This window comes from Vibrio harveyi (assembly GCF_030060435.1).
Taxonomy (GTDB): domain Bacteria; phylum Pseudomonadota; class Gammaproteobacteria; order Enterobacterales; family Vibrionaceae; genus Vibrio; species Vibrio harveyi.
On sequence record NZ_CP125875.1, the window covers coordinates 57672 to 288357 of the forward strand.

Genomic DNA, 230686 nt, shown 5'->3' on the forward strand with positions numbered 1-230686 from the left:
GCCTTCACCACAACGGGTGATGATGGTTTTGATTTGTGAAGCGGTTAAGTTTTGGCACTCATCGAGCAAGACAAACGCATTCTGGATAGAGCGGCCACGCATAAAGTTGATCGATTTAAACTGAATGTTGGCTTTATCACAGATGTACTTCATCGAACCTTCGGTGCAATGGTCGTTCTTGTGCAGCGCTTCCAAGGTGTCGGTCACCGCGGCTAACCAAGGCATCATTTTCTCTTCTTCCGAGCCCGGTAAGAAACCAATCGACTCACCAATATCTGGCGTGTTCCGCGTTACGATAATCTTATCGAACATGCCTTTTTCAATGGTTTGTTCTAGTGCTGCTGCCATTGCAAGGAGCGTTTTACCACTACCGGCAGCGCCGGTCAGAATCACCAAATCAATATCAGGATCAAGCAAGGCATCCATCGCCATGCCTTGATAGATATTTTTCGGTGTAATGTCCCAAGCGCGACGATGCATCATGCGCTCACGACTCAGGTCGAGCAGCGTAACCTTATCCTCATTAATGGTTTCTACTCGACCTACAAAATCACTCTCTTCATCAATCACGTATTGGTTGATAAAGGTCGGCTCGAACGGTTCGCGGTTGAGTTTATGGAACGTTTTTCCACCCAGCGCGTAACTCTCAACTTCATCCACATCACTCCAAAAATCACCTTCACGTTGTTGGAAGCCTTTGGTGAGATATTGGATATCATCAATCAGTTGATCCGTACGATAGTCTTCAACGAAACGTACGCCAGCGCCTTTGGCTCGCAAACGCATGTTGATGTCTTTGGTTACGAGCACGACTTCACGTGGTGCGCGTTTGTTTTGCAGATAAAGCACCGCATTGAGTATGCGGTTGTCACCGGCTTTGTCGGCGAAGGCTTTGACGGTTTCCTGCAATTCGAAGTCCGCCAAAATAGAGATGGTGCCTTGGCTTGGGTTGTCTTTAGAAACTGGAATACCTTCTGAGATTTCATCTGGTGTTGCGTCTTTAAACAGATCTTCCAAAGCGCGAATCGCAACGCGTGCATCCCTTGCTACATCACGTTTACTGTCTTTGATTCGGTCGAGTTCTTCCAACACGGTCATTGGGATGACGACATCGTGTTCTTGGAAAGAGAAGATGGCGAAGGGTTCATGAAGAAGAATGTTGGTATCGAGTACAAACAGTTTCCGATCGGTATCGCCCATAGCGTCTCCTTGCCGCAGCGCGGCTTTGCTGGCTAGTAGCTAAGAAGGAACAGTCTTCCTAACTCTGATTGCTTGCAATAGAGGTTGTCGGGCAATGTCGGTTAGTGCGCAACCGAGTAGCAAGACAACTTACTGCAAACCCGTGTTGATCCTAATCGTGTACTTAATGCGCTCAAATCATGCTTGATGACTCTAAGCGCCCCTCATTAGAAGTATACGTAAAATTTACTTCTTACAACTTAATAATTGTCATGAGTTTTTTACAATTTGATTGCATTCCTAATTCAGGAAAAAAAGTTGCCCCTCTGGGCGGTTTCGGCGTGACCTAAATCACAGCTTCAAGTAAGATTAGCGACCTTTTTCTGCGTATAGGCTACGCCCGATTTATCATGTTCAGCTGGCTTAAAAATGCACAGCACAAAGTGGCATGACAAGCACGATTGGCATAGCAGAAGCCAGAATCAGATCTAAACTATTATCCATGCCCATCGGGATGGGTAGAGACCAACAAGAAACAACAACGAGGTAGTCAATTCATGACATTTGCTTTGGGGCAGCGCTGGATTAGCGATACGGAAAGCGATTTAGGTTTAGGTACCGTAGTAGCAATGGATGCTCGTACTGTGACATTGATGTTTGCAGCATCAGAGGAAAACCGAGTTTACGCACGTAACGATGCACCAGTTACCCGAGTAACGTTCAACGTCGGTGATGTCATCGATTGCCAAGAAGGTTGGTCATTAAAAGTTGAAGAAGTACTGGAAGATGAAGGTCTATACACCTATTTCGGTACTCGTGAAGACACGCAAGAAACGGCGATTGTGTTGCGTGAAATCTTCCTAAGCAACCACATTCGTTTTAACAAGCCGCAAGACAAGTTGTACGCAGGTCAAATCGATCGCATGGACAACTTTGTACTTCGCTACCGTGCGCTACAAAACCAATTTGAGCAACACAAGAGCCCAATGCGTGGTCTGTGTGGCATGCGTGCAGGCTTGATCCCTCACCAGCTTTACATCGCGCACGAAGTCGGTCGTCGTCACGCGCCTCGCGTATTGCTAGCGGATGAAGTTGGTCTGGGTAAAACCATCGAAGCGGGTATGATCATCCACCAGCAAGTGCTGTCCGGTCGTGCTGAACGTATCCTTATCGTGGTGCCAGAGACACTGCAACACCAGTGGCTCGTTGAGATGATGCGTCGTTTCAACCTGCACTTCTCTATCTTCGATGAAGAGCGTTGTATTGAAGCGTTCGCAGAAGCGGAAAACCCATTTGATACGCAGCAATACGTGCTGTGTTCACTGGATTTCCTACGTAAGAGCCGCAAGCGTTTCGAGCAAGCGCTAGAAGGCGAGTGGGATCTATTGGTTGTCGATGAAGCGCACCACTTAGAATGGAGCCAAGACAAACCAAGCCGCGAATACCAAGTGGTAGAAGGCTTGGCAGAACGCACTGCGGGTGTGCTACTGCTAACGGCAACACCAGAGCAGCTAGGTCGTGAGAGTCACTTCGCTCGTTTACGTCTGCTAGACCCAGATCGCTTCTACGATTACGACGCATTCGTTGAAGAAGAAGAGCAATACGCACCTGTTGCGGATGCTATTACTTCGCTGTTCTCTGGTGAGAAACTGCCTGACGAAGCGAAAAACCAAATTACAGAACTGCTTTCTGAACAAGACGTTGAGCCGCTATTCCGCATTATCGAAAGCGACAGTGATGAAGAAGCGAAAGCGTCAGCGCGCCAAGAGCTGATCGACAACCTGATGGACCGTCACGGTACAGGTCGCGTTCTGTTCCGTAACACGCGTGCAGCGATCAAAGGCTTCCCGAAGCGTAACGTGCATCTAATGCCAATGGACATTCCGCAGCAGTACACCACGTCAATGCGTGTATCAGGCATGATCGGCGGCAAGATGACACCAGAAGCGCGCGCGGTGAAGAACCTTTATCCAGAAGAAATCTTCCAAGAATTTGAAGGTGAAGATTCAAGCTGGTGGCAGTTCGACTCACGTGTGAACTGGCTGCTTGAAAAAGTAAAAGAGAAGCGCAGCGACAAAGTATTGGTTATTGCCTCTCGTGCAAGTACGGCGCTGCAACTGGAGCAAGCACTGCGTGAGCGTGAAGGTATTCGTGCAACTGTATTCCACGAAGGCATGTCGATTCTTGAGCGTGACAAAGCGGCTGCTTACTTTGCGCAAGAAGAGGGCGGCGCGCAGGTTCTTATCTGTAGCGAAATCGGCTCAGAAGGTCGTAACTTCCAGTTTGCTAACCAGCTTGTGATGTTCGATTTACCGTTCAACCCAGACTTGCTAGAGCAGCGTATTGGTCGTCTGGACCGTATCGGTCAGAAGCGTGATATCGACATCCACGTCCCTTACCTAAAAGGCACATCACAGGCGATCCTTGCTCGTTGGTTTGATGAAGGTCTGAACGCGTTTGCTGAAACCTGTCCAACAGGTCGCGCGGTTTACGATAAGTACTCTGATGCGCTGATTGAAATGCTGGCGTCTGGTGATGTTTCAAACCTTGATGAAGTGATTGAAGAATCAGCAAAGATGAACAAAGAGCTGAAATCACAACTTGAGCAAGGTCGTGACCGTCTGCTAGAGATGCACTCAAACGGCGGCGAGAAAGCGCAGCAGATCGTTGAGAAAATCTCATCGACAGATGGTGACACAAACCTAGTGACGTTCGCACTATCTCTGTTCGACACCATTGGCTTGAACCAAGACGACAAAGGCGAAAATGCACTTGTGGTAACGCCATCTGAGCACATGATGGTGCCAAGCTACCCAGGCTTGCCATACGAAGGTGCGACTATCACATTTGACCGTGATACAGCGCTATCTCGCGAAGACATGCACTTTATCAGTTGGGAACACCCAATGATTCAAGGTGGTATTGATTTGCTGATGAGCGAAGGTGTGGGTACCTCTGCGGTTTCTCTGCTGAAGAACAAAGCGCTACCAGTGGGCACTATCCTACTTGAATTGGTATACGCGGTGGATGCACAAGCACCAAAACGCAGCGGTATTACTCGTTTCTTACCGAAGACACCAATTCGCATGATGATGGATGCTCGTGGTAATGATCTGTCTTCTCAGGTTGAGTTTGAAGGCTTCAACCGTCAGCTTAGCCCGGTAAACCGTCACCTAGGCAGCAAGTTAGTGACATCGGTACAGAAAGACATTCACAGCCTAATCGAAGCGGGTGACGCATTGGTTGAGCAGAAAGTGGAAGACGTTCGCAAACAAGCGCATCAAGACATGCAACAAAGCTTGAATGCCGAGCTTGAGCGTCTACAAGCACTGAAAGCGGTTAACCCGAATATCCGTGATGAAGAAATTGAATCGATTGAAGAACAAATCAAAGAGCTAACAGGTTACATCAACCAAGCTCAGGTTCAGCTAGATTCGCTACGTCTGATTGTGGTCAGCCACAACTAATCAGCGTTCAAACACACGAAAAAAGGTCTTCAATTGAAGACCTTTTTCTTTATCTGAGTTTGGCTTACCTCAGCGGTTCAGTTAATCGCTCGCAGCTAATTACATTAGCCACTTCCACCAAATAAACAGCGCTAAGAAGCCGAATAAGTAAATCAAGCCAGCAATCGACAACCACTTCAATTTACGACCTAGCGCTAATGGTTTAGGTAAGTCGGTTTTGCTCACCAGAATGTAGTTCAGTAGTGCAAAGAACGGTGTCGTCATAAACGCCAGTACCATGGCAAAGTTCAGCATTGGTAGCAGTGCTGAAGCCCAGAACACCACAATACCTAAAGCCAATAGCGATACGATCAGCATGATTGCAGACGTCGCTTTCGGATCGGTTTTTGGCTGTGAACGCAGCAGGCGCTGAGAGTCTGAAATCACACGTGAGTAGCCATCAATCACCGTAATCGTACTACCGAAGATACAGAAAAACGCAATCACTGCAATTAGGTAACGTGACCACTCACCAATGGTCGAAGCGTACAAGCCAACAAGCTGGTGGGAGAAGCCTACGCCAGAGCTCTTAAGTTCAATGCCTGAGCCGTGTAGCATCAACGCACCTAGCGATACAAACACCAAAGCCAATACCGCAGTACCAATATAGCCGACATTGAAATCAAACAACGCAGATTTTGCGGTGACTTCTTGTTGGCTAGTTTGGCGTTTGAGCCACGCAGACGTCAAACAAGAGATCTCGATTGGTGCTGGCATCCAGCCCATGGTTACAACGATAAAGCCGATAGCTGCAATTGACCAAGGAGAAGGGGGTTCAAAGTTCGCAACGGGCTCTACCGGATTACCAAATGCAATCGCCACTGCTAGTAATGTCGCAATAGTCAGTACTGTCATGATGACTTTCGAGAGCGTATCCAGCGCTTTGTAATGACCAGCGAATAGGATCACCAAGCACGTGACCAATACAATGATACTGAGTGATGCCATCGACAATGAAAATGGAATGAAGTAGCCCAACAAGCTCGCACTGAACATCAGAAGCGCTGCTGTATTGATCACCGCAGAAACGGAACTGAGAAACAAGAACAACCAAAGGTAGGGGCGACCAAGCTTAGCGTAGCCTTCAACCAAGGTTTTACCTGTGCCCATGGTGTATTGCACGCCTGCTCGAAAAAATGGGTATTTAAAAAGGTTTACTAGCAGGATAAGCACGGCGAGTTGCCAGCCATAAATGGCACCAGCTTTTGTTGAAGCAACGAGGTGAGAGCCACCCACCGCCGCAGAAGCCATGAGAATACCGGGACCCAACGAGCGTACAAATTGGGAGATTTTAGATTGGGGTTGATCTGGTACTGCCGATTCCATTTGTTATTGTCCTTGTTCATCAACGATAAACTATAAGTAACATGCCCAGTATGGTTGTCAATTTAAATTTACAACTTGGTTTGGATTTATTTTTATTAGTGGTTTGACTTGTTAATTTTTGTTATTTCAAAAAGTTATATCGACTCAGGTTCGCGATAAAATTAAACGTGTTTTGTGCATGCATCTTGAGGGCTCTTGGGTATAATCAGCGCGTTTTTATTCTGTAGAGATCCTGCCCATGGCAATGCTTGAGTACAATCCACCAACCGATCCTTGGATTGATGTCGTTTTTGAAGATGAGCAAATATTGGCTGTGAATAAGCCATCCGGTCTGCTCTCTGTGCCGGGCCGTCTCGCTGAGCACTATGACAGTATGTGGAGTCGCCTCACTGAGCAGTATCCAGACATTCAAGTGGTACACCGTTTGGATATGTCGACTTCCGGTTTGATGGTTCTGGCGAAGAACAAACATGCAGAAAGTGCTTTAAAGAAGCAGTTTCAATATCGATTGACGCATAAGATCTACTATGCACGAGTTTGGGGGCACGTAGAACAAGAAGAAGGTGATATTGACCTGCCGCTGATTTGCGATTGGCCTAACCGTCCACTGCAGAAAGTGTGTTTTGAAGATGGCAAACCTTCTAAGACGCTATTCCAAGTGGCGAAGCGAGAAGAGCACCCTGATGGAGCGAAGACGACGATTGTACGTTTACTGCCTATCACTGGTCGCTCACACCAATTGCGTGTCCACATGCAAGCATTAGGTCACCCGATTGTGGGGGATGAATTTTACGCAACTGAAGAAGCAAAAGCTTTCTCTGAGCGCCTAGAACTGCACGCCGCTGAATTGAGCTTTTACCATCCGAAATGCCATTGGCTGCGCAGCATTTTTGTTCCTTGTGATTTTTACCCGGAAGCGGAAGCGATGATCTTTGACTATTTCGACCCAGCGCGTAAATTACCAGATTACAAAACACTGCCACGTCCATAAATTCATCTTTAGGCAGTGAACAAGGAGTTGTTATGTCACTGCCTAAAGTGGTCTTCCTCGACCGCGCGACTATTCCCGTTCAAATTCAAGTTCCTCGTCCAAGCTTTGCCCATGATTGGGTGGAATACGATCTGACTTCTTCTGAGCAAGTTGTTGAACGCCTTTCTGATGCAGATATCGTGATCAGCAACAAAGTGATGCTCGACCAAACCGTTCTCTCTCAACTTCCCAACCTCAAGATGATTGCTGTCGCGGCTACGGGTTTTAATAATGTCGATGTTAATTATTGCGCTGAGCACAATGTTGCGGTCGCCAACGTGCGTGGCTATGCGACTCGCTCGGTGCCTGAACATGTCATTGCGATGCTTTTTGCTTTGCGCCGCAACTTGTTTGGTTATCATCAAGACATTGCCGCAGGCGAGTGGCAACGTAATAAACAGTTTTGTTTCTTTACGCATCCAATTGGGGACGTTGCAGGTAGCACTTTGGGGGTGGTTGGCAGCGGCGCATTAGGTCTGGCGACGGCACAATTAGCGAAAGCGTTAGGTATGAACGTGGTGTTTGCGGAGCGCAAAGGCGTAACCGAGTGCCGAGAAGGCTATGTCTCTTTTACTGAAATGCTAAATCAAGCGGACGCCATCACTCTGCATTGTCCATTGAATGATGAAACACGTAATTTGATTGGCGAAGCGGAACTTAAGCAGATGAAGCCAACATCAATTTTGATTAATACCGGACGTGGTGGCTTGGTAGATGAGCAAGCCTTAGTGGATAGCTTAAAACAAGGTGAGATTGCTGGTGCAGGGTTTGATGTCTTTACCCAAGAGCCCGCCGATGAGAGTAATCCGTTGGTTGCCAATATGCACTTACCCAATCTATTGTTAACGCCACACGTCGCTTGGGGCAGTGATTCATCGATTCAGCGTTTGGCTGAGATCTTGATTGAGAATATTAACGCCTTTGAGCGTGGTGAAAGCCTCAATCGCTTGGCGTAATACCTGAAAATAGGCATGAAAAAAGCAGACTCACAGGTCTGCTTTTTACTTTCTTAAGCGTTGAATTACATTTCTTCTTCAAATGCTTTCAGAATTTGGAAGATTTCACGGTAAGATTTTGCTGGTTTACCGGCTTTCTTCTCTTTTGCTGCTTGGCGAGCAAGTTGGCGTAGACGTTGACGATCCGCTTCTGGGTACAATTCCATTACGTCATCAATCGCTTTATCGCCTTCTTCTACAACGCGGTCACGCAGTGCTTCTAGCTTGTGCAGAGCAGCTGTCGCTTGTGAGTGCTTGTTGCGGATTTTATCCAGTGCCGCTTGAATTGGTTCTGGATCTTCGTAGCGCATTAGCTTACCAATGCGTTGTAGCTGACGACGACGTGCTTCGTTTTTAAAGCGTTGTGCATCAGCAACCGCTTCGCGCAGTTCTTCGCTCAATGGAAACTTTTCTAGAACCGCCGGCTTAAGACCAACTAGCTCTTCACCAAGCTTTTGCAGCTCTTCCATGTCTCGCTTCATCTCGGATTTACTAACCCAGATGATCTCTTCTTCTGGTTCCCATGGCGCTTTTTGATTCTTACGTGCCATTTCAGTTGCCTGTGTTTTGATTAATATTATGACTATTTTAACAAGAATCGTGGGGAGAAAGCGAAATTCTTGTTATTCTATTGTGCATCGAATACATGATGTGAAAGACAATGGATATTAAACAGCAGGTTGCTGAGCAACGTACCGAGCTAGAACAAGCCGTTTCACGTGCACTAGAAATCGCTGCGGCGAAGTCTGATGCCGCTGAAGTCGCAATCACCAAGAGTACGGGTTTGAGTGTTTCCACTCGCATGGGTGACGTGGAAAACGTTGAATTCAACAGCGATGGCGCACTAGGCATTACTGTCTACCGTGGTCAACGTAAAGGCAGTGCTTCCACATCTGACTTGAGCGAAGCTGCTATTGAGCAAACCGTTCTAGCAGCACTAGACATCGCTCAATACACATCAGAAGACCCGTTCGCAGGTCCTGCTCCAAAAGAATACATGGTGAAAGAGGTGCCAGACTTAGACCTTTTCCACCCAGATGCTCCTGATCCAGACTACGCAGCGCAGGTCGCTATCGCAGCTGAAAAAGAAGCGCTGAACTACAGCGACGCTATTAAGCAAAGCGATGGTGCGAGCTACGATAGTCACTACGGCGTTAAGGTTTACGGTAACAGCCATGGCTTGTTAGCAAGTTACGCATCAAGCCGTCATAGCACTAGCTGTTGTGTGATTGGCGTGGGTCAAAACGGCGAGATGGAACGCGATTACAGCTATACCGTTGCGCGCCATCGTGACGATCTTTGGTCACCAGAAATGGTTGGTCGCAAAGCGGCAGAGAAAACCATCAGTCGCCTTGACGCGCAAAAGCTTAAGACGGGCAAATACCCAGTGATGTTTGCTGCGGACGTAGCGACAGGCTTGATTGGTCACCTAGTGATGGCAATCAGCGGTGGTAACCTGTACCGCAAATCTTCTTTCCTATTGGATCACCTTGGTAAGCAAGTATTGCCGGAGTGGTTCAACATTTCTGAGCGTCCGCACGTACTACGTGGGTTAGCTTCAAGCCCATTCGATAGCGAAGGTGTCTACACGCAAGATCGTGAAATCATCACCGATGGTGTTTTAGCAACCTACTTGCTAACTAGCTATGCCGCTCGCAAGATGAAGATGGACCCAACGGGTCACGCTGGTGGTATCCATAACTGGTATGTGAAGTCGACAGGTCAAAATTTCGAGCAAATGCTAAAAGAGCTGGGCACAGGTTTACTGGTAACAGAAACTATGGGTCAAGGCGTAAACGTTGTAACTGGCGATTACTCTCGCGGTGCAGCTGGTTTCTGGGTTGAGAACGGTGAAATCCAATACCCAGTGTCTGAAATTACCATTGCGGGTAACTTGAAAGACATGTTCAACCAGATTGTTGCTGTGGGCAGCGACGTAGAAACACGCTCGCAAATCCAAACTGGTTCTATCTTGTTGGATACCATGAAGGTTGCTGGTGAATAAGCTTGCTAACCGCTAGATACGAAAAAGCCTGATGTGTTCATCAGGCTTTTTTATTGCTCGTTATTGGCGGTTCGCTACACAGCTTAAATCATTAAGGTTGCGAGACCGAGGAAGACTGATAGACCAATTACGTCCGTTACTGTGGTCAGAGCCATACCACCAGCGAGGGCTGGATCGATGTTCATTTTCTTGAGTAGGATTGGAATGGTAACGCCCGCAATACCTGCCACAAGCAGGTTGGTTAGCATGGCCGCCGAGATAATCCCACCAAGCATCCAGTTTCCTTTCCAGGCAACCACAATACCACCGATGATCAGCGCCCACATGATGCCGTTTAGCAAGCCGATAGCCGCCTCTTTCATCAAGAGTTCGCGTTTGTTCGAGTCACCGATATGACCGAGAGCTAAGCCACGGATTACAAGTGCAACGGTTTGGTTACCTGCTACACCACCCATTGAAGGCACGATGGTCATTAGGACAGCAATCGCAGCCATTTGGTCTAGAGTCGCTTCAAACATGTTGGAGACAGAAGCAGCGGCTAGTGCAGCAAGTACGTTGGCACCAAGCCAAATGCTACGTTTACGAGCAGACTTTACCACAGGCGCGAAGGTATCTTCGTCGTCGTCCATACCCGCCATACTCATCATTGAGTGTTCAGCGTCTTCACGGATAACGTCGACTACGTCATCGATGGTGATACGACCGACAAGATGCTGGTTTTCATCCACAACCGGAGCTGATACCCAGTTACGACGTTCAAACAGGCTTGCTACGTCAGAGTCACTGGTATCAACTGTAATTGCATCGTCGGCGTCTTCCATCACTTCACTGACTTTGACATCAGGTTGCGTGGTGATCAGCGTGGTGATCGGTAGTTCACCAATCAGTTTGCTGTCATCATCAATCACGTATAGTGCGTCAGTTGCTTCAGGCAGTTCGCCTTTCATACGCAAATAACGCAGGACTACATCCACATCAACGTCACCACGAATGGTGATTACGTCGGTGTTCATCAGTCCACCCGCGGTATCCTCAGGGTAGGATAGGGCGGTTTCGACGCGTAGACGATCCGCTGAATCCATCTGAGACAGAACTTCGCGTGAGACGTCGTCAGGCAAGCTACGTAGGACGTAAGCCACGTCATCGGTGTCCATGCCTTCCGTCGCTTCTGCAAGCGCTTCAGGAGCCATTTTGGACACAAGACTGTCTTTAACGTCTTCGTTCAGCTCGTCAAGAATCTCACCGTAATCTTCTGGGTCGGTAAGTTGCCAAAGAACCTCACGACTTTTACGCGGCGAAGCTTCTAAAAGGTGGGCGATATCCTCAGGTTCCATGTCCTGCAGTTGGCGACGAACATGGACGAAGCGACCGTTTTCCAGTGCTTCAGTGACTTCTTGGAGGGCTTGGTGAGCTTGGTCGAATTCTATTTGCTCTGCCATTCATTCCTCCTAATTCCTGATATTTACAATGCTTTGAATAATAACTTAATTCTAGGCACCTTTTAATAACAACTTATGAAAGTCGACAAAATTATTTATCGGAATTTAAGCAGGAGGTGAAAGTTATGTGGGATATCTGGCTATAGATAATAAAAAAGCGAGTGAATCACTCGCCTTCATCAAACTTATCTTCAATCAAATGGCAAACAGCATCAAGAGCTTGCTCGGATTGGTCGCCAGTTGCGTGGATAGTCACGTATTGTCCTTGGGCGGACTCCAGCATCAACAACCCCATGACGCTGTCTGCGGTCGCGGTTTTGTCTTCTTCGTTGTCGATGGTGATCACCGCATCGAAGCTTTGCGCCAGCTCTACCAGTTTAACCGCAGCACGAGCGTGCAACCCTAAGCGGTTTTGGATCAGTACTTTACGACTTATTTCCACCGTTATTCCTTAACGTTCTTTTCCAATGAAGTGTGGCGAATTTGTACTTGGTGTCCTTTATCAGCAAAGAACTCACCGATTTTTTGAGTGAGATAAACCGAGCGGTGCTTGCCACCAGTACAACCAATCGCAACTGTAAGGTAGCTGCGGTTGTTTTTCTCGAGTAGAGGTAACCAAGTCTCAATGAAGCTCTCAATTTGGTATTTCAGGTCAAGTACAGACTGATGCTGCTCTAAGAACGCACCGATTGGAGCGTCTAAACCAGTGAGAGGGCGCAGTGCTGGCTCCCAGTGTGGGTTTGGTAGGAAGCGTACATCGAACACGTAATCCGCGTCTGATGGCAAGCCGTACTTGAAACCAAATGATTCAAACACCATCACCAAGTCTTTGCGTTCCCTGCCTTCAACCCGCATGCGTACCGTTTCGCTAAGGTCATGAAGAGATTGACCACTACTGTTCAACACTAAGTCTGCATGGGCTTTTAGCGGCATTAGGATGTCGTGCTCAAGTTCGATAGCTTGATCAAGAGAGAGCGACTGGCTGCCAAGTGACAGTGGGTGAATTCGACGAGTTTCGCTGTAGCGCTTGAGTAGAGTTTCTTTGTTGGCGTCTAAGAAAAGTACTGTCACATCCAGTTCAGCTTTTAGCTTTTCAAGTGTGGTGTTCAGTTCTTTGAGTTTCTTAGGGATATTGCGAATATCGATACTTACTGCCACGTTCTGTTTGCTATCGGAAACCGATTGAACAAACGCATCAAGCAAGTTAACTGGTAGGTTGTCTACACAATAGTAGCCCAAGTCCTCAAGCACACGTAAAGCAACACTCTTCCCGGCACCAGAGTGCCCACTAACAACGATTAATCGCATGGTGATCGTCCTGATTACTGATGAATCATAATGTCGTAGAGTTCTTCATCGCTCTGAGCGTTACGCAAGCTCTTAAGTACTTGCTTGTCGCTTAGGCGCTCTGCCATAGAGGATAATGTTTTGAGGTGCTCTTTGCACTGTTCTTCTGGAACAAGGAGAGCAAAAAGAAGGTCGACAGGTCGATTGTCGATAGCATCAAACTCAATCGCCTCGTCACATTGAAGTAACACCGCGATGGCTTTGTCGCTTGATTGCATTCTTGCGTGGGGGATAGCAATACCGTTACCGATACCAGTACTACCCATTTTTTCTCTGCTGAGCATACACTCAAACAGTTCCGTAGAATCTTGACCCGTGTTCTCAGCAACAATTTGACTGATCATCTCTAGGGCACGTTTCTTACTTGTACAATGGACTGCACTTTTGGTGCAGTCCAGTGACAGTATCTCGCTCAGTTGCATGATTAATGACTGTTTAGTTTTTCTTTGTGCTTGTTAAGTTGACGAACTAATTTATCCACCAGCGAGTCAATTGCTGCATACATATTTTCGTCGTTCGATGACGCGTGGATTTCGCCTTGATTTATGTGGAGTGTAGCTTCCGCTATTTGGTCAAGTTTTTCAACTTTTAGTACCACGTGAACTTGGTTAATGTGGTCGAAGAACCTTTCGAGCTTCTGAAACTTAGATTGAACATAGTCTTGCATTGAATCGGTAAGATCAACGTGATGGCCTTGAATATTGATTTGCATAGACTTTCCTTTTCAGTTGGTGCCTTAAAGTAGGCGTTTACGCTGACTTGAAGGGGCGATACCCAAGGATTCGCGATATTTCGCAATCGTTCGTCTTGCGACTTGAATCCCTTGGTCAGCCAGAAGAGCAGCAATCTTGCTATCACTTAAAGGTTTAGCGGTATTTTCCGCTGCGACCAGTTTCTTGATGAGAGCACGAATTGCTGTGGACGAACATTCTCCACCATTGTCTGTACTGACATGGCTAGAGAAGAAGTACTTCAATTCAAAAATGCCACGTGGTGTGTGCATGAACTTCTGCGTTGTCACACGAGAAATCGTTGATTCATGCATGTCCACTGCCAATGCTACATCGTTTAGTACCATTGGTTTCATGGCTTCTTCACCATACTCGAAGAAATCTTGTTGATGTTCAACAATACATCTTGCAACTTTGAGAAGCGTCTCGTTTCTGCTTTCTAGGCTCTTAATCAGCCATTTTGCCTCTTGCAAATTGCTGCGAATGTACTGGCTATCCGCACTGTTGCCTTTGCCTAGCTGCGCATATTGTTGATTTACTTTTAGTTTTGGAATGCTGTCAGGGTTAATGGATACGGTCCACTTACCATGATCTTTAAATACGGACACATCTGGAATGACGTATTCAGTGTCATCCGGTGTGATGCGACTGCCTGGGCGAGGATCAAGTTGTTGAATTAGCTTCAAGACTTCACGCAGGTCAGCTTCTTTAAGCTTAGTCTCTTTGATGACTAGCTTGTAGTCGCGATTACCAAGGTGATCGATATGATCGCTCAATACCATTTTCGCTTCTGCTAGCCACGGCGTATCTTCTGGGAAGGTCGCTAATTGCAGCAGTAAACATTCTTGTAGGTTGCGGGATGCAACACCAAGCGGGTCAAATTGTTGAATACGCTTACGCACTGCTTCGATTTCATCTAACTCGACTTCCTCATTATTGAAGCTCTCATGGATTTCTTCAGGAGAAAGAGTGAGGTAGCCATAATCATCGACAGCATCGATGATCGCGAGTGCGATGGTGCGGTCTGTTTCACTGAAAGGCGTGAGATCTAATTGCCACATGAGGTAATCATGCAGTGATTCAGTGGTTTCACCTTGGTAGACCGGCATGTCGTCATCAAGCGCTAGACCTGTACTGCCAGTGTTAGCGCTGTAAACATCATCCCAGGTGGTATCGATTTCTAGTTCAGAACTGATTTCAGATTTTTCAATTACGTCTGAACTGTCTGGAAGATCGGGTTCAGAGGTGTCGTTGGCACTGGCTTCAGCGGCTTCGGATGCTGACTTATCTTCACCATTTACTTGAGGTTCATCGTGACCTTCTTCAACTTCCAATAGCGGGTTGGAATCCAGCGCTTCTTGAATTTCTTGTTGAAGATCGAGCGTCGACAATTGCAACAAACGGATGGCTTGTTGCAGCTGCGGCGTCATGGCTAACTGTTGACCTAGCTTGAGTTGTAATGAAGGTTTCATTCAGTGTTACTTACCTTGTAATGCTCAGAATCTTACCGTTCCTAATGTAATCATAGACGGAATTGTTCGCCGAGATAAACTTGTTTCACCTGCTCGTTATTGAGAACTTCATCCGGAGTTCCCGATGCGATGAGATGTCCTTGGCTTACGATATAGGCTTTTTCACATACGTCCAAGGTTTCACGAACGTTGTGGTCAGTGATTAGTACACCAAGACCGCGATCGCGCAGGTGTTCGATGATTTTTTTGATGTCGTTAACCGAAATAGGGTCAACACCCGCAAATGGTTCATCCAGCAAAATGAACTGAGGGTTAGCAGCTAGTGCTCGCGCGATTTCTACACGGCGGCGCTCACCACCCGATAGTGCCATACCCGCACTGGTGCGTATGTGCTGTATGTGGAATTCTTCTAACAAATCTTCCAGCTTATCTTGACGCTCTTCTCGCGTTAACTCTTGACGAGTTTCCAGAACCGCCATGATGTTGTCTTCAACCGACAGCTTACGGAAGATGGAGGCTTCCTGTGGCAGGTAACCGATACCCATACGAGAGCGGCTATGCATCGGCAGAATACTGATGTCTTGGTTGTCGATTGTAATGGTGCCTTCGTCACGTGGTACCAAGCCAACGATCATATAAAACGATGTGGTTTTACCCGCACCGTTAGGACCCAATAGACCAACAATCTGACCAGACTCTACTTCAAGGCTTACATCAGTTACCACCTTGCGTTTTTTGTAGCTTTTAGCAAGGTTCTTTGCACTTAGTACTGCCATATTAGTTCTCGACTTGGTTCGGTTGCAGGATGGTTGTTACGCGCTCATCCTTCGAGCTGTCAGCGACTAGCTTCTGTTGACCAATTTGGTAACGAATTGACGAACCTTTGATGGTGTTTCCGTCTTGAGCCAGTTGCGCTTGACCTTTCATGGTCAATTCATCAGTAGAAATACGGTAGTCTAACTCAGTCGCCTGACCACTGAGCGTTTTGCCATCGTCCATTAACTGAGAAAAGGTAGCTGGTTTGCCAAATGCTTGGATCTGTTTGATAGACTCGGTTTTAGGATCGCGAGTCACCACGATTCTATCAGCATCGATATTGATGCTACCTTGCTTAAGCGATACATCCCCTTTGAAGATCACCTGATTACTCTTCATGTCCACTTGTTGAGTGTCTGAATTAATGTAAACCGGCTGTTGTGTATCCGACTTAAGTGCTAACGCTTGTGGCGCTGCTAAAACCAATGCCAATAGGCTAAGGTGTAACGGTTTCATATCGACCTTGAACTTCATCAGTTAGAGTCGCAGTGTGAGCCTTTAAGTTGCCCTGCATTGCGCCCCCAGTAGTTTCAAATTGCGGTCCAACCAACATCACTTGTTGATCGGCTTTAAAATCACGATTGGTTAGATTAATCACCAATTTGTCTGTCGCCATGGTATCGAAACTTGCACCAGGCAAAAGGTTTTGCATTAGCACGTTGTCGTACAGCGTCAGAATTTGGTCTTCATCTAAGACTGCTCTGGTTGCAGTCACCTTCCACTCAACCACACTACCTTCGCGGTACACCATGAGTGTTGGGCTCTTAAATATCGTGTCTCCACTTTTGGCATAATGATCCAAATTAGTGGAACGGATGATGTAACTGCGGACACCATCTTCACCATAAGTGATGTTTTCTAGTCCAGTACCACTGAACATAGGCAGTTCTAAATTTGGTGCTACTTGGATATTTTCATTGCTTTTTGGCGTCATGAGGTAATAACCGCACCACGCAACAACAAAAATCAAGAGCAAATAAATAAGGCGAGTAAAACTCATAAAATAAAGGCCTTTATCTTAGCTCAGTACTTCCCTGACCATTGCCTTAATCTGTTAAATCAATCGTTAAGTCTTTTTGGTGACGCAATATTACATCACGCCAGCCTTTAATAAATCATGCATATTCAGTGCGCCGACAATTTTATTGTCATCACACAAGATCAGAGCATTGATGTTTTTGTCTTGCATCAGGTTTAAGCCTTCTACTGCCAGCATCTCAGGATGGGCGGTAGTTGGGTTTTTCGTCATCACATCACCAATGGCTGTGGTATGGATATCAATGCGTTTATCTAACGTACGACGTAAATCGCCATCAGTGAATATACCAAGCATAGCATCGTGCTCATCGACGATAGCGGTCATGCCTAAGCCTTTTTCCGAAATCTCAAGCAGTGCGTCACGAATTAAAGCATCTGGTGACACTTTTGGTAGTGAATTACCAAAGTGCATAATATCAGACAGCTTAAGCAGCAATTTTCTTCCCAGTGCGCCACCTGGATGTGATAACGCAAAATCTTCTGCAGAGAACCCTCGAGCTTGGAGAAGTGCAACTGCCAGTGCATCGCCCATAACCAACGTTGCCGTGGTGCTGCTGGTTGGAGCAAGACCAAGCGGACAAGCTTCTTTTGGTACAGTAATTTGCAAGTGGAGATCGGACAGTTTCGCCATGTTAGATTCCGGCTTACCTGTCATGCTGATGATCTTAATGTTCAAGCGTTTCAAAACAGGGAACAGAGATAAAATCTCATGCGATTCACCTGAGTTTGAAATGGCGATAACAATGTCGCCAGCACTGATCATACCGAGATCACCGTGAGCCGCTTCACCTGGGTGAACGAAAAATGCAGAGGTACCTGTGCTTGCAAGCGTAGCGGCAATCTTGTTGCCAATGTGACCTGACTTGCCCATACCCATCACGACAACCTTGCCGTTGTTGGAAAGAATCAATTCGCAAGCTTGCTCAAACTGCGCATCAAAGTATTGGTCTAGCTGTTGTAGTGCTTTCACTTCGATATCGAGTACTTGTTTAGCAGCAGCGCGAAAATCAAATTGAGTGGACATATCAGTGCTCCAATTTGTCTTTACTTATTATGTTATTAAGCAGCCATGTTTGCGAATAGGTAAACTTGGTAAGCCAAGAAACACACAAACAAAATGCCACCTTCAATGCGGTTGATGCTACGAGATTTACCCAAGCACATCGCTACAAGTAGTAGAGATACACCCAGCATTACCCAGAAATCACGCCCCATTGCATATTCGCTTAGCATTGATGGATTAATAATGCCCGGTAGACCCATTACCGCAAGAATGTTGAATACGTTTGAGCCGATGATGTTACCAACTGCCATATCGTCTTCGCCCTTTAGAACACCAGCAAGAGAAGCTGCCAGCTCAGGAAGACTAGTACCAATGGCAATAATGGTTAAACCGATCACGAGGTCACTCATGCCAAAGTACTTCGCAATGATCACGGCGTTATCAACCAACATACTTGCTGCCAAAGGAAGCAGTATCAGACCGATCACTACCCACATCACCGCTTTTGAGTTGCTCACACCTTCTGGTACTTCAGACTCTTGATCTTCAACAAACGCATCACCCGCTTTTTGCTCTTTACGGCTAATTTGCAACATTGCAAACAAGAAACCACCAAACAGAATGAACAGCAGCACGCCTTCGTAAAAACCTAAATGGCTATCCCATAGCAAAATACCCGCCAGTACGGTTACTGCTATCATCAAAGGCAGTTCACGGCGAATAACTGCAGAACTGATAGAAAGGGGCTTAATAAGCGCTGTAATGCCTAGGATTAAAGCAATGTTGGCAATGTTGGAACCCAATACGTTACCAACGGCAGTATCGGTTTTTCCATCCCATGCTGCTGTCGCCGAAACCATCATTTCCGGCGCAGATGAACCCATTGCTAGGATTGTCATACCGATCACTAAAGGTGAAATACCGACGTTGCGGGCCAGAGCAGCAGAGCCAAAAACAAGTTTATCTGCACTCCAAACAAGTAAAACAAGACCGACGATAAGCAACGCAACGGCTTCGAGCATGATGATTCCTAAGTAATAAAATAAGTGAAATGAGTAACCGCTAATTTTGACCTTTTGCGGCCAAAAATGGAAGATAAACAACAAATAAATTAAAGGTTAGTAACGAAATTGTGTTTAATTGTTGCTCATTCACTTGTCTGTTGGAATACGGCTATTCTGGAATGGGATTTAAACACCTTCCTTGGGTTTCGTCATATTTTATGCTGAATTGCTTGAATTTCGTCGGCTTTATTTAATCGAACAGTGCTTTTAATTCAGGTTCATTGTGCTTATGATTGCAGCCTAATAAGTGTACCGAAGTCACTTTAGGATATTCTCGACGTAATATCTTGAAAACAATCGGGGTTGAGTTGGATTGCAACTCTGTGAGAACCGCTCACAACTAGTAGAAGAGATAGTATGTCGAACAACGATTTAGTTACCGTTAACAATCTCACTTTTTCACGTGGAGAGCGCAAGATCTTCGATGGCATTGATCTGCATGTGCCAAAAGGAAAAGTGACGGCCATTATGGGACCGTCGGGGATTGGTAAAACGACACTGCTGCGCCTTATTGGTGGGCAGATTTATCCCGAGCAAGGGGAGATCTGGTTTGATGGCGATAATATTCCATCCCTGTCTCGTAAAAAGCTTTATCAAGCACGCAAAAAAATGAGCATGTTGTTCCAGTCGGGAGCTTTGTTTACTGACTTGAATGTGTTCGACAATGTGGCGTTTCCTTTGCGTGAACACACGGAACTTTCCGAAGAATTAATTCGTACCATGGTGCTTCTAAAGCTTGAAGCGGTCGGATTACGAGGTGCGGCAGAATTGATGCCAAGTGAGCTTTCCGGCGGCATGGCTCGCCGAGCTGCACTAGCTCGTGCCATAGCCTTAGACCCAGATCTCATCATGTACGATGAACCTTTTGTTGGGCAGGACCCAATCACTATGGGCGTTTTGGTTGAGCTAATTAGCAACTTGAATCGCGCATTGGGGCTGACTTCAATCGTCGTCTCTCATGATGTGCCTGAAGTGATGAGTATCGCGGATTGGGTCTACTTGATGGCTGATGGCAAAATCATTGCTTTTGGTACGCCACAAGAGTTGATCGATAATCCCGACCCACGTGTGAAGCAATTCTTACAAGGGGAAGCCGATGGTCCCGTGCCGTTTCGCTTTCCTGCTCAAAGTATCGAAAAGGACTTATTTGATGGTCGATAGCTTTATTCAATTTGTCGCTTCATTAGGTAAACGAACATTAGCCATCTGTGAAGCCTTTGGTCGTGCGACCTTGATGCTTGTTGGCGCATTAGTGACTCGACCTCAGCCAATCAAGAATTTTCCTCTGTTGATTAAACAGCTTTATTCCGTAGGTGTGCAATCGCTGGCGATCATTGTCGTTTCTGGCTTGTTCATTGGCATGGTGCTTAGCTTGCAAGGTTATGTTGTGCTGGTGGATTACGGAGCAGAAGGCAGCCTGGGTCAAATGGTCGCTCTTTCGCTACTACGTGAGTTAGGACCAGTAGTAACTGCGTTATTGTTTGCTGGTCGCGCTGGCTCAGCACTGACTGCAGAAATTGGGTTGATGAAGGCAACGGAGCAGCTTTCAAGCATGGAAATGATGGCTGTGGATCCACTAAAACGTGTCATCGCACCACGTTTTTGGGCTGGGGCTATCTCAATGCCATTATTAGCTATGATCTTTATGGCAGTTGGTATCTGGGGCGCTCAGCTTGTTGGTGTGGATTGGAAAGGCGTAGACCACGGCAGCTTCTGGGCTGCGATGCAATCTTCAGTGGAATTAGGTCAAGACATCGGTAACAGCATGATCAAGTGTATTGTGTTCGCGATTACCGTTACTTGGATCGCTCTATTTAATGGCTATGACGCTATTCCAACTTCGGAAGGGATCAGCCGAGCAACGACGCGCACTGTTGTGCATTCTTCTTTAGCAGTACTGGGACTAGACTTTGTACTGACCGCATTGATGTTTGGGAATTAATCATGCAACAAACACGTAAAACAGAATTATGGGTTGGCAGCTTTGTATTAGCAGGAATTTGCGCGATTCTTGTGATGATTTTTCAGGTTGCTGACGTAAAAAGCATTGGCTCTGGCAATACTTACACCCTGAAAGCCGAGTTCGATAATATTGGTAGCTTGAAAGTACGTTCTCCTGTGAAAGTAGGTGGCGTTGTTATCGGTCGTGTAAGTAACATTACACTTAACCCTGATAGCCTATTACCGGTAGTGAGCTTGTCGATTAATAGCCAATATAACCAATTCCCAGAAACTTCTAGCGTGCAAATTTTGACATCTGGATTGATTGGTGAGCAGTACATTGGCTTGGTACCGGGCTTTGTTTTTGATGATGAAGAAATGCTTGTTGATGGTGACACCATCGAAGACACCAAATCTGCATTGGTACTAGAAGACCTGATCGGTCAGGTTCTATACAGCATTGGTGGCTCAGGCGATTCTGGTGACACGAGTAAGGAATAATCCATGTTTTCTAGACTATTACTTTCTTTCTTAGCAGCATTTACTGCATTTGGAGCCGTTGCTGCTGAAGTAGATAAAACTCAGCCATACCAAATGATGAAGCAGGTTGCAGAAGTGACGTTTGAGCGTCTCAAAGCGGAGCAACCGCAAATCAAAAAAGATCCAAACTTGCTAAAAACCATCGTTGAAGAAGAGCTTATGCCTTATGTCAACGATCGCTATGCGGCATTGAAACTGCTTGGTCCAAACCTAAAAGGGGCGAAGCGTGAAGATGTGGGTGAATTCATCACAGCATTTCGTGCTTACTTGGTGACGTCATACGCGCAAGTATTAACGCAATATACGGATCAACAAATTGAGTTTGGTCCGGAGCCAAAACTGGATCCTTCTAAGCGCATTACTAGCGTCAAGGTTGAAATCATCGACGCACCGCGTCCAAATATCAAACTTGAATTTAAACTGCGCAAAGATAAGAAGACCGGTGAGTGGTTAGCATTCGATATGGTGGCTGAGGGTATTAGCCTACTATCAAGCAAACAATCGGAGTGGAATACACAAATTCGCCAAGAAGGTATTCTTGCGGTTGCTAAAGATTTAGAGAAACTGGCTGCACAGCCAATTCGCTTCGAGGCAGCAAAGTAATGGCACAGTCTCATTCTCAGTGGCATTTACAGGCAGACATTCTTAAGCTTACAGGGGCGCTGGATCGCGATTCGGTGCCGTCTTTGTGGGCGGTGGCACAGCAATGGCGACCTTCTCAAACCGAGCTAGAATGCTCACTCCAAGAGATTGAACGCATCGACTCTGCGGGAATGGTGATGTTAATCCACTTATTAGAGCATGCAAAAAAGCAAAACTGTCATATAATGCTCAGTTTCGTGCCAGCGCAATTGCGCACTTTGTTTCAATTGAGCAACGTTGAATCTTTAGTGGCCAAACATATACAGAATTATCAGGGGTAAATTGTGGATAGCGCAAAAGTACAACAGTTACTAGAAGAAGCACTAAACCTTCAAGAAGTGCATGTAAAAGGTGAAGGGAGCCACTATGAAGTGGTTGCTGTTGATGCTTGTTTCGATGGAATGAGCCGCGTTAAGAAGCAGCAGTTAATTTACGGTCCTCTGATGGATTACATCCAGCGTAACGACATTCACGCGCTATCAATCAAAGCGTTCACTCCAGAAGAGTGGGCTCGTGATAAGAAGCTAATGTCGCTTTAAGGTTTATTGATGGAAAAGTTTCGAGTTATTGGGTCAGATAAACCACTGGTTGGTGAAGTGACCATTTCAGGTGCAAAAAACGCAGCACTGCCGATTTTATTTGCGTCTATCTTGGCGGAAGAGCCAGTAGAAGTGGCAAACGTGCCACACCTTCGTGATATCGACACAACCATGGAACTACTAAAGCGTCTAGGCGCAAAAGTAAGTCGTAATGGTTCCGTTCATGTCGATCCAAGCAGCATTAATGAATACTGCGCTCCTTATGATTTAGTAAAAACCATGCGTGCTTCTATTTGGGCGCTTGGTCCTCTTGTCGCGCGCTTTGGTCAAGGTCAGGTGTCTCTACCTGGCGGTTGTGCTATCGGTGCTCGTCCTGTTGATCTACACATTACTGGTCTAGAACAGCTTGGCGCGACCATCACTCTTGAAGATGGTTACGTTAAAGCAGAAGTCGATGGTCGCCTTAAAGGCGCGCACATCGTGATGGACAAAGTGAGTGTTGGTGCAACCATCACTATCATGTGTGCAGCAGCACTTGCTGAAGGTACGACAACACTAGACAACGCGGCGCGTGAACCTGAAATCGTTGATACGGCTGACTTCCTAAACAAACTTGGCGCGAAAATCTTTGGAGCAGGTACTGACACCATCACTATTGAAGGTGTTGAGCGCTTAGGTGGCGGCAAACATAGCGTTGTGGCTGACCGTATCGAAACAGGTACATTCCTAGTTGCAGCTGCCGTGTCTGGCGGTAAAGTGGTATGTCGCAACACCAATGGTCACCTGCTAGAAGCGGTACTGGCTAAGCTAGAAGAAGCGGGCGCGTTGGTAGAAACTGGTGAAGATTGGATCTCTGTTGATATGACAGATCGCGAGCTGAAAGCTGTGAGCATTCGTACTGCACCACATCCAGGTTTTCCAACGGACATGCAAGCACAATTTACGCTGTTAAACATGATGGCGAAAGGTGGCGGCGTGATCACTGAAACTATCTTTGAAAACCGTTTCATGCACGTGCCTGAATTGATGCGCATGGGCGCGAAAGCGGAAATCGAAGGTAACACAGTAATTTGCGGTGATGTAGATTCTTTAAGTGGTGCACAAGTGATGGCAACTGACTTACGAGCTTCGGCAAGTTTGGTGATTGCTGGTTGTATCGCGAAAGGCGAAACCATCGTTGACCGTATCTACCACATCGACCGTGGTTACGACAAAATCGAAAATAAACTGTCTGCACTTGGCGCAAATATTGAGCGCGTAAGTGAGGCGGGTTAAACTGCATCGCAGTTGACCTAGATATGAAGAGAGCCGAAACGTAGGTTTCGGCTTTTTTATATCGCGTTTTCTTTCATAGTTCATGACTATGTTCAAAGAGACAATAATAGCTGTAGCTGGCGCAAAGCCGGTTCTTGGAGAACAACAATGATTGCACTGTTACGTGTATTTGCTGTCGCAATTTTCGCAATTGTGATGTTTATTGGTGGTTGTGGTTACTGCCTACTTAGCCCTAGAAACCCTAAGCACGTTTTCACGTTCGGTCGTCTATTCGGCAAAATGTCACGTGTATTTGGTATCAAGCTAGAATTGCGTATTCCGGAAGATGCGTATTCTCGCGGTCAGCATGTTTACATTGCTAACCACCAGAACAACTGGGACCTTTTCACTGTATCTTCAGCTGTTACACCTAAGGTAGTAACGGTAGGTAAGAAGAGTCTTGCGTGGATGCCTTTGTTTGGTCAGCTTTACTGGCTAACAGGTAACATCTTGATTGATCGTGCAAACCGCTCTAAAGCAAAAGGTACTATCGACCAAGTTGTAGACAGCATCAAAAACAGCGACGTTTCAGTGTGGATGTTCCCTGAAGGCACACGTTCACGTGGTCGTGGTTTACTGCCATTTAAAACTGGTGCATTCCATGCAGCTATCGGTGCAGAAGTGCCAATCATTCCAATCGTGTGCAGCTCTACAGGTCACATTAAACTGAACCGTTGGAACAATGGTCATGTGATCATTGAAATGTTACCTCCAGTAAGCACGGAAGGTTACGGCAAAGAGGGCGTACGTGAGTTAGCTAATGTTTGTCGTGAAGAGATGAAAGCGAAACTGGAAGCCTTGGATGAAGAAGTGAAACAGCGCAACGCAGCTTGAGTTTTACGGCGATATCATCGCAAAAAGACAATAAAAAACGGGTAGCTTGAGCTACCCGTTTTTTATGTTTGTCAGCAAGGGCAATTATTTGCGAACTGCGATTGCTTCAATCTCGATACCGACATCTTTAGGCAGGCGAGCTACTTCTACACAAGAACGTGCAGGGTAGTTTGCTACTTCGTGCTCATCGAAAAACTTGCCGTAAACTTCGTTCACAGTACCGAAGTCGTTTAGGTCTTTCACGAATACTGTCATTTTAACGATATCAGTAACCTTAAGACCTGATGCTTCCACAACTGCTTTTACGTTCTCTAGAGATTGACGAGCTTGCTCTGCGATGTCTGCAGACACTTCACCTGTCGCTGGGTTTACTGGGATTTGGCCAGAAGTTAGAACCATGTTGCCTAGATCTACGCCTTGAACGTAAGGACCGATTGCTGCTGGTGCAGACTCAGTGTGAAGTACTTTCGTCATTTGAATTGTTCCATCTGTTTAGGGGAATAAAGAGTTTACTCAAGCATCTTGAGTGTTCTTAAGAATAAGCAGTGTGCCTTTAAACATGAAGCACGTAAAGTGCAAAATACCCCGCATTGGCGGGGTATCAGTCAATTTATCGTTAGCAAGAATCGGAGCAGAAAATTAACGCTCAGTTACGATCTCACGTGCGAAAACTTTCTCACAGTATTTACACTTCAGACGGATTTCTTCCTTCTTCTCGAACACCTGGAAGCTGCTCGCAACCGGTTCGTTGTGTGTAATACAGTTGCTGTTCGGACACTCAAACACGTTGTTGATTCGCTCAGGGAGTTCTAGCGCTAGCTTCTTCACTACTTCGTAGTTTTCGATTTGGTTAACGGTCGCGTGTGGTGCGTACAGTGCTAGTTTACTTGCCTGCTCTTCGTTGATGAACACGTTTTCAATCTTGAGTAGGTCTTTATGACCGAGTGCAGATGAAGGCAGATTCAGACCGATGGTGACACGTTGAGAAGAGTTGTGCATATCGAACAGCTTCAACACTTTGATACCAATTTGTGCTGGGATGTGGTCGATTACTGTGCCGTTTTTGATTGCTTCAACCTGCAATTGAGTTTCTTTAGCCATGTCTTTTTCTCCCTCGATTACAGTGTTTCGTTAAGAACCAGTGCCAACAACGCTTGGCGCGCGTAAACGCCGTTTTCTGCTTGTTGGAAGTAGTAAGCGTGTGGTGTGACGTCGACGTCTGTGGTGATTTCATCCACGCGTGGCAGTGGGTGCAGTACTTTCAAGTTTTCACGTGCACCTTCTAGTAGTGCCGCCGTTAGGATGTAAGCTGATTTGATGTGCGCGTATTCGGATTCATCAAAGCGCTCTTTTTGTACGCGAGTCATGTACAGAATGTCGAGCTCAGGAATCACGCTTTCCATGTCTGTGTGTAGGCTGTATTGAATGCCTGCTTCATCTAGCTCTTCACAGATGTAATCTGGCATTGCGAGTGCTTCTGGTGCAACAAAGAAGAAGCGAATGTTATTGAACTTTGCCAATGCTTGAGTCAACGAGTGCACGGTGCGACCGTATTTTAGGTCACCAACAAACGCAACGTTTAGGTTGTCTAGACGACCTTGCGTTTCCGCGATGGTGTATAGGTCGAGTAGCGTTTGCGTTGGGTGTTGGTTTGCGCCGTCACCTGCGTTGATAACTGGTACGCCGTTAGAGAACTCTGAGGCTAAGCGCGCTGCGCCTTCTTGAGGGTGGCGCATCACGAATGCATCGACGTAAGAAGAGATAACTTGAACTGAGTCAGATAGCGTCTCGCCTTTTTTCGCCAGAGAGGTGTTTCCACCGTTATCAAAACCAATAACATCGCCACCGATACGTTGAATTGCTGTCTCGAATGACAGGCGAGTACGTGTGGATGGCTCAAAGAAACAGCTTGCTACAACCTTGTTTTTAATCAGTTCTGGACGAGGTTCTTTTTTTAGCTGACCTGCAGTTTCTACAATCAGTTCCAGTTCTTCACGTGAAAGCTCTGGAATAGAGATGATGTGCTTCTGGTAAAGCGAGTTCGCCATGATCTTCTTCCCTATAACAGTGGTGACTACCCCCAAAATTCACCGCGATGGAATTTTAGGCATAAAAAAACCTCCCCAATTGGGGAGGTTTTAAAATTCAATAGAATTAACGAAAATAACAGCACGTAAGCGTAGTCGCTTAGCTAGAGCAAATCGCGTTTTTACGTCAGCAATCGGCGTGGTCATTTCGTAATCCTCAGACAAATTGCCGAGCATTATACGCTTAACTTTCGTGAGCGCAAGCGATTACATCATGGTTTTTGTTACCATTTTTAATACTATGGTTTAGCTGCCTAATGTTGCCACCATCACGGCTTTGATGGTGTGCATGCGGTTCTCGGCTTCGTCGAATACGATAGAGTATTCAGATTCAAACACCTCTTCGGTTACTTCAAGCCCTTTCATACCGTATTTCTCCGCGACCTCTTTACCCACAGTCGTTTCATCGTTGTGGAAGGCTGGCAGGCAGTGCATGAACTTCACATGAGGGTTACCCGTTTGCTTAATCACATCCATATTGATTTGGTAAGGTGTCATCAGAGCAACACGCTCATCCCAAGCCTCAGCCGACTCACCCATCGACACCCAAACGTCGGTGTATAAGAAGTCACACCCTTTAACGCCTTCTTCAACGTTTTCCGTCAGCGTGATTTTCGCACCGGTTTGTTGGGCAATTTCTTGGCAAGTTGCCACTAATGCTTCTTCTGGCCAGAACGCTTTTGGCGCTACAAGGCGGATGTCCATGCCCATTTTTGCTGCGCCAACCATGAGTGAATTCCCCATGTTATTGCGAGCATCACCAAGGTAGGCAAACGTCATTTCATGCAGTTGTTTCCCGCGTCCATGCTCTTGCATGGTCAGGAAATCTGCAAGGATTTGGGTAGGGTGGAACTCATCCGTTAAACCATTCCAGACAGGTACACCAGCATAAGTACCAAGCTCTTCAACAATGGATTGACCAAAACCACGGTATTCAATCCCGTCGTACATTCGACCAAGAACGCGAGCGGTGTCTTTCATCGATTCTTTATGACCGATCTGCGAGCCAGAAGGACCGATGTAAGAGACTTGAGCGCCTTGGTCAAAGGCCGCGACTTCAAACGCACATCGGGTACGAGTAGAAGATTTCTCAAAGATTAGTGCGATGTTTTTACCTTGAAGTTTCTTCTGCTCTGTTCCTGCATATTTAGCTTTTTTCAGCTCTGCAGACAGTTCGAGCAAAAACTGGATCTCTTTAGTTGAGAAGTCCAATAGCTTCAAAAAGTTGCGATTACGTAGATTGAAGGCCATAGCTCGTCCCTTAGGTCGTTTGGTTGATAAAGAATAAAAGCATTAAAACATATAAATGCTTTTATTGTGAATAATTATTTTAACTAAAGACAAAAAAAAAGGTTGATGCATTCACATCAACCTTAGTCTCAATTGGTTTTATTTGGTGGGAGAGGTTTCTCAAATATCGTCACGTTCGATTGGGCAGCTCATACAACGTGCACCACCACGACCGCGACCAAGTTCGTTACCCGGAATAGTCAGGACTTCAATGCCGGCTTTGTCGTACTTCTCGTTAGTGTAGACGTTACGCTCGTAGCCAATCACAACACCAGGTTTCACCGTCAGTACGTTGTTGGCATCGTTCCATTGCTCTCGTTCAGCTTCGTAGCTGTCACCACCGGTTGTGATGATCTTCAATTGGTCTAAGCCAAGTGCCGATTCGATGGCATGCAGATAGTTGTGTGATGCTTCGACATGCATTTCACCGTTGCCTTTAGGTGTTAGGCGCCAAGTATCTAAATCTTTACGCATGATTTCTGGGTATACCGAGAAAGTGTCCACATCCATGTGCGTCATGACCGTATCAAGGTGCATGCACGAGCGGTGTTTTGGTAGGTCGATAGCAATCACTTCTTTCGCCTGACCAGATTTAAACAGGCTTGCCGCTAAGTTTTCGACACCTTGCGGAGTTGTACGCTCAGACATACCAATCAGAACCGCACCTTTACCGATAACCAGTACATCACCACCTTCAACGTTAGCATTGTCGTAGTGCTGGTCTTCATCACCAAAGTAGTTAATGAAGTCTTGACCCGCGAAGGTTGGGTGCCAGCGATAAATCGCGCGCAGATGGTTGGTTTCGCGTTGACGTGCTGGCATCATCATTGGGTTAAGAGAAACGCCGCCGTATACCCAGCATGACGTGTCACGGGTAAAGAGGTGGTTAGGCAGAGGTTCGATAACAAAATCCAGTGGGCGCTTCATCTTCGGCAACATTGATGAAGATTTGATTGGCAGTTCGGAGTAAGCCAAGCCGCCAAGAAGAATGCTTGCTAGGTGCTCATCGTCCATCTCTGCGAAGTACTGACGTAAGTCACGAGCGAAAGTCGGACCGTAACGGAAGTCAGAGATCTGAGTGTTCAACAACCATTGTTTTGCTTCTGGAACCGCAAGGGTCTCAACCAGTAGATCATGAAGCAGTAACACTTCGACATCTTGCTCACGCAATGTGCGCGCGAATGCGTCGTGTTCTTCACCTGCCGCTTCTACCGCCAATACGTCATCAAACAGTAGCTCATGGCAGTTCGATGGCGTTAGGTGGGTGAGGGCGCGCTCTGGGCGGTTTAATAGAACTCGTCTTAGTTGACCAACTTCTGATCCAACGTACAGCTTACTCATTTTGCATCCTTACAAATATTCCAGCCGTTAGTTATGACAAGCTTGGTGCAAAGATGCAAGTCCTAGAACTTTGCTTATATATTGCAAAAATATCATTTTTTGGCGTTATATTTTGTAAATGGTTTCTTGGTGTATTTTAATTCTATATTTTGTTGTTTGTTCATGATTTTTAAAAAGTGCGTTTTTATTCTTTTTCGTTCGAGAAAGGAGTCATACATCAATAGTGCATAAAACGTGCATAACCATTCTGAAATATGCAGTTTTTAGCTTTCTTTTATTCGTTAGGTCAGAATTACCGAGCCGTTGCTGTATTCACTCCAAGATCATAAACACGCAAACAAGTCTAAAATTACTCGTCTTAGGTTCAATTAGGATCTTCTGAATATTAAAGATTAGCTGTTTTTGTTAATTTTTTGTTTCTGTGAGCGGGGTTTAGATTTGCGAGCAAAAATTATCATCAAGAATCACCGCAGTTTGGTGTTTGTTTGTGGCTTTTCATCGCAATCCGTGCCATATTTCACCGCATTAACGTACTCAGTTTAGAGTATAGTGTTTCCATCAAGTAACTAATCTGGAGCCAAAACATGTCTCACGAAGATGAATATCTATCAGTAGAAGAATTAATTGAGATTCAAAAGGAAGAGACTCGCGATATCATTGCAGCATTGCTAGAAGACGGCAGCGATCCAGATTCACTATACGAAATCGAGCACCACCTATTTGCTGAAGACTTCGACACGCTAGAAAAAGCGGTTGTTGAAGCGTTCAAGATGGGCTTTGAAGTTCTTGAAGCTGAAGAAACAGAAGATGAAGACGGCAACAAGCTACTTTGCTGTGATGCAACAATGGAATCTGCACTAAACGCAGAAGCGATTGATGCTCAGGTTGAGAAACTGGTTCATCTTGCAGAAAAATACGACATCATTTACGACGGTTGGGGGACTTACTACGAAGGCGAAGATGCGCTTTACCCTGAAGAAGATGATGAAGACGAAGAGTAATCCTCTTATTCAATCTAAGAAGCCAGCGTTTATCGCTGGCTTTTTTGTGCCCTGAAAATGATAACCGCAGGTAACGATAAATAATTCTCATTGAGTTTGTGTGCTTATTGCCTGTAACCCTAAGTTACTTGTGTATATAATGCGTGAAAATTGATCTAGCTCAAGGTAACTATGCAACTCTCACTCGCCGGTTTATGGCAAGTCTCTCCACTGACGGACCTTTCTATCCCACAGGATGACATTACTTTCCCTGCTCCTTTGAGTCAGGTATTGCCTGCTGAGCTGACAGAAGAAGCAATTCGTCAGCAAGAGTGGCACCTGATGCATGACATCGAAGTGGATGAATCCATGATGGCATTCCCAGCGGTAGAAATGGTGTTGGGTGGTGTGGATTACCATGCTGAAGTGCGTTTAAATGGAGTTGCATTGTTCGACTGTGATGGCTCACAAAGCGTGTACAAGAAAGACATTCGTCCGTTCATGCAGATGGGGCGTAACCGTTTTGAGATTCTGTTCCTTGAGGAAGAAGAAGATCTTCTACTCGATGAAGATAAGCCAGAGTTGTGCTCACTTGCGGATCATGAATACCAAAAGAGTGATGAGCGCTTGGGGGTATGGCAAGAGCCGTATCTACAGTTCATTCGCAATGTGCGTTTAGACCGTGTAGCAACCGAGCAGATTTGGCACCATGGTGGTGGTTGTGAGTTTAAAGTAGACTTGTACTATCAAACTTTTGCGCCGGGTCTAGTATCGGCATCGGTTAAGTTTAATGGCATGACTTACCATATTCCTATTGATGTCCGAGCGGATCATGCGAGTGCTTTATTCCAGATCGAAGCGCCAAAGTATGCCGATCTTAACGATCCCGATCCAAAAGATCTCTACGAACTCGTGGTGGAGTTGGATGGGCAACGCCAAGCATTTACAGTGGCGCTTAGCCAAGAGCTCTGTGTTACCCATCTTGTACTTTAAGTTTTGGGGATAAAGCGCTATAACGTTTTAAGCATCACGACTTCACATGCATCATGCCCTGTTTGTCCTAGCGGGGCATCGAGATGCTCAAAGCCTAGCTTTTCGTACAAACCTACCGCCTCTCTCAGACATTCGGTCGTTTCCAAATAGCACTGCTGATACCCAAACTGTTTCGCCAGTTGTAAGCTTAATGCGACGATGCGTTTGGCTAAGCCATGTCCTCGCGTTTGAGGTAAGAAGTACATCTTTTGCAGCTCACACACATTTGGCTCACCAGCTAAAGGTGCAAAGCCGCCGCCACCCACAATCTCGCCTTGGTACTCGACTACCCAGTAGGCTGCGCCTTGTTGATCGTAAACCGAGTACATGTCATCAAGCGTTGGATCTGCCACACCATAACCTTTATCTGCGGTTAAACCGTATTCTGCAGAGACTTTACGAATCACGTTCGCAACTTGCGAGTTATCTGCTTTGGTAAGAGGTCGAAGAACGTATTCCTCAGCCTGGCACACTTTCGTTAGCCCTTTTAGGTAAGTCTCTAGACCAAGTTTGAGTTGCTCTTGTTCGCTGTCATCGAGTTGGGTAAGCAGTTGTTCAAAGAAGCTGTTTTGCTGCTGGTCTAGTTGCGATAACGCCTGTTGCCCTTGTTCTGTAAGCCCGACAAGTTGGCTACGTTTGTCTTTTGGGTTTTCGATGCTCTCAACCAAGCCTAATTTAATCAGACCAGTAACGGTTCGGCTCGCATTGGACTTGTCGACATTAAGCTGCTGTGCCAATTGATTGATGGTTAACGGCTGCAGCTGGATTTCACCTAATGCGTGCGCTTGTACTGGAGTGAGAGCGACATCGCCGCATTGTTTATCGAGCATACCAAGCAATCGGACGGCTTGACGGGAGTAGTGTCGGAGTTGACGAGCATTCATAATCACTTACCTCTGGAAACAAAGTTGCGCACTGCAATTAAATTAATTGCGGTGCGCAACTTTGTCAATGGTAAATGTTATTTTGCTTGTTAGGAGGTGTATTGAGCCTCCATGTTTAAGCGTGTTGGTGTAGACAAAATTGTGGTGCTTGGTTATCTGATTTACGCATCCATACTTTCTCGTGGAAGTAGTAAGCCACTGTGTTCAAGCTTGGCTCTAGCATCGCCATAATACCGCCGACAAACGCATCACCTGTTAGTAAGTAAACCACGCTAAACGCAACACTGAAGTGGATAGTGGCAAAGCTTGCGGTTTTTAATTTGGTCATCCACTGACGAGCTTTAAGCGCTGGGACTTTTGCCCATGCCTTTTCATGAAAGTAGAAAGCGACGGTGTTCACTGAAGGCTCAATCATGGCAATTAAACTACCAATTAGAATGTCGCCAGTAAGCACGTAAGCGACACTAAACGCGATAGTAAAATGGAGTGCTGCAAAGGTTAGTGTCTTTTTCATGATAATTACTCAATCGTTGTGTTGTTTCGATAGGTCTATTATTGAGAATTATTATCATTAAATCTAATGGGCAGTTAAGATTAGTTTGATAGGTAAAAACTATTAAATAGGAGGGGAAGTAGGAGAGAAGAGCGAATATCTTTGAAAGCTTTCCTAGCGATAAAATGCAAAAAGGGTTGATGCTTTCACACCAACCCTTTGATTCTTTTACTCTAGCCTTTAGCGATTAAAGTGCAGCGATCGTTGTCTTCTGCTCTTCTAGCTTAGCTAGCGTCTCTTTGTAGCCTTCAAGTTTTTCACGCTCTTTAGCAACAACTGCTTCAGGAGCTTTCGCTACGAAGCCTTCGTTACCTAGTTTGCCTTCGATACGCTTGATTTCGCCGTGAGTTTTCTTGATTTCGCCATCTAGACGAGCAAGCTCAGCGTCTTTGTCGATCAGACCCGCCATTGGGATCATCAGCTCAGACTTAGCAACCAATGCTGTTGCACACGCTGGCGTTTCTTCGTCAGCAGCAAGTACGCGTACAGATTCTAGTTTCGCTAGAGACATCAGTACTTGTTTGTTTGCTTCTAGACGCGCTGCGTCTTCTGCGTTTGCAGCTTTCAGCATAACGTCAAGCGGCTTACCTGGGTTGATGTCGTATTCAGCACGTAGGTTACGGATGCTGGTAATGAACGCTTTCACCCATTCAATATCGTCTAGCGCTTCTTGGTTGAAGTTTGCTTCGTCGAATTGAGGCAGTGCTTGAAGCATGATTGTCTCGCCTTCTACACCTTCAACGAGCGGCTTGATGCTTTGCCAGATAGTTTCAGTGATGTAAGGAATCACTGGGTGAGCTAGACGTAGCGTCTTCTCAAGAACCGTGATTAGTGTACGACGAGTACCACGCTGTTGCGCTTCAGTACCTTTCCATAGAACTGGTTTAGTTAGCTCTAGGTACCAGTCACAGAATTGGTTCCAGATGAATTCGTAAAGCGTGTTAGACGCCATATCTAGACGGAAGTTGTCGATATGGTTGTTGAACGCTTTCGCTGCAAGTTCAAACTGAGACTCGATCCACTTGTCCGCTAGTGAGTATTCAATCTCACCACCGTTGAAGCCACAATCTTGCTCTTCTGTGTTCATCATTACGTAACGGCTTGCGTTCCATAGTTTGTTACAGAAGTTACGGTAACCCTCAAGACGCTTCATATCCCAGTTGATATCGCGACCTGTTGATGCCATTGCTGCAAGAGTAAAACGTAGTGCGTCTGTACCGTATGCTTCGATACCGTTTTCAAACGTCTTACGAGTGTTCTTCTCGATTTTCTTCGCTAGCTGAGGCTGCATCATGTTGCCACAACGCTTCTCTACTAGAGACTCTAGGTCGATACCATCGATCATGTCGATTGGGTCAAGTACGTTACCTTTCGACTTAGACATCTTGTCGCCGTTTTCGTCACGGATTAGACCAGTAACGTAAACTGTCTTAAATGGTACTTGTGGTTTGCCGTTTTCGTCTTTCACGAAGTGCATGGTCATCATGATCATGCGCGCAACCCAGAAGAAGATAATGTCGAAACCAGTTACTAGTACGTCTGAAGGGTGGAATACTTTCAGATCGTCAGTTTGCTCTGGCCAACCTTGAGTACCGAACGTCCATAGTGCAGAAGAGAACCATGTATCCAGTACGTCTTCGTCTTGGTGCAGTTCAATAACTGACTCTAGGTTGTTGTTCTTACGAACCTCTTCTTCGTCACGACCTACGTAAACATTACCTTGGTTGTCGTACCAAGCTGGGATGCGGTGACCCCACCATAGCTGACGAGAGATACACCAGTCTTGAACGTCACGCATCCAAGAGAAGTACATGTTTTCGTATTGCTTAGGAACGAATTGGATGTCGCCGTTTTCTACTGCTTCAACTGCTGTTTTTGCTAGAGGTGCAGTGCGTACGTACCATTGGTCAGTTAGCATTGGTTCGATAACCACGCCACCACGGTCGCCGTAAGGAACTTGTAGATCGTGATCTTTCACTTCTTCAAGTAGACCTAGCTCGTCGAATTCAGCAACGATAGCTTTACGAGCGGCAAAACGCTCCATACCGTGGTACTTAGCTGGTAGTTCAGTGCTGTAAGCGTCGCTTGCTTCGCCGTTGGTGTTGAAGACTTCAGAAGCGTCACGGATGTTCGCGTCGAAAGTCAGAATGTTGATCATTGGTAGCTGGTGGCGCTTACCAACTTCGTAGTCGTTGAAGTCGTGCGCAGGTGTGATTTTCACACAACCAGTACCTTTTTCCATATCTGCGTGCTCATCGCCCACGATTGGGATGCGACGATCAACGATAGGAAGGATGATTTCTTTACCGATAAGATCTTTGTAACGTGGATCTTCTGGGTTAACTGCAACACCAGTATCGCCTAGCATGGTCTCTGGACGAGTCGTTGCAACAACGATGTAGTCTTTGCCATCCGCTGTTTTAACGCCATCTGCTAGTGGGTAGCGGAAGTGCCACATGTTGCCTTTAGTGTCTTTGTTCTCTACTTCTAGATCTGAAATCGCTGTGTGTAGCTTTGGATCCCAGTTAACTAGACGCTTACCGCGGTAGATTAGGTCGTCTTCGTATAGACGTACGAACACTTCTTGAACGGCGTTAGATAGACCATCGTCCATCGTAAAGCGCTCACGATCCCAGTCTACAGATGCGCCAAGACGACGAAGCTGCTTAGTGATAGTGCCGCCAGATTCGCCTTTCCATTCCCAGATTTTGTCGATGAAAGCTTCACGACCGTAATCGTGTTTTGTTTTGCCTTCTTCTGCAGCGATCTTACGCTCAACAACCATCTGAGTTGCGATACCTGCGTGGTCCGTACCTACTTGCCAAAGAGTGTTTTTACCCTTCATGCGCTCACAACGGATAAGCGTATCCATGATCGTATCTTGGAACGCGTGGCCCATGTGTAGGCTACCAGTGACGTTCGGTGGCGGGATCATGATGCTGTATGATTCTTTAGTAGTGTCACCGTGTGGCTTAAAGTAGCCTTTCTCTTCCCAAGTCTGATACAGAGCTTGTTCGATTGAAGTTGGGTTGTATGTCTTTTCCATAGCGCTCTTTTAATGGATACGTTGATGGTTGAATCTAAGTCAATCTTTATAAGTGAACTCTCTGAGTGGAGAGCTTAACTATAAGGATTGACCGTTAAGGATATTGAATTTCGATCGTTTGCAGTTGATAACCTGCCTGACGGTAAATTTTATACCTTTCTCTTGCGAGCTGTTTAGCTTTTTCTTCGCAAGGCACGAAGTCTACCACTTGAGCAAACTTGTTCGCAAAGGTTGTCTCATTTTCCGCCAAATTAATTACCAGTTGACGGTTCCAATTAGGTTTTACACCTTCATGGCCGATTTCAATATTGGTGGCGTATTTCGGTCCTTCGCCTACAAGATTATGTGCCATGAACTTGTCTGCATCAATTTGCCAAAAGGCTTCGGCGAGCTGCTCGGCGTGCGGTTTGTCTTGGCAGTTCAGATACACTTTTGCGCCTTGGCGAGCAAAGTGCTGAGCCAAAAACACGATGTATTCTTCAAAGCCAGTCACCGTTGCTTGTGGGCTCTCTTCGTTAATGATGTAGAAGGTTGCAGTTTGCATCATTCTCTCGCTTGCCGTTGGTCTCTTCCTAAGACCATCTTAAATCCGATTTTCAATCAAGAAAATCGAGGTAATAAAAAAGGGCCTTGCGGCCCTTTTAGATGTTGTTCAGAAATTACTCTTCTGTCTCTTGGCCGCTGCGGTTCAAAAGGAATTGGACAAGCATTGAGACAGGACGGCCCGTTGAGCCTTTCGCTGCGCCTGATTTCCAAGCAGTACCTGCGATATCGACGTGTGCCCAGTTGTACTTCTTAGCAAACTTAGACAAGAAGCAACCCGCAGTGATAGTACCAGCAGGACGACCACCGATGTTTGCCATATCAGCAAACGGGCTCTTCAATTGCTCGTGGTACTCGTCTGCCATTGGTAGACGCCATGCACGGTCACTTGCTTGCTCAGAAGCGTTTACTAGCTCATGAGAAAGTGGGTTGTGGTTAGAGATTACGCCGCTAATATGGTGACCTAGTGCGATAACACAAGCACCAGTTAGCGTTGCAACGTCTACTACGCAATCTGGTTCGAAACGCTCTACGTAAGTCAGTGCGTCACAAAGAACAAGACGACCTTCTGCATCCGTGTTTAGAACTTCTACGGTTTGACCTGACATGGTTGTTAGGATATCACCTGGACGGTAAGCGTTGCTGCCTGGCATGTTTTCACAGCCTGCTAGAACACCAATAACGTTGATTGGTAGGTTTAGCTTCGCTAGCGCTTTCATTGTACCGAATACAGACGCAGCACCACACATGTCGTACTTCATCTCATCCATACCTTCACCAGGTTTTAGAGAGATACCGCCTGAATCGAACGTCAGACCTTTGCCGACTAGTACGATAGGTTTTGCTTCTGATTCTGGGTTACCTTTGTATTCGATAATCGACATCATTGATTCGTTCTTCGAACCACGACCTACTGCTAGGTAAGATGTCATGCCCAGTTTTTCCATCTCTTGCTCACCAATGATCTTGGTGGTTACAGTTTCGTAATCGTCAGCAAGGCGACGTGCTTGAGAAGCAAGGTACGCTGGGTTTGCGATGTTTGGTGGCATGTTGCCAAGATCTTTTGATGCTTTCACACCAGATGCGATAGCTAGACCGTGAGTGATTGCTTTCTCGCCTAGGTTTAATTCACGACGCGTTGGTACGTTGAATACTAGCTTACGCAGTGGACGACGAGTTTCTGGCTTAACGCTCTTGAACTGATCGAATGTGTAAAGACCATCTTTAGTCGCTTCTACTGCCTGGCGAACTTTCCAGTAAGTATCACGACCCTTAACGTGTAGTTCAGTTAGGAAACATACTGCTTCCATAGAACCTGTTTCGTTAAGTGTGCTGATCGTCTTTTGAATGATTTCCTTGTACTGGCGCTCGCCTAGCTCACGTTCTTTACCACAACCTACGAGTAGAACGCGCTCTGACAAAACACCTGGTACTTGATGCAGTAGCAGCATCTGACCAGGTTTACCCTCTAGATCACCACGGCGAAGTAGTGAACTGATGTAACCGTCACTGATTTTATCAAGTTGCTCGGCTACTGGAGAAAGGCGACGTGGTTCAAACACACCAACAACGATACATGCGCTACGTTGTTTCTCTGGACTGCCACTTTTAACACTGAACTCCATGCGTACTCCTACATCCTGAAGACAAATTGCTCTAAATGTTAGATAATGATCGCTTACTTGTTGAATTTAAGCTCAGGTCTTACCAACAGAGCTGATTTAAGCGCTAACATCTAGTTTATAATTTTTAAAAAAATAAATGGTTCAACGGGAAACTATAGTGATTCGACCAAAAAAACAAGTTTTGTATAGGTAATTTCAGCGTGATTATTGTTAGATATTTGATCCGCGAAACACTCAAGAGCCAATTTGCGATTTTCTTCGTGCTTTTTTTGGTGTTTGTGAGCCAGAAGTTTATCAGTGTTCTTGCTGATGCTTCGGACGGGGATATTCCTGCTGGGTTAATTTTCTCAGTTGTTGGTTTAAACATGCCAGCAATGGGGCTATTAATGCTGCCATTAAGTTTGTACATCGGCATATTGATCACATTTGGTCGTTTATATGCGGAAAGTGAAATCGTGGTGATGAATGCGACGGGTATCGGGAATAAGTTCCTGGTACAAGCTGCGTTGTACTTGGCGATCATCACATCGGGTGTGGCAGCGTTCAATGCATTATGGCTATCGCCTTGGTCACAAGACCGTGTTGAGCAACTTTATGAGCAAGTCGCGGCAGAAAACAGTGTCGACTTATTGAAGAAAGGTCAGTTCCAAGGCACGCCAGATGGTTCTTCGGTTGTCTTTATTGATGACATCAAAGACAGCACGTTAAGTAATGTGTTTGTAGCACAGATGCGTCCGCGTGATTCCATCTTACCAAGCGTGATGTTTTCCTCTTCTGGTGAAGTAAAAGAACTGTCGGATGGGCGTCAGATCATCACTATGCATGAAGGTACGCGCTATGAAGGTGTGCCGACTCGTGTTGAATACATGGTTACTAAGTTCGATCAGTACGAAGGTTTGATTGGTCAGCGTGAAGTGAAGCAAAAAGGTCGCGATTGGGAAGCGTACCCAACGGCAGACCTGATTGGTCACCCAGATCCTGAAGCGCAAGCTGAGCTGCAATGGCGTATCTCGTTGTTCGTGTGTATTCCACTATTAACGATGCTGGTTATTCCTTTGTCGGCAGTGAACCCGCGCCAGGGACGCTTTGCTAAAATGGGACCGGCTATCTTGATTTACTTGGCGTACTTCCTTGCGATTAGTGCAACGAAATCCGCGCTAGAAGATGGTGCTATTCCTGCTGCTATTGGTATGTGGCCAATTAATGCCATGTTATTGATTGTCGCTATCTTGGCTAACATGATGGACAGTGTTCCAGCTCGACGAATTAAAGACAAATTCCGCAAGAAGAGGCTCGCGTAAGCTGTGTTCAAACTCTTAGACCTTTACATCGGTAGAACGATTATCTCTACCACAGCCTTGGTTCTGGCGACTTTCGTCGGCTTGTCGGGCATCATCAAGTACGTAGAACAGTTGCGTAAAGTTGGTCGTGGTGCTTACGACCTAATGCACGCGCTTTACTTTGTTTTGCTGAGTATTCCTCGCGATATCGAAATGTTCTTCCCAATGGCGGCGCTGCTGGGAGCCTTGATTGGTTTGGGCATGCTTGCTTCAAGTTCTGAACTTGTGGTTATGCAAGCCGCGGGTTTCTCTAAGTTGGATATCGGCTTATCAGTACTTAAAACCGCAGTACCCTTAATGCTTATCGTTATGACGCTCGGTCAATGGGGCGCACCAGAGGCGCAAAAGATGGCGCGTGACCTACGTGCATTTGCTCTATCTGGCGGTAGTATTGTGTCGGTGCGGGCTGGGGTGTGGGCTCGCGATGCCAACGACTTCATCTTTATCGGTAAAGTGGAAGATGACAAACTCTACGGCTTGAACATGTGGCGTTTCGATGAAGATAAGAACTTAGACAAAGTTATCTTCGCAGAAGAAGTCGACTACCAACAAGATAACAATTGGTTGATGCGTTATGTCCAAATCACCGATATGGAAAATGAAAACGTCATTACCAAGCGCGATTTAGAGCAGATGGAATGGCACACCTCATTAGCACCAGATAAGTTGGCGGTGGTAACGGTGAAACCAGAAGAGCTTTCTTTAAGTGGCTTATATGACTATGTGACCTATTTGAAAGCCTCGGAACAAGATGCTTCGCGTTATGAACTCGCATTTTGGCGCAAGCTATCTCAACCACTCTCTATTGCGGTGATGATGTTGATGGCGCTGTCGTTTGTTTTCGGTCCATTGCGTAGTGTCACCATGGGTGCAAGAGTACTCTCAGGGGTAGTTGCAGGTTTTACCTTCTACATATCCAGTGAGTTCTTTGGACCTCTGACCTTGGTATATGGTATTCCGCCAGTGTTCGGTGCCTTGGCCCCTAGTTTGGTGTTCCTAGCAATTGCGGTATCCTTGCTAAGAAGAAAACTGTAGGCTTTCAAAACGCGATAAACATAAAAAAGGAAGGCACTGTGCCTTCCTTTTTCTATTCTGCTTGCGCGGTTTCGCTATTTTGCTTTCGGCAAGACAACGACTTCGGTTTTTGCCCAAATGTCGTGGAAACCACGTTTTTGTGGGTCGATTGGTATAGTCAAGTTAGCCAAACCAAAGCCCGACGTACCTAAACGAATTAAAGCCTGAGTAACCGTAATTGGCGCACCATCCTTACTGTTACGAATTTGCATTTTCCAAGCTCGCATGCCCAGTGTTTGTCCTGCGCGGGTCCAGAAGAATACAAAGAAGTAGATCCACACCACAGCCAGATACAGCGTGAATAATGGGCTTAGAAATGGATGCTTTCCTAGCATATCTGCTGCATCCACATATTCCCCATAACTCAGCAAGCCTGCCGCATTAAGCGCAAAAACAATCGCCATTACTACGCCTGCTGCCATCATCTCAATCGCTAGGATGATCAGCGTGTCGTAAAACAATGCTGCGAGTCGACGGAAAAAGCCCGCTGGTGGAAGAGTTGTCGAAGTCGTCATAATTCCATCACTTACCTTTAAAATTGTGCGTCAGAATATAGATTCCATTAGCTTGTGAAAAGAGAGCTAACGCACAGAGTCTTCAATTGTGGGCAAATCACAAGTTTGAATACGACTCTATCGCTAATCAACTATCCAACAAAGTAACCGAGTTCAAACTTCCTATCATGCAATCTGTGAAAGCATCAAACATGGGTTACTTTGCTTAGAACACAAGATTACGAATGATGTGATAGAGGTACAAGATGATCGTAATTACAGGCGCGAGCAGTGGCTTAGGTGCGCAGTTAGCTAAGTTGTATGATGCTCAAGGCGAAGAAACACTGTTAACTGGTCGCAGCGAAAAGAAGTTAAATACGCTTGCTCAACACCTCTCGAGTAAAGCTAAGGTAAGAAGTTGCGATCTTATCGACGCATCTCAAGTCGAGAAGTTGTTTGATGAGTTGCCTCAAGTGCCTTCAACTCTGATTCATTGTGCGGGAAGTGGTTATTTTGGTTTGTTAGCCGAGCAAGACCCACAAGAGATTCAAAAGCTTATTGAAAACAATCTCACCTCCGCAATTCATGTCCTAAAAGAGTTGGTAAAGCGTTATCAAGAGCAGCCTGTAAATGTTGTGATGGTGATGTCGACAGCGGCACAACAGCCAAAGGCACAAGAATCGACTTATTGTGCGGTGAAGTGGGCAGTTAAAGGTTTGATTGAGTCCGTTCGTATGGAATTAAAAGGCAAACCAATGAAAATTATCGCTGTGTATCCAGGTGGCATGGCAACCGAGTTTTGGGAAACGAGTGGTAAGTCATTAGATACGAGCAGCTTTATGAGTGCCGGTGATGCGGCGCAAATGATCCATGGTGCGCTATCTAATATTGGTAATGGTTACGTTTCGGATATTACCGTTAATCGTTTATAGGGTTTAATGGTTGGTGTTATAACAAAGTGAAATGGCAGACTGAGCTAAGATGAGATCTCCTTTGTCACACTTTGTGGCGAAATTATCAGCAAACGATAGTTATTTAAGGTTTTTCTGCTTGCGCAGGTCAAAAGCTTACGTATAATGCCAACCATCAAAGGGCAATAGCCCAGAGATGCCGGTGTGGTGAAATTGGTATACACGACGGATTCAAAATCCGTTGCCTTCGGGCGTGGCGGTTCAAGTCCGCCCACCGGTACCATATTCCAAGACAGAGCCTCGACGAAAGTCGGGGCTTTGTTGTATCTGAGGTTTGTGAATTCAAATCCAGCGTGGCGGCAGGCGTGCCTGTCCAATCAACTCCGCCCACCGGTGCCATATTCCAAGACAGAGCCTCGACACTATCGAGGCTTGGTTATTTGTTGGAATCTTATTACGCGGGCTTAAAGAGGAGCGGCTCGATAGTCGACGTTAATTGGTCCATTTAACTTGGCATCAATTTGGCTATTGTGCGCTGCTATCGTTAGATTGACCTCAAGATGCAGCGAGCTTTTATCCGGATCTAATGGCTCTTCGTTTAAACCAATCATCATTTTAAGTTGCATGTCCAATTGGGCATGAAGTTCCATTGTGCCATCTTCTTTATTGTACAAATTGAACGTGGATGTTGGGTCGCCTATTGGCGTGATGCCTTGTTCATTCATTAAAGAGATAAGGACGCTTGCAAACAACTCTTGGTTAGCAAAGTAGCTTACGCCTGTCGGCATTTTACTGATGTCATCTAATGTTGAATCTTCATTGCGACTGATTTGTGCACCATCAACTAGATAAGTTGCACGATCAAAGTCTTTCTCAAACTGCTCACTGCGTTTTTCATCCACTTTTGCGGCTATTTCTTTGAGTGCATTGGTGACGGCTGTGGGGTTAGTCAGCGTGACATATTGTTTGGTTTGCGCAGCAACAGGCTCTTGAGTAAGCCCACAATCGTCAAGATTTAAGTGGTTGTCATTGGCTTGCATCGTCAAAAAGGCAGAAGCAAACTCAGGATCTGATGCTGAAATCTCACCAGCACCAATACCCTGTCCATAGTAACTTACCCAATCATTTAAACGTTGCGATGTTTTGTCACTACCATGTGCGCGTTTATCTAACTCTGTAATTAGTGCATCAAGCAGTGTTTCAGTTCGACACAGTTTAGTCAGTGTTAACAACTGCTCTTCATGTGGAATATCGGCTTGCTCTAGGTCATCCATTACTTGCATTTTGAATCCTGGAGAGTTGAGCAATTGGACCAGTTCTTTGCTGGTTGGATGATTAAGAATAGAGTTGAGTAAATCGCTGGCTTGAGTCTGAGATAAGCCTTGCGTTAATTCAGACACGATACGTTGCTGGTAACCACTCTTGTCGTCAGCGCCAAGCTTTTGCTTATCGACATCAGCTAAGTCAAATTGCGCGCGTAGCATGATCTTTTGCGCACAATTATCGAGGTTGTGAAGTACTTGATAATGATCTTTCTGATTGAATGCATCCGCTACTTGGTTGAAGTCTTCTTGAATACCTTGTGGAAGACGATGTATGTCATCAACAACGGTTTGGGCGATCTCGGCAATTTCTCGTTGAGTCAATTGATGGTGTTGTTTGTCGCATGCCTCGTGAAGTAAGCCTTCAAATTGTTTTCCTGCTGCATTATTTGGAGCCAACCATTGCTCGTGGTCGTTGTTAGCAAGTAATTTTTGAGCGCCATTTGGAGAGGCAATAAAATCATGAACGGCTTGGGCATTGAAAGCGGTCATGGCCTTGCTGATGGCATTCGCCTCACCAACAATGGTCTGGATGACTTTTCCGCTTAACGGCTTACTACCGGAGGTAATATCTAACTTAGAAGCTAGATGTGAGGTGATATCACTTCCGTACTCTTTCTGTAATGAGTTGAGAAAGAGCCCCATGGTTTGAAGGTTAAGATTGGATTGAGTTTGAGTGTGCTTTGCAAAAGGAGAAAGCGTTTTGCCTTCAAAACGACCACTTTTTAAAGTGACCTCTCCTTGATTGTTTTGATTGGCAACCACAGTGTTATTTTTAGCAACACTAAGAAACTGTTGTAGTTGTATAGCCATATCGGTATCTCTATAAATTCTTGAGGAAAATTAAACGCAGATAGCAGTATTGAGCATGCTATTTTTAGGGGGCGAGTCCTCTTGGGTACTCTCTAGCAAATGACGGCATTTCTCTGTTTGACTGATGAAACACGACAGTGCGCTTTCTAGGTCAAACACAGTACAAAGACCAGCATCCACGCTGTATGTCAAAACGATACTCGCTGTGTGAGTTTCAAGGCTTAGAGACATATTGAGTTCTTTATATAAGGCTTTATTGAACTGCATTAAACTTGATAATTGTTTTATGCCTTGTTGGGAACTTAATGGTCCTACTAGCGATGTCAGGATCAGCCGTTCACGTTTAGGGTCCAACTCGATGTCTAGTAAAAGAGTTTCATCAACCATCAAAGTACAATGCCCGTCTTCGTTGGGCTGGAGTGTGTCGATGCCTAGGTCTGTAACTAATTCTTGAAATAATTGCTCAATTAATGTGCTCACGTCAGCAGTCTCAATGGTTTATTTAGTTGATGGCAATGTATAAGAGCTGTGTCGAGAAATCTGTCAATGACGGTTGTGATGTTTTAGGTTACTAAGAGGATTAAATAGTTAATGACATGAAATTCAAATGATTATTATCATGGTTTTTATGCTTCTAAATAGCGAGATTGATAATAAATTTCTTGTTTTTAATTTAATGTTTTAATTGAATAAATATGAAAATTGTAAATATATACTTAGCTTTGTCTTTTCCTGTCTAATTCCTATTTTTATGTAATTACTCCTTTGTTTTATATTGAAAGTGAGATCTTGTTCATACTCAATGCAACCGGTTGCGCTTTTTTGTGTTGGTTATTTTTGCTACAGTTTTTGTAGTTCGAAATTTACACAATGGGAGCAAGGCTATGAAAAAGATCCTCTTATGCTGCAGTGCTGGAATGTCGACCAGTATGCTAGTGAAGAAAATGGAGCAAGCTGCTGAAAAGCAAGGGCTTGAGTGTAAGATTGATGCACTGTCAGTTAATGCGTTTGATGAGGCAATTAAAGAGTACGATGTCTGTCTGTTAGGTCCGCAAGTGCGATTTCAGTTAGAGGAGTTGCGCAAAACAGCACAGGAACATGGTAAGAATATTGATGCAATCTCTCCACAAGCCTACGGGATGATGAAAGGAGAAGAAGTACTCCAGCAAGCTTTAGAACTTATTAACTAATTCAATAATTTTAAATAGAAATAAGAGTTGCCACTAAATATAAATATTTGGTGTGGGATTCTTTTGTCTGAAAATAAGGATGGATTCTATGAAGCTCTATGATGCGATTATAGGAATAGTCGAAAAACATATAGCCCCAATTGCAGCGAAAGTAGGTAATCAGCCTCATGTCAGAGCAATGAGAGACGGATTTATTGTGGCAATGCCGTTTATTATTGTTGGTAGTTTTATCTTAATTTTTGCTTTCCCACCATTTGCTGAAGACACGACGTTTGCACTAGGACGAATTTGGTTGGATTTTGCGACCACGCATTTCGATACCATTATGATGCCCTTCAATATGTCGATGGGCATCATGACCATATTTGTCTCGCTTGGCGTCGCCTATAGTTTGGCGAAAGCGTACAAGATGGACGGTATCACCAGCGCCGTATTGTCTTTGATGTGTTTTTTGCTGGTAGCTGCACCTGCAAAAGACGGAGCGCTTGCTATGAAACATATGGGGGGGACCGGGATCTTTACAGCGGTAATGTGCGCCTTCTTTGCTGTTGAGCTATACCGCTTCATGAAAAAACACAACATTACTATCCGCATGCCAGAACAAGTACCACCTGCGATTGCTCGCTCTTTCGAAGTTCTTCTTCCGGTACTGGCTGTATTTCTAACACTGTACCCATTAAGTATCTTTGTTCAAACCCAATATGACATGTTGATCCCTGATGCAGTAATGGCGATGTTTAAGCCATTGATCAGTGCTTCCAACACCTTACCAGCAATCATCGGTGCATTGCTTGTGTGTCAGCTACTTTGGTTTGCTGGTATTCATGGTGCCGCAATTGTGGTTGGTTTATTGTCTCCAATCTTCCTAACCAACATCAGTGCCAACATTGATGCGTTTGTCGCGGGTCAACCAATTCCAAACGTATTCACTCAACCATTCTGGGATTTCTACATCTTTATTGGTGGTTCGGGCGCAACGCTTGCCCTTGTTATGTTGATGTCATTTAGCCGCTCTGCTCACCTAAAGAGTATTGGTCGCATGAGTGCGGTACCTGGTTTTTTCCAAATTAATGAACCTGTGATTTTTGGTAGCCCAGTCGTAATGAACCCAATTCTATTCATTCCATTTGTGTTTGCACCAATCGTCAACGCAACCATTGCTTACTTTGCAGTACAACTCGGCTTTGTTGGTATGGGGGTTGCGACCACGCCATGGACGACTCCGGCGTTAATTGGTGCCTCATGGGGGAGCGGTTGGACATTCTCACCTGTGCTGTTGGTGATTGGGCTTCTGATTCTTGATCTCTTCATTTATCTGCCGTTCTTCAAGATGTTTGAAAAGCAGGTTATGGAACAAGAGTTACCTACGAGCAAAGAAAGTAAAGACGCTGAACAGCCATCAGGCGAGGGCGTGACAGCTTAATCATGATTTGGCTGTCGCTTGGCAGCCTTCATTTCCGGAGAGAAGAAATGGAACAAGAACTAGTCGTAATGGAAATTATCTGTAATGCAGGTGAAGCCAGGAGTTTGAGCTACGAAGCGTTGCGTCTATCGAGAGAGAAAGATTTTACCGCCGCAGAGGAAAAGCTTTCTCAAGCAAAAGAGTGCATTAACAAAGCGCATCTGATTCAAACCCAATTGATTGAAGAAGATCAGGGGGAGGGCAAAGTGCCAATGACTCTTGTTATGGTACACGCACAAGACCACTTAATGACAACCATCTTAGCGCAAGAAATGGCAGTGGAAATCGTTGCGTTGAACAAGCAGTTAGCAGCGAGATAAGGACGGTACGATGCCAAGAAATGCAATCAAACTCGCCATTATAGGTGGTGGAAGCAGTTATACCCCAGAGCTTGTTGAGGGGGTAATTAAGCGTTTGGAGTTCTTGCCTGTAAAACAGATGCACTTTGTCGATATTGAATCAGGTGCGGAGAAATTAGAGATCATCAAAGGCTTGGCACAACGGATGATTGATAAAGCAGGAGCTGACATTGAAATCAAAGCCGGCTTTGATCGTCGTGAAGCGATAAAAGATGCAGATTTTGTAATGACTCAATTTCGCGTTGGCGGACTAACGGCACGAGCGAATGATGAGCGAATTCCAATCAAGTATGACGTTATCGGTCAGGAAACCACGGGTCCCGGAGGTTTTGCAAAAGCGCTGCGCACTATTCCTGTCATTCTCGATATCTGTAAGGACATTGAAGAACTTTCTCCACACGCGTGGATGTTGAACTTTACTAACCCTGCAGGTTTAGTATCAGAAGCGGTCAGTAAATACTCCAACGTAAAAAGTATAGGTTTGTGCAACGTTCCTGTATCTATGGAGATGATGATTGCCGAAATGATGGATTGCGAGCCAAAAGAGCTTCAGCTTGAGTTTGCTGGTTTAAACCATCTTGTTTGGGTGCTCAAGGCTTGGTTGAAAGGAGAAGACATTACGCAAACCGTTCTGGAAAAAGTTGGGGATGGTGCCAACTTCAGCATGAAAAATATATGGGAAGAGCCGTGGGATCCTGCGTTTCTTAAAGCGCTTGGAGCCATACCTTGTCCGTATCATCGTTATTTCTATCAAACAGATGCGATGCTAGCGGAAGAAAAGCAGAGTGCAGGAGAGCAAGGGACACGTGCTGAGCAGGTGATGGAAACAGAAAGCGCATTATTTAAGCTTTACCAAGATCCTAATTTAGACCACAAGCCAAAGGAATTGGAAGAGCGAGGCGGTGCTTACTATTCTGACGCGTCGTTGAATCTCGTGGATGCAATTTACAACAATCGTAACAGTATTCATGTGGTGAACGTGCTAAACAATGGTGCTATCAATGGCTTACCGGATAGCGCGGTGATTGAATGCAGTGCAGTGATCGGCAGTTGGGGAGCGAAGCCGCTGGCGGTTGGTGAGCTGTCTAACAATATCAAAGGACTACTTCATCAGGTCAAAGCTTATGAACAGCTCGCTATTGAAGCTGCAGTTGAAGGAAGCTACGAAAAAGCGTTAATGGCGTTAACCAATAATCCGCTTGTTCCTGATATCGGACGGGCTAAGTCCATTTTGGATGAGATATTAGAAGTAAACGCCGCGTATCTGCCTCAATTCAAATTGACGACTTTGTAAAGTAAGGAACCGCACCAATGAAAGTGATCTTTAACGCAGATGATTTCGGTTTAACTCCGGGTGTGAACAAGGGAATTATCAAAGCCCATCAACAGGGTGTGGTTCAGTCTACAACAATGATGGTGGGAATGGATGCAGAGCGGCACGCGATTGAATTAGCAAAGCAGAACCCAAATTTGAACGTTGGTGTGCACCTTCGTTTTACTACCGGTATTCCTTTAACGGGACATCCAAATCTTACTCGTGGTCAAACTCAGTTTGTTAGTTACGATGAGCTATGGAAGATACAAGATTTCGAAGAAGAGGTGGTCTATCAAGAAGCGGTGGCCCAGGTGGAAGCATTTCTTAAATTGGGTCTACCACTAAGTCATTTAGATAGTCACCACCATGCGCATACACATCCACAACTGCTTCCGGTGATTCGAAAGGTTGCTCAGAAATACAAAGTACCTTTGCGTGGTAGCGGTTTGTGCCACATAGAGAACAGTGTGAAGTATTACTTTACTGCTGAGTTCTATGATCAAGGGGTTAGTTTGGAAGGCATTATGAAGCATTTATTGAGTTTGAAAGCTCAATATGACGTAGTTGAAGTGATGTGTCACCCGGCGGAAGCGGACCAATCTCTATTGTCGAAAAGTAGCTACGCCCAACAAAGAGAGGTGGAACTTCAAGTCCTGACTTCTCCCGTTTTTAAACAAGAACTTGCTCAGCATGGTATGGCAATCACGGATTACTCTGCTCTCGTTTCTTCAAGTGGAGTCGCCAGTGTATGATTAAGGCTGTCAGCATTGCCCCCTATACACCTTACGATTTGCTGGCAGCCACTTTTCGCTAAGTCATGATTAACAAAACAGGAAGTTGGATTAAGCAGCATTATGGCAAGGATTAAAGATGTAGCCGAACTCGCAGGAGTAAATCGCTCAACGGTTTCTCGTATCATTAATGGAGAAGGGAAGTTCCGAGAAGAAACGAGAAAGAAAGTCGAAGCTGCGATGGCAGAGCTCAACTATCGCCCTAGTGCAATCGCGCGTTCACTCGCGACCTCTTCTAGTAATATGGTTGGCCTTTTGGTGACGTACTACACGGGTGGGTTCTTTGGTGAAATGATGGAACAAGTGCAGACTGAGTTGGATATGCACAAGAAGTTCCTCATCGCGGCACAAGGACATCATTCAGCGGAAGGGGAGCGAGAGGCAATTCAGCGTTTTAATGATTTGCGCTGTGATGGTTATGTGCTCCATAGTCGTTATCTTTCTGATGATGATTTGAGAGAACTTGCCAAACTACCAACACCATTTGTACTGCTCGATCGGTATGTCGAGGGCATTGAAGAACGCTGTGTGACCTTTAACCATCATCACGCGAGCCGAATTGCTGTTGAGCATTTAATCGCTGGTGGCCATCAAAAAATAGTTTGCATCGCTGGTCCCTCTCAACGCCAAAACAGTTTGTTGAGAAAGCGAGGTTATATTGATGCAGTGAAAACGGCGGGTATAGACATCGATGAGAGTTGGTGTGAAGAAGGAAACTACGGTCGTCAAAGTGGGTACGATGCAATGGCAGCTCTTTATAGAAGGCATCCCGATTTGACCGCAGTGTTCTCATGCAGTGAAGAAATGACCGTGGGTGCCATGCAGTTTCTTCATGAGCATCGTATCTCCGTACCGAAGCAAATCTCATTGGTGAGCTTCGACAGTGTGGATTTGTGTGAAAGTTTGTACCCAACTGTGTCAGCGGTACATTTCCCGATCAGTGATATGGCCAGAGTAGCGGTGCAAACGTTGATAGGCTTAATAAAAGAGCAACCATTGATGACTCAACCCGAATTTGAAGCGCAATTAAAGCTGCGCAAAGCCGACCGAATAATTACTTAGTTTCCCTTTCTTATCGACCTGGTTAGTGCAACTTTGTTGACGACATGCACAGAGGTGCTTGATACATCCTCCTTATTGATGAATTCATTTACAAAATTGACTACTATTATAGGCTTATCAGGAAAACCGAATCAGTAGTGGAAAAGTGGCAGCAATTAAACTTACAGTGGATCGTATTCAGCCCGGGTTACATATCCGTCTTCCGCTAAAGTGGAATGATCACCCATTCCTACTCAATAGCTTCAAAATCAAAGACCAAGAACAAGTTGAGATGATTCGTCATCTTGGTGTGAAGTTCGTTTATTTCAATCCCGAGCAAAGCGATGCGTCTCCTTTACCTGCAAATCAACCTCAGGTCGAAGTAACGCAAGACAATACATTAGATCTTGAAGCGCAAAAGCTTTGGAAAGAAAAGCAAAAACGCATAGAAAAGTTAAGCGCGTATCGACGCCGTGTCATTCAATGTGAAAAAGAGTTTGAGCGTTCACTTGCGAGAATGCGTTCAGTGATGACCAAAATTCGCAACCGCCCTGTCGATGCAGTAGGGGAGGCACAACAACTGATCGATGACATCGTTGATAAGTTAATGTGTGATGACAATGTGACACTGCACTTAATGAACGGTAAAAACGAGTTTGAAGATATCTACTTCCACTCCCTTAATGTTGCGGTAATCGCGATGATGATTGGACGTGCGAAGGGGTATTCAGCGGAGCAACTTAAAGCGCTTTCTTTTGCTGCTTTGTTCCATGATATGGGCAAAATCAAAATTCCAACCGCTATATTAAGGAAGCAAGTTCCACTCACTGAACCAGAAAGCAATTATCTAAAGCTACATACTAAGTATGGCTTGGATATGGCTAATCAAATTGAAGACTTTCCTGACAGTGCAAAAACAGTGATAGCGCAACATCATGAATTGCGTGATGGCTCTGGCTATCCTGAAGGTTTGAAGGGAGATGAGATTGATGAACTCGCTCAGGTGATTATCGTTGCGAATGCTTTTGATAATTTATGTCACACCTCGATTGCTGCTGAACAAAAAATTCCATATACGGCGCTTTCCCACCTCTATAAGAATTGCAAACACTTATATAAAGAAGAGAACCTCAACATCCTTATTAAGTTTATGGGGGTGTTCCCACCGGGAACAGTGGTTCAGCTCTCCAATAATATGGTGGGATTGGTTATCTCTGTTAATGCGTCCCACTTACTATTTCCAAATGTACTGGTCTATGACCCAGCAGTTCCAAGAACTCAAGCGCCAATCATTGACCTTGCATCAAAGGACATAAAGATAGTTAATGCGATTCATCCGTCTAAATTGCCGGAGAAAATCAAAGAATACCTTAATCCACGTTCACGTATTTCTTATTTCTTCGATAGTGATGAGTAGTTATCCACAGCTTTTTGTGGGTAAATTGTAGAAATCCTGAGTGTTATTTCTGGGTAATTTTAAGGTTGGATGGAAAGTATCCATTTGGCATGTTTTTTTAGAAAAAATGCATTTTTAGTATTGCCAAAGAAAATCTTCTCCCTATAATGCGCATCCATCGACACGGCAGGCGCCACAAGGCTTCAGCAGGGTCGGAGAGGTGAAAAGCTTCTACGAAAAATTAGTTGAAAAAAGTGTTTGACACTCTCAATTATCTCGCTAGAATGCACCTCCGCTTTGAGAGAAAAACTTCTCGATAAGCAAGCTCTTTAACAATATAGACCTATCAATCTGTGTGGGCACTCGTTGATGATAATCCAATTAGAAATTTCTCTTAATAAAGAGCGGTTTCAAATTAGGTTTCAATGAAACGAAGTGACCAATCAAGTCTTCGGACTTGGCACAGTCAATTCATTATCGTTCTGTTGGAACGATAATAGCTTTAAAATTACATTAGTAGTTTTGAAGTCAGTATTCATTGAGCCTCTCCCTATTTATTTAGGGAATCAAAAACTTTAAATTGAAGAGTTTGATCATGGCTCAGATTGAACGCTGGCGGCAGGCCTAACACATGCAAGTCGAGCGGAAACGAGTTATCTGAACCTTCGGGGAACGATGACGGCGTCGAGCGGCGGACGGGTGAGTAATGCCTAGGAAATTGCCCTGATGTGGGGGATAACCATTGGAAACGATGGCTAATACCGCATAATACCTACGGGTCAAAGAGGGGGACCTTCGGGCCTCTCGCGTCAGGATATGCCTAGGTGGGATTAGCTAGTTGGTGAGGTAATGGCTCACCAAGGCGACGATCCCTAGCTGGTCTGAGAGGATGATCAGCCACACTGGAACTGAGACACGGTCCAGACTCCTACGGGAGGCAGCAGTGGGGAATATTGCACAATGGGCGCAAGCCTGATGCAGCCATGCCGCGTGTGTGAAGAAGGCCTTCGGGTTGTAAAGCACTTTCAGTCGTGAGGAAGGTAGTGTAGTTAATAGCTGCATTATTTGACGTTAGCGACAGAAGAAGCACCGGCTAACTCCGTGCCAGCAGCCGCGGTAATACGGAGGGTGCGAGCGTTAATCGGAATTACTGGGCGTAAAGCGCATGCAGGTGGTTTGTTAAGTCAGATGTGAAAGCCCGGGGCTCAACCTCGGAATAGCATTTGAAACTGGCAGACTAGAGTACTGTAGAGGGGGGTAGAATTTCAGGTGTAGCGGTGAAATGCGTAGAGATCTGAAGGAATACCGGTGGCGAAGGCGGCCCCCTGGACAGATACTGACACTCAGATGCGAAAGCGTGGGGAGCAAACAGGATTAGATACCCTGGTAGTCCACGCCGTAAACGATGTCTACTTGGAGGTTGTGGCCTTGAGCCGTGGCTTTCGGAGCTAACGCGTTAAGTAGACCGCCTGGGGAGTACGGTCGCAAGATTAAAACTCAAATGAATTGACGGGGGCCCGCACAAGCGGTGGAGCATGTGGTTTAATTCGATGCAACGCGAAGAACCTTACCTACTCTTGACATCCAGAGAACTTTCCAGAGATGGATTGGTGCCTTCGGGAACTCTGAGACAGGTGCTGCATGGCTGTCGTCAGCTCGTGTTGTGAAATGTTGGGTTAAGTCCCGCAACGAGCGCAACCCTTATCCTTGTTTGCCAGCACTTCGGGTGGGAACTCCAGGGAGACTGCCGGTGATAAACCGGAGGAAGGTGGGGACGACGTCAAGTCATCATGGCCCTTACGAGTAGGGCTACACACGTGCTACAATGGCGCATACAGAGGGCGGCCAACTTGCGAGAGTGAGCGAATCCCAAAAAGTGCGTCGTAGTCCGGATCGGAGTCTGCAACTCGACTCCGTGAAGTCGGAATCGCTAGTAATCGTGGATCAGAATGCCACGGTGAATACGTTCCCGGGCCTTGTACACACCGCCCGTCACACCATGGGAGTGGGCTGCAAAAGAAGTAGGTAGTTTAACCTTCGGGAGGACGCTTACCACTTTGTGGTTCATGACTGGGGTGAAGTCGTAACAAGGTAGCGCTAGGGGAACCTGGCGCTGGATCACCTCCTTATACGATGATTACTCACGATGAGTGTCCACACAGATTGATACGGTTTATAAAAAAGAGACGATACTGGGTCTGTAGCTCAGGTGGTTAGAGCGTTCGCCTGATAAGCGAGAGGTCGGTGGTTCGAGTCCACTCAGACCCACCAATTCCCTTCCCAAGGAATTGGCATACAGTATCGACACCTTGATGGGGCTATAGCTCAGCTGGGAGAGCGCCTGCCTTGCACGCAGGAGGTCAGCAGTTCGATCCTGCTTAGCTCCACCATCTTTAAGCGCATTCGATGAGTGCTTTTAAAAATGGTTTCGAAAGAAATCTAGCTCTTTAACAATTTGGAAAGCTGACAAAACAAACTTTTAAGTTTGTTTGTAAAGTTCTCAATGTTTGTCTTTATGACAAACACCAATACAACACATTCAAGTGTTCTTGGAATTTGAGTCCGGCAAAATCAAGTCTGCATCATGTATAAAAATTGCAGACAACTTTGGTGACTTGTTCATCAACTCGAAACTCCTTCGGGTTGTATGGTTAAGTGACTAAGCGTACACGGTGGATGCCTTGGCAGTCAGAGGCGATGAAGGACGTATTAACTTGCGATAAGCCCAGATTAGGTAGTAAAAACCATTTGAATCTGGGATTTCCGAATGGGGAAACCCACTAGCATAAGCTAGTATCGCTGCGTGAATACATAGCGCAGCGAGGCGAACCGGGGGAACTGAAACATCTAAGTACCCCGAGGAAAAGAAATCAACCGAGATTCCGAAAGTAGCGGCGAGCGAAATTGGACTAGCCCTTAAGCTTTTTATGCGTCAGGTGAAACTTCTGGAAAGTTGTGCGATACAGGGTGATAGCCCCGTAACCGGCAACGCATTTAAAGTGAAATCGAGTAGGGCGGGACACGTGATATCCTGTCTGAATATGGGGGGACCATCCTCCAAGGCTAAATACTACTGACTGACCGATAGTGAACCAGTACCGTGAGGGAAAGGCGAAAAGAACCCCTGTGAGGGGAGTGAAATAGAACCTGAAACCGTGTACGTACAAGCAGTAGGAGCACCTTCGTGGTGTGACTGCGTACCTTTTGTATAATGGGTCAGCGACTTATATTCAGTGGCAAGGTTAACCATCTAGGGGAGCCGTAGGGAAACCGAGTCTTAACTGGGCGTTCAGTCTCTGGATATAGACCCGAAACCAGGTGATCTAGCCATGGGCAGGTTGAAGGTTGAGTAACATCAACTGGAGGACCGAACCGACTAATGTTGAAAAATTAGCGGATGACTTGTGGCTAGGGGTGAAAGGCCAATCAAACCTGGAGATAGCTGGTTCTCCCCGAAAGCTATTTAGGTAGCGCCTCGGACGAATACTACTGGGGGTAGAGCACTGTTAAGGCTAGGGGGTCATCCCGACTTACCAACCCTTTGCAAACTCCGAATACCAGTAAGTACTATCCGGGAGACACACGGCGGGTGCTAACGTCCGTCGTGGAGAGGGAAACAACCCAGACCGCCAGCTAAGGTCCCAAATTACTACTAAGTGGGAAACGATGTGGGAAGGCTCAGACAGCCAGGATGTTGGCTTAGAAGCAGCCATCATTTAAAGAAAGCGTAATAGCTCACTGGTCGAGTCGGCCTGCGCGGAAGATGTAACGGGGCTAAGTAGTAAACCGAAGCTGCGGCAATGTACTTTAGTACATTGGGTAGGGGAGCGTTCTGTAAGCGGTTGAAGGTGTGTGGTAACGCATGCTGGACGTATCAGAAGTGCGAATGCTGACATGAGTAACGATAAAGGGGGTGAAAAACCTCCTCGCCGGAAGACCAAGGGTTCCTGTCCAACGTTAATCGGGGCAGGGTAAGTCGACCCCTAAGGCGAGGCCGAAAGGCGTAGTCGATGGGAAACGGGTTAATATTCCCGTACTTCTTACAATTGCGATGGGGGGACGGAGAAGGCTAGGTGGGCCTGGCGACGGTTGTCCAGGTTCAAGTGCGTAGGCTTAAGAGTTAGGTAAATCCGGCTCTTTTTAAGGCTGAGACACGACGTCGAGCTACTACGGTAGTGAAGTCATTGATGCCATGCTTCCAGGAAAAGCCTCTAAGCTTCAGATTGTAAGGAATCGTACCCCAAACCGACACAGGTGGTCGGGTAGAGAATACCAAGGCGCTTGAGAGAACTCGGGTGAAGGAACTAGGCAAAATGGTACCGTAACTTCGGGAGAAGGTACGCTCTCGACGGTGAAGTCCCTCGCGGATGGAGCTATTGAGAGTCGCAGATACCAGGTGGCTGCAACTGTTTATTAAAAACACAGCACTGTGCAAAATCGTAAGATGACGTATACGGTGTGACGCCTGCCCGGTGCCGGAAGGTTAATTGATGGGGTTAGACTTCGGTCGAAGCTCTTGATCGAAGCCCCGGTAAACGGCGGCCGTAACTATAACGGTCCTAAGGTAGCGAAATTCCTTGTCGGGTAAGTTCCGACCTGCACGAATGGCGTAATGATGGCCACGCTGTCTCCACCCGAGACTCAGTGAAATTGAAATCGCTGTGAAGATGCAGTGTACCCGCGGCTAGACGGAAAGACCCCGTGAACCTTTACTACAGCTTGGCACTGAACATTGACCCTACATGTGTAGGATAGGTGGGAGGCTTTGAAGCACGGTCGCTAGATTGTGTGGAGCCGTCCTTGAAATACCACCCTTGTAGTGTTGATGTTCTAACGTCGACCCCTAATCGGGGTTGCGGACAGTGCCTGGTGGGTAGTTTGACTGGGGCGGTCTCCTCCCAAAGCGTAACGGAGGAGCACGAAGGTGGGCTAATCACGGTTGGACATCGTGAGGTTAGTGCAATGGCATAAGCCCGCTTGACTGCGAGAATGACGGTTCGAGCAGGTGCGAAAGCAGGTCATAGTGATCCGGTGGTTCTGAATGGAAGGGCCATCGCTCAACGGATAAAAGGTACTCCGGGGATAACAGGCTGATACCGCCCAAGAGTTCATATCGACGGCGGTGTTTGGCACCTCGATGTCGGCTCATCACATCCTGGGGCTGAAGTCGGTCCCAAGGGTATGGCTGTTCGCCATTTAAAGTGGTACGCGAGCTGGGTTTAGAACGTCGTGAGACAGTTCGGTCCCTATCTGCCGTGGGCGTTGGAAGATTGAAGGGGGCTGCTCCTAGTACGAGAGGACCGGAGTGGACGAACCTCTGGTGTTCGGGTTGTGTCGCCAGACGCATTGCCCGGTAGCTAAGTTCGGAATCGATAACCGCTGAAAGCATCTAAGCGGGAAGCGAGCCCTGAGATGAGTCTTCCCTGATACTTTAAGTATCCTAAAGGGTTGTTCGAGACTAGAACGTTGATAGGCAGGGTGTGTAAGCGTTGTGAGGCGTTGAGCTAACCTGTACTAATTGCCCGTGAGGCTTAACCATACAACACCCAAGGGGTTTTGATGGACTCGATGTAAGAACATTGAATGTGTGTAAGTAGAACTTAAAATCAGTTTTCCAAGTTTTTTGCCTTCAGTTTTTAGAAAAAGCTGAAAGTAAAAGCAAGAATTTGCTTGGCGACCATAGCGATTTGGACCCACCTGACTTCCATTCCGAACTCAGAAGTGAAACGAATTAGCGCCGATGGTAGTGTGGGGCTTCCCCATGTGAGAGTAGGACATCGCTAGGCTTTAAATTTAGTTTTTGCCTTTTTAAAAAAGGTGAAGACAAAAGTTAAGAGAGCCCGTTTGAAAAAGCGGGCTTTTTTAGTCCTAAAGGGACATCTTGATGCTGATATAGCTCAGGTGGTAGAGCGCATCCTTGGTAAGGATGAGGTCCCCAGTTCGAGTCTGGGTATCAGCACCATTACAATCAGAATTTTACTTGGCGACCATAGCGCTTTGGACCCACCTGACTTCCATTCCGAACTCAGAAGTGAAACGAAGTAGCGTCGATGGTAGTGTGGGGCTTCCCCATGTGAGAGTAGAACATCGCCAGGTTCTCATTTAGACTCCAGAGTCTAACCAGTGCGGAGCGGTAGTTCAGTTGGTTAGAATACCGGCCTGTCACGCCGGGGGTCGCGGGTTCGAGTCCCGTCCGCTCCGCCACTTATTTAGAAACCCAGTCTCCGGACTGGGTTTTGTCGTTTTTGAACAGAATAATTTCCTTTTCAGGGAATGAGTCCCGGTTGCCCGCAACCCCGGCCGTCCGCCACTTATTTAGAAACCCAGTCTCCGGACTGGGTTTTGTCGTTTTTGAGCATAATAATTTCCCTTTCAGGGAATGAGTCCCGGTTGCCCGCAACCCCGGCCGTCCGCCATTTATTTAGAAGTCCAGTCTCCGGACTGGGTTTTGTCGTTTTAGGAAACATGATTTTCTCTTATGGGTAAATAAGTCTCGCAAGGTTTTATCTGTAGCCTACAAGCTCAACCACTTATTCAGATAAAGCTCTACATTCGCACCCCAGTCTTTCCACGAGTATTGAGAAATTTAACCTATCATTTGGTTACGTCTGAGATACCCTCTATTTGCTCTCTTACATCAAAGACAGGGTTTATCTTATGACCCACCAAATACTTATCTTCTTCAATCATAGCAATCTCTGTTTGTGTTCCCTTCTCTGTATCACTGGTTAACTGTACTTGGTCATCACTTCTCATATTTACGCTGAAGAAAACTTTGTTTGCTTTACTCTTATTTGTCAGAAGGATTAACCTAGTAAAGGTTCTTTTGGGAGTACAACCTAATGATGCAGCAGATACAAAGTGAAACACTAAGAGTCTTATTCGAAAGCCTGTCTTCTCAAGATGGGATTGCAGTTATTAACCCTGCGACTGAGCAAGAACTGATTCGCTTAAAACCTAGCTCTTTGGACGAGCTAGATGTGCAAATAGAAACGTGTAAAGCGGCTCAAGTTGAGTGGGAAAAACTCAGTGCTAAAGTACGTTCCGCTTCGCTGAAAAAGTGGTTTCAATTACTTGTAGAGCACACGGAAGATATTGCTAACATCATTACCTTAGAACAAGGCAAACCGCTTTCTGAAAGTCGTGGAGAAGTCGCATATGGAGCATCTTTTGTTGAATGGTTCGCAGAAGAGGCTAAGCGCGCCTATGGTGAGGTTATACCTGCACCAGCGGTAGATAGACGACTCTCTACCATTAAACAGCCTGTCGGCGTGTGTGCTGCGATTACACCATGGAATTTCCCTATTGCAATGATCACTCGAAAAGCGGCTCCTGCTTTGGCTGCGGGATGTGGGATGATCATTAAACCTTCTGAATTAACGCCTTTGACTGCTCTGGCAGTGGTGGAGCTTGCTCATCAGGCTGGCATCCCTAAAGCTCTATTGTCTACCGTTGTTTCTGAGCAAGCGGCAGAGTTTGGTTTGGTATTAAGTACCGATCCGCGAATTAAGAAGATCTCTTTCACGGGTTCGACACGTGTCGGCAAGATCTTGATGAAGCAGGCAAGTGATACGGTTAAAGCCGCTTCTATGGAATTAGGTGGCAATGCGCCTTTTATTGTTTTTGACGATGCAGATTTAGAAGCTGCGGCGAATGGCTTGATTGCCTCTAAGTTTCGTAATGCCGGACAAACCTGTGTGTGTACCAACCGCTTGTATGTGCATCAGAACGTAAAAGAGGCGTTCTTAACTAAGTTTCTAGATAAGGTAACAAGCCTGACGGTCGGTAATGGTCTTGAGAAAAATACAACTCTTGGTCCTGTGATTACAATGGCTTCTAAGCATCGTCTAGAAGCAGTGATCGATCAGGCAGTACAAGAAGGGGCAACGATGCTTAATCTGCCTCAAAAACGCTCTGGGCGCTTTATGGAGCCTGTTATCTTAGATAATGTGGAACAAGGTATGGCGATAGTGCAACAAGAGCTGTTTGGCCCGGTTCTGCCAGTCATTAGTTTTGATGATGATGAGCAAGTGCTCTCGATGGCGAATGACACTGAATATGGTTTAGCTTGTTACTTCTACACCGATAGCTTGAAGCGCATCATCAAATTTAGTGAAGGTTTGGAATATGGCATGGTGGGGGTAAATGAAGGAATTATCTCTACGGAAGTGGCACCGTTTGGTGGGATCAAAGAATCAGGCATTGGTCGTGAAGGGGCTAAGCAAGGCATGGATGAGTATCTAGAGACGAAGTACATCTGCCTTGGCGGTTTGAGCTAGCCTTCCGCTTAGACACTCATTGATACGATACAAAAAGAGAAAGCTAGGTACATCGCCTGGCTTTTTGTTTATTGAGATAAAGTTGGATGAAGAGAGGGAGCGGTGCGTTTTCTTCAGATGCAAAAAAGCCGCATCAAGTGATGCGGCTTTTTCTAATATGGCTCCTCCTACTGGACTTGAACCAGTGACCTGCGGATTAACAGTCCGTCGCTCTACCAACTGAGCTAAGGAGGAACAAATTTTAATAAGTGGTGCCGACTACCGGAATCGAACTGGTGACCTACTGATTACAAGTCAGTTGCTCTACCTACTGAGCTAAGTCGGCACATTTTCGTTAATAAGTAATCGACTTACTAACCGAAAGATGGCTCCTCCTACTGGACTTGAACCAGTGACCTGCGGATTAACAGTCCGTCGCTCTACCAACTGAGCTAAGGAGGAATTATCTTGTTTAAGAATAAATGGTGCCGACTACCGGAATCGAACTGGTGACCTACTGATTACAAGTCAGTTGCTCTACCTACTGAGCTAAGTCGGCGTACCGTTATTCTTTCTATTGTTCGTGTTAGACACCAACAATTTTAAATTGTGGTGCCCGGAGGCGGAATCGAACCACCGACACGAGGATTTTCAATCCTCTGCTCTACCGACTGAGCTATCCGGGCGACGAGGTGTATTAAAAGGCTTTTCGGCTTTCAGGTCAACAATAAAATTAAAATAAATTATCGTTTGATGGATTTGTGCTCGGAGTGGGCTGTTTTTATGCATTTTGAGCAGCAATGCACCATGCTTTAAGCGCTGTTTTAAGAAAAGTAGGGCGTTCTGTCGCAAAATAAAGGCGATAAAAACAAAAAAGCACGTCTGAAAACGTGCTTTTTATTGAACAATTGACTTTAAACTAGTGCTTTACTGAGAACTTGTTCACCCAACCTTCAAGTTCATCAGCTAAAGATGCCAATGTTTGGGTGCTTGATTGGCTTTCTGTTACCACCGTATTTAGCTGGCTGCCGCTTTCTTCAATTAGGTTGATGCGGTGTGCAATGTCATCACTCACTTGCGTTTGTTCAGCCGCTGCTGTTGCTATTTGTTGGCTCATCGCAGTAATAGACTCTAACGCGGTTACTATCTGTTGAAGTGCCTCTGAGGCGTTCATTGATTCAGTTACTGTGCTTTCGCTGGTCTCGGCACAGATCTCCATTGTATGGATAGCATTGCGCGAACCCTCTTGAAGGTTAGAGATCATCTGTTGAATCTCTTTTGTACTGTCTTGCGTGCGACCTGCTAGGTTGCGTACCTCATCGGCAACAACTGCAAAGCCTCGACCTTGTTCTCCTGCACGGGCTGCTTCAATCGCGGCATTTAGCGCCAGTAGGTTAGTTTGCTCTGCAATATCGCCGATCACGTCGAGAACTTTCACGATACTGTTTACATCTTGATCAAGGTCCGCAACCGCTTTACTTGCCGTATTCAACTGAGTCGCCAACCCTTGGATGTTGTCTACAGTGCTATGGATTAATGATTGCGTGTGCTGACTCTGTTTATCTGCTTCATCGGTGTTTTGTGCTGTATCGCTTGCCGAACTTGCTACATGGTTAGCCGAAGAAGCCATTTCTGTCATTGCTGTTGCGATCATTGCCGTCGATTGTTGCTGAGACATGGTTAGATCAGCGATCGAATTAGAGCGAGACTCTACCGCTGATAGCTCTGAACGCAAGGCGTGCATTGATTCGTCCAGGTTAGTTACCATCTTAGCCAGAGATTGACTCATCTCTTGTACAGCACCATAGATGCTGTCTTTTGGTGCGGTATATTCAAAGCTGGTTTGGATATCTCCTTGAGCAACGGCTTGAACCGCTTCACGTACGTCATTTGGCTCACCGCCGAGTAGATTAAGCATCTTACGGATGGAGATAATCAACCCACCTAGTATCGCCCCCGCAATTGCTAGACACAGTGCTAGTTGCCATTGAGCTGTTGACCAGAAGCGAGCATTGACCTCATTAAACCCGATGCCAGTGCCTACCACCCAGTTCCAATGGGGCGTTTTCTCTGCAATGGAGTGTTTTTCTTCGATCGTGCCGTCAGGGAGTTTTTGTGTCCAAGTGTATTCAACGATTTGACCTGTTTTACGACCTAGGACATCTAAGATTAATTGACCAACACTGTTGCCGTCGCCATCGCGGAAATCATGGAAACTGGTGCCATGCAATTGAGGGTCGAGCGGTGCTGCCACAAAAATCATGTTTTCGTCGGCAACATAAACGTATTCGTTGTCTTTGTAGATATTGTTGCGAAGTAGGCGAGTAGCCAATGCTTTGGCTTCATCTTCAGGCATCTTGCCTTCCACTGCCATTTTCTCAACTTCAGTTAGAATGCTGTATGCACTCTTAAATAGCTCAGTCACTCGAGCTTTGTTATCAAGGTTACTTGCGACGCGTAGTGTCCAAAGACCTGTTGCAGTAAGAGCAAGTAACGCAATCAAGATGATTGCAGATAATAAATAGGCTTGAGTTTTTAATTTCATAGTTAGCTCACGAGACGTATTTAATACTATGCAATGCATAGCTTATTAGGGGGCGTAATAATAAATTCATCATATTGAAGATGTATACACGCGCCTATGCATCAATGTTGAAACTATGATTTGGATTAAATTTTTAGCGTGAAATAAGTGTGTTTTATCAAATGAATCTTGAGTTTATAAGGGTTTTTGAAGGGGAGGAGTCTTAAAGCTAAATGGAGATACTGAAAGTAGATAAGTGTTTTTATAATGCAGATAAGAAAAAAGCCAAGTCCGAAGACTTGGCTTTCAAAGTTGGCTCCTCCTACTGGACTTGAACCAGTGACCTGCGGATTAACAGTCCGTCGCTCTACCAACTGAGCTAAGGAGGAACTATTCTGTTTTGTGTCTTGCTTTAAGCAAGTGCACCAAATATGGTGCCTCGAGGCGGAATCGAACCACCGACACGAGGATTTTCAATCCTCTGCTCTACCGACTGAGCTATCGAGGCAAAAGAATGGTGCCGACTACCGGAATCGAACTGGTGACCTACTGATTACAAGTCAGTTGCTCTACCTACTGAGCTAAGTCGGCGTACCGTTTTCTTTTTTGAAGAGTAAACTCTCCATTTTTTAGAATCTCATTTACATGAAACTCTAGAAGTTGGCTCCTCCTACTGGACTTGAACCAGTGACCTGCGGATTAACAGTCCGTCGCTCTACCAACTGAGCTAAGGAGGAACTATTCTGTTTTGTGTCTTACTTTAAGCAAGCGCACCAAATATGGTGCCTCGAGGCGGAATCGAACCACCGACACGAGGATTTTCAATCCTCTGCTCTACCGACTGAGCTATCGAGGCAAAAGAATGGTGCCGACTACCGGAATCGAACTGGTGACCTACTGATTACAAGTCAGTTGCTCTACCTACTGAGCTAAGTCGGCGTACCGTTTTCTTTTTTAACTGTTCGTGCTAAGCACCAACAATTTTAAATTGTGGTGCCCGGAGGCGGAATCGAACCACCGACACGAGGATTTTCAATCCTCTGCTCTACCGACTGAGCTATCCGGGCGACGGAGCGCTATTAAACGGATTTTCCCGCTTTGCGTCAACCACTTTTTTTAAATAATTTCAAAAAAGTGGTTGTTCGAACGCTTTTTATTCAACTGTCACTACAAAGTGTGTCCGGAGTTAAATTCCTTTTTGAAATTTGTAACTTTTTCTAGGTAACGACGCGCTTCTGCGTTCGGGTGTTTCTTGGTAAGTGCCCAATAAACTTGGTTTGGTTGCAAAGAATTTAAATCTCTCATCGCGCGTTTGCGATCAGTGCGATGGAAAGTGTTCAAAACACCACCAGTTCCGCCATTATAGGCAGAAATCATGCTGTATTCTAATGAAGTTGGATGCTGTACGTCTTTTAAATAACGGTTCTTAAGGATGTAAAAGTAAGCCGTTCCAGTATCAATATTGTTTTCTGGGTTAAATAAGTATTCAGGACTTGGCTGCCCAGAACGATTCTTCACTAGCTTAAATACGTCTCGACCTGCTGTTTTAGGTACGACTTGCATCAAGCCATATGCATTTGCCCAACTTACTGCGTATGGGTTAAAGCTACTTTCGGTTTTGATGATGGCGTAAATCAAATCTTCAGGAATATCGTATCTCTTTGATGCACGACGTACGATGTCCGCATATTGGTAACTGCGCTGCGAGAAGTGATCTTCTACCATCGGGATTTCAACGTAATACGCTTTCTTAAAGTCGACATCTTTAGTTTTGACTTGGTTGGCGATCAAGTAATCGGCAAAGCGATTTGCTCGCCATGACCACTGAATCGGCTTTTTGTCTTGGTCGACAACCTGCTTATACAGGAAAGGTTGCCCCTCAAGTTTGATCTCTTTAGAAGAGAATAAGTCGACATTAGCCGGGTCATCTGGCGTTAACAACGTGGTGATAATGGCGTTCTTTAGGTGTTTTTGCGGTTCGGTGGGAGAAACCGTTTCGATGGTAATAACACCTTTTTGGAAGTCGACTTCAGCACGACTCAAATAATTATCGATGTATTTTACGTAATTGCTTTTACCTGCAAACTTCACTTCACGTTGCCCCCAACGTTTCTTAATGTTGCCTGAGAAGCTGTTGATCAGTGCGTCGAGTGCATCGGTATCTTTTTCAAACTGTCCCGGCAATTCTGCAAGGTTGTTAGCAAAACGGTTAGTTGGCTCGTAATCGACGTCGTAAATTTTTTCGACGAATTCACGGCTACAACCAGCCATTAAAAGTGCAGTAGCGATAAAGGCAATCTTTTTCATAGTTATTAGGGTTGTTAGACGTTAATACAAAAATGACACCACAAGGTTGGTTGTGATGTCATTGTTTTAAAACAAGTTTGCTTTATTCGCTTGGTGGCGTGTAGCCTTCGATGTGTACATCTTTACCTTCAAACAGGAAATTCACCATCTCTGTTTCAAGTTGTTTACGATGCTCAGGATCCATCATGTTAAGCTTCTTCTCATTGATCAACATCGTTTGTTTGTGTTGCCACTGAGCCCAAGCTTCTTTCGAGATATTATCGAAAATACGTTTACCTAGTTCACCTGGGTAAAGTTGAAAGTCTAGACCTTCGCCTTCTTTCTTTAGTCGAGCACAAAAAACAGTGCGGCTCATAATGACTCCTTGCAATTAATTAACGAAGCTCGTGGGGCAGAGCTTCCAGTAAGAGTTTTACTGGGGCTGCCAAACCGACTTCTTCAGGTTTAGATAAGTTATACCAAAGACCTTTGTTACCTTCCATCACCACATTAGGTTGCTTTGACAGGTCAATCAAAATCGGTGTGATATCGAGATGGTAATGGCTGAATGTATGACGAAATGTAATCAGAGTTTCTTGACGTTTAATATCGTTGGCTTGAATACCACGTTGTTCTAGTAGTAATTCAATATCGCTCTCTACATCAATATGTTCGGTTTGTGGGAAACAAAAGAGCCCACCCCAAATACCTGTCTGTGGTCTTTGTTCTAGCCACACTTCGTGACTATCACCATTTTTGTGGTGCAGCATGACGAAACGTGTCTGCTTAACCGGCTTGTCTTTCTTCGGCTTCTTACCAGGGTAATCAAGCACATTACCTTGTTTTTTTGCTATACAAAGTTCATTGACCGGACACAAGGTGCACTTAGGCTTACTGCGGGTACACATCATGGCACCCATATCCATCATGGCTTGATTGTACTTGTCGACGTCTGTTTGTGGCGTGTGCGTTTCTGCGATTTCCCATAATTGATTCTCGACTTTCTTTTGTCCCGGCCATCCATCCACGGCAAAACAGCGCGAGAGTGTGCGCTTTACGTTGCCGTCTAATATCGCATGTGGCTGTTTATAGACAGACGAAAGAACCGCAGCTGCGGTGGAGCGACCAATCCCCGGTAGGGCATTCATCAGCTCTAGGTCTAGAGGAAACTCACCATTGTATTTATGGGCGACCTCTTTTGCGGCTTTATGAAGGTTACGAGCACGTGCGTAATAACCTAAGCCGGTCCAAAGGTGCAGCACTTCATCTTGCTCAGCATTGGCAAGATCGACCACGGTCGGGAAGCGCTCCAAAAAGCGTTGGTAATAAGGAATAACCGTAGTGACCTGAGTTTGCTGAAGCATGATTTCAGACAACCAGACACTATAAGCGGTCTTGTTTTGTTGCCACGGAAGATCTTTTCTTCCATATGCGTCATACCATTCTAAGATGGCACTGGCGAAAGGTGTCACGACTTGCTCTGTATTCTATTATTGGTTAGGAGCAAAATTGCACCACAGATTGTGGTGTAAGTACAACAGATAAACTGTGGGGATATTGTGTCTGGTTTGCTTGCTTTTGGGCTGCCATAGTCCGATAGCTCAACAAATACTTGCACCTAGGTGAATTCTTTGGATAATCCCCGCTTTGATTAATCAATGTGCAGGCAAAATCAATGAGTGAAGTAACCACTAACGAATACAACGAAGACGGTAAAATGATCCGTAAAATCCGCAGTTTCGTGCGTCGCGAAGGTCGTCTAACTAAGGGCCAAGAAAATGCGATGAACGAGTGCTGGCCAACAATGGGTATCGACTACAAAGCTGAACTTCTTGATTGGAAAGAAGTATTTGGCAACGATAACCCAGTAGTGCTTGAGATCGGTTTTGGTATGGGTGCTTCATTGGTTGAAATGGCAAAGAACGCGCCAGAGAAAAACTTCATCGGTATCGAGGTGCATAGTCCAGGCGTTGGTGCTTGTCTTGCAGATGCTCGCGAAGCAGGTATCACGAACCTACGTGTAATGTGTCACGATGCGGTAGAAGTATTCGAACACATGATCCCAAATGGTAGCCTAGCAACGCTACAACTGTTCTTCCCAGACCCATGGCACAAAAAGCGTCACCACAAGCGTCGTATCGTACAGCTTGAGTTCGCTGAAATGGTTCGTCAGAAGCTTATCCTTAATGAAGGTATCTTCCACATGGCGACAGACTGGGAAAACTACGCTGAGCACATGATTGAAATCATGAACCAAGCACCTGGTTTCGAAAACATCGCTGAAGAAGGCGACTTCATTCCTCGTCCAGAAGAGCGTCCACTGACTAAATTTGAAGCTCGCGGTCACCGTCTAGGTCACGGTGTGTGGGATATCAAATTCAAGCGTACTGCTTAAGGAGCCAGTAGATGTACCACTACGCGATATTAGCGAATCCGGGTCATAACCGTATTTACTTTGATAGCGCAATGACGATTGCATGTTCTGAGCTGAAAGCGATTTTGGCGTCGGAAGGTGTTGAAGTAACTGAAATTGGCAACAAAGACGTGGGTCTGCCTGCTGCACTTGTGTTCTCTTGCGAAACCGAACTAAGTGAAGCACAGGCAGGCAAGATTGCTGCGTCATCTATCTACTACGCGCTATTTGAAGTGCGTGAAGATGGCTTATTACGTCCAATTCAGGCGCCTGCATTCAATACTTTCCCTGAGAGCATGAGTCAGATCCTGCGTTACACAGGTAAAACAAACGAGCAGTTTACGCGTTTGATGGTGAACCTAGGCGTCAGTGCTGCCAACACGGGCAGTGCGCAATTAACGCTGATGGATCCTATGTGTGGTAAAGGTACAACACTGTTTGAAGGTTTGATCCACGGCTTGAATGTTGTGGGTGTTGAGATCAACCAGAAATGGGTTCAAGAGATCCAAACCTTCATCGTTAAGTTCATGAAGAACGGTCGCTTTAAGCACAAAGTGAGCAAAGAAAAGCGCACTTCTGGTGGTAAAAAAGTGGCAGATGGCTTCGTGGTTGAGGCAGCAGCAGACAAAGATGATTACAACAAAGGTAATCTTCAAACGATGAAGCTGTACTCAGCAGATACGCGTATTGCTGACCAAGTTGTGAAGAAGAACTCGGTAGATGTGATGGTGTCTGACTTGCCTTACGGCGTGCAGCACGGCAGCAAAAATGCCAAAGACAGCAAACTGAACCGCAGCCCACTGGAGCTTCTAAAAGAGGCTCTGCCTGCATGGAAAGTGGTTCTGAAGAAGCAAGGCTCTGTGGTGCTGTCTTTCAACGAATTCACCTTGAAGTGGAAAGACGTGGCGGCATTATTTGAAGAGCAAGGGTGGAAGGTACTTTCAGAAGAGCCTTACATCGGTTATCTTCACCGTGTTGATCAATCCATCAACCGCAACATCATTGTGGCAATAAAACCATAATCGACTTGAGTCGAATCAATTCCATGGAAAAGCCAACGTCCGCGTTGGCTTTTTTTACCTCTGAACTCAGCCATTTGGGTTCTTGTGACAAGAAGGTAGAAGATGAAACCTACAGCGCAAATTTTGACAGACATTCTAGCGGAAGTTCGCCCTTTAATTGGTCAAGGCAAAGTCGCCGACTACATTCCCGCATTGGCAAAAGTACCCAATACCAAACTGGGTATTGCGGTATACACCAATGAGGGTGAAGTGATTAAAGCGGGCGATGCAGAAGAGTCATTTTCGATTCAGTCGATCTCAAAAGCGTTGAGCCTGACTCTGGCTATGTGTTTGTACAAGCAAGAAGAGATCTGGTGTCGTGTAGGTAAAGAGCCTTCTGGTCAGGCGTTTAACTCGATGATCCAGCTAGAGATGGAGCAGGGCATTCCACGTAACCCGTTCATTAACGCTGGTGCTATTGTGGTTGCTGATTTGCTGCAAAGCCGTCTCTCTGCGCCTCGTCAGCGTCTATTGGAATTTGCTCGTCAGCTATCTGGTGATACTCATATCGTATACGACAAAGTGGTTGCTGCGTCTGAAATGATGCATGGTGACCGCAACGCTGCGATTGCGTATTTGATGCGTTCATTTGGTAACTTCGAGAACGAGGTTATCCCCGTTCTGCAAAACTACTTTCATGCGTGTGCGTTGAAGATGAGCTGTGTCGATCTCGCAAAGACCTTTAGCTACTTAGCCAATAAAGGTACGTCGGTGCAAACGGGTAAGCCTGTGGTATCACCGACGCAAACTAAGCAGTTGAATGCATTGCTAGCAACTTGTGGCTTGTACGATGGTGCTGGTGAATTTGCTTACCGCGTTGGTATGCCGGGTAAGTCAGGTGTTGGTGGTGGCATCATCGCTGTCGTACCGGGTGAAATGACGATTGCTGTTTGGTCTCCAGAGCTTGATGCATCTGGTAACTCACTCGCTGGTACTAAAGCACTTGAACTACTTGCCGAGCGTATTGGTCGTTCGATTTTCTAAGGAAAAGAGACGAGAAGTGAGAACGGACTTCGTCCTTGTGGATTAGTGACTTAGGGAACGCTTCGCTTTAGATAAGTATTGTTACGAATAAAAGAAAGGGTTGGCGTTTGAGCGCCAACCCTTTTTGTTTCTCGAAGGACGCAGTCCGTTCCCAAACCTCGATTCCTTTTCTTATTCCTCTTCCGCCATAAAGGCTTCAAGCAAATCATTGAGGAACAGCTTACCTTTCTCGGTAATTTGCCAGTGAGTCTCTGTTTCACTCAGATAACCCATCTCAAGTGCCCAATCGATAGTCTCTTGAATTGAGCTCAACGGCAGACCTGTTGTATCGATGTAGTCTTGTTTCGGGCACGCTTCCATTAAGCGGAAACGGTTCATAAAGAACTCAAACGGGCGATCTTCATCAGCCACAAGCTGTTCACTATCCAGATATGGCTTCACCATGTTTTGATATGCCATCAGGTAGCCACGTGGGTGCTTGACCTTAGTGGTACGAACAATGCGACCATCAGCAAAGCTCAGCTTACCGTGTGAGCCACAACCAATGCCAAGGTAGTCACCAAAGCGCCAGTAGTTCAGGTTATGCTGGCACTGATAGCCCGGCTTGCTGTAACCAGAAATCTCGTATTGAACGTAACCCGCCGCTGCGAGTTTCTCATGTCCTTGCTCGAAGATATCCCACAAGTCATCGTCATCTGGCAAAGTCGGTGGCTTGTAGTAGAACATGGTGTTTGGTTCGATGGTCAACTGATACCAAGACAAGTGCGGCGGCGCCAACTCAATCGCTTTGTCCAAATCTGCTAAGGCTTGTTCGATGCTTTGATCTGGTAAGCCGTGCATGAGATCGAGGTTAAAGCTGTTCAAACCAATTTGGTGCGCCAGCTTAGCAGCATTGACGGCTTCGTCTTGACCGTGAATGCGCCCCAAACGCTCAAGCTTCTGTTGTTCAAAGCTTTGCACACCGATAGAGATGCGCGTTACACCAGCCTTGCGGTAGCCAACAAAACGCTTTGCTTCAATGGTGCCTGGGTTAGCTTCCATGGTGATTTCGATTTCAGGCTTGAACGGAATACGCGCTTCAATGCCCTTAAGTAGGCGCTCGATGCCTTCTGCCGAAATCAAACTCGGCGTACCACCACCAATGAAGATTGAATGCAGTGGACGTGGCGCTTCGTTAAGACGGTATTTCTCAATGTCGGTATCCAAATCTTCAAGAAGAGCATTGATGTACTCTTCTTCTGGGATCTCGGCTTTAAGTGCGTGAGAGTTAAAGTCGCAATACGGGCACTTTTGTACACACCATGGGATGTGTACATACAAGCTCAGTGCTGGGGGCGTTAACATGGTCTAATTCGCTCGTGATTACTGAGACACTTGCTCAGACAGTTGAGCAAACAACGACTTGAGTGCTTTACCGCGGTGAGACAGTTGTTTTTTGCGTGCTGGTTCAAGCTCGGCTGACGCGCAGTTGTCTTCAGGTACGAAGAAGATTGGGTCGTAGCCAAAGCCATTTTCACCGTGTGCTTCAGTTAGAATGCGACCTTCCCATTTACCGTGACAAACGATAGGGGTTGGATCGTTCTCGTGACGCATCAAAACCAATACGCAGTGGAAACGAGCGGTGCGCTCTGCTTCTGGTACGCCTTCCATTGCTTTAAGCAGCTTCTCTAGGTTCTCTTGGTCAGAGGCTTTTTCACCTGCATAACGCGCAGAGTAAATGCCCGGAGCGCCTTTCAAGAAATCGACTTCTAAGCCAGAGTCGTCCGCAATCGCAGGAAGACCCGTTTCTTGTGCTGCATGGCGAGCTTTGATGATCGCGTTTTCGATGAAAGTCGTGCCAGTTTCTGCTACTTCAGATACGTTGAATTCACTTTGCGCCAATACTTCAAAACCGAAGTCAGACAGCAGATCTGCCATCTCACGAACTTTGCCTTGGTTGCCTGTTGCTAGCACTATCTTTTTCATGGTCGTCTCTTTCTGTAGCGATAAAGGGAGAACGTAGTGTTCTCCCTGATTAAATTGGTTCTAGAGTTATGATGTTCTAAAAGCTTTTAGATCATCACAACCTAATTACTCTTCGACATAAAATTTCTGGGTGAATTTAAGCTTACCTGAGCCTTTGTTTCCAGCTTTAACGTCAATATCGAAGGTAAAAGTTTCTTCGTTAGTAATACCGAGCTCTGCTAGGTAGTAAATCGCATCGCCTTCTTTCACTTCACGGAAGGTGAGCTTTTGCGTTTGACCGATAAGGTTCTTCGCCTGACCACTGATTTTAGCTTCAACGGCTGGCTTACCCAGAGAGGCACTGTCTAGCACACTGATGTTCAGTACTGCATTGTAGCCGTTGCGCTTGATGTCGTAGCTACGGGCGATCTTTGGGGTTAAAAAGGTCGAGTTAAATGCGATGTAGTGGACCTCGATGTCTTTCATGGTTTTGAACTGACCTGCCATGCTTGGTAAAGACAACAGGCTGATCAGTAGGGCGGTAATCCATTTGCTCATTATCACTTCCTCGGAATCGGGCGTTTTATTATTGGTACGAATTTCGTAAATAAAAAGCCATCAAATGATGGCTTTAATTTCTGTAGGTATTTGCACTGGGGATTCTATCCGAATTTGTTTATGACGTCCCAGTTCACCTTTTTCTATGTGAACCAAACCTTTAGCAACTTTAAATTGTTTGGCTAAAAACTTGGTTAGGTGTGCATTCGCTTTACCATCGACAGGCGGTGCGGTGATGGCAATTTTGAGCTCTTCACCATGCAAGCCGACGATCTTATCGCGGCTTGCTTTTGGTTGGATGTAGAGCCGAAGCACCACATCCTCGCCGTCATGCCAAACTGCTTCTGACATTATAGTTGGTACCAGATAGGACCAATCATGTCGCCCATCAGGAAGTTGGCAAATTGTAGACCAATGAACAGCACAAGCACGCTCAAGTCGAAGCCACCCATTGCTGGGATGATGCGACGGATTGGCGCTAGCATTGGCTCAGTTAGCTGGTGGAATACGTACTCGATAGGGCTGCGACCTTGGCTAACCCAGCTCAGGATTGCACGGATCAATAGTACCCAGAACAACAAGCCGCCAGCGGCTTTAATCAGAGACAATAAGCCTAGGAATAGGAAGTCCATGCTAAATGAAACTGACCCGCTAGAAGCGATCAGGATCAGCGCAACAAACTTAAGCACACACAACACGTAAGCAAACAGCACTGTCGCTAGGTCGATGCTACCAATGGATGGGATCACGCGGCGCAGTGGACCCACAACCGGTTGGGTTGCTTTGACGATGAACTGCGAGAATGGGTTGTAGAAATCTGCACGAGCAGCTTGCAACCATATACGCAAAATGACGACCATGATGTACAGGTCAAATAGGGTTGAGATGAGAAAACTCATTGAATTCATAAGGTACCCTTAACAAGTAAGTGAGTGACACAGAGTGGGTATCACTCAAGTCATTAAAACAGTTTTTCCATTTCTTCAGCGCGAGCAACCGCAGCTTGCATTGCTTTCGCCACAATATCAGACAGTTGGTGCTCGTTGAACGTACGTAGCGCTTCTGCCGTTGTGCCACCTTTTGATGTCACGTTCTCGCGTAGCGTTGAAAGCTCAGTTTCTGGATTTTCCACTACCATGCTTGCTGCGCCAAGTGCTGCTTGCTGAACCAACGTGCGAGCCGTGTCTTTATCGAAACCTTGAGCAATTGCTTCTGCTTGCATCGCTTCCATAAACAGGAAGAAGTAAGCTGGTGCGCTGCCTGCCGCGGCAATCACATTGTTGATGCCAGATTCTTGTTCGACCCAGCATACCTTACCGCAGGCTTGCATTAGCTCTGCCGCGAAGGCTTTATCTTGTTCTTGCACATGTTCAGGCGCGTAAAGACCACTCATGCCCAAACCAAGTTGCGATGGTGTATTTGGCATCACGCGAACCAAGTTGAGCTTAGTCGCTAGCATGTCATCCAAGCGTGAACAGTTGATGCCAGCCGCAATAGAGATAACCAGTTTATTGCTGAAGTCGATAGATTGCAGTGGTTTACACACTTCTTCCATCATTTGTGGCTTCACAGACAATACCACAACATCCGCTTCTGTCGCGGCTGCGATGTTATCGCTGGTGGTACGGATACCAAAGTTTTGCTCAAGAGGTTGGCGACGTGTCTCCGATGGGGCGGTCGCAATGATGTTCTGTGCTGGGTAGCCATTTGCTACGAGACCAGAAACAATCGCACGCACCATGTTTCCCGCGCCGATAAAGGCAATCTTTTTATGTTCCATATGTCTGATTTCCAAATATAAATTCTTACAATTTGTTGTGCGCTCAGGTGTATAATTGCACCACTTTGCTCTGAGTGCCGAAATAGAAGGCACTCAGACTCAAATTCGCAGTGTCTAACAACGAGTCGCTTTTATTGCTGTTTGCTGTAGTCGCGCGCGCCAAAAATCGCTGTGCCAATTCGCACCATAGTGCTACCTGCTTCGATTGCCGCATCCATGTCTCCGCTCATACCCATGGATAGCGTGTCGACATCCGGGTACTGCTGGGCTAGCTTTTGCTTTAGCTCTTCAAGTTGCTTAAATGCGCGAAGTTGCGATTCGTAATCTGGCACGTTGGCAGGAATCGACATCAACCCTCTTAACGTGAGGTTTGGAAGGCGAGAAATCAACTCAGCCAGTTCGAATATTTCTGCATCAGCAACGCCAGATTTTGACTCTTCACCACTGGTGTTAACTTGAATCAGAACTTGCAGTGGTTTTAGCTCGCTTGGACGCTGGTCATTGAGGCGTTGAGCGATCTTAGCGCGATCAATGGTGTGAACCCAATCGAAATGTTCAGCAACAGGGCGTGATTTATTGGATTGAATTGGACCAATGAAGTGCCATTCGATTCGATTATCTGGATAATGCTCGGCAAAGTGCTGAACTTTACTGACGCCCTCTTGGACGTAGTTTTCACCAAACGCCTCTTGGCCAGCTTGGTAAGCTTCGAGAATTGCCTCGACAGGTTTAGTTTTGCTTACTGCTAGAAGTTGCACTGACTCTGGAGCACGACCGCATTTTTGTTCGTCGTGTCGAATTTGAGAGGTGATATGTTCAATGTTTTGTTGAATACTACTCATAGCTGTACTTTAGACTTAAGGATTTTAAATGGATATCACTGAGTTACTGGATTTTAGTGTAAAACATAATGCTTCGGATCTACATCTTTCTGCAGGTGTACCACCAATGGTTCGTATTGATGGTGATGTAAGAAAGCTGGGCATTCCAGCGTTTACACACCAAGAAGTGCATCGTTTGGTTTTTGAAATCATGAACGATGCGCAGCGCAGTGAGTTCGAAGAAAAACTCGAAGTCGATTTTTCATTTGAATTGCATAACGTTGGCCGTTTTCGTGTCAACGCTTTCAACCAATCTCGCGGTTGTGCGGCTGTGTTCCGTACCATCCCAAGTAGCATTCCAACACTGGAAGAGCTAGAAGCCCCAGAGATCTTCAGAAAGATTGCCAATGCTGAAAAAGGCCTGGTACTGGTTACCGGTCCAACGGGGTCTGGTAAATCGACTACCTTGGCAGCCATTGTTGACTACATTAACCGTAATCACAATAAGCACGTCCTAACAATTGAAGATCCGATTGAATTTGTTCACACCAACAATAAGTGTCTGATCAACCAACGTGAAGTACACCGTGATACACACAGCTTCCAAAACGCACTGCGCAGCGCATTACGTGAAGACCCGGATGTGATTCTAGTTGGTGAGATGCGTGATAAAGAAACCATCAGTTTGGCGCTGACGGCTGCTGAAACGGGTCACCTTGTTTTCGGTACGCTGCACACTAGCTCAGCAGCGAAAACCATCGACCGTATTATCGACGTATTCCCAGGTAGTGACAAAGACATGGTGCGTTCGATGCTGTCGGAGTCGCTGCGTTCGGTTATTGCACAAAAACTGTTAAAACGTAATGGTGGTGGTCGTATTGCTTGTCATGAAATCATGATGGCGACACCTGCGATCCGTAACCTTATTCGTGAAGACAAAGTCGCGCAGATGTATTCGATCATTCAGACCGGTGCGGCGCATGGCATGCAGACCATGGAGCAGAATGCTCGTCAATTGATGGCACAAGGCATGGTATCGCGTGAAGAAGTGGATAAGAAAGTTGAAATTGAAGCGCAGCAATTCTCGTAACGAATTACTTAGGAAATAGCGAATAGGGACGATGGATCTGAATAAATTTCTCGAAGGCATGCTGGCGTTAAAAGCGTCGGATCTATACATCACTGTCGGTGCCCCGATCTTGTTTCGTGTGGATGGCGAATTGCGTCCGCAAGGCGATAAGCTGAGCGAAAATGACGTAGCCTTGTTGCTTGATAGTGCAATGGACCCGGAGCGACGACAAGAGTTTCGCAAAAGCCGTGAGTCGAACTTTGCCATTGTCCGTGATTGCGGTCGCTTCCGTGTCAGTGCCTTCTTCCAACGTGAATTACCGGGAGCCGTCATTCGTTGTATTGAAACCAATATTCCAACGTTTGAGCAGCTTAAGTTGCCTTTGGTGCTGCAAGATCTTGCAATTGCCAAGCGTGGTTTGGTGCTGGTGGTTGGTGCGACAGGCTCTGGTAAGTCGACCACCATGGCTGCGATGACGGGTTATCGCAACAACAACAAGACTGGTCATATTCTTACGGTAGAAGACCCAATTGAATTTGTGCATGAGCATAAACGTTGTATTGTGACTCAGCGTGAAGTGGGCTTGGATACTGACAGCTATGAAGTGGCGTTGAAGAATTCGTTGCGTCAGGCACCAGACATGATTTTGATTGGTGAGATCCGAAGCCGAGAAACGATGGAATACGCAATGACCTTTGCTGAAACTGGTCACTTGTGCATGGCTACATTGCACGCCAACAACGCAAACCAAGCACTTGAACGTATTTTGCACTTGGTGCCGAAAGACCAGAAAGATCAGTTCTTGTTTGATCTGTCGATGAACTTAAAAGGCGTAGTAGGTCAGCAGTTGATCCGTGATAAGAACGGTCAGGGGCGTCATGGCGTGTTTGAGATCTTATTAAATAGCCCGCGTGTATCCGATCTGATCCGTCGAGGCGATCTTCATGAGTTGAAAGCAACCATGGCTCGATCCAATGAATTTGGGATGTTGACCTTCGACCAATCGCTCTACAAGTTAGTGATGCAAGGTAAGATCAGTGAAGAAGATGCATTGCACAGTGCGGACTCTGCCAACGATCTGCGTTTGATGTTGAAGACGCAACGTGGTGAAGCATTCTCTACGGGCAGTTTGGCGAACGTTAAGATCGATATGGACTAATCCAATTCAGAAACGAAAAAGGTTGGCGAAACCAACCTTTTTCATTGTGCTTGAAGTGTTTACTCACCCCAAAGGTTTTCAAACCAACTCTCAAGAATCACGACCGCTGATTGGCAGTCGATATTGCCTTTCGATAGCGCTTTGTAGCCACCCATACTGAACAACTCTGCGCGTGCTTCTGCTGTTGATAGGCGTTCATCATGCAACTCAACGGGTAAGCCGTAACGACCGTGCAGGCGATTGGCGAACTTCTTCGCTCGTGGCGTGATGGTTTCTAAGTCTTTACCGTGCAAGTCTGTTGGCAAACCCACCACCAATAGGTCTGGTTGCCACTCTTTAATTTGTTTCTCGATGTCGTCCCAGTTTGGAATGCCGTCATTCGCTTTGAATGCTTTAAGTGGGGAAGCCGTGCCGGTGATTTCTTGCCCGATAGCACTACCAATGCTCTTGGTACCGAAATCGAAGGCCATGATTGTGCGTGACATAATGTGTCTCGAATCTAACTAAATAAAATAGGTTGAGTGTGGAAGCGCGTTAAGCGTGCCCTGTATCCGAAGATAGCTGGCTTGGATCGATACCTAATTTCTCGACTGCTTTTTTCCAACGATCGATAATTGGAGTATCGAAAATGATCTCTGGCGTCGCTTCGATGGTCAGCCAAGAATTCTCTGCCAACTCAGTTTCTAATTGACCTGCACTCCAGCCGGAATATCCAAGTGCCACTAAATAGTCGCTTGGTTCCGCTTCTGTACCAAGTACTGACAAGATGTCTTTAGACGTGGTAACTGCCAGTTCGTCAGTCATTTGAATGCTTGATTCGTAGTAGTCTTTTGGTTTGTGCAAGATAAAACCACGATCTTCAGAAACAGGACCGCCGTTGTACACTGGTCTATCTAAGCTTGCTTCAAACAGGCGAGGGTGCACAGGTTGCACTTCGACTTGATTGAGCATACTACCAACCGTGATATCGACAGGTGCGTTGATCATCAACCCCATAGCGCCTTCTTCGTTGTGTTCACAGACGTAGATAACGCTATTCTGGAAGTAGGGATCTTTCATTCCCGGCATGGCAACTAAGAAATGGTTTGTGAGGTTCATTCTCATCTCGACCTTATAAGGCTATTAAAAATACTTAAGCAAACCCCATGTTTTCACCTGTACGGGTATGTGCATGAGTTTGCTTAAGTTAATCCACAACGCTCTTATTTAACTGTAATACAGTTTGAGTTATTCGCCTTTCACTCGGCGCTCAATCGCGTCCATTAGCTTGCCTGTGATTGAAATATCAAAAGCCGCTTCAATTTCACGAATACAGGTTGGGCTCGTTACGTTGATTTCCGTTAGCTTGTCGCCAATCACATCAAGACCTACAAAGATAAGACCTTTTTCTTTTAGGGTCGGTGCAACCGCTTGAGCGATCTTCATATCAGTTTCGCTAAGTGGGCGAGCTTCACCTGTGCCGCCTGCCGCTAGGTTACCACGTGTTTCACCTTTTGCAGGGATACGAGCAAGGCAGTAAGGCATTGGCTCACCATCAACCACTAGGATGCGCTTGTCACCATTGCTGATATCTGGCACGAAGGTTTGCGCCATCGCGTAGTTTTGACCATGGTTTGTTAGTGTCTCGATGATAACTGATACGTTTGGATCGTTCTCTTTCACACGGAAGATAGATGCGCCGCCCATGCCATCAAGTGGTTTTAGGATCACATCACCGTGTTCTTCACGGAAGGCTTTAATCTTCTCAGCTTTACGCGTCACAATAGTGGTTGGTGTTAGCTCTGGGAACCAAGCTGTGAACAGTTTCTCGTTACAGTCACGTAGGCTTTGTGGCTTGTTAACGATCAGTGCGCCTTGCTCTTCAGCGCGCTCAAGGATGTAAGTTGCGTAGATGTACTCTGTGTCGAACGGAGGATCCTTACGCATTAGCACAGCATCAAGTTCAGACAGTTCAATGGTCTGCTCTGATTTGAATTCGTACCAACCCGTTGGATCTTCTTTTAACTCAACCACTTTGGTGTCTGCGATTGCTTTACCTTGGTCTAGGTGCAGATCATTCATTTCCATGTAGTGGATTTCGTAGCCGCGGCGTTGCGCTTCAAGCATCATGGCAAAGCTAGAGTCTTTCTTGATGTTAATGGACGAGATTGGGTCCATTACGATACCGAGTTTGATCATTATTTTTCTCCGTTTTAACCAAGATCGCCGAAACGAACTTGTAAGGCTGTAATTGCTGTCAGAGCTGCTGTTTCGGTACGCAGAACACGAGGACCGAGTAGCGTCTCTTCAAATTGATATTCGCGAGTCATGTCGATCTCGTCAGAAGATAGACCGCCTTCAGGACCAATTAATAGGCGAACTTTTTCAACAGGTGTTGGCAAGGTGTTGATTGAGTACTTCGCACGTGGATGCAGGTTAAGCTTCAAGCCGTCGTACTCTTCTTGGCACCACTCTTCTAAGCTCATGATAGGGCGAATTTCAGGTACTACGTTGCGACCGCACTGTTCACACGCACTGATCGCAATCTTCTGCCACTGAGCTAGCTTCTTCTCGAAACGTTTTTGGTCTAATTTCACGCCACAACGCTCAGAGATCAGCGGTGTAATTGTATTCACGCCAAGTTCTACTGATTTTTGGATGGTGAACTCCATCTTATCGCCACGCGAAATGACCTGACCAAGGTGAAGATCAAGCGGTGACTCAATGCTGCTTTCTACGCGTTTAGAGATCTCAACCATCACATTCTTTTTGCTGACTTCGCTGATGACAGCTGGGAATTCAGCACCGCTGCCGTCAAATAATAGGACTTCTTGACCTTCTTTCATGCGAAGCACACGACCAATGTGACCTGCTGCATCGTCGCTTAGAGCAATGATGCCAAGTTGTTGAATGGTTTCTGGATGATAAATTCGAGGGATACGCATAGTGTTTCGATTTCCTGCATACGCGAGTGTTTAGACACTAACATGGATGCTTTCTACCGAAAAAACAAGGGGCAAGAGGCGTTTCCATTCCAGTAAATGACAACGCCTCAAATAGTGGAGGTGTACTGCGGTAATTACGGGAAGAATTACAGTGCGCGACAAGCCTCTTGAACGAATGGGTTGTGGTTGCCTTGAATCTTAGCAATGCGTTCATCACGCTCACATTCCCACTTATCTACAGGGTAGGTTTTGTTCCAAGCACTCATCAATTGAGTCTGCTGCTTCGAAAGTTTAAAACCGTATTCTTTGCTCATGTACAGGTAAGTACGCGCAATTGAGCCGCGTGCGCGATCGGGTGGCATGACTTTACGCTGCTTAAAGTTCACTTGCATTTCACAACGACCGTAGCTGACGCCATCCATGCCATTCCACTGACTGAAGTTGTAGTTAGAGCGGTCACCGTTTACCTCTCCGATAGCCGGAGTTAGGTTGTGGAGATCGGCTTCCATAGATTTGAAGACTTTGTCGTTTCTTGTGCAGTTTTTGCGTCCACCATTTTGCCAACATTGACGCTGGTGGCCGAACTGCCATGCAGGAACCACGTGCTCCCACTCGATGCGAGATGCGCGTTTTTCTTGCTTGCGAACTTGATAGCCACAAGAAGAGAGATCCGGCACGCCCTTTTTGCCTTGCCATTTAATGTCACAACCACAGTAGAAGCTGGTTGGGTGATCGGCGTAGATTTTTACCGCTTCACGCTTAGCGGCGGAAAAAGAGCTTGGAGGCGCAGCAATCGCTGTACTAGAAAGCGCAAATAGGAATAGAGAGAACAGGTATTTCATGATTAAAGTCTTTATAAAGTATGACTTTATTCATTCTAACACGCATAAATTAGCTTTAGTGATGAGTAACCTGACAATAGTGAGTAAAAAGCAGCAATTTGAGTGCGTATGTCTCTATTTTTTGAAGGCTAAAGGAGTAAAAGGATGGGCGTTACGAGAGCTGAATACCAGTAAAGTTCAGCGGTTGGCGACATTTTTGGCAAGAATACATCGCTTCTTTGCGCTGCACTTTGTTGTGACGACGAATTGAAAGTGGGTAAGTCATACAAGCACAGCGGTATTCAAAAGTTTTACCTTGCACAGAAGCCACATCAAAGCTGTGAGTGGTTTTAGCTGGAACTTTAAATACCGCTTCCATCACGCCTTGCCACTCTTTTCCGTGAGGTCGAACGCGACCGTACACTTGATAAGTAATGAGATGCGCGACTTCATGTGGAATCACTTCTTCAAGAAAAGCTTGAGGATTTTCTTTAAAGAGCTTCGGATTCAATCTAACTTCATTCGACTGCAAGTAGGCTTTGCCGGCTGCTTTACCACGAACATTGAAAGCCAGAGAAGGGATGATAAAAGAACGTTTGAATGCTTGCTCTGCCATCGCGATGCAATCTGCCATCACTTGTTTGGCTTTGTAGCTCAGTTCTATATCCACAACTCACTCCGTTTATTCAATAAAAAAGCCCCCGCGTTTGCGAGGGCTGGATCATAGCATCAGTTTTCTAAGGCGTGTGTTTTTTCTTAATTGTCGCGTGGTACGCATGCCATGTGCCGTAACCTAGGATTGGCATGGTGAAGAGCATACCAATACCGTACGTCGCGAAGCCGATTAAGATACCACCACAAATTATGGCTGCCCATACGATCATCGCAGGAATGTTGGATTTCACGGCGTTAAAGCTGGTGAAAACGGCAGTCATCATATCGACGCGACGTTCCATCATGAGTGGAATTGAGAAAGCTGAAATGCTAAATACCACGCAAGCCAAGACAAAACCTACTAGCGAACCAATAACTAAGAAAGGCAAGAACTCAGTCAGTGGAGCGCCTTGTACAGAAGGGTATAGAGCATGGAGCAGGGCAGCAATTCGCATCCAGAAAATCATACATACCGCGAGCATCACAGCAAATGCCCACTGAGAGCTAGAGTTGCGTCCAATGGCTTTCATTGAATGGAATAAGCTTGGTTTGTGTCCGCGTTCTCTCTCCCAACTTGCATCATATAAGCCGAGGGCTAAGAATGGCCCGATTAACATGTAAACAATCAGGCTTGGCATCACGACAAGATGCGTGCCTTGCCATTGAACCAGAAGCACGATACCAATCGCAGCTGCCATAAAGCAGATGCCGTAGAACGCGCTGATGAGCGGCATGCGGACAAAGTCATGCAGACCCAACGCGAGCCAATGGAATGGTGCCGATAAGCTAACGGTATTGCACGGAATGGTTCTGGCGTATTCATTATCTGGAACTTCCTTTCGTTTACCTTGGAAGTCAGATGGGTTCACGGTACGAGGCATAACTCCTCCTTGATTTATTCCCACGGTGGCACCTAGGCCATATAAAGATGTTTGGCTGACGTTTTTCATGACTCTATTAGCCACGTGAGCCTGCATCATAGTTCTTTACGTTATATACATCGAAAAGTGCATTTAACATTATGTTAACTATTGGCAGAGATGGGGCAATTTACAAATAATTGCTGAATTTTTGTTCAAGAGAAGACATGAGAAGGAGAAGAAGGGGCAGAAACAAAAAGCCCCCGCCAGAGGCGAGGGCTTTATCGATTCTTGCGTGGCTCGATTACTTGATGCCTGCGAAATCGCGTAAGATAGCTGCTTTATCCGTTGCTTCCCATGGGAACTCTTCGCGACCGAAGTGACCGTATGCTGCCGTCTGCTTGTAGATAGGTTGAAGCAGGTTAAGCATTTCTTGTAGACCGTATGGACGTAGGTCGAAGTGTTGACGAACCGCTTCAATAATGATTTCGTGTGATACTTTCTCAGTACCGAACGTTTCAACCATGATAGACGTTGGATCAGCAACACCGATAGCGTATGAAAGTTGGATTTCACAACGGTCAGCCATGCCAGCTGCTACGATGTTTTTCGCTACATAACGTGCTGCGTAAGCTGCGCTGCGGTCTACTTTCGATGGATCTTTACCAGAGAACGCACCACCACCGTGACGAGCTGCGCCGCCGTAAGTATCTACGATGATTTTACGACCAGTTAGACCACAGTCACCCATTGGGCCACCGATAACGAAACGACCGGTTGGGTTGATGAAGAAGTTCGTGTCTTTAGTGATCCACTCTGAAGGCAATACTGGCTTGATAATTTCTTCCATTACCGCTTCACGTAGGTCAGGTGTTGTTACTGAATCACAGTGTTGAGTTGAAAGAACAACAGCATCGATACCAACAATCTTACCTTGGTCGTATTGGAAAGTTACTTGAGATTTCGCATCTGGGCGAAGGAAATCTAGTTTACCGCTCTTACGAACTTCAGCTTGTTTTTGAACAAGGCGGTGAGAGTAAGTAATTGGAGCTGGCATTAGAATTTCAGTTTCGTTTGTAGCGTAACCAAACATGATGCCTTGGTCGCCTGCGCCTTGCTCTTTAGGGTCTGCTTTATCAACACCTTGGTTGATGTCTGGAGACTGCTTACCGATGGTGTTTAGAACCGCACACGAGTTCGCATCAAAGCCCATATCAGAGTGAACGTAACCAATTTCACGAACAGTTTCACGAGTGATTTCTTCGATATCAACCCATGCAGAAGTCGTTACTTCACCACCAACCATAACCATGCCGGTTTTAACGTAAGTCTCACAAGCAACACGTGCTTTCGGGTCTTGCTCAAGAATTGCATCAAGAACTGCGTCAGAGATTTGGTCTGCGATTTTATCTGGATGACCTTCTGATACCGACTCAGAAGTGAACAGGTGCTTAGCCATGATAGCTCCAATCTTAAGGTTTACTCATGGCTAACTAACGCAAGCTTGCCACGAAAAATACAATACAGTTTGTAGGTGTTTCTACATCTAGACGTCTATTTTAATTTCCCACAGTCGAATTACAAGCTCTTTTTCGATTTGAATTCGCCTAGCTTATTTCCCAATCGTTTGCTTTTGATGGGGTGAATTTCTAATAAATTACCTATTAAGTGCGAAAAGATTGAGTTAAAACCGCAAAAATGGTGAGTAAAACGTTTGCAGTCGGATTTTGGCTTTGAGAGAATGTTGTCCGCACTTTTTATGCCCAGTTTACTCGGTTAATGTGCCCACATTCCTTTATCAATTCGCTTAATGCACTCAGGAGCAGACATGTCTTCTCGTAACGTTCTTTCAAACAAAGAGCTCGCAAATGCAATCCGCGCTCTTAGCATGGATGGTGTTCAACAAGCTAACTCTGGCCACCCAGGCGCACCTATGGGTATGGCTGATATCGCTGAAGTTCTTTGGCGTTCTCACCTAAACCACAACCCAGCTAACCCAGAGTGGGCTGACCGCGACCGTTTCGTACTGTCTAACGGTCACGGCTCTATGCTGATTTACTCTCTACTGCACCTGAGCGGTTACGAGCTATCTATCGACGATCTTAAGAACTTCCGTCAGCTTCACTCTAAGACTCCTGGTCACCCAGAGTACGGCTACGCACCTGGTATCGAGACTACAACGGGTCCTCTAGGTCAAGGCATCACTAACGCTGTTGGTATGGCGATGGCTGAGAAAGCACTAGCGGCTCAGTTCAACAAAGAAGGCCACGACATCGTTGACCACTTCACTTACGTATTTATGGGCGATGGCTGTCTGATGGAAGGTATCTCGCACGAGGCATGTTCTCTTGCTGGTACGCTAGGTCTTGGCAAACTGATCGCATTCTGGGATGACAACGGCATCTCTATCGATGGTCACGTTGAAGGTTGGTTCTCTGACGACACGCCTAAGCGTTTTGAATCTTACGGCTGGCACGTAATCCCTGCTGTAGATGGTCATGACTCTGAAGCGATTAACGCAGCAATCATCGCTGCGAAAGCAGATCCACGCCCTACACTTATCTGTACTAAAACTATCATCGGTTTTGGTTCACCAAACAAATCTGGTTCTCACGACTGTCACGGTGCGCCACTAGGTGCTGAAGAAATCGCAGCAGCGCGTGAATTCCTAGGTTGGGAACACCCAGCATTTGAAATCCCTGCGGACGTATACGCTGAGTGGGATGCTAAAGCGGCAGGTTCTGAGAAAGAAGCGGCTTGGAACGCGAAGTTCGAAGCATATGCAGCGGCTTACCCTGCAGAAGCAGCAGAGCTTAAGCGTCGTCTAAATGGCGAACTTCCTGCGCAGTGGGAAGAGAAAGCAAATCAAATCATTGCAGACCTTCAAGCAAACCCTGCGAACATCGCATCACGCAAAGCATCTCAAAACGCACTAGAAGCGTTTGGTCAAATGCTTCCAGAATTCATGGGCGGCTCTGCTGACCTAGCGCCTTCTAACCTAACTATGTGGTCTGGTTCTAAGTCTCTAGAAGCGAACGACTTCTCTGGTAACTACATCCACTACGGTGTACGTGAATTCGGTATGACAGCGATCATGAACGGTATCGCACTACACGGCGGTTTTGTTCCTTACGGTGCAACATTCCTAATGTTTATGGAATACGCTCGTAACGCTATGCGTATGGCTGCTCTGATGAAAGTTCAGAACATCCAAGTTTACACGCACGACTCTATCGGTCTTGGTGAAGATGGTCCAACTCACCAACCAGTTGAGCAAATCGCGTCTCTACGTCTGACTCCAAACATGAGCACATGGCGTCCATGTGACCAAGTTGAGTCTGCAGTTGCATGGAAACTGGCGATTGAACGTAAAGATGCACCATCTGCACTTATCTTCTCTCGTCAAAACCTTGCACAACAAGAGCGTACGGCTGAGCAAGTAGCGGACATCGCGAAAGGTGCTTACATCCTGAAAGACAGCGATGGCAAGCCTGAGCTAATCCTAATTGCAACTGGTTCTGAAGTTGAACTAGCAGTGAAAGCGGCTGAGCAACTAACCGTTGAAGGTAAGAAAGTGCGCGTTGTTTCAATGCCATCAACAGATGCATTTGACAAGCAAGACGCAGCTTACCGTGAATCAGTACTGCCATCAGACGTAACTGCACGTATCGCTGTAGAAGCGGGCATTGCAGACTTCTGGTACAAGTACGTTGGTTTCGACGGTCGTATCATCGGTATGACAACATTCGGTGAATCTGCACCGGCTGACCAACTGTTCGAAATGTTTGGTTTCACTGTAGAAAACGTAGTGAACACAGCAAAAGAACTATTAGCGTAATTTAGCGCTAGAAATGAAAAACCGAGCATTAGTGCTCGGTTTTTTTGTGCCTATTCAAATTCGTTTCCCCAGTTATCCTTCTCTTTGTGTCCACATTCCTTACAAGTGACATAACGATCCATATCGTAATAGTGACCGCCGTTTATCAGGGTATGAGCCCAAAGTTTTAAGGTTCCAAGAATCGATTTATCCGTATCGTAACTGCTTGGTTTACGGACCAGCACCTCTGAGTGTGGTGTTTCTCTATTGCATCGCTTGCAAAAGTGAGCAGTGGGAAAACCTGACATACGCATTTCCTTTTGGTGGTCAAACAAGGAGTTAAAATGCCAAGCGAAACATGCGATGTCAGAAATCAATATATTAGTGAAATGAATATTTCGGGAAGTGAAAAGATAGTTTACCGCGAGGGAGATCACTTACTTAATGCGTTCAGTCTTCGTATCAGGTACTATCTGTGACACGAATTTTTGGTGAGGCGAAGGATAAATGCTAAAAGTTGCGATCAATGGATTTGGACGTATCGGTCGTAATGTACTGCGAGCAGTATACGAGAGCGGTAAGCACCAGCAGATCAAGGTTGTTGCAGTTAATGAACTGGCTCAACCAGAAGCGATGGCACATCTTCTTCAGTATGATACTAGTCATGGTCGTTTCGGAAAGAAAATCTCGCATGACCAAGAACACCTCTACGTTCACCACGACAGTGGCGAATACGATCCAATTAGAATCCTCCACCTTGCTGAAATCGAACTTTTGCCATGGCGTGACTTAGAAGTCGATATCGTACTGGATTGTACTGGCGTCTTCGGCTCACAAGCTGACGGACAAGCCCATATTGAAGCGGGGGCTCATAAAGTTTTGTTCTCACACCCTGGCGCAAGCGATCTCGATAACACCATTATCTATGGTGTGAACCACGAAACTCTCAAAGACGAACACCGCGTGGTGTCGAACGGCTCATGCACCACCAACTGTATTGTCCCTATCATCAAAGTTTTGGATGAGGCGTTCGGCATAGAGTCGGGTACTATCACAACGATTCACTCTTCAATGAACGATCAGCAGGTTATCGACGCTTATCACAATGATTTACGTCGCACTCGTGCTGCCAGCCAATCGATTATTCCGGTGGACACTAAGTTGCATAAAGGAATTGAAAGAATCTTCCCGAAATTTTCTAACAAATTTGAAGCAATTTCGGTTCGAGTTCCAACAGTTAACGTCACTGCGATGGATTTAAGTGTCACAATTAGTACAAATGTGAAAGTTAATGACGTAAATCAAACCATTGTTAACGCATCTCAGTGTACATTACGTGACATTGTTGACTATACTGAATCGCCACTCGTTTCCATCGACTTTAATCACGATCCCCATAGTGCAATTGTGGATGGAACTCAGACAAGAGTGAGTAACGGGCAACTCGTAAAAATGCTCGTTTGGTGCGATAACGAATGGGGCTTTGCTAACCGGATGCTGGATACCGCTTTAGCAATGCAAGCTTCTTCACAGGTGGAGCAATAAGAGTGAATAAGCGATGGAGAAAATTTTTATTTTAAGCCTTGAAATAAATCTGACGTATCTCCATATCAATAACCAGTTTGAAGAATTAACGGGCTTGGCAGGATTGCCGAGTTTTTAAAAACTTTAATTATTTAATATTTGAGAGGACACATCATGTCTGTAATCAAGATGACTGACCTGGATCTTGCAGGTAAACGTGTATTTATCCGTGCTGACCTAAACGTGCCAGTAAAAGACGGTAAAGTAACTTCAGATGCACGTATCATCGCATCTCTTCCAACTATCAAGCACTGTCTAGAAGCTGGTGCTAAAGTTATGGTTACTTCTCACCTAGGTCGCCCAACTGAAGGTGAATACGCTGAAGAGTTCTCTCTACAACCAGTAGTTAACTACCTAAACGACGCACTAGACTGCGAAGTTAAACTAGCGAAAGACTACCTAAACGGTCTAGAACTAAACGCTGGTGAACTAGTCGTTCTTGAAAACGTTCGCTTTAACAAAGGCGAGAAGAAAAACGAAGAAGAACTATCTAAGCAGTACGCTTCTCTATGTGACATCTTCGTAATGGACGCATTCGGTACAGCTCACCGTGCACAAGCATCTACTCACGGTGTTGGTATGCACGCAGACGTAGCATGTGCTGGTCCTCTACTAGCAAACGAACTAGAAGCACTAGGTAAAGCAATGGACAAGCCTGCTCGTCCAATGGTTGCTATCGTAGGTGGTTCAAAAGTTTCTACTAAGCTAACTGTTCTTGAGTCTCTATCTAAAATCGCTGACCAACTAGTTGTTGGCGGTGGTATTGCTAACACATTCATCGCAGCTGCTGGTCACAACGTTGGTAAGTCGCTATACGAAGCAGACCTAGTTGAAACAGCGAAGAAGCTAATGGACGAGTGTGCAATTCCAGTAGCAACTGACGTTGCATGTGCGAAAGCATTCGATGAGAACGCAGAAGCTGAAATCAAGCACGTTTCTGAAGTACAAGACGACGACATGATCTTCGACCTTGGTCCAGATTCAACTGCTGAACTAGCAGAAATCCTTAAGAACGCTAAGACTATCCTTTGGAACGGTCCAGTAGGCGTATTCGAATTCAAGAACTTCGAAGCAGGTACTAAAGGTATCTCTGAAGCTATCGCAGCTTCTGAAGGTTTCTCTGTTGCAGGTGGTGGTGACACGCTAGCAGCTATCGACAAGTTCGGTATCAAAGCTGACGTATCTTACATCTCTACTGGCGGCGGCGCTTTCCTTGAGTTTGTAGAAGGTAAAGTACTTCCAGCAGTTGAAATGCTAGAAGCACGCGCTAAGTAATAATCGCAAAGCGGGGGAGTCATCTCCCGCTTTCTTGTTTGCTGCAACGAGAGTGGAACTCTGCTAGAATAGCCTCAGTTGTGAGCAAACGTTTGCAAGATTTTTCAATTTAACAAGTTTTGTTTAAAAAACGACAGATAAATAGGATTACATCCATGTCTAAGATCTTCGACTTCGTAAAACCAGGTGTTATCTCTGGCGATGACGTTCAGAAAGTATTTGAAGTAGCAAAAGAAAACAAATTTGCTCTTCCTGCAGTAAACGTTGTTGGTACTGATTCTGTAAACGCAGTACTAGAAGCAGCTGCAAAAGTTAAAGCTCCAGTTGTTGTTCAGTTCTCTAACGGCGGTGCTGGTTTCTTCGCTGGTAAAGGCGTGAAACTTGAAGGTCAAGGTGCTCAAATCCTTGGTGCTGTAGCTGGTGCTAAATACGTTCACACTGTAGCTGAAGCTTACGGTGTGCCAGTAATCCTACACACTGACCACGCTGCTAAGAAACTTCTTCCATGGATCGACGGTCTACTAGACGCTGGTGAAGAGTTCTTCGCTCAAACTGGTAAACCTCTATTCTCTTCTCACATGCTAGACCTTTCTGAAGAGTCTCTAGAAGAAAACATCGAAACATGTGCTAAGTACCTAGAGCGCATGGCTAAGATGAACATGACAATCGAGATCGAACTTGGTTGTACTGGTGGTGAAGAAGATGGCGTTGATAACTCTCACATGGACGCATCTGAGCTATACACTTCTCCAGAAGACGTTGCTTACGCATACGAGAAACTAAGCGCTGTTTCACACCGCTTCACTATCGCAGCTTCTTTCGGTAACGTACACGGCGTTTACAAGCCAGGTAACGTTGTTCTAACTCCAACTATCCTACGTGACTCTCAAGCATACTGTGCAGAGAAGTTCGGTATCGCACCAAACGCTCTAAACTTCGTATTCCACGGTGGTTCTGGTTCTACTGAAGCAGAAATCCAAGAGTCTATCGGCTACGGTGTTATCAAAATGAACATCGATACTGATACACAGTGGGCAACTTGGGATGGTATCCGTCAGTACGAAGCTGACAACCACGATTACCTACAAGGTCAAATCGGTAACCCAACTGGCGAAGACGCTCCAAACAAGAAGTACTACGATCCACGCGTATGGCTACGTGCTGGTCAAGCTTCAATGGTAGCTCGCCTAGAGAAAGCATTTGCTGACCTAAACGCAGTAGACGTACTATAATTCGTCTCAACTGAGTTTCTAAAAACCCGCTCTTAGAGCGGGTTTTTTTATGTCTAAACAATGAGACAAATCCTATTCTTCCTCTGCGTGCAATTGATAACTTAGTCAACTGCTATATGATCGCCTAACTTCATATCCCTTCATGTTGGTACAAATTTCGAAACTCAGCGCATTTCCGCATCAAGTGGCAGAAAACCAAGTAAAAAGTGTGGCGGAATGTAAATCCATTGCGTACTCTGTAACATGCCGGTATCAGAAAATTCTGATAAAGCTTTGTTTTGTAGGTCTTTGCTAAACTCTGACTTTGCAAAATTTCAGTTTTGAGATATTGTGCCAAAAATCTGACACTGTTCAGGAAAACAATAGGGATGTTGTTGTGAATAAGAACCTATAAAAAACAAGGTTCATAAATTAACGGCAATTAGATTTAATATCTTTATTTTGAGGATACGAATTATGGCAGGTGAATCGATGGGTATCGATACCTCTTTAACAGATGGTTTGAGCAAAGCTGAAACATGGCTAAATAACAACTCAGATCTTCTTATTCAATACGGTGTGAACATCATTTCTGCATTGCTGATCCTATTTATCGGTAACATTATCGTTAAAGCGGTAGCAAACAGCGTTTCAAAAGTGCTTGAAAAGAAAAAGATGGACAAAGCTGTTGTTGAATTCGTCAATGGTTTAGTTCGTTACCTTCTATTCGTTATCGTACTTATCGCGGCACTAGGTCGTGTCGGTGTTCAAACTGCATCTGTAGTTGCGGTAATCGGTGCGGCAGGTCTTGCTGTTGGTCTTGCTCTACAAGGTTCACTATCTAACTTCGCTGCGGGCGTACTGATTGTTGCATTCCGTCCATTCAAGTCTGGTGACTACGTAGAAATTGGCGGTGTAGCGGGTAGTGTTGAAGCAATTCAAATCTTCCAAACTGTACTAAAAACACCTGACAACAAAATGGTTGTTGTACCGAACTCATCAGTTATCGGTGGTGCAATCACTAACTACTCTCGCCACGCTACGCGTCGTGTAGACCTAGTTATCGGTGTTTCTTACAGCGCTGACCTTAAACAAACTAAGCAAGTTATCCGTGATGTGCTAGAAAAAGATGAGCGTATCCTTAAAGATCCAGCAATCCAAATTGGTGTGCTGGCTCTAGCTGACTCTTCAGTAAACTTTGTGGTTCGCCCATGGTGTAAAACAGCGGATTACTGGGACGTTTACTTCGATTCTACTCAAGCAATCAAAGAAGCGTTAGACGAAGCAGGCATCGAAATTCCATTCCCACAAATGGATGTTCACTTGAACAAAGTAGAAGCTTAATCACTTCGATTGAGAACATAAAAAGCGAGGTGTTTGCCTCGCTTTTTTTATCTCTAGAGCTTTTATATTTCTAATAAAGTATTACTGCCGGCTAGGAGTAGTCGCTTGAGTTCTTTGCCTGCAAAACCGAAAGTCGATTCGGGTAAACCCGGGGTATAGAGCAATTCTTCATGTTGATAAAGTGCAGTATCCACAATGATAGTGACATGCTCTGGTAACCCTATCGGACAAACCGCACCGGGTACGCAGCCTAGTTGTTCGATCATTTCATCATCACTACAAATTGAAGGTCGTTTGCCGGTAATGGTTTTGATTTGTTTAGAGTCTAAACGCGAGTCTTTGTCGGTCAAGTATATGGCGTAACCTAACCCTTTCAGTTTGAGAAAAAGGCTCTTAGTGTGAGTGCCTGTCCAGCCGAGTTCAGCGGCAACTTTGATATCGGTTTCAAAGTCGAGAATGGCTTCATGCTGCCATTCTCGAAAGGGGATGGAGAGCGCACTAAACCGCTCTCGATTGAGTTGGTAGATTTTCTGCAGTGACTCCATGTCGTATTTCTTTCCTATTTTTCTTTACCAGTATTTGGTGATTAGTTCATTTGCGAGAGCAAAAGCGATAGTAAACATCATAACGGCAACCGCAATATCGATGCCTTTTTTCACTTTTGGTTTTGAGAGCGTCGGGCCTAATTTCGCCGCACCTAATGACAGCGTGTAGAACCACGCAAATGATGCCATGATGGTTCCCATTGCAAATGCGATGCGATCGTTGCCTTCGAACTGACCACCGATGGATCCCAAGATCACCACAGTATCCAAGTATAGGTGTGGGTTCAAAACGGTGACGGCAAGTGCGCCAAGAATTACAGTGCGACGACCGCGTGCGACCACTTCACTTTTTGACTCCGATGCATCAGATGGTTTGAATGCGCTCTTTAGTGACAGCAAACCGTAAACGCTCAAGAAAGCGATACCACCTAATGTCACCGATGTCAGTAGGATTTCATTTTGCGACAGGATCGCACCGCCACCGAAAATACCGAGCGAAATGAAGATCATATCTAGGATGCTACAGATAGTCGCAGTCGTCAGGTGATGTTGACGCTTAATACCTTGGTTAAGGACGTACGCATTCTGCGCACCGATTGGAATGATCATCGTCGCACCTAAACCGAATCCTTGTAATAACACCCAAAAGCTCACAACACACCTCAAAAATTAGCAATAGAACAACAGAGAAATGGAAGATAAAGCTTTTATTGAAATAAGTATAATTAATGATTTTAATATATTATTAGTGTTACTTATCTTGTGTGTTTGGCGTTTGTTAGGGAGGAAAAGCACGTGCGAGGATTGGATTATAAATGGATAGAAGCTTTAGATGCCGTCGTGCATCAAGGCAGTTTTGACCGAGCAGCAGAACACTTATTTGTTTCACAATCAGCCATTTCCCAGCGAATTAAACAGCTCGAAAAGTATCTTGCTCAACCTGTACTTATCCGTGAGCAACCACCAAAGCCGACACCGATTGGTAAGAAGTTACTTGGACTATATCGCCGCGTTAGACTTCTTGAGCATGAAATCCTCCCTGAACTGAAGAACGACACTACCACTCGCCCTGTACAACTCTCCTTGGCGACGAATGCAGATAGCCTCGCAACATGGTTGTTACCTGCGCTGCAGGATGTAATGAAGCATCGCCAAGTGGAGCTTAAGTTAACCATCTACGGTGAATCGCGCTCAATTGAAAAGCTAAGAAGTGGTGAGGTTGCAGGGGCTATCAGTTTGGAATCTCAAGCCATCCCGGGCTGTCGTGCAGACTATCTCGGTCGCATCGATTATGTCTGTGTCGCCAACCCAGAATTTTATCAACGCTATTTCTCTGAAGGGGTTAACAATCAAACACTCGCGAAAGCGCCGGCGGTGTCTTACGACCAATATGATGATCTGCATAAGAAGTTTTTGACTGAACATTTCAACGTAAGACCTGACAGTGTCATTCATCACAACATTAGTAGCTCAGAAGCTTTCCTCAAGATGGCGTTAGCAGGTGTGGCTTATTGTTTGATTCCTCGATTACAGATCACCGATGAATTAGAAAATGGTAAGTTGATTGATATTACGCCGGGTTTTTTGATGTCGTATCGAATTTACTGGCACCACTGGCAGTTAGAAACGGGCGTTCTTCAAGAAATCTCACAAGCGATTATTGGTTACGCTCAACAACATTTACCGCAATAAGTTCCCAGTTGGCTCGCGTTTTAAGTTGAAATCACTGCGAAGTAACACAGTCAAAGTTGTGTTAGAAGTCGCGTAGGGCGCTTGGATAATTGACAGAAGTTTCTATGATGAGTCTATATACACTCCAGTTCATTGGTGTCTCTCCTCGTTGAAGCTAGGATACCAACTCAGTTGCTACAGTGTTCACCGAATCTCTTGAGATGAAATCTGGCACTGGAGTGACCTTAATCTTTCAAAACGGATGGATTTGTCGAATGAAACTGTCTTCATGTTTATTGGCGTCTGCATTAAGCCTTACCAGTATTTCTGTGTTTGCGAGCGATGTACCAAGTTTTGCCCATGTATCAACCACTGGTTACGGTGAGGTAGTTGCAACACCAGATATGGCTACTTTTTCTGTGAAGGTAGTTGATACGACAATGACAGCAGAGCAAGCGAAGCAATCGGTCGACAATACAGTTGATGCGTTTCTTAAGAGCCTTGCAGATGCAGGTTTATCAAAAGATAACATTACTAGCTCAAACTTATACTTGGCTCCACAATATCACTACCCAAAATCGGGCAAGGCGGAACTTGTGGGTTACCGTGCATCACGTAGCATTGACGTGACGGTCAATGATCTTGCGAACTTGAATGAGTACTTGGACATGGCGCTGAAAGCCGGCATCAACCAAGTCGACAATATTCAGTTAAAAGTGAGCAACCAGTCTGAATATCAGCAAAAGGCACGCATGGCAGCGATTAAAGACGCGCAGAGTAAAGCTGCCTCATTAGCGACTGGATTTGATAAGAAGTTAGGAGACGTTTGGCAGATCAACTATAACCAAATGCATGCTCGCCCGGTATTGATGCGTTCAATGGCAATGGATGCAAGAGAAAGTACAAACAGCTACCAAGACTCTACACTCGTGATTCGTGACCAAGTGGATGTGGTTTACAGGCTGAAATAATGCTTAAGTAAATACGGACGAATAAAACGAAAAAAGGCAGGGAATCCCTGCCTTTTGTGTTTGTTCAAATAGATTAGTGAAGGATACGAGCACGGATTGTGCCTTCGATGCCTTTTAGTTTCACTAGTGCTTCTTCTGCGCGAGAAGTCTCAACGTCGATAACTACGTAACCGATCTCAGCGGCAGTTTGTAGGTACTGACCTGCGATGTTGATGCCGTCTTCAGCAAAGATGGTGTTGATTTGCGTCAGGATACCAGGGCGGTTTTTGTGGATGTGCAATAGACGTGAACATTCACGATGCTCAGGCAATGATACCTCTGGGAAGTTCACACTTGATAAGGTTGAACCGTTGTCAGAGTATTTCGCTAGTTTACCAGCAACTTCAACACCAATGTTTTCTTGCGCTTCTTGCGTTGAACCACCGACGTGCGGAGTTAAGATTACGTTGTCGAACTTCTGCAATGGAGACTCAAACGCATCGGCGTTAGTTTTCGGCTCTACAGGGAACACGTCAATCGCTGCTCCTGAGATATGGCCAGATTCTAAGCTATGACATAGAGCAGGGATGTCTACCACGGTACCGCGCGCGGCGTTGATAAAGATAGCGCCCGGCTTCATGCGAGCAAACTCTTCTTCGCCCATCATGTTCTTGGTTTCTGGTGTTTCTGGTACATGTAGAGAAATCACGTCACACTTGTTCAAAAGCTCACTCATAGTGAACACTTGCGTAGCGTTACCTAGCGACAATTTGTTTTCAATGTCGTAGTAGTAAACGCGCATCCCCAAGTTTTCTGCAATGATACCCAACTGAGTACCGATGTGACCGTAACCGATGATGCCCAGACGCTTACCACGTGCTTCGTAAGAACTGTCTGCACTCTTCTTCCAAATACCACGGTGCGCTAGCGCGTTCTTTTCCGGAATACCACGAAGAAGGAGTAGGATCTGACCTAATACTAGTTCAGCAACACTGCGCGTGTTTGAGAATGGTGCATTAAAAACAGGAATACCACGGCTTGCTGCCGCGCCTAAATCAACTTGGTTGGTACCAATACAAAAACAGCCAATTGCAACTAGCTTGTTCGCTGCATTGATCACTTCTTCCGATAAGTTCGTTCGAGAACGGATACCGATGAAGTGCACGTCTTTTACTGCTTCAATCAGTTCTTCTTCCGGAAGGGAACCTTTGTGATATTCAATGTTGCTGTAGCCAGCTGCTTGAAGAACTTCAACTGAAGAAGGGTGGAGTCCCTCTAGCAAGAGGATCTTAATCTTTTCTTTTTCCAGTGAAACTTTGGCCATTTTTCTCGTCCTTAAAATGGAAAGGTGGGCTAATGTGGCGCACATAAAGCAAAACTATTAAAAAGGGGATAATTAACAGTTTTGTCGGAAGACAAACGTTTCCTTGTGCGTCTTCTGTTCAATAAAGTAACAAAAAATTTTTGCTTTGGGTAAGAAAATTACGGAATAAGGCATGCTTTTCTTAGAAAAAGGAAGAAAAAACGGCGCCCTAGGGCGCCGTCTGTAATGAAATAACAGAAAATTTAAATCATCTAATGATTTATTCTTCTATTTTCGCACCTTCTGGTGTGCCAGTGATAACCACGTCTGCACCGCGGTGAGCGAATAGACCCACAGTTACTACGCCTGCAATGGCGTTGATCTTGTCTTCAAGTTCTTTCGGGTTAGTGATTTGCATGTTGTGTACGTCTAGGATCACGTTGCCGTTGTCCGTTGTTACACCTTCACGGTATGCAGGGTCACCACCTAGTTTTACCAATTCACGAGCCACGTAAGAGCGTGCCATTGGGATAACTTCTACAGGAAGTGGGAACTGGCCAAGTACGTCAACGGCTTTTGTGCCGTCAACGATACATACGAATTTTTCTGAAATAGCCGCAACGATCTTTTCACGAGTCAGTGCAGCACCGCCACCTTTGATCATTTCACGCGCTGCGTTGATTTCATCTGCACCATCAACGTAGATATCTAGCATTGCTACGTCGTTACACTCGTAAACCTCGATACCAAGCTCTTTTAGACGCTCAGTAGAAGCAACAGAGCTAGACACTGCGCCTTTGATATCATCTTTGATACTGCCTAGGGCATCGATGAAGTGATTCACGGTAGAGCCAGTACCAACACCGACAATGCTGCCTTTCTCAACATATTTAAGTGCTGCCCAACCAGCCGCTTTCTTCATTTCATCTTGAGTCATGCCAATCTCCTGAATAGATGTTCGTTAACGTTTGCGGCGTGATTATAGCGGTTAAGCGTTACTTTTCCCATTGCCAGATTTGGCTTGGAGTCACGATCTTAGGTAATGGAATATCCCAACTTTCGACGGGAAGATGCTCGACATGCTGACAATCATGGGCGATGCCGATAGGTTTTGCGCCTTCTCCAGTACTAAACCAACGTGAAAGCGTCCGGTCGTAGTAGCCTCCGCCCATTCCTAGGCGATGCCCAACACTGTCAAATCCGACTAGTGGCGTGCAAATGACATCAAGCTCACGAACTGGTTTGAGGAAACGGATATCAAGCGCAGGTTCTAAGATTCCGTATTTGTTGTATATCAACTGTTCATCATTGATGTACTGCAAGAAGAGCAATTGACCTTTAGAGAAAGGATGAATGACGGGCAGGTAAATCGACTTACCTTGCTGCCATAGTGATTCAATCAGAGGTTTGGTGTCTAACTCGCCATCGGCAGACAAATAGATAGCAATGTGCTGTGCGCTTTTTATTTCTGGTAACTGCGAAAACTGGTGAACGAGATCACGTCCAGCTTGAAACTGAGTATCGCTGCAAAGTGCGTTGCGTTTTTCGCGGATAAGTTTGCGGAATTCTTGTCGAGATAGGTCAGACATAGAGAGGATACCCCAGGGTGCCGTTGAGGATTGTGGCCCTTGAACCAGCTGGTTCAAGGCGGATCAGCAATGATAACCGTAGGCTTCTCGGTGCATGCCAAGCTTGCTCAATAGCTATCAAGTACTAACCCTTTGGTATTGCTTATCGGCTCAGGGACTTAAATCCAACTGACGCACACCCCAGGGTAAATTTGGTATCTACTGCTATCCTTGCTTCACTTTACTAAGCGCGCTTTCTAAAGACGCGGTGAGCTTTTCCATTCGCTCAGTAATTTCTTGTTGCTGACCGTTAGATTCGTATGATTTGGTATGCAATTCATAGCAAATGTTCAATGCAGCAAAGGTCAGTAGCTGAATTTCATTGGTTACCTTAGTACGCTCGCTCATCTCTTTCAATCGACGATCAAGATCTTTAGCCGCTGTAATTAGTGACTCTTCTTGCCCCGCAGGACAATTCACTCGTGTCATTTTGCCAAGGATTTCAACGTCGATCGCTTGATTGCTCATGATGAATAAACTCTATATTCGCGCTATCTAAGGCGTTGCGTTATACAACTACCGAGGAGGAAACTATAGGAAAACCGCTATTAAGATTCAAGCATTTCCCTTCACAGAAAGAAAAATGGTGAAGTGATCACACAGGAATTGGGCAAATTGCTCAAATGGTGTCCAAAATTGAATTTGATAGCCGTTTCAGCCGACTAGGCTTGATGGTAGGATATGTCGATACATTATTACGCAAGAATGAGCCAAGATTATGAGTGAAATCACCCTTCCTGAATACCAATCTATTGCTGCCGAATTGAAATCTGCAAGCCTTGCTGTGACACCAGCAGAGTTGCATGGTCTACTTGTTGGCATGCTCAGTGGTGGATTGGCGATTAACGACCAAACCTGGCAACCAATTCTGTTTGATTACACCAACGAAGGTATGGGCTGGCCATCAAGCGCATTAGCACTGGCACAAAGCGTGTTCCAAGTAACCGTTAACGAGCTAACTGGCACTTCTATGGAGTTGTCTTTGCTGCTTCCTGATGAAGCGGGTGAAGAAGGTTTGTTCGCACTAGCAGATGGTGTGTCTGATTTTGTGAACCACTTTATCTCAGGAATGGGTTTAGCGGGTATTGCGATTGATAAAGCGTCAGACGATGCAAAAGAAGCCTTAGCGGATCTAGAAGAAATTGCCAAACTGGGCATTGATGAAGATGATGATCTAGGCGAGCAAGCACTATTGTTAGAGCAAGTAATCGAACACGTTAAAGCCTGCGTATTAACTATTCATGCAGAGTTTGGTGCTCGTCCTGAAAGCAACGAAAACAAACCAACGATTCATTAATCACTTGTTTCCCATTATCGAATAGCTTCTAGAGGTTAGCATGAGGCAATATGACGTTGTAATTGCTGGTGGAGCCATGGCAGGTGCCACACTTGCGTTGGCAATCGACCGTTTATCTAAAGGCGCGCTGCAAATTGCGGTTGTTGAGCCTTTTAAAGCTCAATCGGATCAACATCCGGGCTTTGATTCGCGCTCGATTGCTTTGTCCTACGGTACCGTTAACATTCTGCGTCACTTGCAGTTGTGGTCTGCTATCGAGCCTTGTGCAACTCCAATTGAACATATTCATGTTTCTGACCGCTCTCATGCGGGCATGACTGAGATTACCAAGCACGAAGTTGGCGTTGAAGCCCTTGGCTACGTAGTGGAACTTGCCGATGTAGGTCGTGTCTACCAAGAGCTCTTGGATAAGAGCAAAGCAATCACTCTGTTTTGCCCTGATTCGGTTGCGAACATCGAGCGTGAGCAAGACAAAGCACACATTGAGTTGAGCAGCGGTGAGAAGCTGGAAGCTAAGTTGCTAGTGGCTGCTGATGGCGCTGTGTCGCAATGTTGCCAGCAAATCGGTTTAGAGCTGTCTGAGCATGATTTCGACCAAGTGGCAGTGATCGCGAATATTGTGACGCAAGAGCCTCATCAAGGTCGCGCTTTTGAACGCTTTACAGAGAATGGTCCAGTCGCACTGTTGCCGATGAGTGATAACCGTATGTCGTTAGTATGGTGTCTGCGTCCTGAAGAAGCGCAAAGCGTCGTGAACTTGTCTGACGCAGAGTTTCTTGAGCGCTTGCAGAACGATTTTGGTTGGCGACTAGGTGCGATGCAGAAAGTCGGACAACGCGCGAGCTATCCGCTTCTTCTGCGTCATCGTAAGCAGAACATTTCACACCGCTTTGCTATTGTCGGCAATGCTGCACAAACGCTTCACCCAATTGCTGGGCAAGGCTTCAACCTTGGTATTCGTGATGTGGCATCATTAGCGGAAGAGGTGGTTAAGCAAGCTGAAGATGCCGGTCGCTACCAAGGTTTGATGCGATTTAGCCAGCGCCGTGAAGATGATCGCAGCGAAACGATTTGGTTAACTAGCTCTCTCGTGCATATTTTCTCAAATGATTTACCGGCGATGCGAATTGGGCGTAACCTTGCTCTCGCAACGATGGATAACCTTTCTACTTTTAAGCAGCCGCTGCTACGCCATACACTTGGTCTAGTGAAACGATAAACGGCAACGAATTAGGTAACAAAAGCAATGATGCAAAGTGTAGATATCGCCATCATCGGTGGTGGAATGGTGGGTTTAGCATTAGCTACCGCTTTTAAGGACAGTGACCTGCGAGTAGCCGTTATCGAAGGTGCAGTGCCAAACGACACCCTAAATGAACTGCCAGATGTACGTGTGTCGGCGTTGAGCCGTTCAAGTGAAACCATCCTTCGCAAGCTTGGTGCTTGGCAAGGTATCGAGCAGCGTCGTGCTTCACCATACCATGCGATGGAAGTGTGGGAGCAAGACAGCTTCGCGAATATCGCATTTGATGCGCAGAGCATGGCTCAACCGGATCTTGGTCATATCGTTGAAAACCGCGTAATTCAATTGGCGCTGCTAGAGCAAGTTCAAAAGCTCGATAACGTGACGCTGTTTATGCCTGCTCGTTGTGCAACGCTTGCGGTGGGTGAGCAAGAAAGCTGGCTAACGCTCGATAATGGTCAAGCTATGACAGCGAAGTTAGTGGTTGGCGCTGATGGTGCAAATTCTTGGCTGCGTAACCAAATGGATATCCCACTAACGCATTGGGATTACGGTCATAGCGCGCTTGTTGCGAACGTGAAAACCGCTGACCCACACAACAGTGTAGCGCGTCAGATCTTTACACCGCAAGGTCCATTAGCTTTCCTTCCAATGTCTGATCCTCACATGTGTTCGATTGTTTGGTCTACCGATCCAAATCGCGCAGAGCAACTGCTGGCGATGAGCGAGCAAGAGTTTAATAAAGCACTGACTAGCGAATTCGATGCACGTTTAGGCTTGTGTGAAGTAGTTGGCGAACGTGCAGCATTCCCACTTAAGATGCGTTATGCGCGTGACTTTGTGGTTGAACGCGTGGCGTTAGTTGGCGATGCTGCCCATACCATTCATCCGCTGGCAGGGCAGGGTGTGAATCTTGGTTTATTAGATGCAGCAAGCTTAGCGCAAGAAGTGTTGGCACTGTGGAAGCAAGGGCAAGACATTGGCACCAAACGTAATCTACGTGGTTACGAGCGTTGGCGTAAAGCCGAAGCGGCGAAGATGATAGCGGCAATGCAAGGCTTCCGTGATCTGTTCTCTGGTGAGAATCCTGCCAAGAAATTGGTTCGTGGTATTGGTTTGAGCCTAGCAGGACAACTGCCGGGTGCGAAAGATGAAATCATGAAGCGTGCATTAGGTTTGAAAGGCAACCTGCCGGAACTAGCGCGTCAATAAACACGTTCTTCGCTTCGCAAACAAAAGATACAAAAAAGGCTGGTTAATCCAGCCTTTCTTTTTACATCGATGTTTAAGCTAAGCGTATGCGCATCTGAGCTTCATAATCTCTTGGTTAATCTCTTTTACTGCCTGAAAGTGACGCTTCTCAGCTTTCTCTGGCAACATCAATTTTCCGTTATCAAACTCGAACTTACCGACTCCGTAAATATAGATTCTTCCTTTAAAAAGACGACTTATGTGTTTAGCAATCATACCTGGTGTATAGCGCTTAAACAGTCTCATATTTACTCTTCCTTATCTCTTACCTAGCCCAGTTATTCTACGTTTTTCGCGTAAAAATTATTGTGACAGCAATAGTATTAAGTGCAGTTGAGGTACTTGGCTTTAGAGATTTGTGCTGTCTTAGACAAATTGACAGAGTCATATCTCAAATAGCGTGAGGATTACCTCAAAAAATCATTGTCGAAGGAACCAGTCCTTGAGCTCTCCTGTTCTTACGTGGTGCATTAAGCAACAGTTTTGTTACAGAAATAAGAATAGAAGGAAAATGATTGTTTGCTAAATGTTTTTACTCAATGGGTTGCATTTTGTTCGTTTTGACGAGGTTGAAACCTCAAATGCATTGCTTTCATTGAGTTAGAGGAAGGAAAAGGAAAAAAGTTCCACGCAAAAAAAAGCCCGCTTCGGCGGGCGAATAGTCACAGATGCATTACACAAAAGTGGACGACTGACTTAATGAACGCTGTCATACAAGTCAGCAGATTCACTTTACGTTGGCTGAGTCGTTGTTGAAAACTTAACCAACGAATTCAGCATATACGAGTTTTTCATTTGTGACTATTTATGTTTTAAAAATGATTAAAAATTCTTGAGTGTAATCGGAGAGATATGAGTGAGATCACGCAGGAGTGAGAATCCTGCGCTTGATTACATGTTAGCGGCAGATATCAGCCACGGTTGGTTGGCACAATTGGATTAGATCATCGATGGATAGCGCTAAGCCTGCCATGCGATCTCCACTGCTTATGGTGATTTCTTTTTCTTCAAGTAAACTTGGGTCAAATACGATCGGCATGTAGCGTTTTAAGAGTAGTGGTGTGACAGTTCCAATCTTGTATCCGGTAATCGCTTCTACGTCTGCTTGATCAACACACGTCATACGACGGCACTGCAGTAATGCGCGCACCTTCTTTGGATCAACACTACGATCACCTGGTGCACAAGCAAGCGCATATTGATTCCCCATATCGCGCAAAAGAATCGCTTTGACCATTTGAGAAGGGCGAATGCCGCGTTGTTGCGCGGCATCCTCAATAGTTGTTGCTGGTCTTTGATGAGGAAGAAGACGGAACTCGATGTTCTGGTCCGCCAAAAACTGCATCAAAGGAGTACGAATGGTATTACTCATCTTCAAGGCTGTACGGCAGTGCTGCGATTTCCCATTCACACTCTGGTTGAGCAACCAAGCGCAGACGAGTGTCATCGTCTAGGTTGTTTGGCAATACAATGAGTCCTATCGCTTGGTTGTCGCTGAATTGGTAATGCGTGAGCAATGCGCCTACTGAACGCCAGTTTTCACCAACGCTACGCTCCAGTTCAATCGCACCTTCACCTAAGGCTTCAGCAGTTGCACCTTTAACAATGTACATTGCACGTTTGTTGGTGCCGCGGTATTTCGCGCGCGCTACGGTTTCTTGACCTGTGTAGCAGCCTTTCGTAAAGCTGATGCCCCCCAGCGCTTGTACGTTTAGTGCTTGTGGAATGTGCTCGTTTTGCGCATCAGCTGCCACGTATGGTAGTGCTGCTTCAATATCGAAACGAGTCCAAAGCTCGTGAGTAGTCAGCGTTGCTTTGCTGTCTTCTAATAACGATTGTGCTGCTTCTGCTGTAAGCGCAAGCAACCAGCGGTTTGTAGCCACTTTGACTGCAGTGCCACCAGCCACAGTACGCACGTCGCCAGAATCAGCATTTAATGTTGAGATGAACGCATCTGCATTCTCACCAGCAACACCCAGCACGATGTCGTTTGATTCTTCGATGGTCACTTTCGAGAACACCGCGTACTTTTTGATTTCTTTCAGTTCTACTTCAATCGCTGATTTCGGCTGAACCATTGCATAGCCATCGTTATGGTGGAATAGGCGGAAGATGCTCCATACTTTACCTTTTGCATCACAATGGGCACCCAACATTGATTGGTCTTTCTCAAGAGAAACCACATCGCAGGTAACTTGACCGTGTAGGTATGACTTTTTGTCGTCCCCGACCATGGTGATCATGCCCAGATTATCCAATAGCGAGATAGACAGCTCAGGTAGTGCGTCTTGTGTCGATAGGTTCAGCGGTGAAAAGCGAGTTTGCCATTCCATGATTACAATGCCTTTTGAAGATATTTTTCAGCTATGTTAATTGCAGAATTGGCATTTGTCAGCACTCAATATAACCACGCAATTTTAAGGTGTTTGGCTTTGCTGAACGTTTGTTTATTAAATGCGTTCAGGATTTGCAGCGACTTGGCTACATATTGTGACCCGCACACTAGTGACGTTGCACATCCCTTGTTACACTCCGCACTAAGAACAAGACATCTATGAAGGAATACTGAATGTACACTGCGGAAGAAAAGGCGCGTATTAAATGGGCTTGTCGTCGTGGCATGCTTGAGCTTGACGTGGTGATTATGCCGTTTTTTGAAGAGTGCTTTGAAGCACTGAATGAACAAGAGCAGCGTGATTTTGTCTCATTATTAGAATGTGATGACCCAGATCTGTTTACTTGGGTGATGGGACACGGTCGCAGCGAAAACCTAGGTCATGCATCGATGGTTGATAAAATTGTCGCGCACAACCTCAGCAAGGTTCGTTAATCTCAAGGTTAACACTTCTCTGTACGCCCAAATTGCCAACCAACTTCTTCTCCTAGGTTGCGTTTGGGCGCTTATCTGCTCTGCTATCCCACTCGTCTTATCAACTTATCTGTTATTACTGATTCTTCGCTGCCAAATGCAGGGCGGTTTTGTCGTGCCTTCTGCTCGTGGTGGCTGGTATTTACATCGTGATGGCACGGTACGTAATGACAAGCAAACCTCTACATTATCGAGCGTTGATGTGTCGGCGGCGATGTTCAAAGTCACGTTTGAATTAACGTCGGGTGAAAAAGTCACGATTTGGCGAGACAGTTGTGAAGACGTGGCATATCGTCAACTGTGTTTGATATTACGACAATGGAAAATGGGAGCCGAAGCTCCCATTTGATCTTATATCTGACTCTTACTTTTTAGTGTCAGTGCTATTTGTTTGGCGTAAGAATTGTTGGACCACTATTTTCTAGCTGATTTGGATAATCCAAGGTGTAGTGCAGACCACGACTCTCTTTACGCTGCATCGCGCAACGCACCATTAGCTCTGCGACTTGCAGCAGGTTACGTAGCTCTAGCAAGTTGTTTGATACGCGGAAGTGACTGTAGTACTCATGCGTCTCTTGTTGCAGCATCTGAATACGACGCAGTGCGCGTTCAAGACGTTTATCGGTACGAACGATACCCATGTAATCCCACATAAATAGGCGCAGCTCATGCCAGTTATGTTGGATGATCACTTCTTCATCACTGTTGGTCACTTGGCTTTCATCCCAACATGGAACCTGCGATGCTAGTTCTACTTCGCTGTGATGTTTAAGAATGTCTTTGGCTGCCGACCATGCGTAAACCACACACTCAAGTAGTGAGTTCGATGCCATACGGTTCGCGCCGTGCAAGCCTGTATAGCTCACTTCACCAATCGCATAGAGGTTCTTCAGGTCGGTATGACCATTTTGATCGACCATGACGCCGCCGCATGTGTAGTGCGCCGCAGGTACAATTGGGATCGGCTCTTTAGTCATGTCGATACCCAAATCCATCAAACGAGAGTAGATAGTTGGGAAATGCTTAGTAATGAAATCCGCAGGCTTATGGCTGATATCGAGATACATGCAATCAGCACCTAAGCGCTTCATTTCGAAGTCGATCGCGCGAGCCACGACATCACGTGGAGCAAGCTCTTTACGCTCGTCGAAATCCGGCATAAAACGTGAACCGTCTGGACGACGTAAATACGCCCCCTCACCACGCAATGCTTCAGTCAACAAGAAGTTACGTGCTTCTGGGTGGTAAAGACAGGTTGGGTGGAATTGGTTGAACTCTAGGTTCGCAACACGACAACCTGCACGCCACGCGATTGCGATACCATCACCAGATGACACGTCTGGGTTAGAAGTGTATTGGTAAACTTTGGAAGCGCCGCCCGTTGCGAGAACAACAAATTTAGCGCGAACAGTTTCAACTTGTTCTTCGTTGCGGTTCCAAATATAAGCGCCAATGATCTTGTTTTTGTCGCCGCCGATTTTATCTTCGGTGATCAAATCCAGAGCATTATGGCGCTCAAGAACATGAATGTTTGGGTGGCTGTGTGCATTGTCTTGTAGAGAGGTTTGCATTGCCATGCCAGTGGCATCAGCAGCGTGCAAAATACGTCGACGGCTGTGACCGCCTTCGCGAGTTAAGTGATAACGTGGCTCCTCGTCAGAATCATCATCTTCACGATCGAATGGTACACCACCATCAATCAACCACTGTACACACTCTTTTGAGTTTTCTGCGATGAACTTAACGGTCTCTTCATCACAGATTCCATCCCCGGCAATTTGCGTATCTTCAACGTGAGACTCAATGGTGTCCGACTCATCAAATACGGCAGCGATACCACCTTGCGCGTAATACGTTGCGCCTTCGCTGCGCGGTCCTTTACTTAGAACCATTACCTTACAGTGGTTTGCGACACGCAAAGCCAACGACAAGCCCGCGGCGCCACTCCCTACCACTAACACATCACATTCATGTTCACGATTTGTGTTCATATTACTTTTACAATCCCAAGCTAAGGTAACAAGGCTACCTTGTGTATATTTTGCACACCATGTGCATTCCATTAACGCGACATCCGTCGCTAAGGGCTAAGTTGGGAGACGTATCGAAATCGGCGTTACCTTGGTGACTTCAGCCACTCTTATTTTGCCATGCCTTGGGCATGCAGATGCTTCCTGAGTTTTGTTTGTAACGCGATGTTCTGATAGCCATTAGCCATGCAAATGAAAAGTAATAGTTTGTCAATGCCATTGCTTTTCTATGCTCTACCCAGCACAATCTGGGACAGAGATCATCCATTATACCCATTTCCCCACCAGTATGCTCGCTTGTCAAAACGAGACTTAAGTCGGACGAGGAGCGGGATTTGGCTAGTGACATCACACTGTGAAAAAACAATGACAAAAAATTTGAGAAACCATGGAACTTTCTCATTCACGTCAGGGTCACAATAGTGCTCAAGTAAGCAGTGGTGTCAATACTACGTTTTGCATAATTAGTACCCATATCTGAGAAGAGTAGGGGCATAACAAATAGGAGTATCCGCTCGAATGAACGAGCAGCTGACCGATCAAGTATTGATTGAGCGAGTTCAGAATGGCGATAAGCAAGCATTCAACCTGCTGGTAACAAAGTACCAGAACAAGGTATGTAACCTTATCTCCAGATACGTAAGTAATCCTGGCGATGTTCCAGATGTAGCACAAGAAGCGTTTATCAAGGCTTACCGAGCTATCCCTAGTTTTCGTGGGGAGAGTGCGTTTTACACGTGGCTGTATCGCATTGCAGTGAATACTGCGAAAAATCACATCGTTGCTCAAGGTCGTAGACCACCTGCAACAGACGTTGATGCTGAAGAAGCTGAATTTTACGAAACAGGTAATGCACTTAAAGAAATTTCGAACCCTGAGAACTTAACGTTGTCCAAAGAATTGCAACGGGTAGTGTTCAGTGCAATCGAAGCCTTACCTGAAGATTTAAAAACCGCAATGACTCTGCGCGAGCTTGATGGCTTGAGCTACGAGGAAATTGCTGAAGTAATGGATTGCCCGGTGGGAACGGTACGATCGCGTATCTTCCGTGCTCGTGAGGCGGTGGAAAAGAAAATCAAACCTCTTTTGCAGCGCTAGTACAAGTGATAACTATGGTGAAAATAATGGCTGACAAAGAAAAACTTTCAGCTCTCATGGATGGAGAATTGGTCGATAAGGCTTTAATTCAAGAATTAGAGCAAGACCAAGAGAGCCGTGATGCTTGGCAGAACTATCACCTGATTGGTGATGTGATGCGAGGCGAAGCGCCAGCAAAGCCTGAGTGGAATATTGCTGAAAGCGTAGCGTTAGCGTTAGAAGACGAGCCTGTGCATCGTGCTATCGATTCGCGCAGTGCTAACGTAATTTCAATTAACGACGCGCCAAAAGAGTCGCAACCAGAGCCACAAAAAGCGAAACGCCAGTTGCCTGCATGGTTGACTCAGTTTGGTCAAGTTGCCGTTGCTGCGTGTGTGTCACTTGTTGTGATATTAGGCGTTCAACAGTACGGCGGTAGCGACCCAATGTCGCCGCAAGCTGACCAACTTCCTGTGCTTCAGACTGTGCCATTTGCGGGCAGCGCTGAACCAGTAAGCTTGACGCGTGAATCCGTAGAGCGTTCCGTTGGTGAAGCAAATATGCAAGAGCAACGCAAACGCGTTCATGCTATGCTTCGTGACTACGAACTGCAGCTAAGAATTAACAGTGATGCGTCTCAACAAGATGCACATCTGACACCGGATATTGAATGAAAAAATTTCTGATCAGCGCTTGCGCTCTGTTCAGTCTGATGTCTTCGCAAGCCTTTGCTGGTGATAAGCCAGCGGAGGCTTTATTGCATCAAATGAGCGAGGCGAGCAAGAATTTAAGCTACGAACTCTCTTATATCCTTATCAAAAAGAACAGCATTGAACCTTTGCTGTATCGTCACGCGACTCACGACAAAGACCAGTACGCACATCTTGTGTATTTGAGTGGTCCTGTACGTGAAGTGATCCGTCGCGGCACAGAAGTAAGCTATATCGAAACTGGCGCAGAACCGTTTACCATCGAATCGGGTAAAATGGTTGCTCCAATCATGCCGATGCTGAACGCTAACATCGACGAGCTAAACTTGTACTACGACTACGTAAAAGTAGGTCGTGCCCGTGAAGCGGGTGTTCCAACACAAGTGCTACGCATCGTGCCAAAAGATGGGCTACGTTACTCTTACGTATTGTGGATTGATGAGAAGAGTAAACTGCCACTGCGTGCTGATCTCGTTGATCGTGATGGTGAAATGCTTGAGCAGTACCGTACTATTTCTTACTCAGTGAACCCTAAGATTGGTGAACTGATGAGTGGTTTGGAAGAGGTTCAATTACCCGCGGTTCTGACAATGCCAAAAGGCGATATCGGTACCAGTAACTGGACCGTGGGTTGGACACCGGAAGGGTTCCATCCAAATGAACTGAACCGTTACCGCATGGCAGTGACTGACCAAATGGTAGAAAGCCAACTTTACTCTGATGGACTATTTAGCTTTTCAGTGTATGTAGCTGACAAAGACGAGCACTCGTTGAAAGGTCAACTGGTTCGTCAAGGTCGCCGTACATTGCACAGCTTTGTCAGCGGCAACCATGAAATCTCAGTTGTTGGTGATATTCCGCCGGCAACGGCTCAGCGTATCGCACAATCGGTCACTTTTAATGTAACAAAGAGTGAAGTGCAATGATGACTGCATTGGCTACCGTGACGGGCGTTCACCGTCACGGTCAGCAATATGATGTCGATATCAGCTGCGAGCAACAGACCAGTTGCAGCAGTTGTTCATCGCAAAAAAGCTGCGGCACAGGCGTGGTTACCAAAGCGATCGGTAACAAAACGCTGTCGTGGCATTTGCGTACTCCAAAATCCGTCAAAGTTGGTCAGGTCGTGGAAATTGGTTTCCCCGAAGCAAGCCTTATCAAATCAGCTATGGCGGTCTACCTTCTTCCTTTGTTTGGCTTGATTCTCGGTGCTGTAATTGGCAACTTCCTGCTAGTACCTTTAACCGCAGGCGGTGAGGGCATTACCATCCTAGCGTCGGTATTGTTCGCAGCAGGTGGTATGTGGCTCGCAAAACGTGTGTCACGCCCACTAGAAGATGAGTCAAAACGCCAAGTCACCCTCATTCGAGTTCTCGGTGAACCTATTCAATAAGTTCTAGACTTTAAATAAGGTGCGCCCGTTAACGAAATTGGGTAGAATCTGCCAACTTGATTGAAATGCCGTCAACAGACGGCTTTCTTACTGTCCCTATTTGTAAAGAGTTAGTCACCCTAAATCTATGAAGCACATTCGTAACTTTTCGATTATCGCCCACATCGACCATGGTAAGTCGACCCTATCTGACCGTCTAATCCAAGTTTGTGGTGGATTAAGCGATCGTGAAATGGCCGCACAGGTTCTGGATTCTATGGATCTTGAACGTGAGCGTGGTATCACCATCAAATCTCAGAGTGTGACGCTGAACTACACCGCTAAAGACGGCGAAACGTACCAGTTGAACTTCATCGATACTCCGGGACACGTTGACTTTGCGTACGAAGTATCACGTTCTCTAGCTGCTTGTGAAGGCGCGCTACTGGTGGTTGACGCAGGTCAGGGTGTAGAGGCTCAAACCCTAGCTAACTGTTACACCGCAATCGAAATGGATCTAGAGGTTGTGCCAATCCTGAACAAGATTGACCTACCAGCTGCCGATCCCGAGCGTGTAGCGGAAGAAATTGAAGAGATCGTTGGTATCGATGCAATGGAAGCAACCCGCTGTTCTGCGAAGACAGGTCTAGGTGTTGACGACGTTCTAGAAAACATCGTATCAGCAATTCCAGCACCAGAAGGTGATCCAGAGGCGCCACTTCAAGCGCTGATCATCGACTCATGGTTCGATAACTACCTTGGCGTTGTTTCTTTGGTTCGTATTAAAAACGGTTCACTGAAGAAAAACGACAAGATCAAAGTAATGAGCACAGGTCAAACTTGGGGTGTGGATCGTCTAGGTATCTTCACGCCTAAGCAAGTGGACACTGATGTTCTGCGTACTGGCGAAGTAGGCTGGGTAGTTTGTGGTATCAAAGACATCCTAGGCGCACCAGTAGGTGATACGCTGACGCTAGCGAAAAACGGCAGCGAGAAGCCACTTCCAGGCTTTAAGAAAGTAAAACCTCAGGTATACGCGGGTCTGTTCCCAGTATCTTCTGATGATTACGAAAACTTCCGTGACGCACTAGGTAAACTTAGCCTAAACGATGCATCGCTATTCTACGAGCCAGAAAACTCAGCAGCACTAGGCTTTGGTTTCCGTTGTGGTTTCCTAGGCATGCTGCACATGGAAATCATCCAAGAGCGTCTAGAGCGTGAATACGACCTCGACCTGATTACAACGGCACCAACGGTAGTTTACGAAGTAGAGCAAACTAACGGTGAGACTCTATACGTTGATAGCCCTGCAAAACTGCCAGCGGTTAACGACATCGAAGAGATCCGTGAGCCTATCGCGCGCTGTAACATCCTAGTGCCAGCGGACTACCTAGGTAACGTAATCACACTATGTGTTGAGAAGCGTGGCGTTCAGGTGGACATGGTTTACCACGGTAACCAAGTTGCGATCACTTACGACATCCCAATGGCAGAAGTGGTACTGGACTTCTTCGACCGTTTGAAGTCGACATCACGTGGCTACGCGTCTCTGGATTACAACTTCCAACGCTTTGAAGCATCGAACATGGTACGTGTAGACGTACTACTGAACGGCGACAAAGTGGATGCGCTAGCGCTGATTACGCATAAAGATCAGTCTCAGACTCGTGGTCGTCAGCTTGTTGAGAAAATGAAAGAGTTCATTCCTCGTCAGATGTTCGACATCGCGATCCAAGCGGCTATTGGTAACCACATCATCGCACGTTCTACAGTGAAACAGCTACGTAAGAACGTAATCGCGAAATGTTACGGTGGTGACGTGAGCCGTAAGAAGAAACTTCTGAAGAAACAGAAAGAAGGTAAGAAACGTATGAAGCAGATCGGTAACGTAGAGCTGCCTCAAGAAGCGTTCCTAGCAATTCTTCACGTTGGTAAAGACTAGAGTTGAACTATCTCGTGCTCTTGTCTGTCATAAGACGTTAGATAGTAAAATAAGTGAAAGGGTTTCGGCTCTTTCACTTTCGTATTTTTAGATAAGGGAATTTAATGGCGAATACATTCTCACTGATTCTAGTTATCGTGACTTTGGTAACTGGCGTAGTTTGGCTACTAGAAAAGCTGGTGTTTGCGAAAAAACGTCAAGCGAAAGTAGCGGAGATCCAAGCGCAAACAACCAATGGTCTGGATGCGGTGACGCTACAAAAAGTAGAAAGCCAACCGTGGTGGGTAGAGAACAGCGTTTCTATCTTCCCAGTGATTGCATTCGTATTGGTATTACGTTCTTTTATCTATGAACCGTTCCAAATCCCTTCAGGCTCAATGATGCCAACCCTACTAGTAGGTGACTTCATTTTGGTGGAGAAATACGCGTACGGATTGAAAGATCCGGTATGGCGCACGCAGCTAGTGGAAACTGGCAAGCCTGAGCGTGGCGACATCGTGGTATTCAAGTACCCACCACAGCCAAACGTTGACTACATTAAACGTGTGGTAGGTTTGCCTGGTGATACCGTTCGTTACTCTGCGGATAAGCAGGTATGTATTCAATCGAAAGGTGAGTCATCTTGTAAGCCAGTTAAGCTGAACAATGTTGAAGAAAGTCAATTCATCCAAAACGGTATTCCTCTGATTCAGATGAATGAAAAACTGGGTGAAGTTGAGCACCAAATTTTGGTGAACCCATTAACTCGTGACCGCGTGCAGAACTACCAACCACGTCCAGGTGTTAACGAGTGGGTTGTACCACAAGGTCAGTACTTCGTTATGGGTGATAACCGTGACAACAGTGCTGACAGCCGTTACTGGGGCTTTGTTCCAGAAGCAAACTTAGTCGGTAAAGCTGTTGCGATCTGGATCAGCTTCGAGTTTGATCGTGGCGCAGATAGTGTTCTACCTTCATGGATTCCAACTGGTGTGCGTTTTAACCGCGTCGGTGGCATTCACTAACCATTACATATCGAGAGAGTATGAATTCTCCAATTGAGAAACTAGAGAGAAAGCTCGGCTACCAATTTAAGGATGCTGGGCTTATCAACTTGGCGCTGACTCACCGCAGCGCCAACAGCAAGCATAATGAACGTCTTGAGTTTCTGGGCGATTCAATTTTAAGTTTTGTCATCGCTGATGATCTGTACCATCGTTTCCCGAAAGTGAACGAAGGTGACATGAGCCGTATGCGCGCGACCTTGGTTCGTGGGCACACATTGGCGGAACTGGGTCGTGAATTCGATCTAGGAGATTATTTAAAATTAGGTCCAGGTGAATTGAAGAGTGGCGGTTTCCGCCGAGACTCTATTCTAGCCGATGCGGTAGAAGCCATTATTGGTGCGATTTACCTTGATAGTGATATTGAACAAGTTCGCGGCATTGTACTGAGCTGGTACAACTCGCGTCTTGAGGCGATCAAGCCTGGCGTATCACAAAAAGATCCAAAAACTCGCCTACAAGAGTTCCTGCAAGGCAGAAGAAAACCGCTGCCTGTCTACACAGTGACTAATATTAAAGGTGAAGCGCACAACCAAGAGTTCACGGTTGAGTGTGACGTAGCAGGTGTGGATAAGCCTGTAATCGGTAAAGGCACCAGCCGCCGCAAGGCAGAACAAGCGGCTGCAGAAACGGCACTTGAGCAATTAACGAATGGCTGATAACGAATTCGATATCGATGCGTTTTTCGCATCACACGGTGAAGTAAGTTCACCAGAAAACCAACACTGTGGCTTCATTGCGATTGTTGGTCGTCCAAACGTAGGTAAATCGACACTTCTGAACAAAATCTTGGGTCAGAAGATTTCAATCACGTCTCGTAAACCGCAGACGACGCGTCACCGCATCATGGGTGTGGACACAGACGGCGATTACCAAGCGATCTACGTAGATACACCAGGGCTTCACATTGAAGAGAAGCGCGCGATTAACCGTTTGATGAACCGTGCGGCAAACTCATCTCTAAGTGATGTGAACCTAGTGTTCTTCTTGGTGGATGGTACGCACTGGACGAACGACGACGAGATGGTGCTGACTAAGCTTCAGAAGTCGAACTTCCCTGTTGTACTTTGTGTGAACAAAGTAGACAACGTGCAAGATCGTAATGAAGTGATGCTGCACATGATGGACATGTCGAAGAAGATGGATTTCGTTGACGTTGTGCCAATCTCTGCAAAACACGGTAAGAACATTGAAGTACTGCGCAAGCACGTACGCGATCACCTACCGAAAGCAACGCACCACTTCCCAGAAGAATACGTGACGGACCGCTCTCAGCGTTTCATGGCATCAGAAATCGTACGTGAGAAGTTAATGCGCTTCACGGGTGATGAGCTGCCATACTCAGTAACAGTAGAGATTGAGCGCTTCGACTACAACCCAGAAACCGACGGTTTCCATATCAACGCCCTAATTCTTGTTGAACGTAATGGTCAGAAGAAAATGGTTATTGGTAAAGGCGGCGAGAAGATCAAGACAATTGGTCGTGAAGCGCGTCTAGATATGGAAGAGCTATTCGGTCGTAAGGTTTACCTAGAGACTTGGGTAAAAGTGAAATCTGGTTGGGCAGATGACGAACGTGCTCTGCGCTCACTAGGTTACATCGACGACCTGTAAGTTTGGGAACGAAGACACTTCGTTCCAACATCGACTAAAATATAATATCGATTAAAATAAGGAGCCGCTTGGCTCCTTATTTTTTATTACCGACTTAGGCACACACATTGAAATGAGCAACCAGTCTTCAGAAGGCTTCCAGCGCTGCTTTGTATTGCACCGACGCCCTTACAGTGAATCGAGCTTAATCCTTGATGTATTCAGCGAGGAGTATGGTCGTATCACGTTGATGGCGAAAGGTGCGCGCAGCAAACGCTCTAATCTTAAAGGGGCATTACAGCCCTTCACGCCACTATTGCTGAAATGGTCTGGCAAAGGCTCTATGAAAACCTTACGTCAGGCTGAGCCAATCAGTTTGGGTTTGCCGTTGTTCGGGATAAACCTTTACTCCGCAATGTACGTAAATGAATTAGTCGGGCGCGTGTTAATGGCGGAAGTGCCGATGCCTGCGCTGTTTCATGATTATCTGCATGCACTAACGGAATTGGCTCAGAGTGATAACCCTGAACCGGGGTTGCGTCGTTTTGAATTGGCCCTGCTGTCTTCAATGGGTTATGGCGTCGATTTCTTACACTGCGCCGGGACGGGGGAGCCAGTCGATCCTGAGATGACTTACCGCTATCGTGAGCAAAAGGGATTCATCGCCTCAGTGAGGCGCGATAACCTGACATTTTTAGGTAATGAATTGATTGCGATTAGTGAACGGCGGTTCGTCACTAAAGAGCAATTAAAAGCGGCGAAACGCTTTACACGTATGGCATTAAAGCCGTATCTTGGCGGCAAACCTTTAAAAAGTCGCGAATTATTCATTCAGACATATCGAGCACGGAGTAACGGAAAATGAGCTCAATCTACTTAGGCGTTAATATCGACCATATTGCCACTCTACGTAATGCACGTGGTACTAAATACCCAGATCCAGTTCATGCTGCTGAGATCGCAGAGCGTGCCGGTGCTGACGGTATTACCATCCACCTACGTGAAGACCGTCGCCACATTCTAGATCGTGACGTTCGCATCTTACGTGAAACCATTCAAACTCGTATGAACCTTGAAATGGCAGTAACGGACGAGATGGTTGAGATTGCGCTACAAACTAAGCCTGAGTTCGTTTGTCTGGTTCCTGAAAAACGTGAAGAGTTGACAACAGAAGGTGGTCTGGATGTTGTAGGTCAACTTGAGAAAGTGAAAGCGGCAACGCAAAAACTGACCGAAGCGGGCATCAAAGTATCTCTATTTATTGATGCTGACCGTCAACAGATCGATGCGGCAAAAGCTTGTGGCGCACCTTACATTGAGCTTCACACTGGTCACTACGCAGACGCGACAACAGAAGAAGATCAGCAAGATGAGCTGAAGAAGATCGCAGCTGGCGCGAGCTACGCTGATGACCTAGGTATCATCGTAAACGCAGGTCACGGTCTGACTTACCACAACGTTGCACCAATCGCGGCACTGCCAGAAATCTACGAGCTGAACATCGGTCACTCGATCATTGGTCGTGCGGTTTTCGATGGTCTAGAAAAATCTGTGGCAGAAATGAAAGCCATCATGGTTGCGGCTCGTAAGTAATCAGATTTAATCATGGCAATTTTAGGATTAGGCACTGACATCGCAGAGATTGAGCGCATTGAAAAAGCGCTCGGTCGAACGGGGGAGCCCTTCGCAAAGCGCATTTTGTCGCAAGATGAAATGATAAAGTTTGCTGAACTGAAGCAAAAAGGGCGCTACCTTGCGAAGCGTTTCGCAGTAAAAGAGGCTGCCTCAAAAGCGCTAGGTACAGGCATCGCAAAAGGCGTGACCTTCCATGATTTTACAGTTTCGAATGATGAGTTCGGTAAACCGATATTGACCTTATCCGGTGTGGCGAAGCAAATCGCCGAGTCGATGGGCGTCAATCATGTTCATCTGTCGATTTCGGATGAACGTCATTACGCGGTCGCGACGGTGATTTTTGAATCCTAACTTAGCCTGATTACGGATTAATAACCGAATACGAAAAAGCCAGAGTCGATGCTCTGGCTTTTTTATGTCTCTGATTTATTTCGTTATTTTCTACTGTTCAAGATAGAGTTTCGCCGTCGTGGTGACTTTAATCATTTCATCTTGCAGTTCGAACATTTCCGGTTCGATGTCTTCGATGTCAGCGCCCGAGCGCAGTGCTTGTTCCAAGGTTGCACACAGAGACTTTAATCTCGGCACGCCACAGTAAGAGCTGCTGCCGTGAAGTTTATGTACCACATGGATAAGATCATCACGCGAGAAGTCTTCTTGTTCTAATGCTTGATCGACCACTTCTTCCACCTCAGGAATAAAATCAATCAGCATGCGCAGCATGTCTTTGGCTAAATCTTCTTTGTTGGCACTTTGTTTCAATGCCGCTTGCCAGTCGATGATGACATCTTGCTGTGGCTTTTCTGGCGCTGATGGCGCAGTTTCCACAACTGGTTCGACATAGGATGGCGCAATTTTATCGACACTCTCAGTACAGGTATTTGGGTTCCAGTGGACCAAAACCTGTTGCAGTACATGCTCTTCGATTGGTTTGGTTAGGTAGTCATCCATCCCCGCTGCTAATAGTCGGTCACGCTCGCCTGCCATGGCATGCGCGGTCACCGCAATTACTGGGGTATCTTTGTTAAGCTCTAGCTCTTTAATGTGCTGACAAGCCGTCACGCCGTCCATCAATGGCATTTGAATGTCCATGAAGATCAGGTCGTATTTCTTCTCAGTCGCGAGATTCACCGCTTGCTGACCATTGCTACATGCCGTTACCGTTTCTACACGCTCTTTCAATAGCGCAGAGATCAGTTTCAAGTTAGCTGGGTTATCGTCGACGGCAAGCACCGTCAGTGGTAAGCGTTCATTCACCACTGGCTCAATTGGTGCAATCACCGCTTGAGGCGTTTCGACGTGATCCGTTATTAGGCTTTGTAGAAGCTTGCGACGTGATAATGGCTTGGTCAGACATTGGATCTGATGATCGTTCATCACTTGATCTGCCAGTGCCAGTTCGGTACTCGGCGTACCCATGATCACACTCGGCGCCATGCGTTTGGCTTGTTCAATCCAAGCCGCTACCGATTGATCATCGTAGGTTTGGTTGGCAGCCAAGTTCAACAAGACGTAATCGTAGTTCTCGTCGTTCTCTGGCAGTGAAGAGCGGTAGGTCACCAGAATGCCTTCTTGGCTCAGGATCTGCTGTGTCACTGACGCCGCTTGCATGTTTGGTTCAACCAACAGCAATTGCTTACCAGTTAGTAGTTCGACTTCAATCAGATCGCTCATTGGCATTTCAGTTGAGTGCAAGCGAACCGTAAACCAGAAGGTTGAACCTTGGTGTAGGCGACTGGTTAGACTGATTTCGCCGCCCATCTGGCTTACTAGTTTCTGAGTGATAACCAGACCCAGACCGGTACCACCATAGCGACGTGAAATACTTGCATCCGCTTGGCTAAACGCTTGGAACAACTGCGCTTGCTGACGTTCTGAGATACCAATACCAGTATCGCGCACCATGAATTGCAGTTCGACCGAATCACCGGATTGTGAACGCATCTCAACGCTGATGTCGATATTACCGCGCTCAGTAAATTTGATGGAGTTACCAACCAAGTTAGTAAGGATTTGTTGGATACGAAGCGGGTCACCCACCAAGCCTTGCGGGATCTTCGGATCCACTTTCAAGGTGATTTCCAAACCTTTCTCGTGCGCGCTGGTGGCTTGTAGGTTGATTACTTCTTCTAAGCTTTCACGGAATTCAAATGGAATGTTTTCCAGCGCCAACTTACCGGCTTCCAGTTTCGAGAAGTCGAGGATGTCGTTGATGATGTTCAGTAGGTTGTTTGCGGACTTCTCAATGGTCTGCAAGTAATCCGTTTGGCTGTTCGATAGCTGTGTTTTCAGCATCTGGCGGGTAAAGCCAATCACACCATTCAGCGGAGTACGAAGTTCGTGAGACATGTTCGCCAAGAATTCGGATTTCACACGTGCTGCTTCTTGGGCACGCTTCTTCGCGATGTCCAACTCCACGTTCTGAATCTCTAGCTGTTCCAGAGTCTCACGCAAGTCTGATGTCGCTTGGTCTATACTGTGCTGCATCTCAACGTGGTATTCCGACAGCGAGACCGCCATGGCGTTGATACCGTTTTTCAACTGGTCCAACTCACCGTGCATTTTACCTTCGATACGTACATCAAGGTGACCACGACGAATGCGGTCAACAACGTTCTTCATGTGAGTGATCGGTTGGGTTACGTCATGCATTAGACGAGAGGCGAACACACTCGCGAGACCAAGACCGAGGATCAACACCAAGAACGCAGAGAACACTTCTTGGTATTGCTGCAATCGAAGTGACGAAAGATCCATTTCCACTGCGATGTAGCCGATGGCTTTTGTGCCCTGATTCTCATTTGAGAGCTCCGAAAGATAGTGACCTTCAGATAGAATCGGCACGCGCAGAATAAGCGAGTTATCGAAGATTTCCGAATTGCCTAATTGAGGGATAGGCTTATCCTTCGGGAACATCAGAGCTTCAAAATTGGGGTGGAAGTTAGAAGTGACGAAAAGCTCATGATTTTCATCGAACACCGCGATACTACGAACCAGTTTTGAGTTCTTGCGGTGGGCGTAACTGATAAGGCGACGAACGGCTTCGCGACTTTCGGAAAGTAGGTGAGTTTCACTGGCAATCGCAAGCGGTTCGATAATGCTATTGCCTGTGGTGATAACTTGTTTCTCGAGGTCTTGGTAGCGGTTAAATGAGAAAAAGCCGCTCAGTAATAAACCAATAATGAGAGTGGGAGCGAGAGTTAGTGTAATTACACGTGCTCTTAAGCCATATCTGGTCATGTTATCTAATTACATCGGAGTCTGGATATGGGAAAATAACGCATTATTTCTCAAGCGCACGATAAAGCCTTGAGCAAAGAAGTGACGTCACCGGATAAATGGTAAGCATAATCAAGTCACTCGAATCACACAACGGCTGCAATCAAGAATAGTGAAGCAGTAGAGCAATTAGACACAAATCAGGCACAGAGCATGGCACGTATCTTTCAACCTAAAAAGAAAACGCAACTGAATACCCGTCACCAAGCGGTACAAGTAGAGCGTTTGGATCACCACGGCGCAGGCATTGCTTACCTTAAGAAGAAACCATTGTTTATTGATGGTGCGCTACCGGGTGAGGAGGTGGTAACCCAATTGGTGGAAGAAAAGAGCAAATTCGCTCGCGGTAAGTTGATTAAAATCCTTAAACCGAGTGACGCTCGCGTGGAGCCATTTTGTCCGCACTACCATGAATGCGGTGGCTGTGACCTACAGCATTTGAACTATGACCAACAATTGACGCACAAGCAGCAAACGCTTCGCCAGTTGATGAGAAAATTTGCCGGCAGTGATATCGAGTTGGATGCGCCTGTATTGGGTGAGTCTCTTGGCTACCGTCGCCGTGCTCGTGTGAGCTTGTTCGTAGATAAAAAGACTCGTCAGTTGCACTTTGGTTTCCGTAAGAAACAGAGTAAGCAAATCGCGCAAGTGACAGACTGCCCAGTGCTCGCGCCTGAGTTGAATGTGCTATTGCCAGAAATCTACTCGACGTTAAAAGCGTTTAAGAAGCCAGAGCAACTTGGTCACGTAGAGTTGGTGCTAGGCGACAATGGTCCATGCGTAACATTGCGTCATCTGAGCAAATTGACTGAAAAAGAAACCAACACCTTGGTGGAATTAGCGAAGCGTCACCATGCATCGCTCTACTTGATGCCAGAAACGGATCAGCTTGATTTGATTGAAGGTGAAGTGCCTTTCTATCAAGAAGTGGGTGTCACCGTGCCATTTACGCCAAATAACTTTATTCAAGTGAACCAAGCGGTAAACCAGAAAATGGTCGCTCAGGCAGTAGAGTGGTTAGACCCACAAAGTGATGAACGAGTGTTAGATTTGTTCTGTGGCCTGGGTAACTTCAGTTTGCCTATTGCGAAACGTGCAAAACACGTGGTTGGCGTAGAAGGCGTGGCAGAAATGGTGGAAAAGGCGGCAAATAATGCATCTTTGAACCAAATCAATAACGCGCAATTTTATCACGCTAACCTTGAGCAGGATTTTGAAGGGCAAGTTTGGGCGGCTGAACAATTCGACAAAGTGCTGCTTGATCCGGCACGTGCGGGCGCGAGTGGGATCATCGATCAAGTTTCTGCGCTTGGCGCACAGCGTGTAGTTTATGTTTCGTGTAATCCTGCTACCCTTGCAAGGGATAGCCAGAGCTTGCTGGAGCAAGGCTACCAATTGACCAAATTAGGTATGCTGGACATGTTCCCTCATACCAGCCATCTAGAATCGATGGCACTGTTTGAAAAGTCCTGATAATTGGGACTTTGTTGATCACTTACACGTGGTGGGTGGTCAATAAGCCAACGCTTAAAGCTTGGCGAAAGAACTAACCTGGATGGTGTTAGTCAAACCACACAAATATAATAATTAGGATGATGAGATGGTTGCGGTAAGAAGCGCGCATTTAAACCAAGATGAACAGTTTGAACTTGAAAACTGGGTGGCTAGCCTAGGTCAAGAGAAGAACACAGCGAAACGCTTAACCGAAGTGTATCGTGACTGCCAATCTGTGTTGGCGGATAACGAACAGGCGGAGCTTTTGTTGTGGCGTGGACGAGAGATGATCGAAATCTTGATCACCTTGTCGATGGACAAAGCGACACTTGTCGCGGCGCAACTGTTCCCTTTGGTCTCAAGTGGTGCTTTTGATAGAGAGCTCCTTGAGGAAAAATACAGCAAAGAAATCATTAAGCTGATCGATGGTGTCGACGAAATGGCGGCAATTGGTCAACTAAATGTAACAATGGATGGTGGTGCTGCCTCGTCTCAAGTAGATAACGTTCGTCGCATGCTGTTGGCAATGGTGGATGATTTCCGCTGCGTGGTCATCAAGCTGGCGGAACGTATCTGCAACCTGATTGAAGTAAAAAAAGCGCCGGACGAAGTTCGTCGTGCTGCGGCAAAAGAGTGTGCAAACATCTATGCGCCTCTGGCAAACCGCCTTGGTATTGGTCAGTTGAAGTGGGAAATCGAAGATTACGCCTTCCGCTACCAACAACCAGAAACCTACAAGCAAATCGCGAAGCAATTGGCTGAGCGTCGTATTGTCCGTGAACAATACATCAAAGACTTTGTCGACGACCTTACCCAAGAAATGACCGTATGCGGCATCAACGCAGAAGTCAGTGGTCGTCCAAAGCACATCTACAGTATCTGGCGCAAAATGCAGAAGAAGAGTCTGGCGTTTGATGAATTATTTGACGTACGAGCAGTACGTATCATCGCTGACAAACTTCAAGACTGTTATGCCGCTCTAGGTGTGGTTCACACCAAATACAAACACCTACCAAGCGAGTTCGACGATTACGTAGCGAACCCGAAACCAAACGGCTACCAGTCTATCCATACCGTGATTCTTGGACCTGAAGGCAAGACCATTGAGATCCAGATTCGTACTAAAGAGATGCACGAAGATTCTGAGCTAGGTGTTGCTGCGCACTGGAAATACAAAGAAGGTGCAAGCAGCCGCAGCGGTTACGATGAGAAGATCACATGGCTACGTAAGCTACTCGATTGGCAAGAAGAGATGTCTGACTCTGGCGAGATGTTGGACGAGCTACGTAGTCAGGTATTTGATGACCGCGTGTATGCCTTTACCCCACGTGGCGATGTTGTCGACCTACCAATGGGCGCAACACCGCTCGATTTCGCTTACCACATTCACTCCGAAGTGGGTCACCGTTGTATCGGCGCTAAAGTTGCGGGTCGTATTGTACCGTTCACCCATAAACTGCAAATGGGTGATCAGGTTGAAATCATCACCCAGAAAGAACCAAACCCTTCACGTGACTGGTTGAACCCGACTCTGGGCTTTGTGACGTCGAGCCGAGCACGTGCGAAAATCAACGCATGGTTCCGCAAACAAAGTCGTGAGAAGAACCTAGAAGCGGGTCGTGAAATCCTAGAGCACGAATTGGCGAAAATTGGCGCGACATTGAAAGACGCAGACCAGTACGCGCTGAAACGCTTTAACGTCAACAGCGCCGATGAGTTGTATGTTGGTATTGGTAGTGGTGACTTGCGCATCAACCAGATCATCAACCACATCAACGCGTTGGTAAACAAACCAACCGCGGAAGAGGAAGACCAGCAAGCGCTAGAAAAACTGCAAGAAGCAGAAAATCGCGCGCCAGCGCAAAGCCGTCCGAAGAAAGATGCTGTTGTGGTAGAAGGTGTCGATAACCTAATGACACACCTAGCGCGCTGTTGTCAGCCGATCCCAGGTGATGAGATCTCAGGTTACATCACTCAAGGTCGTGGTATTTCGGTGCACCGTAGTGACTGTGAGCAACTAGAAGAACTTCGTCATCACGCACCAGAACGTATCATTGATACCGTCTGGGGGAGCGGCTTTGTCGGCTCTTACATCTTGACGGTTCGTGTTGAAGCGATGGAGCGTGGTGGTCTACTAAAAGACATCACAACGCTATTTGCGAACGAGAAAATCAAAGTCACCAGCATGAAGAGTCGCGTCGATTACCGCACGCAAATGTCGATCATGGACTTTGACCTTGAAGTGACCAACCTTGAGGTGTTCTCACGCGTTTCGAAACGTGTTGAGCAGATCAAGGATGTAATGTCGGTGAAACGCTTAGGCTAACTTTCACGTCGTACTTGTCACTTTTACTGCGTTAACTGCGTTTTCTTGCTCCATCACATAGGCGAGCTATGCTCAGGAGTCGCGAAAACTTGTTGCCTTGTCAAAGTAACAATTACTTAGTGAAAGCCGCTGAGAAAATAAAATAATCTAGAAGGTGAGTGGTTTTGGCTGCTCACCTTTTTCTTTAGATAGAAAGGTTTAAAGGAACAGAAAATGAGTCATCCAATTGAACAGTTAGAACAAATCATGGCGAAGTTGCGTGACCCAGAAAGCGGTTGCCCTTGGGACTTAAAGCAGACCTTCGACACCATTGTTCCTCACACTATTGAAGAAACCTACGAAGTGGTGGATGCGATTCAAAACCGCGATTGGTCGAACTTGCAAGAAGAGTTGGGGGACTTATTGTTCCAAGTGATTTTCTACAGCCAAATGGCGAAAGAGCAGGGATTGTTCGAGTTTTCTGATGTGGTGGAAACCGTTAACGAGAAGCTGACGCGTCGTCACCCGCATGTTTTTTCAGAAGTAGAATTCGATTCTGAAGAAGCGATTAACGCCAACTGGGAAGCGGAAAAAGCCAAAGAGAAAGCACAATTAGGCAAAGCTGAAGAAAGTATCCTAGACTCAATACCAAACTCTCTACCTGCGCTTTCGCGTGCTACAAAGATCCAGAAAAAGTGCGCAAAATTCGGCTTTGATTGGGACTCGCTTGGTCCCGTTGTCGGAAAAGTGCAGGAAGAAATTGAAGAGGTAATGGAAGAAGTGCTTCAAATTACTCCGGATGAGGAGAAAGTTGAACTCGAATTAGGCGATCTTTTATTTGCTACCGTGAACCTATCTCGTCACCTAGGGAAAGACCCTGAAGTGGCACTGGCAAAAGCCAACTTAAAGTTCTCGAAACGCTTTAAAGGCGTGGAAACTAAAGTTGCAGCGCACGGTAAACAGCTGGCAGACTTTACTCTAGATGAACTCGATTCCATGTGGGATGAAGTGAAACGAGAAGAGCGAAGCTGAAATTGCATGAATACTCGACTTTGATTTGAAGCAAAAAATAAAAAATTACGGTGTGATAGATTTCACGTTGTGGCGGTTAGGAGCTTCTGGTATATTTACGTCCCGTCCAGAAGCACTCCATTTCCCTCATTCAACCAATTTCAGGTTAAACATGACGACAAATTACATTTTTGTTACTGGCGGGGTTGTATCCTCTCTAGGTAAAGGTATTGCAGCAGCATCTCTTGCAGCTATTCTAGAAGCTCGTGGTCTTAAAGTGACTATGATGAAGCTTGACCCTTACATCAACGTTGATCCAGGCACAATGAGCCCAACTCAACACGGTGAAGTGTTCGTTACGGAAGATGGCGCAGAGACTGACCTTGACCTTGGTCACTACGAGCGTTTCATCCGCACCAAGATGACTAAGCGTAACAACTTCACTGCTGGTCGTGTTTATGCAGACGTACTACGTAAAGAACGTCGCGGCGATTACCTAGGTGCAACCATTCAGGTTATCCCTCACATCACTAACGCTATCAAAGACCGCGTAATCGCAGGTTCTGAAGGTCATGATGTTGCTATCGTTGAAGTCGGTGGTACGGTAGGTGATATCGAATCACTACCATTTATGGAAGCTATCCGTCAGCTTGCTGTAGAACTAGGTCGTGAGCGCGCAATGTTCATGCACCTAACGCTAGTTCCTTACCTAGCCGCTGCTGGTGAAGTGAAAACTAAGCCAACTCAGCACTCTGTTAAAGAGCTGCTATCTATCGGTATCCAACCAGATATTCTTGTTTGCCGCTCTGATCGTATGATCCCAGCGAACGAGCGTAAGAAAATTGCGCTATTCTGTAACGTTCCTGAGAAAGCGGTAATCTCAATGAAGGACGTAGATTCAATCTACAAGATCCCTCAACTTGTTAAGTCTCAAGGTCTAGATGACCTAGTTTGTGCTCGCTTTGGTATCAACGCGCCAGAAGCTGACCTGTCTGAATGGGAACAGGTTATCTATGAAGAAGCGAACCCAACTGGCGAAGTAACTATCGGTATGGTCGGTAAATACATCGAACTACCAGATGCTTACAAGTCAGTAAACGAAGCACTTAAACACGCAGGCTTGAAAAACCGTCTAAACGTCACAATTAAATACGTAGACTCTCAAGATGTTGAGACGAAAGGCGTAGAAGTACTTGAAGGTCTAGATGCAATCCTAGTACCTGGTGGCTTCGGTGACCGTGGTATCGAAGGTAAGATTCGCGCAGCACAATACGCTCGTGAAAACAAAGTACCTTACCTAGGTATCTGTCTAGGCATGCAAGTAGCACTGATCGAATACGCGCGCAACGTAGCGGGTATGGAAGGTGCACATTCAACAGAATTTAACAAAGACACTAAGTACCCTGTGGTAGGTTTGATCACTGAATGGGTAGACGGCGAAGGTAAAGTTGAAGAACGTACTGAAACGTCTGACCTAGGTGGTACGATGCGTCTTGGTTCACAGCTATGTCACCTAGAGAAAGGGACGAAAGCTCGTGAACTATACGGTAGCGCGACAGTTCACGAACGTCACCGTCACCGTTACGAAGTAAACAACGTTCTTCGTCCGCAAATCGAAAAAGCAGGTCTGAAAGTATCTGGTCTATCAGCGGACAAGAAACTAGTGGAAATGATTGAGAACCCAGCTCACCCATGGTTTGTAGCGGCTCAATTCCACCCAGAATTCACCTCGACTCCTCGCGATGGTCACCCACTATTCGCAGGTTTCGTTAAAGCTGCTGGTCAAAACGCTCGCGGCGAATTCGAGAAGTAAAAGGATACGGGCGGCGGCGAAGGTTGTGCTGCTGCCCTTTAAAATTGACATTTATATTTGAACGAGAGGAAACATTAATGTCTAAGATCGTTAAAGTTCTAGGTCGTGAAATCATCGACTCACGTGGTAACCCAACTGTAGAAGCTGAAGTACACCTAGAAGGCGGTTTCGTAGGTATGGCGGCAGCTCCATCTGGCGCATCTACTGGTTCTCGCGAAGCTCTTGAGCTACGTGACGGTGACAAAGCACGTTTCCTAGGTAAAGGTGTTCTTAAAGCTGTTGAAGCTGTAAACGGCGCAATCGCTGAAGCTCTAGTTGGCAAAGACGCTAAAGACCAAGCTGCAATCGACGCAGTAATGATCGAACTAGACGGCACTGAAAACAAATCTAAGTTCGGTGCGAACGCTATCCTAGCTGTTTCTCTAGCAAACGCTAAAGCTGCTGCAGCGGCTAAAGGCATGCCTCTATACGAGCACATCGCTGAGCTAAACGGTACAGCTGGTCAGTTCTCTATGCCTCTACCAATGATGAACATCATCAACGGTGGTGAGCACGCAGACAACAACGTTGACATCCAAGAGTTCATGATCCAACCAGTTGGTGCTAAGACTCTTAAAGAAGGTCTACGTATCGGTGCTGAAGTATTCCACAACCTAGCTAAAGTTCTTAAGTCTAAAGGCTACAGCACTGCAGTTGGTGACGAAGGTGGTTTCGCTCCAAACCTTAAGTCTAACGCTGAAGCTCTAGAAGTTATCGCAGAAGCTGTTGCAGCTGCTGGTTACGAACTAGGTAAAGACGTTACTCTAGCTATGGACTGTGCAGCATCTGAGTTCTTCGACAAAGAAGCTGGCATCTACAACATGAAAGGCGAAGGTAAAACTTTCACTTCTGAAGAGTTCAACCACTACCTAGCTGAGCTAGCTAACCAATTCCCAATCGTTTCTATCGAAGACGGTCTAGACGAGTCTGATTGGGCTGGCTTCAAGCACCAAACAGAACTACTAGGTGACAAGCTTCAACTAGTAGGTGACGACCTATTCGTTACTAACACTAAGATCCTTGCTGAAGGTATCGAGAAAGGCGTAGCTAACTCTATCCTTATCAAGTTCAACCAAATCGGTTCTCTAACTGAGACTCTAGCTGCAATCAAGATGGCTAAAGACGCAGGTTACACAGCAGTAATCTCTCACCGTTCTGGCGAAACTGAAGATGCAACTATCGCTGACCTAGCGGTAGGTACAGCTGCAGGTCAAATCAAAACTGGTTCTATGAGCCGTTCTGACCGTGTTGCTAAGTACAACCAACTAATCCGTATCGAGGAAGCTCTAGGTGAGCGCGCTCCTTTCAACGGTCTTAAAGAAGTTAAAGGTCAAGCTTAATTCTTAACTGAATTAACAGCTTAACCTAAAGCTTTTGAAAACGCCTCGCACTTGCGGGGCGTTTTTTTATATGACGGAAGCTCTAAGTGAGCACGCTCCTCCATGTTTCAAGGAAGCGGCCTCAAAGAAGTTAAAGGTCAAGCTTAATTCTTAACTGAATTAACAGCTTAACTTAAAGCTTTTGAAAACGCCTCGCACTTGCGGGGCGTTTTTTTATATGACGGAAGCTCTAAGTGAGCGCGCTCCTCCATGTTTCAAGGAAGCGGTCTCAAAGAAGTTAAAGGCCAGGCTTAATTCTTAACTGAGTTAACGGCTTAACTTAAAGCTTTTGAAAACGCCTCGCACTTGCGGGGCGTTTTTTTATATGACGGAAGCTCTAAGTGAGCGCGCTCCTCCATGTTTCAAGGAAGCGGTCTCAAAGAAGTTAAAGGCCAGGCTTAATTCTTAACTGAGTTAACGGCTTAACTTAAAGCTTTTAAAAACACCTCGCACTTGCGGGGCGTATTTGTATCTAACATATGAGAACGCTATGCTTCGAGAGGCAGGAACGGGCTTCGCCCTTCGGGAGCGCTTCTCTTCGAAAGGTAGGAGCGGACTTGGCTCTTCGAGAGCACTTCACTTGGATACATGAGAACAGGCTTTGCTTTTGGATGTCTTTCGCTTACGTTGATTTGTCATTCCCTAGAACGACGAAGGAGAGAGTAGGGAATCTCTTTGTTTCATTTTGCTGCTTTTTTCCTGTAAGGAGCGTGTGAGTCTCTTTTTCTACCCTAGAGCCAACCACGCATTTATGCTATATATGTCACCTTATCTAATCCCTTCCGGTACAGAATGTTAGCAACGATATGCGAATCTTTGTTATAGCCCTTACGTTACTGTTTGGCTGGCTTCAATATACCCTCTGGTTTGGCAAAAACGGGGTGTCTGACTACTACACAGTAGAAGATGAAATTGAAGTGCAGCAGCAAGTAAACAGCAAGCTGCAAGCTCGTAATAACGAGATGTTCGCTGAGATTGATGACTTACGACAAGGTCTTGATGCAATCGAAGAACGTGCACGTCATGAACTTGGTTTGGTTAAAGATGGCGAAACCTTCTACCGAATTGTCGATGAGGAAGAGCATTAATATGTTGGATACTAACACTCCAACCCATATTGCTATTGTGCCAGCCGCAGGTGTTGGCAGTCGCATGAAGGCAGATCGCCCAAAACAATACCTGTTGATTGACGGCAAAGCGGTACTGGAACATACCGTAGAGAAACTGCTTTCTCACCCAAAAATTTCTAAGGTTGTCGTGGCTATTACCGACGGCGACCCATACTACCCTGAACTCTCCATTGCTCAGCACCCTGATGTGATTCGCGTGGCTGGTGGTAAAGAAAGGGCAGACTCTGTGTTATCAGGGCTAAACTATGTAAGTACACATCTGGAAAGCGAGTGGGTATTAGTCCACGACGCTGCAAGACCGTGTGTATTAACATCCGATATTGACCATTTGATCGACGTTTGTAGCGCACACCCAACTGGTGGCATCCTCGCATCTCCAGTGAGAGACACAATGAAGCGAGCAAACGCAGCACAAGATATTGATCATACGGTAGATAGAGAAGCATTGTGGCATGCATTAACTCCACAAATGTTTAAAACTCAGCAGCTTACTCAAGCACTGACTGACGCATTAGAACAAGGTGCAACCATCACTGATGAAGCCTCGGCTTTGGAATGGTTAGGTGAAAAGCCGGCACTTGTTCAAGGGAATGCGAATAATATAAAAATTACTCAGCCAGAAGATCTTGCGTTAGCCGAGTTTTATCTAAGCCGTGAGCGCGGCGAATAAAGAAAGGATAGAAAATGATTCGAATTGGTCATGGTTTCGACGTACATAAATTCGGTGGTGAAGGTCCGGTAATCATTGGTGGTGTAGCGATCCCTTACGAACAAGGTTTGATTGCACACTCTGACGGTGATGTAGCGCTGCATGCGTTAACGGATGCCCTGCTTGGCGCTATTGCTGCAGGCGATATTGGTCGTCACTTCCCTGATACGGACGAAAAATGGAAAGGTGCAGACAGTCGTGAACTACTGAAAGACGTTTATCGCCGAGTCAAAGAGCAAGGCTACCGTCTTGGTAATGCCGATGTCACTATCATGGCACAAGCGCCGAAGATGGCACCGCACATTGACGCAATGTGTGCTGCTATTGCCGAAGACCTTGAAACCGACATTAGCAACATTAACGTAAAAGCAACGACGACAGAACGTCTTGGTTTTACTGGACGCAAAGAAGGCATTGCAACGGAAGCAGTTGTACTTCTGTTTAAGCAATAATTAGCAATTTGCTCCTCTAAGCTGTGATATCAGCGGAAATACATCATGTCAGACATTTTATCTTCATTGGCTTACCTAACAGGTAAGCCAGTTGCATCTGCAAAAATCAAAGCGCAGCCAGAGCACTTTCAGGTTCGCGAAGATTTAGGTTTTGCCTTTACGGGTGAAGGCGAGCATTTAATGGTTCGTATCCGTAAAACAGGTGAGAACACCAGTTTCGTTGCTAACGAACTAGCAAAAGCCTGTGGTGTTAAGTCGAAAGACGTTAGCTGGGCGGGTCTTAAAGACCGTCATGCTGTGACTGAACAGTGGCTAAGTGTGCATTTACCAAAAGGTGAAACGCCAGATTTTTCAGCATTTTTGGCGCAATACCCGAGCATCGAGATCCTAGCAACGGATCGTCACAATAAAAAACTGCGCCCTGGTGACTTAGTAGGGAACGAGTTCGTGGTTACTTTGTCTGAAGTGACAGATATAGCGGATGTTGAACAACGTCTTGAAAAAGTGAAACAAGTGGGTGTGCCAAACTACTTTGGTAGTCAGCGTTTTGGTAACGATGGCAACAACCTTGAAGAAGCACGTCGATGGGGACGCGAGAACGTTCGTACCCGCAATCAAAACAAACGCAGCATGTATCTGTCAGCGGCTCGTTCGTGGATCTTCAACCGCATTGTTTCAGCTCGCCTAGAGAATGGTGTATTTGACAAGTTCATCGACGGTGATGTTGCGCAGACAGCTTCTGGCACTCAGTTAGTTGATGCAAGCAACATCGCCGAGTTACAAGCACAATTTGCTCAAGGCGAAGTGGCGATCACCGCGGCAATGGCGGGCGATAACGCACTACCAACTCAAGCGGATGCGCTAACCTTAGAACAACCGTTCTTAGATGAAGAACCAGATTTGATGGCACTGATTCGCGGTAACCGTATGCGTCACGACCGCCGCGATATCGCACTCAAGCCACAATACCTAGCTTGGACGGTCGATGGTAATAACATCACGATGACATTCTCGCTGGATGCGGGTTCATTTGCGACCTCAATCGTGCGTGAGCTGGTCATCGAAGAAAAGGTAGAAAGAGAATATTAATGGAAATGGATTCACACAACGCGAAGCCATTAAGAATACTGCTCAGCAATGATGATGGTGTTCATGCTCAAGGAATTCATGCGCTTGCTGATGAGCTGAGAAGCATTGCCGAAGTAACGATTGTCGCACCAGATAGAAACCGCTCTGGTGCATCTAACTCATTGACGCTGGAGCAACCGCTGCGTGTCACCGAGATTGCGCCAAAGACATTCTCTGTGCAAGGTACGCCAACAGACTGTGTACACTTTGCGCTGAATGAGTTGATGAAAGATGATTTGCCAGACCTTGTGCTGTCAGGCATCAATCATGGCGCAAATCTAGGTGATGACGTTTTGTACTCCGGCACGGTGGCTGCTGCTATGGAAGGACACTTCCTTGGCGTGCAGGCGATTGCTTTCTCTCTAGTCGGTAAACAACATTTTGAATCTGCTGCTAAAATTGCTCGCCAGTTGGTTGAGCAGCATCTGATTCGCCCAATTCCAACCAACCGTCTATTGAATGTAAACGTCCCTGATCTTCCGTTTGAAGAACTTGGTGAGATAGAAGTGACTCGCTTGGGTGCGCGTCATCACGCTGAGAATATGATTAAGCAGAAAGATCCACGCGGACATGATATTTATTGGCTTGGTCCTCCGGGTAAAGAGCAAGATGCTGGCATCGGTACGGACTTTTATGCCATTGAACATGGTTTTGTTTCAATCACGCCGCTGCAAGTCGATCTCACCGCTCATGAGTCGCTGCGCGCAATGGACAGTTGGTTAAAGGAAGAGAGTTAATGAGTAACCCACATGCTGACAGGTTGATAGCGTTTCTTATCTCCAGTGGCATCAGTGATCAACGTGTGTTGGATGCGATTTATCGACTACCGCGTGAGAGCTTTGTCTCACAAGCAATGATGCACCAAGCGTACGACAACAATGCGCTGCCGATTGGTCAGGGACAAACTATTTCTCAGCCTTATATCGTTGCAAAAATGACAGAGCTGCTTGATCTAAAATCGGACAGTAATGTTTTAGAAATCGGCACGGGCTCGGGTTACCAAACTGCAGTGCTTGCGCAAATTGTCGATCATGTCTATTCCGTTGAACGCATTAAGTCTTTGCAATGGGATGCTAAGCGTCGTCTGAAACAACTGGATATTTATAACGTCTCTACCAAACATGGAGATGGTTGGCTTGGATGGGAAGCGAAAGGTCCATTCGATGCGATTATTGTCACTGCGGCAGCGGAAAGTGTTCCCCAAGCACTTCTATCCCAGCTGAAAGAGGGCGGTAAGATGATCATTCCTGTTGGTGAAGATGAACAACAACTATTAAAAATTGAACGTCAGGGTGAACAATATCTGTCGACCGTGGTAGAAATGGTAAGATTTGTGCCATTAGTTGCAGGTGATTTAGCTTAAGGGTTAAAGACTAGGTGAAGAAGTTATTACGTCGTTTTGGTATTAGCTGTTTATTGGCTGCGGGACTGGTTGGTTGCGCGGCTCATTCACCTGCACCTGTTTCAAGCCTAAATAAAGATTACTCGACGGTTGAGCGTGGTAGTTATAGAGGGAGTTATTACGAAGTAAAGAAAGGTGATACCCTTTATTTTATTGCCTACGTCACAGATAAGGATGTAAATGATCTTGTTCGTTACAATGAATTGTCTGCGCCTTATACGATTTTCCCGGGGCAGAAGTTAAAACTTTGGGCTCCGAAATATGTTGCGCCTAAATATGGTCATAAAGTGGAACCCGTTGTTGCTCCTGTAGTTGCGGCGAAACCTGTTCCAGTGACTAAAACATCAACAGCGTCAAAGCCGTCAAATTCAAGTAAAAGCTCTACTCAAAAACCTAAACCGACTAAGACTCAAGTTGCACAAAAACAGCCTCCAAAGAAGGTTGAACAATCCAAACCAAAGGAGTATGTTGGGTCAAAAGGTAATCAGAATGTTAAACCGAAACCGCCAGTAACTACCGCGAAAAACGATAAAGTATCGAAGTGGTTATGGCCAACAAAAGGGAGAGTAATCAAGAACTTCTCAGCGGGAGAACAAGGAAATAAAGGCATAGACATCGCAGGACAGCGTGGTCAGCCAATCGTTTCAACCGCAGCCGGCACAGTCGTGTACTCAGGTAATGCGCTACGAGGTTATGGCAACCTAATTATAGTGAAGCATAACGACAATTATTTAAGCGCATACGCACACAATGACAGATTGCTGGTCTCAGAAGGACAAAGTGTTAAGAGCGGACAAAAAATAGCGACCATGGGTAGTTCTGGTTCTAAATCCGTCAAACTTCACTTTGAAATTCGCTATCAAGGTAAATCAGTGAATCCAAAGCGCTATTTACCGTAGAACTTTGAATAACAACTTGCGACATCATTTAGCGACATATTGAGTTGTCATGTCTTGCTAACTCGCCAGGGGGAGGCGTTATGAGTATCAGCAACACAGTAACCAAAGTTGAAGAGTTCGAATATGATAATGCACAATCGGAAGGCATTTCTAACGGACTTGAAAAACCATCTAACGGAACCAAAACAGCAGCACGCGAAGAGTTTGATGCGAGCAGCAAGAGCCTAGACGCGACTCAGCTTTACCTAGGTGAAATTGGTTTCTCACCTCTACTTACTGCAGAAGAAGAAGTACTTTATGCACGACGTGCACTGCGTGGCGATGAAGCCGCTCGCAAACGCATGATCGAAAGTAACTTGCGTCTTGTAGTGAAGATCTCTCGCCGATACAGCAATCGTGGTCTTGCGCTTCTTGATCTTATTGAAGAAGGTAACCTAGGTTTGATCCGTGCGGTCGAGAAGTTTGATCCAGAACGAGGCTTCCGTTTCTCAACTTACGCGACGTGGTGGATTCGCCAAACGATCGAACGTGCGTTGATGAACCAAACTCGTACAATCCGTCTGCCAATTCATGTGGTTAAAGAGCTGAACATTTATCTGCGTACAGCGCGTGAACTTTCTCAGAAGCTCGACCATGAACCAACAGCAGAAGAGATTGCTGCACAGTTAGATATCCCAGTAGAAGACGTAAGTAAAATGCTTCGCCTTAACGAGCGTATTAGCTCTGTCGATACTCCAATCGGTGGTGACGGCGAGAAAGCGTTACTGGATATTATTCCTGATGCAAACAACTCGGATCCTGAAGTTTCCACTCAAGACGATGACATCAAATCTTCATTGATCCATTGGCTAGAAGAGCTGAATCCAAAACAGAAAGAAGTGCTGGCACGTCGTTTTGGTCTGCTTGGTTATGAGCCATCAACGCTTGAAGAAGTGGGACGTGAAATTGGTTTAACACGCGAACGTGTTCGCCAGATCCAAGTGGAAGGCTTACGTCGACTACGCGAGATCTTGATTAAACAAGGTCTGAACATGGAAAACTTGTTCAACGTAGAAGACGACTAAACGTAGGCAGCGATAGAGGCTAGATCAGAATAAACAAAAGGCTATGGGTGACCATAGCCTTTTTGCGTTTTACTGTACCAGTTAGCCCAAGAACTAGAGCATCTTCTTCAAGCGGTATAGCTCTTCCAGTGCCTGACGCGGCGTTAAATCATCAGGGTCGATATTCGACAATGCTTGTTCAACATCACTAGGTTCAGGGATCAGGCTGAGTTGGTTTGCCACATCAACGGTACTCGGACGAGGTGAGTCATTACCTTGACCTAATTGTTCAAGCTGCGACAGTTTGTGACGTGCATTCTTGATGACTGGTTTTGGAACGCCCGCTAAACCAGCAACCGCTAGACCATAAGACTTGCTTGCCGCGCCTTCTTGAACTGCATGCATAAAAGCAATGCTGTCACCGTGTTCTACCGCATCAAGGTGAACGTTAGCGAGATTTGGCAGCAAGTTTGGCAGCTCAGTCAGTTCGAAGTAGTGCGTTGCGAACAGAGTCATTGCCCCAATCTGAGTTGCAAGCCATTCTGCACTTGCCCATGCCAAAGACAGACCATCGTAAGTACTGGTACCGCGACCAATTTCATCCATCAGCACCAAGCTGTTCTTAGTGGCGTTGTGAAGAATGTTGGCGGTTTCAGTCATTTCTACCATGAAGGTTGAACGGCCAGATGCCAAATCATCAGATGCACCGATACGAGTAAAGATGCGGTCTAGAGATCCAATATGAGCTGATTCTGCAGGAACGTATGAACCAATGTGAGCCATCAAAGCAATCAATGCAGTCTGGCGCATGTAGGTTGATTTACCACCCATGTTTGGACCAGTGATGATCAACATCTTACGATCTGAGCTCAGTTCAATTGGGTTAGCTATAAATGGTTCGCTTGTTACTTGCTCCACGACAGGATGACGACCCGCTTGAATGCTAATGCCCGCCTCTTTGTCCAATGTTGGGCGACAGTAATCAAGTGAATCTGCACGCTCGGCTAGGTTTTGTAGTACGTCCAACTGAGAGATCGCCGAAGCAAGGTTTTGCATCTTCTCAAGGTTTGGCATCAACAAATCAAATAGCTCTTCCCACAGTTTTTTCTCAACTGCTAGTGCTTTTGATTTTGAATTCAGAACTTTATCTTCGTGCTCTTTCAGCTCTGGAATGATATAGCGTTCTGCATTTTTCAGTGTTTGGCGACGTACATAGTGTGGTGGAACCAAGTGGCTTTGACCACGGCTAACCTGAATGAAGAAACCGTGTACAGCGTTGTAGCCAACTTTTAGGGTGTCGATACCATGACGTTCACGCTCGTCTGCTTCGAGTTTTTCAAGATACTCGGTTGCGCCGTCTGCAAGCTTTCGCCATTCATCAAGTTCCGCATTGTAGCCTTCTGCAATCACGCCTCCCTCGCGAATAACCACTGGCGGGTTTTCTTTGATTGCGCGCTCAAGTAAGTCGCATACCTCATCCATTGGCGCAGCAAATTGAGCCAACTTTTTAAGGTATGGGTGAGCTAGAGAAGAAGTGACTGCTTCCAACTCTGGCAACTGTTGCATCGCATGGCGTAGACGAGCCATATCGCGCGGACGTGCTGAGCGCAGCGCCAAACGGGCTAGGATACGCTCGATGTCACCAATTTGTTTGAAAATTGGTTGAATGTCGGTGAACAAGCTCTGATCTTTGATCTCACCAATTGCATCAAGACGGTTGTTAAGAGTATCGACACAGCGCATTGGTTGATGTAACCAGCGCTTCAGCATACGGCTGCCCATTGGGGTCGCACAGTGATCGAGTACTTCGGCTAGCGTGTTATCGGTCCCACCAGATAGGTTTTGCGTCAACTCTAAGTTGCGACGTGTTGCCGCATCAAGAATGACTGAGTGATCTTGGCGATCAAACGTCAATGAACGAATGTGTGGTAGGGCAGTACGCTGAGTATCTTTTACGTATTGGATCAAACAACCCGCAGCACACAGACCCAGTGAAGCGTGCTCAACCCCAAAGCCTACCAAGTCGCGCGTACCAAATTGTTGGTTCAATTGCTGCTTAGCGGTATCTAGCTCAAATTCCCAGACAGGACGACGACGGTTACCGTTACGGTTTGACATCAGATGTACGGGTTCAAAATCTTCAGGGAAGAGTAATTCACGAGGCGCAGTACGTTGCAGTTCAGCAGCCATTGCTTCTTCGGTTTCAGGCTCAACTAATTGGAAGCGACCCGAAGTCACATCCAATGTCGCGTAACCGAACTTACCATTGTGATGGTAAATAGACGCAATCAGGTTGTCGATACGCTCTGACAGCAGTGCTTCGTCGGTTACTGTACCTGGTGTAACAATGCGTACTACTTTACGTTCAACTGGACCTTTGCTTGTTGCAGGATCGCCAATCTGTTCACAGATCGCGACAGACTCACCAAGCTGAACAAGTTTGGCTAGATAACCTTCAACGGCGTGGAATGGAACGCCAGCCATCGGGATAGGTTCACCTGCCGATGCACCACGTTTAGTCAACGAAATATCAAGCAATTGAGATGCGCGTTTAGCATCGTCGTAGAAGAGTTCGTAGAAGTCGCCCATGCGGTAAAACAGCAAGATTTCTGGGTTCTCAGCCTTTAGCTTGAGATATTGCTGCATCATCGGAGTGTGTTTTTGTTCAGCTTTCACAGGTAAGTACTTTTGTTTATTTCCGTAGCGGCTTAGGATACGTGAATCCCTATCAAGTAAAAAGAGACAAAGGGCATTTTTGGCTATGGAACGAGCAACAAAATTGAGTGCCGATTTAGGTGCATTATTGGCTAAGCATGGACATGTTTTAACGACGGCAGAATCATGCACGGGTGGCGGTGTTGCAACTGCTATTACTGATATTGCTGGCAGTTCTGCGTGGCTTGACCGGGCGTTTGTCACTTACAGTAATGAAGCCAAAATGGAGATGCTTGGTGTACAAGCTTCAACGTTGGAAGCTCATGGTGCGGTGAGCGAACCCGTTGTGATTGAAATGGTACAAGGTGCCATTCGTAATTCGAATGCTACTATCGGCGTGTCCATCAGTGGTATTGCTGGACCAGGAGGAGGCAGTGAAGAGAAACCTGTCGGTACGGTCTGTTTTGCCTTCGCTGATAACCAAAACTGGCAGCAAGTGGATACCATGCATTTCACTGGTGACCGTGCTCAAGTTCGCAAAAAAGCGGTCGAACACGCACTGACTCAATTGTATCAACATCTGATTTAGAATTTGTGAAATTGCCTTAGCCCAGATTTGATAAGGGCTAGAGCAAATCATGGCTTTAGGTTAGTCAAATTTTTTTCATACAGGTATGGACACTGTATGAATCAACAGTATAATGACTTTCATTGCTGAGCAGTTCTTCTGCTTAAGAAAAATGAATTACTATTCGTCGCCCAAAACAAGATGAATAAATCGGAGAAAGTAATGGACGAGAACAAACAGAAAGCGCTCGCCGCTGCGCTAGGTCAAATTGAAAAGCAATTCGGTAAAGGCTCTATCATGCGCCTTGGTGATAACCGCGCAATGGACGTAGAAACCATCTCAACGGGTTCTCTTTCTCTTGATATCGCTTTGGGTGCTGGTGGTCTACCAATGGGTCGTATCGTAGAAATCTACGGTCCAGAATCTTCAGGTAAAACAACGCTAACTCTTGAGCTTATTGCTGCTGCGCAACGTGAAGGCAAAACTTGTGCGTTTATCGATGCAGAGCACGCGCTAGACCCTGTATACGCGAAGAAACTTGGCGTTGATATCGACGCACTATTGGTTTCTCAGCCTGATACGGGTGAGCAAGCGCTAGAGATCTGTGACGCACTTGCACGTTCTGGTGCTATCGACGTTATGGTTGTCGACTCAGTTGCAGCACTAACACCAAAAGCAGAAATTGAAGGCGAAATGGGCGACAGCCACATGGGTCTTCAAGCACGTATGCTTTCTCAAGCGATGCGTAAGCTAACGGGTAACCTAAAGCAATCTAACTGTATGTGTATCTTCATCAACCAAATCCGTATGAAGATTGGTGTGATGTTCGGTAACCCAGAAACAACGACTGGTGGTAACGCACTTAAGTTCTACGCTTCTGTTCGTCTAGATATCCGTCGTACTGGCGCTATCAAAGAAGGTGACGAAGTAGTAGGTAACGAAACGCGCATCAAAGTTGTTAAGAACAAGATTGCAGCACCGTTTAAAGAAGCAAACACGCAAATCATGTACGGCCAAGGTTTCAACCGTGAAGGCGAACTGATTGACCTAGGCGTGAAGCACAAGCTAGTTGAAAAAGCAGGTGCATGGTACAGCTACCAAGGCGACAAGATTGGTCAAGGTAAAGCAAACGCTTGTAACTACTTACGCGAAAACCCAGAAATCGGTAAGACTATCGATACTAAACTGCGTGAAATGCTACTTTCACCAGCACTACCTGAAGCACCAGAATCAGGTGAAAAATCAGAGCAAGAAGAAGAGTTTTAATCTTCTTACTGAGTCATATTGAACAAGGCCCTGCTATGCGGGGCTTTGTTGTATCTGCTGAAATAAAAATCGAAAAAACAAAGGATGGGCTTATATCAATTAGGGTAGGCAAGCGATCAGAACTAGCGTGTTAGTAGGTTAGAGTGAGCGGTTATTTACTACGATTGAGATAAATCCTGTACAGCAAAAACAGTTTTAGGATCACCATGTACCAAAAGCGTCAAGCGCCGACTCTATCTAGCAAAGAAGCGGCTATTCAATTATTGAGCCGTCGAGACCATGGGCAATACGAGTTATACCAAAAGCTGGCTCTAAAAGGTTATGAAGAGGCAGCCATAGAATCGGCAATCAATTTTTGTCTCGACCACAACTATTTGGATGACCTGCGCTATGCCAAAAGCCAAGTGCGTCAACATGTTTACAAAGGGCATGGCGAGCGCCGAATTCGTCAAGAATTGAACCAAAAACGTGTAGCAGAATCCATCATCGATATGGCAATGGCAGAAGAGCCACAAGACTGGTTTGAACTGGCAAGAATGGCTGCTGAGAAGAAATTCAAAGGAATAAAAGCCAAAGACCAGAAAGAGTACGCTAAACAAGTGCGATTTCTGCAATATCGTGGCTACAGTTTTGACCAAATTAGCTACGCGCTGAGCTTTGAGGACGAAGATTAACGGTCAGTCGTTCGCACTGTTTTTTGTTTTGCTTCAAATTTTTTCTTCTAATGCCTCTTTTCCGCAAGAAAACTAGTCGTAGCTGATTGCATGATCTACAATACGGCAAAATTCTAACTCGACTATTTTCAGGAAGAGCTGCATGTACATGAGCACTGATGAGGTTCGTAACGCGTTCCTCAAGTTCTTTGAGAGCAAAGGACACCAAATCGTAGAAAGTTCATCGTTAGTTCCACATAACGACCCAACCCTGCTGTTCACAAACGCGGGTATGAACCAATTTAAAGATTGTTTCTTAGGCTTAGAAAAACGAGCCTACACTCGAGCGACTACGGCTCAACGTTGTGTACGTGCTGGTGGTAAACACAACGACCTGGAAAACGTTGGCTTTACAGCTCGTCACCACACTTTCTTTGAAATGCTAGGTAACTTCAGCTTTGGTGACTACTTCAAGGAAGACGCAATTTCTTTCGCATGGGAATTCCTAACAGAAACCCTTAAGCTGCCAGCAGACCGTCTACTTGTAACAGTTTACGAGACAGACGACGAAGCATTCGATATCTGGAACAAAAAAGTAGGCGTTCCAGCAGACCGCATTATTCGCATCGGCGACAAGAAAGGTGGTAAACCATACGAGTCAGATAACTTCTGGCAAATGGGTGACACAGGTCCTTGTGGTCCATGTACTGAAATCTTCTACGATCACGGTGAGCACATCTGGGGTGGCCGTCCTGGCACACCTGAAGAAGATGGTGACCGTTTCATCGAGATCTGGAACAACGTATTCATGCAGTTCAACCGTCACGCAGACGGCACTATGGAACCGCTACCAAAACCATCGGTAGATACTGGTATGGGTATCGAGCGTATCTCTGCAATCATGCAAGGCGTTCACTCAAACTACGAAATCGATGTATTCCAAGCTCTTATCAAAGCTGCTGCTGAAGTGATTGGCTACGAAGATCTATCAAACCAATCGCTACGCGTTATCGCTGACCATATCCGTTCATGTTCATTCCTGATCGTTGATGGCGTTATGCCTTCAAACGAAGGTCGTGGTTACGTTCTACGTCGTATCATCCGTCGTGCAGTTCGTCACGGTAACAAGCTAGGCGCACAAGGTGCATTCTTCCACAAACTGGTTGGTGTACTAGCGGAAATCATGGGTACGGCTGGTGAAGAGCTGAAGCGTCAACAAGCTGTGGTTGAAAAAGTACTGCGTATCGAAGAAGAAAACTTCGGTCGTACACTTGAGCGCGGTATGGCGATTCTAAACGAAGCGCTAGATAACCTAGACGGTAAAGTTCTAGACGGCGAAACCGTATTTAAACTTTACGATACTTACGGCTTCCCAGCTGACTTAACTAACGACGTTGCACGTGAACGTGAGTTTGCAATCGACGAAGAAGGTTTCGAGAAAGCGATGGAAGAGCAGCGTCAACGTGCGCGTGAAGCTGGTAACTTTGGTACTGACTACAACGCAGCAATCAAAGTTGATACGCAAACAGAATTCTGTGGTTACGCAGGCACTAAAGGCTCTAGCTCTGTAGCGGCGATGTTCGTTGAAGGCAACGAAGTAGAATCTCTATCTGCAGGCGACAAAGCAATCATCGTGCTTGGTGAAACACCATTCTACGCAGAGTCAGGCGGTCAGTGTGGTGACGCTGGTGAAATCCGCACTGAGTCTGGTGTATTCCGTGTTGAAGACACTCAAAAACTAGGTAACGCAATCGCACACCACGGTGTAATGGCAGAAGGCGTTCTAGCGAAAGGTGACGAAGTAGCAACTATCGTTGACGCAGAGCGTCGCGCAGCTATTTCTCTAAACCACTCAGCAACGCACTTGCTACACGCAGCACTTCGCCAAGTTCTTGGTGAGCACGTAACGCAGAAAGGCTCTCTAGTGAAAGCTGACAGCCTACGTTTCGACTTCTCACACCTAGAAGCCGTAACGGCAGCAGAGCTGAAAGAAGTAGAGCGTCTAGTCAACGCGCAAATTCGTCGCAACCACACGATTGAAACTAACGTGATGGACATTGAGTCTGCGAAGAAGAAAGGCGCAATGGCACTATTCGGCGAGAAGTACGACGACGAAGTACGCGTACTGTCTATGGGCGACTTCTCTACTGAACTTTGTGGTGGTATCCACGCTTCAAACACAGGTGATATCGGTCTATTCAAGATCACATCTGAAGGTGGTATCGCAGCAGGTATCCGTCGTATCGAAGCGGTAACGGGTGAAGGTGCACTAGATGCAATCGAAGCTCAAGCGGCTAAGTACGAAGAGAAACTGGCTGAATCAGCACAGAAAGCAAAATCTCTAGAGAAAGAAATCCAGAAACTGAAAGACAAGATGGCTGCGGCAGAAAGCGCAAATATCATGGGTAAAGTTCAGGATATCAACGGTACTAAAGTACTGATTGCTGCTCTAGAAGGCGCAGATAACAAGAACCTACGTACTATGGTTGATGACATCAAAAACCAAGTCGGTAGCGGCGTTATCCTTCTTGCAAACGTGAACGATGACAAGATCGGTCTGATTGCAGGTGTAACCAAAGACCTTATCGGCAAAGTTAAAGCGGGTGACTTAGTTAAGATGGTTGCTGAGCAAGTTGGCGGTAAAGGCGGTGGTCGCCCAGATATGGCGCAAGCAGGTGGTACTGATGTTGCAGCGCTACCTGCGGCGATTCAGTCTGTACAGCCTTGGCTAGAAGAACGCCTATAAGCTTTTAAAAAATGATTTACGCTCAATCAAGCTTCTTTGATTGGGCGTAATTTTTTTATGGTAACCAAGTGGTTTAATTGACCGTATTTTAACCAGGTCATTTACGCTGCTTGGTTTTTGTTGTAACTACCGCTTATATAATTTATCTCAATGGAGTATGAGTGGTCCTAATGAGACTTTGGTCTTGGGAAGGTGAAGACTGGTGAAAAAGCCCCTTATCGTGCAAAAGTTTGGTGGAACCTCTGTGGGTTCAATTGAAAGAATCCACCAGGTAGCTGAACACATCATTAAGGCGAAGAATGATGGTAATCAAGTTGTCGTTGTTGTGTCTGCAATGTCAGGCGAAACAAACCGACTAATGGAACTGGCTAAGCAAGTAGATAGCGTTCCAACTGCTCGAGAACTTGATGTTTTGCTCTCTGCTGGTGAGCAAGTGTCGATGGCACTGCTAGCAATGACTCTGAATAAATTGGGTTACGCTGCACGCTCACTTACCGGAGCACAAGCGAACATTGTGACGGACAATCAACACAATGACGCGACGATTAAACACATTGATACTTCTACGATTCTGGATTTACTTGAACAAGACCAAATCGTGATCGTGGCAGGATTCCAAGGTGTGAATGAAAATGGGGATATCACCACATTAGGTCGAGGTGGCTCAGATACGAGCGCAGTGACACTGGCTGGTGCGTTAAGCGCTGATGAGTGTCAAATCTTTACCGACGTTGATGGTATTTATACTTGTGACCCACGTGTAGTAAAAAACGCTCAAAAGATGGCAGTTATTGATTTTCCTTCGATGGAAGCGATGGCTAGCCGCGGAGCAAAGGTCTTACATCTTCCTTCTGTGCAGTATGCGTGGAAGAACAATGTACCGCTACGCGTGCTTTCGACATTTGATTTGAACGAAGGCAGTTTGGTAAAAGGGGAAGCAGGCTCAAAAGCCGTCTCTGGTATAGCCATTCAACGTGACCTTGCCATTATTGAAGTCGACAACGAACATTTGTCTAGCATTACAAAGCAATGTCAGATGTTGGGTATCGACATTTGGAATGTGATCGAGGAAACAGAACGAACAGGTATCATGATAAAACAAGATGCATGTGCCAAGTTGGATCTGGTGTTCAGCGATAAAATCCGTAATAGTGAAGCTGTAAGCCTGTTGACCGCTGTGGGGCTAGAAGCCAATGGAATGGTTGACCATGCCTGTGAATTGTTGGCACAGCAAGATATTGCAATCAATTTCTGTTCAACGAATGCACTCACTATGATGCTAGTCTTACCACCTATGTGTGTGGATGCAGCAGCAAACATTCTTCATGATGCTTACGTTACATCTAGTGAAGCATTGAACATTCAGCAAAAACATGCCTTTTTGGGCTAATTTTCAGTGACAAGGTAGTTTACGGAAATATAACTTTTGTTGGATAATAGCTTTGTAGCAAGAAAATTTAGAGATTACTCAAGGAGCAAAGAATGCTAATTTTGACTCGCCGCGTAGGCGAAACACTTATGATTGGTGATGAAGTGACTGTAACTGTACTAGGTGTTAAAGGTAACCAAGTACGTATCGGCGTTAACGCTCCGAAAGAGGTTTCTGTTCACCGTGAAGAAATCTACATGCGCATTCAAGCTGAAAAAGGCAATGGTAACGTTGCTTCTGGTAACTACTAAGCTGCTCCTGTTTACAGAGCTTAGTTTGAATGAAAAAGGCTAGCCGAAGGGCTAGCCTTTTTAGTTTCTGATTAATGTCATTTTTTAAGAGAAGACTCTCTTTTTTTCATCATAATAGGGTGGTAAAGTTTGTTTAATAGTCACTTTGATTAAATCCGCATCGGTTAAGCGATTTTTGCGTTTTTTTTCAAAGAAAGTGTTTGACATATTTTCGGTAAAACGTAATATGTGCCTCCGCAAGACGGTGAGGTGGCCGAGAGGCTGAAGGCGCTCCCCTGCTAAGGGAGTATACGGTTTATCCCGTATCGAGGGTTCGAATCCCTCCTTCACCGCCATTCTTGTAACGTTGAGAAATCAACAAAAAGTGCGTCCTTAGCTCAGCTGGATAGAGTACCTGGCTACGAACCAGGCGGTCGGAGGTTCGAATCCTCCAGGACGCGCCATATCTCTTTTGAGATATAACAATGAAAACGGTGAGGTGGCCGAGAGGCTGAAGGCGCTCCCCTGCTAAGGGAGTATACGGTTTATCCCGTATCGAGGGTTCGAATCCCTCCTTCACCGCCATTCATTGACTGGCCCAACGGCCTTTTTTTTGTTTCGTAAGAAATGAATGTGATTTACTTCACAACTTCTTAGCAAGAAGATCTGCGCGTCCTTAGCTCAGCTGGATAGAGTACCTGGCTACGAACCAGGCGGTCGGAGGTTCGAATCCTCCAGGACGCGCCACTATTTAATAATTCGTTTGATAAACGGGTTATACAAAGTAAAATAAAGATTACTGCGCGTCCTTAGCTCAGCTGGATAGAGTACCTGGCTACGAACCAGGCGGTCGGAGGTTCGAATCCTCCAGGACGCGCCACTCTTTAGGGTTTCCTTGTGAACTCCTGATATTGGGAATACTGATATCGAAAATTGCGCGTCCTTAGCTCAGCTGGATAGAGTACCTGGCTACGAACCAGGCGGTCGGAGGTTCGAATCCTCCAGGACGCGCCACTCTTTAGGGTTTCCTTGTGAACTCCTGATATTGGTAACACTGATATCGAAAACTGCGCGTCCTTAGCTCAGCTGGATAGAGTACCTGGCTACGAACCAGGCGGTCGGAGGTTCGAATCCTCCAGGACGCGCCACTCTTTAGGGTTTCCTTGTGAATTCCTGATATTGGTAATACTGATATCGAAAACTGCGCGTCCTTAGCTCAGCTGGATAGAGTACCTGGCTACGAACCAGGCGGTCGGAGGTTCGAATCCTCCAGGACGCGCCACTCTTTAGGGTTTCCTTGTGAATTCCTGATATTGGTAATACTGATATCGAAAATTGCGCGTCCTTAGCTCAGCTGGATAGAGTACCTGGCTACGAACCAGGCGGTCGGAGGTTCGAATCCTCCAGGACGCGCCACTCTTTAGGGTTTCCTTGTGAACTCCTGATATTGGGAATACTGATATCGAAAACCGTGCGTCCTTAGCTCAGCTGGATAGAGTACCTGGCTACGAACCAGGCGGTCGGAGGTTCGAATCCTCCAGGACGCGCCACTCTTTAAAAAAGCCTCGCTTATGCGAGGCTTTTTTGTATCTGCTGCTTGGCTAAGATATTGTGTCTCTCTTGCGTATTTATCACCGCTTCTTCGCACTAGATTCTGCTTCAAGCGCCTGATCCTGAGCTATTTTCGCTAATACGCTTGTTTCGCTTAAATAGTCATCTTAAAGCTCCACCTTGCGCTTTCTCGAGCCTGATTGATTTACGATGGTAGAGAACCCCATCCAAGCATCGATAATAAAACTAATGTTTTATTATTGTTAATGTCGTGTTTTTGGTGTGTTAATTTATTCTATCCTTTTGTTTTTATTTCACTTTATTCTTAAAGCCTCTTTTCATTTTGAAATCCCAATCGCAGTTTTTGCAAGTACTTTAATTTAGTGTGGTTATATGTTGAGCGATCCCACTAGGGAAGTGAATTTTAGTGCAATTTGTGATCTGAGTAGTGAATAAATAATCAATGTTAGAGATTATTTAAAAGCTTCCTTAAACAAAATTGACAAAATTTAACCAATCGAGATAATCCATTGGTCGGGATTTGACGCTATTAAAGTCCTGCGCATTGTCAGGATGACAAAGAAAGGAAGCAACATGACGAATATAGGAAGCCTGCTAGTAGATGCGGCCACCCTGATGCTAACAGGGATGGCGGTCGTATTTATTTTCCTCACCATTCTAGTTTATCTCGTTCGGCTAATGTCTAAATTGGTGCCAGAAGAAGTACCAGCGCCGATCGCAGCACCGAAAACAAATACCAACGTTCAATCAACCTCTTCAGCTGTTAGTCCACAAGTAGTGGCGGCGATCTCGGCTGCGATTCATAAACATCGCGCCTCAGTCGCGAAGTAGCCGAAAGATAGGATTAAAAAGGAGTTTAAGAGCATGTCTAAACCACTAGCTATCACTGATGTGGTCCTTCGTGACGCCCATCAATCCCTGTTTGCTACGCGTATGCGTATCGAAGATATGCTGCCTATCGCAGCTGAGTTAGATAAGGTTGGTTACTGGTCGTTAGAGACCTGGGGTGGCGCAACATTTGATGCGTGTATCCGTTTCTTGGGTGAAGACCCATGGGAGCGCCTACGCGAATTGAAAAAAGCAATGCCAAATACACCAATGCAAATGCTACTGCGTGGTCAAAACCTTTTAGGATATCGCCATTATGCCGATGACGTAGTAGAGAAGTTTGTTGAGCGTGCGCACGTGAATGGTATGGATGTATTCCGTATCTTTGATGCAATGAATGACGTACGTAACTTCCAAAAAGCGGTGAAAGCCACTGTTGATGTTGGTGCACATGCGCAAGGAACATTGTCTTACACCACGAGCCCAGTGCATAACGCAGACACATGGGTTGACCTTGCTAAACGTCTTGAAGACTTAGGTTGTCACTCTCTTTGTATTAAAGATATGTCTGGTCTGCTTAAACCTTATGAAGCGGAAGAGCTGATCACACGCATCAAAGCATCTTGTGATGTACCACTAGCGCTTCACTGTCATGCAACGACCGGTCTATCTACTGCTACTGCCGTGAAAGCTGTAGAAGCGGGTATCGATATTCTTGATACTGCGATTTCTTCGATGAGTTGTACATACGGTCATACGCCTACTGAGACCGTGGTTGCGATGCTGCAAGGCACTGAGCGAGATACTAATCTGAAACTAGACCAAATCGAGCCTATCGCGGCTTACTTCCGTGAAGTACGTAAAAAATACGCGAAGTGGGAAGGTCAGCTAAAAGGTGTGGATTCACGCATTCTAATCGCCCAAGTTCCAGGGGGCATGCTGACCAACATGGAAGGTCAGTTAAAAGAGCAAGGCGCTGCGGACCGAATTGATGAAGTATTGGAAGAGATCCCACGTGTACGTGAAGATCTTGGCTTTATTCCACTGGTCACGCCGACATCTCAGATTGTTGGTACTCAAGCGGTAATCAACGTTCTGACAGGTGAGCGCTACAAGAGCATCACCAAAGAAACGGCAGGTGTTTTAAAAGGTGAATACGGTGCCGCTCCTGCGCCAGTTAATGCTGAATTACAAGCGAAAGTACTTGATGGTAAAGAGGCAATTACCTGTCGTCCAGCGGACTTGCTTGAAGCGGAAATGGAAACCCTAACTGTTGATTTGATGGAGAAAGCGCAATCTGAAGGCATTAAGCTTGCGAGCGAACGTGTCGATGATGTATTAACTTACGCGTTATTCCCTCAAGTTGGTCTGAAATTCCTGAAAAACCGTGGCAACCCAGATGCGTTTGAGCCAGCACCAACGTTAGAAGCTGCGAAACCTGCCGCTGCACAAGTAACACAGGCTGCTGCTGGTGGTGTTGAAACATACAGCGTGCGAGTTGATGGGCAAGTTTATGAAGTTGAAGTAGGTCCGCAGGGGCAATTAACATCGGTAACGCCAAGTGGGGCTGCCGCACCGGTTCAACCTGCAGCGCCAAATGCTCCTGTTAATAGTGCTGCTGAAGCGGTTCCTGCACCTCTTGCTGGTAACATCTTTAAAGTGAATGTTCAGCCCGGTGCTGAAGTAGCGGAAGGTGACGTTCTACTCATCCTAGAAGCAATGAAGATGGAAACTGAAGTTCGTGCTGCGCGCGGTGGGGTGGTTCAAGAACTGAACGTGAAAGAAGGTGATGCCGTTACTGTTGGTTCACCGCTGCTGAGTCTGGCGTAAGGGAGTATCATGGACGGATTGATGACCTTATGGTCAGAAACAGGGATCGCTAACTTTGAGTTCGGCCAAATCTGTATGATGCTGGTTGGTTGCACCTTGCTGTTTTTGGCGATCAAAAAAGGCTTTGAACCCTTACTGTTATTACCTATTGGTTTTGGTGCCATTTTAGCGAACATTCCCAATGCTGGCTTTACCGAACCAGGTGGTTTGCTCTACTACGTTTATTACATTGGTATCGAATCGGGCGTGTTCCCGCTGCTGATCTTCATGGGCGTGGGGGCGATGACTGATTTTGGTGCTTTGATTGCAAACCCAAAAACCTTGTGGCTAGGTGCTGCGGCGCAGTTTGGTATTTTCGCGACGCTGTTTGGGGCGATTCTGCTTAACTATGTTCCGGGTATGGAGTTCTCCATGGCGGATGCGTCGTCTATCGCGATTATCGGTGGTGCGGATGGTCCAACGGCGATCTTCTTAGCGAGTAAGCTCTCTCCAGGCTTGTTAGGTGCGATTGCCGTGGCGGCATACAGCTACATGGCACTGGTGCCGATCATTCAGCCGCCGATCATGAAAGCCCTAACCACTAAGGAAGAACGCCAGATTAAAATGGCCCAGCTTCGTCACGTTGGTAAGTGGGAGAAAGTGATCTTCCCACTTGCTGTGTTACTGATGACGATTTTGTTCTTGCCTTCAGCGACACCGTTGGTTGGTATGTTCTGTCTGGGTAACTTGATGCGTGAAGCTGGCGTGGTGGATCGTTTATCGAAAACCGCTCAGAACGAGCTGATCAATATCGTAACGATCTTCTTAGGTCTTGGTGTGGGCTCTAAGCTGCAAGCTGAGCAGTTCTTGAATCTAGAAACGCTAGGTATCTTGGGACTCGGTGCAGTCGCATTCAGTATCGGTACTGGGGCAGGTGTTTTGATGGCGAAGCTTCTCAATAAGTTCTCGAAAGAAGACATCAACCCACTTATCGGTGCTGCAGGCGTTTCTGCAGTACCAATGGCCGCGCGTGTTGTGAACAAGGTCGGTTTGGAAGCAAACCCACAAAATTTCTTGCTGATGCACGCAATGGGGCCAAACGTAGCCGGTGTTCTTGGATCGGCGGTTGCCGCTGGTATCTTACTGGCACTGGTGGGGTAGTACACCATCTTGAGTTGTTTGTTGGAAAATTGGTGAAATAGAATTATCTACCAATTTACAAATTGACGATTAACTTCGGTAAACAAAATGGTTTATAGTCAAAGGGATGCTCTTGCATCCCTTTTTGTTTTCTCTCAGGGAATGGGTTATGGAACACAAACAGATCGCTATTACCGAATTCGGCAACGCAGAAGTTCTTGCAATTCAAACCACCTCAACACCAACCCCACAAACAGGGGAAGTCTTAGTTAAAGTGGCATACTCTGGCGTTAACCCTATTGATGTCAAAACGCGAGCGGGGCTTGGTTGGGCTGCGGCACAAAACAAAGACAACTTACCTTGGGTTCCCGGTTATGATATTTCGGGGAAAGTCGTTTCATGTGGCGAAGATACCTCTCGTTTTCAAGAGGGGGATGAGGTAGCTGGCTTTATCGGTTTCCCTATTCGAGGAGGCGGTTACAGCCAATACGTTTGTGTTCCTGAATCTGAATTAAGTCACGTTCCCAATTCGGTCGCCTTAGAGGCAGCGGCAGTATTGCCACTTGCAGGTCAAACTGCGGCTCAAGCGCTGAGTAAAGCTAATGTGACTGAAGGTGACCGTGTATTGATACTTGCCGGAGCTGGTGGTGTTGGTCACTTAGCCGTGCAAATTGCAGTTGCGACCAAAGCAGAAGTGTTTACCACCTGTAGTGAACGAAATTTGGACTACCTCGCTACTTTAGGTGCACACGCAGTGAACTATCAATTTGCACCAGTGTCAGAACGTGTTGAAGATGTGGATGTTTTGATTGATCTTGTTGGTGGCGATGCCGCTTTAGACGCACTCAAATGCCTGACAGATAACGCTCGAGTCATTACTGTTCCAACGATTACTGCAGAACTGATTTGTGAAAAAGCCAAGTTACTTGGTTTTGAAGCCAGCGGTATGTTAGTCGAACCTGACCGTGAACAACTTGACACTTTGTTGTACATGGTTGGCGTTGGGCTGTTAAAAACTGAAGTACAACACGTCTATCCGATGACCGATGTTATTGAAGCTCACAAACAAGTCGAATCGGGGCGGACGCGAGGCAAGATCTTGCTTGATATGACATGTTAGAGGCATTTAATGCTGCCTTTGAAAACTTAGCTTTATGGTTTTCTGACTCCGCATTGTGGGTGCTATTCATTACTGGTTTTCTTAGTGCCACTCTATTGCCAGGTGGCTCTGAAGCTGGATTGATTGCCACCTTATCGTTAAACCAATACTCGGTTTCTTCCATCATTATTGTTGCCACCATTGGTAATACCTTGGGCGGTCTCACCAACTATTGGTTGGGTTTGTGGATTCCAAATAGAACTCAGGATGAGAAGCATGGGCATACCGCATTGAAGTGGCTGTCCAAATACGGGTATTGGGGATTGTTTTTTAGTTGGTTGCCAGTGATTGGCGACCCGCTATGTTTAGCGGCAGGATGGTTAAGGATGAAATTTCTGCCGTGTTTGGTTCTTATATTTTTAGGCAAAGCCGCAAGGTATAGCTTGTTGGCCGCCATCTATCTCGGTTTATTTTAAGGAAAGCGCATGAGAATGTTTTGGGTTAGCGCGTGTTCACTATTAGTGATCACGGGCTGTGCATCAAACTCCCCTGTATCATCATTGCCTGATGGAGTTACTTTCGTAGAGTCATCAAAAGCGGAAGAAGGCAAAGTGAAAATTCCATACCAGAAGTATCAGTTGGACAATGGTTTGACGGTCATTCTGGCACCTGAAGCGTCGGATCCACTTGTACACGTTGATGTCACATATCACGTTGGTTCGGCACGTGAAGAAATTGGCAAATCTGGTTTTGCTCACTTCTTCGAGCATATGATGTTCCAAGGTTCTGAGAACGTTGGTGACCAAGAGCACTTTAAGATCATTACAGAAGCTGGCGGTACACTAAACGGCACGACTAACCGTGACCGCACGAACTACTTTGAAACTGTTCCTGCTAATCAGTTAGAAAAAATGTTGTGGCTTGAGTCAGACCGCATGGGCTTTTTGCTCGATGCCGTCTCACAGCATAAGTTTGAAATTCAACGCTCAACAGTTAAAAACGAACGCGCGCAGCGTTATGACAACCGTCCTTATGGTTTGATTTGGGAACGCATGGCAGAAGCGCTGTACCCAGAAGGTCATCCATACTCGTGGCAAACGATCGGTTACGTTGAAGATCTTGACCGCGTTGATGTGAACGATCTGAAAGCCTTCTTCCTACGTTGGTATGGTCCAAACAACGCAGTACTAACCATTGGTGGTGATATCGATGTTGAGCAAACATTAGCGTGGGTGAATAAGTACTTTGGTTCAATCCCTCGCGGACCTGAAGTGGAAAATGCACCTAAGCAGCCTGCAAAGCTAGCAGAAAGCAAGTTCATCACCTTAGAAGATCGTATCCAGCAACCAATGGTTATGGTGGCATGGCCGACAACCTACAATGGCGAAGCCACTCAAGCGTCACTTGATACTCTATCAAGCGTGTTAGGTAGTGGTACTAACAGCGTGCTTTACCAAGACCTAGTAAAAACACAAAAAGCAGTAGATGCAGGTTCTTTCCATGACTGTGCTGAGCTTTCTTGTAATTTTTACGTCTACGCGATGGGTGATTCTGGTGATAAAGGCGACCTCACCAAGCTATATGATGAGCTGATGACATCGTTGGGTAAGTTTGCGAAGGACGGGGTGACGAAAGATCGTTTGGAGCAACTTAAAGGTCAATCTGAAGCCGATGCGATTTTCGCTTTAGAAAGTGTGAAAGGTAAAGTGACACAGCTAGCGTCGAATCAAACTTTCTTCGGCAAGCCAGATTTGATTGAGGAACAGCTTGAGCAACTTCGTGCTGTAACGCCTGAGTCGGTAGAAAAAGCATACAGTGATTTTATTCAAGGTAAGAACAAGGTCACCTTGAGTGTTGTGCCAAAAGGTAAAACAGAGCTTGCTGTGAAACCAGCGACATTCGTGACACCAAAACGCACTCTTCCTGAGTATGAAAAAATCTCAGACGATCAATTGGCTTACCGCCGAGCAACTGACAACTTTGACCGTTCTGTTCAACCGCCAGTGGGTGAGCCTGTTGAGGCAACCATGCCGAAGTTGTATGACATCCACTTCAACAATGGTTCTGAGTTGTTGGGTACAGTAAGCAGTGAAACACCAACCGTCACCATGCAGTTTAGTTTACCAGCTGGAACACGTTTCGTTGAAGCTGGTAAGGAAGGTTTGGCTCAACTGACTGCCGCTATGCTGCAAGAAGGAACAACCAAACGTTCGGTAGAAGAGATTCAAGCTGAACTTGATAAGTTAGGTAGTGTTATTTCTGTCGATGCAACAGGTTACACAACAGACATTAGTGTTTCCGCCCTGAAGAAGAACCTAGCGCCAACACTTAAGATTGTCGAAGAGATGTTGTTGTCTCCGGCATTTAAGCAAGAAGACTTTGACCGAGTTAAGACGCAAGCGTTAGAAGGCTTGGTGTATGAGCATCAAAAACCAAGTTGGATGGCGTCGCAAGCTAGCCGTCAAGTATTGTACGGAGATTCTATTTTTGCTCGTCCAAAAGATGGCACCAAAGCGGGGCTCCAAGCTCTGACTCTCGATGACGTGCGTGATTTCTATGCGAAGCACTACACACCTCAAAGTGCGCAAATTATTGCGGTTGGTGATATCAGCAAAGCTGACGTTGAGAAACAATTGTCGTTTTGGGCAAATTGGGAAGATGAAGCGGCACCTTTGTATGCCCCTCAAGCCATTGCTCCGCTAGGTCCACAAAAAGTTCATTTGGTGGATAAGCCAGGAGCTCCGCAAAGTGTGGTCATGATGGTCCGTCAAGGCATGCCTTATGATGCGACGGGAGATTTCTATCTGGGTCAGTTAGCAAACTTCAACTTAGCCGGTAACTTTAACAGTCGTATCAACCAAAACCTTCGTGAAGACAAAGGCTACACTTATGGTGCCTATGGCTATTTCTCTGGAAATGTAGAAACGGGTTCTGTTGTATTTACAGCGCAAGTGCGTGCGGATTCGACCATTGCCTCTATTGTAGAAATGGAGAATGAGTTGAATGAGTTCTCACAATCGGGCATGACTGAAGATGAATTGAAATTTATGCGCCAAGCAGTCGGTCAAAAAGATGCACTGAAATATGAGACGCCTACACAGAAAAGCAAACTCATCAGTGATATTTTGAAATACAACTTAGACAAAGACTACTTACAGCAACGAAACGCTATTGTTGAGACTGTCGACAAACAGACTCTCAACGCTCTAGCACAGAAATGGTTCGACCCGAATGACTACCAGATAGTTGTTGTCGGGGACGCGAAATCCCTTCGCCCTCAACTAGAAAAGTTAGGGAAAGACGTGGAAGAGCTTGAAATCATTCGATAGAGTACACATTTAATAGCGGAGAGGAGACTCTCCGCTATTCGTTTCTAACTAGATAAATGACTTTTTGATGGGTTATTTATCTAGATGGATTATATATCAATAACTTAGCTTTCACTTGCCACGCTTGGCGAGTGTCCTGCTCCCAATATAAGCGAACCTCATTTTGACTGATTTTGCTGCGCGACTAAAACAAGTTGCATCAAACCCAGAAGTATTTAAGCAGTTTGGACGCGGTGTTGAGCGAGAAACTTTGCGCTATCGTCAGGATGGACACCTAGCAACAACACCTCATCCCGAGGGTTTGGGCTCAGCGTTCACAAACAAATGGATTACGACCGACTTTTCAGAATCCCTGCTGGAGTTCATCACTCCTGTATCGCACGAGATCCCTGAATTAATGGGGCAGTTGAAAGATATCCATCACTTCACTCAAACCAAAATGGGTGAAGAGAAAATGTGGCCACTTTCAATGCCATGTTACGTGGGCTCGGAGGATGATATTCAGCTGGCACAATATGGTTCATCGAACTCAGCTAAAATGAAAACGCTTTATCGTGAAGGTCTAAAACGCCGCTACGGTAGCCTGATGCAAATTATCTCGGGCGTGCATTTTAACTTCTCTTTTCCTGAATCATTCTGGGACGCTCTGCATGGCGAACAAGATGAAGAAGCACGCCAAGAAACGAAATCTGCTGCGTACTTTGCGCTGATTCGTAATTACTACCGTTTTGGCTGGATGATTCCGTACTTCTTTGGGGCGTCACCAGCACTTTGTGGTTCATTCATTCAAGGTCGTGAAACTGACCTACCATTTGAGAAAGTTGGCGGCACTCTATACTTGCCTAAAGCGACGTCGCTGCGCCTAAGTGATCTCGGTTACACCAACAGCGCACAAAGCGTACTTAAGATTGGCTTTAACTCTATCGAGCAGTATCTTGATGGTCTAGACGATGCAATTCGTCACCCATCGGAAGAGTTTGCTCAGATTGGGGTAAAAGTGGATGGTCAATACCGTCAACTTAACTCGAACATTCTGCAAATTGAAAACGAACTGTACGCGCCAATTCGTCCTAAACGTGTAACTAAGAGCGGTGAAAAACCTTCTGAAGCGCTTAAACGTGGCGGTGTAGAGTACATTGAAGTTCGTTCGCTAGACGTGAACCCGTTCAGCGCCGTTGGTGTGAGTGAAGAGCAGGTTCGCTTCCTTGATCTATTCCTTACTTGGGCGGCACTTTCAGATTCTGACCCTATGGACAACTGTGAGCTCGAATGCTGGCGTGACAACTGGAACAAGGTCATTGTGTCTGGTCGTGAGAAAGGTTTGATGCTACAAATCGGTTGCCAAGGTGAGCGCCTGTCTCTACAAGACTGGGCACATCGTGTGTTTGCTGACCTTCGTCAGATTGCGGTTGAAATGGACTCGGTTGCTGGTGGAAATGCGTACCAAGCAGTTTGTGACAAACTTGAGTCTTGGATTGATGAGCCAGAGCTAACCATTTCTGGTCAGTTGCTTGAGCTGACAAAAGAGCATGGTGGTTTAGGTAAAGTGGGGTGTGCGCTTGGCATGAAATTCCGCGAAGAAAACCTAGCACACAACTATGAACAATATTCAGCCGATGCAATGGAAACGGAAGTTGCAACATCGGTAGAGAAACAAAAACAAGCAGAGCAAAGTGATACTCTATCGTTCGATGATTTCCTAGAAGATTACTTTGCTTACTTAAAACAATAACCAGCAGTAAGGGCAGGGATTGGACATTAAGCCGTTAGTGGTGTCTGTGCTTGGGAGCGTGATGTTAGCCGGTTGTGCAACTGCGCCCCCAAAACAACAAGATAACCTATGTGAAATATTCCGAGAAAAATCCGGTTGGTACGAAGATGCCAAAGACATGGAAGAAGAGTGGGGCACACCGATAAATGTTGCCATGGCGATCATTAAGCAAGAAAGTAGCTTTCGTCATGATGCTCGACCGCCAAAAGATTACATTCTCGGTTTTATTCCATGGGGACGTGTCAGCAGTGCTTACGGTTATGCTCAAGCTCAAGACCCTGCTTGGGAAGATTTTCAAAAAGCGACAGGACAAGGTGGTTCACGCACCAATTTTGACGATTCAATGATGTTTGTCGGTTGGTATACCCATGAGACTCGTCGTCAATTAGGCATTTCGTTATGGGACCCTTACAACCAGTATCTTGCGTACCATGAAGGACGTGGTGGCTATAAGCGTGGGACCTATAAAAGCAAACCTAGCTTAGTTAAAGTTGCAAGACGCGTGGAGCAAACCGCCAAGACTTATGGCTGGCAGCTGAAGCAATGTCGTCAGGAATTAGAAGACAACAGCAGTTGGTTCTTTTAGTCTCCCCCCTAATAGTCAGAGGGGAAATGAACAGAAATAATGACCAATACGTGTAAGTATTGGAGGTTACAATCAGGAGAGATGTAATGCCTTTATTAGACAGTTTTACCGTAGACCACACACGTATGCATGCGCCAGCAGTTCGTGTGGCTAAAACGATGCAAACTCCAAAGGGAGACACCATCACAGTATTTGACTTACGTTTTACTTCACCGAACAAAGACATCCTTTCTGAGAAGGGAATTCACACTTTAGAGCATTTGTACGCTGGCTTTATGCGCAACCACTTAAACGGTGATAGCGTTGAGATCATCGATATCTCACCAATGGGTTGCCGTACCGGTTTCTACATGAGCTTGATTGGTACGCCTTCAGAGCAGCAAGTGGCGGATGCTTGGGTTGCAGCAATGGAAGACGTATTGAAAGTAGAAAGTCAAAACAAGATCCCTGAGCTGAATGAATACCAATGTGGTACAGCTGCAATGCACTCTTTAGATGAGGCAAAGCAAATCGCGAAAAACATTCTAGAAGCGGGCGTTGCAGTCAATAAGAATGATGATTTGGCACTGCCAGAATCTATGCTGAAAGAGTTACGTATCGACTAACTTAGCGTTGAGTTTAGATCTCTGAAAACAAAAAAATAGCCTGACACTGTCAGGCTATTTTTTTGTTGATTAGAATATTCAAAGTGGTGAAGTTAACCGCTCTTCTTGAGCTTTGGGTACACCTTCACCAGCTTGATGCGGTTCTCTTCAATATCGACAATTTCCATTGGATGTCCGGCAACTTGCACACTCAAGTGGCTTTCAGGAATGTCTTCTAAATGCTCTAGAATCAGACCATTCAAAGTGCGTGGACCATCGGTTGGTAGTTTCCATTTCAAGCCTTTGTTGATGTCACGAATGTTGGCGCTACCTTCAATCAGGAAGCTGCCGTCACCTTGGGGAGTAATCTCTTCTGACAAGCTTGGTGCAATGGAAGTCGTAAATTCACCAACAATCTCTTCTAAGATATCTTCCAAAGTGACGAGACCATTAATGTCACCATACTCATCGACAATCAAACCGATACGCTGCTTGTTACGCTGGAATTTCAACATCTGCACATTCAGTGGCGTACCTTCTGGGATGTAGTACACCTCATCAGCAGCGCGCAGTAGTGTTTCTTTGTTGAATTCATTCTTCTCTAGCATTAATCGGTATGCTTCACGTAGGCGCAGCATACCAACGACTTCATCAATCTGATCACGGTACAACACAATGCGACCATGAGGAGAGTGAGTCAGCTGACGGACGATAGATTTCCAATCATCATTGATGTCGATCCCTGTGATCTCATTGCGTGGCACCATGATGTCGTTAACGGTGACGTGTTCTAGATCCAGAATCGATACCAGCATGTCTTGGTGACGACGAGGGATAAGACCGCCTGCTTCGTTAACGACGGTGCGCAGTTCTTCTGAGCTTAGATGATCTTCTGTGGTGTGGTCGGCTTTCACACCAATCAAACGGATAAAACCGTTAGTAATGAAGTTCACTAACCTCACCAGAGGTGACAGAATTTTCATTAGAATGGTGAGGAGAATGCTGCTCGCGTAAGAGACGCGCTCAGGGTAAAGCGAGGCGATGGTCTTCGGTGTGACTTCTGCAAACACAAGGACAACCATGGTGAGTGCGCCAGTGGCAATCGCAACCCCTAAGTCTCCGTATAACCGCATACCTAAAATGGTTGCGATGGCAGACGCGAGAATATTGACGAGGTTGTTACCGATAAGAATAAGACCAATCAGTCGATCTGGGCGGTCTAGTAGTTTTTCGACTCGCTTCGCCCCTTTATGCCCATTATTGGCTAAGTGCTTTAAGCGGTATCGGTTCAAAGACATCATCCCTGTTTCTGAACCGGAGAAGTAACCTGATATGACGATAAGACACGCGAGTAGCGCAAATAAGATACCCGTAGATATGTCGTCCAAAACGCTGCTGTTCCTTGTATGTGTTTGGTTAATTTATGACCGAGCTTGGCCATTAAGTCAATGCAATAAGGGTTACTCTATTTTATTTGCCCTTTAATATAAAGGATAAGGAGCCCTAGGCTCCTTATTAATTGCATTTTATAGATGGAGAACATCAACTTAAGATGATTTCTTTCACAAAGCGACTACCGAAGTACGCTAAGGTTAACAAGGTCGCCCCTGCTACCGCGAACCATGTCACTTTCTTGCCTCGCCAGCCTTTCTGGTAATGCCCCCAAAGTAGAATTGAGTACACAACCCAAGCGATGAAAGAAAGGATACCTTTATGAGCTTTTCCTTGAGCAAACATGTCTTGTACAAAAACAAAACCAGTAATCAAGGTTCCCGTTAGGAGCAAGTTACCAATCAAAATAATCTTGAACAGTTGACGCTCTACCATCATCAAAGGTGGCAAATTCGGATTAATTGCTAACGACTTCTTGGCTTTTAGTTTGTGGTCGAGCCACGCAAGTTGCAGTGCGTATAGGGCACCGATAGTTAAAGTTGCGTAGGAAAAGAGCGCAAAGGAAATGTGTATAAGTAGCTTAGGGTCGTTCTCTAAATGCTTAATAAAAGTGCTTGGTAAGAAAGTAGCAGCAGTTAAATTGATGGCAGCAAAGCTATAAACCACAGGAAGAAGGAACCACAAGCGGTTCTTCAGCATCGCAACGCTCATCACCAGTGAGATAATAAAGCTGATAAGAGAGGCGACATTAAGAATGCTGAGGTTTTGCCCTGAACCGTCGAAAATCAGATCACTCAGAATCCAAGCGTGAAAAACCAACGCACATGCCGCGCTGGCAAATACGGTTTTCGCTTTAATTCCTGACTGTTGAGAGAGTCCGGGAATGATGGTCGCAATTGCCAGAACGTAAAGAATGGCGGCTGCGATGGCAATTAAGCTATCCATGAATCTTAAGAGTTATTGTGCACAATGGTGAAAATTATACCTTGCATTACTCTTTGGGGCTATGGGCTATGCGTCATCAATCACGAGAGATGAGATATTGAAATTAACGAGTTAGCCCTCAAGTTAAGGATAAGAGCTGTGTTCGGGTATGACTGTGACGTTGGCTAAGGTATACTCACACTAATTAATCGCCATTTTAGCGAAGAGACAAAGATGTTTGAGAATTTAACGGATCGATTATCCAAAACGCTGAAGAATATCAGTGGCAAAGGTCGTCTGACCGAAGACAACATTAAAGAAACCCTACGTGAAGTACGCATGGCACTATTGGAAGCGGACGTTGCGCTTCCTGTTGTACGTGAATTTGTAAACCGCGTTAAAGAAAAAGCGGTGGGCGTAGAAGTTTCTAAATCCCTAACGCCGGGTCAAGAGTTCATCAAGATCGTTCAAGCTGAGCTTGAAGCGGTAATGGGTGAATCTAATGAAGCACTGAACCTAGCAGCGCAGCCGCCAGCAGTGCTTTTGATGGCGGGTCTACAAGGTGCGGGTAAAACTACATCGGTAGGTAAGCTATCCAAGCTTCTAAAAGAGCGTGATAAGAAGAAAGTTTTGGTTGTGTCTGCCGACGTTTACCGTCCTGCAGCGATTAAGCAGCTAGAAACCCTAGCATCAGACATCGGTGTCGATTTCTTCCCATCTTCACCAGATCAAAAGCCACTTGATATTGCTAATGCAGCAATTGACCACGCAAAGAAGAAATTCTACGACGTATTAATTGTCGATACCGCTGGTCGTTTGGCTATCGATGAAGAAATGATGGGTGAGATTAAAGATCTTCACTCAGCGATTAACCCGGTTGAAACACTGTTCGTTGTTGATGCAATGACAGGTCAAGATGCGGCGAACACAGCAAAAGCATTCGGTGATGCACTACCACTAACTGGTGTGATTCTGACTAAAGTGGATGGTGATGCACGTGGTGGTGCGGCGCTATCAGTTCGTCACATTACGGGTAAGCCAATCAAATTCCTCGGTGTGGGTGAGAAAACCGACGCACTAGAACCATTCCACCCTGATCGTGTTGCATCGCGTATTCTAGGCATGGGTGACGTACTGTCACTGATTGAAGACCTACAACGCAATGTTGACCAAGACAAAGCAGAGAAGCTAGCGAAGAAGTTCAAAGAGAAGAAAGGCTTCGACCTTGAAGACTTCCGTGAACAGTTGGGTCAAATGCAAAACATGGGTGGCATGATGGGCATGCTAGACAAGCTTCCAGGCATGTCTCAGTTACCATCAGATGTGAAAGACAAAGTTGATGACAAGATGTTCAAGCAAATGGAAGCGATCATCAGCTCAATGACAATGAAAGAACGTCAACGCCCAGAAATCATCAAAGGGTCGCGCAAGAAACGTATCGCTGCGGGTTCTGGTGTTCAGGTTCAAGACGTTAACCGTCTGCTGAAACAGTTCACCCAAATGCAGAAGATGATGAAGAAAATGCAGAAGGGCGGCATGAAAGGCATGATGCGTAACATGCAAGGCATGATGGGTGGCATGGGCGGAGGCGGTGGCTTCAACCCATTTGGTCGTTAAACGATTGCCTAGACTTTAGTTTCAGGGTGTTAGCTACGTCACAAACTTGGATTTCAATTTATGTTGGTGAAAAAGTAACTAAACCCCTTGCATTGCTCCGGGATAAGAGTAAAATTCCGGAGCTTTATTTTGGCACGAGACCCCAGATTATTCAGTTTTTTGGATGATTGTTGGGGTTAATTTTATTTTTGAGAAAGCAAAGAGGACGACATGGTAACCATTCGTTTGGCACGTCACGGCGCTAAGAAGCGTCCATTTTATCAAATCGTAGTAGCGGACAGCCGCAACGCTGCAACTGGCCGTTTCATCGAGAAAGTTGGTTTCTTTAACCCAACTGCACAAGGTCAAGAAGAAGGTCTACGTCTAGACCTAGACCGCGTTAACCACTGGGTTGGTCAAGGCGCGTCTCTATCTGACCGCGTTGCTAAGCTAGTTAAAGACGCTCAAAAAGCGGCTTAATTTTTACTTTAGAAGTAGAAACTAGTTTATGTCGATGAAAGGTAAAGAAACAATGAGCAACGAAAAGATTGTTGTAGGCAAGTTTGGTGCTACTTACGGCATTCGTGGTTGGCTTAAAGTTTTTTCCTACACAGACAATGCTGAAAGCATTTTCGATTACAGCCCTTGGTTTATTAACCAAAAGGGTACGTGGGTTGAGTTCAAAGTAGAAAGCTGGAAGCGCCATAACAAAGGTATGGTGGCTAAGCTTGAAGGTCTGGAAGTTCGTGAAGACGCACACTTACTGACGAACTTTGAGATTGCTATTGACCCTGCGGTACTACCTGAATTGTCAGAAGATGAGTTCTACTGGCGTGAATTGTTTGGGATGCAAGTAGTAACCACTAAAGGTTACGATCTCGGTGTCGTATCTGACATTCTAGAAACTGGCTCAAACGATGTTCTGGTTGTTAAAGCAAATCTAAAAGATGCTTTCGGGCAAAAGGAACGATTAATCCCGTTCCTTGAAGAGCAAGTGATCATCAAAGTTGATCGCGAAGCTCAACGGATCGAAGTTGACTGGGATCCTGGATTCTAATCTCCAAAATTACAGAGCGAGATAAACATGTGGGTTGGCGTTATTAGCCTTTTTCCTGAAATGTTCCGTTCTGTTACTGATTTTGGGGTAACAGGTCAAGCGGTTAAAAAAGGTCTTTTGTCGATTGAGACTTGGAATCCTCGTGATTTCACTCATGACAAACATCGCACTGTCGATGACCGACCTTACGGTGGTGGTCCTGGTATGTTAATGATGGTTCAGCCTTTGCGCGATGCCATTCATACCGCGAAAGCAGCCTCACCGGGTAAGACGAAAGTCATTTACCTTTCTCCTCAAGGTCGTAAGCTCGACCAGAAAGGCGTTGAAGAACTGGCAACGAATGAGAATTTACTTCTGATTTGTGGTCGTTACGAAGGGGTAGATGAGCGCATCATTCAATCTGAAGTCGACGAAGAATGGTCGATTGGGGATTTTGTGATGACGGGTGGTGAGATACCTGCCATGACGTTAATCGATTCTGTCTCTCGGTTTGTTCCGGGTGTACTAGGGGATTTCGCGTCAGCAGAAGAAGATTCTTTTGCAAATGGTTTGTTAGATTGCCCTCACTATACGCGTCCAGAAGTATTGGATGACAAAGAAGTACCAGCGGTACTGATGTCAGGCAATCACAAGGACATTCGTCAATGGCGACTAAAACAGTCGCTGGGCCGAACTTGGCTTAGAAGACCAGAGCTCCTGGAAAACCTAGCTCTGACTGACGAACAGGAACAATTACTTGCTGAGTTCATTAGTGAACATAGTGCAAAGTAACCTAATTTATTTAGTATCAGTTTATTCTAGGAATTTAAAAAATGAGTAACATCATCAAGGCTCTTGAAGAAGAGCAAATGAAATCAGACCTACCTAAATTTGCACCAGGTGACACTGTTGTAGTTCAGGTTAAAGTTAAAGAAGGTGACCGTGAGCGTCTACAGGCTTTCGAAGGCGTTGTAATCGCAATCCGTAACCGTGGTCTTCACTCTGCTTTCACTGTACGTAAGATCTCTAACGGTGAAGGTGTTGAGCGTACGTTCCAAACACACTCTCCAATCGTTGATAGCATCGAAGTTAAACGCCGTGGTGCAGTACGTCGTGCCAAGTTGTACTACCTACGTGAGCGTTCTGGTAAGTCTGCTCGTATCAAAGAGAAACTTGCTAAGAAGTAATGCTATAACTAGCGTTCTCATAGTAAACGGAGCCTATTTGGGCTCCGTTTTTTTATGCGCGAAAAAGGACGTTATGCTTCGAGAATCAGGAATACTTGCTCTGATATAGTGGAGCGCTTCGGTTAGTGAGCGGCATTTGTCCTGCGAGAGAGTAAAAAAGGGATCCCCAACTCGCTCGTTCCTCGCTCTTGAGGATGACGAATAAAAAACAAATAAATGAACTCAAACAACGTTACTCCCGAAAGCGACGAATGCGCATTGTCGGAATCTCTCTTTCGGCGTAATAAAAAACAAAAAGGGCCGATGTTCTCACATCAACCCTTCTTTTTATTCTCGAAGCGTGGTGCTCTCGTTTCTGAGTTCTAGCTTCTTAGTATTGGTCTTCAGACCAACCATCACTGTCCGACATATCTGGTGCGCCAGGAATGGTATTTTCTTCGTCAGCCCATTCGCCAAAATCAATCATTTGGCACTGTTTGCTACAGAAAGGGCGGTGAGGACTTTGCTCTCCCCACTCTACGTCGGCACCACATTGTGGGCATGGAACGACTGTAATTTTAGACATCGTCATTCGTCCTATTTATTCGGTGTTCAAAGGTGTTATGGCAATAGTAGTGCGAGTTGCGCTTAGCTACAAACAGCGAGTTCAAACTCAACGTCTTGAGTACAAGCTTGACCGCTTTCAAAAGCCATGAATTTGATGGCAAAACGGTTTTTATGACCCGAGATCATCGGGTAGACACCGTATTCCATTGGAATGTGTAAACGCAGGATGTTGGCTTCGTCCGCATCGCTTTGGAAGAATCCAGTGCGAGCGATTTGTGCTTTGAAATGTCCTGTTTCGCGAGTCAGCTTGAGCCAGAGTGCTAAGGCATCAGACAAAGGTTTTAAACTCGCTTGCCACTGTTCTGCATCGTGTTTTTTACGCTCGATAGGTAAATGAAGCCAGTAGTGCAACGCAGGAAGATCAAAACAACATGACCCTCCAGGTAAGTTAAAGCGTTGGCGAATTGAACTTAAGAAGCGATCTTCTTTAAGTGCCTGACCAAAACGCTCAGCAGTCATCAGTTGGCTATGGACTACGTCGATCTCTTTTAAGAGTTCGCTAAGGGCTTGCTGATCGACACCATCGACATTAAGCCAATTGCGATAAGCTAAACGTTGCTTTTCAAGATCTTTTGCCAGTTCGCTTTTTAGTTGAATTTGCTCAAAGATCTCGATCATATCGAAGAGTGCACGGAAGAACAGTTGATACTGATGATTGTCAGCAAAACCAGAGGCTAGATGAGCCTGACGCAGCAAAGACTCAACTCTTAAATAAATACGAGTTTTTTCATTTAGCGGATGTTCAAATTTGTGCGTGGTCATCGACAGTAGCCTTGGTGAGTTTCATTCCTATTTTCGCAGATTTTTCTTACACATGGCTAGGTACTTTTCGTGTAAATCTGTGATTTGAAGCAAAAGATCTGGGTCATCTGGATTATTCTTAACCACATCATCAGCCAGAGCAAGTCGTTGTTCACGAGATGCTTGAGATGCCAAGATAGCTTTTGCTTGCTCTTCGCTCACGTTATCGCGTTTTACCGTTCTTGAGATCTGGGTTTGTGGCTCGACATCAACAACAAGTACACGATCGCACAAACTATCGAGCTTGTTTTCTACCAATAAAGGTACAACTAAAAGAGCGTAGTCTGATGTGACTTGCTCCAAGTCTTCGATCATCTTTTCGCGAATCATTGGGTGCAATAACCCATTCACCCATGCTTTCTCCTCTGGGTTAGAGAAGATTTTTTCTCTCAATTTGGCTCTATCAAGTGTTTGATCATCTCGGACAATATCAGTGCCAAAGTGCTCAATGATGGCATTAAGTCCAGGTGTGCCTGGCTCTACGACTTCACGAGCCACAATATCAGCGTCAACGATGTCTATTTTGAACTGTTGTTTGAATAGGTTTGCCACGGTGGTTTTGCCGCTCGCAATACCGCCGGTTAGGCCAATAACAAAAGCCATTTACACTCCTAGAATCGACGTAAAGTACCAGTTGAGGATTTGATTGCCCCAAATTAGGCTCACCCATCCTGCAATTGCAAGGTAAGGACCAAAAGGAAAGGCTTTTTCGATACCTTGCTTTTGCAAGCGCAGCTGGATAAGACCAAAAATGACGCCTACTACCGAAGAAAGTAAAATGATCATCGGCAGAGATTGCCAGCCCAGCCAAGCTCCTAATGCAGCAAGGAGTTTAAAGTCACCATAGCCCATTCCCTCTTTGCCTGTGAGGAGTTTGAATAACCAATAAACACTCCAAAGACATAAGTAGCCTGCCATTGCTCCAATAATAGAATCTTGAAGACTCACAGGGCTGATACCGGCAAGAGCAAGAGCAATACCCGCCCACATCAATGGCAGTGTGAGTTGGTCTGGCAGCAACATGGTATCAAGGTCGATAAATGTGGCAGCAATCAATACAAAGGTAAAGAAAACCAGCGCCACAGTGAAGTAGCTAAAACCGAAATGAAAAGCGATAAAACCCGAACAAAAAGCGGTAAGCAGTTCGATAAGAGGGTAACGGGCACTGATAGGTGATTGGCAGTTGTGGCATTTACCTTTTAGTAATAGCCAACTAATCACAGGGATATTGTCTCTAATGCGGATATGTGTACCGCATTGCTGACAAGATGAACGTGGCACGCTTAAGGTTAATGTCTCTTTTGGTGGCTCGATCTTGTATTCAGGGAATGATTCAGCGCACTCGCGTCGCCATTCTAGTTCCATGATCTTAGGTAAACGGTAAATAACTACGTTGAGGAAACTACCCACGATCAAACCAAAAATAGCGGTAAATACAACGAATAGCCATGGGTAGTACTGGAATACTTCCATATCAGTCTCTTGAGCGGTAAATCAAACGAGCAAGGTGCTGTTTTGATAGAATTAATTTGCTAAAGGATCATTCTATCCCAATACGCTCATCAAGTTAAAGATTGGTAAGTACATTGCTGTCACCAAACCACCGACAACGACACCCAGAAAAACAATGATCAACGGTTCCAAAATCTTACTTAGGTTGTCGACGGTGTTATCGACTTCGAACTCATAAATAGCGGCTATCTTGTTGAGCATGTCATCTAAGCGACCTGACTCTTCACCAATCATGACCATTTGCAATACCAATTCTGGGAAGACGTTACAGTTACGCATGGCAATGTACATTGGCATACCAGCGGCAGTATCTCGATATACCTCTTCGATTGCCAATTGATAGTGCATGTTACCAGAGGTTTTTGAGGTAGTTTTCAAGGCGGTTAGGATAGGAATACCTGCGCTAAAACTGGTCGCCAAAGTACGGCTAAACTTCGCAATGGCAGCTTTGGATAAAACTGGTCCTAAAATAGGTACTCTTAAACTCGACCGTGCAGTCAAAAGACGAAATGAGTCGGAGCGTTGTGACATGATTTTGCCAGAAATGAGTAAGCTCACAAAGCTCAGCCCAATGAAGGGACCCCAATTTTGGGTCCAAGCAGAAAGGTTGAGTACCATCTGGGTGAAGGCGGGTAATTCGGCACCAAAACCTGTAAACATTTTTTCAAACTCAGGAATAACCTTTGTCAGCATTAAATAAGAAACCCCAAGTGCTACTAATACCACCATCGCCGGGTAAATGAGCGCTTTAATAACCTTTGCACGCAACTGCTCGCTTTTTTCTCGGTAGGTCGCCAGACGCTCAAAGACCTGGGATAAGTTACCGGACTGCTCACCTGTTGCGATTAAGTCGGTGTAAAGTGGATCAAAGTGCGTGCTAGCGGTACGCATGGCTTTCGACATCGGTGTCCCTGCTTCTACCGCTCGCGTCACACTCATTAGGATCGATTTCATTTCAGCTTTTTTATGGTTCTCTGAAACTAACTTGAGTGCCTGAACAATAGGGACGCCAGTCATCAACATGGTGGCGATTTGACGAGTAAACACCGTAATGTCTTTGCCTTTTACTCGATGACTTATCTTGGTGATAAAAGAAATACTGCCTTTTTTGAGTTTTTTTATCTTGATGTGCTGAGCATCAAGGCGCTCTCTTACCTCGACTTCTGTCATTGCGAGCACGTTACCAGAGGTTTTTTTCCCCGAGCTATTAATGCCTTTCCAACGGTAGTTCTTAAGTTGTGGAGCGATGGTTTTCATAGTGTAAGTAACTGCCTAATAAAATCTGAGAAGTTAAAAATAGAGAACGCGTTGCAGCTCACTAAAGCTGGTGACGCCTTGTTTGAGCTTTTCAATGCCGGACATTTGTAGAGTCTGCATACCATTGGCAATCGCTAGCTTTTCTAATTCATGCACTGAAGCACCTTTGATGAGCGCATTTGACAGGGATTCATCAAACTTCATCACTTCGTAAATGCCTGTGCGACCAGAGTATCCTTGGGTGCATTCGTTACAACCGTCAGGGTTCGCTTGGAAGATATCTTCAGTGCTGGTAATTCCAATATGTTGAAGTTGGCTGTTTGGTTCTTGAGGTAGTCTGCAATGTGGACAAAGTTTTCGAGCTAAACGCTGAGCGATGATCAAACTAAGAGAGGATGCGAGGTTAAAGCTTTCTACCCCCATATTTGATAAGCGAATAACCGTCTCGGCGGCGGAGTTGGTATGCAGGGTAGAAAGGACTAAGTGCCCAGTTTGTGACGCTTTGATCGCGATTTCTGCCGTGTCGAGATCTCGGATCTCACCCACCATGACTACATCGGGATCTTGACGCAAGAAAGAGCGAAGCGCTTCTGCAAAGCCAAAGCCGATCTTAGGTTGAACTTGAACTTGGTTAATGCCGGGTAAGTTGATCTCAACGGGGTCTTCAGCGGTGGAAATGTTAATCTCGGTTTTATTGAGAATGCTCAAACCAGTGTAAAGAGAAACCGTTTTGCCGCTGCCCGTTGGTCCTGTCATTAGGATCATGCCTTGTGGGCGGCGCAGTGCTTCTAAATACAATTGCTTTTGATGATCGCTGTATCCGAGTTTATTGATATCTAATGCTGCAGAACTGCTGTCGAGCAAACGTAGTACGATTTTCTCCCCAAACAGAGTTGGCAGCGTGGAGACTCGCATGTCAATCGCGGTGTCTTGGTTTAATTTGAGCTTGATACGACCATCCTGTGGTAAACGGCGCTCAGCGATATCAAGCTTAGATAGGATTTTTATACGTGCGGAAAGGCGGCGGCTTAAATGGCTCGGAGGCTGTTGAATTTCGATCAAGATGCCATCGCAACGCAAACGCACTCGATACATGTTTTCATAGGGCTCGAAGTGAATATCAGAAGCCCCTTTACGAACGGCATCGAGCAGAATTTGGTTAATATAACGACTAACAGGCGATTCATCTTGGCTGAGATCTTCAATGTTCTCAATTTCGTCCTCACCAATATCAACGAGACCTGCCAGTTCATCTTGGTTGATTTCTTTAAGACCGGACTTTTCTTGACCGAGTGCACGACCATATAAACGACGAATGGCTGCGGTGAGTTCTTTAAAGTCCGCCAGAACTAGCTCGACTTGTAAACCGGTAGCAAAACGAAAGTCATCTTCCGCTTGTAAGTTAGTTGGGTCTGCAACCGCGAGTATTAATGTCGAAGATGTGCGATTGAGTGGCAAGGCATTATGTCGAGTGATCAGATCGCGTAAGCCAAGCTTTTGGCACAGCGACGAGTACTCATACTGACTGAGTGATGTGCAGGAAAGCCCAAAGATGGAGCTAAGGTGCTCAGTCAATTCATGTGATTGGAAAAAGCCAGAACTGAGTAAAGCCTCCGGCATCGAAATGCCAGAAGCTTTTGCTTGCTCAAGTAACGATTCTTCTTGGGAAAAGGTCAGTATTCCAGCTTGGCGAAGAACCGTTGAAAGGTTGGTTAGCACTGCTTAATTTCTTATGAACATGCTTTAGGTTTTACACCTGTAGCAGTGATGCCAGAGGTGCAGTTCCATTGACCAGTACCATCTCGCCCAAGGGTTACGTCTTTGCTGATTACGTCTGGACTTACACCTGAACTATTAAACGTAAACTTTATTGCACCTGATGATGAGCTTGCTCCTGAAGCTGAGGCAGTGTAACTAATTACACCGAGTGGTGAGGTCGGAACAGGTAGCTGTGCTGCTGTCGGAAATGATCCATTTTCAACAACATAAGTTTCAACATTTATTCTATGTCCAGTAATTGATGCTAGTGCTGAAGCTGCTTCACTTTTAGCTACGTATTTTTGGTACTGCGGGACGGCAATCGCTGCCAAAACACCAATAACCGCTACCACGATCATCAATTCAATTAGAGTAAAACCCTGCTGCTTCTTCTGTTTATTCGTTTTCATCTTGTTTCCTTAAGATAAATTTAGTTAATGCTTATGCATGGGGCAGAAGAGTAAAAAGAGTAGGGGAAAGAGAAAACTGGGAAGGGAGAAGCTCTCGACTGAGATAAAAATCTTTACACTCAAGTTGCATATTGCATGCAAGGTTTTGCGAGTGGTGTTATTTTTTTATGCGGATCAAAATAAAGAGCCGTGCGGCTCTTTATTGGTGTTTAATGGCAGTAACTCTATGAGTTAACGAGAATTACTTTTGCTTATTTACTTTGGATTACTTGAAGCGCATCGAAAGATCCATCGCTTTTAGGTGCTTAGTTAAAGCGCCCACCGAGATGTAATCAACGCCTGTTTCTGCGTATTCAGCGATGGTTTCTAGAGTCACGTTGCCAGAGTTTTCTAACGCAGCGCGTCCTGCATTGATAGCGACGGCTTCACGCATCATATCGGTGGTGAAGTTATCGAGCATGATGATATCTGCACCTGCTTCAATCGCTTCTTTTAGCTCGTCCAAGCTTTCCGTTTCCACTTCAACTGGTTTACCTGGGTTCAATGATTTTGCTGTGGTAATCGCTTGAGTGATCCCGCCACATGCAATGATGTGGTTTTCTTTAATAAGGTAGGCATCGAATACACCGATACGGTGGTTGAAACCACCGCCACAGGCTACTGCGTATTTTAGCGCACTACGTAAGCCCGGAATGGTTTTACGAGTATCTAATAGACGGCACTCAGTGTGAGCAATTTTCTCTGCGTACTCAGCGGTAATAGTCGCGCAACCTGAAAGGGTTTGAATAAAGTTCATTGCGTTGCGCTCGCCAGTGAGCAAATCACGAGCAGGACCAGTCAGTGTGCAAAGTGTTTGGTTTGGTTCAACCTTGTCGCCATCTTTTACATGCCATTCGATCGCGACTTTGCCACCCAGTTGTTTAAATACTTCATCTGCCCATACTTGACCACAAAATACACCGTGTTCACGAGTAATGATGGTTGCTGTGTTAATAGCGTCTGCTGGGATAAGCGATGCGGTGATGTCTTTGTCTGCATCCAATGTGCCACCTAGGTCTTCTTTTAGGGTATCGGCTACGGCACGAGTGATTTCTAATGGAAGCTGTTGCTTAAGGTATTCTAGGCGTTCTTGGCTGTTGTGTGTGTTCTTCATCGCAAATCTTGTCTTGAAAGGGAGATGGCAACGAATGATACTCTCCGGTGTCAATAATTTCAGCAGTTAATTTGCAAAGTAGAGAGGTTGATATGTGCCTAAAAATCGAGAATGGTTGGTTGACGCAAGCAAAGCATGTTCCATCGCCATTCTTTGATGCTCGTTCAGACAAAGATGACATCTCTCTGCTGGTGGTTCACAACATCAGTTTGCCGCCAGGGCAGTTTGGTGGTTCATATATAGAGGACTTTTTTACTGGCAATCTCGATCCTAAAGCACATCCATTTTTTGAAGTAATTCACAAAATGGGCGTTTCGGCACATTGCTTAATAAAGCGTAATGGCGAAATTGTTCAGTTTGTTTCGTTTTTAGATAGAGCTTGGCATGCAGGGCAATCTAGCTTTGCTGGTCGTGAACGTTGCAATGACTATTCGATTGGCATTGAGTTAGAAGGCACTGAGTTTGTGGCTTATACAGAAGAGCAATATCAATCACTTACAGCTTTGGCTCATGCGGTCATGCATTCTTACCCCAAAATCACCTTACCCCGAATCACGGGGCATCAGTATATCGCTCCCTTGAGAAAAGCCGATCCTGGTCTAAGCTTTGACTGGGTCAAGTTCAGGCAACAAATACAACGCTAACTTGTAGCGAAAGTGTAAATTCAAAAAACAGAAATAAATAAGGCATACACTCAAGTATGCCTTTTTTTGATACGAGAAATATGAATGCTTGTTAAAAGTTAACTACATTTTGAACGCTCAAAACAGCGGTTGGTGAAAAAATGTACGGATAATTTTGTCATTTTTTGTTTTTGTTGATCAAAATTACTAGCACGCAGAGCTCCCATCTGTTTTGTTTATGTAATTGGTAAGACCAATTTTATTGCTGTTTTAATAGTCGATTGTTATCAGAGTGTTGGTTGCAAGTCCATTCTATGATTTAGGTCAATTTTTGGCTGGACAGTGGCGTTTTAATTATGTTAATTTCTGCACCATCTTAAAATTGGTATTACCAATTACCTGCAAGAGTAGAAGAACAATAAATTATGGCTTATCAAAGGATTCGTCAGCCAAAGCTCTCTGATGTTATTGAACAAGAGCTAGAAAGGTTGATTGTGGAAGGAACATTGTCTCCGGGGCAGCAGTTGCCACCAGAGCGCGAACTCGCTAAGCAGTTCGATGTGTCTCGTCCATCTGTCCGTGAAGCCATTCAACGCTTAGAAGCAAAGCGTTTGCTTACTCGTCGTCAAGGCGGTGGCACATTCGTTAGTGAAAACATCTGGAAAAGCTTTTCAGATCCGTTGTTGAACTTGTTGTCGACTCACTCAGAAACGCAGTTAGACCTACTTGAATCGCGCCATGCGATGGAGGGGATTTCAGCGTACTTTGCAGCTTTGCGTGGTACCGATGAAGATTTTGCACGCATTCAAGCTTGTTTGAATCAAATTAGCGAAGAGCAAAAAAGCGATAACGTTGAGGCAGAAGCCGCTGCAGTGATGCAGTTTCTGATTGCTTTGACTGAAGCGGCACACAATGTCGTCCTGCTTCATATTGTTCGCAGCCTTGCGCCTTTGCTTGAGCAAAATGTTCTACAGAATCTAAAGCTCTTACATCGCCGCGATGAAGTGGTCGATAAAGTAAGTAAACACAGAGCTAATATCGTGGATGCGATTGTTTCTGGTCAGCCTGAAAAGGCACGTGAAATGTCTCACTCACATTTAGCTTATATTGAAGAAACATTGTTGGATTTGACTCGAGAAGAGTCTCGACGAGAGCGTTCTCTGCGTCGAATTCAGCAAGGTAACGATTCTTAATACAAGAACCGCTTACTTAAATAAGTAGATCCAACCAACAGAAGGATAGATCGCCATGTCTGACATGAAGCATGACGTAGATGCACTGGAAACTCAAGATTGGCTACAAGCCCTTGAATCAGTTGTTCGTGAAGAAGGTGTAGAACGTGCACAGTTTCTATTAGAAACCGTTCTAGAAAAAGCACGTCTAGACGGCGTTGATATGCCAACTGGCATCAACACAAACTACATCAACACTATTCCAGCAGCACAAGAACCAGCTTACCCTGGTGACGTAACTCTTGAGCGTCGTATTCGTTCGATTATTCGCTGGAACGCAATCATGATCGTATTGCGTGCTTCTAAGAAAGACCTAGACCTAGGTGGTCACATGGCTTCTTACCAGTCAGCAGCGGCGTTCTACGAAGTTTGTTTCAACCACTTCTTCCGCGCTCCAAACGAGACGGACGGTGGCGATCTAGTTTACTACCAAGGTCACATCTCTCCGGGCATCTACGCTCGTGCATTCGTTGAAGGTCGTCTAACTGAAGAGCAGCTAGATAACTTCCGTCAAGAAGTAGACGGTAAAGGTATCCCATCATACCCGCACCCTAAATTGATGCCTGAGTTCTGGCAGTTCCCAACAGTATCTATGGGTCTTGGTCCAATTTCTGCGATCTACCAAGCGCGTTTCCTTAAGTACCTAGACGGTCGTGGTCTGAAAGACACTTCTGCACAGCGTGTATACGCATTCCTAGGTGACGGTGAAATGGATGAGCCAGAATCACGTGGTTCACTTTCTTTCGCTGCGCGTGAGAAACTAGACAACCTAACATTCCTAATCAACTGTAACCTACAGCGTCTAGACGGTCCTGTAATGGGTAACGGTAGCATCATCCAAGAGCTAGAAGGTCTATTCAAAGGCGCTGGCTGGAACGTTGTTAAAGTTATCTGGGGTAGCAACTGGGATGCTCTACTTGCTAAAGATACAACAGGCAAGCTTCTACAGTTGATGAACGAAACTGTAGATGGTGACTACCAAACATTTAAATCTAAAGACGGTGCTTACGTACGTGAACACTTCTTTGGTAAGTACCCAGAGACTGCAGCACTAGTTGCAGACATGACTGATGACGAAATCTTCGCACTTAAGCGCGGTGGTCACGAGTCTTCTAAACTGTACGCAGCTTACAAAAACGCAGCAGAAACTAAAGGTCGTCCAACAGTAATCCTAGCGAAGACTGTTAAAGGTTACGGCATGGGTGAAGCGGCTGAAGGTAAGAACATCGCGCACCAAGTTAAGAAGATGGATATGACTCACGTACTACACCTACGTGATCGTCTAGGTCTTCAAGACATCCTAACTGACGAAGCAGTGAAAGAACTTCCATACCTGAAACTTGAAGAAGGTACAGCGGAGTACGAATACCTACACGCTCGTCGTAAAGAACTAAAAGGTTACACGCCACAGCGTCTACCTAAGTTCACTCAAGAATTCAAAACACCTGAGCTAGAAGAGTTCGCTCCGCTACTAAGTGAGCAGAAGCGTGATATCTCTACAACAATGGCTTACGTTCGTACCCTTAACATCCTGCTTAAGAACAAGAACATTGGTAAGAACATCGTTCCTATCATCTGTGACGAAGCTCGTACGTTCGGTATGGAAGGTTTATTCCGTCAGATCGGTATTTACAACCCGCACGGTCAGAACTACACACCTCAAGATCGCGACATCGTTTCTTACTACAAAGAAGCAACTTCAGGTCAGGTTCTACAAGAAGGTATCAACGAACTAGGTTCAATGGCTTCATGGGTTGCAGCAGCAACGTCATACAGCACGAACGATCTACCAATGATCCCGTTCTACATCTACTACTCAATGTTTGGTTTCCAACGTGTAGGTGATATGGCGTGGATGGCTGGTGACCAACAAGCTCGTGGTTTCCTACTAGGTGCTACTGCAGGTCGTACAACGCTAAACGGTGAAGGTCTACAGCACGAAGATGGTCACTCGCACATCATGGCAAATACAGTTCCTAACTGTATCTCTTACGACCCAACATTCGCTTACGAAGTTGCAGTAATCATGCAAGACGGTATCCGTCGCATGTACGGTGAGAACCAAGAGAACGTGTTCTACTACCTAACGGTAATGAACGAAAACTACGCAATGCCAGCAATGCCAGAAGGCGCTGAAGAAGGCATCCGTAAGGGTATCTACAAGCTTGAGTCTTACGCAGGTGACAAGTCTAAAGTTCAGCTAATGGGCTCTGGTACTATCATGAACGAAGTACGTAAAGCAGCGACTATCCTAAGCGAAGAGTACGGCATCGCATCTGACGTGTTCTCTGTAACATCGTTCAACGAGCTAACTCGTGATGGTCAAGACGCAGAGCGTTACAACATGCTTCACCCAGAAGCAGAAGCAAAAGTACCTTACATTGCACAAGTAATGGGTACTGAGCCAGCAATCGCAGCGACTGACTACATGAAGAACTACTCTGAGCAAGTTCGTGCGTTCATGCCTTCTGAGTCTTACAAAGTACTTGGTACTGATGGTTACGGTCGTTCTGACAGCCGTGAGAACCTACGTCGTCACTTCGAAGTTAACGCGGGCTACGTAGTTGTTGCAGCTCTTACTGAGCTAGCGAAACGTGGTGATGTTGAGAAGTCAGTCGTCGTTGAAGCGATTGCTAAGTTCAACATCGACACTGAAAAAACAAACCCACTTTACGCTTAATACAGCGCTTAACTAGAAGGTAAATAAGCAATGGCAATCGAAATTAATGTACCTGACATCGGTGCGGATGAGGTTGAAGTTACTGAGATTCTTGTAAGCGTTGGCGACAAGGTTGAAGAAGAGCAGTCTCTTATCACTGTTGAAGGCGACAAAGCTTCTATGGAAGTTCCAGCGTCTCAAGCAGGTATCGTTAAAGAAATCAAAGTAGCAGAAGGTGATTCTGTTACGACTGGCTCTCTAATCATGATTTTCGAAGCTGAAGGTGCCGCTGCAGAAGCGGCTCCTGCGGCAGTTCCTGCAGTTGAAGCTGCACCAGTTGCAGCTCCTGCAGCGGCAGAACTGAAAGAAGTTCACGTTCCAGATATCGGTGGCGACGAAGTAGAAGTTACTGAAATCATGGTTGCAGTTGGCGACAGCATCGAAGAAGAGCAATCTCTTCTAACGGTTGAAGGCGACAAAGCATCAATGGAAGTACCAGCACCATTCGCCGGTACTCTAAAAGAGATCAAAGTTGCTGCTGGTGATAAAGTAACAACTGGTTCTCTAATCATGGTATTCGAAACTGCCGGTTCAGGCGCAGCAGCGGCTCCAGCAGCCGAGGCGTCGGACCGAGTAGAAGCTCCAACAGCTCCAGCAGCAGCAGCTGACAAAGAAGTGAATGTTCCAGATATCGGCGGTGACGAAGTTGAAGTTACTGAGATCATGGTTAAAGTTGGCGACACAGTAGAAGAAGAGCAATCTCTAATCACTGTTGAAGGTGACAAAGCTTCAATGGAAGTTCCAGCTCCATTCGCTGGTACGGTAAAAGAAATCAAGATTGCAGTTGGCGATAAAGTAACGACTGGCTCTCTAATCATGGTATTCGAAGTAGCTGGCGCAGTTCCAGCTCCTGTTGCAGCACCTGCACAAGCAGCAGCTCCAGCACCTGCAGCGGCTCCTGCTCCAGCAGCAAAAGTTGAAGCGGCACCTGCAGCGAACGATTTCCAAGAGAACAACGACTACGCACACGCGTCTCCAGTTGTCCGTCGTCTTGCTCGTGAATTTGGCGTTAACCTATCTAAGGTTAAAGGTACTGGTCGTAAGAGCCGTATCCTAAAAGAAGACGTTCAAGCTTACGTTAAAGATGCGCTTAAGCGTCTTGAGTCTGGCGCTGGTGCGGCAGCATCTGGTAAGGGCGACGGCGCAGCGCTTGGTCTACTACCTTGGCCAAAAGTTGACTTCAGCAAGTTCGGTGAGACGGAAGTTCAGAAGCTTTCTAAGATCAAGAAGATTTCTGGTGCAAACCTACACCGTAACTGGGTAATGATCCCTCACGTTACACAGTGGGACAACGCTGACATCACTGAGCTAGAAGCGTTCCGTAAAGAGCAGAATGCAATCGAAGCGAAGAAAGACACTGGCATGAAGATCACTCCTCTTGTGTTCATCATGAAAGCAGTAGCGAAAGCACTAGAAGCGTTCCCTGCGTTTAACTCTTCACTTTCTGAAGATGGCGAAAGCATCATTCTTAAGAAGTACGTGAACGTAGGTATCGCAGTAGATACGCCAAACGGTCTTGTTGTTCCTGTATTTAAAGACGTGAACAAGAAAGGCATTTACGAGCTATCTGAAGAGCTAATGGCAGTTTCTAAGAAAGCACGTGCAGGTAAGCTAACGGCAGCTGACATGCAAGGCGGTTGTTTCACAATCTCTAGCCTTGGCGGTATCGGCGGTACAGCGTTTACGCCAATCGTAAATGCGCCAGAAGTAGGTATCCTAGGTGTATCTAAATCTGAAATGAAGCCAGTGTGGAACGGCAAAGAGTTCGAACCACGTCTACAGCTTCCACTGTCTCTATCATACGACCACCGTGTGATTGATGGTGCAGAAGGTGCACGCTTCATTACTTTCCTAAACGGTGCACTATCAGACATTCGTCGCCTAGTACTGTAATATAGAAAGTAATAGTTAAGGTGGCTTTCGGGTCACCTTACTTCTTTATATAAAAGACTATTTTTAGACGACAATTTCTCACATCGTTCAGAATCTGAAAGATGAATTGTTGTCTAGCTCACAGGCTAACTTAAAGCTGCTTTCACACTGTTAACATCTCTGTAAAATATTGATCGTTTGAAAGCCTAATAATTTAAGAACATCTACTCAGCCTGTTAGGGATAATGACTACAAGAGGTCACAATGAGCAAAGAAATTAAAGCCCAAGTTGTTGTACTTGGTTCTGGTCCTGCTGGTTACTCAGCTGCATTCCGTTGTGCGGACTTAGGTCTAGAAACAGTACTAGTTGAACGTTACAGCACTCTTGGTGGTGTATGTCTAAACGTTGGTTGTATTCCATCTAAAGCACTTCTTCACGTTTCAAAAGTTATCGAAGAAGCGAAAGCGATGGCTGAGCACGGTGTTGTGTTTGGCGAACCGCAAACAGACATCAGCAAAATCCGTATCTGGAAAGAGAAAGTTGTAAATCAACTGACTGGCGGTCTTAGCGGTATGGCTAAGATGCGTAATGTTACTGTAGTAAACGGCTACGGTAAGTTCACAAGTCCTAACTCTATCCTTGTAGAAGGCGAAGACGAGTCAACAACGGTTAACTTCGACAACGCTATCATTGCTGCGGGTTCTCGCCCAATCAAACTGCCATTCATCCCGCATGAAGACCCACGTATTTGGGATTCAACGGATGCTCTAGAACTGAAAGAAGTACCTGAAAAGCTGCTTATCATGGGCGGTGGTATCATCGGTCTAGAAATGGGTACGGTTTACCACTCACTAGGTTCTAAAGTAGACGTAGTTGAGATGTTTGACCAAGTTATCCCTGCTGCGGACAAAGACATCGTTAAAGTCTTCACTAAGCGTATTAAAGACAAGTTCAAGCTAATGCTTGAGACGAAAGTAACAGCAGTTGAAGCGAAAGAAGATGGTATCTACGTTTCAATGGAAGGCAAAAAAGCACCAGCAGAAGCTGAGCGCTACGATGCGGTTCTTGTTGCTATCGGTCGAGTACCAAACGGTGCGCTTATCGACGCTGAAAAAGCGGGCATTGAAGTGGACGAGCGTGGCTTTATCAACGTTGATAAGCAAATGCGCACTAACGTTCCTCACATCCACGCGATCGGTGACGTAGTTGGTCAACCAATGCTTGCTCACAAAGGTGTGCATGAAGGTCACGTTGCTGCAGAAGTTATCTCTGGCAAGAAGCACTACTTCGACCCTAAAGTTATTCCTTCAATTGCTTACACTGAGCCAGAAGTGGCATGGGTTGGTAAGACTGAGAAAGAAGCGAAAGCTGAAGGCATCAACTACGAAGTGGCAACATTCCCATGGGCTGCATCAGGTCGTGCAATCGCATCTGACTGTGCAGACGGTATGACTAAGCTAATCTTCGATAAAGAGACTCACCGTGTTATTGGTGGTGCAATCGTTGGTACTAACGGTGGCGAACTGCTTGGTGAAATCGGTCTAGCTATTGAGATGGGTTGTGATGCTGAAGATATCGCATTAACTATCCATGCTCACCCAACTCTACACGAGTCAGTGGGTCTAGCTGCTGAAGTATTTGAAGGTTCAATCACTGACCTTCCAAACAAAAAAGCAGTTAAAAAGAAAAAATAATTTCTTTTGAAGACCGAGAGTCTTAAAACTTGAATGATAAAAACCGCTGATTCGTCAGCGGTTTTTTTATGCGCGGAACTTGAAGAGGGAATGAGGTCTCCTTTTAGGCGATTGTGCTTGATAGTTGGAAATCTCTTGGTTTAACACCAAGGAATCGAGAGGTATGTATTTGGATAATCATGAAAGGAGTTTCGATTAAGAAGGGGTTGGCTGAACTTGTTCCTAGAAAGGCAAAATAAAATCCAGCTTCGCAACTGTCTAAAACGAAAAAGGCCAACACTCCAGTGTCAGCCTTTCATTTAGTTAAACTCGCGTTTTAGCTTAGTGATCGCGGTTGTAGATGCACAACATATCTAGGTAAGCACTAACGAGTGTTGATAGCTCGGCTTCGCTCTTAGAGCGATTTGCTTGTACGAAGATAGAGTAACAAATACCATGGAACAGATTCGCCAAGTGTTCCGGTTCATGTTGGTCACAAACTTCCCCACGTTCGATAGCTTTGATGAACATGTTTTGCACCAGCAGTTGGTTGGTGCGGTTTGTCGTTACGAATAGTGGCCACACTTCATCACGTGTTGATGCACTCCACTCGAACCAAACTTTCAACCAATGGCAATCTTGGCTTACTAGTTCAATCATTGCGTTAGTGATGTTAGCGATGTTCTCGCGTGCATGAATGTCTAAGTCGATGTTATCTGATAAGAAGTTCGAGAATTGACGAACCACGTGATTCAGAACTTCATCCACCAAGTCTTCGCGAGTTGGGAAGTAGTTAAATACTGTCGCAACAGAAACTTGAGCAATCTCTGCAATATCAGCGTGACCACCACGACCAATGCCGCGACGAGCAAACACTTCAAGAGCGATTTCCATTAGTTGCTGTTTACGTTTTAGAGGGGAAAGCCTAGTACGAGGTCTCTTTGCAATTGAGTCCATAATCCATTTTCCTTGCCATTTGAGTTGATATTTTGGGGATAGTCCCCTAATTGATTATTTTAATAGTTGCTTAAAGCATTGATGAGTGTAATGGTGCATATGTGCAAGGTCAACATCTGATGCGTAATTTATAGACAGTAATGTCATTATTGATGTTTCATTCAATGATATAAGTTCTAAAATTAAGACTTTCATCCAAGAATTCAACGAAATGGGATGCGACTTTCCACCTATTGAGTGGGGTGTTACACTACACGCCGCAAGATAAGGTGATCGTTTGCGTACGACCTACCTCAACCCACAAAGAAAATTGAGCACAGTATGAAACATACAGTAGAAGTCATGATTTCTGAGCAAGAAGTTCAGGAACGTATTCGTGAATTAGGCAAGCAAATTACAGAACGTTACCAAGGTAGCGAAGATCTGGTTCTGGTTGGTTTGCTACGCGGTTCATTTGTATTTATGGCCGATTTGGCTCGTGCAATCGAACTGACTCACCAAGTCGACTTTATGACCGCTTCTAGCTACGGTAACACGATGGAAAGCTCTCGTGACGTACGTATCCTGAAAGACCTTGATGACGACATCAAAGGCAAAGACGTACTGATCGTGGAAGACATCATTGATACAGGTAACACACTGAACAAGATCCGTGAAATCCTGTCTCTACGTGAGCCGAAGTCTATTGCGATTTGTACGCTGCTAGACAAGCCATCACGTCGTGAAGTTGAAGTGCCAGTTGATTATGTCGGTTTTGCTATTCCTGATGAATTCGTAGTTGGTGTGGGTATCGACTACGCTCAAAAATACCGTCATCTACCGTTCATTGGTAAAGTGGTGCCTCAAGAGTAGTCATTAGTCTTGATAGAAGAATACAAAAAACGCCCGTTAAGCAATTAACGGGCGTTTTCTTTTATTTGGTTCGGCTTATGTTTTTAACTCAGCGACAAAGCAATTTGTTGTCTGAGTTAAGAATGGTTGAGAGCGCTTTTTGGTAAGAGGCTTCCACGGTCTCTTTTGAGTTTGAACGAATTCCCAAGTATTCAAGGCGACCATCTTCAATCCCGTAAACTACGCCATGAATCTCAACGTCCTGACCACGCTCCCACGCATTTTGCATGATGGTGGAGTTGCCTAAGTTATATACTTGCTCAGCTACGTTGATTTCACCCAGTTTGTCAGCGCGGTCTTCAAGAGGCATCTGGTCTAGGTATGGGCGATGTTTAAAGTAAAGGTCACGGATATGAAGTAACCAGTTATTTATAAGACCTAGTTGAGGATTATCAATAGCGGCGTTAACGCCACCACAGCCATAGTGACCACATACGATGATGTGTTTTACTTTCAATACGTCCACGGCGTATTGCACCACAGAGAGGCAGTTTAGGTCAGTGTGGATGACCTGGTTCGCAACGTTTCGGTGAACAAATAACTCGCCAGAGAAAAGACCGGTCAATCGCTCTGCAGGAACGCGACTGTCTGAGCATCCAATCCAAAGAAAGTCTGGTTTCTGACCTTCTGCAAGCTTTGCAAAGTATTCTGGACGATCAGATTTAATTTCTTCTGACCACTTAGAGTTATTTTCGAATAATTGTTTAATTTCCGGCATCTGACATCTACTTCCCTAAAAATTAAAAAAACCAACCACTCACCAGTGCTTATAAAGCGATCAGCGCTGTAACTATACACAATGTTACAATTTCGATCCCGTTAAATATTCATTCAAGATGACTCATCTGACTAGTTCTCGCTGTGAAAATCATAAAATATGCAGACATCATTCAGTATGCGAATAAGCCTAGCGAATTCGTGGTTTTATTGTGTTTTTTTCTTTGACGAAATATTTGTTAGATTGATGGCATTTTGTCTTTTTAATGCAGGGAGCAAATTCAATGTTCGGTAGTCGCTTTAAGGATATCAACTTGAAAGGGGATCTGTTTGGTGGCGTCACCACGGCCATTATTTCACTTCCTCTTGCGTTAGCCTTTGGTGTCGCATCTGGCGCTGGCGCAGAAGCAGGTTTATGGGGTGCGATCATGGTGGGGCTTTTTGCGTCACTGTTTGGTGGTTCCAACACTCTGATTTCTGAGCCTACTGGTCCTATGACAGTGATCATGACCGCCGTGTTGACTAGCATGATGGCGAAGTACCCAGAGACGGGAATGGCAATGACATTCACCGTTGTGATGATGGCCGGGGCGTTTCAAATTGTGCTTGGTACATTGAAACTCGGTAAATACGTGACACTCATGCCTTATAGTGTCATCTCGGGATTCATGTCAGGGATTGGCGTGATTCTGATTATCTTGCAGTTGTCGCCTTTACTCGGTCATGCTGCACCTTCTGGTGGGGTTATAGGCACATTATCGGCATTGCCTGATACCATTTCTAACCTGAAGTTTAGCGAGTTGTTTTTGGGCTTGCTGACATTAGGCATCTTATTCTTCTTTCCGAAGCAGTATCGTAAGTACGTACCCGCCCAACTTGTCGCGCTAGTAGCGGTTACGTTGTTATCGGTGATTTTGTTTGATGCAGAAGACATTCGTCGAATTGGTGAAATCCCCGCAGGCTTACCTTCTTTGGTCGTGCCACATATCGATCCTGCGATGTTCACCGAGATGGTCATTGATGCATTAGTTCTGGGTACGTTGGGTTGTATTGATACGTTATTAACCGCGGTAATCGGTGATTCGTTAACACGTAAAGAGCATGATTCAGACAAGGAGCTACGTGGTCAAGGCTTGGCAAACATGATTTCTGGTTTGTTTGGCGCTTTACCAGGTGCTGGTGCCACAATGGGTACAGTAACCAATATCCAAGTAGGGGCTCGTTCCCCTTTGTCTGGTGTTATTCGTGCGCTGATTCTCGCGCTGGTGGTTTTGGTTGCAAGTGGCTTGACCGAACCTATCCCGATGGCTGTGCTGGCGGGTATTGCAGTGTATGTTGGCTTCAATATTCTTGATTGGAGTTTTATCCAACGTGCTCATAAGGTGAGCTTCCCAGGTATGGCGGTTATGTATGGCGTCATGCTGCTGACGGTCTTTGTTGATTTGATTGTTGCTGTGGGGTTAGGGGTATTTATTTCTAATATCATCATCATTGAGCGTTTGAGTCGTGAGCAAGCACGCCAAGTTAAGGCCATCAGTGATGCCGATGAAGATGATGTTCCGCTTACGGACAGTGAACGAGGACTGCTTGATCGAGCCAATGGTAAAGTCTTGTTCTTCTACTTGTCTGGACCAATGATCTTCAGTGTTTCGAAAGCCATTTCTCGCCAACACTCCAGTATTTCGGATTACGAAGTGATGATCCTCGATCTGACTGATGTGCCGATGATTGATGTTACGGTAGGCTTAGCGCTTGAGAATGCGATCAAAGATGCGTTGGATGCGGAGTGTGAAGTTTACTTGCTGTGTCCAAACCAACGCACACGTGAGCAATTAGAGAAGTTCCACGTGATTGATTTAGTCCCTGATCAGAACACTTACAAGTTCCGTTATGAGGCATTGAATGCTGCGATAAAGCATGTAGAAACAGATGAGCATCAAATGCTAACAATGTAATCTTGTTTTGTTTTTTAAAAGCGCTGCCAAAGTTGTTTGGCGGCGCTTTTTAGTATATAGAATCGAGGATTTATAGTTATTTCTAATTTTATAGAAAGGTTTATTTGTATTCATCGTTATTCAACGATAAACTAATTCAACTTCAGTGCAATACCGCTTTGACCGCTGAGTCATATCAACTCTCTATCGGTATTGGCATTCACGATTCATCAACAGATGGCAATTATTACGCAATGTACGCATTAGAAATTGAACAGCTTCGCAAGACCTATGCGGGCGGATTTGAAGCGTTGAAGGGTATTAGCCTAACAGTAGAAAAAGGTGACTTCTACGCGCTTTTAGGACCAAATGGTGCAGGTAAATCCACTACGATTGGCATTATCTCTTCTTTGGTAAACAAAACCTCAGGTACAACCAAGGTCTTTGGTTACGACATTGATACGCATCTTGAACTAGCAAAGCAAAACCTAGGTTTGGTGCCACAAGAATTCAACTTCAACCAATTTGAGACGGTTGAACAGATTGTGATGCAGCAAGCTGGCTATTATGGCGTGTCAAAGATTCAGGCGAAAGAACGTGCCGAGAAGTATCTGACAAAGCTCGATTTGTGGGAAAAACGCAAAGAACGTGCGCGTAATCTATCTGGTGGTATGAAGCGCCGTCTTATGATTGCTCGCGCTTTAATGCATGAACCACAGTTGTTGATCCTTGATGAACCAACCGCTGGTGTCGATATCGAATTGCGTCGCTCGATGTGGGATTTCTTAAAAGAGATTAACCAAGAGCAGGGTATTACTATCATTCTAACGACTCACTACCTTGAAGAAGCAGAAATGTTGTGTCGCAATATCGGTATCATCAACAAAGGTGAGCTTATTGAGAATACGACGATGAAAGCGCTGCTTGGTAAGCTTCGTGTTGAAACCTTCATTCTCGATGTTGAGTTTGACGGTGAGATGCCAGAGCTTAAAGGGGTGAATAGTCAGGTGATGATAAATGGCTCGCTAGAAATTGAACTGGATAAGAGCCAGGGGTTGAACTCAGTATTCAGTCAGCTTTCCGAACATGGCGTAAAAGTTCTGTCTATGCGTAACAAAGCGAACCGCTTGGAAGAGTTGTTTGTCAGCATCGTTCGCGGAGGTAACCAATAATGTACAAGTTATATTGGACGGCTTTTTGCAGCCTGCTCACCAAAGAAATCAATCGCTTTACTCGTATTTGGGTACAAACGCTAGTTCCGCCAGCGATTACAATGACGCTGTACTTCATCATTTTTGGTAGTTTGATTGGCTCTCGCATTGGCGACATGAACGGTTTTAGTTACATGGAGTACATTGTGCCTGGTCTGATTATGATGTCGGTGATCACCAACTCGTATTCCAATGTGGCCTCATCGTTCTTTAGCTCGAAATTTCAGCGTAATATTGAAGAGCTTCTGGTTGCACCGGTACCAAACTACGTGATCATCCTCGGTTTTGTCATGGGAGGCGTTGTGCGTGGTTTATTGGTGGGAACTATTGTGACGTTTGTGTCTCTGTTTTTTGTGGATCTGCAAGTCGACCACTGGGGCATCATTATCGCGACGGTATTTATGACATCAGTTGTGTTCTCACTAGGTGGCTTAATCAACGCAGTTTATGCAAGAACGTTCGACGATATCTCTATAATCCCGACGTTTGTATTGACGCCTCTGACCTACTTAGGTGGCGTGTTCTACTCTATCAGCCTGTTGCCTGAGTTCTGGCAAGGTGTGTCGAAGCTGAACCCTATCGTCTACATGGTGAACGCATTCCGTTACGGTTTTCTCGGGGTTTCTGATGTTGGCATTGTGACGTCATTTAGCGTGCTGACGGTATTCGTTGTTGCGCTTTATGCCGTAGCACATTACCTCGTGACCAAAGGAATTGGCTTGAGAAGCTAACATAAACAGATGTTGAAAGAGCAGCGATGAGAGCTGCTCTTTCTTTATGCATTTCTATACATTCCCATACAATTTTTCGACTTTTTACATGCTAGGTTTTACTCATTTCTGTAAATGCATTTGTTGTAAATGAGTCAAGCCATGAATACCGTTCCGTCCCCATCTTTCACCTTGAAATTGCTTCTCCCTAAATACTGGTCTGTCTGGTTTGCATTTGGCTTGCTCGCGTTTGTTGTTAATGCGCTACCGTATCCGCTACTGCGAGCTCTGGGAAGAGGTATTGGCTCCCTTGCTATGCTGCCAATGAAGCGCCGCCGGAAAATTGCTAAGCGTAATCTCAAGCTCTGTTTCCCTGAATATAATGAACACCAGTGTGAGGAGTTGGTGAAGGCAAACTTTAAATACACCGGCATGGCACTGATTGAAACGGGCATGGCTTGGTTTTGGCCCGATTGGCGGGTAAAACGTTTGGTGACGGTGGTTGGTAAAGAGCGCATTCTTGAACAAGAAAGAAATGGACGTGGTGTGCTGGTGATATGCAGCCACCATCTTAACTTAGAGATGACGGCGCGTATTTTTAGCCAATTTGCGAAAGGGTACGGTGTGTATCGCCCGAACTCAAACCCTGCTTATGAGTTTATTCAGCATCGTGGTCGAACGCGCTGTGGGCATCAAATGATAGACCGAAAAGACGTAAAGTCGATGCTTAAAGTTCTGAAAAATGGTCAGCGGCTGTGGTACCTACCAGATCACGATTATGGGGTGAACAATTCGGTATTTGCTCCTTTCTTTGCTGTTGAACAGGCGGCAAGTACGGCGGGATCGAGTGTATTAATTGATGCAACCAAGTGTGCGGTGATGTCCGGAGTGACTGTCATGAACGATAACCGATATACGCTTTACATTGGTGAGGATCTGAGTGGGCAGTTTGAACGACGAAATCCAGTTAAAGCCGCGAGTATTTTGAATCAAGAGATTGAAGGGATGATAAAACGAGATATTCCCGCGTGGATGTGGTTGCACAAGCGATTTAAGACTCGCCCTGAAGGACTTCAATGCGTCTATTCATAAATCTCATTACTAGATACAAAAAAGGTCGGCTTAGTGCCGACCTTTTTTATTTAAGATTTAGATTTACTCTGCGCTTGCTGAGCTTTCTTCGCTTGATTCATCTTCTTTGGTTTCTACTGCCATATCAACCGTTTGGTTGTCGATTAGGCGGGCTTTACCTAAGAATGCTGACATCAAGATTACCGCTTGGGTTGTCTCTGCAGTGATTGCTTGAAGTGTACGAGCATCACGGATGAAGATTTCATCTGGTTGAAGACCTGCTGCACGAAGCTGATCGCTTGCGTCTTCAATCACTGATGCGTAATCATCACGACCGCCACGCATTGCGCTGCTAATCCAACGCATTGTACGAGCTAGCACTGGTGCACGTTGACGCTCATCAATCGTCAAAAGACCATTGCGTGAGCTCATTGCAAGACCGTCCATCTCACGTACTGTTGGTACGCCAATAATCTCGATGTCCATTGCCAAGTCTTCAACCATCTTGCGAATCACGGCAAGTTGTTGGAAGTCTTTTTCACCAAAGCACGCAACATCAGGTTGAACGATGTTGAAAAGCTTGTTTACGATGGTAGTAACGCCACGGAAATGACCTGGGCGAGAAGCACCTTCAAGAATGGTAGATAGACCAGGAACATCAACAAACGTTTGTTTATCCAAGCCTTCTGGGTAGATGATTTCAGGTGTTGGTGTGAACACGATTTCTACGCCTTCACCACCTAGCTTGCTCAAATCTTCTTCTAGAGTTCGAGGGTAGTTGTTTAAATCGTCTGCACGGTCAAACTGCATCGGGTTTACAAAGATGCTTACAACAACGATATCCGCGTATTCGCGAGCTTTACGAACAAGTGTTAAGTGACCTTCATGGAGGTTGCCCATAGTTGGAACAAACGCCACTTTACGACCTTCACGCTTAAAGGTTTTTACTTGTTCACGAATCGCTGAGATTTCCGCAAAAGTTTGCATGCATTTATCCTCTAGGCAATGGTATGAGCTTCGTCTGGGAATGCACCGCTTTCAACATCAGCCATGTATTGAGCCACGGCTTTGCGCATATCGCCTGTTTCAGCAAGGAAGTTTTTCGAGAATTTTGGCATGTAGTTCGCCGAAATTCCAAACATATCGTGCATTACAAGAATTTGACCATCTGTCACATTACCTGCACCAATACCAATTACTGGAACATCAAGAACTTGCGTAATACGAGCCGCTAATTCAGCAGGAACACACTCTAGTAAAACAATTTGAGCACCAGCTTCTTGCAGTGCCAGTGCGTCTTTTACCATACGATCGGCTTTTTCTTGATCGCGGCCTTGCACCTTGTAACCACCAAAGATATTGACTGATTGGGGGGTTAGACCAAGGTGAGCACATACTGGTACAGCACGTTCAGTTAGCATCTTAACGGTATCAACTAACCAGTCGCCGCCCTCGATTTTTACCATATTTGCACCAGCACGCATTAGCGTTGCTGCGTTCTCACACGCTTGCTCTGGCGTTGCGTAGCTCATGAATGGCATATCAGCCATCAATAGACAGTTTGGGCTGCCTGCGCGTACACTGCGGGTGTGATAAGCGATATCTTCAACAGTAACTGGTAACGTGTCTGATTTACCTTGCAGAACCATACCTAGAGAGTCACCTACTAATAAAACAGGCATTTCTTGGCTTTCAAAAAGTTGGGCAAAGCTCGCATCGTATGCAGTTGAAGTGGCAAATTTACGACCTTCTTGCTTCCACTTAATCAGGTCGTTAATGGTCATTTTTTTCATTGTTTTTTCCTCACTAGGAGTTGGCTATGACTGCCAAATGCTGAGGCCGTTACGATCTACTTGCTCAAGTAGTGACGATACCTCGGTCCCGTCTGGGAGTTGTAAACTTGGTGCAATTTCCGCAAGAGGGTAGAGTACGAACTCGCGCTCTCTCATTCCATAGTGTGGAACTGTCAGTCTTTCGGAATCAATCACCTCATTGCCGTAAAGAATCATATCGAGATCCAAGGTTCTTGGTCCCCAACGTTCATCTTTACGGACACGCCCTTGTTCTTGCTCAATCGCTTGGGTGCAATCGAGTAGCTCAAGAGGCGTCAAATTGGTTTTTATCGCCACAACCGCATTGATGTAATCCGGTTGGTTTTGTGGTCCCATCGGCGTACTGCTGTAGAGCGAAGAGGCTTGCACAAACTCAGAGTTTGGGATTGATTTTAGAGCCTCAATCGCTTGTTTCGCTTGGCTGACGGGATCAGCCAAGTTACTGCCTACCGCAATGTATGCTGTGATCATGATTTTGGCTTACTCTTTTTCTTGCGATAGGTTTTGCGGCGGCGTTGACCGGTTTTAGGTGCTTGGCTATCAAGGTCACCTGCCATTGCTTGGCGCATTTCTCGGCCTGCATTTTGGAAAGTTTCCCACCACTTGGCAAGCTTCTGAGTCTCGCCACCCTCAATTTCACCGCGCATTTCAAGAAAATCAAAGCCAGCTCTAAATTTGTTGAGCTCCATTAGGCGGAATGCACGCTTACCATTACGTCGAGGAAGACGTAATTGCAGTTGCCAAATTTCACGGATAGTGGCGGTATGACGGCGTGGAATAGCAATCGTACGAACTTGGTCATCAAGAATGATGTTGCTCGCTTCCATGATGGCATCGTAATGGCACAGATTACGCTGTTCCATTAACTTATCTGCCATCGCACATAGCGGGTACCACAGCATTGCAGCAAACATGAATGCTGGGTTAATGCGCTTGCCTTCTTCAATACGCATGTCGGTTGAATCAAGCACTAAATCGAGCATTTGCTCGGTGTGAGATTCGTATTCTTCCGTGAAGTGCTCAGCAATTGCTGGGAACAACTGTTGGAATAGGTTGTACTCACGCAGGAGGTGATAGGTCTCTAGACCATGACCTGATTGAAGCAGCTTTAACGATTCTTCGAACAGGCGCGCAGATGGGATGTCGCGTAGTAGCGTTGACATCTCTTCAATTGGTGCGGCGGTGTCTTCTTCGATGTCGAAGTCGAGTTTCACGGCAAAGCGAATCGCACGCAGCATACGCACAGGGTCTTCGCGATAGCGGGTTTCTGGATCACCGATCAGGCGAACAAGGCGGTCTTCTAGGTCTTCAATACCACGCGCGTAGTCGTGAATTGAGTAGTCTGCGATGTTGTAGTACATCGAGTTAATCGTGAAGTCACGGCGCTCTGCATCTTCATCAATCGTGCCGTAAACATTGTCACGAAGCAGCATGCCTTCTTTAGACTGCTGTGAAACGTTCTTGTTTTTTTGCTCTTGGTGGTGACCGCGGAAAGTCGCAACTTCGATGATGTCACGTCCAAACATAATGTGGGCGAGACGGAAGCGACGACCAATCAAACGGCAGTTTCTAAACAGTTGCTTGATTTGTTCTGGAGTCGCGTTGGTTGCGATATCAAAGTCTTTTGGTTTCTGTCCAAGCAGTAAGTCTCGAACCCCGCCACCCACAAGAAAAGCATCGAAACCGGCACCGTTTAGTCGGTATAGCACCTTCAGTGCATTGTCACTGATCTGCTTACGCGAAATGTTGTGCTCTTCACGAGTAATTACATTGAGAGCGAGTTCTGGGATCATGGCAGATTCGCTTGTTGTATAGTCGTTTGTATTCATGTGCATCTGGCAATAACTGGGTTTAATCCAATCTTGCTTTGGTTAGTTTTTTACGCCTCTAGGGCCAATTTTGCGGCTAATAATAGCCTACGCAGTGCCGTTTGAGAATCTCGGTGTGATCTCGATCTCTGCTGGAAGCTGCTCTAAACACCAATTTTTACATCCCCAACGCAGTATTTCATCTACATTAGCGGCTTGAATGGCTTCTGGAATATGGAAGCCTAAAAACGTCATGGCGTGCAGCAGAGCAGGCTTCGGATTATCGACATCAATCGCTGTCGCATGATTTTGTTTCGACAGCTTGTTGCCATTAGTATCCATCGCTAATGGCAAATGTAAGTAGCTAACTTCTGGTTTTCCAAGGATTTGGTACAAGCTGATTTGACGACCTGTAGGTTCAATTAAATCGGCTCCACGGACGACTTCAGTCACCCCTTGGTCAATGTCATCTAATACTACCGCAAGATTATAGGCAAATAATCCATCTCGACGTTTAATAATGAAATCTTCATTTACTAACGCAGGAGGCATGGTCATCAAGCCATGCTTCTGATCGAGAAAATTAGCGATGGGCTTGGTCATTTTTAGGCGAATCGCGCCTTCTTTCAAGCCTTTGTCGCGACAAGTGCCGGGATAATAACCACCATGCTCTTTGATTTGCTTGCGCGTGCATTGGCAATAGTAAGCGTCACCATTCTCTAACCAAGTATCAATTTGCGTCTGATAAAGGTTGTGACGGTCACTTTGATAGACCACTTCGCCATCCCAATGCAGTTGATATGCTTTTAGCGCATTCAATATAGCCTCAGCCGCTCCTGGCATCTCTCTTGGTGGATCAAGGTCTTCAATACGAACGAGCCAAGTACCCTGGTTAGCTTTCGCTTGGAAATAGCTGCCCAATGCAGCAACGAGGGAACCAAAATGTAATGGACCAGAAGGGGATGGGGCGAATCGACCTACATAGCGTGTCATGCGTATATCTCGAAATTATACGGGTATAAAAAGCGACAAACTCGACGTTGCGAAGTTAGCTAAAACAAAAAGGGAGCCTGAGCTCCCTTTCAATAATCATAATGCCAGATTGATTAACCTTGCATCTGTTTCTCTTTGATCTCTGCAAGTGTTTTACAGTCAATACAAAGGTCTGCAGTTGGACGCGCTTCTAGGCGACGAACGCCGATCTCTACGCCACAAGATTCACAGAAGCCAAAGTCGTCTTCAGTGATTTTATCTAGAGTCTTTTCGATCTTCTTGATCAGACGACGCTCACGGTCACGGTTACGCAGTTCTAAGCTGAACTCTTCCTCTTGAGAAGCACGGTCAACTGGATCTGGGAAGTTTGCTGCTTCGTCCTGCATGTGGTGTACAGTGCGATCGACTTCTTCCCTGAGCTGATTACGCCAAGCTGTTAAGATCTTTGTAAAGTGTTCAACCTGCTCTGGTGACATGTATTCTTCACCAGGCTTTTCCTGATATGGCTCCACACCGGCAATGGCTAGGATGCCTATCGTTTTCTTCTTTGATTCTGGCATACAGCATCTCCTACTTACACCTAGTCAACTGCTTTGCAGTCAATTTAAGGCGGGTATCTATAGCAAAAAGAGGCGGTGCAGGCAATTACTGAATTGCAAACTTATCATCATTGTGAAGATGACATCATTTTTTCTCTTAATTGATAAATTCAATCGCCGAGATTAGTTTGATTTCAGTGTTGCTTAACTCAGCTTTATAGCAGAGAACTTCCACTCCAGCGTCTTGTGCTTGTTTTAGTAACGTTGAATATTTCGCGTCTATATGGTGCGCCGCGGATACTTTTTCAATACCTGAATGTAAAACAGTGAATAAAAGTATGGCTCTACTTCCATTTTGTGCCATTTCTGTGAGCTCTCTCAGGTGCTTTTGCCCTCTGGTAGTCACGGCATCAGGGAAATAACCTTGTCCTGATGAGCTTTCTTCATCAAGTAGGGTGACGCTCTTCACTTCTATATAACACTTTGATTTGTCGCTTGCGCTGAGCAAGATATCAATTCGGCTATTTTCATTGCCATATTTCACCTCAGTTTGAAGTTGGTCATATCCCAACAACTCTGAAATGACATTATTTTCAATTGCTTCTACGGCTAATTGGTTTGCGCGAGTGGTATTAATGCAGATCCGATGCCCTCGTGCGGTTTCACTGAGTTCCCAGCTGTTCGGATATTTGCGCTTTGGGTTATCGGAAGTGGAGTACCAAACTTTGTTGCCCGGAGTGGCACAGCCTGTCATTGCGCCAGTGTTCGCACAGTGAATTGTTCGAATCTCACCGTTATCCAGTTCGATATCGGCAAGAAAGCGTTTGTAGCGTTTGAGCAGAGTCGCTGACTCTAGAGCGGGTTCGAATTGCATTTGCTTATTTAGCCAAGAGTGTTTTTATGTACAATGTTGCCAACATTACACCACAGGGTATTTCCTTTGTCACAATTGCCGATTGAAGCCGTGATGCCACAATTACTTACGGCGGTCAAAAATCAACATCAAGTGATCCTCAAAGCCGCACCAGGTGCTGGTAAATCCACGTACTTCCCACTGCAACTTCTACAAAAACAATCTGTGACAGGCAAAATCGTGATGCTGGAGCCTCGACGTCTGGCGGCGCGTAATATCGCTCGTTATCTCGCGCAGCAGTTAGGTGAACAAGTTGGAGAACGTGTTGGGTACCGAGTTCGTGGTGAAACGAAGGTGAGTAAAAACACGCAACTTGAAATTGTGACTGAAGGGATCATGACCCGTATGATCCAAAGTGACCCTGAATTAAACGGCATCGATTTACTGATCTTTGATGAATTTCATGAGCGCAGCATTCACGCAGACACCGCGTTGGCTTTCAGTTTGGAGGTTCAAGAGGCATTACGAGATGATTTAAAGCTTGTTGTGATGTCGGCAACGCTCGATCAAGGTGCGTTGCAAACCTTGCTGCCAGAGGCGGCATATATAGAGTCTCAAGGTCGCAGTTTTGAGGTAGAGACTCGTTACTTGCCGCTAGGAGTCAACGATCACCTACCGACATCAATGGCAAAAACAATAGAAAGTTTAATTCAGAAAGAGTCTGGTTCTTTGCTTGCTTTTCTTCCGGGTGTTGGTGCCATCAAGCAAGTGCAAGAGCGTTTAGTACACCTACCTGATAACGTAGAAGTGTGTCCGTTATACGGTCAACTTAGCTTTGCCGAGCAGCAAAAAGCCATCGCTCCTGCTTCTGGAGATAAACGCAAAGTCGTGCTCGCGACTAACATTGCCGAAACTTCTTTGACCATTGAAGGTATTCGACTAGTTGTTGATTCTGGATTAGAGCGTGTGGCGCGTTTTGATTTGAAGAATGGGCTTACGCGATTAGAGCAAGTACGAGTGGCACAATCGTCTGCGATTCAACGTTCTGGTCGTGCAGGGCGTATTGAAGAGGGGATTTGCGTTCGCCTTTACTCTGAAAGCCAATTTAAGCAGCAACCACAAGTGCCACAGCCAGAAATACTGCACTCAGACTTAGCGAGCCTAGTGATGGAGTTAGCCTTTTGGGGAGCGGGAGATATTTCCGAGCTCAAATGGCTCAACACTCCTTCGGCGGCATCTCTTGCTCAAGCTAAGCAGTTGTTAATTGTGTTAGGGCTGCTTTCTGAGCAAGGTCAACTGACTCCTGAGGGCAAAATTGCTCATGAGCTTGGTGTAGAACCTCGCTCGGCAGCTATGCTAATTCAAGCACAGCAACATGACGTAAAAATGCTAAACACTGCACTGGCTGCGGTCGCTCTTATTGAAGAGCCAGAGCGTAATATCACGAATATCGCACACAGCTTACATCGTTGGGTGAGTGGTACACATCCGAAAAAATCGATATTGCATAAGCGATCTCAAATCGTCGCCCTTAAACTGGATACGATGTTCAGTCTATCAGAGGTTGATGAGCGAGCACTGCCGTTAGTATTAAGCCTTGCATTTCCTGATCGTGTCGCGCAGCAACGTTCGAATCAACATGGGCGTTTTACATTGTCCAACGGACATGGTGCTGAGTGCCGACCAGAAGAAACTTTAGGCGATTGTGATTACTTAATCGCGATTGATTTAATGCGATCGCATTCCAACTCTAGTCAAATTAATCTGGCTTGTGAACTAGATATCAATGAGTTAGAAGAAGTGTTTGAGCATCTCTTTACAACAGATGATGTGGTTGATTGGGATGAGAAAAAAGGTCGATTGATGGCTGAGCGTCAAGTTAAGCTTGGGCGTTTGATTATCAAGCGGGATGCCTTGCCAAGCCCAGGCAAAGAAAAAATGACACAAGCTTTACTCACCTATGTCCGCCGTCAGGGCTTACAAAGTCTAAACTGGACACCAGCAGCGGAGAATTTACTAGAACGTATTCGCTGCGCAGTGGAATGGTTACCAGAGCAGGCTTGGCCAAGTTTTGATGACGTTGATTTGCTGGCGAGCTTAGAAGAGTGGTTAGAGCCATACATGAGTACGGTTGCCTCAGTGAAAGACTTGGCAAAGGTAAATTTAGTGGAAGCACTAAATGCTCGATTGGGATGGCCGTTGAATCAGCATATTGATGAGTGGTTGCCTGAAGAGTACCGCCTGCCAACTGGTTCGAAAAAGCGAATTCGTTATCAGTGTGGTCATGAGCCTGTGCTTTCTGTCCGTATGCAAGAGGTGTTTGGTGAAAGTACTTCACCAACTGTGGCACAGGGACGTAAGCGCCTGGTGCTTGAATTACTCTCTCCAGCACAACGCCCTCTTCAGGTGACGACAGATCTCGCCGCATTCTGGGTGGGAAGCTACAAAGAAGTACAGAAAGAAATGAAAGGTCGTTACCCTAAGCATGTTTGGCCTGACGATCCAGTGACGCATGTAGCGACAACCAAAACAAAAAGACAATTGAACAATGACTGATACTAAAAAGCCCGGTGCAAAGCGAGCGCCAGCCAAGAAGACCGCGTCAAGTAAAACGACGACTAAGAAAAGTGGCGCAAAACGCCCAAGAAAATCACCAGCGAAAAAAACAAACAATGGTAAACGTTCTTGGCTTAAAGTCATTTGGTCGTTCAGTTGGAAAGCCGGCGTTGCCTTGGCTGCGGTGTTATTGTTTGTCGGTATTTACCTAGATAGTGTGGTTAAAGATCGCTTTGATGGTCAGTTGTTTGATCTGCCTACGGTGGTTTATGCCCGCATTCTCAATTTAAGCCCAGGACAGAACATTACGATTAAAGAGATGCGTAATGAACTCGATGTGCTGAACTACCGTAAAGTCAGCCAGCCTCGTTACCCAGGTGAGTATTCATCTTCTTCAACGCGTATTGAACTGATTCGTCGTCCGTTTGAATTTGCTGACGGGCCAGAGCCTGATCGTCATGTGATGTTGCATTTCTCAAGCAGTGGCTTACAACGTATTCAATCTTTAGAGTCGAAAGGTGATCTTGGCTACTTACGCATTGAACCTAAGATGTTGGGAATGCTGGAAAAAGACCAAAATGAGCAACGTTTGTTCTTACGCCGCGATCAATTCCCGGAGATCTTAGTTGATGCATTATTAGCGACGGAAGATCGCGACTTTTATCAACACGATGGTGTATCACCACTTGCCATTGCACGTGCTTTAGTGGCGAACATCAAAGCGGGTCGTACCGTACAAGGCGGCAGTACGCTAACTCAACAGTTGGCGAAAAACTTGTTCCTGACTCGTGATAAAACCTTGTGGCGTAAGGTGCGTGAAGCGTATATCGCATTAATTCTCGATTATCGTTACAGCAAAGACCGTATTCTGGAAGCTTACCTCAACGAGGTATATTTGGGTCAGAGCGGTGGTGATGCGATTCATGGTTTCGCTTTGGCATCACGCTATTACTTCGGTCAGCCTATCCAAGAGCTACGTATCGATCAGCTTGCAATGCTCGTGGGGATGGTAAAAGGACCGTCTTACTACAACCCTATTCGCTACCCAGAACGTACTAAGACGCGTCGTGACTTAGTACTGCGTCTACTGATGCAACAAGACATGCTGACTGCGCAGCAATACGAACAAGCGGTGAGTCGTCCACTTGATACACAAAGCAAGCCACGTATCGCTAGTCGACAGCCTGCGTATTTCCAACAACTGAATATCGAACTGAAAGAGAAGGTGGGTGACAACTTCAAAGCAGAAACCGGATTACGCTTATTTACCTCTCTTGATCCTGTATCGCAAAGTAAACTCGAAAAAGCCATTGCGAAGAAAGTCCCTGAACTGGCAAAACGTGCGGGTAAGGAGCTTGAAGCGGCTGCTGTTGCCGTGGATCGTCATAGCGGTGAAATTCGCGCAATGGTTGGCGGTAAACGTGTCGGGTATGAAGGCTTTAACCGTGCACTGAATGCCAGTCGTCCAATTGGGTCATTGGTTAAACCTGCTATCTATCTGACGGCATTGGAGCAACCTGAAAAATACAACCTTGGGACAACGCTTCATGATACGCCTCTGAGTTTGAAGGGGAGCAAAGGCTCCGTTTGGTCGCCACGCAACTTTGACCGTAAGTTTCGTGGTGATGTTCCGTTGTATTTAGCCTTGGCAAAATCATTGAATGTACCAACCGTTCGTTTGGGGATGCAGCTTGGTATCCCAGAGGTGTCTAATACCTTAGAACGCCTTGGTGTTGATAAGAATGAAATTCGCCCTGTGCCATCCATGTTCTTGGGCTCATTTTCATTAACACCGTTTGAAGTAGCGCAAATGTATCAAACGCTGACTAACTCTGGTAAGCGTGCCAAGCTGTCGGCGCTGCGTTCGGTTGTCGATATGGACGGCAATGTGCTTTATCAATCTCTCCCTCGGTCAGCCCCAGCAGTAGATGAACAAGCGGCTTGGTTAACGACCTATGCTATGAAGCAAGGTGTCGCACAAGGGACAGGACGATTCCTACAAAGTCAGTTTGCTTGGGCAGCACTAGCAGGAAAAACGGGTACGAGTAACGACAGTCGTGACAGTTGGTTTGTGGGTATTGATGGGCGTGAAGTTACCACGATTTGGCTTGGGCGCGATGACAATAAGTCTACCAAGTTGACAGGTTCAAGCGGTGCATTGCGTGTTTACGCGGAATACTTGAAACAGCGTATTCCTGAAAGGTTGGAGCTACCTTGGCCAAAAGAGGTGACGACACTTGGCTTCCAAAAAGCAGCGAACGGCGCGTTAGAAATCAATTGTCGTAGTGAGTACAAATTGCCAGTGTGGGACAAAACTGGGCAAATCAAACAACAATGCGAGAAAAAGTCGAACTGGTTGAATAATTTATTTGATTGGTAAGACCATCAAAAACACCATCACTGACTTGTGCAGTTGTTCAATTCTTAGTACAAGTAGGTGTTAAATATTCAATAAAGGAAGAAGTGAATGTTCAAAAAGTCGATCTCAAGCTCATGGTTGCGTTTTATTGCACTGTGGGTCTGCTCCTTTTTGATTGCCACTCCTTCCTTTGCCAAACACATCAGTGATGATCATCCTCGCCCTAAAATTGCTGTCGTGCTTGCTGGTGGTGGTGCAAAAGGGGCTGCCCATATCGGGGTTTTAAAGGCGCTTGAAGAGATGCATATTCCGGTTGATATCATTACCGGCACTAGCATGGGCGCTTATGTCGGTGGTTTATATGCAACTGGCATGAGCGCGGATGAAATTGAAAGCTTTATCTACAGTGTGGATTGGAACAGCGGCTATCGAGACCGTGTTGACCGCAGCCAACGTCGCGTCCGCGACAAAGAATATGAAGACCGTTATCAAATCACGACAGATCTAGGCTTAAGGTTTGGTGAAGTTCGTTCACCGACTGGTGTCGTTCAAGGGCAGAATATGCTTCGTATTTTGCGTGAAACGACAGGTAACCTTGGTCGTTTTGACTCTTTCGATGACCTTGCTATCCCATACCGCTCAGTCGCCACTGACATTGTTGAATTGGAAGAAGTGGTGCTTGATAACGGCTATCTTGTTGATGCAATGATGGCAAGTATGTCTGTTCCAGGCGCACTCCCTCCTTATGAACTAAATGGTCATATGCTGGTGGATGGCGGTGTGGTCAATAACATGCCCGTAGATGTCGCTCGTGCTATGGGGGCCGACATCGTTATTGCGGTGGATATCAGTACTGACTACAAAAGCAAAGAAGACTTTACCGGTTTGTTTACCGTTGCTGATCAGCTTTCTAACTATCTTGTTCGTCGTAGTACCCAAGAGCAAGCCGAAACACTAAGCGGAGATGATGTTTATATTCGTCCTAATGTAGGGCAAATGGAGACGGTTGAGTTCAATAAAATGCCCGATGCGTTTCAGGCTGGTTATGAGATCACCAAGAGTCTTGAGTCCAAATTGAAAGGCTTGAGTGTGTCGAATGCCGAGTACCAAAAGTACATTGAGCACAAGCAAGATGCGCGTAAAAATCTGGAATATGGTGATCAGCGCGTGGTTGATCAGATTGTATTGGTGAACAATACGCACTATAGCGATGTGTTGCTGACTAACCGTCTAGAGCTTGATACTGGGCGACCATTAAAAACAGACGAAATCGAAAAAGCGGTCGAAAACCTTTATGCGCTGGATCGCTTTGAATTGATCACTTACCACTTCGAAGAGATCGATGACGTTAATCTATTGGTCTTTGAGGTAAACGAAAAGTCATGGGGACCGAACTACCTCAATTTTCGCTTCTTCCTAGAAGATGACTTTAACACTGACAGCCAGTACGGAATCGGCGTGTCAGCAAACTTCACCAATCTGAACTCTCACGGTGCGGAACTGACTCTAAATGTTGATATGGGCACTGATAAACTGATTGAAGCGGAGTTGTACTCTCCAGTGCTTTCGAGTCAGGAATTGTTTGTTTCTGGAAAACTCAATTACAACACTGAAAACCGGAACTTACCTCTCGATGACGAGTTTGAAAATCCGGATATCGGCTCAGTTTACGATTACCTACCATTTTCTTACACCGAGTTTATTACTGAGCTAGCAGCGGGTGTGCAACCAACCTTGTGGCAAGAGTTCCGAGTTGGTGGTCGTTATACCAAAGGGACGATAGAAGCCTCCACCATTCAGTCTGCGGGCAATTTAGATTACGAGCGACTGGGGTTATTTGCCAACTATCGCTTAGATACACTGGATGATTTTGCATTTCCGACTCGTGGCATGCTGATTGACTTGGACTACCTTGTTTCTCACGACAAAACTCCAGAAGGTCTCCGAGGTGAAAACGCAAAAAACAGTATTGAAGATACGGTTTATGAAATTACCGCTCGTTTTAAGGGGGCGGTGACTCACAGTCGTCATACTTTAGTCGGTCAAGCGGAATACAGCTTTGTTGAGAGTAAAAACTCTTTTGTACCTTTGGACCCTAGAGAGCTAGGTGGTTTCTTAAATTTGTCTGGTATCCCTCGTAACAGTCTGATTGGACAAAACTTATTCTACACCAGTTTGGTGTATCGTTATAAATGGATGGATAACGATTTTGGGCTGTTTGAAGCGCCAGTTTACCTTGGTGCATCCCTTGAACATGGTGGTGTTTGGTCGGATAACGATCTCAAGCTGAATGAGGCACCGCTGTACAATGCCGCATCAATTTTCTTTGGTGTTGATTCGCCAATAGGACCCGTTATGTTGGCATACGGTCGTACAGAGCAGAATTTAGATGCTGTGTACTTGATCGTTGGAACATCATTTAAATAACCGGGAATAGGACAGCAAAATCTCCGCATATTTAGCCGAAATTCACAGGACTTTAGTCGTAAGTTGCTATGTTGGTCAAAATGATGAGATTTTAATTTAAGGTTAAATTTGCTATCCTTTCGCCCACAGTTTGGCCTCTACGGCGCTGTTTCTCAATCAGAATTGAATGAAAACAAGGGCAATGGAGAGCCAAGTTTCCAAGGATGTTCACTCCTTTACTTTGAAAAATAGTAATTAAAAAGGAGGAACCGCAATGAGAGGAAAAAAGTCGTGCTTGAAGCCTACCGTAAACACGTCGAAGAGCGTGCTGCCGAAGGAGTTGTTCCTAAACCGCTAGACGCTGAACAAGTTGCTGGACTTGTTGAACTTCTGAAAAATCCCCCGCAAGGTGAAGAAGCTTTTATTCTTGACCTACTAGAGAACCGTATCCCACCAGGTGTAGATGAAGCTGCTTATGTAAAAGCGGGTTTCCTGACGGCGGTAGCAAAAGGTGAAGTGGAATCACCACTTGTGAGCCGTGAAAAGGCAGCTGAGCTACTAGGTACAATGCAAGGCGGTTACAACATCGCTCCTCTAGTTGAATTCCTAGAAGATGATCTACTAGCGCCTATTGCTGTAAAAGCGCTGTCTCATACTCTACTGATGTTTGACGCTTTCTATGATGTTGAAGAGAAGGCTAAAGCAGGTAATGCATTCGCGAAACAAGTTCTACAATCGTGGGCTGATGCTGAATGGTTCACATCGAAGAAGAAAGTCGCGGATCAGATTACTGTTAAAGTATTTAAAGTAACCGGTGAAACCAACACCGATGACTTGTCTCCAGCTCCAGATGCTTGGTCTCGTCCAGATATTCCAGTACACGCAAAAGCGATGCTGAAAATGGAACGTGATGGCATTGTACCGGATCAACCAGGCAGCGTTGGTCCTATCAATCAAATTGAAGAACTGCAAAAAGACGGCATTCCACTAGCATACGTAGGTGATGTTGTTGGTACCGGTTCTTCGCGTAAATCAGCAACTAACTCAGTGCTTTGGTTTATGGGTGAAGATATCCCATTTGTACCAAATAAGCGCACGGGTGGTATCTGTCTAGGTGGTAAGATCGCCCCAATTTTCTACAACACGATGGAAGATTCTGGTGCACTACCAATTGAACTAGACGTGCAAAACATGAACATGGGTGATGTGATTGATATCTTCCCATACGAAGGTGTTGTGCGTAAAAACGGTGAAGAGATCTCTAGCTTTGAACTGAGCAAAGTGTTGCTTGATGAAGTTCGTGCTGGTGGTCGTATTCCACTGATTATTGGTCGTGGCTTAACAAGCCGTGCTCGTGCATCACTTGGTCTAGAAGAAACCGATCTTTTTGCTAAGCCTGTTGACCCTTCAGCTTCTGATAAAGGTTACACCTTGGCTCAGAAGATGGTGGGTAAAGCATGTGGCGTAGAAGGTGTACGTGCAGGTCAATACTGTGAACCGAAGATGACAACGGTAGGTTCTCAGGATACTACCGGTCCAATGACACGTGACGAACTAAAAGACCTTGCGTGTCTGGGCTTCTCTGCTGATCTCGTGATGCAGTCATTTTGTCACACGTCTGCTTATCCAAAACCAGTCGATGTAAATACGCACCATACACTACCTGATTTCATTATGAACCGTGGTGGTGTATCGCTTCGTCCTGGTGATGGTGTAATTCACTCATGGTTAAACCGTATGCTTCTACCTGATACCGTTGGTACGGGTGGTGATTCACATACACGTTTTCCTCTTGGTATTTCATTCCCAGCAGGTTCAGGTCTCGTTGCATTCGCAGCTGCGACAGGTGTTATGCCACTGGATATGCCAGAGTCAATCTTGGTACGCTTTAAAGGTGAAATGCAGCCAGGTATCACGCTACGTGACTTGGTACATGCCATCCCTTACTACGCAATCCAACAAGGTCTACTGACGGTTGAGAAAGCAGGTAAGATCAACGAATTCTCTGGTCGTGTACTAGAAATTGAAGGCGTTGAGCACCTAACTGTAGAGCAGGCATTCGAGCTGTCTGATGCATCAGCAGAGCGTTCTGCGGCAGGTTGTACAGTTAAGCTATCTCAAGAGTCTATCGAGGAATACCTAAACTCAAACATCACTATGCTTAAGTGGATGATCTCGGAAGGTTACGGCGATCGTCGTACTATCGAGCGTCGTATCACAGCGATGGAAGAGTGGTTAGCAAACCCAGAGTTGATGGAAGCAGATGCGGATGCAGAATATGCGCACATCATTGAAATCGACCTAGCAGATATTCACGAGCCAATCCTATGTGCACCGAACGATCCAGATGACGCTCGTCTTCTATCTGAAGTTCAAGGTACACAGATTGATGAAGTGTTTATCGGTTCTTGTATGACTAACATTGGTCACTTCCGTGCAGCAGGTAAATTGCTAGAGCAATACGGTGGTCAATTAGATACTCGTCTATGGGTGGCACCGCCAACCAAGATGGACCGTGACCAACTGACAGAGGAAGGTTACTACGGTATCTATGGTCGTGCTGGTGTACGTATTGAAACGCCAGGGTGTTCTCTATGTATGGGTAACCAAGCACGCGTAGCAGATAAAGCGACGGTAATGTCGACTTCAACGCGTAACTTCCCGAACCGTCTTGGTACGGGTGCTAATGTTTACCTTGCGTCTGCGGAGCTAGCAGCGGTAGGTGCAATTCTAGGTAAGATTCCAACCAAAGAAGAGTACTTAGAATACGCGAAGCAAATTGATGCGACAGCAGCAGACACATACCGCTACTTGAACTTCCACAAGATGGATCAGTACACCAAGAAAGCGGCAGAAGTGATTTTCCAAGAGCCTGCATAATTCTTAGTGAGCTTTGCTAATACTTGATAAGCGCCCACCATTTGGTGGGTGTTTTTTTAGATAACGCATTGCGAGAGATCCCCAGCTCGCTCGTACCTCGCTCTTGAGGATGACGATTAAATAGCCAAGAGTAAAAACGATGTCATTCCCGAAAACGACAAAGGAGTGCTGTCGGGAATCTCTTTTAAACAAGCGATTGAGAGAACTCCGCGTCTCGCGCTTCTCCCATCCCATATCTCCCTGTATACTCCGCACCAAATTGATACGAAAAGGCGATCTCGATGGAGTTTGAATTCATCCGCAATACATTGATGGGCGAATATTATGTCAAATGCAGTATGGGGCATGAGATTGTAGGTCGCTGGCTACAAGAAGAAATTGGCAAAGATCCGGCTAAGATTGCGCAAGTTGAAAGCTTGGTTGAACAGGCATTTTCTTCGCCATCTCAAGAGCATAGATTAACTGGATCTGAGATAAGTTTAATGATCGTCGGCGATGAAGTTCTGGTTCAAGAAAACGTACTGGGTCACGACTATGAAGTCGAGATGGAAAGTGAGTTCGATTTCTATGATGCTGAGAGTACTGCGAGTTGTGGTATTGAGGACTTTTGTGCCTTGATAGAGCAGTGGAAAGACTTTTTGAACATTTAATGCACAATTTTGGGTAGTCTAATTAGGGTTGCCTTATATTTGTGAAAAGGGCGCACCGATGTGGTGCGCCCTTTTTGTTTACAAGATTATTATTTTTAATAAGTTCATATAAATCAAATAGATAAAAAGTTGGCACGCAGCTTGGATTAATACAAGTGTTTCAGGATGAAAGCTGCGGAGAAGATTCAATGAAAATCATTAATGCCATTATAAAGCCTTTTAAATTAGACGATGTGCGCGAAGCATTGGCTGATGTCGGTATTGAAGGGATGACAGTATCTGAGGTTAAAGGTTTTGGTCGCCAAAAAGGGCACACGGAACTATATCGTGGTGCTGAATACCAAGTCGACTTTCTACCAAAAGTAAAACTAGAAATCGCGACCCATGCAGACAATGTTGAACGCGTGGTAGAAGCCATCACTAAAGCGGCTCAAACCGGAAAAATTGGTGACGGCAAGATTTTTGTCTACGACCTAAACCAAGCCGTGCGTATTCGTACTGGTGAAATGGACGCAGAAGCACTTTAAGAATTCAAGGGATTGGAGAACTATCATGGAATTAACAACAACGGTAACGGAATTACGTTACGCACTCGACACCTTTTTCTTCCTCATTTCCGGTGCGTTGGTAATGTGGATGGCAGCAGGCTTTGCCATGCTGGAAGCGGGCTTAGTTCGCTCTAAAAACACCACCGAAATTCTAACCAAAAATATCTGTCTATATGCGATTGCCTGTACCATGTTCTTATTGGTCGGCTACAACATTATGTATGTTGATAATGGCGAAGGCGGCTGGCTACCATCATTTGGTGCGCTAATTGGCACACAAGGTGAAGGGGCAGATCATTCTCTAGAGTCGGACTTCTTCTTCCAAGTTGTATTCGTAGCTACAGCAATGTCAGTCGTATCTGGTGCAGTTGCTGAGCGCATGAAGCTTTGGTCTTTCCTTATCTTCTCTGCGGTACTGACGGCATTTATCTACCCTATGGAAGGTTACTGGACTTGGGGCGGTGGTTTCTTATCAGAAGCTGGCTTTAGTGACTTTGCTGGTTCAGGCATTGTACACATGGCGGGTGCAGCAGCAGCGTTAGCTGGCGTATTACTACTGGGTGCTCGTAAAGGTAAATATGGCAAAAATGGTGAAATCTACCCAATTCCAGGTTCAAACATGCCTCTAGCGACATTAGGTACATTCATCCTTTGGTTTGGTTGGTTCGGTTTCAACGGCGGTTCTCAACTAATGGTTTCTGACTTTGAGAACGCGACAGCGGTAGGTCAAATTTTCTTGAACACTAACGCTGCGGCAGCGGCAGGCGCAATTGCAGCTCTACTAGTGTGTAAAACCACTTGGGGTAAAGCTGACCTAACAATGATTCTGAACGGTGCCTTGGCAGGTCTTGTAGCAATCACTGCCGATCCTCTATCACCATCACCACTTTATGCTGTGGCTATCGGTGCGGTATCTGGTGCGCTAGTTGTGTTCAGTATCATTGGTCTGGATAAAGTGAAGATTGATGATCCTGTAGGTGCTATCTCAGTTCATGGTGTGTGTGGCTTCTTTGGTCTTATGGTTGTGCCGCTAAGTAATGGTGATGCCACATTTGGTGCACAGCTTCTAGGTGCTGCTGTTATCTTCGCTTGGGTATTCGGTGCAAGCCTTGTGGTATGGGCAATTCTGAAGGCAACAATTGGTATCCGAGTGTCGGAAGACGAAGAGTTGGAAGGTATGGATATGCACGACTGTGGTGTTGGCGCTTACCCAGAATTCGTGACTGTGAAATAACAGTCATAACGACACAATTCGTTACAAAGTTAATCATCAAAAACCTGCTCTGACGAGTAGGTTTTTTTTATGGATTAATTGTTTTCTTATTGAACATGCATATAATAACGCAACTGATAAACGTTATCATTAGCATGGTAAAGGATTAAACAATGAAAAAACTGCTAACTCTTTCAGCGATTACTTGCGCAACTCTAGCTCCAACAGCAATGGCTGCTGAAGAAGTGAACGTCTACTCTTACCGTCAACCTTTCCTAGTTGAACCTATGTTCAACGAGTTCACTAAAGAAACTGGTATCAAAGTAAACGTTAAGTTTGCGAAAAAAGGTCTAGCAGAGAAGTTGGCTCAGGAAGGCGAATACAGCCCTGCTGACGTAATCCTTACTACAGATATCAGCCGTCTAGCTGAACTGACAAACAAAGGTCTGGTTCAAAAGGTAGACAGCAAAATCATCGAAGAAAACGTACCTGCACAGTACCAAGATAAAGAAAACGAGTGGTTTGCTCTAACTCTACGTACTCGTAACGTTTACTCTTCACGTGACCGTGTTGGTAAGCTAGGTAACGATTTCAACTATGCAGACCTAGCAAAGCCTGAATTCAAAGGCAAAATCTGTACACGCAGCGGTAAGCACCCTTACAACGTATCTCTAGTGTCTTCTATGATCGCGCACCACGGTGAAGCTGAAACAAAAGAGTGGCTAGAAGGCGTTAAAGCGAACCTAGCTCGTAAGCCTCAAGGTAACGACCGTGCTCAAGTTAAAGCAATCAAAGAAGGTCTATGTGACGTTTCTCTAGGTAACAGCTACTACCTAGGTAAGATGGTTAACGACAAAGAGCAAAAAGCTTGGGCTGACGCGGTATACATCAACTTCCCTAACCAAGAGACAACAGGTACTCACGTAAATATCTCTGGTATGGCAATGGCGAAGTTCTCTCCAAACAAAGACAACGCTGTGAAGCTAATGGAATTCCTAACTGGTGACAAAGCGCAGCAAATGTATGCAGAAGTAAACTACGAGTACCCAGTAAAAGAAGGCGTTAAGCGTTCTGAACTTGTGGAATCTTGGGGTGACTTCAAAGCAGATACTATCTCTCTAGATGACATTGCTTCTCACCACGAAGCTGCAATTAAGCTACTAGATGAAGTGAAATTTGACCTTTAATTCCATGTGGGGGTATAACTATACCCCCATTTGATTAAAGGATATGAGATGTATTTGCAACTGCATTTGTATTTCATAAAGCCTTGCAGTATTTAGGCAATGAAGAATAAACATTCTCTATGGAAAACCAGTAGTGGGGTGATCACCCTGTTACTGGTTTTGCCGATCTTAGCGATCTTCTATACCGCCATTGGCGAGACGGATGACTTGTTTACGCATTTGATGTCGACGGTCATGCCAACCTACATCTATAACACCGTTGCTCTGACCTCTGGTGTGATGATTCTTTCTTTGATTCTCGGTATCCCAAGCGCTTGGTTTATGGCTATGTGCAAACTGCCAACCGAGAAATGGTTACAATGGGCATTGGTTCTGCCTCTTGCTATGCCGGGTTATATCATTGGTTACATTTTTACGGATTGGTTTGATTTTGCCGGACCGATCCAGATCTTCTTACGTGATATAACCGGATGGGGACCTGGTGAATACTGGTTTCCTGATATTCGTACCTTGAGTGGTGCGACCTTTGTTCTTTCTCTGGTTCTTTATCCATATGTTTACTTACTCTGCCGAGCGGCATTTATGGAACAGAACGTCTCTTTGTTACAAAGTGCACGCTTACTGAAGTGTTCTCCTTGGGAGAGCTTTTGGCGTATCTCTTTACCGCTTGTTAGACCTTCTATCGCCGTTGGTTTGTCTCTGGTCGCGATGGAAACCATTGGTGACTTCGGCACCGTCAGCTATTTTGCAGTGAACACACTTACCACTGCGGTTTATGATACTTGGCTTGGGTATTCGAACCTGAATGCCGCAGCGAAAATTTCAGCCATGATGTTGGTGATAGTTGTGTTGCTGTTAAGTGCTGAGCGCTACAGTCGCCGCAAGCAGAAGCTGTTCCAAAGCCAGTTTAATAGTCATGAAGATTTTCGCTATGAACTTCAAGGTTGGCAAAAGTGGGGCGCATTAGTTTGGTGTTGGGGCTTGGTTGCGATCGCATTTATTTTCCCTCTGCTACAGTTGATTGATTACGCTATTACTTACTTTGCGCAAAGCTGGACACCGGAGTTTCGTGAATATGCATGGAATAGTTTGGTGGTGTCAGTCGTGGCTGCAATCATCGGTGTTGCGATTGCTTTAACGGTAAACTTTAGTCAGCGAGTCAATGGTGGACGTTCAAGTTTAGCCTTTATGCGCCTATCTTCAATGGGATATGCGGTACCTGGTACTGTGCTCGCCATAGGTGTGATGGTAGCGGTGCTGTTTATGGATCATCGCGTGAACGATATTGCTAAAGCGATGGAGTGGGGTAGACCGGGACTGATCTTCTCAGGATCTATGTTTGCTCTGATTTTCGCGATGGTTGTTCGTTTTTCTGCTGTCGCGATCGGTAGCGTTGAGAGTAACCTAAATAAGATTTCGCCATCGTTGGATATGGCTTCGCGTACGATGGGGTGTACACCAAACACTATGTTGTGGCGTGTGCATTTTCCATTGGTTAAGCGTGGTGCCTTAATTGCTGGTCTGTTGGTGTTCATTGAGTCGATGAAAGAACTCAATGCCGCGTTATTGCTGCGCCCATTTAACTTCGAAACCTTGGCGACGTACGTGTATAACTTTGCCTCGGATGAGCATTTAGAACTTGCTGCATTACCCGCCGTATTACTGGTTCTTGTTGGGTTAATCCCGCTTGTTGTTGTTAACCGTTCACTGGAGCAAAGTCATTAATGAGCTGTGCATTATCCATTCAAAATCTTACTTGCCAGTATGAGTCACAAACTGTTCTTGAGTCTTTGTCCTTAGAAGTGGAACAGGGGCAAATTGTTTGTCTATTAGGCGCAAGTGGTTGTGGTAAGACAACGCTTCTGAAAGCCATTGCAGGTCTCCTTCCGCTAAGTTCAGGTCAAATGAGCCTGAACTGCCTCACTATTGATGACGGTAAAAATTGGTTACCACCAGAGCAGCGTAATATTGGCATGATCTTTCAAGATTACGCCTTGTTTCCGCACCTGACGGTTGCCGAGAACATTGCGTTTGGTTTAAAGAATGAAACAGCGCAACAAAAGCTGCTGAAAGTAGAGGAAATGTTGGGCTTAGTTCATCTTAAAGGCTTTGGTGAACGTTACCCGCATCAGCTGTCAGGTGGTCAGCAACAGCGTGTTGCGATTGCTCGTTCACTGGCGTATAAGCCGGATCTTCTGTTGCTTGATGAACCATTTTCTAACATCGATACTCAGGTGCGTCACGAGCTGATCCGTGAAATTCGCAAGATTTTTAAGGAGCAGGGAGTTACTGCGATCTTTGTAACTCACAGTCGTGAAGAAGCTTTTGCTTTTGCCGATAAGATGGCCGTGATGAACCATGGTGTGATTGAACAGTACGGTACTGCCTCTGAACTTTACTACCAACCGTCGAGTAAGTTTGTTGCTGACTTCCTAGGTGGTGGTAGCTACCTTGCTGCAAAGCGAATCTCTGAGAGCGAATTTGATACACACCTTGGCGTGGTGGAAGCGAACGCTCAGCAAGACATTAAGATGGATGGAGACTGTGCGCTGTTACTTCGTCCTCAGCATGTACAGATTGCCGCTGATGAAGAAAGTGCGGTCAAAGTGCTTGAGCAACACTTTATGGGTGATCACTGCCGTTATGTGATTGATGTTAACGGCGACCGTTTATTAGCGACGTCAACGCAAGCGTTGAATGTCGGTGATAGCGTCGCAGTGAAAGTGGAAACACAAGGCGTGTTGGCTTTTGCGTAATCAGTTAAGCCCAAATTCAGCACCATAAAAAAGCCCGGCGCTAAAGCCGGGCAAGTGTTCTTCACCTATAGGTTATGTGCTCGAAGCGGGCACAAGGTGTCAGTTATAAAGACAAGAAGTCTTTAAACTGTTGAAGAACACGTTCCGCAGTGTCCTTATCTTGCATCTCTGCAAAAATACGTAGCAACGGTTCGGTACCAGAGAAACGAGCGATAATCCAACCACCGTTTTTGAAGTAAACTTTCGCACCATCTTCGTAGCTGACTTTTTCGATCTCAAACTCAAACTCAGGTAACTGCTTCTCAATATAAATCTTGTTGAACAACGCGTCTTTTTGCGCAGGTTTGAATTTGCAATCGCCTTCAGCCATATACGCATAGCCGTACTTACCGTAGATTTCATCGAGTAACTCAGACAGTTTTTTACCGGTTACTGAAATCATTTCCACCAATAGGCTTGATGCGAATACGCCATCCTTACCTTTGATGTGACCGCGAATGGTTAGACCGCCAGAACTTTCACCGCCAATCAGTGAATCGTCAGCTTCCATTTGAGAACTGATATGCTTAAAGCCGACAGGAACCTCAAAGCACTTTTCTCCGTGGTCTTCCGCGACTTTGTCGAGTAAGTGTGTAGTTGCGATATTACGCACTACTGAGCCTGTCCAGCCTTTGTATTCAAGCAAGTAGTAGTAAAGCAGCAGTAACACTTCATTTGGATGAATGAAGTTACCTTTCTCGTCGATAATGCCAAGACGGTCTGCATCGCCATCGGTACCGATACCAATGTCATAGCCTTCCTGCTCAACAAGGTGCATCAAGCGATAAAGCGTTGCTGCACTTGGCGATGGCATCAATCCGCCAAAGTCTGGGTTCTTGCCATCGTTGATCACGTCGACTTCACAGCGACCATTAATCAGTACCGTTTGAAGTGCGTTTTTTGCAACACCAAACATAGGGTCGATCAATACGCGTAGATTTGCCTTTTTGATCGCCTCGATGTCGATAAAGTCAATGATTGAGTCAACAAACTCGTTCATCGGGTTGATGATTTGAATCAGCTTATCTTCAACCGCTTGTTCAAAGTCGACGCTTTTTACATCTTGTGTCGTTAGTGTTGATATTTGTGATTCGATTTTTTGTGTGATGATTTCATCAGCGTCGCGACCGCCTTCAATGAAGACTTTGATGCCGTTGTAATCGGCTGGGTTGTGTGATGCGGTAATACATGCCGAGTAAGCACAACCCATTTCCTTCGCTTTGAACATCACGATAGGCGTTGGAACAAACTTGTCGATAAAGCTAACCACAATGCCGTTTGCCGCTAATACTTCAGCGAACCAACGACCAGCTTTATCAGAAAGAAAGCGGCGGTCATAACCAATGACAAAACCACGATCAGCCACGGATTCGTTATTCGTAATGTTTGCGACTGCTTGAGCAACCAAACGTACATTATCTTTGGTGAACTCCTCACCGATAAATGCACGCCAACCACCTGTACCAAATTTGATCATAATTCGATCCTCGATAAGAGCGGCATCCCACCGCTTCTTAAATCTTTGCTAGCGAACCGATGCGCTTATCAAACTCAAGTGCACCGGATAAACCAAAAGGGGAGAAGGACTCCCCTAAAATATGATTAACCTAGAGTAACGATAACTTCGTTTACTGAATCTTGTGCTTGAACTGGCACCGATGCACCACTTACAGCTTCTCCGTTTACGGTAATCGACTTAACGCCTTTGCTCACTGAATCAGGGTTAACGACTTTGATGTTGTACGTTGCACCTAACCATTGACGAGTCACTTCGAAACCTGGCCAGTTCGTTGGGATACAAGGATCGATGGTCAGACCATCGAAGCCTGTACGCACACCGAGGATAAAGTTGGTTACGGCGAAGTAAGCCCAACCAGATGTACCTGTTAACCATGGGTGGTTTGCACGACCGTGGTCTTGGTGGTCACGACCCATGATGAACTGTACGTACGAGTAAGGTTCTGCAATACGTTTTTCGATGATGTCGTTCTGGTTGTATGGGTTTAGTGCATCGTAGAACTTCATTGCACGGTCACCACGACCTAATTTAGCCTCAGCTACCCAAGCCCATGGGTTTGGATGTGAGAAGATTGCCCCGTTTTCTTTTACGCCTTGATAAACGCGAGTAACAAAGCCGATGTCATCGTTTGGTGTTGCGAATGATGGTGAATTTAGGTGTAAGCCATATTCAGAGAACAGGTTCTCATCGACTGCGTCCATCGCTTTTTCACCGCGCTCTTGAGATACCGCACCTGAAAGTACCGCAAGCGTGTTTGACTCAAGGTGTACTCGACCTTCCGCTTGTTGCGCTGTACCGATCTTGTCACCATTTTTCGTTAGACCACGGATGTACCAACCACCTTCGTCATCCCAAAGGTGTGTTTCACATGCTTCACGAACGTTTGCTGCCATTTCCGTGTATTTTTCAACGTCAGCTTGTTTACCTAAGTATTTCGCTAGGTCGATGAACTCTTGCAGTGCCCAGAAGTGTAGGAACGACACCATTGAAGATTCACCACCACCGAGGTTTAGACAGTCGTTCCAGTCTGCACGCAGACCTTTACAGATACCGGTTTGACCTACGTATTCAGCCGAGAAGTCTAGTGCTGCCTTCATGTGGTCATAAACCGTGGCATCACCGCCGTCAGCATAAGGGATCACTTCGTCGAAGAAGCTATGTTCACCCGTTTCCATCACGTACTTACAGATGGTTGGGACTAACCATAGATGGTCATCCGAACATGTGTCTTCGATACCGTGAATCTTGTCTTCATCAGACGGAGTAGGAACAACTGTCGGTGATTTCGATGGTTTAACGTCAGCTTTTTCTGGATCGAACCAATCTGGATCAAATAGGTGTAGACCATAACCCGCTTTCACCTGACCGCGTAGCAGGTCAACGATACGTTTACGCGTCATTGCAGGGTTAGCATGAGGAACTGAGATCGCATCTTGCGCTGTATCGCGGTAACCCAGACCAGTACGACCACCCACTTCGATGAATGAAGCAAAGCGAGACCAAACGACACAAGTTTCCGCTTGGTATAGCGTCCAAGCGTTGATCATGGTGTCTAGACCTTCGTTTGGTGATTTCACTTGGAACTTGCCACAACGCTCATCCCAGTGTGCTTTGATACCAGCAAATGCGTTGTCAACTTCTGCAAGATCTTGGTACTTAGCACGCAGACGCTCACCGTTGCCTTTACCGATACCTAGAATGTAAGCAAAGCGAACTTCCTCACCTGGTTGGATGGTAAATTGCTTGTGCAGAGAGCCACAGTGGTTGTAACAAGTTTGTGCGGTGTTGAAACACTTACCTTGTTCTACTGCTAACGGATTTGCTTCGTCACGGTATAGACCAAGGAAGCTGTCACGTTGACCGTCGTATGAATCTGGGTCAAATGTTGAAGCTAGGTAGTAGAAACCTTCGAAATCGTTCGTGTTGTAGTACAGGTCGTACTCAATCACGCCTTCGTTGTAAGCCGTACCTGCTGAGTAAAGAGACATCTGATGGTTTTGGTTATCAGATTGAATGTGGCTGAATGAGAACTCAACAAATGAGAATGCGCTGATCGTGCGTGGTTTGTCGGAGGTGTTTTTAATCACTACATCCCAGATTTCAGCGTCTTCACCTTTTGGAACGAACAATGTTTTCGTCGCGGTAATACCGCTGTATTCACATTTGAACTTAGAGTAAGACAAGCCGTGACGAACTTCGTAGTTTGCTTCATCTAGGCTTTTCGCAACAGGTTGCCAAGAGATTGACCAGTAATCACCTGTCTCATCATCACGCAGGTAAACGTAGTGTCCTGGGCGATCGAATGTCGCGTTTGGACGGAATTTAGTAACACGGTTGTATTCTGGAGAGTTGTAGAACGAGTAGCCACCCGCGTTGTGCGAGATAACTGTACAGAACTTCTCAGTACCTAGGTAGTTTGTCCATGGTGCTGGTACGTCAGGGCGAGTGATGACGTATTCGCGATTCTCGTTATCGAAATAGCCGTATTTCATTTGTGTATTTCCTTTTTACTAAGCTGCGCCTGCAGCCAAAAATTTAAAAACTCTTTAAGCGTGATGCGTTGGCATCTGGCTTGGTATTACTTCCACGGTTTACGGTAATTCACTCCCTGCAAGTCAAGCAGAGGTAGGTGTCCTTTCAACCGTGATAAATAGTCGGTCCAATCGCGGTGTTGTTTTTCAGTCCAACATGCTTCTGCCATGGCAGTCAGGCGAGGGAAAATCATGTAGTCCATGCGCGATGGGTTGTTGATGATTTCGCACCATAGAGCGGTTTGAATGCCCCAAATGCGTTTTCTGATTGGATCGTCAGCAGGCACTTCTGCTAACGGCTCGTAGTTGTAAGCTTTCTCTAATGGCAGCGGGTTAGCCCAGTCCACACCAGGCTCTTCTGGTGCGTAGTCTTGGGTCATATCCAAATAAGTAGTTTGTGCAGGTTGCAGCACCACATCAAAGCCTTGGCGAGCACAGTTCAATGCTGCTTCTTCGCTCAACCATGAGTAAATCACGGTATCTTTGCTGACCTTGTTGCCGTGTTGAGCTTCTTCCCAACCCAGCATGCGTTTACCCAGTTTGCGCAGTTTGTCTTCTGCATGACGCAGGAAGTGACCTTGCAGCTCTTTGTAATCGGTGTAACCCAATTGCTCCATTAGGGCTTGGCAAGCAGGACTTTTCGACCACACGCCGTTAGGCACTTCGTCCGCGCCAATGTGAACATAAGGAGCAGGGAATAGAGCAGCGATCTCTTCAAGTACTTTGTCGATAAACTCGTAACTGCCCGGAAGAGCTGGGTTAATGACATTATCGTTGTAATGCTGAATGCTGCGGTACTCAGTGGTGTCTTCTGCTTCAATTAAGAGGTGAGGCAGAGACTTAATTGCGGCGCGGCAATGACCAGGTACATCAATTTCAGGAATGATGGTGATACCGCGTTGCTCTGCAAATGCGATAACGTCTCGGATTTCTTCTTGCGTGTAGAAGCCGCCGTAGCGTTGAGATAAATGGGTGTATTGTGGCTCGATGGTTTCATCGATACCACGCCATGCGCCAATTTCCGTAAGCTGAGGCAGTGATTTGATCTCGACACGCCAGCCTTCATCGTCAGTGAGATGCCAATGGAACGTGTTGAACTTGTAATGCGCCAACAAGTTGATCAGGCGTTTTACTTGCTCTACGGAATGGAAATGGCGAGCACAGTCCAACATCATGCCGCGATAACGAAAGCGTGGGCTATCTATAATCGAACAGCACACTGCTTCCATGGTTTTGGTTGCTTCATCTCGTTTTAGTAGCTGCAATAAAGTTGCACAAGCATGGGTAAAGCCAGATGAAGAGCCTGCTTCAATCTTGATCGACTCTTCTGATACTTTGAGCTTATATGCCCCCTCATCCAGTGTTGGGTTGCTTTTGAAAATGATTTTGCCGCTGTTAGAAGAAGAAAGTGTAAATTGGTGAATACGCTGGAGCTCTTCTAGTAACCACGCTTTTGCTGAGTTAGCTAAGTCGGTATAAATTGCAACGCCAGCTTGTTCGTCAAAAGTGAACGAGTGGTCGCTGACTTCAATATGGTTTGGTTTTGGCAATAACGGTTGAGCGTGCGTTAAGCTTGCTGGAATATCGCTGCGTTCCCGATATGGTGAAGCCAAAACAATAGGGGTAACATCGACCTGAGCACGTTGAGGTTGACCATCAACAACAAAGTCGATCATCGCTTCATTAAAGCCATCCGAATAATAACGGAATGGGTTAGAGCCAATGCTGAATTCACAGTAATAGTGGTGGTTGGCAGCCAGCACTATACCTTCTGGTTTGAGTGTGCAAAAACTACCAATCTGAGTAAGTTGACCATTTGAAACGCTATCTGGAAGAATGTAACGATCGAAAGCAAAAGTTAAGCCCCAGCTGTTTAGGTCTTGGTCGCTCAAATTATGAAAGGTGAGTCCAAAGCGACAGTTTTGTTTTTGTTCAGAAAGGACCACTAAATCAACACGATATTCCATGTTCACTCCTACTCAACACTCACCGAGTAAAGGTTATGTTCTGGCTTACCAGCAAACATAATGGCCCCTTCAATCGCATCAAACTGAGGTTCAACCACCCACTGTTGAACTGGTGGAGATAACCAGTTCAGGATTCGCTCTGCGATACTGCCCATTAGGCAGATACGAGTAGCCCCACGCTTATTCAGCGCGACTAAGAACATTTCTATATCGGCTGCGGTTTGCTTTAGCATTTCAATCGCCAGTGCATCACCTTGTTCAGCATGTTGGAAAATTGCTGGAGAGAATTGACCGTAATCGCGAGGTAGAGCCTGCTTAGACCATGCCACTACGTTGTCGATATCATTTTCAAAATGTGCCATTACGTGTGCTGCTAGAGGTGTTTTTTCGCGAATGCCGTCTTCTGCCAGCAAGACTTGTTGGATCAGACGCAACCCCATGACTGCGCCGCCACCTTGATCGGAGATTGGGAACTCACGACCGCCAACGACATGTTGCTCGAGACCTTTGAGGAAAATGCCGCATGAACCTGTTCCTGCGATCATGATTGCGCCATCTTCACCGTTATGCGCACCAATACATGCTCCGTAAGCATCGGTATTGAGTGTCATACTGGCAAATGGGTGTTCCAAAGCCATGAATGCTTGCCAAGAGGTTTTATGTTCCGCACCTGCTAGAGCCAGACCTACGTGCATAGAAGCGAAATCTTGTTGAGTTAGCCCGCCTTGTGCTGCCGCTGAAGCAATAGATTCAAGAATCGACGCCATCGCGATGTCTGCGCCCAGCATGATGTTTGCACTGCCGCTTTTGGCTTCACCAATGAAGTTGCCTTGTGCATCTTTGATTCGAGCGCGGCATGACGTACCGCCTCCATCAATACCTACAAAATACATCCCCATGTTTATTGCTCCTTGAAGGCTTGAGAGTTGGCTAAAGTCGAGATGTGCTGAGCCTGACTCATCACCGCGAGTAGGAACCAAGCACCATGTGGGATCCATTGTTCACCCCAGCGCCAGTTCTGAAGCATGTCGTCTTTCTGCGCTGGTGGATTAAATGCAATGTCTTCCTCATCTTCGAAACCGCCGGTAATGCCATTACACACGCCACCTTTTGCATTGAAGAAACCGTATTGAGGAAGATAGTCCGGATTGTTACGACCATGACCATCCAACATACACATGTCGTATGGGTTCAGCCCCACAATCCAGTTAATAGAATCTTGTGCGAGTTTAGAAAGCTGCTGTTTTAGCGCTTTTGACTCAATGAAAGGGAGTGCCCCATAAGCCATGGTTGCCAGTGAACCTAGGCGAGCATTCTCACCTTGCCACCAGTAACCTGATTCGTTGTTGTGTGCGACAAAGAACGCATCCCGTTTCGCTTCATCTACGCCTTTTACGTATTGGCGTGGATAGCCAAATGGGTTCTTCACTTTGTTGGTAATAGAGACTTCAAATTCACACGCTTGAGTGATGATTTGCTTTGCTACCGATACGCGCTCAGAGTCGTCTTCGATGGTTAAGTATTCACATAGTGCGATCACAGGAAGTCCTGCTTCTGCTGCATGGAAGTAAGGTCGACTGCCATCTTGATTAGCACTCCAAAAGTGTTGAATGTTCTCATCACTTGTTTGGCGAGTTGAAAGACGTTTTGCCCATACGCGGCTTTCTTCTAGGTAGCGTATCTCTTTGGTGGTCTTAAATAGCTCTACAGCGGCAAGAAGCGCACAGTATTCATCGATGATGTTCTCTTCACCATCGTTCAAGTATTGGGTGTTGTGTTCTTTTAGGTGCCAGTAGCCGTTTTCTGCCGCATTACGGTATTTTTGTTGGTCGAATTCGCCATGAACATCTAGGCGTGCTGTTGAAGCTAATGCTGCAATGCTGATGCCTGCACCTTGTCGATAGCCTGCTTGATAGTCATCGAACTTATGACCAAGTTGAGTTTCATACGCGCAAATCTCGCGTTGCGCTGTATCTTTACTCCACTTGTCGAACACGGTCATGTAGAAGAAGCCTTTTTCATTTTGCATACGAACAAGGAAGTCTGCGCCAAATAACGCTTCTTCAACAAGACGAGTGGCCGTGAACTTAGCCAGTTTGTCGTTACCTTCGAGCAGAGATAATCCTTTCAACATGTTCCAAACTACCATCGGTGTCTGTTGTGGATTTAGGTAGTTTGCGTATGACAAATGGCTTAGATATTTACTGACGTCGCCTGATGCGTCATACCAACCGCCGTGAACATCTGCGGTTTCGCTAGAGTTAAGTAGCGGTGCCTGGCGATCTTGTTGATCGAAAATGCCGCCGCAGCGTTGAGATTTAAAATAATGGATCACATCAGACAACGTACGATCGAGAAGAATATGCTCTCCAATCTCAAAGTGAGATGAGCGCAAATGATCGAAGCGAAGGTAGTAGTTACCGGGAGTGTTAAATGAAGAAAAGTCGACAAGGTAAAAATGACCTTGATGCCAGTTTGCCACTTTGCCTTGCTTTTCTACTGTCAGTGTCGCAACAGTTTGGTGGCTGTCGGCACAAACCAATAAAGCAGTATAAGAAGACAGACGCGGTTGACTCGTCTGGATGATCGCTTTCTTAGGACCCAGACGCTCGTAACCAATATGGTTAGTCAGTAGCAGCATTCAATTTCTCCGGGAAACAATAAAATACAAAGGGAAAAAGGGGTCAGATTGATACCTGACCCTCGTTATGATTAATCTTCGAATAAGTAACAACGAACAAAATGGTTATCGGACAATTGAGTCACACCTGGCAGTCGCTCACGACATTTTTCTGTGGCATGAACGCAGCGTCCTGCAAATGGGCAACCGACTGATTCTGGTGTCCACAGTGGGATTTCACCTTTGTTACCTTTCAACTTCTCGTGAATTGACTTCGATGGATCGGGTACCGCTGAAACCAGTAGTTGTGTGTATGGGTGTTGCGGATCGTGGATGATTTCTTCAGTGTCTCCCCATTCAACCATGTGACCCACGTACATAACTGCAAGATCTTCAGCAATGTAACGTGCTGTCGCGATATCGTGAGTGATATAAAGCAGAGACATTTGCTTCTCAAACTTCATCTCTTCCATTAGGTTGAGAACACCAGCACGGATCGATACATCAAGCATTGATGTTGGTTCGTCAGCCAATACCACTTCTGCACCAACCGCAATGTTGCGAGCTAAGTTCACGCGTTGACGCTGACCACCAGAAAGCTGGTGCGGGAACTTTTGTGCCGTCTCTTTTGGTGGAATCAGACCAACTTGTTCCAACAAATCATACACGCGCTCTTCCAACTCTTTCTTGTTGCCCGGAGCGATCTTTTTGTGGATCAGCAGTGGGCGAGCAATATGGTGGAAGATGTTGTGTGTTGGGTTTAGCGAGCCAAACGGGTCTTGCCATACCATTTGTACGCCTTCACGGTAGGTCATCAAATCGTGTCGAGAGGTGATGTCTTGGATGTCACGCCCTTTGTATTCGATGATGCCATCCGTTGGTGCATACATTTTCGCAATCATTTTTGCGGTAGTAGATTTACCTGAACCAGATTCACCTACTACTGACAAACCGCGGCTTTTGTACATTTTGAAAGATACGTCGTTGATTGCACGCATCTTAGATTGTTTGATTGAGTTACTGTTTAAAGGGAAGTCTTTAACGACATTTTTACCTTCAATCAGCAGTTCGCCGAATTGTTTGCTCATAATTCTCTCCAGTGTAATTTTCTTCTTAGCTAGCGTTATTTTTTGTTGTTAAACCTTAGCTTGAGCAATGGTGTCGCCGTACAAGTGGCAGTTTGAGAGACGACCAGGTTCTATTTGACGTAGCTGAGTTGGTACTCTTGTACAAGCTTCATGGACGCGGTCACAGCGAGCTTGGAAACGGCAGCCTTGTGGAACTTCTAATAAGTTCAGAGGGTTGCCCGGAATACCAGTTAATTTGGTCTTAGGACCAGTTAGTGGAGGGAAAGAGCTACCCAAACCTTTGGTGTAAGGGTGGTAAGGACTTTCCAAAATTTGCTTAGAAGGCGCGACTTCAATCAACTCGCCCGAGTACATGATGCCGATGCGGTCAGAGAACTCGACCATCAATGACAAATCATGGGTGATGAACAGAATCGAGAAGCCAAATTCTTCTTTAAGTGCGTAAATCTTTTGCAGGATTTCGCGTTGAACCACAACGTCTAGCGCTGTTGTTGGTTCATCCATGATGATCATTTTTGGATTCAGAGCCAAAGCGATAGCGATAACCAGACGCTGACGCATACCACCAGAGAACTGGTGCGGGTAATCGCTCAGACGACTAGGGTGGATATCTACGATTTCCAACAGACCTTCTGCACGTACTTTTGCTTGAGCGCGAGTCATGTTGGTGTGGCGCATAATGACGTCACAGAACTGCTCTTCCATCGTTAGTACTGGGTTCAAAGCGTTCATCGCACTTTGGAATACCATCGACATTTCGCTCCAGCGGAACGCTTGCATGCGTTCATCGCTGTATTTGAGGATATCTTCACCATTGAAAATAACCTCACCACCTGTGATAAACGCTGGCGGCTTATGAAGGCGCATTAGCGAGAAAGCAACAGTGGATTTACCACAGCCAGATTCACCAGCCAGACCGAATACTTCGCCTGGTGCAATGTCGAAGCTAACGTTGTTACATGCGCGGACATCGCCCGCGTCTGTAATGTAGTCTACGCATAGGTTACGGATAGAAATTAGTGGTGCAGTCATGATTATTTATCTCCGCTCCATAGTGCATTTTGTGGTGCCAATTCTGGCTCACGCTCTTTCTTGTCTTGTGCTGCCATTTTCTTCCAGCGCTTCATGCCTTTGTGAGAACGAAGTTGTGGGTTAGCAATTTCATCTACTGCAAAGTTCAGTAGAGCAAGACCAGTAACCAATAGAGTCAGTGCAATACAAGGAGCTAGCACTTCCCACCATGCTCCGATAAGCATTGCTGATGAAGTTTGTACGTTGTACAGCATGATGCCCCAACTGATGGTATTGGCATCGCCTAGACCTAGGAACGAGATGACGGCTTCTGTGTTGATTGCTAGCATTACCGAACCGATGAAGCTTGCGCCTACGATTGGGATAAGGTTTGGCAAAATCTCAACGAAGATGATGCGAATGGATGATTCACCAAGAACCTCTGCTGCTTTAACGAATTCTTTCTCGCGTAGTGCCATGGTTTGAGCTCGCACAACACGTGCACCCCAAGCCCAGGAGGTACCGGCGATAATCAATGCAATGGTGAGCGGTCCTGCCTCCCCGATGAAGGCTGCGAGTACAAAGAGCAATGGTAATTGTGGAATTACCAGCATAATGTTCATTGCAGCACTCAATACGTCATCGACACGACCGCCAAAGTAACCCGCTGAGATACCAATAACTGTTGCTAAGAAACACACGATAATACCCGCGCCGAAACCAACACCCAGCGATACTCGAGCGCCGTAAGCAACTTGAGACCAGATATCACGCCCCATACGAGATGTACCTAGAACGTGGTCTGCTTTTTTCGACATCAGCAGCGTGCGACGATCATCTGCTAGGTTTTTTGCAACCCAGCCATCAGGGTTGTTTTGTGCTTGTTTTACAACAAAACCAGGGTACTCATGTGGGTTACCAGTGCGCTTATCTGGCGCATGTTGAGTAATCAAAGGTGCAGCTACTGCTACAAAGATGAATACCGAGATAATTGCCAAACCAACACGTGCGAACGTGTTACCTAAAATCAGTTTAAATAGTTCTTTCATGATTATTTGCCTCCCTTACGTAGGCGAGGGTCTAGAATCATGTACAGCATGTCAGCCATTAGGTTGAAGCAAAGCATGAACATCGTCATGATGATTAGCTGACCTTGAAGTACTTGGTAGTCACGTGCGTGAATTGCGTTAAGAAGAACCGTACCTAGACCTGGGTAGTTGAAGATCATTTCGATGATTAGCTGACCACCGATTGCCATACCTAGAGACATTGAAAGTGCGGTTACACTTGGTAGTAGTGCGTTACGAGCTGCGTAGTTGAATACCACACGGTTTTCACTCAGACCCTTACCTTTTGCCATCGTGATGTAGTCTTCAGCAAGAAGGTTGATCATGTTGTTACGCATGTTTACTAGGAAGCCACCGATCTGAACAATCGTCGCACAGAACAATGGAAGAATAGCGTGGTAACCAACGTCTTTTAGGAACTCCCAGCTTGTCCAATCTGGCACAGTACCCGGGGTGTATGCGTAGCCTGATGGGAACCACTTAAGACCGATGGCAAAGATGAACAGTGCTAGCATCGCGATTACCATTTGTGGAATCGCCTGAACAATAAGTGTGCCCGGTGTTACGAATGCGTCGTATCGGCTACCACGTTTCCAAGCTGCGAAGATACCTAGTACAGAAGCAATCGAGAACGATAGCACTACTGCAGTACCTGCTAGGAACAATGACCAACCGAATGCACCACCTAGTAGAGAGTTAACTGAAAGCGGGTAGAACTGGATAGAAGTACCTAGCTCCCAGCTTAGAATGTTTTTGATGTATGACAGGTACTGAATGTAAATTGGACCATCTACGAAACCTAGCAGCTCTTTCATTGCTGCGATTCGCTCTGGCGTTACCTGTACTGATGCGTTAGCAAACATCATGGTAACTGGGTCACCAGGCATTGCTCGCGGAATAATGAAGTTTAACGTCGCTGCAACCAAGAGCGCGACAAGATAGAACGACAAACGTCTTAAAAAATAACCCATAACTCACACCTTACTCACCCAGATTTTTTCCCTGTTTCTGGTTTCAGGTCGCTCCTAGCGAAATTTAGAGCGAAAAATCCCCTGACGACGAGCGCCATATGTTGGTTTGGTCACAAGGGGATTTTTATAGGCGGCACACGGGATGTGTGCCGCTAGAAATGAACTTCTACTTATTTAACTGGTTTTAGGTCCAGTACGTGAAGTAGACGCTCTGGGATACCAGCCCAAATGTTTGGACGGCCCTTAGGATTTTCTTCGTTCCACCAACCAGTGAAGCGAGTTGTGTTGTATTGGTACATGTAAGCACCAGACATCACAGGGATAGTAACTTGGTCTTGAGCGATGATTTGCTGAATACCGTGAGCGATTTCTAGCTGCTCTTGCTTGTCAGCTGTCTTGTAGAAGCTGTTTAGAAGACCATCTAGCTTGTCGTTCTTGTAGAAGTGCATCGCGAAGCGAGGCATACCGTCACCAGATTGTAGTGCTGAGTTGTAAGCACTGTTCCAGTAAGTATATGGGTCTGCACCGTGGAAGTAGTTGGTGTACGCAACGTCGTAAGTACCTTCAAGCATTGCTTGGTTGTACACAGAGAAGTCTGGCGTACGAGCACGTGCTTTGATGCCTACTTCTGCAAGTTGCTCAACAGCAAGCTGTACAGTGTTGTTGAAGTCAGTCCAACCGTTTGGAGATTGGATCAGTAGCTCGAAAGACTTACCAGATGGCGTATCAACGAAACCGTCTTTGTTTACATCTTTAAAGCCAGCTTTCGCTAGAAGCTTCTTAGCACCTTCAGCGTTGTACGAGTTGTAACCTTTGTACTTGTCGTGAGTCTTCTCGTCAGACCAAGCTTCGAATGCATAGCCAAGACCTGATGCGAAGTCGTTCACTGTACCGCCGCCGTAGAATGCGATATCAATGATAGTTTGACGATCAAGAGCCATAGAGAATGCGCGACGGAAGTCAACGTTAGTTAGTGCTTCGTGCTTCGCTGCATCTGGGTTCTTGAAGTTAACTACGAACGCTTGAGTACCTGCTGGCGGGTACCAGTAGTGGTGTTTAGGACTTGCTGCTGCGTAAGTGCGGTCGATGTCTGGAACGAATGAAGAAGTCCAGTCCATTTCGCCGTTAACAATCTTACCTAGGAACTGGTCGTTGTTCGCGATTTGAGGAACACGCAAACAGTCAACGTCTAGGTTAGCTGCATCCCAGTAGTTCGGGTTTTCACACTGGATGTATAGTTGCGGAGTGAAAGTGTCGATCTCTGTAAACGGACCAGTACCTACTGGGTTCTCGTTCGTGAACGTTGAAGGATCTTTTACTTTGCTCCATACGTGCTTAGGTACGACTGGTACTTTAGCAATTTCGTAAGGAACGTTTGAGTTTGCTTCGCTTAGACGGAACTTAACTTTGTAATCGTTAACTTTCTCTACGCCAGTAACCCAAGAGTTGATACCAGATTGGTCTAGTTCTGGCTTCTCTTTTACTAGGTTGAAAGAGTAAACAACGTCATCAGCGGTAAACGCTTGACCGTCAGACCATTTCACGCCTTTACGAATGTCGAAAGTTACGCTCATTAGGTCGTCAGACATTTGGAAGTTTTCTGCTAGACGGAATACTGGCGTGTTGCCGTGCATTTCGTTGAAAACAACTAGTGGCTCGTAGATAAAGTCAGTAGTTGTGTGCAGGTTTGTTGCACCCAAGAAAGGGTTAAAGTTACGAACAAAAGTTGTAAACTCTTTAGGGTGGATAGTCAGTTCACTGCGCTCAGCGGCTGTAGCTACTGATGCGAAACCTGTAGTAGCCGTTGCAATAATTGCTGTTGCTAGTGCTGTTTTTTTAATATTGGCAAGCATAGCTGTTCCTTACTATTTGCTTTCATTTCACTAATGGAATTGAATGTCATCAATTGATAAACACTCTCCAAGGCCCACCTCTTCGCTTCACTGTAATTTGCGTCGCTCTAAGAGTGGCCTGTAGGCCTTAGGCAGGAGTAAGAAAACACCTTATCCACAAAATAATCAAACTCGATTCCCGTTAAAAACGTTAAAAACCATACCAACTCCGTCATAAACGTCATTTTGCTCGTTTTTAAGTCACTCAAGGCTAAAAAATAAACGTTGATATGCGTCGCAGTTTATATCCGCTTTAATATTGTGTGTTAGTGTTCACTTACTTAATTGTGTAGTCATGTAGAGGCTTTTCTGCGGTTGTATTGCATTGGGGATCTGGCTCACACCTGAAATTTTTGTTAATTAACTAGGTGAAATTTAATCTGCCGTTCTGTTGTGATTGACTTCGCAATCTGTATCAAATGTTGCTCAATTTTCCCTTGTTGAGGAAAAATAAGTGCGTTTTAGCAGCAAAAATGGGCTGCTGATTATGCTTTTTTTATTCAGGAAAGGAAGTGTTTTAAAGGTACTTTTTAAGAAAATTTACGGTAAGGAATGAGCAAGGAATAACACGACTTGAATTGTTTCTACAAATGCCGTTGCTTTTGGTTTTGATAGCTTGCTTCCAGCTTCTTATACGTTAATTGCTCAGTCCCATCGCTGCTCTGTAAGCTCCATTGCTTGCTTCTTACGGTGAGTATGGAGAAGCATTACTGCGCAATGGATAATGGCAGGGATAAAAAAGCCCCGCCTAAGTGGCGGGGCTAGTATTTGCTGTTTGGTATTAACTTGTAAGGAGCCTTTGCATTTTATCGCGTTGCGCTTCAATGTAAGCTCGTTCAGGGCTTTGTTCTTTACAGTGCTCAAGAATGAACTCGATTGAGCTTAGAACCGTTCTCCAGCGCGGTGTTTTTGGTAATGTCTCAATGCGCATGTATTTATCGAGTGTCCGAGTTTGCAACGTACTGCGGTCGAGGTAGACACGCCATAAACCACTTTGCTCCGCAAAAGCAAACTTAGTTTCTCCAGTCACTGATTCCCAGTATTCCAATGCATGAGTCATCGTATCGACCAACACTTCGCGCATCAGCTCTTGTTTATCTTTCTTGTTCCCCAATGCTTTATCTGCAAGGCGAGTAAACTCACCGCCAAGTTCTTTCAGCTTCTGCAATTGGTCTTTATCACCATCAAACGCATAACTTGATAGAACTTCAACCGCGGTTTCTAGATTATGGATACGAGCTGCGTTTGCACCACCGCCTACGTTAAAGATGTACATAACATCTAGACCAGAGCCTTCAGGTAATTTGAGAATGTCTGCTTCAATGTTTTGACGAATATCTTCGATGTAAATATCAATCTTGCCACAGTAATGTGGTTGTTTAACTGTCAGGAATTTAGGTGCAATAAGTTCATCTGCCGAAGAGCGTTTTAACTGCTCTAAGCTGCGTTTAAATAGCTTACATGCCGCTTCGTTCGCAAAGCGAATACGTTGATCCTCGCGAAGGCAAATAATGGCTTCAGGTGCTGATTCTAGTTGTTCTAATAATCGACCTTGAGTCTCAAGCAAGCTAGCTTCTACTTCAGCACGCTGGCGCAGCTCCGATTCCAGTAACTTGTTCTCGATGTGGCGCATTTCTGCTTTACTTGCGGTCAAGTGCGCTTGAATACGTGCGGCGAGTTCCTGCTTATTGAATGGCTTGGTTAAGTAGTCATTCGCACCTGCTTCGAAGCCTCTTACTCGATCTTCTGTCTGACTTAAGGCCGTCAACATAATGATCGGAAGCTCTGCGTGATCATAGGTCTCTCGAAGCTCACTACATACTTGATAGCCGCTCATGCCTGGCATCATGATATCGAGTAGAAGCAACTCTGGTTTTTCTTGCTCGATTAAAGCAAGTGTTTCAGGACCATCAGAAATAGTGCGTACGCGGTAGCCTTCAAGCCTTAGGAAGCTTTCAAGAACGCGTAAGTTAACCGGTTCGTCATCAGCAACATACAACAGCGGACCATCAGGGTTCTCTGGTAATGATAAGTCGTCGTTGTTTTCAAAGTTCGCTTCTGGAATTTGGAAGTGTCCACGCGCCGCAAGGCTCTGTGTTGCTTGAATCTCTTCTTCATTAGCAAGTGGCAGAGTAAAGCTAAATGTAGTGCCGACCATTGGTTGACTACTTACATATAACGATCCACCCATCAATTCGATAAGTTGACGGCTGATTGATAAACCCAAGCCAGCGCCTTGACGGTAGCGACTAGCGTCTTGGCCGGCTTGAATTAAAGGTTCAAAGATATGCTCAAGATGTTCAGCCGGGATACCCTGGCCAGTATCAACCACTTGTACGCGGACTTGATCGTCCACGACGGTGGCAGAAATTACGATCTTACCTTCAGAAGTATATTTAATTGCATTACCAATTAGGTTGTACAGTACTTGTTCCAAGCGTTGTGGATCGGCAGACACCGCTTTTAGATCGGCAGGGACCTGGTTAATGATACGAATCGTCTTGTTACCTAGTAGATGACTTGAAAGCTCAAGCACCAAGCGAGTCGCACTTGCTAGGCTCACTGCCGATTTTTGGATATCCATGCTGCCATAGCGCATCTTGTGGTAATCCAATAAATCGTCAACAAGATTTGCCAAACGTTGACCACTTTTGATGATGATATCCAATTGGTATTTTTGACTCGCAGGAATTGCACCATTAGCACCAGATACTAAAGTCTCTGCAATGCCGACCATACCGTGTAATGGTGTACGTAACTCGTGAGAGGTTGTCGCTAGGAATTCATCTTTCAGCTTATCTGCCAACTGCAATTCTTCGTTTTGCTTTTGGATCAATTTGATGTTGCTTTCTAGCTCTTCGTTTTGCTGCTTAATGGTTTGGATCTTTTCTCGAATTGAGCGTTGCATGCGCTCAAAGCTGATCGCGAGTCGACCGATTTCATCTTTACGCTCTGTATTAAAGGTCGTTTCGTCCAGATCACCAGCAGATACTTTCTCTGCTGCCCAAGTCAGCTTAAGAAGCGGGGAGGTGATGAAATTAGATAAGTAGTGTGAGGCGATCACAACCAAGATGATCGCAATCAGCATCGCAATAACAAACAGCTTCTCGAGCTGGTGGACTCGAGCAAAGGCTTCTTTTTCTGGAAGTTGTACGACAATCGCCCAAGTTAGACCGCGAGTTTCAATTGGCGCAAATGCCGCAATCATCTCTTCACCCAAGCGGTTGCTGTAAGTACCTACTTCTGTGTCGCCTGCGAGTGCTTTATCGACAATCTCTAAGCTGTTTTGGATTTCTTCCTGTTTGGTGTTAATGGTTCGAGGTTTATGATCGCTGCCCACTAGTAAGGTTTCAATCGAGGAATCGCGGTTGATTTCAGCAATAAGCTTAGTAATGCCGTTGTTTGGTAAGCGGAACATCGCATAGCTGTGCAGGTAGCCTTGTTGGACAATCGGTGCGCCGAGCCAAGCGACTTGTTTACCGTTTTCGATATCAAAGTCAGACACGACAACTGGCGTGTAATCTTCATTGACCTTACGACGTGCATTCACATCTTCAGACAAACGTTTAAAGGTGCGCCCTAGCGCCGTATCTTTGTAGCGTCCTGTCAGTAGGTTAGTGCCATAGTTGTCGTCTTTATTGATTGAGTAAGTGACATTACCATCGATATCAACCAATAAAATGTCATTAAAATCAGATCGCTTTAACAGTTCTAGGTATGCCCAGTGGTAACGTTTGTGCAATAGGCGGTAACGTTCGCTGCCAACGTAGTTAGATGATTCCGGTAAAATCGAGGTTTTGATTTGATCGCCACTGCCTTTGATATAGCGCTGCTGTGCGTTTTCTCTGGCTTCATCAATATCGTGACCCAAGCGACTAAACGCATTGACCAAACCGTAGAATCGTCCGCCGCTGGCGTAAGCAAGTTCGGAGCGTACGAAGCCCATGACTTCAGTCTCTTGAGCTGCAAAGTAGTCGATGATTTGTTGTTGTTTGGTATCACGAACTGAAAGAAGGTGCGATGTGCTTTGTTCTTGAAGATCTTTACTGTGTGATTGCAGGAAGAAAATCGCAGTTATCGTCAGTGGCGTGATACTAAGAACCAAAAACGCGGTCATTAGCGTGCTTTGCAGGCGCTTAAATTTCTGCTTTTTGTAGAACTTAAACATGGATAAGATTACAACTCATAAAAGGGCAGCGACCAATTTACTGGGGCTTGCCAAGGTTCTCGTTAAAAACGGACAAGAAGTTAAATTCGATAGAATTAACAAAATTAACGAGTTTTTTTTCTTTGACAAGAAAGTTGATTGGAAAGCGTGGGGAGAGACGCAGTTTTTCGTTGAGTTGAATGAATTTTGGCAAAGGTTTGCGCAGGATTTCACCTGCGCAAAGAGAGATTAGGATTTTTTCGCGTAGTATATCGAGAATTTATTGGTCTTATTTAGCGTCTCGCAATTATTGAATGCTTGCTCAATAATTGGTGGGTATTTTAAGAAGCTGTTTGCCACAATCACCATTTCACCCTGTTTAGTCATGTATTGTGGTGCTTGACCCAAGAGTGTTTCCGCAGCGTTGTAGTTTGTATCTAGACCACTGTGAAACGGCGGATTACTGACGATAAAGCGATAATCTTTTGCCGTATCGGAATAGATGTCTGAAGCAAACACACGTCCAGTTATGCCATTCGCTTCTAATGTTGCTTGGCTTGATGTGATGGCATAAGCGTTAATATCACACATCTCAATCGCGATATCTGGGTTGGCTTTTGCCATGAATGCACCCAGCACTCCTGCACCACAGCCAAAATCGAGCACCTTGCCAGATAGTTTAGGTAAAGTCTCAAGCAGTAATTGACTGCCTAAATCAAACTCACCATGGCTAAATACACCAGGAAGGCTCTTAACTGTAAGTGATTGCTCACCCAAAGTGACGGTGTAGGATTTAAACCAATCTGCTTGATTGAAAGGCTTTGGCTGGTTAAGGCAAGTACCCCAGTAGAATGAGCAACGGCGAGCTGAGTCGTACTTGTTCACTGGACCGTACTCTTTGAACATTTTCTCAATGCTCTTGATTCCTGAACGGTTCTCACCAACGACGACGATTTCTGTATTGATGCCAAGTTTCGCCATCAACATTGCCAGCAAGTATTCTGCCTCAGATTTAGCTTTTGGCCAGTACAGAAGCACCATGTCTGCTTGTGTCTCAATATCAAACTCTGAGCCAAAGTGGCTCTTCACCTTGTTCGATGTGCGAATTTGACGGTAGTAGCTGTAGTTAGAAGTAAAAACCTCCACTGACTCACAATGAGCCACTAACTCGAGAGGAAATAGATCTTCAACTTCACCAGCGACTAAAACGTGTTTTCCGTTAAAGTACTCAAGTTGGCGCTGAGCTATTTGGCTAGGAGCAATATAAGCAGACATAAATTTGGTTCATCAGAAATAATTAGGGGCAGATTTTCGCACAATCTGCCCCAAGCTTGAAGTGATTAAGCAGCGACTAACTGTTGTCTTGTTGGTTGAGGAAATCCTTAAACTCTTCTTCGTAGATGTTAAACAACACCATGGTGACGGCAAAAATCAGTGGACCGTAGATAAGACCGATCAAACCAAATAGATGCAAACCACCCAATAGAGAGAAAAATATCATTAGCGTGTTCATACCCGCGCTGCCTTGCATTAGCAGAGGGCGTAATAGGTTGTCGATAGAGCCGACTACCACGACACTCCATACCGTCAAGAAGATTGCCCAAGTGGTGTCACCGGTTAAGAACAAGTACGCTGCGGCTGGAATCCAAATTAGTGCTGTGCCAACTACAGGGATAAATGAAGCAAAGCCCATCATGGTTCCCCAGAATAAACCAGGGAAGCCTGCAAGCCACATACCGATACCACCAGCAAAGCCTTGAGCAATCGCGGTTAAGAATGACCCCATTACAGCGGATTTCGAGACTTGTTCAATCTCGGTCAGAATTTTGTCTTCTTGGCTGCGTGAGAGGGGCAGAATATGACGCATTGCTGAAATGATCTTGTCGTGGTCACGTAACAGGAAGAACAAAACAAACAACATTAGGAAAAAATCCATTAGGAAGTTCGTTGCATCACCCAGGATTTTTGCACTTATAGCTACAAGGTTTGAACCAAATGATGTTGCGAATTGCCCGATCTTTTCTGCGATGGCTTGTGGTTCGATTTTGTCGAAAGGTAAGTACTCATTAACCAACGCTAAACCTTTGACTACCCAAGGATGTTGGAAAATATCTTGGATGCCACCATTGGTTACCCACTTGTAGGTATTTTGCGAAAATACCGAACCTTGCTGCACGATAGCGGCAAAAACAAATAGTAATGGAATCACGATAATAAAGGTTAAAACCACACAAGAGAGCAGTGAGACCAAGTTTTTGTGATTAGGTAGTTTTCGTTCAAACCATTCATGTATTGGGAACATGAGCAGTGAAATGATAAACGCCATGACGATCGAGTTGATGTAAGGTTCGACTAACAAATAGCAGGCAAAAGCAGCGGCGAGCAGCGCAACAACTAGCACTCGATGACTCGACGTGATTTTTACATTATTCGGCATGTGATTAATCCAAATTACGGAATATTTACGTTTACGCCTTATACCACAGCGCAAAATCTTTATTACTTTGCACCGACGATTCTTTCAAGCTTATGACATAGCTGAATTGGGAAGGTGCAGTTGACCTTGTTATAATGACCACAAATCAGGTGGTTATCAATCAAGAGATGGAAAAATGGGTTGTTGTAACAGCGATAAGAAATGCCAGAGCGAAAAGAAGACCAGACGCATTCCTTGGTTTGGGATTGTTCTTGGGATTCTTGCCATCTTAGTCATCTTTAATTGGCAAGCATAATTCAAATAATAAAAAAGGACCTCGAAGGTCCTTTTTTGGGAATTTATGTTCTGGGAAGGAACGCTTATTTTGATTCTTCTGCCAGAATTGCGAAACAACGATCCGCAGCTTCTAGTGTTGCGTCGATTTCTTTTGAACCGTGAGCAAGAGAAGTAAAGCTTGCTTCGAATGCTGATGGTGCAAGGTATACACCGTGTTTTAGCATTAGGTGGAAGAAACGCTTAAAGCGCTCGACATCGCACTTAGTCACGTCTTCGTAGCACGTTACGGTTTCTTGGTCAGTGAAGAAGAAACCAAACATGCCACCCACTTGGTTTACTACCATTGGGATGCCGTGTTTTTCAGCAAGAGCTTTGAAGCCTTCAGCAAGTTGTTTGGTCTTTGCAGCAAGACGTTTCTCGTTACCTTCTTCTTTTAACAGGTTCAAACATGCAAAGCCTGCCGCCATTGCTACTGGGTTACCGGAAAGTGTGCCCGCTTGGTATACAGGACCTGTTGGCGCAACATATTGCATGACTTCTTTACGACCACCAAAAGCACCCACTGGCATACCGCCACCGATCACTTTACCTAGTGTCGTTAGATCTGGTTTGATGTTGTAGTGTGCTTGCGCGCCACCTAGAGCTACACGGAAGCCTGTCATTACTTCATCAAAAATCAGTAGAGCACCTTCTTGGTCACAGATTTCGCGTAGACCTTCGTGGAAGCCTTCTACTGGAGGGATACAGTTCATGTTGCCCGCTACTGGCTCAACGATGATACATGCGATTTCGCCTTTGTTTGCGGCGAATAGTTCACGTACTGAATCTAAGTCGTTGAATGTTGCCGTTAGTGTGTGCTTCGCAAAATCGGCAGGAACGCCAGGAGAACTTGGTTGACCTAGAGTTAGTGCACCTGAACCTGCTTTTACTAGCAAGCTGTCTGCGTGACCATGGTAACAGCCTTCGAACTTCATGATCTTGTCACGACCAGTAAAGCCACGAGCAAGACGGATAGCACTCATTGTTGCTTCCGTACCAGAACTTACCATGCGGATTTGTTCCATAGATGGCACTAGCTCAGATACAAGCTCGGCCATGGCAATTTCCATTTCAGTTGGCGCACCGAAACTTAGGCCGCGTTGTGCAGCATCGATAACTGCTTCACGGATAACTGCGTGGTTGTGACCTAGAATCATAGGACCCCAAGAGCCAACGTAATCAATGTACGCTTTACCATCGGCATCAAAAATCAGGGCACCGTCTGCTCGTTCGATAAATAGCGGAGAACCGCCAACGCCGTTGAATGCACGAACTGGTGAGTTCACACCGCCAGGAATGGTTTGCTGAGCCTTTTGATATAGCTCTGATGATTTGGTCATGGGGTTATCCTCTTTTGATTGCTCGGACCAAGTGGAGCGCATTGTACCTAGCTAATCTCAAGTTAGAAACGTTTTGGGTAATTTATGTGTTGTCTGGCGGTGTAATCTTACATATCAGCATCTGATCTAAAGAATCGTCGGTGAATACTTGAACGAGTTGGTCAGGTATTGGATAATCGCTCTAATTAGCACAAATTTGACGTCTCGCTACAGGCTTGACGCATTACACGAGTGAGAGAGGTCTTCGTGAGCGAAGTAAACGTACCATTGTCTTTTTCTGATGCAGCAGCATCACGCGTTAAAGCGCTGATTGCGGAAGAAGAAAACCCAGCACTGAAGTTACGCGTATACATTACTGGCGGCGGCTGTAGCGGTTTCCAATATGGCTTCACATTTGATGAGAGCGTAAATGAAG

General features: G+C 45.7%; 202 protein-coding genes, 27 tRNA genes, 4 rRNA genes and 1 other RNA gene (2 of these 234 only partly in view). 127 read left to right on the forward strand and 107 right to left on the reverse strand.

The features are described 5' to 3' along the window. On the reverse strand, positions 1-1200 hold the 5' portion of the coding sequence (locus QMY49_RS00220) for a PhoH family protein (RefSeq protein WP_005444370.1). 177 nt of this gene lie to the left of the window's left edge; 1200 of the gene's 1377 nt are visible here — the first part of the coding sequence; its start codon is at positions 1198-1200; its stop codon lies beyond the left edge, outside the window. A gap of 536 nt (positions 1201-1736) precedes the next feature. Here QMY49_RS00220 and rapA point away from each other — a divergent pair. Further along, positions 1737-4646 (forward strand): RNA polymerase-associated protein RapA, encoded by a 2910-nt coding sequence (gene rapA / locus QMY49_RS00225; protein ID WP_009703206.1) that lies wholly within the window; start codon positions 1737-1739, stop codon positions 4644-4646. Between the two features lie 99 nt (positions 4647-4745). Here rapA and QMY49_RS00230 read toward each other — a convergent pair whose 3' ends face one another. Beyond that, positions 4746-6011: an Nramp family divalent metal transporter gene (locus QMY49_RS00230; protein ID WP_283312381.1), complete on the reverse strand. Its 1266-nt coding sequence runs from the start codon at positions 6009-6011 to the stop codon at positions 4746-4748. A 238-nt stretch (positions 6012-6249) separates the two neighbouring features. On the opposite strand from QMY49_RS00230, the gene rluA reads away from it, so the two are divergent. Together rluA and QMY49_RS00240 are read left to right on the forward strand one after the other, a co-directional pair. Next, entirely contained in the window at positions 6250-7002 is a 753-nt protein-coding gene (gene rluA, locus QMY49_RS00235) for a bifunctional tRNA pseudouridine(32) synthase/23S rRNA pseudouridine(746) synthase RluA (protein ID WP_005444373.1), read from the forward strand. Positions 7003-7034: 32 nt separating this feature from the next. Then, positions 7035-7997: a D-2-hydroxyacid dehydrogenase gene (locus QMY49_RS00240; RefSeq protein WP_017187893.1), complete on the forward strand. Its 963-nt coding sequence runs from the start codon at positions 7035-7037 to the stop codon at positions 7995-7997. A 65-nt stretch (positions 7998-8062) separates the two neighbouring features. On the opposite strand, the gene yjgA is transcribed toward QMY49_RS00240, so the two are convergent. Then, positions 8063-8587 carry a ribosome biogenesis factor YjgA gene (gene yjgA / locus QMY49_RS00245; RefSeq protein WP_005444375.1) on the reverse strand — a complete coding sequence of 175 codons (525 nt, stop codon included), beginning with the start codon at positions 8585-8587 and terminating at the stop codon, positions 8063-8065. A gap of 110 nt (positions 8588-8697) precedes the next feature. Between yjgA and pmbA the strand changes: the two genes are divergently transcribed. Further along, complete coding sequence (gene pmbA / locus QMY49_RS00250; RefSeq protein ID WP_005444376.1) at positions 8698-10041, forward strand: metalloprotease PmbA; 1344 nt, start codon at positions 8698-8700, stop codon at positions 10039-10041. Between the two features lie 83 nt (positions 10042-10124). Here pmbA and mgtE read toward each other — a convergent pair whose 3' ends face one another. The 11 genes from mgtE to QMY49_RS00305 all read right to left on the reverse strand — a co-directional run bounded on the left by mgtE (position 10125) and on the right by QMY49_RS00305 (position 18909). Further along, positions 10125-11480, reverse strand: a complete 1356-nt coding sequence (mgtE, locus tag QMY49_RS00255; protein WP_005444378.1) for a magnesium transporter — start codon at positions 11478-11480, stop codon at positions 10125-10127. A 166-nt stretch (positions 11481-11646) separates the two neighbouring features. Further along, entirely contained in the window at positions 11647-11922 is a 276-nt protein-coding gene (locus QMY49_RS00260) for an HPr family phosphocarrier protein (protein WP_005442213.1), read from the reverse strand. Between the two features lie 2 nt (positions 11923-11924). Next, positions 11925-12788 carry an RNase adapter RapZ gene (gene rapZ, locus QMY49_RS00265; protein WP_005444380.1) on the reverse strand — a complete coding sequence of 288 codons (864 nt, stop codon included), beginning with the start codon at positions 12786-12788 and terminating at the stop codon, positions 11925-11927. A 14-nt stretch (positions 12789-12802) separates the two neighbouring features. Continuing rightward, entirely contained in the window at positions 12803-13249 is a 447-nt protein-coding gene (gene ptsN / locus QMY49_RS00270) for a PTS IIA-like nitrogen regulatory protein PtsN (RefSeq protein WP_005444382.1), read from the reverse strand. A 2-nt stretch (positions 13250-13251) separates the two neighbouring features. Beyond that, on the reverse strand, positions 13252-13539 hold the full coding sequence (hpf, locus tag QMY49_RS00275; RefSeq protein ID WP_005444384.1) for a ribosome hibernation promoting factor: 288 nt from the start codon (positions 13537-13539) through the stop codon (positions 13252-13254). A 24-nt stretch (positions 13540-13563) separates the two neighbouring features. Then, positions 13564-15030: an RNA polymerase factor sigma-54 gene (locus QMY49_RS00280; RefSeq protein ID WP_005444386.1), complete on the reverse strand. Its 1467-nt coding sequence runs from the start codon at positions 15028-15030 to the stop codon at positions 13564-13566. 50 nt (positions 15031-15080) lie between these two features. Beyond that, on the reverse strand, positions 15081-15806 hold the full coding sequence (lptB, locus tag QMY49_RS00285; protein ID WP_005444387.1) for an LPS export ABC transporter ATP-binding protein: 726 nt from the start codon (positions 15804-15806) through the stop codon (positions 15081-15083). Between the two features lies 1 nt (position 15807). Beyond that, the gene (gene lptA, locus QMY49_RS00290; RefSeq protein ID WP_005444389.1) at positions 15808-16302 is read right to left on the reverse strand and encodes a lipopolysaccharide transport periplasmic protein LptA; all 495 of its coding nucleotides are present in this window, start codon (positions 16300-16302) and stop codon (positions 15808-15810) included. Next, the gene (gene lptC / locus QMY49_RS00295; RefSeq protein ID WP_005444391.1) at positions 16283-16846 is read right to left on the reverse strand and encodes an LPS export ABC transporter periplasmic protein LptC; all 564 of its coding nucleotides are present in this window, start codon (positions 16844-16846) and stop codon (positions 16283-16285) included. Before lptC ends, lptA begins: the two co-directional genes overlap by 20 nt. A 90-nt stretch (positions 16847-16936) precedes the next feature. After that, positions 16937-17908 (reverse strand): arabinose-5-phosphate isomerase KdsD, encoded by a 972-nt coding sequence (kdsD, locus tag QMY49_RS00300; protein ID WP_009698804.1) that lies wholly within the window; start codon positions 17906-17908, stop codon positions 16937-16939. Positions 17909-17943: 35 nt separating this feature from the next. After that, positions 17944-18909: a calcium/sodium antiporter gene (locus QMY49_RS00305; RefSeq protein WP_005444395.1), complete on the reverse strand. Its 966-nt coding sequence runs from the start codon at positions 18907-18909 to the stop codon at positions 17944-17946. Between the two features lie 399 nt (positions 18910-19308). Here QMY49_RS00305 and mlaF point away from each other — a divergent pair, with 399 nt between their 5' ends. The 8 genes from mlaF to QMY49_RS00345 all read left to right on the forward strand — a co-directional run bounded on the left by mlaF (position 19309) and on the right by QMY49_RS00345 (position 24761). Beyond that, complete coding sequence (gene mlaF, locus QMY49_RS00310; protein WP_005444397.1) at positions 19309-20112, forward strand: phospholipid ABC transporter ATP-binding protein MlaF; 804 nt, start codon at positions 19309-19311, stop codon at positions 20110-20112. Beyond that, positions 20102-20893 carry a lipid asymmetry maintenance ABC transporter permease subunit MlaE gene (mlaE, locus tag QMY49_RS00315; RefSeq protein ID WP_005444399.1) on the forward strand — a complete coding sequence of 264 codons (792 nt, stop codon included), beginning with the start codon at positions 20102-20104 and terminating at the stop codon, positions 20891-20893. Before mlaF ends, mlaE begins: the two co-directional genes overlap by 11 nt. A 2-nt stretch (positions 20894-20895) precedes the next feature. Next, positions 20896-21393, forward strand: a complete 498-nt coding sequence (mlaD, locus tag QMY49_RS00320) for an outer membrane lipid asymmetry maintenance protein MlaD (protein WP_005436386.1) — start codon at positions 20896-20898, stop codon at positions 21391-21393. A gap of 3 nt (positions 21394-21396) precedes the next feature. Then, positions 21397-22035, forward strand: coding sequence for a phospholipid-binding protein MlaC (mlaC, locus tag QMY49_RS00325; RefSeq protein WP_005444401.1), 639 nt, complete (start codon positions 21397-21399; stop codon positions 22033-22035). Then, on the forward strand, positions 22035-22355 hold the full coding sequence (locus QMY49_RS00330; RefSeq protein ID WP_005444403.1) for an STAS domain-containing protein: 321 nt from the start codon (positions 22035-22037) through the stop codon (positions 22353-22355). The genes mlaC and QMY49_RS00330 overlap by 1 nt, the downstream gene beginning before the upstream one ends. Positions 22356-22358: 3 nt before the next feature. Continuing rightward, entirely contained in the window at positions 22359-22613 is a 255-nt protein-coding gene (gene ibaG, locus QMY49_RS00335) for a BolA family iron metabolism protein IbaG (RefSeq protein WP_005432865.1), read from the forward strand. Between the two features lie 9 nt (positions 22614-22622). Then, a complete protein-coding gene (gene murA / locus QMY49_RS00340) occupies positions 22623-23888 on the forward strand; it encodes a UDP-N-acetylglucosamine 1-carboxyvinyltransferase (protein ID WP_283312391.1) in 1266 nt (421 codons plus the stop codon). Positions 23889-24035: 147 nt separating this feature from the next. Next, positions 24036-24761: a 1-acylglycerol-3-phosphate O-acyltransferase gene (locus tag QMY49_RS00345; RefSeq protein WP_005444408.1), complete on the forward strand. Its 726-nt coding sequence runs from the start codon at positions 24036-24038 to the stop codon at positions 24759-24761. 84 nt (positions 24762-24845) lie between these two features. On the opposite strand, the gene QMY49_RS00350 is transcribed toward QMY49_RS00345, so the two are convergent. From QMY49_RS00350 to arcA, 6 genes are all read right to left on the reverse strand, one after another. Beyond that, complete coding sequence (locus QMY49_RS00350; RefSeq protein WP_005432832.1) at positions 24846-25235, reverse strand: RidA family protein; 390 nt, start codon at positions 25233-25235, stop codon at positions 24846-24848. Between the two features lie 165 nt (positions 25236-25400). Further along, positions 25401-25862: an aspartate carbamoyltransferase regulatory subunit gene (gene pyrI, locus QMY49_RS00355; protein ID WP_005448817.1), complete on the reverse strand. Its 462-nt coding sequence runs from the start codon at positions 25860-25862 to the stop codon at positions 25401-25403. Between the two features lie 17 nt (positions 25863-25879). After that, complete coding sequence (pyrB, locus tag QMY49_RS00360) at positions 25880-26809, reverse strand: aspartate carbamoyltransferase (protein WP_005432845.1); 930 nt, start codon at positions 26807-26809, stop codon at positions 25880-25882. Positions 26810-26899: 90 nt separating this feature from the next. Next, a complete protein-coding gene (locus tag QMY49_RS27250; RefSeq protein ID WP_005432831.1) occupies positions 26900-27025 on the reverse strand; it encodes a hypothetical protein in 126 nt (41 codons plus the stop codon). Between the two features lie 69 nt (positions 27026-27094). Continuing rightward, positions 27095-28099 (reverse strand): ornithine carbamoyltransferase, encoded by a 1005-nt coding sequence (locus QMY49_RS00365; protein ID WP_005432863.1) that lies wholly within the window; start codon positions 28097-28099, stop codon positions 27095-27097. Positions 28100-28258: 159 nt separating this feature from the next. Then, on the reverse strand, positions 28259-29479 hold the full coding sequence (gene arcA, locus QMY49_RS00370) for an arginine deiminase (RefSeq protein ID WP_005432859.1): 1221 nt from the start codon (positions 29477-29479) through the stop codon (positions 28259-28261). Positions 29480-30063: 584 nt separating this feature from the next. Between arcA and rraB the strand changes: the two genes are divergently transcribed. Then, positions 30064-30480: a ribonuclease E inhibitor RraB gene (gene rraB, locus QMY49_RS00375; protein WP_005432867.1), complete on the forward strand. Its 417-nt coding sequence runs from the start codon at positions 30064-30066 to the stop codon at positions 30478-30480. A gap of 171 nt (positions 30481-30651) precedes the next feature. Further along, positions 30652-31452, forward strand: a complete 801-nt coding sequence (locus QMY49_RS00380; protein WP_017187889.1) for a glycosyl hydrolase 2 galactose-binding domain-containing protein — start codon at positions 30652-30654, stop codon at positions 31450-31452. A gap of 17 nt (positions 31453-31469) precedes the next feature. On the opposite strand, the gene QMY49_RS00385 is transcribed toward QMY49_RS00380, so the two are convergent. The 5 genes from QMY49_RS00385 to pepA form a co-directional block, all read right to left on the reverse strand. Next, positions 31470-32375 carry a bifunctional helix-turn-helix transcriptional regulator/GNAT family N-acetyltransferase gene (locus tag QMY49_RS00385; protein ID WP_258456666.1) on the reverse strand — a complete coding sequence of 302 codons (906 nt, stop codon included), beginning with the start codon at positions 32373-32375 and terminating at the stop codon, positions 31470-31472. Between the two features lie 115 nt (positions 32376-32490). Then, entirely contained in the window at positions 32491-32889 is a 399-nt protein-coding gene (locus QMY49_RS00390) for a DUF2061 domain-containing protein (RefSeq protein WP_005432839.1), read from the reverse strand. A gap of 226 nt (positions 32890-33115) precedes the next feature. Further along, positions 33116-35974 (reverse strand): valine--tRNA ligase, encoded by a 2859-nt coding sequence (locus QMY49_RS00395; protein WP_005432830.1) that lies wholly within the window; start codon positions 35972-35974, stop codon positions 33116-33118. 94 nt (positions 35975-36068) lie between these two features. Then, complete coding sequence (locus tag QMY49_RS00400; protein ID WP_009703970.1) at positions 36069-36518, reverse strand: DNA polymerase III subunit chi; 450 nt, start codon at positions 36516-36518, stop codon at positions 36069-36071. A gap of 115 nt (positions 36519-36633) precedes the next feature. After that, a complete protein-coding gene (gene pepA / locus QMY49_RS00405; protein ID WP_005432840.1) occupies positions 36634-38142 on the reverse strand; it encodes a leucyl aminopeptidase in 1509 nt (502 codons plus the stop codon). A gap of 200 nt (positions 38143-38342) precedes the next feature. Here pepA and lptF point away from each other — a divergent pair, with 200 nt between their 5' ends. Next, positions 38343-39443, forward strand: a complete 1101-nt coding sequence (gene lptF / locus QMY49_RS00410; RefSeq protein ID WP_005448809.1) for an LPS export ABC transporter permease LptF — start codon at positions 38343-38345, stop codon at positions 39441-39443. A gap of 3 nt (positions 39444-39446) precedes the next feature. Beyond that, positions 39447-40517: an LPS export ABC transporter permease LptG gene (lptG, locus tag QMY49_RS00415; RefSeq protein ID WP_005441983.1), complete on the forward strand. Its 1071-nt coding sequence runs from the start codon at positions 39447-39449 to the stop codon at positions 40515-40517. A gap of 74 nt (positions 40518-40591) precedes the next feature. On the opposite strand, the gene QMY49_RS00420 is transcribed toward lptG, so the two are convergent. Further along, positions 40592-41071, reverse strand: coding sequence for an RDD family protein (locus QMY49_RS00420; protein ID WP_283312404.1), 480 nt, complete (start codon positions 41069-41071; stop codon positions 40592-40594). Between the two features lie 245 nt (positions 41072-41316). Between QMY49_RS00420 and QMY49_RS00425 the strand changes: the two genes are divergently transcribed. Then, the gene (locus QMY49_RS00425) at positions 41317-41982 is read left to right on the forward strand and encodes an SDR family NAD(P)-dependent oxidoreductase (RefSeq protein WP_283312406.1); all 666 of its coding nucleotides are present in this window, start codon (positions 41317-41319) and stop codon (positions 41980-41982) included. Between the two features lie 177 nt (positions 41983-42159). Next, positions 42160-42244 (forward strand) — tRNA-Leu (locus QMY49_RS00430). A 181-nt stretch (positions 42245-42425) separates the two neighbouring features. Here QMY49_RS00430 and QMY49_RS00435 read toward each other — a convergent pair. Together QMY49_RS00435 and QMY49_RS00440 are read right to left on the reverse strand one after the other, a co-directional pair. Next, positions 42426-44096 carry a hypothetical protein gene (locus QMY49_RS00435; RefSeq protein ID WP_269992753.1) on the reverse strand — a complete coding sequence of 557 codons (1671 nt, stop codon included), beginning with the start codon at positions 44094-44096 and terminating at the stop codon, positions 42426-42428. Positions 44097-44126: 30 nt separating this feature from the next. Further along, positions 44127-44576, reverse strand: coding sequence for a type III secretion system chaperone (locus QMY49_RS00440; RefSeq protein ID WP_005448805.1), 450 nt, complete (start codon positions 44574-44576; stop codon positions 44127-44129). A gap of 404 nt (positions 44577-44980) precedes the next feature. Here QMY49_RS00440 and QMY49_RS00445 point away from each other — a divergent pair, with 404 nt between their 5' ends. The 15 genes from QMY49_RS00445 to QMY49_RS00515 all read left to right on the forward strand — a co-directional run bounded on the left by QMY49_RS00445 (position 44981) and on the right by QMY49_RS00515 (position 57854). After that, positions 44981-45286 (forward strand): PTS sugar transporter subunit IIB, encoded by a 306-nt coding sequence (locus QMY49_RS00445; protein ID WP_005448803.1) that lies wholly within the window; start codon positions 44981-44983, stop codon positions 45284-45286. A gap of 88 nt (positions 45287-45374) precedes the next feature. Further along, positions 45375-46709, forward strand: a complete 1335-nt coding sequence (locus QMY49_RS00450; protein ID WP_029790579.1) for a PTS sugar transporter subunit IIC — start codon at positions 45375-45377, stop codon at positions 46707-46709. Positions 46710-46756: 47 nt separating this feature from the next. Next, the gene (locus tag QMY49_RS00455; RefSeq protein WP_005448800.1) at positions 46757-47068 is read left to right on the forward strand and encodes a PTS lactose/cellobiose transporter subunit IIA; all 312 of its coding nucleotides are present in this window, start codon (positions 46757-46759) and stop codon (positions 47066-47068) included. Between the two features lie 10 nt (positions 47069-47078). Further along, positions 47079-48401, forward strand: coding sequence for a 6-phospho-beta-glucosidase (locus QMY49_RS00460; RefSeq protein WP_045491923.1), 1323 nt, complete (start codon positions 47079-47081; stop codon positions 48399-48401). Between the two features lie 17 nt (positions 48402-48418). Beyond that, the gene (chbG, locus tag QMY49_RS00465; protein WP_017187877.1) at positions 48419-49174 is read left to right on the forward strand and encodes a chitin disaccharide deacetylase; all 756 of its coding nucleotides are present in this window, start codon (positions 48419-48421) and stop codon (positions 49172-49174) included. Positions 49175-49276: 102 nt separating this feature from the next. Then, a complete protein-coding gene (locus QMY49_RS00470; protein ID WP_283312414.1) occupies positions 49277-50275 on the forward strand; it encodes a LacI family DNA-binding transcriptional regulator in 999 nt (332 codons plus the stop codon). Positions 50276-50420: 145 nt separating this feature from the next. Then, positions 50421-51671: a cyclic di-GMP phosphodiesterase gene (locus QMY49_RS00475; RefSeq protein ID WP_009698789.1), complete on the forward strand. Its 1251-nt coding sequence runs from the start codon at positions 50421-50423 to the stop codon at positions 51669-51671. A gap of 556 nt (positions 51672-52227) precedes the next feature. After that, positions 52228-53779 (forward strand): 16S ribosomal RNA (locus QMY49_RS00480). A 65-nt stretch (positions 53780-53844) separates the two neighbouring features. Continuing rightward, positions 53845-53921 (forward strand) — tRNA-Ile (locus QMY49_RS00485). A 43-nt stretch (positions 53922-53964) separates the two neighbouring features. Beyond that, positions 53965-54040, forward strand: a tRNA-Ala gene (locus QMY49_RS00490). A gap of 259 nt (positions 54041-54299) precedes the next feature. Next, a 23S ribosomal RNA gene (locus QMY49_RS00495) occupies positions 54300-57189 on the forward strand. Between the two features lie 130 nt (positions 57190-57319). Next, positions 57320-57436, forward strand: a 5S ribosomal RNA gene (rrf, locus tag QMY49_RS00500). Positions 57437-57536: 100 nt separating this feature from the next. Continuing rightward, positions 57537-57612 (forward strand) — tRNA-Thr (locus QMY49_RS00505). Between the two features lie 17 nt (positions 57613-57629). After that, positions 57630-57746 (forward strand): 5S ribosomal RNA (gene rrf, locus QMY49_RS00510). Together the 16S, 23S and 5S rRNA genes with 4 tRNA genes alongside form the textbook arrangement of a ribosomal RNA operon. A 31-nt stretch (positions 57747-57777) precedes the next feature. Further along, a tRNA-Asp gene (locus QMY49_RS00515) sits at positions 57778-57854 on the forward strand. Positions 57855-58244: 390 nt separating this feature from the next. On the opposite strand, the gene QMY49_RS00520 is transcribed toward QMY49_RS00515, so the two are convergent. Next, on the reverse strand, positions 58245-58406 hold the full coding sequence (locus tag QMY49_RS00520) for a hypothetical protein (RefSeq protein ID WP_009697573.1): 162 nt from the start codon (positions 58404-58406) through the stop codon (positions 58245-58247). Between the two features lie 86 nt (positions 58407-58492). Between QMY49_RS00520 and QMY49_RS00525 the strand changes: the two genes are divergently transcribed. Beyond that, positions 58493-59929 (forward strand): NAD-dependent succinate-semialdehyde dehydrogenase, encoded by a 1437-nt coding sequence (locus tag QMY49_RS00525; RefSeq protein WP_069218706.1) that lies wholly within the window; start codon positions 58493-58495, stop codon positions 59927-59929. 158 nt (positions 59930-60087) lie between these two features. Here the strand turns inward: QMY49_RS00525 and QMY49_RS00530 are convergent. From QMY49_RS00530 to mutY, 16 genes are all read right to left on the reverse strand, one after another. Next, positions 60088-60163: transfer RNA gene (locus QMY49_RS00530), tRNA-Asn, on the reverse strand. 15 nt (positions 60164-60178) lie between these two features. Then, positions 60179-60254, reverse strand: a tRNA-Thr gene (locus tag QMY49_RS00535). A gap of 40 nt (positions 60255-60294) precedes the next feature. Next, positions 60295-60370, reverse strand: a tRNA-Asn gene (locus QMY49_RS00540). A gap of 21 nt (positions 60371-60391) precedes the next feature. After that, positions 60392-60467 (reverse strand) — tRNA-Thr (locus QMY49_RS00545). A 51-nt stretch (positions 60468-60518) separates the two neighbouring features. Then, positions 60519-60594, reverse strand: a tRNA-Phe gene (locus QMY49_RS00550). Between the two features lie 233 nt (positions 60595-60827). Further along, complete coding sequence (locus tag QMY49_RS00555; RefSeq protein WP_005449658.1) at positions 60828-62453, reverse strand: methyl-accepting chemotaxis protein; 1626 nt, start codon at positions 62451-62453, stop codon at positions 60828-60830. A 292-nt stretch (positions 62454-62745) separates the two neighbouring features. After that, positions 62746-62821, reverse strand: a tRNA-Asn gene (locus tag QMY49_RS00560). Positions 62822-62864: 43 nt separating this feature from the next. Beyond that, a tRNA-Phe gene (locus QMY49_RS00565) sits at positions 62865-62940 on the reverse strand. Between the two features lie 7 nt (positions 62941-62947). Continuing rightward, positions 62948-63023, reverse strand: a tRNA-Thr gene (locus tag QMY49_RS00570). A gap of 70 nt (positions 63024-63093) precedes the next feature. After that, positions 63094-63169, reverse strand: a tRNA-Asn gene (locus QMY49_RS00575). Positions 63170-63212: 43 nt separating this feature from the next. Beyond that, a tRNA-Phe gene (locus tag QMY49_RS00580) sits at positions 63213-63288 on the reverse strand. Between the two features lie 7 nt (positions 63289-63295). Further along, positions 63296-63371, reverse strand: a tRNA-Thr gene (locus tag QMY49_RS00585). A gap of 52 nt (positions 63372-63423) precedes the next feature. Further along, positions 63424-63499 (reverse strand) — tRNA-Phe (locus QMY49_RS00590). Positions 63500-63599: 100 nt separating this feature from the next. Next, positions 63600-64739 carry a membrane-bound lytic murein transglycosylase MltC gene (gene mltC / locus QMY49_RS00595; RefSeq protein ID WP_009697576.1) on the reverse strand — a complete coding sequence of 380 codons (1140 nt, stop codon included), beginning with the start codon at positions 64737-64739 and terminating at the stop codon, positions 63600-63602. Positions 64740-64821: 82 nt separating this feature from the next. Continuing rightward, positions 64822-65094 carry an oxidative damage protection protein gene (locus tag QMY49_RS00600; protein ID WP_005425792.1) on the reverse strand — a complete coding sequence of 91 codons (273 nt, stop codon included), beginning with the start codon at positions 65092-65094 and terminating at the stop codon, positions 64822-64824. 19 nt (positions 65095-65113) lie between these two features. Then, the gene (gene mutY / locus QMY49_RS00605) at positions 65114-66190 is read right to left on the reverse strand and encodes an A/G-specific adenine glycosylase (protein ID WP_283312419.1); all 1077 of its coding nucleotides are present in this window, start codon (positions 66188-66190) and stop codon (positions 65114-65116) included. A gap of 203 nt (positions 66191-66393) precedes the next feature. On the opposite strand from mutY, the gene trmB reads away from it, so the two are divergent. The 3 genes from trmB to glsB all read left to right on the forward strand — a co-directional run bounded on the left by trmB (position 66394) and on the right by glsB (position 69176). After that, the gene (gene trmB, locus QMY49_RS00610; protein ID WP_005449665.1) at positions 66394-67113 is read left to right on the forward strand and encodes a tRNA (guanosine(46)-N7)-methyltransferase TrmB; all 720 of its coding nucleotides are present in this window, start codon (positions 66394-66396) and stop codon (positions 67111-67113) included. An 11-nt stretch (positions 67114-67124) separates the two neighbouring features. Continuing rightward, a complete protein-coding gene (locus QMY49_RS00615) occupies positions 67125-68153 on the forward strand; it encodes a TRM11 family SAM-dependent methyltransferase (protein ID WP_005425798.1) in 1029 nt (342 codons plus the stop codon). A 102-nt stretch (positions 68154-68255) separates the two neighbouring features. Further along, the gene (glsB, locus tag QMY49_RS00620; protein WP_005425799.1) at positions 68256-69176 is read left to right on the forward strand and encodes a glutaminase B; all 921 of its coding nucleotides are present in this window, start codon (positions 68256-68258) and stop codon (positions 69174-69176) included. Between the two features lie 171 nt (positions 69177-69347). Here the strand turns inward: glsB and hemW are convergent, their stop codons facing one another. The 7 genes from hemW to QMY49_RS00655 form a co-directional block, all read right to left on the reverse strand. Beyond that, positions 69348-70520 (reverse strand): radical SAM family heme chaperone HemW, encoded by a 1173-nt coding sequence (gene hemW / locus QMY49_RS00625; protein ID WP_199450820.1) that lies wholly within the window; start codon positions 70518-70520, stop codon positions 69348-69350. Between the two features lie 18 nt (positions 70521-70538). Continuing rightward, on the reverse strand, positions 70539-71141 hold the full coding sequence (locus QMY49_RS00630; RefSeq protein WP_005436525.1) for an XTP/dITP diphosphatase: 603 nt from the start codon (positions 71139-71141) through the stop codon (positions 70539-70541). Positions 71142-71246: 105 nt separating this feature from the next. Next, positions 71247-71678, reverse strand: a complete 432-nt coding sequence (locus tag QMY49_RS00635) for a DUF4426 domain-containing protein (protein ID WP_005425804.1) — start codon at positions 71676-71678, stop codon at positions 71247-71249. 60 nt (positions 71679-71738) lie between these two features. Further along, positions 71739-72029: a DUF167 family protein YggU gene (yggU, locus tag QMY49_RS00640; RefSeq protein WP_005425805.1), complete on the reverse strand. Its 291-nt coding sequence runs from the start codon at positions 72027-72029 to the stop codon at positions 71739-71741. Continuing rightward, entirely contained in the window at positions 72029-72586 is a 558-nt protein-coding gene (locus tag QMY49_RS00645; protein WP_005425806.1) for a YggT family protein, read from the reverse strand. The genes yggU and QMY49_RS00645 overlap by 1 nt, the downstream gene beginning before the upstream one ends. Before the next feature lie 53 nt (positions 72587-72639). Beyond that, on the reverse strand, positions 72640-73458 hold the full coding sequence (gene proC, locus QMY49_RS00650) for a pyrroline-5-carboxylate reductase (protein WP_050904301.1): 819 nt from the start codon (positions 73456-73458) through the stop codon (positions 72640-72642). 131 nt (positions 73459-73589) lie between these two features. After that, positions 73590-74300, reverse strand: a complete 711-nt coding sequence (locus QMY49_RS00655; protein ID WP_009697582.1) for a YggS family pyridoxal phosphate-dependent enzyme — start codon at positions 74298-74300, stop codon at positions 73590-73592. Between the two features lie 28 nt (positions 74301-74328). Here QMY49_RS00655 and QMY49_RS00660 point away from each other — a divergent pair, with 28 nt between their 5' ends. Both QMY49_RS00660 and QMY49_RS00665 read left to right on the forward strand, forming a co-directional pair. Then, the gene (locus QMY49_RS00660; protein ID WP_005425810.1) at positions 74329-75369 is read left to right on the forward strand and encodes a type IV pilus twitching motility protein PilT; all 1041 of its coding nucleotides are present in this window, start codon (positions 74329-74331) and stop codon (positions 75367-75369) included. Positions 75370-75400: 31 nt separating this feature from the next. Then, entirely contained in the window at positions 75401-76507 is a 1107-nt protein-coding gene (locus QMY49_RS00665; protein ID WP_283312427.1) for a PilT/PilU family type 4a pilus ATPase, read from the forward strand. Positions 76508-76566: 59 nt separating this feature from the next. Here QMY49_RS00665 and ruvX read toward each other — a convergent pair whose 3' ends face one another. The 8 genes from ruvX to metK form a co-directional block, all read right to left on the reverse strand. Next, on the reverse strand, positions 76567-76992 hold the full coding sequence (ruvX, locus tag QMY49_RS00670; protein ID WP_005449738.1) for a Holliday junction resolvase RuvX: 426 nt from the start codon (positions 76990-76992) through the stop codon (positions 76567-76569). Positions 76993-77041: 49 nt separating this feature from the next. Next, complete coding sequence (locus tag QMY49_RS00675) at positions 77042-77605, reverse strand: YqgE/AlgH family protein (RefSeq protein WP_199479619.1); 564 nt, start codon at positions 77603-77605, stop codon at positions 77042-77044. Between the two features lie 129 nt (positions 77606-77734). Beyond that, on the reverse strand, positions 77735-78685 hold the full coding sequence (gene gshB / locus QMY49_RS00680) for a glutathione synthase (protein ID WP_005449741.1): 951 nt from the start codon (positions 78683-78685) through the stop codon (positions 77735-77737). 14 nt (positions 78686-78699) lie between these two features. Continuing rightward, a complete protein-coding gene (rsmE, locus tag QMY49_RS00685) occupies positions 78700-79431 on the reverse strand; it encodes a 16S rRNA (uracil(1498)-N(3))-methyltransferase (protein WP_283312429.1) in 732 nt (243 codons plus the stop codon). 146 nt (positions 79432-79577) lie between these two features. Beyond that, on the reverse strand, positions 79578-80273 hold the full coding sequence (gene endA / locus QMY49_RS00690; protein WP_005449743.1) for a deoxyribonuclease I: 696 nt from the start codon (positions 80271-80273) through the stop codon (positions 79578-79580). Positions 80274-80424: 151 nt separating this feature from the next. Beyond that, positions 80425-80922, reverse strand: coding sequence for a SprT family zinc-dependent metalloprotease (locus tag QMY49_RS00695; RefSeq protein ID WP_009697583.1), 498 nt, complete (start codon positions 80920-80922; stop codon positions 80425-80427). A 67-nt stretch (positions 80923-80989) separates the two neighbouring features. Continuing rightward, positions 80990-81787 carry a DUF2189 domain-containing protein gene (locus QMY49_RS00700; protein WP_005449746.1) on the reverse strand — a complete coding sequence of 266 codons (798 nt, stop codon included), beginning with the start codon at positions 81785-81787 and terminating at the stop codon, positions 80990-80992. 283 nt (positions 81788-82070) lie between these two features. Beyond that, positions 82071-83225, reverse strand: a complete 1155-nt coding sequence (gene metK, locus QMY49_RS00705; protein WP_005449748.1) for a methionine adenosyltransferase — start codon at positions 83223-83225, stop codon at positions 82071-82073. A gap of 369 nt (positions 83226-83594) precedes the next feature. Between metK and tkt the strand changes: the two genes are divergently transcribed. Beyond that, a complete protein-coding gene (gene tkt / locus QMY49_RS00710; protein WP_283312430.1) occupies positions 83595-85604 on the forward strand; it encodes a transketolase in 2010 nt (669 codons plus the stop codon). Between the two features lie 50 nt (positions 85605-85654). On the opposite strand, the gene QMY49_RS00715 is transcribed toward tkt, so the two are convergent. Then, on the reverse strand, positions 85655-85891 hold the full coding sequence (locus tag QMY49_RS00715) for a hypothetical protein (RefSeq protein WP_005449753.1): 237 nt from the start codon (positions 85889-85891) through the stop codon (positions 85655-85657). Positions 85892-86090: 199 nt separating this feature from the next. Here QMY49_RS00715 and epd point away from each other — a divergent pair, with 199 nt between their 5' ends. From epd to mscS, 4 genes are all read left to right on the forward strand, one after another. Then, positions 86091-87128 carry an erythrose-4-phosphate dehydrogenase gene (epd, locus tag QMY49_RS00720; RefSeq protein WP_009698787.1) on the forward strand — a complete coding sequence of 346 codons (1038 nt, stop codon included), beginning with the start codon at positions 86091-86093 and terminating at the stop codon, positions 87126-87128. 153 nt (positions 87129-87281) lie between these two features. Further along, entirely contained in the window at positions 87282-88442 is a 1161-nt protein-coding gene (locus tag QMY49_RS00725; protein WP_005436484.1) for a phosphoglycerate kinase, read from the forward strand. A gap of 155 nt (positions 88443-88597) precedes the next feature. Next, positions 88598-89674, forward strand: coding sequence for a class II fructose-bisphosphate aldolase (gene fbaA, locus QMY49_RS00730; RefSeq protein ID WP_005449757.1), 1077 nt, complete (start codon positions 88598-88600; stop codon positions 89672-89674). Positions 89675-90130: 456 nt separating this feature from the next. Next, positions 90131-90997: a small-conductance mechanosensitive channel MscS gene (gene mscS, locus QMY49_RS00735; protein WP_005436480.1), complete on the forward strand. Its 867-nt coding sequence runs from the start codon at positions 90131-90133 to the stop codon at positions 90995-90997. A 62-nt stretch (positions 90998-91059) separates the two neighbouring features. Here mscS and QMY49_RS00740 read toward each other — a convergent pair whose 3' ends face one another. Together QMY49_RS00740 and QMY49_RS00745 are read right to left on the reverse strand one after the other, a co-directional pair. Beyond that, positions 91060-91542, reverse strand: coding sequence for a YbaK/EbsC family protein (locus QMY49_RS00740; RefSeq protein WP_009698786.1), 483 nt, complete (start codon positions 91540-91542; stop codon positions 91060-91062). A 24-nt stretch (positions 91543-91566) separates the two neighbouring features. Next, the gene (locus QMY49_RS00745) at positions 91567-92196 is read right to left on the reverse strand and encodes a LysE/ArgO family amino acid transporter (protein ID WP_005449759.1); all 630 of its coding nucleotides are present in this window, start codon (positions 92194-92196) and stop codon (positions 91567-91569) included. Between the two features lie 141 nt (positions 92197-92337). Here QMY49_RS00745 and QMY49_RS00750 point away from each other — a divergent pair, with 141 nt between their 5' ends. Further along, positions 92338-93234: a LysR family transcriptional regulator ArgP gene (locus QMY49_RS00750; protein ID WP_005449760.1), complete on the forward strand. Its 897-nt coding sequence runs from the start codon at positions 92338-92340 to the stop codon at positions 93232-93234. Between the two features lie 254 nt (positions 93235-93488). After that, positions 93489-94184 carry an oxidative stress defense protein gene (locus QMY49_RS00755; protein WP_009698785.1) on the forward strand — a complete coding sequence of 232 codons (696 nt, stop codon included), beginning with the start codon at positions 93489-93491 and terminating at the stop codon, positions 94182-94184. Positions 94185-94257: 73 nt separating this feature from the next. On the opposite strand, the gene serA is transcribed toward QMY49_RS00755, so the two are convergent. The 5 genes from serA to QMY49_RS00780 all read right to left on the reverse strand — a co-directional run bounded on the left by serA (position 94258) and on the right by QMY49_RS00780 (position 97562). Continuing rightward, positions 94258-95487 carry a phosphoglycerate dehydrogenase gene (gene serA / locus QMY49_RS00760; RefSeq protein WP_005449764.1) on the reverse strand — a complete coding sequence of 410 codons (1230 nt, stop codon included), beginning with the start codon at positions 95485-95487 and terminating at the stop codon, positions 94258-94260. A gap of 259 nt (positions 95488-95746) precedes the next feature. Next, positions 95747-96403: a ribose-5-phosphate isomerase RpiA gene (rpiA, locus tag QMY49_RS00765; RefSeq protein ID WP_038898667.1), complete on the reverse strand. Its 657-nt coding sequence runs from the start codon at positions 96401-96403 to the stop codon at positions 95747-95749. A 58-nt stretch (positions 96404-96461) separates the two neighbouring features. Further along, positions 96462-97055, reverse strand: a complete 594-nt coding sequence (locus QMY49_RS00770) for a 5-formyltetrahydrofolate cyclo-ligase (protein WP_017189105.1) — start codon at positions 97053-97055, stop codon at positions 96462-96464. A 5-nt stretch (positions 97056-97060) separates the two neighbouring features. Further along, positions 97061-97245, reverse strand: a non-coding RNA gene (gene ssrS / locus QMY49_RS00775) — 6S RNA. A 14-nt stretch (positions 97246-97259) separates the two neighbouring features. Continuing rightward, positions 97260-97562 (reverse strand): cell division protein ZapA, encoded by a 303-nt coding sequence (locus QMY49_RS00780; RefSeq protein WP_005449766.1) that lies wholly within the window; start codon positions 97560-97562, stop codon positions 97260-97262. 250 nt (positions 97563-97812) lie between these two features. Between QMY49_RS00780 and QMY49_RS00785 the strand changes: the two genes are divergently transcribed. Genes QMY49_RS00785 through QMY49_RS00795 form a run of 3 tightly spaced genes read left to right on the forward strand, consistent with a single transcriptional unit; the run spans position 97813 to position 100846 of the window. Further along, complete coding sequence (locus tag QMY49_RS00785) at positions 97813-98391, forward strand: YecA/YgfB family protein (protein WP_009699857.1); 579 nt, start codon at positions 97813-97815, stop codon at positions 98389-98391. A 40-nt stretch (positions 98392-98431) separates the two neighbouring features. Next, complete coding sequence (gene ubiH / locus QMY49_RS00790; RefSeq protein ID WP_005449769.1) at positions 98432-99610, forward strand: 2-octaprenyl-6-methoxyphenyl hydroxylase; 1179 nt, start codon at positions 98432-98434, stop codon at positions 99608-99610. Positions 99611-99637: 27 nt separating this feature from the next. Then, positions 99638-100846, forward strand: a complete 1209-nt coding sequence (locus tag QMY49_RS00795) for an FAD-dependent 2-octaprenylphenol hydroxylase (protein WP_283312440.1) — start codon at positions 99638-99640, stop codon at positions 100844-100846. Between the two features lie 78 nt (positions 100847-100924). On the opposite strand, the gene QMY49_RS00800 is transcribed toward QMY49_RS00795, so the two are convergent. From QMY49_RS00800 to ygfZ, 3 genes are all read right to left on the reverse strand, one after another. Beyond that, a complete protein-coding gene (locus tag QMY49_RS00800) occupies positions 100925-101131 on the reverse strand; it encodes a DUF1107 domain-containing protein (RefSeq protein ID WP_005449772.1) in 207 nt (68 codons plus the stop codon). A 652-nt stretch (positions 101132-101783) separates the two neighbouring features. Beyond that, positions 101784-102257 (reverse strand): aminoacyl-tRNA deacylase, encoded by a 474-nt coding sequence (locus QMY49_RS00805; RefSeq protein WP_009698779.1) that lies wholly within the window; start codon positions 102255-102257, stop codon positions 101784-101786. After that, positions 102250-103218 (reverse strand): tRNA-modifying protein YgfZ, encoded by a 969-nt coding sequence (ygfZ, locus tag QMY49_RS00810; RefSeq protein ID WP_050903942.1) that lies wholly within the window; start codon positions 103216-103218, stop codon positions 102250-102252. Before ygfZ ends, QMY49_RS00805 begins: the two co-directional genes overlap by 8 nt. Positions 103219-103454: 236 nt before the next feature. On the opposite strand from ygfZ, the gene QMY49_RS00815 reads away from it, so the two are divergent. Together QMY49_RS00815 and QMY49_RS00820 are read left to right on the forward strand one after the other, a co-directional pair. Then, positions 103455-103715 carry an FAD assembly factor SdhE gene (locus QMY49_RS00815; protein ID WP_009698777.1) on the forward strand — a complete coding sequence of 87 codons (261 nt, stop codon included), beginning with the start codon at positions 103455-103457 and terminating at the stop codon, positions 103713-103715. Further along, complete coding sequence (locus QMY49_RS00820; RefSeq protein ID WP_307718074.1) at positions 103663-104103, forward strand: protein YgfX; 441 nt, start codon at positions 103663-103665, stop codon at positions 104101-104103. Before QMY49_RS00815 ends, QMY49_RS00820 begins: the two co-directional genes overlap by 53 nt. A 34-nt stretch (positions 104104-104137) precedes the next feature. Here QMY49_RS00820 and nadB read toward each other — a convergent pair whose 3' ends face one another. Next, a complete protein-coding gene (nadB, locus tag QMY49_RS00825; RefSeq protein ID WP_050903941.1) occupies positions 104138-105745 on the reverse strand; it encodes an L-aspartate oxidase in 1608 nt (535 codons plus the stop codon). A gap of 558 nt (positions 105746-106303) precedes the next feature. On the opposite strand from nadB, the gene rpoE reads away from it, so the two are divergent. The 11 genes from rpoE (at position 106304) to acpS (ending at position 115507) form a co-directional block, all read left to right on the forward strand. After that, on the forward strand, positions 106304-106882 hold the full coding sequence (rpoE, locus tag QMY49_RS00830; protein WP_005449784.1) for an RNA polymerase sigma factor RpoE: 579 nt from the start codon (positions 106304-106306) through the stop codon (positions 106880-106882). 26 nt (positions 106883-106908) lie between these two features. Further along, entirely contained in the window at positions 106909-107535 is a 627-nt protein-coding gene (locus tag QMY49_RS00835) for a sigma-E factor negative regulatory protein (RefSeq protein WP_005449785.1), read from the forward strand. Then, positions 107532-108497, forward strand: coding sequence for a sigma-E factor regulatory protein RseB (gene rseB / locus QMY49_RS00840; protein ID WP_005449786.1), 966 nt, complete (start codon positions 107532-107534; stop codon positions 108495-108497). Before QMY49_RS00835 ends, rseB begins: the two co-directional genes overlap by 4 nt. Then, positions 108494-108964, forward strand: coding sequence for a SoxR reducing system RseC family protein (locus QMY49_RS00845; protein ID WP_005449788.1), 471 nt, complete (start codon positions 108494-108496; stop codon positions 108962-108964). The genes rseB and QMY49_RS00845 overlap by 4 nt, the downstream gene beginning before the upstream one ends. A 127-nt stretch (positions 108965-109091) precedes the next feature. Beyond that, entirely contained in the window at positions 109092-110885 is a 1794-nt protein-coding gene (lepA, locus tag QMY49_RS00850; RefSeq protein ID WP_017189112.1) for a translation elongation factor 4, read from the forward strand. A 104-nt stretch (positions 110886-110989) separates the two neighbouring features. Further along, positions 110990-111889, forward strand: a complete 900-nt coding sequence (lepB, locus tag QMY49_RS00855; RefSeq protein WP_005449792.1) for a signal peptidase I — start codon at positions 110990-110992, stop codon at positions 111887-111889. Between the two features lie 20 nt (positions 111890-111909). Beyond that, positions 111910-112587 carry a ribonuclease III gene (gene rnc / locus QMY49_RS00860; protein WP_005449793.1) on the forward strand — a complete coding sequence of 226 codons (678 nt, stop codon included), beginning with the start codon at positions 111910-111912 and terminating at the stop codon, positions 112585-112587. After that, positions 112580-113542: a GTPase Era gene (gene era, locus QMY49_RS00865; protein ID WP_005531651.1), complete on the forward strand. Its 963-nt coding sequence runs from the start codon at positions 112580-112582 to the stop codon at positions 113540-113542. Before rnc ends, era begins: the two co-directional genes overlap by 8 nt. Positions 113543-113654: 112 nt before the next feature. Next, complete coding sequence (gene recO, locus QMY49_RS00870; RefSeq protein WP_005426504.1) at positions 113655-114386, forward strand: DNA repair protein RecO; 732 nt, start codon at positions 113655-113657, stop codon at positions 114384-114386. Next, positions 114383-115114 (forward strand): pyridoxine 5'-phosphate synthase, encoded by a 732-nt coding sequence (gene pdxJ / locus QMY49_RS00875; RefSeq protein ID WP_005426507.1) that lies wholly within the window; start codon positions 114383-114385, stop codon positions 115112-115114. Before recO ends, pdxJ begins: the two co-directional genes overlap by 4 nt. A 12-nt stretch (positions 115115-115126) precedes the next feature. Beyond that, entirely contained in the window at positions 115127-115507 is a 381-nt protein-coding gene (gene acpS, locus QMY49_RS00880) for a holo-ACP synthase (RefSeq protein WP_005426509.1), read from the forward strand. A 90-nt stretch (positions 115508-115597) separates the two neighbouring features. Here acpS and barA read toward each other — a convergent pair whose 3' ends face one another. Next, positions 115598-118396 (reverse strand): two-component sensor histidine kinase BarA, encoded by a 2799-nt coding sequence (gene barA / locus QMY49_RS00885; RefSeq protein WP_017189116.1) that lies wholly within the window; start codon positions 118394-118396, stop codon positions 115598-115600. Positions 118397-118588: 192 nt separating this feature from the next. Between barA and rlmD the strand changes: the two genes are divergently transcribed. The 13 genes from rlmD (at position 118589) to rpoS (ending at position 133260) form a co-directional block, all read left to right on the forward strand. Next, positions 118589-119908: a 23S rRNA (uracil(1939)-C(5))-methyltransferase RlmD gene (gene rlmD, locus QMY49_RS00890; protein WP_283312451.1), complete on the forward strand. Its 1320-nt coding sequence runs from the start codon at positions 118589-118591 to the stop codon at positions 119906-119908. 127 nt (positions 119909-120035) lie between these two features. Then, the gene (gene relA / locus QMY49_RS00895; protein ID WP_005426513.1) at positions 120036-122255 is read left to right on the forward strand and encodes a GTP diphosphokinase; all 2220 of its coding nucleotides are present in this window, start codon (positions 120036-120038) and stop codon (positions 122253-122255) included. A 213-nt stretch (positions 122256-122468) separates the two neighbouring features. Next, positions 122469-123266, forward strand: coding sequence for a nucleoside triphosphate pyrophosphohydrolase (gene mazG / locus QMY49_RS00900; RefSeq protein ID WP_009698772.1), 798 nt, complete (start codon positions 122469-122471; stop codon positions 123264-123266). A gap of 151 nt (positions 123267-123417) precedes the next feature. After that, on the forward strand, positions 123418-125058 hold the full coding sequence (gene pyrG, locus QMY49_RS00905) for a CTP synthase (RefSeq protein ID WP_005449808.1): 1641 nt from the start codon (positions 123418-123420) through the stop codon (positions 125056-125058). A 77-nt stretch (positions 125059-125135) separates the two neighbouring features. Further along, positions 125136-126437, forward strand: coding sequence for a phosphopyruvate hydratase (gene eno, locus QMY49_RS00910; protein WP_005425372.1), 1302 nt, complete (start codon positions 125136-125138; stop codon positions 126435-126437). Between the two features lie 845 nt (positions 126438-127282). Further along, the gene (gene ftsB / locus QMY49_RS00915) at positions 127283-127564 is read left to right on the forward strand and encodes a cell division protein FtsB (protein WP_005452106.1); all 282 of its coding nucleotides are present in this window, start codon (positions 127283-127285) and stop codon (positions 127562-127564) included. A 1-nt stretch (position 127565) separates the two neighbouring features. Further along, a complete protein-coding gene (gene ispD / locus QMY49_RS00920; protein WP_038899663.1) occupies positions 127566-128276 on the forward strand; it encodes a 2-C-methyl-D-erythritol 4-phosphate cytidylyltransferase in 711 nt (236 codons plus the stop codon). 14 nt (positions 128277-128290) lie between these two features. Then, positions 128291-128767: a 2-C-methyl-D-erythritol 2,4-cyclodiphosphate synthase gene (ispF, locus tag QMY49_RS00925; protein WP_009698769.1), complete on the forward strand. Its 477-nt coding sequence runs from the start codon at positions 128291-128293 to the stop codon at positions 128765-128767. Positions 128768-128812: 45 nt separating this feature from the next. Beyond that, a complete protein-coding gene (truD, locus tag QMY49_RS00930; protein WP_152163045.1) occupies positions 128813-129856 on the forward strand; it encodes a tRNA pseudouridine(13) synthase TruD in 1044 nt (347 codons plus the stop codon). Beyond that, entirely contained in the window at positions 129856-130632 is a 777-nt protein-coding gene (gene surE / locus QMY49_RS00935; protein ID WP_009698768.1) for a 5'/3'-nucleotidase SurE, read from the forward strand. Before truD ends, surE begins: the two co-directional genes overlap by 1 nt. Then, positions 130632-131258, forward strand: a complete 627-nt coding sequence (locus tag QMY49_RS00940) for a protein-L-isoaspartate(D-aspartate) O-methyltransferase (protein ID WP_005452113.1) — start codon at positions 130632-130634, stop codon at positions 131256-131258. Before surE ends, QMY49_RS00940 begins: the two co-directional genes overlap by 1 nt. Positions 131259-131272: 14 nt before the next feature. Continuing rightward, on the forward strand, positions 131273-132196 hold the full coding sequence (locus QMY49_RS00945; RefSeq protein ID WP_009698767.1) for a peptidoglycan DD-metalloendopeptidase family protein: 924 nt from the start codon (positions 131273-131275) through the stop codon (positions 132194-132196). 80 nt (positions 132197-132276) lie between these two features. After that, the gene (gene rpoS, locus QMY49_RS00950) at positions 132277-133260 is read left to right on the forward strand and encodes an RNA polymerase sigma factor RpoS (protein ID WP_005452115.1); all 984 of its coding nucleotides are present in this window, start codon (positions 132277-132279) and stop codon (positions 133258-133260) included. A 93-nt stretch (positions 133261-133353) separates the two neighbouring features. Here the strand turns inward: rpoS and mutS are convergent, their stop codons facing one another. Further along, positions 133354-135915 carry a DNA mismatch repair protein MutS gene (gene mutS / locus QMY49_RS00955; RefSeq protein ID WP_009698766.1) on the reverse strand — a complete coding sequence of 854 codons (2562 nt, stop codon included), beginning with the start codon at positions 135913-135915 and terminating at the stop codon, positions 133354-133356. Between the two features lie 85 nt (positions 135916-136000). Between mutS and pncC the strand changes: the two genes are divergently transcribed. The 25 genes from pncC to luxS all read left to right on the forward strand — a co-directional run bounded on the left by pncC (position 136001) and on the right by luxS (position 155525). Then, a complete protein-coding gene (gene pncC, locus QMY49_RS00960) occupies positions 136001-136483 on the forward strand; it encodes a nicotinamide-nucleotide amidase (RefSeq protein ID WP_009703950.1) in 483 nt (160 codons plus the stop codon). 201 nt (positions 136484-136684) lie between these two features. Further along, positions 136685-137728, forward strand: coding sequence for a recombinase RecA (recA, locus tag QMY49_RS00965; protein ID WP_005436413.1), 1044 nt, complete (start codon positions 136685-136687; stop codon positions 137726-137728). Positions 137729-137934: 206 nt separating this feature from the next. Continuing rightward, positions 137935-138402, forward strand: coding sequence for a recombination regulator RecX (gene recX, locus QMY49_RS00970; RefSeq protein WP_047512935.1), 468 nt, complete (start codon positions 137935-137937; stop codon positions 138400-138402). A 142-nt stretch (positions 138403-138544) separates the two neighbouring features. Then, positions 138545-141127, forward strand: a complete 2583-nt coding sequence (gene alaS, locus QMY49_RS00975) for an alanine--tRNA ligase (RefSeq protein WP_005452121.1) — start codon at positions 138545-138547, stop codon at positions 141125-141127. Between the two features lie 202 nt (positions 141128-141329). Beyond that, complete coding sequence (locus tag QMY49_RS00980) at positions 141330-142517, forward strand: aspartate kinase (protein ID WP_005452123.1); 1188 nt, start codon at positions 141330-141332, stop codon at positions 142515-142517. Between the two features lie 92 nt (positions 142518-142609). After that, positions 142610-142807 carry a carbon storage regulator CsrA gene (csrA, locus tag QMY49_RS00985; RefSeq protein ID WP_004415691.1) on the forward strand — a complete coding sequence of 66 codons (198 nt, stop codon included), beginning with the start codon at positions 142610-142612 and terminating at the stop codon, positions 142805-142807. 243 nt (positions 142808-143050) lie between these two features. Then, a tRNA-Ser gene (locus tag QMY49_RS00990) sits at positions 143051-143142 on the forward strand. Between the two features lie 31 nt (positions 143143-143173). Next, positions 143174-143250 (forward strand) — tRNA-Arg (locus QMY49_RS00995). A gap of 29 nt (positions 143251-143279) precedes the next feature. After that, positions 143280-143371: transfer RNA gene (locus QMY49_RS01000), tRNA-Ser, on the forward strand. Positions 143372-143456: 85 nt separating this feature from the next. Further along, positions 143457-143533: transfer RNA gene (locus QMY49_RS01005), tRNA-Arg, on the forward strand. 56 nt (positions 143534-143589) lie between these two features. Further along, a tRNA-Arg gene (locus tag QMY49_RS01010) sits at positions 143590-143666 on the forward strand. Between the two features lie 57 nt (positions 143667-143723). Next, positions 143724-143800 (forward strand) — tRNA-Arg (locus tag QMY49_RS01015). 57 nt (positions 143801-143857) lie between these two features. Further along, positions 143858-143934 (forward strand) — tRNA-Arg (locus QMY49_RS01020). Between the two features lie 57 nt (positions 143935-143991). After that, positions 143992-144068 (forward strand) — tRNA-Arg (locus QMY49_RS01025). A 57-nt stretch (positions 144069-144125) separates the two neighbouring features. Then, a tRNA-Arg gene (locus tag QMY49_RS01030) sits at positions 144126-144202 on the forward strand. A 57-nt stretch (positions 144203-144259) separates the two neighbouring features. Then, positions 144260-144336 (forward strand) — tRNA-Arg (locus QMY49_RS01035). A 595-nt stretch (positions 144337-144931) separates the two neighbouring features. Then, positions 144932-145189, forward strand: coding sequence for an oxaloacetate decarboxylase subunit gamma (locus tag QMY49_RS01040; protein ID WP_005448441.1), 258 nt, complete (start codon positions 144932-144934; stop codon positions 145187-145189). 33 nt (positions 145190-145222) lie between these two features. After that, positions 145223-147016: a sodium-extruding oxaloacetate decarboxylase subunit alpha gene (gene oadA, locus QMY49_RS01045; RefSeq protein WP_017189124.1), complete on the forward strand. Its 1794-nt coding sequence runs from the start codon at positions 145223-145225 to the stop codon at positions 147014-147016. A 9-nt stretch (positions 147017-147025) separates the two neighbouring features. After that, on the forward strand, positions 147026-148156 hold the full coding sequence (locus tag QMY49_RS01050; protein WP_283312466.1) for a sodium ion-translocating decarboxylase subunit beta: 1131 nt from the start codon (positions 147026-147028) through the stop codon (positions 148154-148156). 148 nt (positions 148157-148304) lie between these two features. Next, the gene (locus QMY49_RS01055; protein ID WP_009701936.1) at positions 148305-149255 is read left to right on the forward strand and encodes an NADP-dependent oxidoreductase; all 951 of its coding nucleotides are present in this window, start codon (positions 148305-148307) and stop codon (positions 149253-149255) included. Further along, entirely contained in the window at positions 149249-149710 is a 462-nt protein-coding gene (locus tag QMY49_RS01060; protein ID WP_009698760.1) for a YqaA family protein, read from the forward strand. Before QMY49_RS01055 ends, QMY49_RS01060 begins: the two co-directional genes overlap by 7 nt. Before the next feature lie 9 nt (positions 149711-149719). Beyond that, on the forward strand, positions 149720-152563 hold the full coding sequence (locus QMY49_RS01065; RefSeq protein ID WP_061065382.1) for a M16 family metallopeptidase: 2844 nt from the start codon (positions 149720-149722) through the stop codon (positions 152561-152563). A 163-nt stretch (positions 152564-152726) separates the two neighbouring features. Beyond that, on the forward strand, positions 152727-154295 hold the full coding sequence (gene gshA / locus QMY49_RS01070; protein WP_017817672.1) for a glutamate--cysteine ligase: 1569 nt from the start codon (positions 152727-152729) through the stop codon (positions 154293-154295). Positions 154296-154314: 19 nt separating this feature from the next. Continuing rightward, positions 154315-154920, forward strand: a complete 606-nt coding sequence (locus QMY49_RS01075; protein ID WP_029790340.1) for a transglycosylase SLT domain-containing protein — start codon at positions 154315-154317, stop codon at positions 154918-154920. Between the two features lie 86 nt (positions 154921-155006). Beyond that, positions 155007-155525 (forward strand): S-ribosylhomocysteine lyase, encoded by a 519-nt coding sequence (gene luxS, locus QMY49_RS01080; protein ID WP_283312470.1) that lies wholly within the window; start codon positions 155007-155009, stop codon positions 155523-155525. Positions 155526-155617: 92 nt separating this feature from the next. Here the strand turns inward: luxS and QMY49_RS01085 are convergent, their stop codons facing one another. Both QMY49_RS01085 and QMY49_RS01090 read right to left on the reverse strand, forming a co-directional pair. Next, a complete protein-coding gene (locus QMY49_RS01085) occupies positions 155618-156892 on the reverse strand; it encodes an HlyC/CorC family transporter (protein WP_047512919.1) in 1275 nt (424 codons plus the stop codon). Between the two features lie 154 nt (positions 156893-157046). Continuing rightward, entirely contained in the window at positions 157047-157841 is a 795-nt protein-coding gene (locus QMY49_RS01090; protein ID WP_005446240.1) for a cytochrome C assembly family protein, read from the reverse strand. A 213-nt stretch (positions 157842-158054) separates the two neighbouring features. Here QMY49_RS01090 and ffh point away from each other — a divergent pair, with 213 nt between their 5' ends. The 5 genes from ffh to rplS all read left to right on the forward strand — a co-directional run bounded on the left by ffh (position 158055) and on the right by rplS (position 161639). Next, a complete protein-coding gene (ffh, locus tag QMY49_RS01095; protein ID WP_005446242.1) occupies positions 158055-159437 on the forward strand; it encodes a signal recognition particle protein in 1383 nt (460 codons plus the stop codon). A 210-nt stretch (positions 159438-159647) separates the two neighbouring features. After that, positions 159648-159896 (forward strand): 30S ribosomal protein S16, encoded by a 249-nt coding sequence (rpsP, locus tag QMY49_RS01100; protein ID WP_004410028.1) that lies wholly within the window; start codon positions 159648-159650, stop codon positions 159894-159896. Positions 159897-159924: 28 nt separating this feature from the next. Then, complete coding sequence (rimM, locus tag QMY49_RS01105; protein ID WP_005446245.1) at positions 159925-160473, forward strand: ribosome maturation factor RimM; 549 nt, start codon at positions 159925-159927, stop codon at positions 160471-160473. A 27-nt stretch (positions 160474-160500) separates the two neighbouring features. Next, positions 160501-161244: a tRNA (guanosine(37)-N1)-methyltransferase TrmD gene (gene trmD / locus QMY49_RS01110; RefSeq protein ID WP_005446247.1), complete on the forward strand. Its 744-nt coding sequence runs from the start codon at positions 160501-160503 to the stop codon at positions 161242-161244. A 41-nt stretch (positions 161245-161285) separates the two neighbouring features. Beyond that, positions 161286-161639: a 50S ribosomal protein L19 gene (gene rplS / locus QMY49_RS01115; protein WP_005379971.1), complete on the forward strand. Its 354-nt coding sequence runs from the start codon at positions 161286-161288 to the stop codon at positions 161637-161639. A gap of 370 nt (positions 161640-162009) precedes the next feature. Here the strand turns inward: rplS and yacG are convergent, their stop codons facing one another. The 8 genes from yacG to nadC form a co-directional block, all read right to left on the reverse strand. Beyond that, positions 162010-162204, reverse strand: coding sequence for a DNA gyrase inhibitor YacG (gene yacG, locus QMY49_RS01120; protein WP_005446249.1), 195 nt, complete (start codon positions 162202-162204; stop codon positions 162010-162012). Positions 162205-162266: 62 nt separating this feature from the next. Beyond that, on the reverse strand, positions 162267-163007 hold the full coding sequence (gene zapD / locus QMY49_RS01125) for a cell division protein ZapD (protein WP_005446251.1): 741 nt from the start codon (positions 163005-163007) through the stop codon (positions 162267-162269). A 27-nt stretch (positions 163008-163034) separates the two neighbouring features. Continuing rightward, positions 163035-163649 (reverse strand): dephospho-CoA kinase, encoded by a 615-nt coding sequence (gene coaE / locus QMY49_RS01130; protein ID WP_017817675.1) that lies wholly within the window; start codon positions 163647-163649, stop codon positions 163035-163037. Next, on the reverse strand, positions 163650-164519 hold the full coding sequence (locus QMY49_RS01135; RefSeq protein ID WP_005446255.1) for a prepilin peptidase: 870 nt from the start codon (positions 164517-164519) through the stop codon (positions 163650-163652). Positions 164520-164591: 72 nt separating this feature from the next. Beyond that, on the reverse strand, positions 164592-165815 hold the full coding sequence (locus QMY49_RS01140; RefSeq protein ID WP_005446256.1) for a type II secretion system F family protein: 1224 nt from the start codon (positions 165813-165815) through the stop codon (positions 164592-164594). Positions 165816-165848: 33 nt separating this feature from the next. Further along, positions 165849-167534 carry a type IV-A pilus assembly ATPase PilB gene (pilB, locus tag QMY49_RS01145; protein WP_017189132.1) on the reverse strand — a complete coding sequence of 562 codons (1686 nt, stop codon included), beginning with the start codon at positions 167532-167534 and terminating at the stop codon, positions 165849-165851. Between the two features lie 11 nt (positions 167535-167545). Continuing rightward, positions 167546-167983, reverse strand: a complete 438-nt coding sequence (locus tag QMY49_RS01150; RefSeq protein WP_029790345.1) for a pilin — start codon at positions 167981-167983, stop codon at positions 167546-167548. Positions 167984-168248: 265 nt separating this feature from the next. Next, complete coding sequence (gene nadC / locus QMY49_RS01155) at positions 168249-169136, reverse strand: carboxylating nicotinate-nucleotide diphosphorylase (RefSeq protein ID WP_283312494.1); 888 nt, start codon at positions 169134-169136, stop codon at positions 168249-168251. 92 nt (positions 169137-169228) lie between these two features. Here nadC and ampD point away from each other — a divergent pair, with 92 nt between their 5' ends. The 5 genes from ampD (at position 169229) to lpdA (ending at position 177277) form a co-directional block, all read left to right on the forward strand. Beyond that, positions 169229-169780, forward strand: coding sequence for a 1,6-anhydro-N-acetylmuramyl-L-alanine amidase AmpD (gene ampD / locus QMY49_RS01160; protein WP_017189135.1), 552 nt, complete (start codon positions 169229-169231; stop codon positions 169778-169780). Positions 169781-170184: 404 nt separating this feature from the next. Beyond that, a complete protein-coding gene (pdhR, locus tag QMY49_RS01165; protein ID WP_009699648.1) occupies positions 170185-170952 on the forward strand; it encodes a pyruvate dehydrogenase complex transcriptional repressor PdhR in 768 nt (255 codons plus the stop codon). Between the two features lie 55 nt (positions 170953-171007). Then, on the forward strand, positions 171008-173671 hold the full coding sequence (aceE, locus tag QMY49_RS01170; protein WP_005446262.1) for a pyruvate dehydrogenase (acetyl-transferring), homodimeric type: 2664 nt from the start codon (positions 171008-171010) through the stop codon (positions 173669-173671). 30 nt (positions 173672-173701) lie between these two features. After that, positions 173702-175603 carry a pyruvate dehydrogenase complex dihydrolipoyllysine-residue acetyltransferase gene (gene aceF / locus QMY49_RS01175; protein WP_283312497.1) on the forward strand — a complete coding sequence of 634 codons (1902 nt, stop codon included), beginning with the start codon at positions 173702-173704 and terminating at the stop codon, positions 175601-175603. A 243-nt stretch (positions 175604-175846) separates the two neighbouring features. Then, complete coding sequence (gene lpdA / locus QMY49_RS01180) at positions 175847-177277, forward strand: dihydrolipoyl dehydrogenase (RefSeq protein ID WP_283312498.1); 1431 nt, start codon at positions 175847-175849, stop codon at positions 177275-177277. A gap of 321 nt (positions 177278-177598) precedes the next feature. Here the strand turns inward: lpdA and opaR are convergent, their stop codons facing one another. Beyond that, complete coding sequence (gene opaR, locus QMY49_RS01185) at positions 177599-178213, reverse strand: transcriptional regulator OpaR (protein ID WP_005446268.1); 615 nt, start codon at positions 178211-178213, stop codon at positions 177599-177601. 321 nt (positions 178214-178534) lie between these two features. Between opaR and hpt the strand changes: the two genes are divergently transcribed. Beyond that, positions 178535-179065: a hypoxanthine phosphoribosyltransferase gene (hpt, locus tag QMY49_RS01190; protein WP_005446271.1), complete on the forward strand. Its 531-nt coding sequence runs from the start codon at positions 178535-178537 to the stop codon at positions 179063-179065. Between the two features lie 88 nt (positions 179066-179153). Here the strand turns inward: hpt and can are convergent, their stop codons facing one another. Then, positions 179154-179822: a carbonate dehydratase gene (gene can / locus QMY49_RS01195; RefSeq protein ID WP_005446273.1), complete on the reverse strand. Its 669-nt coding sequence runs from the start codon at positions 179820-179822 to the stop codon at positions 179154-179156. A 283-nt stretch (positions 179823-180105) separates the two neighbouring features. On the opposite strand from can, the gene QMY49_RS01200 reads away from it, so the two are divergent. From QMY49_RS01200 to QMY49_RS01215, 4 genes are all read left to right on the forward strand, one after another. Beyond that, a complete protein-coding gene (locus tag QMY49_RS01200) occupies positions 180106-181776 on the forward strand; it encodes a SulP family inorganic anion transporter (RefSeq protein ID WP_005446275.1) in 1671 nt (556 codons plus the stop codon). Positions 181777-182009: 233 nt separating this feature from the next. Then, a complete protein-coding gene (locus QMY49_RS01205) occupies positions 182010-182927 on the forward strand; it encodes an ABC transporter ATP-binding protein (RefSeq protein ID WP_005446278.1) in 918 nt (305 codons plus the stop codon). Beyond that, positions 182927-183697: an ABC transporter permease gene (locus tag QMY49_RS01210; RefSeq protein WP_005446280.1), complete on the forward strand. Its 771-nt coding sequence runs from the start codon at positions 182927-182929 to the stop codon at positions 183695-183697. The genes QMY49_RS01205 and QMY49_RS01210 overlap by 1 nt, the downstream gene beginning before the upstream one ends. Positions 183698-183838: 141 nt before the next feature. Further along, complete coding sequence (locus QMY49_RS01215) at positions 183839-184768, forward strand: Kdo(2)-lipid IV(A) acyltransferase (protein WP_283312503.1); 930 nt, start codon at positions 183839-183841, stop codon at positions 184766-184768. A gap of 63 nt (positions 184769-184831) precedes the next feature. Here the strand turns inward: QMY49_RS01215 and panC are convergent, their stop codons facing one another. The 7 genes from panC to sfsA form a co-directional block, all read right to left on the reverse strand. Further along, positions 184832-185734, reverse strand: coding sequence for a pantoate--beta-alanine ligase (gene panC / locus QMY49_RS01220; RefSeq protein WP_283312505.1), 903 nt, complete (start codon positions 185732-185734; stop codon positions 184832-184834). An 11-nt stretch (positions 185735-185745) separates the two neighbouring features. Continuing rightward, complete coding sequence (panB, locus tag QMY49_RS01225; RefSeq protein ID WP_283312507.1) at positions 185746-186540, reverse strand: 3-methyl-2-oxobutanoate hydroxymethyltransferase; 795 nt, start codon at positions 186538-186540, stop codon at positions 185746-185748. Positions 186541-186564: 24 nt separating this feature from the next. Then, positions 186565-187050 carry a 2-amino-4-hydroxy-6-hydroxymethyldihydropteridine diphosphokinase gene (gene folK / locus QMY49_RS01230; protein WP_005446287.1) on the reverse strand — a complete coding sequence of 162 codons (486 nt, stop codon included), beginning with the start codon at positions 187048-187050 and terminating at the stop codon, positions 186565-186567. Next, positions 187047-188414 (reverse strand): polynucleotide adenylyltransferase PcnB, encoded by a 1368-nt coding sequence (gene pcnB / locus QMY49_RS01235; RefSeq protein WP_005446289.1) that lies wholly within the window; start codon positions 188412-188414, stop codon positions 187047-187049. Before pcnB ends, folK begins: the two co-directional genes overlap by 4 nt. A gap of 81 nt (positions 188415-188495) precedes the next feature. Beyond that, positions 188496-189380, reverse strand: a complete 885-nt coding sequence (gene gluQRS / locus QMY49_RS01240; RefSeq protein ID WP_188014847.1) for a tRNA glutamyl-Q(34) synthetase GluQRS — start codon at positions 189378-189380, stop codon at positions 188496-188498. Between the two features lie 113 nt (positions 189381-189493). After that, positions 189494-189940 (reverse strand): RNA polymerase-binding protein DksA, encoded by a 447-nt coding sequence (gene dksA, locus QMY49_RS01245; protein WP_005439389.1) that lies wholly within the window; start codon positions 189938-189940, stop codon positions 189494-189496. Positions 189941-190076: 136 nt separating this feature from the next. Continuing rightward, the gene (gene sfsA / locus QMY49_RS01250; protein WP_283312515.1) at positions 190077-190793 is read right to left on the reverse strand and encodes a DNA/RNA nuclease SfsA; all 717 of its coding nucleotides are present in this window, start codon (positions 190791-190793) and stop codon (positions 190077-190079) included. A 66-nt stretch (positions 190794-190859) separates the two neighbouring features. Between sfsA and hrpB the strand changes: the two genes are divergently transcribed. The 10 genes from hrpB (at position 190860) to QMY49_RS01300 (ending at position 207327) form a co-directional block, all read left to right on the forward strand. After that, positions 190860-193328: an ATP-dependent helicase HrpB gene (hrpB, locus tag QMY49_RS01255; protein ID WP_283312517.1), complete on the forward strand. Its 2469-nt coding sequence runs from the start codon at positions 190860-190862 to the stop codon at positions 193326-193328. Further along, positions 193321-195708 (forward strand): penicillin-binding protein 1B, encoded by a 2388-nt coding sequence (mrcB, locus tag QMY49_RS01260; protein ID WP_009698745.1) that lies wholly within the window; start codon positions 193321-193323, stop codon positions 195706-195708. The genes hrpB and mrcB overlap by 8 nt, the downstream gene beginning before the upstream one ends. Before the next feature lie 87 nt (positions 195709-195795). Next, a complete protein-coding gene (locus tag QMY49_RS01265; protein ID WP_038897991.1) occupies positions 195796-198114 on the forward strand; it encodes a patatin-like phospholipase family protein in 2319 nt (772 codons plus the stop codon). A 270-nt stretch (positions 198115-198384) separates the two neighbouring features. Next, positions 198385-200973, forward strand: coding sequence for a bifunctional aconitate hydratase 2/2-methylisocitrate dehydratase (acnB, locus tag QMY49_RS01270; RefSeq protein WP_009698743.1), 2589 nt, complete (start codon positions 198385-198387; stop codon positions 200971-200973). Positions 200974-201254: 281 nt separating this feature from the next. Next, the gene (locus QMY49_RS01275; protein WP_009698742.1) at positions 201255-201623 is read left to right on the forward strand and encodes a YacL family protein; all 369 of its coding nucleotides are present in this window, start codon (positions 201255-201257) and stop codon (positions 201621-201623) included. A gap of 188 nt (positions 201624-201811) precedes the next feature. Then, positions 201812-202150: a P-II family nitrogen regulator gene (locus tag QMY49_RS01280; RefSeq protein ID WP_005439398.1), complete on the forward strand. Its 339-nt coding sequence runs from the start codon at positions 201812-201814 to the stop codon at positions 202148-202150. A gap of 25 nt (positions 202151-202175) precedes the next feature. Next, a complete protein-coding gene (locus tag QMY49_RS01285) occupies positions 202176-203405 on the forward strand; it encodes an ammonium transporter (protein WP_005446299.1) in 1230 nt (409 codons plus the stop codon). 152 nt (positions 203406-203557) lie between these two features. Then, positions 203558-204571: a Fe(3+) ABC transporter substrate-binding protein gene (locus tag QMY49_RS01290; protein ID WP_005446300.1), complete on the forward strand. Its 1014-nt coding sequence runs from the start codon at positions 203558-203560 to the stop codon at positions 204569-204571. 99 nt (positions 204572-204670) lie between these two features. After that, positions 204671-206296: an ABC transporter permease gene (locus QMY49_RS01295; protein WP_017189149.1), complete on the forward strand. Its 1626-nt coding sequence runs from the start codon at positions 204671-204673 to the stop codon at positions 206294-206296. Then, on the forward strand, positions 206296-207327 hold the full coding sequence (locus QMY49_RS01300) for an ABC transporter ATP-binding protein (protein ID WP_047512882.1): 1032 nt from the start codon (positions 206296-206298) through the stop codon (positions 207325-207327). Before QMY49_RS01295 ends, QMY49_RS01300 begins: the two co-directional genes overlap by 1 nt. A gap of 103 nt (positions 207328-207430) precedes the next feature. Here QMY49_RS01300 and QMY49_RS01305 read toward each other — a convergent pair whose 3' ends face one another. From QMY49_RS01305 to QMY49_RS01355, 11 genes are all read right to left on the reverse strand, one after another. Continuing rightward, the gene (locus QMY49_RS01305; RefSeq protein ID WP_009698740.1) at positions 207431-208843 is read right to left on the reverse strand and encodes a phosphoglucomutase/phosphomannomutase family protein; all 1413 of its coding nucleotides are present in this window, start codon (positions 208841-208843) and stop codon (positions 207431-207433) included. Positions 208844-208968: 125 nt separating this feature from the next. Further along, the gene (locus tag QMY49_RS01310; RefSeq protein WP_049535483.1) at positions 208969-211377 is read right to left on the reverse strand and encodes a glycoside hydrolase family 94 protein; all 2409 of its coding nucleotides are present in this window, start codon (positions 211375-211377) and stop codon (positions 208969-208971) included. 86 nt (positions 211378-211463) lie between these two features. Continuing rightward, positions 211464-213383 (reverse strand): beta-N-acetylhexosaminidase, encoded by a 1920-nt coding sequence (locus QMY49_RS01315; RefSeq protein WP_009703765.1) that lies wholly within the window; start codon positions 213381-213383, stop codon positions 211464-211466. An 8-nt stretch (positions 213384-213391) separates the two neighbouring features. Beyond that, the gene (locus QMY49_RS01320) at positions 213392-214282 is read right to left on the reverse strand and encodes a glucosamine kinase nucleotide-binding domain-containing protein (protein WP_009698737.1); all 891 of its coding nucleotides are present in this window, start codon (positions 214280-214282) and stop codon (positions 213392-213394) included. A 2-nt stretch (positions 214283-214284) separates the two neighbouring features. Continuing rightward, complete coding sequence (locus QMY49_RS01325) at positions 214285-216024, reverse strand: glycoside hydrolase family 9 protein (RefSeq protein WP_053049418.1); 1740 nt, start codon at positions 216022-216024, stop codon at positions 214285-214287. Positions 216025-216095: 71 nt separating this feature from the next. Further along, positions 216096-217091 carry an ABC transporter ATP-binding protein gene (locus QMY49_RS01330; RefSeq protein ID WP_005446311.1) on the reverse strand — a complete coding sequence of 332 codons (996 nt, stop codon included), beginning with the start codon at positions 217089-217091 and terminating at the stop codon, positions 216096-216098. Positions 217092-217139: 48 nt separating this feature from the next. Further along, positions 217140-218123 (reverse strand): ABC transporter ATP-binding protein, encoded by a 984-nt coding sequence (locus QMY49_RS01335; RefSeq protein WP_005446313.1) that lies wholly within the window; start codon positions 218121-218123, stop codon positions 217140-217142. Positions 218124-218125: 2 nt separating this feature from the next. Further along, positions 218126-219151 carry an ABC transporter permease gene (locus tag QMY49_RS01340; RefSeq protein ID WP_009698735.1) on the reverse strand — a complete coding sequence of 342 codons (1026 nt, stop codon included), beginning with the start codon at positions 219149-219151 and terminating at the stop codon, positions 218126-218128. A 2-nt stretch (positions 219152-219153) separates the two neighbouring features. After that, the gene (locus tag QMY49_RS01345; protein WP_005446316.1) at positions 219154-220140 is read right to left on the reverse strand and encodes an ABC transporter permease; all 987 of its coding nucleotides are present in this window, start codon (positions 220138-220140) and stop codon (positions 219154-219156) included. Positions 220141-220310: 170 nt separating this feature from the next. Next, positions 220311-221993: an ABC transporter substrate-binding protein gene (locus QMY49_RS01350; protein ID WP_005446317.1), complete on the reverse strand. Its 1683-nt coding sequence runs from the start codon at positions 221991-221993 to the stop codon at positions 220311-220313. A gap of 820 nt (positions 221994-222813) precedes the next feature. Continuing rightward, entirely contained in the window at positions 222814-226200 is a 3387-nt protein-coding gene (locus QMY49_RS01355) for a response regulator (RefSeq protein WP_053052957.1), read from the reverse strand. On the opposite strand from QMY49_RS01355, the gene QMY49_RS01360 reads away from it, so the two are divergent. After that, the gene (locus QMY49_RS01360) at positions 226199-226432 is read left to right on the forward strand and encodes a hypothetical protein (protein ID WP_029790366.1); all 234 of its coding nucleotides are present in this window, start codon (positions 226199-226201) and stop codon (positions 226430-226432) included. The genes QMY49_RS01355 and QMY49_RS01360 overlap by 2 nt on opposite strands. Here the strand turns inward: QMY49_RS01360 and rsmC are convergent. The 3 genes from rsmC to hemL form a co-directional block, all read right to left on the reverse strand. Then, a complete protein-coding gene (gene rsmC, locus QMY49_RS01365) occupies positions 226429-227454 on the reverse strand; it encodes a 16S rRNA (guanine(1207)-N(2))-methyltransferase RsmC (protein ID WP_009698733.1) in 1026 nt (341 codons plus the stop codon). The two genes, QMY49_RS01360 and rsmC, sit on opposite strands and share 4 nt — an antisense overlap. Before the next feature lie 76 nt (positions 227455-227530). Next, on the reverse strand, positions 227531-228616 hold the full coding sequence (locus tag QMY49_RS01370; protein ID WP_005449176.1) for an AI-2E family transporter: 1086 nt from the start codon (positions 228614-228616) through the stop codon (positions 227531-227533). Positions 228617-228975: 359 nt separating this feature from the next. Continuing rightward, on the reverse strand, positions 228976-230271 hold the full coding sequence (gene hemL / locus QMY49_RS01375; protein ID WP_005449175.1) for a glutamate-1-semialdehyde 2,1-aminomutase: 1296 nt from the start codon (positions 230269-230271) through the stop codon (positions 228976-228978). Positions 230272-230517: 246 nt separating this feature from the next. Between hemL and erpA the strand changes: the two genes are divergently transcribed. Then, positions 230518-230686: the start of an iron-sulfur cluster insertion protein ErpA gene (erpA, locus tag QMY49_RS01380; RefSeq protein ID WP_005449174.1), read on the forward strand. The gene runs 173 nt beyond the window's last position; the window shows 169 of its 342 coding nt (coding positions 1-169); it begins with the start codon at positions 230518-230520; its stop codon lies off the right edge, out of view.

Excerpts from the sequence above, each read along its gene's own strand:
- luxS (WP_283312470.1), top strand. The coding sequence starts at position 155,007 with ATGCCTTTATTAGACAGTTTTACCGTAGACCACACACGTATGCATGCG.
- QMY49_RS01335 (WP_005446313.1), bottom strand. The coding sequence starts at position 218,123 with ATGACTGCACCACTAATTTCTATCCGTAACCTATGCGTAGACTACATT.
- csrA (WP_004415691.1), top strand. The coding sequence starts at position 142,610 with ATGCTAATTTTGACTCGCCGCGTAGGCGAAACACTTATGATTGGTGAT.
- QMY49_RS00555 (WP_005449658.1), bottom strand. The coding sequence starts at position 62,453 with ATGAAATTAAAAACTCAAGCCTATTTATTATCTGCAATCATCTTGATT.
- mgtE (WP_005444378.1), bottom strand. The coding sequence starts at position 11,480 with ATGGCAGAGCAAATAGAATTCGACCAAGCTCACCAAGCCCTCCAAGAA.
- QMY49_RS00835 (WP_005449785.1), top strand. The coding sequence starts at position 106,909 with ATGGCTGACAAAGAAAAACTTTCAGCTCTCATGGATGGAGAATTGGTC.
- ampD (WP_017189135.1), top strand. The coding sequence starts at position 169,229 with ATGTGCCTAAAAATCGAGAATGGTTGGTTGACGCAAGCAAAGCATGTT.
- ftsB (WP_005452106.1), top strand. The coding sequence starts at position 127,283 with ATGCGAATCTTTGTTATAGCCCTTACGTTACTGTTTGGCTGGCTTCAA.
- QMY49_RS00740 (WP_009698786.1), bottom strand. The coding sequence starts at position 91,542 with ATGGAGTCACTGCAGAAAATCTACCAACTCAATCGAGAGCGGTTTAGT.
- QMY49_RS01310 (WP_049535483.1), bottom strand. The coding sequence starts at position 211,377 with ATGAAATACGGCTATTTCGATAACGAGAATCGCGAATACGTCATCACT.
- QMY49_RS01305 (WP_009698740.1), bottom strand. The coding sequence starts at position 208,843 with ATGATCAAATTTGGTACAGGTGGTTGGCGTGCATTTATCGGTGAGGAG.
- QMY49_RS01325 (WP_053049418.1), bottom strand. The coding sequence starts at position 216,024 with ATGCTGCTACTGACTAACCATATTGGTTACGAGCGTCTGGGTCCTAAG.
- lpdA (WP_283312498.1), top strand. The coding sequence starts at position 175,847 with ATGAGCAAAGAAATTAAAGCCCAAGTTGTTGTACTTGGTTCTGGTCCT.
- QMY49_RS00445 (WP_005448803.1), top strand. The coding sequence starts at position 44,981 with ATGAAAAAGATCCTCTTATGCTGCAGTGCTGGAATGTCGACCAGTATG.
- mlaD (WP_005436386.1), top strand. The coding sequence starts at position 20,896 with ATGCAACAAACACGTAAAACAGAATTATGGGTTGGCAGCTTTGTATTA.
- QMY49_RS01320 (WP_009698737.1), bottom strand. The coding sequence starts at position 214,282 with ATGGGGATGTATTTTGTAGGTATTGATGGAGGCGGTACGTCATGCCGC.
- QMY49_RS01065 (WP_061065382.1), top strand. The coding sequence starts at position 149,720 with ATGAGAATGTTTTGGGTTAGCGCGTGTTCACTATTAGTGATCACGGGC.
- QMY49_RS27250 (WP_005432831.1), bottom strand. The coding sequence starts at position 27,025 with ATGCTCGGCAATTTGTCTGAGGATTACGAAATGACCACGCCGATTGCT.
- rimM (WP_005446245.1), top strand. The coding sequence starts at position 159,925 with ATGTCGATGAAAGGTAAAGAAACAATGAGCAACGAAAAGATTGTTGTA.
- rlmD (WP_283312451.1), top strand. The coding sequence starts at position 118,589 with ATGGCACGTATCTTTCAACCTAAAAAGAAAACGCAACTGAATACCCGT.
- QMY49_RS01060 (WP_009698760.1), top strand. The coding sequence starts at position 149,249 with ATGTTAGAGGCATTTAATGCTGCCTTTGAAAACTTAGCTTTATGGTTT.
- fbaA (WP_005449757.1), top strand. The coding sequence starts at position 88,598 with ATGTCTAAGATCTTCGACTTCGTAAAACCAGGTGTTATCTCTGGCGAT.
- ptsN (WP_005444382.1), bottom strand. The coding sequence starts at position 13,249 with ATGCAACTGAGCGAGATACTGTCACTGGACTGCACCAAAAGTGCAGTC.
- aceE (WP_005446262.1), top strand. The coding sequence starts at position 171,008 with ATGTCTGACATGAAGCATGACGTAGATGCACTGGAAACTCAAGATTGG.
- mazG (WP_009698772.1), top strand. The coding sequence starts at position 122,469 with ATGAGTCATCCAATTGAACAGTTAGAACAAATCATGGCGAAGTTGCGT.
- pdxJ (WP_005426507.1), top strand. The coding sequence starts at position 114,383 with ATGAGCTCAATCTACTTAGGCGTTAATATCGACCATATTGCCACTCTA.
- pdhR (WP_009699648.1), top strand. The coding sequence starts at position 170,185 with ATGGCTTATCAAAGGATTCGTCAGCCAAAGCTCTCTGATGTTATTGAA.
- pmbA (WP_005444376.1), top strand. The coding sequence starts at position 8,698 with ATGGATATTAAACAGCAGGTTGCTGAGCAACGTACCGAGCTAGAACAA.
- QMY49_RS01340 (WP_009698735.1), bottom strand. The coding sequence starts at position 219,151 with ATGAAAGAACTATTTAAACTGATTTTAGGTAACACGTTCGCACGTGTT.
- proC (WP_050904301.1), bottom strand. The coding sequence starts at position 73,458 with ATGGAACATAAAAAGATTGCCTTTATCGGCGCGGGAAACATGGTGCGT.
- serA (WP_005449764.1), bottom strand. The coding sequence starts at position 95,487 with ATGGCCAAAGTTTCACTGGAAAAAGAAAAGATTAAGATCCTCTTGCTA.
- QMY49_RS01205 (WP_005446278.1), top strand. The coding sequence starts at position 182,010 with ATGTACGCATTAGAAATTGAACAGCTTCGCAAGACCTATGCGGGCGGA.
- ubiH (WP_005449769.1), top strand. The coding sequence starts at position 98,432 with ATGAGGCAATATGACGTTGTAATTGCTGGTGGAGCCATGGCAGGTGCC.
- recX (WP_047512935.1), top strand. The coding sequence starts at position 137,935 with ATGTACCAAAAGCGTCAAGCGCCGACTCTATCTAGCAAAGAAGCGGCT.
- QMY49_RS00330 (WP_005444403.1), top strand. The coding sequence starts at position 22,035 with ATGGCACAGTCTCATTCTCAGTGGCATTTACAGGCAGACATTCTTAAG.
- murA (WP_283312391.1), top strand. The coding sequence starts at position 22,623 with ATGGAAAAGTTTCGAGTTATTGGGTCAGATAAACCACTGGTTGGTGAA.
- QMY49_RS01295 (WP_017189149.1), top strand. The coding sequence starts at position 204,671 with ATGAAGAATAAACATTCTCTATGGAAAACCAGTAGTGGGGTGATCACC.
- rpiA (WP_038898667.1), bottom strand. The coding sequence starts at position 96,403 with ATGACTCAAGATGAAATGAAGAAAGCGGCTGGTTGGGCAGCACTTAAA.
- QMY49_RS00675 (WP_199479619.1), bottom strand. The coding sequence starts at position 77,605 with ATGAACCTCACAAACCATTTCTTAGTTGCCATGCCGGGAATGAAAGAT.
- yggU (WP_005425805.1), bottom strand. The coding sequence starts at position 72,029 with ATGTCAGAAGCAGTTTGGCATGACGGCGAGGATGTGGTGCTTCGGCTC.
- hpf (WP_005444384.1), bottom strand. The coding sequence starts at position 13,539 with ATGCAAATCAATATTCAAGGCCATCACGTTGATCTTACCGATTCAATG.
- opaR (WP_005446268.1), bottom strand. The coding sequence starts at position 178,213 with ATGGACTCAATTGCAAAGAGACCTCGTACTAGGCTTTCCCCTCTAAAA.
- QMY49_RS00420 (WP_283312404.1), bottom strand. The coding sequence starts at position 41,071 with ATGACGACTTCGACAACTCTTCCACCAGCGGGCTTTTTCCGTCGACTC.
- ffh (WP_005446242.1), top strand. The coding sequence starts at position 158,055 with ATGTTTGAGAATTTAACGGATCGATTATCCAAAACGCTGAAGAATATC.
- pncC (WP_009703950.1), top strand. The coding sequence starts at position 136,001 with ATGGAACGAGCAACAAAATTGAGTGCCGATTTAGGTGCATTATTGGCT.
- mscS (WP_005436480.1), top strand. The coding sequence starts at position 90,131 with ATGGCAGGTGAATCGATGGGTATCGATACCTCTTTAACAGATGGTTTG.
- QMY49_RS00645 (WP_005425806.1), bottom strand. The coding sequence starts at position 72,586 with ATGAATTCAATGAGTTTTCTCATCTCAACCCTATTTGACCTGTACATC.
- QMY49_RS01040 (WP_005448441.1), top strand. The coding sequence starts at position 144,932 with ATGACGAATATAGGAAGCCTGCTAGTAGATGCGGCCACCCTGATGCTA.
- QMY49_RS00660 (WP_005425810.1), top strand. The coding sequence starts at position 74,329 with ATGGATATCACTGAGTTACTGGATTTTAGTGTAAAACATAATGCTTCG.
- sfsA (WP_283312515.1), bottom strand. The coding sequence starts at position 190,793 with ATGCAATTCGAACCCGCTCTAGAGTCAGCGACTCTGCTCAAACGCTAC.
- ygfZ (WP_050903942.1), bottom strand. The coding sequence starts at position 103,218 with ATGGAATGGCAAACTCGCTTTTCACCGCTGAACCTATCGACACAAGAC.
- pepA (WP_005432840.1), bottom strand. The coding sequence starts at position 38,142 with ATGGAGTTCAGTGTTAAAAGTGGCAGTCCAGAGAAACAACGTAGCGCA.
- QMY49_RS00800 (WP_005449772.1), bottom strand. The coding sequence starts at position 101,131 with ATGAGACTGTTTAAGCGCTATACACCAGGTATGATTGCTAAACACATA.
- QMY49_RS00700 (WP_005449746.1), bottom strand. The coding sequence starts at position 81,787 with ATGCCTCGTACCGTGAACCCATCTGACTTCCAAGGTAAACGAAAGGAA.
- panB (WP_283312507.1), bottom strand. The coding sequence starts at position 186,540 with ATGAAAAAAATGACCATTAACGACCTGATTAAGTGGAAGCAAGAAGGT.
- pyrG (WP_005449808.1), top strand. The coding sequence starts at position 123,418 with ATGACGACAAATTACATTTTTGTTACTGGCGGGGTTGTATCCTCTCTA.
- QMY49_RS01345 (WP_005446316.1), bottom strand. The coding sequence starts at position 220,140 with ATGGGTTATTTTTTAAGACGTTTGTCGTTCTATCTTGTCGCGCTCTTG.
- barA (WP_017189116.1), bottom strand. The coding sequence starts at position 118,396 with ATGACCAGATATGGCTTAAGAGCACGTGTAATTACACTAACTCTCGCT.
- QMY49_RS00230 (WP_283312381.1), bottom strand. The coding sequence starts at position 6,011 with ATGGAATCGGCAGTACCAGATCAACCCCAATCTAAAATCTCCCAATTT.
- QMY49_RS01300 (WP_047512882.1), top strand. The coding sequence starts at position 206,296 with ATGAGCTGTGCATTATCCATTCAAAATCTTACTTGCCAGTATGAGTCA.
- epd (WP_009698787.1), top strand. The coding sequence starts at position 86,091 with ATGCTAAAAGTTGCGATCAATGGATTTGGACGTATCGGTCGTAATGTA.
- QMY49_RS00600 (WP_005425792.1), bottom strand. The coding sequence starts at position 65,094 with ATGAGCCGCACTGTTTTTTGTGCTCGACTAAAGAAAGAAGGCGAAGGT.
- QMY49_RS00390 (WP_005432839.1), bottom strand. The coding sequence starts at position 32,889 with ATGAAAAAGACACTAACCTTTGCAGCACTCCATTTTACTATCGCGTTT.
- mrcB (WP_009698745.1), top strand. The coding sequence starts at position 193,321 with ATGACTGATACTAAAAAGCCCGGTGCAAAGCGAGCGCCAGCCAAGAAG.
- ispD (WP_038899663.1), top strand. The coding sequence starts at position 127,566 with ATGTTGGATACTAACACTCCAACCCATATTGCTATTGTGCCAGCCGCA.
- QMY49_RS01350 (WP_005446317.1), bottom strand. The coding sequence starts at position 221,993 with ATGCTTGCCAATATTAAAAAAACAGCACTAGCAACAGCAATTATTGCA.
- rpsP (WP_004410028.1), top strand. The coding sequence starts at position 159,648 with ATGGTAACCATTCGTTTGGCACGTCACGGCGCTAAGAAGCGTCCATTT.
- truD (WP_152163045.1), top strand. The coding sequence starts at position 128,813 with ATGTCAGACATTTTATCTTCATTGGCTTACCTAACAGGTAAGCCAGTT.
- QMY49_RS00780 (WP_005449766.1), bottom strand. The coding sequence starts at position 97,562 with ATGAGCAATCAAGCGATCGACGTTGAAATCCTTGGCAAAATGACACGA.
- nadC (WP_283312494.1), bottom strand. The coding sequence starts at position 169,136 with ATGAAGAACACACACAACAGCCAAGAACGCCTAGAATACCTTAAGCAA.
- panC (WP_283312505.1), bottom strand. The coding sequence starts at position 185,734 with ATGCAAACTTTTGCGGAAATCTCAGCGATTCGTGAACAAGTAAAAACC.
- QMY49_RS00805 (WP_009698779.1), bottom strand. The coding sequence starts at position 102,257 with ATGAGTAATACCATTCGTACTCCTTTGATGCAGTTTTTGGCGGACCAG.
- QMY49_RS00240 (WP_017187893.1), top strand. The coding sequence starts at position 7,035 with ATGTCACTGCCTAAAGTGGTCTTCCTCGACCGCGCGACTATTCCCGTT.
- QMY49_RS00450 (WP_029790579.1), top strand. The coding sequence starts at position 45,375 with ATGAAGCTCTATGATGCGATTATAGGAATAGTCGAAAAACATATAGCC.
- QMY49_RS01200 (WP_005446275.1), top strand. The coding sequence starts at position 180,106 with ATGTTCGGTAGTCGCTTTAAGGATATCAACTTGAAAGGGGATCTGTTT.
- gluQRS (WP_188014847.1), bottom strand. The coding sequence starts at position 189,380 with ATGACACGCTATGTAGGTCGATTCGCCCCATCCCCTTCTGGTCCATTA.
- QMY49_RS01215 (WP_283312503.1), top strand. The coding sequence starts at position 183,839 with ATGAATACCGTTCCGTCCCCATCTTTCACCTTGAAATTGCTTCTCCCT.
- rpoS (WP_005452115.1), top strand. The coding sequence starts at position 132,277 with ATGAGTATCAGCAACACAGTAACCAAAGTTGAAGAGTTCGAATATGAT.
- recA (WP_005436413.1), top strand. The coding sequence starts at position 136,685 with ATGGACGAGAACAAACAGAAAGCGCTCGCCGCTGCGCTAGGTCAAATT.
- QMY49_RS00795 (WP_283312440.1), top strand. The coding sequence starts at position 99,638 with ATGATGCAAAGTGTAGATATCGCCATCATCGGTGGTGGAATGGTGGGT.
- QMY49_RS00940 (WP_005452113.1), top strand. The coding sequence starts at position 130,632 with ATGAGTAACCCACATGCTGACAGGTTGATAGCGTTTCTTATCTCCAGT.
- QMY49_RS00755 (WP_009698785.1), top strand. The coding sequence starts at position 93,489 with ATGAAACTGTCTTCATGTTTATTGGCGTCTGCATTAAGCCTTACCAGT.
- QMY49_RS00820 (WP_307718074.1), top strand. The coding sequence starts at position 103,663 with ATGCATCGATGGTTGATAAAATTGTCGCGCACAACCTCAGCAAGGTTC.
- tkt (WP_283312430.1), top strand. The coding sequence starts at position 83,595 with ATGTCTTCTCGTAACGTTCTTTCAAACAAAGAGCTCGCAAATGCAATC.
- QMY49_RS00655 (WP_009697582.1), bottom strand. The coding sequence starts at position 74,300 with ATGAGTAGTATTCAACAAAACATTGAACATATCACCTCTCAAATTCGA.
- QMY49_RS00380 (WP_017187889.1), top strand. The coding sequence starts at position 30,652 with ATGCAACTCTCACTCGCCGGTTTATGGCAAGTCTCTCCACTGACGGAC.
- rsmE (WP_283312429.1), bottom strand. The coding sequence starts at position 79,431 with ATGCGTATCCCTCGAATTTATCATCCAGAAACCATTCAACAACTTGGC.
- QMY49_RS01370 (WP_005449176.1), bottom strand. The coding sequence starts at position 228,616 with ATGCCGAATAATGTAAAAATCACGTCGAGTCATCGAGTGCTAGTTGTT.
- QMY49_RS00635 (WP_005425804.1), bottom strand. The coding sequence starts at position 71,678 with ATGAGCAAATGGATTACCGCCCTACTGATCAGCCTGTTGTCTTTACCA.
- arcA (WP_005432859.1), bottom strand. The coding sequence starts at position 29,479 with ATGAGTAAGCTGTACGTTGGATCAGAAGTTGGTCAACTAAGACGAGTT.
- QMY49_RS00350 (WP_005432832.1), bottom strand. The coding sequence starts at position 25,235 with ATGACGAAAGTACTTCACACTGAGTCTGCACCAGCAGCAATCGGTCCT.
- trmB (WP_005449665.1), top strand. The coding sequence starts at position 66,394 with ATGAGTGAAGTAACCACTAACGAATACAACGAAGACGGTAAAATGATC.
- rapA (WP_009703206.1), top strand. The coding sequence starts at position 1,737 with ATGACATTTGCTTTGGGGCAGCGCTGGATTAGCGATACGGAAAGCGAT.
- gshB (WP_005449741.1), bottom strand. The coding sequence starts at position 78,685 with ATGATCAAACTCGGTATCGTAATGGACCCAATCTCGTCCATTAACATC.
- aceF (WP_283312497.1), top strand. The coding sequence starts at position 173,702 with ATGGCAATCGAAATTAATGTACCTGACATCGGTGCGGATGAGGTTGAA.
- QMY49_RS01355 (WP_053052957.1), bottom strand. The coding sequence starts at position 226,200 with ATGTTTAAGTTCTACAAAAAGCAGAAATTTAAGCGCCTGCAAAGCACG.
- surE (WP_009698768.1), top strand. The coding sequence starts at position 129,856 with ATGGAAATGGATTCACACAACGCGAAGCCATTAAGAATACTGCTCAGC.
- oadA (WP_017189124.1), top strand. The coding sequence starts at position 145,223 with ATGTCTAAACCACTAGCTATCACTGATGTGGTCCTTCGTGACGCCCAT.
- QMY49_RS01290 (WP_005446300.1), top strand. The coding sequence starts at position 203,558 with ATGAAAAAACTGCTAACTCTTTCAGCGATTACTTGCGCAACTCTAGCT.
- QMY49_RS00665 (WP_283312427.1), top strand. The coding sequence starts at position 75,401 with ATGGATCTGAATAAATTTCTCGAAGGCATGCTGGCGTTAAAAGCGTCG.
- rraB (WP_005432867.1), top strand. The coding sequence starts at position 30,064 with ATGTCTCACGAAGATGAATATCTATCAGTAGAAGAATTAATTGAGATT.
- relA (WP_005426513.1), top strand. The coding sequence starts at position 120,036 with ATGGTTGCGGTAAGAAGCGCGCATTTAAACCAAGATGAACAGTTTGAA.
- QMY49_RS00455 (WP_005448800.1), top strand. The coding sequence starts at position 46,757 with ATGGAACAAGAACTAGTCGTAATGGAAATTATCTGTAATGCAGGTGAA.
- rpoE (WP_005449784.1), top strand. The coding sequence starts at position 106,304 with ATGAACGAGCAGCTGACCGATCAAGTATTGATTGAGCGAGTTCAGAAT.
- QMY49_RS01280 (WP_005439398.1), top strand. The coding sequence starts at position 201,812 with ATGAAAATCATTAATGCCATTATAAAGCCTTTTAAATTAGACGATGTG.
- lptC (WP_005444391.1), bottom strand. The coding sequence starts at position 16,846 with ATGAGTTTTACTCGCCTTATTTATTTGCTCTTGATTTTTGTTGTTGCG.
- QMY49_RS00725 (WP_005436484.1), top strand. The coding sequence starts at position 87,282 with ATGTCTGTAATCAAGATGACTGACCTGGATCTTGCAGGTAAACGTGTA.
- QMY49_RS01275 (WP_009698742.1), top strand. The coding sequence starts at position 201,255 with ATGGAGTTTGAATTCATCCGCAATACATTGATGGGCGAATATTATGTC.
- QMY49_RS01140 (WP_005446256.1), bottom strand. The coding sequence starts at position 165,815 with ATGAAAACCATCGCTCCACAACTTAAGAACTACCGTTGGAAAGGCATT.
- ruvX (WP_005449738.1), bottom strand. The coding sequence starts at position 76,992 with ATGTCACGCACAATCATGGCCTTCGATTTCGGTACCAAGAGCATTGGT.
- QMY49_RS00815 (WP_009698777.1), top strand. The coding sequence starts at position 103,455 with ATGTACACTGCGGAAGAAAAGGCGCGTATTAAATGGGCTTGTCGTCGT.
- QMY49_RS00385 (WP_258456666.1), bottom strand. The coding sequence starts at position 32,375 with ATGAATGCTCGTCAACTCCGACACTACTCCCGTCAAGCCGTCCGATTG.
- pyrB (WP_005432845.1), bottom strand. The coding sequence starts at position 26,809 with ATGGCGAACTCGCTTTACCAGAAGCACATCATCTCTATTCCAGAGCTT.
- era (WP_005531651.1), top strand. The coding sequence starts at position 112,580 with ATGGCTGATAACGAATTCGATATCGATGCGTTTTTCGCATCACACGGT.
- recO (WP_005426504.1), top strand. The coding sequence starts at position 113,655 with ATGAGCAACCAGTCTTCAGAAGGCTTCCAGCGCTGCTTTGTATTGCAC.
- metK (WP_005449748.1), bottom strand. The coding sequence starts at position 83,225 with ATGGCTAAGCACCTGTTCACTTCTGAGTCGGTATCAGAAGGTCATCCA.
- QMY49_RS00615 (WP_005425798.1), top strand. The coding sequence starts at position 67,125 with ATGTACCACTACGCGATATTAGCGAATCCGGGTCATAACCGTATTTAC.
- coaE (WP_017817675.1), bottom strand. The coding sequence starts at position 163,649 with ATGGCTTTTGTTATTGGCCTAACCGGCGGTATTGCGAGCGGCAAAACC.
- QMY49_RS00345 (WP_005444408.1), top strand. The coding sequence starts at position 24,036 with ATGATTGCACTGTTACGTGTATTTGCTGTCGCAATTTTCGCAATTGTG.
- trmD (WP_005446247.1), top strand. The coding sequence starts at position 160,501 with ATGTGGGTTGGCGTTATTAGCCTTTTTCCTGAAATGTTCCGTTCTGTT.
- QMY49_RS01330 (WP_005446311.1), bottom strand. The coding sequence starts at position 217,091 with ATGAGCAAACAATTCGGCGAACTGCTGATTGAAGGTAAAAATGTCGTT.
- QMY49_RS00715 (WP_005449753.1), bottom strand. The coding sequence starts at position 85,891 with ATGTCAGGTTTTCCCACTGCTCACTTTTGCAAGCGATGCAATAGAGAA.
- QMY49_RS00770 (WP_017189105.1), bottom strand. The coding sequence starts at position 97,055 with ATGTCTGACCTATCTCGACAAGAATTCCGCAAACTTATCCGCGAAAAA.
- QMY49_RS01360 (WP_029790366.1), top strand. The coding sequence starts at position 226,199 with ATGGATAAGATTACAACTCATAAAAGGGCAGCGACCAATTTACTGGGG.
- QMY49_RS00785 (WP_009699857.1), top strand. The coding sequence starts at position 97,813 with ATGAGTGAAATCACCCTTCCTGAATACCAATCTATTGCTGCCGAATTG.
- QMY49_RS00425 (WP_283312406.1), top strand. The coding sequence starts at position 41,317 with ATGATCGTAATTACAGGCGCGAGCAGTGGCTTAGGTGCGCAGTTAGCT.
- QMY49_RS00395 (WP_005432830.1), bottom strand. The coding sequence starts at position 35,974 with ATGGAAAAGACATACAACCCAACTTCAATCGAACAAGCTCTGTATCAG.
- QMY49_RS01135 (WP_005446255.1), bottom strand. The coding sequence starts at position 164,519 with ATGGAAGTATTCCAGTACTACCCATGGCTATTCGTTGTATTTACCGCT.
- hemW (WP_199450820.1), bottom strand. The coding sequence starts at position 70,520 with ATGTTAACGCCCCCAGCACTGAGCTTGTATGTACACATCCCATGGTGT.
- zapD (WP_005446251.1), bottom strand. The coding sequence starts at position 163,007 with ATGACCACGCACAAATTTGAACATCCGCTAAATGAAAAAACTCGTATT.
- lepA (WP_017189112.1), top strand. The coding sequence starts at position 109,092 with ATGAAGCACATTCGTAACTTTTCGATTATCGCCCACATCGACCATGGT.
- pyrI (WP_005448817.1), bottom strand. The coding sequence starts at position 25,862 with ATGGCTAAAGAAACTCAATTGCAGGTTGAAGCAATCAAAAACGGCACA.
- lptB (WP_005444387.1), bottom strand. The coding sequence starts at position 15,806 with ATGGCAGTACTAAGTGCAAAGAACCTTGCTAAAAGCTACAAAAAACGC.
- QMY49_RS01315 (WP_009703765.1), bottom strand. The coding sequence starts at position 213,383 with ATGGAATATCGTGTTGATTTAGTGGTCCTTTCTGAACAAAAACAAAAC.
- can (WP_005446273.1), bottom strand. The coding sequence starts at position 179,822 with ATGCCGGAAATTAAACAATTATTCGAAAATAACTCTAAGTGGTCAGAA.
- eno (WP_005425372.1), top strand. The coding sequence starts at position 125,136 with ATGTCTAAGATCGTTAAAGTTCTAGGTCGTGAAATCATCGACTCACGT.
- QMY49_RS00630 (WP_005436525.1), bottom strand. The coding sequence starts at position 71,141 with ATGAAAAAGATAGTGCTAGCAACAGGCAACCAAGGCAAAGTTCGTGAG.
- pcnB (WP_005446289.1), bottom strand. The coding sequence starts at position 188,414 with ATGCACATGAATACAAACGACTATACAACAAGCGAATCTGCCATGATC.
- rplS (WP_005379971.1), top strand. The coding sequence starts at position 161,286 with ATGAGTAACATCATCAAGGCTCTTGAAGAAGAGCAAATGAAATCAGAC.
- yacG (WP_005446249.1), bottom strand. The coding sequence starts at position 162,204 with ATGTCTAAAATTACAGTCGTTCCATGCCCACAATGTGGTGCCGACGTA.
- rsmC (WP_009698733.1), bottom strand. The coding sequence starts at position 227,454 with ATGTCTGCTTATATTGCTCCTAGCCAAATAGCTCAGCGCCAACTTGAG.
- QMY49_RS01090 (WP_005446240.1), bottom strand. The coding sequence starts at position 157,841 with ATGGATAGCTTAATTGCCATCGCAGCCGCCATTCTTTACGTTCTGGCA.
- QMY49_RS00525 (WP_069218706.1), top strand. The coding sequence starts at position 58,493 with ATGATGCAGCAGATACAAAGTGAAACACTAAGAGTCTTATTCGAAAGC.
- QMY49_RS01050 (WP_283312466.1), top strand. The coding sequence starts at position 147,026 with ATGGACGGATTGATGACCTTATGGTCAGAAACAGGGATCGCTAACTTT.
- acpS (WP_005426509.1), top strand. The coding sequence starts at position 115,127 with ATGGCAATTTTAGGATTAGGCACTGACATCGCAGAGATTGAGCGCATT.
- QMY49_RS01055 (WP_009701936.1), top strand. The coding sequence starts at position 148,305 with ATGGAACACAAACAGATCGCTATTACCGAATTCGGCAACGCAGAAGTT.
- hpt (WP_005446271.1), top strand. The coding sequence starts at position 178,535 with ATGAAACATACAGTAGAAGTCATGATTTCTGAGCAAGAAGTTCAGGAA.
- rseB (WP_005449786.1), top strand. The coding sequence starts at position 107,532 with ATGAAAAAATTTCTGATCAGCGCTTGCGCTCTGTTCAGTCTGATGTCT.
- QMY49_RS00280 (WP_005444386.1), bottom strand. The coding sequence starts at position 15,030 with ATGAAACCTTCATTACAACTCAAGCTAGGTCAACAGTTAGCCATGACG.
- folK (WP_005446287.1), bottom strand. The coding sequence starts at position 187,050 with ATGATCACAGCATACATTGCGGTAGGCAGTAACTTGGCTGATCCCGTC.
- lptA (WP_005444389.1), bottom strand. The coding sequence starts at position 16,302 with ATGAAACCGTTACACCTTAGCCTATTGGCATTGGTTTTAGCAGCGCCA.
- rluA (WP_005444373.1), top strand. The coding sequence starts at position 6,250 with ATGGCAATGCTTGAGTACAATCCACCAACCGATCCTTGGATTGATGTC.
- mlaF (WP_005444397.1), top strand. The coding sequence starts at position 19,309 with ATGTCGAACAACGATTTAGTTACCGTTAACAATCTCACTTTTTCACGT.
- kdsD (WP_009698804.1), bottom strand. The coding sequence starts at position 17,908 with ATGTCCACTCAATTTGATTTTCGCGCTGCTGCTAAACAAGTACTCGAT.
- QMY49_RS00400 (WP_009703970.1), bottom strand. The coding sequence starts at position 36,518 with ATGCAAACTGCAACCTTCTACATCATTAACGAAGAGAGCCCACAAGCA.
- chbG (WP_017187877.1), top strand. The coding sequence starts at position 48,419 with ATGAAAGTGATCTTTAACGCAGATGATTTCGGTTTAACTCCGGGTGTG.
- QMY49_RS01210 (WP_005446280.1), top strand. The coding sequence starts at position 182,927 with ATGTACAAGTTATATTGGACGGCTTTTTGCAGCCTGCTCACCAAAGAA.
- QMY49_RS01265 (WP_038897991.1), top strand. The coding sequence starts at position 195,796 with ATGTTCAAAAAGTCGATCTCAAGCTCATGGTTGCGTTTTATTGCACTG.
- QMY49_RS01285 (WP_005446299.1), top strand. The coding sequence starts at position 202,176 with ATGGAATTAACAACAACGGTAACGGAATTACGTTACGCACTCGACACC.
- QMY49_RS00520 (WP_009697573.1), bottom strand. The coding sequence starts at position 58,406 with ATGAGAAGTGATGACCAAGTACAGTTAACCAGTGATACAGAGAAGGGA.
- QMY49_RS00460 (WP_045491923.1), top strand. The coding sequence starts at position 47,079 with ATGCCAAGAAATGCAATCAAACTCGCCATTATAGGTGGTGGAAGCAGT.
- QMY49_RS00365 (WP_005432863.1), bottom strand. The coding sequence starts at position 28,099 with ATGGCCTTCAATCTACGTAATCGCAACTTTTTGAAGCTATTGGACTTC.
- rapZ (WP_005444380.1), bottom strand. The coding sequence starts at position 12,788 with ATGCGATTAATCGTTGTTAGTGGGCACTCTGGTGCCGGGAAGAGTGTT.
- mlaE (WP_005444399.1), top strand. The coding sequence starts at position 20,102 with ATGGTCGATAGCTTTATTCAATTTGTCGCTTCATTAGGTAAACGAACA.
- QMY49_RS01150 (WP_029790345.1), bottom strand. The coding sequence starts at position 167,983 with ATGAAAACGAATAAACAGAAGAAGCAGCAGGGTTTTACTCTAATTGAA.
- QMY49_RS00470 (WP_283312414.1), top strand. The coding sequence starts at position 49,277 with ATGGCAAGGATTAAAGATGTAGCCGAACTCGCAGGAGTAAATCGCTCA.
- glsB (WP_005425799.1), top strand. The coding sequence starts at position 68,256 with ATGAAACCTACAGCGCAAATTTTGACAGACATTCTAGCGGAAGTTCGC.
- QMY49_RS00845 (WP_005449788.1), top strand. The coding sequence starts at position 108,494 with ATGATGACTGCATTGGCTACCGTGACGGGCGTTCACCGTCACGGTCAG.
- QMY49_RS00435 (WP_269992753.1), bottom strand. The coding sequence starts at position 44,096 with ATGGCTATACAACTACAACAGTTTCTTAGTGTTGCTAAAAATAACACT.
- dksA (WP_005439389.1), bottom strand. The coding sequence starts at position 189,940 with ATGCCAGAATCAAAGAAGAAAACGATAGGCATCCTAGCCATTGCCGGT.
- lepB (WP_005449792.1), top strand. The coding sequence starts at position 110,990 with ATGGCGAATACATTCTCACTGATTCTAGTTATCGTGACTTTGGTAACT.
- mlaC (WP_005444401.1), top strand. The coding sequence starts at position 21,397 with ATGTTTTCTAGACTATTACTTTCTTTCTTAGCAGCATTTACTGCATTT.
- alaS (WP_005452121.1), top strand. The coding sequence starts at position 138,545 with ATGTACATGAGCACTGATGAGGTTCGTAACGCGTTCCTCAAGTTCTTT.
- mltC (WP_009697576.1), bottom strand. The coding sequence starts at position 64,739 with ATGAAAAAGATTGCCTTTATCGCTACTGCACTTTTAATGGCTGGTTGT.
- nadB (WP_050903941.1), bottom strand. The coding sequence starts at position 105,745 with ATGAACACAAATCGTGAACATGAATGTGATGTGTTAGTGGTAGGGAGT.
- hemL (WP_005449175.1), bottom strand. The coding sequence starts at position 230,271 with ATGACCAAATCATCAGAGCTATATCAAAAGGCTCAGCAAACCATTCCT.
- yjgA (WP_005444375.1), bottom strand. The coding sequence starts at position 8,587 with ATGGCACGTAAGAATCAAAAAGCGCCATGGGAACCAGAAGAAGAGATC.
- ispF (WP_009698769.1), top strand. The coding sequence starts at position 128,291 with ATGATTCGAATTGGTCATGGTTTCGACGTACATAAATTCGGTGGTGAA.
- endA (WP_005449743.1), bottom strand. The coding sequence starts at position 80,273 with ATGAAATACCTGTTCTCTCTATTCCTATTTGCGCTTTCTAGTACAGCG.
- QMY49_RS00305 (WP_005444395.1), bottom strand. The coding sequence starts at position 18,909 with ATGCTCGAAGCCGTTGCGTTGCTTATCGTCGGTCTTGTTTTACTTGTT.
- rnc (WP_005449793.1), top strand. The coding sequence starts at position 111,910 with ATGAATTCTCCAATTGAGAAACTAGAGAGAAAGCTCGGCTACCAATTT.